General features: G+C 58.1%; 212 protein-coding genes, 4 tRNA genes, 1 pseudogene and 1 riboswitch (1 of these 218 cut by a window edge). Of the genes and pseudogenes, 102 read left to right on the forward strand and 115 right to left on the reverse strand.

The features are described from left to right. Positions 1-5 precede the first annotated feature (5 nt). From IB213_RS02845 to arsC, 13 genes are all read left to right on the forward strand, one after another. On the forward strand, positions 6-377 hold the full coding sequence (locus IB213_RS02845; RefSeq protein ID WP_192405330.1) for a PleD family two-component system response regulator: 372 nt from the start codon (positions 6-8) through the stop codon (positions 375-377). Positions 378-387: 10 nt separating this feature from the next. After that, positions 388-933 (forward strand): chemotaxis protein CheW, encoded by a 546-nt coding sequence (locus tag IB213_RS02850; protein WP_192405331.1) that lies wholly within the window; start codon positions 388-390, stop codon positions 931-933. Between the two features lie 24 nt (positions 934-957). Continuing rightward, complete coding sequence (locus IB213_RS02855; protein WP_192405332.1) at positions 958-3,192, forward strand: methyl-accepting chemotaxis protein; 2,235 nt, start codon at positions 958-960, stop codon at positions 3,190-3,192. 69 nt (positions 3,193-3,261) lie between these two features. Beyond that, positions 3,262-9,387, forward strand: coding sequence for an Hpt domain-containing protein (locus IB213_RS02860; protein ID WP_192405622.1), 6,126 nt, complete (start codon positions 3,262-3,264; stop codon positions 9,385-9,387). 195 nt (positions 9,388-9,582) lie between these two features. Continuing rightward, positions 9,583-10,182: a YqgE/AlgH family protein gene (locus tag IB213_RS02865; RefSeq protein ID WP_191723362.1), complete on the forward strand. Its 600-nt coding sequence runs from the start codon at positions 9,583-9,585 to the stop codon at positions 10,180-10,182. Between the two features lie 53 nt (positions 10,183-10,235). Then, entirely contained in the window at positions 10,236-10,643 is a 408-nt protein-coding gene (gene ruvX / locus IB213_RS02870) for a Holliday junction resolvase RuvX (protein ID WP_225560974.1), read from the forward strand. Further along, positions 10,640-11,149: a bifunctional pyr operon transcriptional regulator/uracil phosphoribosyltransferase PyrR gene (pyrR, locus tag IB213_RS02875; RefSeq protein ID WP_191723364.1), complete on the forward strand. Its 510-nt coding sequence runs from the start codon at positions 10,640-10,642 to the stop codon at positions 11,147-11,149. Before ruvX ends, pyrR begins: the two co-directional genes overlap by 4 nt. 2 nt (positions 11,150-11,151) lie before the next feature. Beyond that, positions 11,152-12,114 (forward strand): aspartate carbamoyltransferase catalytic subunit, encoded by a 963-nt coding sequence (locus IB213_RS02880; RefSeq protein WP_191723365.1) that lies wholly within the window; start codon positions 11,152-11,154, stop codon positions 12,112-12,114. Between the two features lie 168 nt (positions 12,115-12,282). After that, positions 12,283-13,578 carry a dihydroorotase gene (locus IB213_RS02885; protein WP_191723366.1) on the forward strand — a complete coding sequence of 432 codons (1,296 nt, stop codon included), beginning with the start codon at positions 12,283-12,285 and terminating at the stop codon, positions 13,576-13,578. 57 nt (positions 13,579-13,635) lie between these two features. Continuing rightward, entirely contained in the window at positions 13,636-14,415 is a 780-nt protein-coding gene (locus tag IB213_RS02890) for a 1-acyl-sn-glycerol-3-phosphate acyltransferase (protein WP_192405334.1), read from the forward strand. Between the two features lie 112 nt (positions 14,416-14,527). After that, complete coding sequence (locus IB213_RS02895; RefSeq protein WP_192405335.1) at positions 14,528-15,934, forward strand: dihydrolipoyl dehydrogenase; 1,407 nt, start codon at positions 14,528-14,530, stop codon at positions 15,932-15,934. A 67-nt stretch (positions 15,935-16,001) separates the two neighbouring features. Beyond that, positions 16,002-16,397 carry a DUF423 domain-containing protein gene (locus tag IB213_RS02900; RefSeq protein WP_191723369.1) on the forward strand — a complete coding sequence of 132 codons (396 nt, stop codon included), beginning with the start codon at positions 16,002-16,004 and terminating at the stop codon, positions 16,395-16,397. A 10-nt stretch (positions 16,398-16,407) separates the two neighbouring features. Then, positions 16,408-16,758 (forward strand): arsenate reductase (glutaredoxin), encoded by a 351-nt coding sequence (gene arsC, locus IB213_RS02905; protein WP_192405336.1) that lies wholly within the window; start codon positions 16,408-16,410, stop codon positions 16,756-16,758. Between the two features lie 45 nt (positions 16,759-16,803). On the opposite strand, the gene IB213_RS02910 is transcribed toward arsC, so the two are convergent. The 6 genes from IB213_RS02910 to ureE all read right to left on the reverse strand — a co-directional run bounded on the left by IB213_RS02910 (position 16,804) and on the right by ureE (position 21,117). Continuing rightward, on the reverse strand, positions 16,804-17,223 hold the full coding sequence (locus tag IB213_RS02910; RefSeq protein WP_192405337.1) for a hypothetical protein: 420 nt from the start codon (positions 17,221-17,223) through the stop codon (positions 16,804-16,806). A 167-nt stretch (positions 17,224-17,390) separates the two neighbouring features. Beyond that, the gene (locus tag IB213_RS02915; protein WP_192405338.1) at positions 17,391-18,464 is read right to left on the reverse strand and encodes a DUF697 domain-containing protein; all 1,074 of its coding nucleotides are present in this window, start codon (positions 18,462-18,464) and stop codon (positions 17,391-17,393) included. Between the two features lie 207 nt (positions 18,465-18,671). Further along, the gene (gene ureG / locus IB213_RS02920; RefSeq protein WP_192405339.1) at positions 18,672-19,334 is read right to left on the reverse strand and encodes an urease accessory protein UreG; all 663 of its coding nucleotides are present in this window, start codon (positions 19,332-19,334) and stop codon (positions 18,672-18,674) included. A gap of 103 nt (positions 19,335-19,437) precedes the next feature. Continuing rightward, the gene (locus IB213_RS02925) at positions 19,438-20,145 is read right to left on the reverse strand and encodes an urease accessory protein UreF (protein ID WP_192405340.1); all 708 of its coding nucleotides are present in this window, start codon (positions 20,143-20,145) and stop codon (positions 19,438-19,440) included. A 4-nt stretch (positions 20,146-20,149) separates the two neighbouring features. Next, positions 20,150-20,476 (reverse strand): multidrug efflux SMR transporter, encoded by a 327-nt coding sequence (locus IB213_RS02930; protein WP_192405341.1) that lies wholly within the window; start codon positions 20,474-20,476, stop codon positions 20,150-20,152. Beyond that, complete coding sequence (ureE, locus tag IB213_RS02935; RefSeq protein WP_192405342.1) at positions 20,473-21,117, reverse strand: urease accessory protein UreE; 645 nt, start codon at positions 21,115-21,117, stop codon at positions 20,473-20,475. Before ureE ends, IB213_RS02930 begins: the two co-directional genes overlap by 4 nt. An 87-nt stretch (positions 21,118-21,204) precedes the next feature. Here ureE and IB213_RS02940 point away from each other — a divergent pair, with 87 nt between their 5' ends. Then, positions 21,205-21,687, forward strand: a complete 483-nt coding sequence (locus tag IB213_RS02940; protein WP_192405343.1) for a gamma-glutamylcyclotransferase — start codon at positions 21,205-21,207, stop codon at positions 21,685-21,687. A 40-nt stretch (positions 21,688-21,727) separates the two neighbouring features. Here IB213_RS02940 and IB213_RS02945 read toward each other — a convergent pair whose 3' ends face one another. From IB213_RS02945 to IB213_RS02970, 6 genes are read right to left on the reverse strand one after another with little or no spacing between them, the layout of a single operon-like run. Continuing rightward, complete coding sequence (locus tag IB213_RS02945) at positions 21,728-22,192, reverse strand: GNAT family N-acetyltransferase (protein WP_192405344.1); 465 nt, start codon at positions 22,190-22,192, stop codon at positions 21,728-21,730. 8 nt (positions 22,193-22,200) lie between these two features. Next, positions 22,201-23,919, reverse strand: coding sequence for an urease subunit alpha (gene ureC, locus IB213_RS02950; protein ID WP_192405345.1), 1,719 nt, complete (start codon positions 23,917-23,919; stop codon positions 22,201-22,203). A 1-nt stretch (position 23,920) separates the two neighbouring features. Beyond that, a complete protein-coding gene (locus IB213_RS02955; RefSeq protein ID WP_192405346.1) occupies positions 23,921-24,226 on the reverse strand; it encodes an urease subunit beta in 306 nt (101 codons plus the stop codon). Positions 24,227-24,230: 4 nt separating this feature from the next. Beyond that, complete coding sequence (locus tag IB213_RS02960; protein WP_191723381.1) at positions 24,231-24,368, reverse strand: hypothetical protein; 138 nt, start codon at positions 24,366-24,368, stop codon at positions 24,231-24,233. Beyond that, positions 24,369-24,977: a HupE/UreJ family protein gene (locus IB213_RS02965; RefSeq protein WP_191723382.1), complete on the reverse strand. Its 609-nt coding sequence runs from the start codon at positions 24,975-24,977 to the stop codon at positions 24,369-24,371. A gap of 50 nt (positions 24,978-25,027) precedes the next feature. Then, positions 25,028-25,330 carry an urease subunit gamma gene (locus IB213_RS02970; RefSeq protein WP_191723383.1) on the reverse strand — a complete coding sequence of 101 codons (303 nt, stop codon included), beginning with the start codon at positions 25,328-25,330 and terminating at the stop codon, positions 25,028-25,030. Between the two features lie 327 nt (positions 25,331-25,657). Between IB213_RS02970 and urtA the strand changes: the two genes are divergently transcribed. The 5 genes from urtA to urtE all read left to right on the forward strand — a co-directional run bounded on the left by urtA (position 25,658) and on the right by urtE (position 31,689). Then, on the forward strand, positions 25,658-26,929 hold the full coding sequence (gene urtA / locus IB213_RS02975; RefSeq protein ID WP_191723384.1) for an urea ABC transporter substrate-binding protein: 1,272 nt from the start codon (positions 25,658-25,660) through the stop codon (positions 26,927-26,929). A gap of 138 nt (positions 26,930-27,067) precedes the next feature. Beyond that, positions 27,068-28,672 (forward strand): urea ABC transporter permease subunit UrtB, encoded by a 1,605-nt coding sequence (urtB, locus tag IB213_RS02980; protein WP_370551146.1) that lies wholly within the window; start codon positions 27,068-27,070, stop codon positions 28,670-28,672. Between the two features lie 131 nt (positions 28,673-28,803). After that, positions 28,804-29,955 (forward strand): urea ABC transporter permease subunit UrtC, encoded by a 1,152-nt coding sequence (gene urtC / locus IB213_RS02985; protein WP_192405347.1) that lies wholly within the window; start codon positions 28,804-28,806, stop codon positions 29,953-29,955. Beyond that, on the forward strand, positions 29,952-30,824 hold the full coding sequence (urtD, locus tag IB213_RS02990) for an urea ABC transporter ATP-binding protein UrtD (RefSeq protein ID WP_192405348.1): 873 nt from the start codon (positions 29,952-29,954) through the stop codon (positions 30,822-30,824). The genes urtC and urtD overlap by 4 nt, the downstream gene beginning before the upstream one ends. A gap of 172 nt (positions 30,825-30,996) precedes the next feature. After that, entirely contained in the window at positions 30,997-31,689 is a 693-nt protein-coding gene (gene urtE / locus IB213_RS02995) for an urea ABC transporter ATP-binding subunit UrtE (protein WP_191723387.1), read from the forward strand. Between the two features lie 76 nt (positions 31,690-31,765). On the opposite strand, the gene IB213_RS03000 is transcribed toward urtE, so the two are convergent. The 4 genes from IB213_RS03000 to IB213_RS03015 form a co-directional block, all read right to left on the reverse strand. Further along, positions 31,766-32,020: a DUF333 domain-containing protein gene (locus IB213_RS03000; RefSeq protein WP_191723388.1), complete on the reverse strand. Its 255-nt coding sequence runs from the start codon at positions 32,018-32,020 to the stop codon at positions 31,766-31,768. A 238-nt stretch (positions 32,021-32,258) separates the two neighbouring features. Further along, on the reverse strand, positions 32,259-33,119 hold the full coding sequence (locus IB213_RS03005) for a M48 family metallopeptidase (protein ID WP_225214133.1): 861 nt from the start codon (positions 33,117-33,119) through the stop codon (positions 32,259-32,261). A gap of 147 nt (positions 33,120-33,266) precedes the next feature. Next, complete coding sequence (locus tag IB213_RS03010) at positions 33,267-33,638, reverse strand: Hsp20/alpha crystallin family protein (RefSeq protein ID WP_191723389.1); 372 nt, start codon at positions 33,636-33,638, stop codon at positions 33,267-33,269. A gap of 237 nt (positions 33,639-33,875) precedes the next feature. Next, positions 33,876-34,763 (reverse strand): LysR family transcriptional regulator, encoded by an 888-nt coding sequence (locus tag IB213_RS03015; protein WP_192405349.1) that lies wholly within the window; start codon positions 34,761-34,763, stop codon positions 33,876-33,878. 103 nt (positions 34,764-34,866) lie between these two features. Here IB213_RS03015 and IB213_RS03020 point away from each other — a divergent pair, with 103 nt between their 5' ends. The 3 genes from IB213_RS03020 to IB213_RS03030 are packed head-to-tail and all read left to right on the forward strand — an operon-like array spanning position 34,867 to position 37,741. Then, positions 34,867-35,880 carry a tripartite tricarboxylate transporter substrate binding protein gene (locus IB213_RS03020; protein WP_225214134.1) on the forward strand — a complete coding sequence of 338 codons (1,014 nt, stop codon included), beginning with the start codon at positions 34,867-34,869 and terminating at the stop codon, positions 35,878-35,880. Positions 35,881-35,903: 23 nt separating this feature from the next. Beyond that, positions 35,904-37,298: a lyase family protein gene (locus IB213_RS03025; RefSeq protein ID WP_225560933.1), complete on the forward strand. Its 1,395-nt coding sequence runs from the start codon at positions 35,904-35,906 to the stop codon at positions 37,296-37,298. Next, entirely contained in the window at positions 37,295-37,741 is a 447-nt protein-coding gene (locus IB213_RS03030) for a carboxymuconolactone decarboxylase family protein (protein WP_191723391.1), read from the forward strand. The genes IB213_RS03025 and IB213_RS03030 overlap by 4 nt, the downstream gene beginning before the upstream one ends. 34 nt (positions 37,742-37,775) lie before the next feature. On the opposite strand, the gene IB213_RS03035 is transcribed toward IB213_RS03030, so the two are convergent. From IB213_RS03035 to IB213_RS03055, 5 genes are all read right to left on the reverse strand, one after another. Next, positions 37,776-38,606, reverse strand: coding sequence for an urease accessory protein UreD (locus IB213_RS03035; protein ID WP_192405350.1), 831 nt, complete (start codon positions 38,604-38,606; stop codon positions 37,776-37,778). Positions 38,607-38,720: 114 nt separating this feature from the next. Continuing rightward, on the reverse strand, positions 38,721-39,293 hold the full coding sequence (locus IB213_RS03040) for a nucleoside deaminase (protein WP_225560934.1): 573 nt from the start codon (positions 39,291-39,293) through the stop codon (positions 38,721-38,723). Between the two features lie 398 nt (positions 39,294-39,691). Next, positions 39,692-40,468 carry an ABC transporter permease gene (locus IB213_RS03045; RefSeq protein ID WP_192405351.1) on the reverse strand — a complete coding sequence of 259 codons (777 nt, stop codon included), beginning with the start codon at positions 40,466-40,468 and terminating at the stop codon, positions 39,692-39,694. A gap of 17 nt (positions 40,469-40,485) precedes the next feature. Further along, positions 40,486-41,313, reverse strand: a complete 828-nt coding sequence (locus IB213_RS03050; protein WP_191723394.1) for an ABC transporter ATP-binding protein — start codon at positions 41,311-41,313, stop codon at positions 40,486-40,488. A gap of 59 nt (positions 41,314-41,372) precedes the next feature. After that, positions 41,373-42,401, reverse strand: coding sequence for an ABC transporter substrate-binding protein (locus IB213_RS03055; protein ID WP_192405352.1), 1,029 nt, complete (start codon positions 42,399-42,401; stop codon positions 41,373-41,375). A 255-nt stretch (positions 42,402-42,656) separates the two neighbouring features. On the opposite strand from IB213_RS03055, the gene IB213_RS03060 reads away from it, so the two are divergent. The 3 genes from IB213_RS03060 to IB213_RS03070 all read left to right on the forward strand — a co-directional run bounded on the left by IB213_RS03060 (position 42,657) and on the right by IB213_RS03070 (position 45,308). Next, complete coding sequence (locus IB213_RS03060) at positions 42,657-43,106, forward strand: thioesterase family protein (RefSeq protein WP_191723396.1); 450 nt, start codon at positions 42,657-42,659, stop codon at positions 43,104-43,106. A 319-nt stretch (positions 43,107-43,425) separates the two neighbouring features. Beyond that, complete coding sequence (locus tag IB213_RS03065) at positions 43,426-43,923, forward strand: MarR family winged helix-turn-helix transcriptional regulator (protein ID WP_192405353.1); 498 nt, start codon at positions 43,426-43,428, stop codon at positions 43,921-43,923. Further along, a complete protein-coding gene (locus IB213_RS03070) occupies positions 43,920-45,308 on the forward strand; it encodes an MATE family efflux transporter (RefSeq protein ID WP_192405354.1) in 1,389 nt (462 codons plus the stop codon). Before IB213_RS03065 ends, IB213_RS03070 begins: the two co-directional genes overlap by 4 nt. A 126-nt stretch (positions 45,309-45,434) precedes the next feature. On the opposite strand, the gene IB213_RS03075 is transcribed toward IB213_RS03070, so the two are convergent. Further along, positions 45,435-46,475, reverse strand: a complete 1,041-nt coding sequence (locus IB213_RS03075; protein ID WP_192405355.1) for a patatin-like phospholipase family protein — start codon at positions 46,473-46,475, stop codon at positions 45,435-45,437. Between the two features lie 154 nt (positions 46,476-46,629). Continuing rightward, entirely contained in the window at positions 46,630-47,073 is a 444-nt protein-coding gene (locus IB213_RS03080; protein ID WP_192405356.1) for a CBS domain-containing protein, read from the reverse strand. Positions 47,074-47,437: 364 nt separating this feature from the next. Here IB213_RS03080 and IB213_RS03085 point away from each other — a divergent pair, with 364 nt between their 5' ends. Beyond that, positions 47,438-47,845: an SH3 domain-containing protein gene (locus IB213_RS03085; RefSeq protein ID WP_225214137.1), complete on the forward strand. Its 408-nt coding sequence runs from the start codon at positions 47,438-47,440 to the stop codon at positions 47,843-47,845. Between the two features lie 428 nt (positions 47,846-48,273). On the opposite strand, the gene IB213_RS03090 is transcribed toward IB213_RS03085, so the two are convergent. The 6 genes from IB213_RS03090 to IB213_RS03115 all read right to left on the reverse strand — a co-directional run bounded on the left by IB213_RS03090 (position 48,274) and on the right by IB213_RS03115 (position 51,182). Then, positions 48,274-48,912 carry a hypothetical protein gene (locus IB213_RS03090; RefSeq protein WP_192405357.1) on the reverse strand — a complete coding sequence of 213 codons (639 nt, stop codon included), beginning with the start codon at positions 48,910-48,912 and terminating at the stop codon, positions 48,274-48,276. A 308-nt stretch (positions 48,913-49,220) separates the two neighbouring features. Further along, positions 49,221-49,361 (reverse strand): hypothetical protein, encoded by a 141-nt coding sequence (locus IB213_RS03095; protein WP_192405358.1) that lies wholly within the window; start codon positions 49,359-49,361, stop codon positions 49,221-49,223. Positions 49,362-49,465: 104 nt separating this feature from the next. Continuing rightward, on the reverse strand, positions 49,466-49,966 hold the full coding sequence (locus tag IB213_RS03100) for an ogr/Delta-like zinc finger family protein (protein ID WP_192405359.1): 501 nt from the start codon (positions 49,964-49,966) through the stop codon (positions 49,466-49,468). A gap of 7 nt (positions 49,967-49,973) precedes the next feature. Then, complete coding sequence (locus tag IB213_RS03105; protein ID WP_370551147.1) at positions 49,974-50,279, reverse strand: DNA-binding protein; 306 nt, start codon at positions 50,277-50,279, stop codon at positions 49,974-49,976. Positions 50,280-50,399: 120 nt separating this feature from the next. Next, positions 50,400-50,606, reverse strand: coding sequence for a hypothetical protein (locus IB213_RS03110; RefSeq protein WP_192405360.1), 207 nt, complete (start codon positions 50,604-50,606; stop codon positions 50,400-50,402). 75 nt (positions 50,607-50,681) lie between these two features. Beyond that, positions 50,682-51,182 (reverse strand): hypothetical protein, encoded by a 501-nt coding sequence (locus IB213_RS03115; RefSeq protein ID WP_192405361.1) that lies wholly within the window; start codon positions 51,180-51,182, stop codon positions 50,682-50,684. A gap of 65 nt (positions 51,183-51,247) precedes the next feature. Between IB213_RS03115 and IB213_RS03120 the strand changes: the two genes are divergently transcribed. The 4 genes from IB213_RS03120 to IB213_RS03135 all read left to right on the forward strand — a co-directional run bounded on the left by IB213_RS03120 (position 51,248) and on the right by IB213_RS03135 (position 55,047). Next, positions 51,248-51,979 carry an XRE family transcriptional regulator gene (locus tag IB213_RS03120; RefSeq protein ID WP_192405362.1) on the forward strand — a complete coding sequence of 244 codons (732 nt, stop codon included), beginning with the start codon at positions 51,248-51,250 and terminating at the stop codon, positions 51,977-51,979. Positions 51,980-52,027: 48 nt separating this feature from the next. Beyond that, positions 52,028-52,660, forward strand: coding sequence for a BRCT domain-containing protein (locus IB213_RS03125; RefSeq protein WP_192405363.1), 633 nt, complete (start codon positions 52,028-52,030; stop codon positions 52,658-52,660). An 82-nt stretch (positions 52,661-52,742) separates the two neighbouring features. Continuing rightward, positions 52,743-54,200, forward strand: coding sequence for a hypothetical protein (locus IB213_RS03130; RefSeq protein ID WP_192405364.1), 1,458 nt, complete (start codon positions 52,743-52,745; stop codon positions 54,198-54,200). A 31-nt stretch (positions 54,201-54,231) separates the two neighbouring features. Beyond that, entirely contained in the window at positions 54,232-55,047 is an 816-nt protein-coding gene (locus IB213_RS03135; RefSeq protein WP_192405365.1) for a DUF6216 family protein, read from the forward strand. Positions 55,048-55,081: 34 nt separating this feature from the next. On the opposite strand, the gene IB213_RS03140 is transcribed toward IB213_RS03135, so the two are convergent. From IB213_RS03140 to IB213_RS03150, 3 genes are read right to left on the reverse strand one after another with little or no spacing between them, the layout of a single operon-like run. Further along, positions 55,082-56,230 (reverse strand): contractile injection system protein, VgrG/Pvc8 family, encoded by a 1,149-nt coding sequence (locus IB213_RS03140; protein WP_192405366.1) that lies wholly within the window; start codon positions 56,228-56,230, stop codon positions 55,082-55,084. Beyond that, on the reverse strand, positions 56,227-56,721 hold the full coding sequence (locus tag IB213_RS03145; protein WP_192405367.1) for a phage tail protein: 495 nt from the start codon (positions 56,719-56,721) through the stop codon (positions 56,227-56,229). Before IB213_RS03145 ends, IB213_RS03140 begins: the two co-directional genes overlap by 4 nt. 5 nt (positions 56,722-56,726) lie before the next feature. After that, the gene (locus IB213_RS03150) at positions 56,727-57,521 is read right to left on the reverse strand and encodes a hypothetical protein (protein WP_192405368.1); all 795 of its coding nucleotides are present in this window, start codon (positions 57,519-57,521) and stop codon (positions 56,727-56,729) included. 20 nt (positions 57,522-57,541) lie between these two features. Here IB213_RS03150 and IB213_RS03155 point away from each other — a divergent pair. The 3 genes and pseudogenes from IB213_RS03155 to IB213_RS03165 all read left to right on the forward strand — a co-directional run. Further along, positions 57,542-59,233 (forward strand): annotated as a pseudogene (locus IB213_RS03155) (terminase large subunit domain-containing protein); the annotation flags it as partial. After that, the gene (locus IB213_RS03160; protein WP_192405369.1) at positions 59,233-60,219 is read left to right on the forward strand and encodes a phage portal protein; all 987 of its coding nucleotides are present in this window, start codon (positions 59,233-59,235) and stop codon (positions 60,217-60,219) included. The pseudogene IB213_RS03155 and the gene IB213_RS03160, both read left to right, overlap by 1 nt. 121 nt (positions 60,220-60,340) lie before the next feature. Next, positions 60,341-60,622, forward strand: a complete 282-nt coding sequence (locus IB213_RS03165) for a hypothetical protein (RefSeq protein WP_192405370.1) — start codon at positions 60,341-60,343, stop codon at positions 60,620-60,622. 457 nt (positions 60,623-61,079) lie between these two features. Here IB213_RS03165 and IB213_RS03170 read toward each other — a convergent pair whose 3' ends face one another. From IB213_RS03170 to IB213_RS03205, 8 genes are all read right to left on the reverse strand, one after another. Further along, the gene (locus IB213_RS03170) at positions 61,080-61,766 is read right to left on the reverse strand and encodes a hypothetical protein (RefSeq protein WP_192405371.1); all 687 of its coding nucleotides are present in this window, start codon (positions 61,764-61,766) and stop codon (positions 61,080-61,082) included. 171 nt (positions 61,767-61,937) lie between these two features. Next, positions 61,938-62,012 (reverse strand) — tRNA-Arg (locus IB213_RS03175). A 69-nt stretch (positions 62,013-62,081) separates the two neighbouring features. Continuing rightward, on the reverse strand, positions 62,082-66,158 hold the full coding sequence (locus IB213_RS03180) for a translocation/assembly module TamB domain-containing protein (protein ID WP_225560936.1): 4,077 nt from the start codon (positions 66,156-66,158) through the stop codon (positions 62,082-62,084). Positions 66,159-66,162: 4 nt separating this feature from the next. Then, the gene (locus IB213_RS03185; protein WP_191723400.1) at positions 66,163-68,016 is read right to left on the reverse strand and encodes an autotransporter assembly complex family protein; all 1,854 of its coding nucleotides are present in this window, start codon (positions 68,014-68,016) and stop codon (positions 66,163-66,165) included. Between the two features lie 4 nt (positions 68,017-68,020). After that, positions 68,021-69,208, reverse strand: coding sequence for a VWA domain-containing protein (locus IB213_RS03190; RefSeq protein WP_192405372.1), 1,188 nt, complete (start codon positions 69,206-69,208; stop codon positions 68,021-68,023). A gap of 73 nt (positions 69,209-69,281) precedes the next feature. Continuing rightward, the gene (locus IB213_RS03195) at positions 69,282-69,908 is read right to left on the reverse strand and encodes a GNAT family N-acetyltransferase (RefSeq protein ID WP_192405373.1); all 627 of its coding nucleotides are present in this window, start codon (positions 69,906-69,908) and stop codon (positions 69,282-69,284) included. Between the two features lie 12 nt (positions 69,909-69,920). Continuing rightward, the gene (locus IB213_RS03200; RefSeq protein ID WP_191723403.1) at positions 69,921-70,169 is read right to left on the reverse strand and encodes a hypothetical protein; all 249 of its coding nucleotides are present in this window, start codon (positions 70,167-70,169) and stop codon (positions 69,921-69,923) included. A gap of 98 nt (positions 70,170-70,267) precedes the next feature. Then, on the reverse strand, positions 70,268-71,110 hold the full coding sequence (locus tag IB213_RS03205) for a MoxR family ATPase (RefSeq protein ID WP_191723404.1): 843 nt from the start codon (positions 71,108-71,110) through the stop codon (positions 70,268-70,270). A 108-nt stretch (positions 71,111-71,218) separates the two neighbouring features. Between IB213_RS03205 and IB213_RS03210 the strand changes: the two genes are divergently transcribed. Then, a complete protein-coding gene (locus tag IB213_RS03210; protein ID WP_192405374.1) occupies positions 71,219-71,875 on the forward strand; it encodes a c-type cytochrome in 657 nt (218 codons plus the stop codon). A gap of 57 nt (positions 71,876-71,932) precedes the next feature. Here IB213_RS03210 and IB213_RS03215 read toward each other — a convergent pair whose 3' ends face one another. Then, positions 71,933-72,370 carry a DUF1841 family protein gene (locus IB213_RS03215; RefSeq protein ID WP_191723406.1) on the reverse strand — a complete coding sequence of 146 codons (438 nt, stop codon included), beginning with the start codon at positions 72,368-72,370 and terminating at the stop codon, positions 71,933-71,935. Between the two features lie 113 nt (positions 72,371-72,483). Here IB213_RS03215 and IB213_RS03220 point away from each other — a divergent pair, with 113 nt between their 5' ends. Continuing rightward, positions 72,484-73,122, forward strand: a complete 639-nt coding sequence (locus IB213_RS03220; protein WP_191723407.1) for a LysE family translocator — start codon at positions 72,484-72,486, stop codon at positions 73,120-73,122. A 148-nt stretch (positions 73,123-73,270) separates the two neighbouring features. Continuing rightward, positions 73,271-73,753 carry a MaoC family dehydratase gene (locus IB213_RS03225; RefSeq protein WP_191723408.1) on the forward strand — a complete coding sequence of 161 codons (483 nt, stop codon included), beginning with the start codon at positions 73,271-73,273 and terminating at the stop codon, positions 73,751-73,753. On the opposite strand, the gene trmL is transcribed toward IB213_RS03225, so the two are convergent. After that, positions 73,750-74,235: a tRNA (uridine(34)/cytosine(34)/5-carboxymethylaminomethyluridine(34)-2'-O)-methyltransferase TrmL gene (gene trmL / locus IB213_RS03230; RefSeq protein ID WP_192405375.1), complete on the reverse strand. Its 486-nt coding sequence runs from the start codon at positions 74,233-74,235 to the stop codon at positions 73,750-73,752. The two genes, IB213_RS03225 and trmL, sit on opposite strands and share 4 nt — an antisense overlap. A 41-nt stretch (positions 74,236-74,276) precedes the next feature. Next, complete coding sequence (locus IB213_RS03235) at positions 74,277-74,753, reverse strand: ComF family protein (protein ID WP_192405376.1); 477 nt, start codon at positions 74,751-74,753, stop codon at positions 74,277-74,279. A 329-nt stretch (positions 74,754-75,082) separates the two neighbouring features. Between IB213_RS03235 and IB213_RS03240 the strand changes: the two genes are divergently transcribed. From IB213_RS03240 to IB213_RS03270, 7 genes are all read left to right on the forward strand, one after another. After that, the gene (locus IB213_RS03240) at positions 75,083-75,991 is read left to right on the forward strand and encodes a class I SAM-dependent methyltransferase (protein WP_191723411.1); all 909 of its coding nucleotides are present in this window, start codon (positions 75,083-75,085) and stop codon (positions 75,989-75,991) included. 478 nt (positions 75,992-76,469) lie between these two features. Then, the gene (coxB, locus tag IB213_RS03245; protein WP_191723412.1) at positions 76,470-78,047 is read left to right on the forward strand and encodes a cytochrome c oxidase subunit II; all 1,578 of its coding nucleotides are present in this window, start codon (positions 76,470-76,472) and stop codon (positions 78,045-78,047) included. A 34-nt stretch (positions 78,048-78,081) separates the two neighbouring features. Then, positions 78,082-79,719: a cytochrome c oxidase subunit I gene (gene ctaD / locus IB213_RS03250; protein ID WP_192405377.1), complete on the forward strand. Its 1,638-nt coding sequence runs from the start codon at positions 78,082-78,084 to the stop codon at positions 79,717-79,719. A gap of 3 nt (positions 79,720-79,722) precedes the next feature. Then, entirely contained in the window at positions 79,723-79,878 is a 156-nt protein-coding gene (locus IB213_RS03255; protein ID WP_191723694.1) for a cytochrome oxidase small assembly protein, read from the forward strand. A 13-nt stretch (positions 79,879-79,891) separates the two neighbouring features. Beyond that, complete coding sequence (locus tag IB213_RS03260; RefSeq protein ID WP_191723414.1) at positions 79,892-80,500, forward strand: cytochrome c oxidase assembly protein; 609 nt, start codon at positions 79,892-79,894, stop codon at positions 80,498-80,500. Next, positions 80,497-80,700, forward strand: coding sequence for a DUF2970 domain-containing protein (locus IB213_RS03265; protein WP_225214139.1), 204 nt, complete (start codon positions 80,497-80,499; stop codon positions 80,698-80,700). Before IB213_RS03260 ends, IB213_RS03265 begins: the two co-directional genes overlap by 4 nt. A gap of 55 nt (positions 80,701-80,755) precedes the next feature. Beyond that, on the forward strand, positions 80,756-81,637 hold the full coding sequence (locus IB213_RS03270) for a cytochrome c oxidase subunit 3 (RefSeq protein WP_191723415.1): 882 nt from the start codon (positions 80,756-80,758) through the stop codon (positions 81,635-81,637). A gap of 145 nt (positions 81,638-81,782) precedes the next feature. Here the strand turns inward: IB213_RS03270 and IB213_RS03275 are convergent, their stop codons facing one another. Continuing rightward, the gene (locus IB213_RS03275) at positions 81,783-82,010 is read right to left on the reverse strand and encodes a twin transmembrane helix small protein (RefSeq protein WP_370551148.1); all 228 of its coding nucleotides are present in this window, start codon (positions 82,008-82,010) and stop codon (positions 81,783-81,785) included. 24 nt (positions 82,011-82,034) lie between these two features. On the opposite strand from IB213_RS03275, the gene IB213_RS03280 reads away from it, so the two are divergent. The 3 genes from IB213_RS03280 (at position 82,035) to IB213_RS03290 (ending at position 84,172) form a co-directional block, all read left to right on the forward strand. Beyond that, positions 82,035-82,811 carry an SURF1 family protein gene (locus IB213_RS03280; protein WP_192405378.1) on the forward strand — a complete coding sequence of 259 codons (777 nt, stop codon included), beginning with the start codon at positions 82,035-82,037 and terminating at the stop codon, positions 82,809-82,811. After that, positions 82,792-83,484: a hypothetical protein gene (locus tag IB213_RS03285; protein ID WP_370551149.1), complete on the forward strand. Its 693-nt coding sequence runs from the start codon at positions 82,792-82,794 to the stop codon at positions 83,482-83,484. Before IB213_RS03280 ends, IB213_RS03285 begins: the two co-directional genes overlap by 20 nt. Positions 83,485-83,557: 73 nt before the next feature. Then, positions 83,558-84,172, forward strand: coding sequence for an SCO family protein (locus IB213_RS03290; protein ID WP_191723418.1), 615 nt, complete (start codon positions 83,558-83,560; stop codon positions 84,170-84,172). A 124-nt stretch (positions 84,173-84,296) separates the two neighbouring features. On the opposite strand, the gene IB213_RS03295 is transcribed toward IB213_RS03290, so the two are convergent. The 4 genes from IB213_RS03295 to IB213_RS03310 form a co-directional block, all read right to left on the reverse strand. Continuing rightward, a complete protein-coding gene (locus tag IB213_RS03295; protein WP_192405379.1) occupies positions 84,297-85,310 on the reverse strand; it encodes a tripartite tricarboxylate transporter substrate binding protein in 1,014 nt (337 codons plus the stop codon). A gap of 128 nt (positions 85,311-85,438) precedes the next feature. Continuing rightward, on the reverse strand, positions 85,439-86,383 hold the full coding sequence (gene rpoH, locus IB213_RS03300; RefSeq protein WP_191723420.1) for an RNA polymerase sigma factor RpoH: 945 nt from the start codon (positions 86,381-86,383) through the stop codon (positions 85,439-85,441). Between the two features lie 340 nt (positions 86,384-86,723). After that, on the reverse strand, positions 86,724-87,623 hold the full coding sequence (locus tag IB213_RS03305; RefSeq protein WP_192405630.1) for an MBL fold metallo-hydrolase: 900 nt from the start codon (positions 87,621-87,623) through the stop codon (positions 86,724-86,726). Positions 87,624-87,661: 38 nt separating this feature from the next. Continuing rightward, on the reverse strand, positions 87,662-88,300 hold the full coding sequence (locus IB213_RS03310) for a DsbA family protein (RefSeq protein ID WP_192405380.1): 639 nt from the start codon (positions 88,298-88,300) through the stop codon (positions 87,662-87,664). Positions 88,301-88,399: 99 nt separating this feature from the next. On the opposite strand from IB213_RS03310, the gene IB213_RS03315 reads away from it, so the two are divergent. The 6 genes from IB213_RS03315 (at position 88,400) to IB213_RS03340 (ending at position 96,917) form a co-directional block, all read left to right on the forward strand. Further along, entirely contained in the window at positions 88,400-89,311 is a 912-nt protein-coding gene (locus tag IB213_RS03315; protein WP_192405381.1) for a LysR family transcriptional regulator, read from the forward strand. Between the two features lie 276 nt (positions 89,312-89,587). After that, on the forward strand, positions 89,588-90,358 hold the full coding sequence (gene dsrO, locus IB213_RS03320) for a sulfate reduction electron transfer complex DsrMKJOP subunit DsrO (RefSeq protein WP_191723423.1): 771 nt from the start codon (positions 89,588-89,590) through the stop codon (positions 90,356-90,358). Between the two features lie 17 nt (positions 90,359-90,375). Beyond that, positions 90,376-91,413, forward strand: coding sequence for an NrfD/PsrC family molybdoenzyme membrane anchor subunit (gene nrfD / locus IB213_RS03325; protein WP_192405382.1), 1,038 nt, complete (start codon positions 90,376-90,378; stop codon positions 91,411-91,413). 102 nt (positions 91,414-91,515) lie between these two features. Next, on the forward strand, positions 91,516-94,701 hold the full coding sequence (locus IB213_RS03330) for a tetrathionate reductase subunit A (RefSeq protein WP_192405383.1): 3,186 nt from the start codon (positions 91,516-91,518) through the stop codon (positions 94,699-94,701). A gap of 90 nt (positions 94,702-94,791) precedes the next feature. Then, positions 94,792-95,469 carry a response regulator gene (locus IB213_RS03335; protein ID WP_192405384.1) on the forward strand — a complete coding sequence of 226 codons (678 nt, stop codon included), beginning with the start codon at positions 94,792-94,794 and terminating at the stop codon, positions 95,467-95,469. Next, positions 95,466-96,917: an ATP-binding protein gene (locus IB213_RS03340; protein ID WP_192405385.1), complete on the forward strand. Its 1,452-nt coding sequence runs from the start codon at positions 95,466-95,468 to the stop codon at positions 96,915-96,917. Before IB213_RS03335 ends, IB213_RS03340 begins: the two co-directional genes overlap by 4 nt. A gap of 200 nt (positions 96,918-97,117) precedes the next feature. Here IB213_RS03340 and dkgB read toward each other — a convergent pair whose 3' ends face one another. Both dkgB and IB213_RS03350 read right to left on the reverse strand, forming a co-directional pair. Beyond that, entirely contained in the window at positions 97,118-97,921 is an 804-nt protein-coding gene (gene dkgB, locus IB213_RS03345; RefSeq protein WP_192405386.1) for a 2,5-didehydrogluconate reductase DkgB, read from the reverse strand. A 223-nt stretch (positions 97,922-98,144) separates the two neighbouring features. Continuing rightward, positions 98,145-99,308 carry an MFS transporter gene (locus IB213_RS03350; protein ID WP_192405387.1) on the reverse strand — a complete coding sequence of 388 codons (1,164 nt, stop codon included), beginning with the start codon at positions 99,306-99,308 and terminating at the stop codon, positions 98,145-98,147. A gap of 75 nt (positions 99,309-99,383) precedes the next feature. Between IB213_RS03350 and IB213_RS03355 the strand changes: the two genes are divergently transcribed. The 3 genes from IB213_RS03355 (at position 99,384) to cutA (ending at position 101,723) form a co-directional block, all read left to right on the forward strand. Continuing rightward, positions 99,384-100,286 (forward strand): LysR family transcriptional regulator, encoded by a 903-nt coding sequence (locus IB213_RS03355; RefSeq protein WP_192405388.1) that lies wholly within the window; start codon positions 99,384-99,386, stop codon positions 100,284-100,286. 166 nt (positions 100,287-100,452) lie between these two features. Next, positions 100,453-101,382 carry a DMT family transporter gene (locus tag IB213_RS03360; RefSeq protein WP_192405389.1) on the forward strand — a complete coding sequence of 310 codons (930 nt, stop codon included), beginning with the start codon at positions 100,453-100,455 and terminating at the stop codon, positions 101,380-101,382. Continuing rightward, positions 101,379-101,723: a divalent-cation tolerance protein CutA gene (gene cutA / locus IB213_RS03365; protein WP_192405390.1), complete on the forward strand. Its 345-nt coding sequence runs from the start codon at positions 101,379-101,381 to the stop codon at positions 101,721-101,723. Before IB213_RS03360 ends, cutA begins: the two co-directional genes overlap by 4 nt. A 120-nt stretch (positions 101,724-101,843) precedes the next feature. Here cutA and ftsY read toward each other — a convergent pair whose 3' ends face one another. Continuing rightward, a complete protein-coding gene (gene ftsY / locus IB213_RS03370) occupies positions 101,844-103,004 on the reverse strand; it encodes a signal recognition particle-docking protein FtsY (RefSeq protein WP_191723433.1) in 1,161 nt (386 codons plus the stop codon). A 27-nt stretch (positions 103,005-103,031) separates the two neighbouring features. Between ftsY and IB213_RS03375 the strand changes: the two genes are divergently transcribed. From IB213_RS03375 to coaD, 4 genes are all read left to right on the forward strand, one after another. Continuing rightward, complete coding sequence (locus IB213_RS03375; RefSeq protein WP_192405391.1) at positions 103,032-104,492, forward strand: pitrilysin family protein; 1,461 nt, start codon at positions 103,032-103,034, stop codon at positions 104,490-104,492. Positions 104,493-104,503: 11 nt separating this feature from the next. Further along, on the forward strand, positions 104,504-105,853 hold the full coding sequence (locus tag IB213_RS03380; RefSeq protein WP_191723435.1) for a pitrilysin family protein: 1,350 nt from the start codon (positions 104,504-104,506) through the stop codon (positions 105,851-105,853). Continuing rightward, entirely contained in the window at positions 105,853-106,575 is a 723-nt protein-coding gene (gene rsmD, locus IB213_RS03385; protein WP_191723436.1) for a 16S rRNA (guanine(966)-N(2))-methyltransferase RsmD, read from the forward strand. Before IB213_RS03380 ends, rsmD begins: the two co-directional genes overlap by 1 nt. A gap of 121 nt (positions 106,576-106,696) precedes the next feature. Beyond that, positions 106,697-107,188: a pantetheine-phosphate adenylyltransferase gene (gene coaD, locus IB213_RS03390; RefSeq protein WP_191723437.1), complete on the forward strand. Its 492-nt coding sequence runs from the start codon at positions 106,697-106,699 to the stop codon at positions 107,186-107,188. On the opposite strand, the gene IB213_RS03395 is transcribed toward coaD, so the two are convergent. From IB213_RS03395 to IB213_RS03415, 5 genes are all read right to left on the reverse strand, one after another. Further along, positions 107,185-108,276, reverse strand: coding sequence for a putative zinc-binding metallopeptidase (locus IB213_RS03395; RefSeq protein WP_192405392.1), 1,092 nt, complete (start codon positions 108,274-108,276; stop codon positions 107,185-107,187). The genes coaD and IB213_RS03395 overlap by 4 nt on opposite strands. Before the next feature lie 106 nt (positions 108,277-108,382). Further along, positions 108,383-108,703: a BON domain-containing protein gene (locus tag IB213_RS03400; protein ID WP_191723439.1), complete on the reverse strand. Its 321-nt coding sequence runs from the start codon at positions 108,701-108,703 to the stop codon at positions 108,383-108,385. Between the two features lie 99 nt (positions 108,704-108,802). Then, positions 108,803-109,240, reverse strand: coding sequence for a hypothetical protein (locus IB213_RS03405; protein WP_191723440.1), 438 nt, complete (start codon positions 109,238-109,240; stop codon positions 108,803-108,805). Positions 109,241-109,302: 62 nt separating this feature from the next. Beyond that, positions 109,303-109,470 (reverse strand): DUF1328 domain-containing protein, encoded by a 168-nt coding sequence (locus IB213_RS03410; RefSeq protein WP_191723441.1) that lies wholly within the window; start codon positions 109,468-109,470, stop codon positions 109,303-109,305. Between the two features lie 336 nt (positions 109,471-109,806). Then, positions 109,807-111,174, reverse strand: coding sequence for a CHASE3 domain-containing protein (locus tag IB213_RS03415; protein WP_191723442.1), 1,368 nt, complete (start codon positions 111,172-111,174; stop codon positions 109,807-109,809). Positions 111,175-111,325: 151 nt separating this feature from the next. Between IB213_RS03415 and IB213_RS03420 the strand changes: the two genes are divergently transcribed. Further along, on the forward strand, positions 111,326-111,958 hold the full coding sequence (locus IB213_RS03420; RefSeq protein WP_191723443.1) for a response regulator transcription factor: 633 nt from the start codon (positions 111,326-111,328) through the stop codon (positions 111,956-111,958). A 71-nt stretch (positions 111,959-112,029) separates the two neighbouring features. On the opposite strand, the gene IB213_RS03425 is transcribed toward IB213_RS03420, so the two are convergent. From IB213_RS03425 to gpmA, 4 genes are all read right to left on the reverse strand, one after another. Beyond that, complete coding sequence (locus IB213_RS03425; protein WP_191723444.1) at positions 112,030-112,398, reverse strand: response regulator; 369 nt, start codon at positions 112,396-112,398, stop codon at positions 112,030-112,032. Positions 112,399-112,488: 90 nt separating this feature from the next. Continuing rightward, a complete protein-coding gene (locus tag IB213_RS03430) occupies positions 112,489-113,241 on the reverse strand; it encodes a molybdopterin-synthase adenylyltransferase MoeB (RefSeq protein WP_191723445.1) in 753 nt (250 codons plus the stop codon). 139 nt (positions 113,242-113,380) lie between these two features. Further along, positions 113,381-114,829, reverse strand: coding sequence for a S41 family peptidase (locus IB213_RS03435; protein WP_192405393.1), 1,449 nt, complete (start codon positions 114,827-114,829; stop codon positions 113,381-113,383). 95 nt (positions 114,830-114,924) lie between these two features. Continuing rightward, on the reverse strand, positions 114,925-115,668 hold the full coding sequence (gene gpmA / locus IB213_RS03440; protein ID WP_191723447.1) for a 2,3-diphosphoglycerate-dependent phosphoglycerate mutase: 744 nt from the start codon (positions 115,666-115,668) through the stop codon (positions 114,925-114,927). Positions 115,669-115,809: 141 nt separating this feature from the next. Between gpmA and IB213_RS03445 the strand changes: the two genes are divergently transcribed. The 4 genes from IB213_RS03445 to IB213_RS03460 all read left to right on the forward strand — a co-directional run bounded on the left by IB213_RS03445 (position 115,810) and on the right by IB213_RS03460 (position 118,265). Beyond that, positions 115,810-116,217, forward strand: coding sequence for a rhodanese-like domain-containing protein (locus tag IB213_RS03445; RefSeq protein WP_191723448.1), 408 nt, complete (start codon positions 115,810-115,812; stop codon positions 116,215-116,217). A gap of 92 nt (positions 116,218-116,309) precedes the next feature. After that, the gene (gene grxC / locus IB213_RS03450) at positions 116,310-116,567 is read left to right on the forward strand and encodes a glutaredoxin 3 (RefSeq protein WP_191723449.1); all 258 of its coding nucleotides are present in this window, start codon (positions 116,310-116,312) and stop codon (positions 116,565-116,567) included. Positions 116,568-116,681: 114 nt separating this feature from the next. Then, a complete protein-coding gene (gene secB / locus IB213_RS03455; RefSeq protein ID WP_192405394.1) occupies positions 116,682-117,137 on the forward strand; it encodes a protein-export chaperone SecB in 456 nt (151 codons plus the stop codon). Between the two features lie 111 nt (positions 117,138-117,248). Continuing rightward, positions 117,249-118,265, forward strand: coding sequence for an NAD(P)H-dependent glycerol-3-phosphate dehydrogenase (locus IB213_RS03460; protein ID WP_191723451.1), 1,017 nt, complete (start codon positions 117,249-117,251; stop codon positions 118,263-118,265). 139 nt (positions 118,266-118,404) lie between these two features. Here the strand turns inward: IB213_RS03460 and lysA are convergent, their stop codons facing one another. Next, on the reverse strand, positions 118,405-119,652 hold the full coding sequence (gene lysA / locus IB213_RS03465) for a diaminopimelate decarboxylase (RefSeq protein ID WP_192405395.1): 1,248 nt from the start codon (positions 119,650-119,652) through the stop codon (positions 118,405-118,407). A gap of 148 nt (positions 119,653-119,800) precedes the next feature. Here lysA and IB213_RS03470 point away from each other — a divergent pair, with 148 nt between their 5' ends. Further along, the gene (locus tag IB213_RS03470) at positions 119,801-120,736 is read left to right on the forward strand and encodes a LysR family transcriptional regulator (RefSeq protein ID WP_192405396.1); all 936 of its coding nucleotides are present in this window, start codon (positions 119,801-119,803) and stop codon (positions 120,734-120,736) included. Here the strand turns inward: IB213_RS03470 and IB213_RS03475 are convergent. The 7 genes from IB213_RS03475 to IB213_RS03500 form a co-directional block, all read right to left on the reverse strand. Next, positions 120,733-122,043 (reverse strand): MFS transporter, encoded by a 1,311-nt coding sequence (locus IB213_RS03475; protein ID WP_192405397.1) that lies wholly within the window; start codon positions 122,041-122,043, stop codon positions 120,733-120,735. The genes IB213_RS03470 and IB213_RS03475 overlap by 4 nt on opposite strands. Continuing rightward, complete coding sequence (locus IB213_RS03480) at positions 122,024-123,133, reverse strand: siderophore-interacting protein (RefSeq protein WP_192405398.1); 1,110 nt, start codon at positions 123,131-123,133, stop codon at positions 122,024-122,026. The genes IB213_RS03475 and IB213_RS03480 overlap by 20 nt, the downstream gene beginning before the upstream one ends. Continuing rightward, the gene (locus IB213_RS03485; RefSeq protein ID WP_192405399.1) at positions 123,130-123,966 is read right to left on the reverse strand and encodes an ABC transporter ATP-binding protein; all 837 of its coding nucleotides are present in this window, start codon (positions 123,964-123,966) and stop codon (positions 123,130-123,132) included. Before IB213_RS03485 ends, IB213_RS03480 begins: the two co-directional genes overlap by 4 nt. After that, positions 123,963-125,033 carry a FecCD family ABC transporter permease gene (locus tag IB213_RS03490; protein ID WP_370551152.1) on the reverse strand — a complete coding sequence of 357 codons (1,071 nt, stop codon included), beginning with the start codon at positions 125,031-125,033 and terminating at the stop codon, positions 123,963-123,965. Before IB213_RS03490 ends, IB213_RS03485 begins: the two co-directional genes overlap by 4 nt. Further along, on the reverse strand, positions 125,030-126,184 hold the full coding sequence (locus tag IB213_RS17990; protein WP_225560937.1) for an ABC transporter substrate-binding protein: 1,155 nt from the start codon (positions 126,182-126,184) through the stop codon (positions 125,030-125,032). Before IB213_RS17990 ends, IB213_RS03490 begins: the two co-directional genes overlap by 4 nt. After that, complete coding sequence (locus IB213_RS03495) at positions 126,171-128,243, reverse strand: TonB-dependent receptor domain-containing protein (RefSeq protein WP_192405401.1); 2,073 nt, start codon at positions 128,241-128,243, stop codon at positions 126,171-126,173. Before IB213_RS03495 ends, IB213_RS17990 begins: the two co-directional genes overlap by 14 nt. Positions 128,244-128,457: 214 nt before the next feature. Next, on the reverse strand, positions 128,458-129,471 hold the full coding sequence (locus tag IB213_RS03500) for a helix-turn-helix transcriptional regulator (RefSeq protein WP_192405402.1): 1,014 nt from the start codon (positions 129,469-129,471) through the stop codon (positions 128,458-128,460). 359 nt (positions 129,472-129,830) lie between these two features. Between IB213_RS03500 and IB213_RS03505 the strand changes: the two genes are divergently transcribed. Continuing rightward, a complete protein-coding gene (locus tag IB213_RS03505) occupies positions 129,831-130,208 on the forward strand; it encodes a hypothetical protein (protein ID WP_191723460.1) in 378 nt (125 codons plus the stop codon). A gap of 150 nt (positions 130,209-130,358) precedes the next feature. Here IB213_RS03505 and IB213_RS03510 read toward each other — a convergent pair whose 3' ends face one another. Together IB213_RS03510 and IB213_RS03515 are read right to left on the reverse strand one after the other, a co-directional pair. Continuing rightward, the gene (locus tag IB213_RS03510) at positions 130,359-131,099 is read right to left on the reverse strand and encodes a tRNA-uridine aminocarboxypropyltransferase (protein ID WP_192405631.1); all 741 of its coding nucleotides are present in this window, start codon (positions 131,097-131,099) and stop codon (positions 130,359-130,361) included. 106 nt (positions 131,100-131,205) lie between these two features. After that, the gene (locus IB213_RS03515) at positions 131,206-132,669 is read right to left on the reverse strand and encodes a GGDEF domain-containing protein (RefSeq protein WP_191723461.1); all 1,464 of its coding nucleotides are present in this window, start codon (positions 132,667-132,669) and stop codon (positions 131,206-131,208) included. A 222-nt stretch (positions 132,670-132,891) separates the two neighbouring features. Between IB213_RS03515 and IB213_RS03520 the strand changes: the two genes are divergently transcribed. After that, positions 132,892-134,703, forward strand: coding sequence for a chorismate-binding protein (locus IB213_RS03520; protein WP_225560939.1), 1,812 nt, complete (start codon positions 132,892-132,894; stop codon positions 134,701-134,703). 67 nt (positions 134,704-134,770) lie between these two features. On the opposite strand, the gene IB213_RS03525 is transcribed toward IB213_RS03520, so the two are convergent. The 3 genes from IB213_RS03525 to IB213_RS03535 all read right to left on the reverse strand — a co-directional run bounded on the left by IB213_RS03525 (position 134,771) and on the right by IB213_RS03535 (position 136,332). After that, entirely contained in the window at positions 134,771-135,130 is a 360-nt protein-coding gene (locus IB213_RS03525) for a 5-carboxymethyl-2-hydroxymuconate Delta-isomerase (RefSeq protein ID WP_191723463.1), read from the reverse strand. Positions 135,131-135,141: 11 nt separating this feature from the next. Then, positions 135,142-136,056 (reverse strand): ScpA family protein, encoded by a 915-nt coding sequence (locus IB213_RS03530; protein ID WP_192405403.1) that lies wholly within the window; start codon positions 136,054-136,056, stop codon positions 135,142-135,144. Between the two features lie 72 nt (positions 136,057-136,128). Beyond that, positions 136,129-136,332, reverse strand: a complete 204-nt coding sequence (locus tag IB213_RS03535) for a DUF3460 family protein (RefSeq protein ID WP_191723465.1) — start codon at positions 136,330-136,332, stop codon at positions 136,129-136,131. 46 nt (positions 136,333-136,378) lie between these two features. On the opposite strand from IB213_RS03535, the gene bamE reads away from it, so the two are divergent. Then, complete coding sequence (gene bamE / locus IB213_RS03540; RefSeq protein WP_192405404.1) at positions 136,379-136,882, forward strand: outer membrane protein assembly factor BamE; 504 nt, start codon at positions 136,379-136,381, stop codon at positions 136,880-136,882. 211 nt (positions 136,883-137,093) lie between these two features. Then, positions 137,094-137,744: a YitT family protein gene (locus IB213_RS03545; RefSeq protein WP_191723467.1), complete on the forward strand. Its 651-nt coding sequence runs from the start codon at positions 137,094-137,096 to the stop codon at positions 137,742-137,744. 113 nt (positions 137,745-137,857) lie between these two features. Here the strand turns inward: IB213_RS03545 and soxZ are convergent, their stop codons facing one another. The 9 genes from soxZ to IB213_RS03590 all read right to left on the reverse strand — a co-directional run bounded on the left by soxZ (position 137,858) and on the right by IB213_RS03590 (position 148,357). After that, positions 137,858-138,193 (reverse strand): thiosulfate oxidation carrier complex protein SoxZ, encoded by a 336-nt coding sequence (soxZ, locus tag IB213_RS03550; RefSeq protein WP_370551154.1) that lies wholly within the window; start codon positions 138,191-138,193, stop codon positions 137,858-137,860. Positions 138,194-138,204: 11 nt separating this feature from the next. Beyond that, entirely contained in the window at positions 138,205-138,705 is a 501-nt protein-coding gene (locus IB213_RS03555) for a thiosulfate oxidation carrier protein SoxY (RefSeq protein WP_191723468.1), read from the reverse strand. A 3-nt stretch (positions 138,706-138,708) separates the two neighbouring features. Then, positions 138,709-140,049, reverse strand: coding sequence for an FAD-dependent oxidoreductase (locus tag IB213_RS03560; protein ID WP_192405405.1), 1,341 nt, complete (start codon positions 140,047-140,049; stop codon positions 138,709-138,711). Between the two features lie 390 nt (positions 140,050-140,439). After that, positions 140,440-141,498, reverse strand: a complete 1,059-nt coding sequence (locus IB213_RS03565) for a YeeE/YedE family protein (protein WP_192405406.1) — start codon at positions 141,496-141,498, stop codon at positions 140,440-140,442. Positions 141,499-141,501: 3 nt separating this feature from the next. Continuing rightward, positions 141,502-142,779: an NAD(P)/FAD-dependent oxidoreductase gene (locus tag IB213_RS03570; protein ID WP_192405407.1), complete on the reverse strand. Its 1,278-nt coding sequence runs from the start codon at positions 142,777-142,779 to the stop codon at positions 141,502-141,504. Then, a complete protein-coding gene (locus IB213_RS03575) occupies positions 142,780-143,130 on the reverse strand; it encodes a c-type cytochrome (RefSeq protein WP_192405408.1) in 351 nt (116 codons plus the stop codon). 468 nt (positions 143,131-143,598) lie between these two features. Then, complete coding sequence (gene metG / locus IB213_RS03580) at positions 143,599-145,668, reverse strand: methionine--tRNA ligase (RefSeq protein WP_191723473.1); 2,070 nt, start codon at positions 145,666-145,668, stop codon at positions 143,599-143,601. 111 nt (positions 145,669-145,779) lie between these two features. Beyond that, positions 145,780-147,549 carry a diguanylate cyclase domain-containing protein gene (locus tag IB213_RS03585; protein ID WP_192405409.1) on the reverse strand — a complete coding sequence of 590 codons (1,770 nt, stop codon included), beginning with the start codon at positions 147,547-147,549 and terminating at the stop codon, positions 145,780-145,782. Between the two features lie 220 nt (positions 147,550-147,769). After that, positions 147,770-148,357 (reverse strand): restriction endonuclease, encoded by a 588-nt coding sequence (locus IB213_RS03590; RefSeq protein ID WP_192405410.1) that lies wholly within the window; start codon positions 148,355-148,357, stop codon positions 147,770-147,772. 140 nt (positions 148,358-148,497) lie between these two features. Between IB213_RS03590 and apbC the strand changes: the two genes are divergently transcribed. Together apbC and IB213_RS03600 are read left to right on the forward strand one after the other, a co-directional pair. Next, positions 148,498-149,592 (forward strand): iron-sulfur cluster carrier protein ApbC, encoded by a 1,095-nt coding sequence (apbC, locus tag IB213_RS03595; RefSeq protein WP_192405411.1) that lies wholly within the window; start codon positions 148,498-148,500, stop codon positions 149,590-149,592. A 245-nt stretch (positions 149,593-149,837) separates the two neighbouring features. Then, positions 149,838-152,273, forward strand: a complete 2,436-nt coding sequence (locus tag IB213_RS03600) for a penicillin-binding protein 1A (protein WP_192405633.1) — start codon at positions 149,838-149,840, stop codon at positions 152,271-152,273. Positions 152,274-152,619: 346 nt separating this feature from the next. Here IB213_RS03600 and IB213_RS03605 read toward each other — a convergent pair whose 3' ends face one another. After that, complete coding sequence (locus IB213_RS03605) at positions 152,620-154,278, reverse strand: L-lactate permease (protein ID WP_192405412.1); 1,659 nt, start codon at positions 154,276-154,278, stop codon at positions 152,620-152,622. A 201-nt stretch (positions 154,279-154,479) separates the two neighbouring features. Here IB213_RS03605 and IB213_RS03610 point away from each other — a divergent pair, with 201 nt between their 5' ends. Further along, complete coding sequence (locus IB213_RS03610; protein WP_192405413.1) at positions 154,480-157,002, forward strand: ABC transporter permease; 2,523 nt, start codon at positions 154,480-154,482, stop codon at positions 157,000-157,002. A gap of 124 nt (positions 157,003-157,126) precedes the next feature. Beyond that, the gene (locus IB213_RS03615) at positions 157,127-157,549 is read left to right on the forward strand and encodes a TraR/DksA family transcriptional regulator (protein WP_225560940.1); all 423 of its coding nucleotides are present in this window, start codon (positions 157,127-157,129) and stop codon (positions 157,547-157,549) included. Positions 157,550-157,750: 201 nt separating this feature from the next. On the opposite strand, the gene IB213_RS03620 is transcribed toward IB213_RS03615, so the two are convergent. After that, on the reverse strand, positions 157,751-158,572 hold the full coding sequence (locus tag IB213_RS03620) for an SDR family oxidoreductase (RefSeq protein WP_192405414.1): 822 nt from the start codon (positions 158,570-158,572) through the stop codon (positions 157,751-157,753). A 311-nt stretch (positions 158,573-158,883) separates the two neighbouring features. Here IB213_RS03620 and IB213_RS03625 point away from each other — a divergent pair, with 311 nt between their 5' ends. The 5 genes from IB213_RS03625 (at position 158,884) to IB213_RS03645 (ending at position 162,100) form a co-directional block, all read left to right on the forward strand. Continuing rightward, the gene (locus IB213_RS03625) at positions 158,884-159,288 is read left to right on the forward strand and encodes a group II truncated hemoglobin (RefSeq protein WP_192405415.1); all 405 of its coding nucleotides are present in this window, start codon (positions 158,884-158,886) and stop codon (positions 159,286-159,288) included. A gap of 48 nt (positions 159,289-159,336) precedes the next feature. Continuing rightward, on the forward strand, positions 159,337-159,930 hold the full coding sequence (locus IB213_RS03630; RefSeq protein WP_191723483.1) for a LemA family protein: 594 nt from the start codon (positions 159,337-159,339) through the stop codon (positions 159,928-159,930). Between the two features lie 15 nt (positions 159,931-159,945). Next, a complete protein-coding gene (locus tag IB213_RS03635; RefSeq protein WP_192405416.1) occupies positions 159,946-160,947 on the forward strand; it encodes a M48 family metalloprotease in 1,002 nt (333 codons plus the stop codon). Positions 160,948-160,951: 4 nt separating this feature from the next. Then, the gene (locus IB213_RS03640; RefSeq protein ID WP_192405417.1) at positions 160,952-161,656 is read left to right on the forward strand and encodes a Crp/Fnr family transcriptional regulator; all 705 of its coding nucleotides are present in this window, start codon (positions 160,952-160,954) and stop codon (positions 161,654-161,656) included. Positions 161,657-161,788: 132 nt separating this feature from the next. Beyond that, positions 161,789-162,100, forward strand: coding sequence for a DUF4148 domain-containing protein (locus IB213_RS03645; protein WP_191723486.1), 312 nt, complete (start codon positions 161,789-161,791; stop codon positions 162,098-162,100). 158 nt (positions 162,101-162,258) lie between these two features. Here IB213_RS03645 and IB213_RS03650 read toward each other — a convergent pair whose 3' ends face one another. The 3 genes from IB213_RS03650 to radC form a co-directional block, all read right to left on the reverse strand. After that, positions 162,259-163,254: a tripartite tricarboxylate transporter substrate binding protein gene (locus tag IB213_RS03650; RefSeq protein ID WP_192405418.1), complete on the reverse strand. Its 996-nt coding sequence runs from the start codon at positions 163,252-163,254 to the stop codon at positions 162,259-162,261. A gap of 238 nt (positions 163,255-163,492) precedes the next feature. Beyond that, complete coding sequence (locus tag IB213_RS03655; RefSeq protein ID WP_192405419.1) at positions 163,493-164,155, reverse strand: Smr/MutS family protein; 663 nt, start codon at positions 164,153-164,155, stop codon at positions 163,493-163,495. Next, on the reverse strand, positions 164,152-164,826 hold the full coding sequence (radC, locus tag IB213_RS03660) for a DNA repair protein RadC (RefSeq protein ID WP_192405420.1): 675 nt from the start codon (positions 164,824-164,826) through the stop codon (positions 164,152-164,154). Before radC ends, IB213_RS03655 begins: the two co-directional genes overlap by 4 nt. Before the next feature lie 90 nt (positions 164,827-164,916). Between radC and IB213_RS03665 the strand changes: the two genes are divergently transcribed. Together IB213_RS03665 and ispH are read left to right on the forward strand one after the other, a co-directional pair. Then, entirely contained in the window at positions 164,917-165,393 is a 477-nt protein-coding gene (locus IB213_RS03665) for a peptidylprolyl isomerase (RefSeq protein ID WP_191723490.1), read from the forward strand. Between the two features lie 4 nt (positions 165,394-165,397). After that, complete coding sequence (gene ispH, locus IB213_RS03670) at positions 165,398-166,387, forward strand: 4-hydroxy-3-methylbut-2-enyl diphosphate reductase (protein ID WP_225560941.1); 990 nt, start codon at positions 165,398-165,400, stop codon at positions 166,385-166,387. Between the two features lie 317 nt (positions 166,388-166,704). Here ispH and IB213_RS03675 read toward each other — a convergent pair whose 3' ends face one another. Then, a complete protein-coding gene (locus tag IB213_RS03675) occupies positions 166,705-167,373 on the reverse strand; it encodes an HPP family protein (RefSeq protein ID WP_192405422.1) in 669 nt (222 codons plus the stop codon). Between the two features lie 157 nt (positions 167,374-167,530). Here IB213_RS03675 and serS point away from each other — a divergent pair, with 157 nt between their 5' ends. From serS to greB, 5 genes are all read left to right on the forward strand, one after another. Further along, the gene (gene serS, locus IB213_RS03680; protein WP_192405423.1) at positions 167,531-168,847 is read left to right on the forward strand and encodes a serine--tRNA ligase; all 1,317 of its coding nucleotides are present in this window, start codon (positions 167,531-167,533) and stop codon (positions 168,845-168,847) included. Between the two features lie 61 nt (positions 168,848-168,908). Beyond that, a tRNA-Ser gene (locus tag IB213_RS03685) sits at positions 168,909-168,998 on the forward strand. A gap of 2 nt (positions 168,999-169,000) precedes the next feature. Continuing rightward, positions 169,001-169,077 (forward strand) — tRNA-Arg (locus IB213_RS03690). A gap of 151 nt (positions 169,078-169,228) precedes the next feature. Next, positions 169,229-169,305 (forward strand) — tRNA-Arg (locus tag IB213_RS03695). A gap of 91 nt (positions 169,306-169,396) precedes the next feature. After that, positions 169,397-169,966 carry a transcription elongation factor GreB gene (greB, locus tag IB213_RS03700; protein WP_192405424.1) on the forward strand — a complete coding sequence of 190 codons (570 nt, stop codon included), beginning with the start codon at positions 169,397-169,399 and terminating at the stop codon, positions 169,964-169,966. A 149-nt stretch (positions 169,967-170,115) separates the two neighbouring features. Here the strand turns inward: greB and IB213_RS03705 are convergent, their stop codons facing one another. The 4 genes from IB213_RS03705 to IB213_RS03720 all read right to left on the reverse strand — a co-directional run bounded on the left by IB213_RS03705 (position 170,116) and on the right by IB213_RS03720 (position 174,297). Next, entirely contained in the window at positions 170,116-172,380 is a 2,265-nt protein-coding gene (locus tag IB213_RS03705) for a bifunctional (p)ppGpp synthetase/guanosine-3',5'-bis(diphosphate) 3'-pyrophosphohydrolase (RefSeq protein ID WP_192405425.1), read from the reverse strand. 110 nt (positions 172,381-172,490) lie between these two features. Next, positions 172,491-172,694: a DNA-directed RNA polymerase subunit omega gene (gene rpoZ / locus IB213_RS03710; protein WP_191723496.1), complete on the reverse strand. Its 204-nt coding sequence runs from the start codon at positions 172,692-172,694 to the stop codon at positions 172,491-172,493. 18 nt (positions 172,695-172,712) lie between these two features. Next, positions 172,713-173,333, reverse strand: a complete 621-nt coding sequence (gmk, locus tag IB213_RS03715) for a guanylate kinase (protein ID WP_191723497.1) — start codon at positions 173,331-173,333, stop codon at positions 172,713-172,715. 70 nt (positions 173,334-173,403) lie between these two features. Further along, positions 173,404-174,297, reverse strand: a complete 894-nt coding sequence (locus tag IB213_RS03720; RefSeq protein WP_287919942.1) for a YicC/YloC family endoribonuclease — start codon at positions 174,295-174,297, stop codon at positions 173,404-173,406. A 90-nt stretch (positions 174,298-174,387) separates the two neighbouring features. Here IB213_RS03720 and IB213_RS03725 point away from each other — a divergent pair, with 90 nt between their 5' ends. The 4 genes from IB213_RS03725 to hemW all read left to right on the forward strand — a co-directional run bounded on the left by IB213_RS03725 (position 174,388) and on the right by hemW (position 178,438). After that, the gene (locus tag IB213_RS03725) at positions 174,388-175,401 is read left to right on the forward strand and encodes a serine/threonine-protein kinase (protein WP_192405426.1); all 1,014 of its coding nucleotides are present in this window, start codon (positions 174,388-174,390) and stop codon (positions 175,399-175,401) included. Continuing rightward, positions 175,398-176,318: a PP2C family serine/threonine-protein phosphatase gene (locus IB213_RS03730; RefSeq protein ID WP_192405427.1), complete on the forward strand. Its 921-nt coding sequence runs from the start codon at positions 175,398-175,400 to the stop codon at positions 176,316-176,318. The genes IB213_RS03725 and IB213_RS03730 overlap by 4 nt, the downstream gene beginning before the upstream one ends. A 153-nt stretch (positions 176,319-176,471) precedes the next feature. Beyond that, positions 176,472-177,080, forward strand: coding sequence for an RdgB/HAM1 family non-canonical purine NTP pyrophosphatase (gene rdgB / locus IB213_RS03735; RefSeq protein ID WP_191723501.1), 609 nt, complete (start codon positions 176,472-176,474; stop codon positions 177,078-177,080). Positions 177,081-177,187: 107 nt separating this feature from the next. Then, positions 177,188-178,438 (forward strand): radical SAM family heme chaperone HemW, encoded by a 1,251-nt coding sequence (gene hemW, locus IB213_RS03740; RefSeq protein ID WP_192405428.1) that lies wholly within the window; start codon positions 177,188-177,190, stop codon positions 178,436-178,438. Between the two features lie 116 nt (positions 178,439-178,554). On the opposite strand, the gene IB213_RS03745 is transcribed toward hemW, so the two are convergent. Together IB213_RS03745 and IB213_RS03750 are read right to left on the reverse strand one after the other, a co-directional pair. Next, positions 178,555-178,872, reverse strand: coding sequence for an I78 family peptidase inhibitor (locus tag IB213_RS03745; RefSeq protein WP_191723503.1), 318 nt, complete (start codon positions 178,870-178,872; stop codon positions 178,555-178,557). A gap of 106 nt (positions 178,873-178,978) precedes the next feature. Next, a complete protein-coding gene (locus IB213_RS03750) occupies positions 178,979-180,262 on the reverse strand; it encodes an SPOR domain-containing protein (RefSeq protein ID WP_192405429.1) in 1,284 nt (427 codons plus the stop codon). A 120-nt stretch (positions 180,263-180,382) separates the two neighbouring features. On the opposite strand from IB213_RS03750, the gene IB213_RS03755 reads away from it, so the two are divergent. Further along, positions 180,383-182,626, forward strand: a complete 2,244-nt coding sequence (locus IB213_RS03755) for a hypothetical protein (protein ID WP_192405430.1) — start codon at positions 180,383-180,385, stop codon at positions 182,624-182,626. Positions 182,627-183,017: 391 nt separating this feature from the next. On the opposite strand, the gene IB213_RS03760 is transcribed toward IB213_RS03755, so the two are convergent. Beyond that, entirely contained in the window at positions 183,018-183,944 is a 927-nt protein-coding gene (locus IB213_RS03760; RefSeq protein WP_191723506.1) for a LysR family transcriptional regulator, read from the reverse strand. 279 nt (positions 183,945-184,223) lie between these two features. Then, a complete protein-coding gene (locus IB213_RS03765; RefSeq protein ID WP_192405431.1) occupies positions 184,224-184,406 on the reverse strand; it encodes a hypothetical protein in 183 nt (60 codons plus the stop codon). A gap of 60 nt (positions 184,407-184,466) precedes the next feature. On the opposite strand from IB213_RS03765, the gene IB213_RS03770 reads away from it, so the two are divergent. Genes IB213_RS03770 through IB213_RS03780 form a run of 3 tightly spaced genes read left to right on the forward strand, consistent with a single transcriptional unit; the run spans position 184,467 to position 188,123 of the window. Further along, positions 184,467-185,009 (forward strand): sugar dehydrogenase complex small subunit, encoded by a 543-nt coding sequence (locus tag IB213_RS03770; RefSeq protein WP_192405432.1) that lies wholly within the window; start codon positions 184,467-184,469, stop codon positions 185,007-185,009. Between the two features lie 43 nt (positions 185,010-185,052). Then, positions 185,053-186,732: a GMC family oxidoreductase gene (locus IB213_RS03775; RefSeq protein ID WP_192405433.1), complete on the forward strand. Its 1,680-nt coding sequence runs from the start codon at positions 185,053-185,055 to the stop codon at positions 186,730-186,732. 17 nt (positions 186,733-186,749) lie between these two features. Next, on the forward strand, positions 186,750-188,123 hold the full coding sequence (locus IB213_RS03780; protein ID WP_192405434.1) for a cytochrome c: 1,374 nt from the start codon (positions 186,750-186,752) through the stop codon (positions 188,121-188,123). A 167-nt stretch (positions 188,124-188,290) separates the two neighbouring features. Here the strand turns inward: IB213_RS03780 and IB213_RS03785 are convergent, their stop codons facing one another. Beyond that, positions 188,291-188,908 (reverse strand): TetR/AcrR family transcriptional regulator, encoded by a 618-nt coding sequence (locus tag IB213_RS03785; protein WP_191723510.1) that lies wholly within the window; start codon positions 188,906-188,908, stop codon positions 188,291-188,293. Positions 188,909-189,013: 105 nt separating this feature from the next. Between IB213_RS03785 and IB213_RS03790 the strand changes: the two genes are divergently transcribed. From IB213_RS03790 to IB213_RS03800, 3 genes are all read left to right on the forward strand, one after another. After that, positions 189,014-190,510 carry an efflux transporter outer membrane subunit gene (locus IB213_RS03790; protein WP_192405435.1) on the forward strand — a complete coding sequence of 499 codons (1,497 nt, stop codon included), beginning with the start codon at positions 189,014-189,016 and terminating at the stop codon, positions 190,508-190,510. A gap of 68 nt (positions 190,511-190,578) precedes the next feature. Next, positions 190,579-191,724 carry an HlyD family secretion protein gene (locus IB213_RS03795; protein ID WP_191723512.1) on the forward strand — a complete coding sequence of 382 codons (1,146 nt, stop codon included), beginning with the start codon at positions 190,579-190,581 and terminating at the stop codon, positions 191,722-191,724. 8 nt (positions 191,725-191,732) lie between these two features. Continuing rightward, positions 191,733-193,286, forward strand: coding sequence for a DHA2 family efflux MFS transporter permease subunit (locus IB213_RS03800; protein ID WP_192405436.1), 1,554 nt, complete (start codon positions 191,733-191,735; stop codon positions 193,284-193,286). Between the two features lie 189 nt (positions 193,287-193,475). On the opposite strand, the gene IB213_RS03805 is transcribed toward IB213_RS03800, so the two are convergent. The 7 genes from IB213_RS03805 to IB213_RS03835 form a co-directional block, all read right to left on the reverse strand. Next, positions 193,476-195,401: a radical SAM protein gene (locus tag IB213_RS03805; RefSeq protein WP_192405437.1), complete on the reverse strand. Its 1,926-nt coding sequence runs from the start codon at positions 195,399-195,401 to the stop codon at positions 193,476-193,478. Between the two features lie 154 nt (positions 195,402-195,555). Beyond that, positions 195,556-196,143, reverse strand: coding sequence for a hypothetical protein (locus IB213_RS03810; protein ID WP_192405438.1), 588 nt, complete (start codon positions 196,141-196,143; stop codon positions 195,556-195,558). 106 nt (positions 196,144-196,249) lie between these two features. After that, the gene (locus IB213_RS03815; RefSeq protein ID WP_225214146.1) at positions 196,250-197,359 is read right to left on the reverse strand and encodes an acyltransferase; all 1,110 of its coding nucleotides are present in this window, start codon (positions 197,357-197,359) and stop codon (positions 196,250-196,252) included. Between the two features lie 341 nt (positions 197,360-197,700). Further along, on the reverse strand, positions 197,701-198,678 hold the full coding sequence (locus IB213_RS03820; RefSeq protein ID WP_192405439.1) for a tripartite tricarboxylate transporter substrate binding protein: 978 nt from the start codon (positions 198,676-198,678) through the stop codon (positions 197,701-197,703). Between the two features lie 78 nt (positions 198,679-198,756). Next, positions 198,757-199,968, reverse strand: coding sequence for a tricarballylate utilization 4Fe-4S protein TcuB (gene tcuB / locus IB213_RS03825; RefSeq protein ID WP_192405440.1), 1,212 nt, complete (start codon positions 199,966-199,968; stop codon positions 198,757-198,759). A gap of 3 nt (positions 199,969-199,971) precedes the next feature. Then, the gene (gene tcuA, locus IB213_RS03830; RefSeq protein ID WP_191723519.1) at positions 199,972-201,396 is read right to left on the reverse strand and encodes an FAD-dependent tricarballylate dehydrogenase TcuA; all 1,425 of its coding nucleotides are present in this window, start codon (positions 201,394-201,396) and stop codon (positions 199,972-199,974) included. A 90-nt stretch (positions 201,397-201,486) separates the two neighbouring features. Next, positions 201,487-202,425: a LysR family transcriptional regulator gene (locus IB213_RS03835; protein ID WP_191723520.1), complete on the reverse strand. Its 939-nt coding sequence runs from the start codon at positions 202,423-202,425 to the stop codon at positions 201,487-201,489. A gap of 292 nt (positions 202,426-202,717) precedes the next feature. Next, positions 202,718-202,839, forward strand: a riboswitch (TPP riboswitch). Positions 202,840-203,146: 307 nt separating this feature from the next. On the opposite strand from IB213_RS03835, the gene thiC reads away from it, so the two are divergent. Continuing rightward, the gene (gene thiC / locus IB213_RS03840) at positions 203,147-205,075 is read left to right on the forward strand and encodes a phosphomethylpyrimidine synthase ThiC (RefSeq protein WP_192405441.1); all 1,929 of its coding nucleotides are present in this window, start codon (positions 203,147-203,149) and stop codon (positions 205,073-205,075) included. Positions 205,076-205,232: 157 nt separating this feature from the next. On the opposite strand, the gene IB213_RS03845 is transcribed toward thiC, so the two are convergent. From IB213_RS03845 to IB213_RS03865, 5 genes are read right to left on the reverse strand one after another with little or no spacing between them, the layout of a single operon-like run. After that, complete coding sequence (locus IB213_RS03845) at positions 205,233-206,531, reverse strand: amidase (protein ID WP_192405442.1); 1,299 nt, start codon at positions 206,529-206,531, stop codon at positions 205,233-205,235. 14 nt (positions 206,532-206,545) lie between these two features. Beyond that, positions 206,546-207,223 carry a DUF2848 domain-containing protein gene (locus tag IB213_RS03850; RefSeq protein WP_191723523.1) on the reverse strand — a complete coding sequence of 226 codons (678 nt, stop codon included), beginning with the start codon at positions 207,221-207,223 and terminating at the stop codon, positions 206,546-206,548. Positions 207,224-207,250: 27 nt separating this feature from the next. Continuing rightward, complete coding sequence (locus IB213_RS03855; protein ID WP_192405443.1) at positions 207,251-208,534, reverse strand: TRAP transporter large permease; 1,284 nt, start codon at positions 208,532-208,534, stop codon at positions 207,251-207,253. Beyond that, positions 208,531-209,157: a TRAP transporter small permease subunit gene (locus IB213_RS03860; RefSeq protein WP_192405444.1), complete on the reverse strand. Its 627-nt coding sequence runs from the start codon at positions 209,155-209,157 to the stop codon at positions 208,531-208,533. Before IB213_RS03860 ends, IB213_RS03855 begins: the two co-directional genes overlap by 4 nt. Before the next feature lie 60 nt (positions 209,158-209,217). Continuing rightward, positions 209,218-210,261, reverse strand: coding sequence for a TRAP transporter substrate-binding protein (locus IB213_RS03865; RefSeq protein ID WP_192405445.1), 1,044 nt, complete (start codon positions 210,259-210,261; stop codon positions 209,218-209,220). Positions 210,262-210,511: 250 nt separating this feature from the next. On the opposite strand from IB213_RS03865, the gene IB213_RS03870 reads away from it, so the two are divergent. Further along, the gene (locus IB213_RS03870) at positions 210,512-211,177 is read left to right on the forward strand and encodes a GntR family transcriptional regulator (protein ID WP_318244916.1); all 666 of its coding nucleotides are present in this window, start codon (positions 210,512-210,514) and stop codon (positions 211,175-211,177) included. A gap of 378 nt (positions 211,178-211,555) precedes the next feature. On the opposite strand, the gene IB213_RS03875 is transcribed toward IB213_RS03870, so the two are convergent. Both IB213_RS03875 and IB213_RS03880 read right to left on the reverse strand, forming a co-directional pair. Continuing rightward, positions 211,556-212,500, reverse strand: a complete 945-nt coding sequence (locus tag IB213_RS03875; protein WP_191723527.1) for an L-lactate dehydrogenase — start codon at positions 212,498-212,500, stop codon at positions 211,556-211,558. Next, complete coding sequence (locus tag IB213_RS03880; RefSeq protein ID WP_192405446.1) at positions 212,501-214,009, reverse strand: DASS family sodium-coupled anion symporter; 1,509 nt, start codon at positions 214,007-214,009, stop codon at positions 212,501-212,503. It abuts the gene before it with no gap. Between the two features lie 786 nt (positions 214,010-214,795). Between IB213_RS03880 and IB213_RS03885 the strand changes: the two genes are divergently transcribed. Then, the gene (locus IB213_RS03885) at positions 214,796-214,969 is read left to right on the forward strand and encodes a hypothetical protein (RefSeq protein WP_192405447.1); all 174 of its coding nucleotides are present in this window, start codon (positions 214,796-214,798) and stop codon (positions 214,967-214,969) included. A gap of 920 nt (positions 214,970-215,889) precedes the next feature. Then, positions 215,890-217,110: an RES family NAD+ phosphorylase gene (locus IB213_RS03890; protein ID WP_192405448.1), complete on the forward strand. Its 1,221-nt coding sequence runs from the start codon at positions 215,890-215,892 to the stop codon at positions 217,108-217,110. Positions 217,111-217,667: 557 nt separating this feature from the next. Here IB213_RS03890 and IB213_RS03895 read toward each other — a convergent pair. The 4 genes from IB213_RS03895 to IB213_RS03910 all read right to left on the reverse strand — a co-directional run bounded on the left by IB213_RS03895 (position 217,668) and on the right by IB213_RS03910 (position 221,462). Next, positions 217,668-218,990 (reverse strand): AAA family ATPase, encoded by a 1,323-nt coding sequence (locus IB213_RS03895; RefSeq protein WP_192405449.1) that lies wholly within the window; start codon positions 218,988-218,990, stop codon positions 217,668-217,670. A gap of 2 nt (positions 218,991-218,992) precedes the next feature. Next, the gene (locus tag IB213_RS03900; protein WP_192405450.1) at positions 218,993-219,976 is read right to left on the reverse strand and encodes a reverse transcriptase domain-containing protein; all 984 of its coding nucleotides are present in this window, start codon (positions 219,974-219,976) and stop codon (positions 218,993-218,995) included. A 261-nt stretch (positions 219,977-220,237) separates the two neighbouring features. Continuing rightward, a complete protein-coding gene (locus IB213_RS03905; RefSeq protein ID WP_192405451.1) occupies positions 220,238-220,726 on the reverse strand; it encodes a site-specific integrase in 489 nt (162 codons plus the stop codon). Further along, a complete protein-coding gene (locus IB213_RS03910; protein WP_192405452.1) occupies positions 220,713-221,462 on the reverse strand; it encodes an integrase arm-type DNA-binding domain-containing protein in 750 nt (249 codons plus the stop codon). The genes IB213_RS03905 and IB213_RS03910 overlap by 14 nt, the downstream gene beginning before the upstream one ends. Positions 221,463-222,305: 843 nt before the next feature. Here IB213_RS03910 and IB213_RS03915 point away from each other — a divergent pair. Both IB213_RS03915 and IB213_RS03920 read left to right on the forward strand, forming a co-directional pair. Further along, entirely contained in the window at positions 222,306-223,487 is a 1,182-nt protein-coding gene (locus IB213_RS03915; protein WP_192405453.1) for a two-component system response regulator, read from the forward strand. Positions 223,488-223,542: 55 nt separating this feature from the next. Beyond that, positions 223,543-226,687 carry the 5' portion of a response regulator gene (locus IB213_RS03920; RefSeq protein WP_192405454.1) on the forward strand. The gene runs 926 nt beyond the window's last position, so only the first 3,145 of its 4,071 coding nucleotides appear in the window; its start codon is at positions 223,543-223,545; its stop codon lies beyond the right edge, outside the window.

A 226,687-nucleotide genomic window follows, 5' to 3' on the forward strand; every position in this document is an offset into this window, starting at 1 on the left:
GGGCCATGTCCATTCAAAAGGTATTGGTTGTGGATGACTCGAAAACCGAGTTGATGTATCTGACGGACTTGCTGCAAAAGCAGGGCTATCAAGTGCGCACTGCGGAGAATGCGCAAGAAGCCATTGCCCGCTTGAGTGAAGACAAGCCGGATCTCATCTTGATGGATGTGGTCATGCCGGGCCAAAACGGCTTTCAACTGACGCGCTCTATTGCGCGTGACACCAACTACGCTGACGTGCCCATCATCATGTGCACCAGCAAGAATCAAGAAACCGACCGGGTATGGGGCTTGCGGCAGGGTGCTCGTGACTACATCACCAAGCCTGTTGATCCCACTGAGCTGCAAGCCAAGATTGCCGCACTGAACAACGCGTAAGCGGATAGCCATGGCCAATCGACAAGCGCTGCGTGAATTGCAGACGCGCCTGGCAGACCGTCTGCAAGCAGCGCGTACCAACACTTCCCTTGGGGCAAGCTGGCTGGCTGTCCAGGTGGGCGGGCGTAACTATTTGCTGCCTCTCGAGCAGGCGGGCGAAATTTTTTCCTGGTCAGGCGTTTTGCGCGTGCCCTATACCAGTTCATGGTTCTGGGGAGTGGCCAACCTGCGTGGAAGTTTGGCTGGAGTCGTTGATCTGTGCGCATACCTTGGGCATCCCATCGAGCGCACAGAGCAATCTTTGCATGAGGTCAGCCTGTTGACGATCAACCCAGCCTTGCAAGTGAATGTGGCTTTGGTGGTCGATCGTCTGATGGGCTTGCGCAGTGCGGATGACTTTATCTTGACGGCTGTTGAGGCAGCGCAGGAGCCCGAACAGGCGCAGCCGGGTATGGTCGGTGCTAGCAGCTACACAGATAGCGCCGGCAGCGTTTGGCAGGTTTTGCAATTGCATCAGTTGGTGCAGTCCCCGGAATTCCTGAGCATTCGTCTCTGATCTTTTGATTCTTTGAGGTTGAGCATGTCTTTATTCCAACAGGTCAGCAGTATTTTTCGTCGTAAATCCAAGGGTGAAGAGGACAGGCTGGCAGCGGTAGGCGCGGATGACTCCACGCAGCACATGCTGAGTGCGGACACGCTGCAGAGCGTTCAGGACACGAATTTGATGGATGAAATGACTCTGGAGCAGAGTGATATTCATCTGCCTTTGCTCGGTCCCGCACCTGCCACCACCCACCAGCGACGTTTGCTGACCATGGTGGCGCTGGGTATTGTGCTTTTGGCGCTGGTTGCCGGCTGGGTGCTGCAGCAGGCCGATCGCTCTGCCAAGCAACTGGCTGCAACAGGCCAGTCATTGATGCAGTCACAGCGTCTGGCGAAATCGGTGACCCAGGCCTTGCTTGGCAAAGAGCAGGCGTTTGTGGAGCTCAAGGACAGCGCAGCTGTTTTGGGGCGCAATGTGCGGGCTCTGGCTCAGGGGGATGCTGAGCTCGGTGTTCAAAGCGTGGATTCGTCGTTTGAAGCGGATCTGGGTTCTGTCAGCACCTTGGCACAGCGGGCCGAAAACAATGCCAAAGCGGTGCTGGCTCAAAAGGACGTCCTGATACAGGCAGGCGATGCTTTGCGCTCTATCAATCGCCAGTCTTCCAGTTTGCTGGAGCTGGCAGAAGCGGTAGCCAACAGCAAATTACAGATGGGTGCATCTCCTGCAGAGATCGCGGCATCGAGCCAGTTGCTGATGCTGACACAGCGTATTGGCAAGTCTGCCAACGAGTTTCAAACCATTGATGGTATTAGCCCTGAAGCGGTGTTTTTGCTGGGCCGTGACCTCAATTCTTTCAAGGAATTGGCAGAGGGACTCTTCAAGGGAAGTGCAGAACTGCGTTTGCCAGCTGCACGGGACCCACAGGTGCGCGAGCAACTGGCCGCGATGCTGGAAGAATATGAACAAACACGCGTTCAATCTACGGCAATTTTGGGTAATTTGCAGGGGCTGGTAGCCGCTCGTGAAGCACAAAATGCCATCATTACAGACAGTGAGCCACTGCGCCTGCAACTGGAGAACTTGCAAACCAAGCTGTCAGGCCAGGCTGGTATTTCTGCAGGGCAGATGGCCTTGCTGGTGCTGCTGGGATTGTTTGTGCTGGCTTGCGGTGTAGGCATTTCTCGGGTGCAACTGCTGGACAGCCGCCAGCGTCAAGAGCTTGCAGAGCAGCAGCAGCGCGATGCACGCCACCAGGAGCAAGAAGCCAAGCGTGTCAATGACGCCAACCAGGCGGCTATCTTGCGGCTGATGAACGAGTTGCAAAACGTGGCCGAGGGTGACTTGACCCAGGAGGCAACGGTGACGGAAGACATTACCGGGGCGATTGCTGACTCTGTGAACTACACGGTCGAAGAACTGCGATTGCTGGTAGGTAGTGTGCAGAACACCGCGACACGGGTGGCTAAAACCACTGCACAGGTAGACAGCACATCGTCTGAGCTGCTGGCCACTTCTGCAGAGCAGTTGCGTGAAATTCGTGAAACAGGTCAATCGATTCTCGACATGGCCTCACGTATTAATACGGTGTCAGGTCAGGCGCAAGAATCAGCCACCGTGGCGCGCCAGTCCCTGCAGGCGGCTGAGCAGGGCCAGCAAGCGGTGCAAAACACGATTGGGGGTATGAATGCCATTCGTGACCAGATTCAAGAAACCTCCAAACGTATCAAACGCCTGGGCGAGTCGTCCCAGGAAATTGGCGAAATCACAGAGCTGATCTCTGACATTACCGAGCAAACCAACGTGCTGGCGCTGAATGCTGCTATTCAAGCAGCCTCTGCAGGCGAGGCAGGTCGAGGCTTCTCGGTCGTTGCGGAAGAAGTTCAGCGTCTGGCGGAGCGCTCTGCTGATGCGACACGCCAGATTTCTGCGCTGGTTAAAACCATTCAGACAGATACACAGGATGCAGTGGCCGCGATGGAGCGCTCAACCCAGGGTGTGGTGGAGGGGGCCAAACTCTCTGACTCAGCGGGTACGGCGCTCAGTGAAATTGATCGGGTCTCACGCCGCTTGGCTGAGCTGATTGAACAAATTTCGTACATCACGCAAAGTGAAGCTGCGCTGGCCAACGATGTGGCGGGCAATATCCAGCACATTTTCGCTGTGACAGAGCAAACTGGTGACAGTACACGCACCACCGCAGAGCAGGTGCGTGACCTGGCACACATGGCCGAAGAGCTGCGGCAATCGGTATCTCGATTCAAAATCGACTGAGTCTCCCGTATATGGCGGCAATGACATTTTTCGCACGCAATCACGGCAGAGATAAGCCAAGGATGGATGATGTTACCCACTGAAGTCACTGCACCAACGGGAGGCAATGCCTCTCAAGGGGATCAAGATTTAGGCCCATTGGCATGGGTGCTTGATGAGCTGCGCAAGTCGCTGGATGGTGCGGTCAAAGCCACTCGCCGTTTTGTCAGAGAAGCCGAGGAGGTGCGAGATTCAGACTTGGCTGCTTTGGACGGAAGCCCGCTGCGCATGGCCAAGCAGCAGTTGCACCAAGCCTGTGGTGCCCTGGAGATGGTCGGGATGCCGCAGGTCGCTTTGCTGTTGCGGGCCATGGAAACCGCCGTGCAGCATTACGTACAAAACCCCCGTGATTGCACCGAGGCTGTTGCACTGACCTTGGAAAAATCCAGTTTTGCAGTGCTGGAGTTTTTAGAAACAGTGCTGGCAGGCAAGCGCATTTCTGCGGTGTCCTTATTTCCTCAGTATCGAGATATACAGGCCTTGTACGGTAACGAAGGCAAGGTGCACCCTGCAGATTTGTGGCCGATCGAGCGCAGGTTGCGCGACCCCGATTTGCCTTGCGACGTTCCAGCGCTGGGCTATGTGCCAGAGCAACGCAAGATATTAGACACAGCGGTGCTGCAAATTGTGAAGGGTCAGGACATTGCAGCAGCCAGCTCACGCGTGCGCGACGTTTGTCTGGGTTTTGCGCAAGCGCAGTCCGAAATGTCCATGCGCATTTTCTGGAAGGTGGCGGCGGCCTATTTCGATGCCATGGCCCACGGGCTGCTCAACGAAGATATTTACGCCAAACGCATGGCTTCTCGGGTACTGATGGTGTGTGCTGCCTTGGCCAAGGGCGAACCCGTTGCGCCTGAACGGCTGTTGCAGGACATGCTGTTTTTTTGTGCCCAGGCCGGGACCGGCGCAGAAGCCGCAAAAAACGCCACGATCTGGCAGGCTGTCTACGCCAGTTTTGGCTTGCAGCGGCATGCAGTCGTAGATTATGAGCGGGCGCATTTTGGTCGATTTGATCCTGCTGTACTGACGCAAGCGCGCAAGCGGATTGCGACGGCCACAGAAATCTGGTCGAGCCTGGCGGGGGGAGATGTCAGCAAGATCAAGCCGGCGGTGGATCAATTCACGCTGGTGTGTGACTCATTGGCCAAATTGCACCCTGAGAGCCATGTTCTGGCTAAAGCCTTGATGCAGGTCGTGCACAGCGTGGCAGCCAAAGGGCAGCCGCCCTCTGCAGAAGTAGCGATGGAAGTTGCAACTTCGGTGCTCTATTTGCAGGCCGCGTTTGCTTCTTTGGATATTGCAGACTCAGCGATGGCACTGCATGGCGAAACGTTGGCCAATCGCCTGACCTCTGTATTGGCAGGCCACGCTTCGCAGCCACTGGCACCGTGGATGGAGCAGCTGTACCGGCAAGTGAGCGATCAGCAAACCATGGGCAGTGTGCTTGGAGAGCTGCGCGCAACTCTGGCAGAAGCCGAGAAGCTGCTGGATCAGTATTTCCGCAACCCGGCAGACACTGCCGTGCTGTCACCCGTGGCGTCACATTTGTCGCAAATGCGGGGTGTGCTGTCTGTCTTGGGGCTGGAGCCTGCGTCGCAGGCCATGGTGCGCATGCGCCAGAACGTGGAGCGTTTGCAGTCAGAGGATGTGCCCGAGGCAGAGCAGCAGGTACTGTTTGAAAAAATGGGCAATAGCCTGGGTGCTCTCGGGTTTTTGATCGACATGCTCAGCTACCAGCGCAACATGGCGCGCAAGCTGTATGAGTTCGATGAAAACGAGGGTGAACTCAAACTGTTGATGGGGCGTGTGCGCGTGCGCTCCAGTGATGAGGGGCAGAAATCCGTCTCGGAGGTGGTGCAGGCACGCGTGGAGCAAATTGTGCAGCCTGTGGTGCTGTCTCAGGGTGAACCTGCACAAGCGGAGAAAACCGCTGAAAACATCGCGCAGCCGACCATGCTCGCGCAGTCTAAGGCAGGAGAGTCTGAGGGGGCGGTACTGCCTGCTCAGGCTGACGCAGCGATAGAGGCTGCAGCCGCTTTGCAGGTGGCAGACGAAGATACTGACAGCGAATTGCTTGGCATTTTCCTGGAAGAAGCCCGCGAGGTGGTGGACAGTGGTCGAGCTGCTTTGCAGGGGCTGGCTCAAGAGCCTGCCAACTTGAGTGAGCAAACGGTTTTGCGCCGTGCCTTTCACACCTTGAAGGGCAGTTCACGCATGGTCGGGTTGGATGACTTTGGCCAGGCTGGCTGGGCCATGGAGCAAATGCTCAATGCATGGCTGGCTGAGCAAAAAGCCATGCCGCAGCCTATGCAGCAACTGGCGTTGCAGGCGTTGAATGGATTTGAAACCTGGGTCAATGCCATTGAGAAGGATGGAGCCACGCAGTGGCAGTCAGCACCCTTCAGGGCCAGTGCAGATGCCATGCGGCTGGAGTCCCGCTTCATCACGCTGGATATGGCTGCCGTGCAAGGCGAGGCTGCAAGCGGTGTCGCTGAGCCAGTCGGCACGATTCAATCACAACAGCACTGCGCAGCAGATGATCTGTCTTTGACAGAGACGCTGACGCAAAGTATTTCTGAGCCGGTGCTTTTGCAGGAGATTGCCACTGCTGCCATCGATGAAGAAATTCCTTCGGCGACAGCGCTGGAGACTGCAGAGTTTGCGTTGTCACTGGATCATTTCGATGATGTGGGGGCTGCAGCGCCTGTGGTCACCGAGGCGCAAGAAATTAGCTTTGATGAGTTCGATGCTTTGCTGCAGGCTGCAGGCGATGGTGTTTCAGCCCCCATCCTGTCTCCTGCCGAAGATGAGCCAGCTGCAGCATTGGCGCCGCAGGCAGATGGCGTAGAAAAAATAGAACTGGCTCAAGCAGAAGCTCAAGCAGAAGCAGAAGCAGAAGCAGAAGCAGAAGCAGAAGCAGAAGCAGAAGCAGAAGCAGAAGCAGAAGCAGAAGCAGAAGCAGAAGCAGAAGCAGAAGCAGAAGCAGAAGCAGAAGCAGAAGCTCAAGCCGTGGCAGCAGATGTGCTTGCAAATGTTGAGCAAGCCGAACCAGTGGTCAGTGCCCAAGCGGTGTTCGATCATATGTCGCTTGAGGCTGAATCGTCTCCTGAGACAGTGCCTGAGCCAGTCACAGCGACCAAGCAAATTGGTGATCTGTCGATTGCGCTGCCTTTGTTCAATGTTTATCTGGGTGAGGCCGAGACATGGTCTTTCCGTTTGCTGGATGCACTGACTGCCTGGCAAGAGAACTTGGACGAACCACAGCCGAACATGGTGATTGCGTGGGCGCACTCTCTGGCAGGAAGCTCTGCAACGGTTGGGTTTTCTGCATTGTCGGGTCTGGCCCGGCAGCTGGAGCATGCGCTGCAGCACGTTCAGCCGCAGACGCATGGCGTGGCTGCACAGGTGCAGTGCTTTGTGCAGGCGGCAGAAGAAGTTCGCGGGCTGCTGCACCAATTTGCGGCTGGCTTTTTGCGCAGCGCCTCACCCGAGGTGCTGGCGCAGTTGCAGCAAATCTTGCAAGCACAGGTGCAACTGACTCCGCTGGCGTTGCCCAGCGCTGTTGCACAGACCGTGCAGGCGCCTGTGCTGCATGAAGATGGCGCACAGGCTCTTGCGCCGCGTGCAGAAGTGCCGAGTGGCGGTGCTGCGCCAACTGTGGCCGTGGGTTTGACGGCATCGCAAGACGACGATATTGACGCCGTTGATGTGATTGATTCCGACCTCTTTCCTATTTTCGAAGAAGAGGCCGTTGAGTTGCTGCCGACAATGGGTGGTGCCATGCGCGACTGGGCCGCGCACCCCACCAGACTGGAGGCGCGCAGTTCATTGCTGCGTGCCTTGCATACGCTTAAAGGCAGTGCGCGCCTGGCAGGGGCGATGCGCATGGGCGAGATGGCGCATCGGCTTGAGTCGGCCCTGGAGGCACTGGATGTGGACGCGGCCACGACAGAGCAGATTGAGCCATTGTTTGCGAGCCTGGATGCCATTGATGCCAATTTCAATGTGCTGCGTGCAATGGATGCGCAGGCACAAGCAGCACCTTGGCAGGTGCAGCCTGAGGTGCAAGCGCTGGAGCAGGCACCTGCGGCAGCGGCTGATGCAGCACTGCCGCCGGTAGTGGCAGATCTAGCGCAACCGGTTGAGACAGCGCCAAGTCTGGCGCCCAGCCCATTGCCAGTGGCTGCAGCGTGGACCAAACCCGCATTGGTGGCCGCGCGCCAGGGTACACAGCCCACGGTGCGGGTGCGTTCCAATTTGCTGGATCGGCTGATCAATGAGGCCGGTGAAGTGCTGATAGCTCGCTCGCGTCTGGATGAGCGTGTGGGCAGTATCAAGGCATCTCTGGGTGACTTGACCCACAACCTGGATCGTCTGCGCCAGCAACTGCGTGATATTGAGGTGCAGGCCGAATCGCAGATGCAGTCGCGCATGCAGCTGTCCAAGGAAGCCGGCGCTGATTTTGATCCGCTGGAGTTCGACCGCTTTACGCGCGTGCAGGAGCTGACGCGGATGATGGCCGAATCTGTCAATGACGTGGCCACGGTGCAGCGCACTTTGCTGCGGGATGTGACGGGTGCTGAAGACGATCTGATTGCTCAGGGCCGCCAGGCCCGTGAACTGCAGCGTGACTTGCTGCGCACGCGCATGGTGGAATTTGACTCCATCTCCGAGCGTCTGTACGCCGTGGTGCGTCTGACGTCCAAGGAAACGGGCAAGCAGGTCAAGCTGGGGCTGTCTGGCGGAACGATTGAGATGGACCGCGGTGTGCTCGATCGCATGGTGCCGGCGTTTGAGCATTTGCTGCGCAACTGCGTGGACCACGGTATTGAAATGCCAGAGCAGCGCAAGGCAGCAGGCAAGAGCGTAACGGGCACGATCAATGTACAGGTGGAGCAGTCAGGCAATGACGTTGCTGTGACTTTTCAGGACGATGGTGCTGGCCTGAATGTGGCTCGTATTCGAGACAAGGCGCTGGGGCTGGGGCTGATTGCCGCAGATGAACCCATGGACGCAGCCCGCGCTGCGCAGCTGGTACTGATGCCGGGCTTTACCACGGCAGAACAACTGACAGGGGTGTCGGGGCGCGGCATCGGCATGGATGTGGTGCGCACAGAGGTGCAGGCGCTGGGTGGCCGGATTGAAACGCGCAGTGAGGAAGGTCAGGGCTCTTCATTTCGCTTGGTGCTGCCTTTGACGACTGCTGTGACGCAAGTGGTCATGCTGCGCGCAGGGGAGTTCTCGGTGGGCGTGCCGGCCAGCTTGGTTGAAATGGTGCGCCGTGTCAGCCTGGGTGATTTGGAGGCGGCCTATCGCAGTGGCGAGCTGCTCGATGGCGATGCACGCATTCCATTCTTCTGGGCAGGTGCGGTCTGGAGCCAGTCACCGCGCAGTCTGGACGTTGCGGCTGGCAAGACGCGGCCTGTGATCATTTTCCGCAGTGCAGCACAGCGTATTGCGCTGCACGTGGATGAAGTGCTGGGCAACCAGGAAGTGGTGGTGAAAAATTTGGGCCCGCAAATGTCGCGTCTGCCGGGGTTGACGGGCATGTCTGTGCTGGCATCGGGCGCGGTGGTGCTGATTTACAACCCGGTAGCGTTGACCGCGGTGTATGGCGAGCAGATTCACCAACTGGGTCAAGGTTTGCCAGCGCTGCTAGATGCACAGACCGCCAAGCAGCTGCAGGGTGAAGCTGTGCCGCCGGGCACGGTGGCGGGTCTGGCGTCTTCCAGCCAGGTGCCTTTGGTGATGGTGGTGGATGACTCCATCACCGTGCGCCGGGTCTCTCAGCGCTTGCTGCAGCGCGAGGGATACCGGGTGGTGACGGCCGCCGATGGTCTGCAGGCGCTGGAGAAGCTGCAAGACGAAGTGCCTTGTGTGGTGTTGTCAGACATTGAAATGCCGCGCATGGATGGCTTTGACTTGCTGCGCAATATCCGCGCACAAGAGCGGTTGCAGCAGCTGCCCATCATCATGATCACTTCACGCACTGCACAAAAGCACCGTGATCACGCCATGCAGCTGGGGGCCAACCACTATCTGGGCAAACCGTACTCCGACGAAGAGCTGATGGGTCTGGTGCACCATTACGCGGCGGGTCAAGGGTTGCCCGTGGCACATGCTGCGGCCACCATGGAGACCGCCAGTACCAGCTGACGACAGAGGTTGTATTGAAAAAGAGAGCTGTCAGCGCATGTGTTTATTGAGTTTGCAATGCAAAGTACATTGAAAACTAATGATTACAAGCGTTGATAGCTCTCTTTTTGTTGATTTGTGCCGTATGTGTGCAGGACCCAAGGGCTTAGCTCACAGCGTGATTGCTGGAGCGGTTCACCGTTAAAATGCACAGTTATGCCCGCTGATTCTGTGTCCATCAACCTGACGCACCATTTTCTGATCGCCATGCCCGGTCTGGAAGATGAGTCCTTTTCCCGCAGCGTGGTGTATTTGTGTGAGCACAACGAGCGCGGAGCGCTTGGTCTGATCATCAACAAGACCTCCACGCTGACTCTGCAAGCGCTGCTGCACAAAATCGATCTGCCTCTGGGTCGCCAGGATTTGCAAGATGATCTGGTCTTGCGCGGTGGCCCCGTACAAACCGACCGAGGCTTTGTGCTGCACGACCCCATCATCATTGAAGGCGCCAAGGACGACGAGTCGGCCTACGCCTCCACCATGACTATTCCTGGCGGGCTGGAAATGACCACATCCAAAGATGTGCTCGAGGCCATTGCCCATGGAGCTGGCCCACGCCGTGTGCTGGTGACGCTGGGCTATGCCTCGTGGGGCGAGGGGCAGCTGGAGTCAGAGCTGGGCGAAAACACCTGGCTGACGGTGGATGCAGATCCGCAAGTCATCTTTGAGACCCCGGTTGAAGAGCGTTACAACAAGGCCATGGGCCTGCTGGGGCTGCAGCCCTGGATGCTGTCTCCCGACGCAGGACGCGCATGAATACCAGTACCTCTGACACACGGCCCAGCAACGCTGCTGCACAGGCCGTGGACATGCCTGCGCAATGTCCTGCGCACATTCAGCAGTTTCTGGCTTTTGACTTTGGCACCAAGCGCACGGGCGCTGCCTCCGGCAACCGCGTGTTTGGCGCGGCCAGTCCGCTGCCCACCATCAAGGCCGAAGGCGCCGATGCACGCTTTGCCGCGATCGAAAAACTGATCAAGGAGTGGCAGCCACAAGCGCTGGTCATTGGCGTGCCGTACCACCCCGATGGCAATCCGCACGAAAACACGGTCAAGGCGCTGAAGTTTGGCCGTCAGCTGCGCGGTCGCTTCAACCTGCCTGTTTATGAAGTTGATGAACGCTACAGCACCACCGAAGCCTTGGCCGGCGGTGCCAAAGATGCCGATGCTGCATCGGCCTGCATCATCTTGGAGCAATTTTTGAGGAGCATTGCATGAGTCTTTCCGCTGGTTCTTTGGTGCTGGATGCCGAGGCCCTGTACCGTGAGTTGCTGCGCGGCGTGCGCAGCCTGATGGGCCCGAACACGCAACTGGTGGGCATTGCCTCCGGCGGGGCGTGGCTGGCGGAACGTTTGCACAAAGACTTGGGGCTGCAGGGCAGTGCTGGTGTGCTGTCGTCTGCGCTGCACCGCGATGATTTTGCGCAGCGAGGCATGTCGCAAAGCGTGCAAACTCAGATCGATTTTGATGTTAACGATGCCGACATTCTGGTGATGGACGATGTGCTCTACACCGGGCGCACCGTACGCGCCATCCTGAACGAGTTGTATGACTACGGCCGCCCTGCCTGTGTGCGGCTGGCCGTGCTGGTGGACCGTGGTGGCCGTGAGCTGCCTGTGGCCGCCGAATTTGCCGCCGCCCGTGTGGCGCTGCCTGCCAGCCAGTCGCTGGCGCTGGCACGCAGTGACGACGGCACCTTCCACTTCGAAGTCAAAGAGGTTTAAACGTGCTGTACAAGCGCAACCCCCAACTGAACAAGAACGGCGAGCTGATTCACCTGCTCTCCACTGAAGGTCTGACCAAAGACATTCTCACGCAGATTCTGGATACGGCCAGCAACTTCGTCAGCGTCAACGACCGCGAAGTCAAAAAAGTACCGCTGCTGCGTGGCAAGAGCGTGTTTAACCTGTTCTTTGAAAACAGCACGCGCACACGCACCACGTTTGAAATTGCGGCCAAGCGTCTGTCGGCCGATGTGTTCAATCTGGACATCGCGCGCAGCTCGGCCAGCAAGGGCGAGACGCTGCTGGACACCATTGACAATCTCTCGGCCATGGCTGCTGATGTGTTTGTGGTGCGCCACAGCGAATCGGGTGCGCCTTACCTGATTGCCCAGCATGTGGCCCCGCATGTGCACGTGGTCAACGCCGGTGATGGCCGTCATGCCCACCCGACGCAGGGCTTGCTGGACATGTACACCATCCGTCACTACAAGAAGGATTTCTCCAACTTGCGCGTGGCGATTGTGGGTGACGTGCTGCACTCGCGCGTGGCGCGCTCCGATATCCATGCGCTGACCACGCTGGGCGCTGCCGAAGTGCGCGTGGTAGGCCCACGTACGCTGGTGCCCGCCGACATGGCCAGCATGGGCGTGCGCGTCTTTCACAATCTGGAAGAAGGCATCAAGGACTGCGACGTCATCATCACGCTGCGCCTGCAAAACGAACGCATGAGCGGTGCGCTGCTGCCCTCCAGCCAAGAGTATTTCAAGAGCTTTGGCCTGACGGAAAAGCGCCTGGAGCTGGCCAAGCCTGACGCCATCGTCATGCACCCGGGCCCAATCAATCGTGGCGTGGAGATTGACTCCGCCGTGGTGGATGGACCGCAGGCCGTGATCCTCTCACAGGTGACGTTTGGTATTGCTGTGCGCATGGCTGTGATGTCGATCGTTGCAGGCAACGAAGCCTGACATGTCAAGCCATCCTCCTGAGGCGCTGCGCGCTCTCGAGCTGCTCTTGCTGCAGGCAGCGGCAAGGGCAGTGACACCATCGCGTCCAGGGGGTGTGAAAGTGAAAAATATGTTTATCGCTGTTAGCGCTTGGTACATAAGGGCTGGCAGCCAATTTGGTGTGAATCCATGAAAATCTTGATTCAAAACGGTCGCGTGATGGATCCCGCCCGCGGGTTGGACCAAATCTGTGATGTCGCCGTAGCGGCTGGCCGTGTGGTGTCGATTGGCCAGGCACCTGCTGGCTTTGAGGCGGACCGCGTGGTGGACGCTTCGGGCCTGTGGGTTCTGCCCGGTCTGGTGGATCTGGCTGTGCGCTTGCGCGAGCCTGGCCACGAGCATGAAGGCATGCTGCAGTCTGAAATGGCGGCCAGCGTGGCCGGCGGGGTGACCAGCCTGGTGTGTCTGCCGGATACCGAGCCTGTGCTCGATGAGCAGGGCCTGGTTGAAATGCTCAAGCTGCGCGCTGAGAATTTGCACCAGTCGCGCTTGTTCCCCATGGGTGCGCTGACCAAGGGCTTGCAAGGTGAAGTGCTCACCGAGATGGCCGAGTTGACGGAATCGGGTTGCGTGGCGTTTGGTCAGGCCGATGTGCCCTTGCCCAGCATCACTACGCTCAGCCGTGCCATGAGCTATGCCAACACCTTTGGGTATGCCGTATGGCTGCGCCCGCAGGACAAAGATCTGGGCAAGGGTGTTGCCGCCAGCGGCGCGCTGGCCACGCGCATGGGTTTGTCGGGCGTGCCAGTGGCTGCCGAGACCATTGCGCTGCACACGATTTTTGAACTGATCCGTGGCTCCCAAACCCGCGTACACCTGTGCCGCATCTCCAGCGCTGCTGGCGTGGAGCTGGTGCGCAAGGCCAAGGCCGAAGGTTTGAACATCACGGCGGATGTCTCCATCAATTCGCTGCATCTGACCGAAAACGATATTGGCTACTTTGACAGCAGCGCACGTTTGATACCGCCTTTGCGCCAGCAGCGTGACCGCGATGCATTGTCTGGCGCCTTGGCCGATGGCACCATCGATGCGCTGGTGTCTGACCATTGCCCGGTAGATGACGATGCCAAGGTGCTGCCTTTTGCCGAAGCAGAAGCGGGAGCTACCGGTGTCGAGCTGCTTTTGTCGCTGGCCGTGAAATGGTCGCAAGACGGCGCAATCCCTCTGGCGCGCGCTTTGGAGGTGGTCACCGCTGCCCCGGCACGCGTGCTGGGTGGTGCTCTGGGCACTTTGCAAGCCAGTTTGGGGCAACTGGTGGAAGGTGGTGTGGCTGACTTGTGCGTGGTCAACCCGAAAGCTGCGTGGACCGTGGCAGCGCCAGAACTGGTCAGTCAGGGCAAGTGCACACCGTTTAACGGTTACGAGATGCCCGCACGTGTGCAGCTGACGCTGGTGAACGGCCATGTGGCTTTTGAGCGCGGGTGATGTGCCAGAAGCTGGTGAAGACCGCGTCGATCAACAACCACTGAAGGAATAGGCTGGATGGCTGGAACTTGGCGTGCAACGCGGCGACTGGTGCGGATGCTGTGGCATATCGTGCAAGGCATACGCCTCGTGCGCAACGGTTTCAACCATCTGGATGCCCATGCGCAGCAGCGCCTGGTGGAGCACTGGGCCCAGGGGTTTCTTCGCAAAGCAGGCATTGCATTGCAGGTTGAAGGCCTGCCAATTGCGACCAGCCCTGTGCTCTGGGTGGCCAATCACCAGTCCTGGCTGGACATTCCTACGTTGCACGCTGCGCGTTACTGCCGTTTTGTCTCGAAGGCCGAGATTGCCCAGTGGCCTTTGGTGGGCCATTTGGCACGTGCGGTAGGAACCTTGTTTATCCAGCGTGGTTCACGCCGCGAGACCCAGCGCATTGTGCAAACCATGACAGAGGCCTTGCAGCAGGGCGACAGTCTGGCCGTTTTTCCAGAAGGCACCGTGGGCAATGGCCGTGACTTGCTGCCGTTTTACGGAAACACGCTGCAAGCGGCCATTGATGCCGATGTACCCATTCAACCTGTCGGCATGACGTTTGTGGATGCCCGCACGGGGCAAGCTTCTTACGCGCCTTGTGAGGCATGGCAGGATGAACCGATAGTGCGCAGCCTGTGGCGCACACTCAAGACAGACCATCTGGTGGCTGTGGTGCGCTATGGCACGCCAGAAAAAGCCAGTGGACGTGACCGCCGTGCATGGGCCGGTGATTTGCGTACATGTGTAGAGGCGCTGCGCCAGCCTGCCACTGAGTCTGTCGAGCCAGTGGCCAAGCTGCGCTGACCACAGCACGACAACCTTCGGTGGGCTGGGGTAAGGTGGCAGCATATTCACTACATTGCCTGCAGCAGCGACGGCGCTTGAGTGGCGGCAGGCAATCCAGAGAGGGCAAACCATGACTTCTGACACCATCCATGTGGATGTGGCCGTGATTGGCGCAGGCACAGCAGGAATGCATGCATTCAGCACGGCTCACCGCGCTGGGGCTGACACCGTACTGATTGACCAGGGGCCACTGGGTACGTCCTGTGCCCGTGTGGGGTGCATGCCCTCCAAGGCCGCGCTGTATGCGGGCAAGCGCTGGAGCACCTTGCAAAGTCTGCTGCCGCAAGGTGCATCAGCGCAACTGCCTGCAGGCCACACCACCCCCCAGCAGCTGTGGCAGCAAGCCTTGGCCGTGCGCGACGAACTGGTGGATGGCAATGTGCGCAATGTGCACCAGCTGGCCGGCGAGCGTTTGCTGCAGGCATCGGCCCGCTTTGTCGCACCTGACACGCTGGCATTGAGTGATGGGCGCAAGGTACAGGCACGGGCCTTTGTGGTGGCCACTGGCTCGCAAGCAGTCAGGCCCGCAGGTCTGCAGGCTGAGCTGGGCCAGGCTTTGATTACTACCGATGAGCTTTTTTATCTTCCGCAATTGCCACGCAGCGTTGCCGTAATGGGGCTGGGTGCGATTGGTTTAGAGATGGGGCTGGCCTTGTCACGCCTGGGCGTGCAGGTGGCAGCAGCGGGGCGCTCGCCCGTTCTGGCCAAAATTGCAGACCCCGAGGTGGCGCAGGCAGCCACCGACTATTTCTCGCAACAACTGCCTCTGGCATTGAGCGAGGCGCAGATTACGGTGCACCGCGACGGCGACGGCGTACTGATGCAGGCGGGGCCTTTGCGCCACCGCGCACAGTACCTGCTGGCGGCACTGGGCCGCAAGCCACGCTGGCAGGGGCTGGATATTGCCCAAGCAGGGGTGCAGCTGGATGACAAAGGTCGTCCGCACATGGAGGCCGACAGCTTGCGCTGTGCAGGTAGTCAGGTGTTTGTTGCGGGAGATGTTTCAGCGCACCGTGCCCTCATGCATGAGGCTGGGCATGAAGGCACGCTGGCAGCACAGCAAGCGCTGCGCGCCTTGGGTGATGGGGACTGGAAAAATCTACCTGAGCGTCATCGTACGGTGCCGATGTCGATTGTGTTCAGCGACCCCGACATTGCTGAAGTGGGCACGCGTTTTGATCAACTGCCAGAAGATGTGGTGATAGGTACGGTGCGTGGCCCGGGCAGTGGCCGCTCCAAACTCATGCAAGCGCCGCACCATATCTTGCGCTTGTATGCGCAGCGCAGCTCAGGGCGTTTGCTGGGTGCAAGCTTGATGTGCGCCGGCGGTGAGCACCTGGCCCACCAGCTGGCATGGGCGGTACAGCGCGAAGAAACGGTCAACACCATGCTGGAGCTGCCGTACTACCACCCGAGCATGGAAGAGATGATTGATACCGCCTTGCGCGAGATGCGCCGCAGCTTGCGCAAGGCGTGACTGCGCAGGCTGTTTTGACAGTCTTGCGGGCACATGATTTGTGGCTTTAAAAAACAGGATGCAGCGTATGCGCAAGTTTTGGATTCCTCTGGCGGCAGTGCTGGGTATGACCGGTGTTGGCATGGCCGCCTATGCCTCGCACGGGCTGGGCTTTATTGCCGACCCGGTGCTGCGCGAAGCTACGCGCAGCACGCTGCACATGGCGGTGCAGCAGCAGCTGTTTCATGCACTGGCGTTGCTGGGGGTGGGAGTTTTAAGCATCCAGGGTCTGGGCAATCGCTGGCTTTGCGCTGCAGGCGGTTTGTTTGCATTGGGTGTGTTGCTGTTCAGCGGCCTGATTTATCTGCGCACTTTCACCGGCATAGAAGCTTTTCGTCCCTTGGTGCCTTGGGGCGGAACCAGTCTGATGCTGGCCTGGCTGGCTTTGGGCGTGGGTGGCTTTAAAGCGGCGCGCAAGGCCTAAACTTGCGCCCATGAGCGATATCACCATTTTTCACAACAACCGCTGCAGCAATTCGCGCGGTGCCCTGGACATTCTGCGCGAGCGCGGGTTCGAACCCAATATCGTGGACTACATCGCCACGCCGCTGACGGCGGTAGAACTGGCGGAACTGGTCGCGCATGTCGGCGTGCCGGTGCGGCAGCTGCTGCGCACCAAAGAAGCGGCGTACAAGGAGCTGGGTCTGGACAATCCGGCGGTGAGCGACGCCCACATCATCATGGCGCTGGCGCAGCACCCCGCATTGCTCAACCGCCCGATTGTGGTCACCCCCAAAGGGGCTGCGCTGTGCCGCCCGCCCGAGAAAGTGCTGGAGCTGCTTTAAGGTTTTGCCGCGCCTGCGCCACAGGCAACAAGCCATGCACCAGCCTTAGCAGCCGGAGCGAAATTGCCAGTCGCGGGTGTTCTGGCGGTCTTCGCGCAGGCGCTCCATCAGTTTGACCGAGCCACCGCGGCGTGCCAGCTCATCAATCTTTTTGATGCGCTGCTTGGCCGCTTCACATTTGGCGGTATTGGGTCGCCCTTGGCGTTGCGGTGGCGGCGCTGCCTGTGCCTTGTCCAGCTCACGCTCTGCGCGCTGCCACTCCCGGGTTTCTTTGTCTTCCTGGCGATAGTTCTTCTGGTGTGAGCTTGCGGGCAGCATGCCGCTTGCGGCGTTGCCTGTGGTGCTGGGGTACATATTGACCGCAGGCTCGACTTCTACGGCCTGACCACCCGTACAGGGTGCACTGCTGTAGCTATTGCCACAGCGGTATGCCTGCGCCTGGCTGGCAAGTGGGTACAGGGACAAAGCAAGCCACCAAGCAAGCCACAAAACCGTGCTTTGCCAAGTCAGAGGTGTAGGGCGGGTGTGCATGGCTGCATGTTAAGCACGGTGCTCTTTGCATTCAAGCGCGCCCATCCAGAAGCAGGCATCCAGCAATCAACGCTAGAGGTCCTCCAAAAAATTCAAAAAAATCAGGGCTTGTCTTTGGGCTTGATAGATTGCTGCAAACGCTGGGTGACTGATGTGGTGGAGTCACGCACTTGCGCGGCAGCCTGACTCAGGCTCTGGGTCGTAGCGTGCACTGCCGACTGTGTGGCCGAACCGACAGAGCGGCCAGCCTGCATGACGCTGTCTGCAGCTGCCTGTGCGGTGTGCACCACGCTGGATTTGATACGCCCATAAACGGCCTGCGTGATTTGTGTGCCGCAGTCCTTGACGATGCTGCCCAGCATCTGTGCGGCGCGGCGGGTGGCTCCTTGTTTGACAGCCTGGCGCTCTGGCGCTTGCTGAGGGGCGCAGTAAGCATCGGCAATCAAGCCTACGCGCAATGTCAAAAACGCATTGGCAGCACCGCTGGCCAGACTGTTGGTGAGCAAGTTGCCCATGCCACCCAGCCCGGGAATGCTGCCCACGGCCGCAGGTGTAGCCGATTGCACGATGGGCGCGGTCAGCTCTGCAAAATCGACGTCGTCCAGACTGCTGGCAATCAGCACGCAAGCGCCGACGTTGCTGTACAGATAGCTCATTTGTTGAAGGGATGGGCGCAGACCGTAGATGCGAGCAATGCGCCATACCAGCTGAATCTGGCTGACCAGGACGACCAAGCCATCGAGCTTTCCGTTTTGCAGCAAAGCGGTGCTGGCCAGCACACTGGCTGCCGTGCGGCGGGTTTCGACTTCCGCCGCATCACGCAAGCGGGCAAGGGCGTGCATGACTTCTTCATCGCTGTTCAGCGGCTGGCCCGCCAGATGGCTGCTGCGTGCCAGATGTGCCCGCAGGCGCTGTTGGTACTCTGTGGTGGCCGCCTCATCACCTTCTGCGGGAAAGCGCAGAGCGGCGGGCAGACGCAGCAGCCACAGCGTAGGCACCAGCACGGTAGCGGTCAGCAGGCCGAGCAGACTCCAGAAGACGGGCTGACCCGCGCCGGCATGCAAGCGGTCTGCGGCATCGGCCAGCTGGCTGACCATGGCCACGGCAAACACAGCACTCCACGCCACAAAACCGGTAGCGCAGATCCAGAGCAGGCGTGAAGTGAAGCGTGTCATGGTGTCAGTTCTCTCAATCAAAACGGCATCCAGTGTGCCTGAGTGCCGTTGGCGCTGCTGACTCCGCCTTCGATACGTCGCTGTTTCATCGGGTCGTATCGCTGGTGCTATCTGGCGCTTCATTCACGCCTTATCTTCATTGAAAACCTGTATTGGGCTGGGTGCAGCTAGCGGCTCTTCGCGCGTGGTGCGGCCGGTGTGAAACATTCAGGCGCTGTGCAGCAAACCCTGCTTTTCGATGAAAGCAATCACCGTATCCAGCCCTTCCAGTGTTTTGAGGTTGGTCATCACAAACGGCTTCATGCCTTTGCGCGTATTGCGCATGCGCTCGGTATCGCTGCGCATGACGTCCAGATTGGCGCCCACATGTGGAGCCAGATCGGTTTTGTTGATGACAAACAGATCACTTTTAGTGATGCCGGGGCCGCCCTTGCGCGGAATTTTTTCACCCGCTGCCACGTCGATGACGTAAATCGTCAGGTCTGACAGTTCGGGGCTGAAGGTGGCTGCCAGGTTGTCGCCGCCAGATTCGATAAAGATGATGTCTGCATCCGGGAACTGGCCCAGCATGCGGTTGATCGCTTCGAGGTTGATAGAGGCGTCTTCACGAATGGCCGTGTGCGGGCAGCCTCCGGTTTCAACGCCCATGATGCGCTCGGCGGGCAGCGCGCCGCTGATGGTCAGCAGGCGCTGGTCTTCCTTGGTGTAGATGTCGTTGGTGATGGCGATCAGGTCCCACTTGTCGCGCATGGCCTTGCACAGCATTTCAAGAATGGTGGTTTTTCCGGAGCCAACGGGCCCACCAATACCGACGCGCAGAGGTGGCAGCTTCTTGGTACGCAGGGGAATGTGGTGCAGTGCAGAAGTCATGGCGGTTCAGGTCATCAGAAATGGGGGAAATAAAAAATCAGGCCGGGTGGTGGTCTGGGTGATGGGGGCGTGACAGCGTCTGGGCAGGCATGGCGTAGCTTTTTTAGCTGCGAAACAGCCGGGAGTACTGGTGCTCGTGCCGCGCAGAGAGGATGGCCAGCATGGGTGAGAAAGCCTGGCGCTGCCCATCAGGCAACGCCAAGGCGTGCTCGACAGCGGCAGGAATGTCTGCGGTCAGCCGCGCCAGAATGCGCTGGCCAGCGTTTTGCCCCAGGGGCACAGATTTGATGGCTGCCTGCACCATGTTCTCGGCCCAGCCAAAGGTGTAGGCCAGCAGTGCATTGCGTGCTGTTGCACCCGTCAGCGTGGCGGCCAGCGCAAATGCCATGGGGTAGCTGGCATCCTGGGCAGCCAGCCAGCTCGTTTGCTGCATGGCTGCAGCGTCATCGGCATAGCGGTTCTTGAGCCATTCGATCAGAGAGCGGCCCATTTGCTCTGTCTGCAATCGCAGCTCACTGCTTTCGCGTGTGGTCAGCACCCATGCATTGAGTGCTGCAAGGCGCGATGTGTCACGGCTGGCCCATGCGGGCATGGCTTGCGCAATGGCCGCCATATCTGCGCGCGACTGGCTCAGGTGCAATTGCGCAACCAGCCAGCTGCAAGCTTCTGATTCCGTGGCTACCAGTGCTGCATTGACTGCAGATTCAAGAGCTTCAGAGTAGGAAAAACCACCAATGGGCAGTGCTGGCGAGGCCAGCCACATCAACTGCAAAAAGCAATCCGGGGTGAGGGGCGGTGCAGGTGTGTTCATGCACTTATTCCCCGCGCAGCGTGAGGAGCTTCAAACCCACAATACCCATGAGGATCAAGCCAAAGCAGGCCATGCGTGCAACGCTGCGGTCTTCTCCCAGAGCCAGCATGCCGTAAACGGCCGTGCCAACGGCACCGATGCCTACCCATACGGCATAGGCCGTACCTACGGGAATGGTGCGCGTGGCCAGCGAGAGCAAATACATGCTGGACGCAATGAAGGCCCCGCAAAACAGGCTGGGCCACAGCCGGGTGAAACCTTCAGTGCGTGGCATGGCGGCTGCGTAAAAGATTTCGCACAGACCGGCTGCAATCAAAAAGACCCAGCTCATCCGCCACCGCCTTTGCTGTGTACATGCGTGCCATGGGCATGGCATGCCTGCTCGTGCGGGTGCTCACAGGTGCTGTGATCGTGGGAATGTGCATGCCCGTGATCGTGGTCGTGGTCGTGGTCGTGGTGATGATCTTGTGCGTGGCTGTGCCCATGTCCATGGTGGCTGTGGCCATCATGGGTCACATGGCCGCCGTAGGCACCGCCTTCAGGCTCAAAAGGCATATCAGCCTGTACCACGGTCATGTGCATGCTGCGCAGCATGTCGGCCAGCACATGGTCGGGCTCAATCTTCAGGTGATCGGGCTGCAGCTCAATCGGCACATGGCGGTTGCCCAAGTGGTAGGCGGCGCGCACCAGATCAAAAGGGCTGCCGTGCACAGCGCAGGCCGTGATGTGCAGCACTTTCTGCGGCGCTGCAATCACACGCACCATGGAGCCATCCTCGGCCACCAGCACATCACCACCACGCACGGCCTGGCCACGGGGCAGAAAAACAGCCAGCTCACGGCCCTGGCTGTCCGTGGCTGCAAAGCGTGATTTCTGGCGGACATCCCAGTCGAGTTCCACGGTGGCTGCACGTTTGAGTAGTACGCTGGCCAGGCCATGGCCCTGGGCAAGGAGTTTGTTTGCGGTCAACATTGGTTTCTGACTTTTCAAAGAAGTGCGACAAGCTGGCGTGCTTTATGCATTCGACAGCACTTTGTTTCAATCGATAGCATGACAAACATGTCAACCCCTACTGCGCTTTCTCTTCAGAAAAAATCCGACTGGCAGCCTTGTGGCGTGGACCATGTGGCCGTGTACGGCACGCTGCGCGCCGGTGGTGTCAATGAAATAGCACGCCTGCGCCCCGGCATCATCAGCACAGGCCGTACCACCTTGACGGGTACGCTGCATGATCTGGGCTGGTACCCGGGTCTGATTTTTCAAGGCACACAGCAGGTGCTGGCCGAGGTGTATCCGCTGGATCACGCGCTGGAGCAAGTGCTGGACGGGTACGAAGGCATCTGGCCGCAAAACACGGGCGAATACACCAAACGTATCGTCACGCTGCCCGTGGCCTTGACCAGTGGCAGCACGAAGATGATGGCGTTGCTGGTCTATGAAGCCTTGCCCGGCACGGTGCAGCAGGCACCGGTGATTGCAGCCAGCGACTGGCTGGCCTGGTACCAGAGCAAAGGTGTGCCACCGGGGTCTGCAGCAACCTGAAGACCGGCTGGGTGCGGCCCTGGCATGTGAGCGTGGAAGGTTAAATAACACGGCTCATAAAGCAGCTGTGGGGGTCTGGCTGGTAGCTGCCAAAAGGCGCGCAGGGCACAAAGCCATTGCGGGCATACAGGCGGCGTGCAGGCACAAAGAAGTCCTGGCTTCCCGTCTCCAGACTGATTCGCTGTGCGCCACTTAGCTGTGCCTGCGTCAGAACAAAATCCAGCAATTGCTGCGCGGCACCGGTGCCGCGGTGCTTGGCGTCGATACGCATGGTCTTGAGTTCAAGGTGTGCGCTGTCAATGGTCTTGAGTGCGCAGCTACCCACCAGCGCATCCTGCGCCCATGCCGTCCAAAAGCGTATGCCAGGCAGGCGCAATTGCGCTGTATCCAGCGCATGCACGCTTTCTGGGGGCGATACGCGGTGCATATCTTCCAGGTGTGCACGCAAAAAGGCCACGACGCGAGGGTCGCGCGCTGCATCCAGTTCAAATCGAAAAGCGGTCATGGCATGGCTCAAAACAAGAAGTAGCGCTGCGCCATGGGCAGGCTGGTGGCAGGCTCGCACGTCAGCAGCTGTCCGTCAGCGCGCACAGCGTAGGTTTGCGCATCCACCTCCATGCGGGGGGCCAGATCGTTGTGGATCATGTGCTGCTTTTGTACGCCGCGTATGCCTTTGACGGCAGACAGCGTCTTGAGCAGGCCAAACCGCTCTGCAATGCCTGCGGCCAGACCAGCTTGTGACACAAAGGTCAGCGAGGTTCTGGTCAACGCACCGCCAAAACTGCCGAACATGGGGCGGTAATGCACAGGCTGTGGCGTGGGGATGGAGGCATTGGGGTCGCCCATGGCGGCCATGGCAATGAAGCCGCCCTTCATGATGACGGCAGGCTTGACGCCAAAGAACGCGGGCTTCCAGATCACGATGTCGGCCCACTTGCCCACCTCAATGCTGCCCACCTCGTGGCTGATACCGTGGGCAATGGCCGGGTTGATGGTGTATTTGGCGATGTAGCGCTTGACGCGGAAGTTGTCATTGCGTGCGCCGTCACCGCTCAATGCACCGCGCTGCTGCTTCATTTTGTGCGCGGTCTGCCAGGTGCGCAAAATCACTTCACCCACGCGGCCCATGGCCTGACTGTCAGAGCTGAACATGCTGATGGCACCGATGTCGTGCAGGATGTCTTCGGCTGCAATGGTTTCCTTGCGGATACGGCTTTCGGCAAAGGCCAGATCTTCGGCAATGCCAGCGTCCAGATGGTGGCAGACCATGAGCATGTCCACATGCTCGTCCAGCGTGTTGATGGTGTAGGGCCGAGTGGGGTTGGTGGATGAGGGCAGTACGTTGGCCTCGCCCACCACTTTCAGAATGTCGGGCGCATGGCCGCCGCCCGCGCCTTCGGTGTGAAAGGTGTGAATGGTGCGGCCCTTGAAGGCGGCCACCGTGTCTTCCACAAAGCCGCTTTCATTGAGTGTGTCGGTGTGGATGGCCACCTGGGTGTCGGTCTCTTCGGCCACCGTCAGGCAGTTGTCGATGGCCGCTGGCGTGCTGCCCCAGTCTTCGTGCAGTTTCAGGCCTATGGCCCCCGCGCTGATTTGCTCGTGCAGGCCTTGCGGCAGGCTGGCATTGCCCTTGCCCAGAAAGCCCAGATTCATCGGGAAGGCATCGGCCGCCTGCAGCATGCGCTCCATGTTCCACGGACCGGGCGTGCAGGTGGTGGCAAAGGTGCCGGTGGCGGGGCCGGTGCCACCGCCAATCATGGTGGTCACGCCACTGGTCAGAGCCTCTTCAATCTGTTGCGGCGCAATGAAATGGATGTGGGTGTCAATACCGCCTGCGGTGACGATGCTGCCCTCGCAGGAGATGATTTCTGTGCCCGGGCCAATGATGATGTCCACCCCCGGCTGGGTGTCCGGATTGCCGGCCTTGCCGATGGCAGCAATGCGCCCGCCTTTCAATCCAATGTCGGCCTTGACGATGCCCCAGTGGTCGACGATGAGGGCATTGGTGAGCACGGTGTCCATGGCCCCTTGGGCGCGTGAAAACTGGCTTTGCGCCATGCCGTCACGGATGGTTTTGCCGCCACCAAATTTCACTTCCTCACCATAGCCGCCAGCGGCCAGTGTGAAGTCTTTTTCAACCTCAACGATCAGCTCGGTATCGGCCAGCCGCACACGGTCGCCCACGGTGGGGCCAAAGGTTTCGGCGTAGGCGCGCTTGTCCATCGTGGCCATATCAAAGTGCTCCTTGAATCAGGCCTCGAAAGCCGTAAATCTGGCGGTCACCGGCTACATCGACCAGCTCTACCGTGCGCTGCTGGCCTGGCTCAAAGCGCACAGCCATGCCACTGACAATGTTCAGACGTTTGCCGTGCGCAGCCTGCCGGTCAAACTCCAGCCCGGCATTGGTCTCTGCAAAGTGGTAGTGAGAGCCGACCTGAATGGGCCGGTCGCTGGCATTTTTGATCAGCAGCGTCGTAACCGGGCGGCCGGGGTTGAGGACATGTGCGCCTGCATCCACCAAAATTTCACCGGGAATCATGCTTTTATCCTTGGCGCAATGCCGCGCAGTGCATGGCACGGCTTATCAATAACTGGCGCTGCATCAGCGCGGAGATGGCCCACACCACCACCGTCGCCTGCCTTGCGGCAGCGCTGTACGGCGGGGCAGTGTGGCGTTTCATTTAAGCCAGGCGGGTCAGCATGAAGGCCCCCAGTGCTGCAGTCAGCCCGCCAGCCAGCTTGGCAATCACCTGGTGGCGCTGCATGACTGCGTGGCCCAGCACGATGCCCGAGAGGTGCAGCAAGGCAGAGCCAGCGGCCATGCCCGCAATGGCACCAAGTGCGGCCAGCGCACTGTCTTGGGCCAGCTCGTAGCCGTGGGCGGCACCGTGAAAGAAGGCAAATACACCGGCCAGTGCGGCCGCTGCGCCCCAGGCCATTTTCTTTTGCACCATCACCAGCAGGCCCAGCACCAGCACCGATGCGGCGATCATGGGTTCGACCGCCGGGATATGCAGCCCCGCAAAACCGGCCAGACAGCCAGCAATGAGCAGCGCAACAAAGGCCGCTGGCGCGCGCCATGCGCTGGCCATGGTCAATGCACTCCACGCGCCCACAGCGAGCATGGCCGCCAGGTGGTCTGCACCGCCAAAGGGGTGGGCAAAGGCATGGCTCAGGCTGTCCAGAAAGTTGTGGTGGCCACCGCCGTCGGTGCTGATGTGAGCCATCGCAGACAGGGGCAGGAAAGAGGCAGCCGTGATGGCGGTGGTGATCAGATATTTGGTGTTCATAGCTGTTAGCGCAGGTGAAGTAAGGGCCGGGTGCCTGAAAGGCTTGAAATTCAAATAATCGGCTCGTGCACGGTGACCAACTTGGTGCCATCGGGGAACGTAGCTTCCATCTGGATATCTGGAATCATCTCGGGCACGCCGTCCATCACGTCTTCGCGCGTCAGCACGGTGCGACCTTCGCTCATGAGCTGGGCCACGGTCTTGCCGTCGCGAGCGCCTTCCATCACAAAAGCACTGATCAAGGCGACGGCTTCGGGGTAGTTGAGCTTGAGACCACGGGCTTTGCGCCGCTCGGCCAGCAAGGCAGCGGTAAAGATGAGCAGCTTGTCTTTTTCGCGGGGTGTCAGTTCCATGGCGTGATCGGGTGCAGTGCAAATGGGCGACAGCGCCCTGCACAGTCTCTGCAAGAGCCGTGCCAGTGCCGGCCTGGGCGCTAGCTTGGTGCAGGGGTGCTGCCTTGATTTGGTGCCAGGGTGCTGACCGCAGCTGGCGGCCCCGTTTTTATTGGTGCGCAGTGCGGCCAAAGCAGTGCAGTCACACCGGCTATCGGTTTATGTTGCACCGCCATGGGGATTGCATGGTGCGTGGCCCAAAGTGGCACATGGCTTGCAAAGGGGGCATTGAGACCGCTGGTGTGTACCAGTGGAACCCATCAACCAGCCCTTTGAGGAGCACTTTCCATGAACCAGCGTCGTTTCACTTTGAAAACCCTGGCTGCCAGCGCAGCGGTTGCCGGATTTGGTTTTGCGGGTTTGTCCGCCCAGGCTGCGGACACCATCAAGGTGGGGGTGCTGCATGCGCTGTCGGGCACGATGGCGATTTCGGAGACCGCGCTCAAGGACATGGCGCTGATGACGATTGAAGACATCAACGCCAAGGGCGGTGTGCTGGGCAAGAAGCTGGAGCCCGTGGTGATTGATACGGCCTCCAACTGGCCGCTGGCGGCGGAGCAAGCCAAACAGTTGATCAGTCAGGACAAGGTGGCAGTCACCTTTGGTTGCTGGACTTCGGTGTGCCGCAAGTCGGTGCTGCCGGTGTATGAAGAAAGCAATGCGCTGCTGTTTTACCCAGTGCAGTACGAAGGCGAAGAGCTGAGCAAGAACGTGTTCTACACCGGCGCGGCACCCAACCAGCAGGCCATTCCTGCGGTGGAGTACCTGATGGGTGAAGACGGTGGTTCGGCCAAGCGCTGGGTGCTGCTGGGGACCGACTATGTGTATCCCCGCACGGCCAATAAAATTTTGCGCGCCTTCCTCAAATCCAAGGGTGTGGCAGACAAGGACATCATGGAAAGCTACACCCCGTTCGGGCATAGCGACTACCAGACCATCGTGGCAGACATCAAGAAGTTTGCAGCCGGTGGCAAGACTGCCGTGATCTCCACCATCAATGGCGACTCCAACGTGCCTTTCTACAAGGAACTGGGTAACGCAGGCATCAAGGCGACCGACGTGCCCGTGGTGGCTTTCTCTGTGGGTGAAGAAGAGCTGCGTGGCCTGGACCCCAAACCGCTGGTGGGCCATCTGGCTTCGTGGAATTACTTCATGAGCGTCAAGAACCCCACCAACGAAGCGTGGATCAAGCAGTGGAGTGCCTACGCCAAGGCCAAGAAGTTGCCCGGTCAATCCACCAAACCTTTGACCAACGACCCCATGGAAGCCACCTACGTAGGCATCCACATGTGGAAGCAGGCGGTTGAAAAAGCCAAGTCGCTGGAGGTGAACAAAGTCATTGCAGCCATGGCGGGCCAGACCTTCAAGGCACCGAGCGGCTTTACGCTGACCATGGATGCCAAGAACCACCACCTGCACAAACCTGTGCTGATTGGCGAAATCAAGGCCGATGGCCAGTTCAACGTGGTGTGGAAAACCAAGGCGCCCGTCAAAGCCCAGCCCTGGAGCCCCTTCATTGAAGGCAACGACAAGAAAAAGGACGAACCAGAAAAGAAGTGACGCAGCGCTGAAATGGCAGACGCGAGGTGTGCCTCCAGAGGCTGCCATTTCAGCGAGCAGGGATGCGCGTTGTGCAACCCGGTTTCTTTTCAGGGGCCCGCCCTTGCTGAGGCGGGCCGCTGGCCGATTGGATCGCTTATGTTTTTCCTCCTTTTGCACAGACTCAGGCCATGGCTGGGGGCCGTTGTGGCTGCCATGGCGCTGAGCCAGGCACCCGCCCATGCCCTGACGGCAGAGCAAGCCTTTGCCATGGCCGACGGCGACAACAACAGCCGCATTGCCGCCATGCAAGATGCCGTTGCAACGGGAGATGTCACCCGTGTGGCCGATTTTTTGAATGCCCTGCGCGATGGGCAAGTGCAATACGGTGCAGGCCATGCCTTCATTGTGCGCGGTGATCAAGCACTGGATCCGGTGACAGGCAAGGCCACAGAACTGCCCGAAGGTGTGGACGACGCCAGCACCAACAACCGCATGCGCCGTGAAATTGGCAACGCACAGGCAGCGCTGAATTTGTTTGTGGGCAATGACAGCGAACGCCTGAGTGCGGCCAGGGCCATGCTCCAGGGCGCAACGCCGCAGCGCCTGCCTATGCTGGACAGGGCGCTGGCCAAAGAAAGCAGCGAGGCCGTCAAGGCAGAGCTGGAAATGGCCCGCTCTGCGGCCTTGCTGGGCAGCAGCAACGCTGCTGAACGCACGGCTGCCGCCGCCTTGCTGGCCCAGCGGGCAACGCCTGCCACACGCCTGCTGCTCAGTGAACAGCTGACCCAGGAGCAAGACGAGAAAGTGCAGGTGGCACTCAAGCGCGCGCTGGCAGAAGTCAATGACAAGCTGGCCTGGGGCGAGCGTCTGGGCGTGGCCTTTACCGGCATCAGTCTGGGCTCCATCTTGCTGCTGGTGGCGCTGGGCCTGGCCATTACCTATGGGCTGATGGGCGTCATCAACATGGCCCATGGCGAGCTGATGATGATTGGTGCCTATGCCACTTATGTGGTGCAAGGCGTTTTTCGCACCTATGTGCCAGAGTTTTTTGACTGGTACTTGCTGGCTGCTGTGCCTGCATCGTTCATGGCGGCGGCTCTGGTCGGGGCCATCATGGAGCGTGGTGTGCTGCGGTTCTTGTATGGCCGCCCGCTGGAGACACTTCTGGCCACATGGGGTATATCGCTGGTGCTGATGCAGCTGGTGCGTACCTTTTTTGGTGCGCAAAACGTGGCCGTAGAAAACCCGGTGTGGATGAGTGGCGGCTGGCAGGTGCTGCCCAACCTCACGCTGCCGCTCAACCGCTTGATCCTGATTGTTTTTGCCTTCGCCGTGCTGGCTGGGGTGGCCTACATCATTGCCAGAACACGCCTGGGCCTGTTTGTGCGGGGTGTCACGCAAAACCGCCCGATTGCGTCGTGCATGGGGGTAAATACCGCGCGGGTAGACACCATGGCGTTTGCGCTGGGCAGTGGCATTGCCGGTCTGGCCGGCTGCGCCTTGAGCCAGGTGGGCAACGTTGGACCTGACCTGGGCCAGAGCTACATCGTGGATGCGTTCATGGTGGTGGTGCTGGGCGGGGTTGGCCAGCTGGCGGGCACGGTCTACGCCGCTCTGGGGCTGGGCATTCTCAACAAGTTCCTGGAAGGCTGGACCGGTGCGGTGCTGGCCAAGATTGCGGTGCTGGTGTTCATCATTGCTTTCATCCAAAAGCGCCCCCAAGGCATTTTTGCGATGAAGGGGCGCAGTGCAGAGGCCTAGATGAAACACCCCCTGAGCCGCTTACGCGCCTTCCCCCTCAAGGGGGGCGACAGCCTCGCTGCGGGGCGGCCCTGGCTCGCTGTCTCTGGCGAAAACGGGCGTTCTCCTAAGCCCTGCGAAGGATCACAGTTATGAATGCTTCAACAACGTTGAAATCGAATGTGTTTGTGCCAGTCTTGACATTGCCCGGCCGCAAACCCTTGCTCACCAAGGCCGGCTGGTCCGCCTTCATGGTGGCGCTGATCGTGGTGTGCGCGCTGGCACCGGTGCTCAATCTGTGGGTGGCCGAAGGCAGCGTGTTTCACCTTTCGGACTACGCGGTGCGCCTGCTGGGCAAGATCATGTGCTACGCCATCTGTGCGCTGGCCATGGACCTGATCTGGGGCTACACCGGCATCCTGAGTCTGGGGCACGGGCTGTTCTTTGCTTTAGGTGGCTACGTGATGGGCATGTACCTGAGCCGCCAGTCTGCCGGGGCTGATGAGCTGCCAGCCTTTATGGTGTTTCTGGCGTGGAAAGAGCTGCCCTGGTTCTGGGCCCTGTCAGACAGTTTTTTGGCCACCTTCATTCTGATCTTTGCGGTGCCGGGTGTGGTGGCCTTTGTGTTTGGCTGGTTTGCCTTTCGCTCTCGCATCAAGGGGGTGTACTTTTCGATCATCACGCAGGCCCTGACGTATGCGGCCATGCTGCTGTTCTTTCGCAATGAGACGGGCTTTGGCGGCAACAACGGCTTTACCGATTTCAAGCGCATTCTGGGCATGCCACTGGCTACGCAAGAAATGCGCATGGCGCTGTTTGTCATTACGGGCTGCACATTGCTGGGCTTTTTTCTGCTGGCGCGCTGGCTGGTGCGCAGCAAGTTTGGCCGGGTACTGCAGGCCGTGCGCGATGCGGAAACGCGTGTCATGTTCTCGGGCTACTCGCCGCTGCCCTACAAGCTGACCATCTGGGTGATCAGCGCCATGATGTGCGGCGTAGCGGGGGCGCTGTATGTGCCGCAGGTGGGCATCATCAACCCGGTGGAAATGTCGGCAGCCAGCTCGATCGAGATTGCAGTGTGGACGGCGGTGGGAGGGCGGGGCACATTGGTGGGGCCGATTGTGGGGGCCTTTGCCGTCAACGGCGCCAAGAGCTGGCTGACCGTGGCCGCGCCCGAGTTCTGGCTCTACTTTCTGGGTGGCCTGTTCATTGTGGTGACGCTGTTCATGCCCCACGGCATCGTGGGTGTGGTGCGCAAGCTGCGCAGCAAGCTGCAAAGCAACAAGAAGGCAGGTGTGGCATGACCCCGGATCTGCTGGAAGCGGGCGCAACCCGCATGCGCACCGCCGCTGTGAAGGCTGCGCAAAACACCGAATCCGGTGGGCGCAGCGCCAGCATGGCGCGCATTGCAACCCCGGGTGAAGTCGATGTCACCCACGGGCGCATCTTGTATCTGGAAGACGTGCATGTCAGCTTTGATGGTTTCAAGGCCATCAACGGTCTGAACCTGGACATTGCCCCGGGCGAGCTGCGTTGCATCATTGGCCCCAATGGTGCGGGCAAAACCACCATGATGGACATCATCACCGGCAAGACACGGCCCCAGAAGGGCACGGTGTTCTTTGGCTCCACCATCGATTTGCTGCGCCATAACGAGCCGCAAATTGCGCAGCTGGGCATTGGCCGCAAGTTCCAGAAACCCACGGTGTTTGAGCAGCTGACGGTGTTTGAAAACCTGGAGCTTGCCCTGAAAACGCACAAGGGCGTCAAACACTCGATGTTCTTCAAGCTCAGCAGCGAACAAGGCGACCGGCTGGCACAGGTGCTGCACACCATCCATCTGGCGGGCAGTGTGAACCGCATGGCGGGTGAGCTGTCGCACGGACAAAAGCAGTGGCTGGAGATTGGCATGCTGCTGATGCAAGACCCCAAATTGCTGCTGCTGGACGAGCCCGTGGCGGGCATGACCGATGACGAAACCGCGCGCACGGCGGAGCTGTTTCTGCGCCTCAAAGGCAAGCACTCGCTGATGGTGGTGGAGCACGACATGTCCTTCATCAACACCATCAGCGAAAAAGTAACCGTGCTGTGCGAGGGCAGCGTGCTGGCTGAAGGCACGCTGGCACAGGTGCAGGCGGACGAACGCGTGATTGAGGTGTATCTGGGCAGGTAGGCCAAAGGGCTTTTCCTGTAAATAAGGTAGCTGCTATCGCTTGTACGTAAACAGTTTCAGATATTTTTCATTCTGAAAACTAACGTGCATAAGCGATAGCAGCTATTAATATTGAAACAAGCGCAGCCATGGGGGCTGTTTGCGCAGGCTCTAGCTGCGCTGGAGACCAGAAATGCTCAAAGTCGACAACCTGCACCAGTACTACAGTGGCTCGCACATCTTGCGGGGAGTGAGTGTGACGGCGCAGCCGGGCAAAGTCACTGTCTTGCTGGGGCGCAACGGTGTGGGCAAGACCACGCTGCTCAAAAGCCTGATGGGGCTGGTGCCCATCAAGAGTGGCGCCATCGAATGGAAGGGGCAGCCCATCCACAAACTCACACCGTATGAGCGTGCGCGCCGAGGCATCGGCTTTGTGCCCCAGGGCCGGGAGATTTTTGGCCGCCTGACGGTGGAGGAAAACCTGCGCATGGGGCTGGCCTATCAAAGTGGCAGCACACCCATTCCACCAGATCTGTACGAGCTGTTTCCTGTATTGAAGCAAATGCTGCATCGCCGTGGTGGTGACCTCTCTGGTGGCCAGCAGCAGCAACTGGCCATTGCCCGTGCGCTGGCCCCCGCGCCGGGGCTGCTGATTCTGGATGAGCCCACCGAAGGCATTCAGCCCAGCATCATCAAAGACATTGGCCGTGTGGTCCGCATGCTGGCCAAAGAGCGTGGCATGGCCGTGCTGCTGTGCGAGCAGTACTACGACTTTGCCGAGGAGCTGGCTGACGCATATGTGGTGATGGAGCGCGGCGAAGTGATTGCCGCCGGGCCGGGCGCTGAGATGCAGGACAAGGGCATTCAGAAGCTGGTGGCAATTTAGCAGGCCTCATGCGGCCCTCACAGCCGTGGCGGCGTGCATCGGATTGCGCCATTCATTTTCGTTGTGCTGACCGTGCTTAGTTGGTGTGGTGCTGGCGGAAAAATGCCCACTCTTCGATCTCGCGGCCGTCTGGCAGCACGCACATTGCGTGTTCGCCCAAGGCGGTTTTCACCATGCGCAACTTGCCGCCCTGCTGTATGCAAAACACCGAAGCTGGGTTGGCCATGCCCACTTTGGGCGGCGCGCCAGCCGGGGCTGGTGAAGGGGCGGGTGGATGGCTGCAGGCGCTGACCAGCAAAGCGGTAGCAGCCAACGTTGTGCTTTTTTTCATGGGCGTATGGGCTGTGGGGTGTGCACAGCATAAAAGCAAGGCCGACACGAGCGCGTGTCAGAGGGCCTTGTCTGCCTGTCAGCATGAAGACCTTTTAACACCGCGCCCTTGATACGTCGTTGCTTGGCCTGTCGTAGCGCCTGTGCTGCTTGTACTGACTGTGCTGCCTGTACCGACTGTGGCTTCGTGCTGCGTTTCCAATGCAAATCAAGGATTTGCTGGGTGGCGTTAGCTGCGCTTAGCGCCGGGGCATGGAGGTTTTTCTTTGCGACAAAGCCTGCTGGTAAAGCGGCATGACCTTGGGGACATAAGCGTCCAGCGCTGCAATGCGGTCGGCACCGGCGGGGTGGGTGCTGAGAAAAGAGCTGCCCTGGCTGCCGCCGCTGATTTGCTGCATCTTCTTCCACACCGACGATGCGTTGCGTGGGTCATAACCTGCGCGCGCCATGAGCTCCAGTCCAATGATGTCGGACTCCAGCTCCATCGCGCGTGAGTTGGGCAGGTGCACCAGCATTTGCGAGCCGGCATCCATGATCTCGCCGGGCATGCCGGTGGCGGCAGCGACGGTGCTGGTAATCAGGCTGGAGAGCGTTTTTTGCGAAGCTTGTTCGCGCGAATGCTCGCGCAATGCGTGCGCAATCTCGTGGCCCATGATGGCGGCCAGCTCATCGTCGGTGAGCTTGAGCTTTTGCACGATGCCGGTATACACCCCGATCTTGCCGCCCGGAGCGCAGAAGGCGTTGATGGCATCGGACTCAAACACATTGATTTCCCAGGCCCAGTTTTTGGCGTCAGGGCGGAACACGCCGACATGGGCAATCAAGTCATTGCCAATCCTGCGCACGCGCTGCGTCATGGCCGCATCGGTGTTGAGTTTTTTCTTGGCCTGAGCGTCTGCGGTCAGCTGCTGAAAGCCCTTGGCCGCTTGCGCGTTGATGGTGTCACTGGAGACAAGCATCAGCTGGCTGCGTTGCAGCCCGATAGCCCCCGAATTGGTGGTGCTGGCACAGCCTTGCAAAACCGCTGCAGTCAGCAAAGCACTGCCAATGCGCAGCAGCCAGCGGGGAGCCATTTCAAAAGCCATGTTTAAGTTCTTCAAGATGCGTCCCTACCAGAAACAAAAAATCAAACGCAATTGAATCACAGGCGTGGTCTTGCCACAAATGTGCGGCCAGCCAGCGCCGGGACGTGAAAAAGCCGTATTGCACGGCATGCAATACGGCTTGAAGCGATGGATGAAAGAGGATTACTGGATATTCAGCGTCACTGTCTTATCGACAGGCTGAAGGCGCTGCAATGTCAGCGTCAGCACACCCAGCTCCAGTTTTGCGCTAGAGGCTGCAGCATCAATCTTGTGCGGCAACTCCCAGCTGCGGCGTACCTGGCGGGGCGCATCTTCTACGCTGCTCAAATGCACCATGTTTTCTTCAATACGCAATTGCAGTTGTTCGCGGCTCAAGCCTGGTACGTCCACCGACAGCACGGTCGCTTCGTCGCTGTGGCTGACCTGAAAGTCTGCATTGAGCTGCTTGGACGCGTGCGTGGCGGCTTTCAAAAAGCGTTGCAGCGCTTCATCGGGACGGGTGACGTTACGGATGATTGGTGTAGCGAGAAACATGCTCAAACTCCTTGTGTAAAGGGCGCTGTCTGCGCCTGGATGCTCCCTACATGTCATCGCCCAGCGATTTTTCAAGAGAATTTTTTCAAGAATAAATTTTGTCTAAAACACTTGAAAAACTGCCAACTGTCTTTATTGCGCACGCATTGGCGGTACATGGGCAGGGGCAGGTCATTGCGGTGAATGCTGCGATCGTGGCCTCAGGCAGGCTTTGGGCAAGCAGGGCAGGGTCCGCCATCAGGCTGGGTCGGGGGTGTCACTGGCGCACTGCAGAAATTGCTGAATCCAGCGGCTGTGGGCAGACGCTCGCATCCACAGCAGGCCCACTTCGCGGCCGCTGGCTTCGCGTGAGGCGGTGTGCGCAAGTGCCAGTGCCCGTATGGACTTGCCCCGGGTGAGCGCATGGCCAATGTCAGGCACCAGGCCAACCCCCAGCCCTTGCTCGACAAGCATGGCAATGGCCAGTACGGAGCTGATCTCAAACCGTTCCTGGGGAGTGATGCCTACCGCCTTCAGGTAATCATCGGCCAGTTTGCCGCCGCCCAGGCGCCGCTCATAGCGCACCAGCGGCTGCGTACGCAATAACTCCAGAGGGTCGCGGTGTGCCAGTGCTGCCGGTGCCAGCACCACCAAAGGTTCATGGCGCAGGCCGTGCCAGAGCACGGATTTGGGCAGATCAAATGCGGGTTTGAGGCACAAGGCGGCATCCAGCTCGGTTTGCAGCAGCGCGCTGTACAGCTCAGGCGTCAGTCCGGTGCGGATATGCACGCGTACGCGGGGGTGGGTGTGTGTAAAGCGGCGCAGCATGTCGGGCAAAAAACCGTGCAGTGCCGTATTGACACTGCCCAGACGCAGCACGCCGGTATCTTCTTCAGACACCACGTGATCGCGTAGCTCGTGCAGGTTCACCAGGAGGCGCTGCCCCTTTTCATACAAGCGCTGGCCGGCTCCATTGGGGCGTACATTGCGCCCCTGGCGCACCAGCAGGACGCAACCCATCTCTCCTTCCAGAACCCGCATTTGCTGTGCAATGGCTGCGGGGCTGAGGTGCAGTTGCCGGGCCGCTTCGGACATGGATCCGCAGTCCACTACTTTCAAAAAATTGTAGATGTATGAGGTTTCCATTCAACACATTTTCTTAAAAATGATGAAAGTGTAGGCCAGTTGGTTTCTCGGGTGGGAACATCGAAACTGCAGGCTAATGGATAGGCACAACAAGGAGACAAGCATGAACAAGCCTCAACCCCAGAGCCTGGGTGCAATGATGAAACGCCGCCAGTGGCTGCAGTCTGCTGCAGGTATGGCAGCGTGTGCGGTGCTGCCTGCATGGTCGCAGGGGCGCAGCAGTGCCAGCGGACGTCTGGTCGTACCTTTCGCGCCGGGTGGCGGCAATGACGTGTTTGCGCGCCAGCTTTCACATGGCCTGTCTGAGGCATTTGGCTACAACATGATTGTGGAAAACAAGCCCGGCGCTGGTGGCAATCTGGGCACTGAAATGGTGGTGCGCGCCAGCCCTCAAAGTGAGACCTATCTGCTCGGCCATACCGGCACGGTGTCGATCAACCCCGCCCTCTACAAGGGCCTGAAATTCAACCCCACCACCGATTTGCAGCCTGTGGCCATGTTCGCTTCGTCGGCCTTGCTGCTGGTGGTGCCCGCCAGCTCTCCCGTGCGCAACGTGGCCGAGCTGGTCAAGGCCTTGCGTGAAAAGGGCGAGGCGATGAACTATGCCTCCAGCGGTTCGGGCTCTGGCGGACATCTGGCAGGTGAAATGCTGGCATTTATGCTGGGTGTGAAGGCCACGCACGTGCCTTACAAGGGAACGGCCCCTTCTCTCAACGATGTGGCAGGCGGCCTGGTGGACTTCAGCTTCAGTGTGATTCCTGCGGCACAGGCGCTGGTCAAGTCTGGCAAGCTGCGCGCACTGGCAGTGACCAGTCTGCAGCGCCATGGACAACTGCCCGATGTACCCACCGTGGCTGAATCAGGTGTGGAGGCGCTGGCCAAGTTTGAGAGCACGCTCACCTATGGCGTGCTGGCACCCAAGGGCGCTGCTGCCAGTACGGTCAAAAAACTCAGCGATGAGATTTTGCAGGTGGCTGCGCAGTCTGCTTTCCAGTCCAAACTGGGGGTGGAGGGGGCCGTGCCTTTGCTGGGTGATTCCACGGCGTATGCCAAGAAAATTCAGGAAGAAACCCGTAAATGGGATGCCGTGATCAAAGCATCGGGTGCATCGGTATAAATTTCAGCATAACAAGCGCAGCCATGGTTTTTGCATCGTCTTCTTTAATGAGTGCCTATCTGAATCCGCTGCCGCAGGTGGAGCTGTTCAGTGACAGGCAGTGGATAGATGCCATGCTGCGTTTTGAAGCACAGCTTGCCATGGCACAGGCCGAATGTGGTCTGGTTCCGCAGGCGGCAGCACAGGCCATTGCTCAGGCCTGTGCATCAGTTGCGCTGCATCCAGAGTCGCTGGCTGCGCAGGCGCGCCAAACCGGGGCGCTGGGCATGGCGGTGGTTGCCCCTTTGCAGCAATGGCTGCAGCGCCATGCCCCCGAAGGGCTGCCCTGGCTGCATTGGGGCACCACCACCCAGGATGTGGTGGACACCGCCAATGCCATGCTGACGGTCCATGCCCTTGAGGCTTTGCAGCGGCAATTAAAGGGGTTGCAGCAGTCATTGCTGCACATGGCCCACGAGCATGCAGCCACGCCAGTGCTGGGACGCAGTTTGCTGCAGCCCGCGCAAATCACCAGTTTTGGCTTGAAGTGCGCACAAACCGCAGCGGCTTTGGGGCGCAGCAGCGCGCAGTTGCAGCGGCTGGCCGCACAGGCGCTGTGTGTGCAGCTGGGCGGGGCTGTGGGCAATAGCGCTGCGCTGGGTGGCGATGCCATGCGTGTGGAGCAGGCATTGGCACGCCGCCTGGGGCTGAAGGCCTGCGGCTACAGCTGGCATACCCAGCGCGATGACTGGATGCGTCTGGGCATGGAAGTGGCGGTGTGCGGTGGAAGCCTGGCCAAACTGGCCAAGGACTGGGCCTTGCATGCGCAGTATGAAGTCGGTGAGCTGTGTGAGGCTGCGCGTGGCATCACCTCCAGTGCCATGCCGCACAAGCGCAACCCCGTGCATTGCCTGCAGGCCCTGGCACAAACCAAGGCCGTGCCGCAACTGGCGGCTACCTTGCTGGCGTGCATGGACCAGGCGCACGAACGTGCACTGGGTGAGTGGCAGGCCGAAGTGGTGCACTGGGCACAGCTATGGACGCATGTGCATGCAGCTGCGGCTGCTTTGTGTGCGGCTGCGCAGGGCATGCAGGTGCATGCACCGCGCATGCAGGCGCATATCGACAGTTTGCAGGGAGTGGTGTTTTCCGAGCAGCTGGCGCAGGTGATCTTGCCCTTGCTGGGCAAAGCCGAGGCGCAGGCCGCTGTGGCACTGTGCGCGCAGCAGGCTTTGCAGCAAGGCCAGCCTTTGCCCGCATTGCTGGTGGCTTACCTCAAAGCGCAGGGACATGCTGTCAGCCAGGCACTGCATGCCCAGCTGCATGCAGCGGCAGATGTCCAGGCTGCGGCGCAGGCCTCTGCCTTGCGCTGCCATGAATTACTGACACAGATGAGCAGCGCAGGCCAGCCCGCGCCACTGAACGAAAGCATTGCATGACAACAGCACCATCGCTAGACAGTTTGCAGCAAGGGCTGCGCAATCGTCGCCAGGTTTTGGGCGATGCCTGGGTTGAGCAATCGGTCAGCAACGCCAACGCGCTCAATGTCGAGTTTCAGCGTCTGATTACGTCTTACGCCTGGGACAGCATCTGGAGCCGCCCCGGTCTGGATCGCAGAACACGCCGCATCATGGTGCTGGCCACAACGGCTGCCATGGGGCGCTGGGAAGAGTTTGAACTGCATATTCGCACCGGCTTGATGGCCAACCCCCAGCAGGCCGATGCAGCGCCGCTGGACCTTGAAACGATCAAGGAAGTGCTGCTGCAAACCGCCGTGTACGCCGGAGTGCCTGCAGGCAATACCGGCATGGCGATCACGCTGAAAGTGCTGCGCGAGCTGGGGCGCGAGCCCGAGAAAAGCAGTTTTTTCCCGGCACCCTGAGTGTTCGCCACAGGCCGTCTGCCTGTGCAGTCGCTTACATTGACCAGATGCGTGGCGCCGTCCCCGGCAGTTGCCAGTGCTCTTGGCGCCAGCACACGCGCACTTGTTGCCACAGTTGCATCAAGGGTTCCACCACTGGTGCCAGGCCACGCAGTACCAGCATGTGCGCGTTGGGTGCGGTAACGCCGCACCACTGGCCCTGGGGGTGTGCATCCAGTACGGCGCGTGTGGCGTCCAGCAAGTGCTCGCGCTGTGTGCGCGTCAAGGCAGTGCCGCAGGCCAGCAGCATGCTGCCCATGCAGCGCTGGCCAGCCAGCCCCAGGGGGCTGTCCATCAGGTAGGCATCATCGGCACGCACGGTGCCGTGCTCCAGCCAGTGGCCTGGCCACTGCATGTGCTGGGTAAAACGGCCTTGCACAAAGGGCTCGCTGGCGTGGGGCAGGCCAAAGGCGGTGATGTCCCAGGCCATCAGTTCAGCGCCTTCGGCCACATCCATGTGCAGCAGGTTGTGGGCATCGCAGGCGTTGTAGGCCAGTGCTTCCAGCGGCAGCCATTCCAGCCGCGCCCCGGCCTGCAGCCTGAGGTGGGTGCGCTGGGTAGCAGGTTCGCCACTGGATTTGTAAAAACGGGTGGCACCGGGCGTGGTGACCAGCGCATGGGCATGGCTGCCCACTTGCACCGTAATGTCCAGCGTGTCGCCGCTGACCAGACCGCCAGGCGGGTGCACCAGCACGTTGTGGCACACCGCGTCTCCCTCGGGGTAGAGGCTGCGCAGTACACGCAAGGGCCCATCGTGGCGGAAGTGCACGCGCGAGCGCCCTGCACTGAGGGAGTAGTTGAGATCAAGTTGAGCAAGCCAGGCCATGCGCTCAGACAAGCAAGAAATGCGCCCAATGCACCAAGCTGGGGCGTGATGCAGTAAAAAAGGCTGCAGTTTGCGGGGTGGTGCCAGCCGCTTTTCAAGGGGCAAGTGCTGCGCTTACAGATCCGTGTTGCTGGAGCTGGCGTTATCGGCAGCGGACAGCCAGCTGTCCTCATACACGGCCAGGGCTTCGTCCACCAGACAGGGGCCAGCGCATTCCACAGGCTCGGTGGCGCTGGCAAAAATATCGTGGCAACTGAGGTGAATGGGTCGCAGGTCTGGCCGGATGTGCTGCAAGCGCTGCCAGTCCAGCCCATACACCACACGGCGCACACCTGCTGAGCAAATGGCGCTGGCGCACATGGCGCAGGGCTCTGCGCTGGAGTACAGCGTGGCTGCGGCAATGACGTCGGCAGGCAGGCGTGCTGTGCCAATCTGGCGCACGGCATTCATTTCTGCGTGGCCTGTGCTGTCACCTGTTTCCTGAGTGTTGCTGAAGGCCTCGGCCAGGATGCGCCCGTCCGCCGTCACGATGATGGCGCCGAAGGGGCGATTGCCCCGTATGCGCGCTGCGTTGGCCCAGACAAAAGATTGCCGTAGCCAGTGCGCGTCGAAGTTGCTGAGCGGCTGCTCGTCTTCGGGGGGCATCTGGTTGGAATGGGTGTTGGACTGAAAGAAATGGGCTTGCATGGGCGGGCCTTTCCTGCATGCTGGGTGGGGCCACAACACGCTGACCGGGTGGTACAGCGTGCGTTCGTTGATGGCAAGCTTCAATGCACAGGCCGTGCCAAAGCGGGTGGGAATTTGTAGGTCAGAGGATGGGTGATTTGTAAGTTGATGTGAGCTGGCGCGTGGGGTGGAGAAAGAAGAGGCATTGATGGCCGGCGCTGCATTCAAAAACAGGGGCTGACAACGCCGCTTGATCCAGGACCCAGCGTTTGAATGCGATGGAGAAAACCCAGATGGAGATTGGACAGAGATGGTGCAGCGCTGTATGGGCAGGGCGCAGGGCATAAAAAAAGGCCTGCACAAGGCAGGCCCAAGTCGAGGATAGAGAAGATCAGCGTTGCTCCATCAGCAACGGGCGATCAGTGGTTGTGTGAGCTGCGGTGTGCCCATGCGGTGGTGCGTTTTTCTACCCAGCTGAACAGCTCGTACATGGCCATGGCCATGGCACCCACGACCAGCAAGCCGGCAAAGGCCAGACCCATTTGCATGGATGAGCCGGCCGAGATCAGCAGGTAGCCAATACCTTCGTTGGCGGCCGTCATCTCTGAGACGGTGGTGCCCACAAAAGCCAGCGTAATGGCCACCTTGAGCGAGCCGTAGAAGTAAGGCAGCGAGCGGGGCAGGCCCACTTTGATCAGCACATCCCAGCGCTTGGCACCGAGCACGCGCAGCACATCTTCCAGCTCAGGCTCCAGCGTGGCCAGGCCGGTGGCAATGTTGACGGTGATGGGGAAAAAACTGATGAGAAACGCTGTCAAGATGGCCGGGCCTACCCCAATGCCAAACCAGACCACCAAGATGGGGACGAAAGCGGCTTTGGGCAAGGCGTTGAAAGCGGTCATCAGCGGGTAAATGGCGGCATAGGCCAGGCGTGAGCTGCCAATCAGAAAGCCCAGCAGCACGCCCACCACAATCGCAATGCCAAAGCCTGCCATGGTCACCCAGAAGGTGCGCCAGGCGTGGCCAGCAATCACGCTGTGGTATTCCATGAAGTCCTTGAGGATGAGCGCAGGACTGGGAAAGATGAAAGGTGAGACCTGAAAGGCGGAGCACACCACCTGCCACAGCACGATCACGGCGAGCAGCAAAATCCAGGGCGACCAGCGCTGCAGCTGTTTGTTGTTGAGCTTGTACATGTTCAATGGCCTGCGGCTTATTGGTTGATGACGGCGCCGACTTTGCGCATGGCACCGATGTGGCCGCGCAACTCGTGCACGATGTCGGTGAATTCCTTGGTGTACGTCAGCTCCAGGTCACGCGGACGGGCAATGTCGATATCACGGCGCACCACGAAGCGGCCGGGGCTTTTGCTCATCACATACACGGTGTCTGCCAGAAAGACCGACTCGCGCAGGTCGTGGGTAACCAAGATGACGTTGAATTTCTGTTCCGCGTGCAGGTCACGCAAGATGCACCACAGCTCTTCGCGGGTGAAGGCATCCAGCGCACCAAAGGGCTCATCGAGCAGCAGCATCTTGGGCTCGTGAATCAGCGCCCGGCAAATGCTGGCGCGCTGCTGCATGCCGCCTGAAAGCTGCCAGGGGTACTTGTCTTCGTAGCCACCCAGTCCCACTTTTTGCAGCAGATGGCGTGCGCGCTCCACGTATTCTTTGCGGCGAGCCTTGAACTGGGAGCGGTGGGGCTCCACGATCTCCAGTGGCAGCAGCACGTTGTCCACCGTGGTGCGCCAGGGCAGCAGCGACGGCGACTGGAAGGCCATGCCGGAAATCTTCAGCGGGCCGGTGACCGGCTGGCCATCAATCAAAATTTTGCCCATCGAGGGCATGCGCAGGCCTGTGGCCAGCTTCATGAAAGTCGATTTGCCGCAGCCCGATGGGCCGACGATGGCGATGAACTCGCCTTGCTTGACCTTGAGGTCAATCGATTCGACGGCAAAGTGATTCTGGGCCAGCAACTCATCGTTGTAGGCCAGCCAGACATCACGGAAATCAACAAAATTGGGTTCGGCAGCGCTTTGCATGCGGCTCCATCAGTGGGGCAGCCAAGCGCAGGGCCTGGCTGCCGGGTTGCACAGAGGCTTTACTTCTTCGGGAAAACGTCCAGCTGCGCTGCACTGGGCAGGAAGCTGGCGTTCCACACAGCGGCGGGATCGATGCGGGTCTTGGTGCCAAATGCATCAGACACTTCAGACGCCATCAGCGACAGGCGGCCCGATTCCAGCTTGCCAAAGCCTTCCTTGCGGGCATCGGCACTGGCAACGACGGTGTCAATGGCCAGCTGCAGGCGGCGTGTTTCCAGCGCCGCATTGGCGATGCCGTCGCGTGCCTTCACGTATTCAATCGATGCACCGGGGTTGGCCATGACTTCCTTGGCACCCTTGGAGAAGGCGGCCAGAAACTGCTTGATGGCTTCGGGGTTTTCCTTGATCAGCTTGGGGCTGGCAATGATCACGTTGCCGTAGTGCTTGACGCCGTGGTCGGCGTACTGCAGCACCACCACGTCGCTGGCCTTGGCGCCACGGGCTTCCAGATTGAGCAGGCTGGTGAAGGTAAAGCCGGTGATGGCGTCAATGTCGCCGCGCACCAGCATGGTTTCACGCAGTGGGGGGTCCATCGATGTCCAGGTCACGTTTGCAATCTTGTTGGCCTTGGCAAATACGGGAAAAGCCTTGCGACCGGAGTCAAACACGGGGGCACCCAGCTTCTTGCCGCTCAGATCGGCGGCAGTCTTGATGCCACTCTTTTTGAGTGCCATCACAGCTGCGGGCGTGTTGTTGTAGACCACCATGACGCCCACGGGCTTGTTGGGTGCATCAGGGTTGTTGGCGTGAAACTCCATCAGCGAAGCCATGTCGGCAAAGCCCATGTCGTAGGCACCCGAGGCCACGCGCTGCACCGCGCCGCCAGAGCCATTGCCAGCGTCCACGCTCACATCCAGGCCCGCTTGCTTGAAGTAGCCCTTGGCCACAGGCTGCAGGAAGAAGGCTGAAGGGCCTTCAAAGCGCCAGTCCAGCTGGAACTTGATGGGCGTGTTTTGAGCGTGGGCAATGCCAAAGCTGCTGGCCAGAGCCAGTGCGGCGGTTGCTTGCAAGAAGCGGCGTTTTTGCATGGGGACTCCTGGTGACAAGGTGGTCAGAAATTTCCGCAACCTGCTGTGTGGTGCAAGGTTGGCGACTTTCGTAACGACAGTGAGCAAAAGTTGTGCCTGCTTTTTGTATGCAGTTTTTGTATGGTGTTTTTCGCCATCTGCGCAAGCTTGGTGCGCCCCTGTGCTGCTTTGCACCAAGGTGACTGCTGTCGGGGTGCAATACGGTGAAAATGCTGCATTGCAACAATGCACGTTGCGCCTTTTTGGACCTTGGCCATGGCCCGCATTCAGCTTTCAGACTTTGATGATTTTGTTTTTGCCACTGCGTTGCAGTGCCCTGAGGCGCTGCATCCTGGTGCACATACCGACAACGTGCAGTTGCTGCAACTGGCATCGGCAGCGCGGTTTCGGTTTTTTGAATGGCTGGGCTACCGCGAAAACAATGTCGAGGGCGTGCAGATTTTTGTGGGCGATCAGGCGGTGCAGTACAAGGCCGAAGCTTTTCCCCAGCAAATGGTGGAAGTGCACATGGCCGTGCGGGACATGGCAGCCAAGGGCTTTGATCTGGCGTACCGGCTGGTGGATGCCGAAAGTGGCGCGCTGATCACGCTGGGCAAGATTGGCGTGGTGTGCGTACACCGCGAAAGCAAGCGCCCGTGCGCCGTGCCCGAAGTGCTCAAGCAGCGCCTGGCCCAGCTGGAGCCACTGCTGGCATTGGCTGCATAAAAATAGTGGTGCCATAGCTTGCTGGGTGCGTCGTTGCTTTGCCGGCTGTTCGTCTGCACTGCCTGCACTGGCTGAGGCCTTGCGCCTGTCTTGAGCGTCAACCAGAGTTTTACCGGGCGAGCTTTGCGGCTCCTGGTGCACAAGCATTCATAGATACAAAGGTGTGAAAACCTTGGCGGATACGCACAGGGCGCTTCTTTTAGCTGCAAGGTGTGAGTGAGCGGCTGCAGGATGCGGCGCGTCCCAGACATGACACATGGCATGAATACGTGCATCTACACTTATTTTCGGCATCCCATTGGTTGGGGTGCAGGAGACCATGGTGACCCTCGCCCCCAAGCCCCCCACTGCGGCAGAGCCTGCCGCTGCGCCCCCTCAGGATGTGCGCTGCACCTGCTTTATGGTGCGCAGTCTTTCGCGCAAGATTTCTCAGCTGTATGACGACACGCTTGCGCCCAGCGGGCTCAAGGGCACGCAGTTCAGCCTGCTGTCGCAAGCGCGGACCAGACGCGGTCAGGCTCCCCTGACCGTGACCGCGCTGGCGGCGGTGCTCAACACCGACCGCACCACCATGACGCGCAATCTGCGCACGCTGGAGCAGGCTGGCCTGATTGCACTGCAAGCGGGATCAGATGCGCGCAGTCGCTGCGTGGTGGTCACCGTGCAGGGTGAGGCTGCTTTTCGCCAGGCCCTGGGGCTGTGGAAGCAGGCGCAAGTGCAGGTGCGGCAGATGTGCGGCACCGATCAGATTGCCACGCTGGAGCAACTGGTGCACCAGCTGCTGCCGCGCCTTGCAACCGTGCCGGAGGCCGCATGAGCACGGTTGCGCCTGTGGCTGCTTCTTCGGGTGCGGCGCTGCCCGCATCCAGCCACCCCTTGCTGCGCGGTGCCATCTTTCCGACCCTGCTGCGGCTGTCAGTGCCCAATATGGTGGCCATGGGCATGGCTGTACTGGTGGCCGTGGCAGAGACGTATTACGTGGGCCGTCTGGGCACCACAGCGCTGGCTGCCATGGCGCTGGTGTTTCCGCTGGCCATGCTCACGCAAATGATGAGCAATGGTGCCATGGGCAGTGGGGTGTCCTCTGCCATCAGCCGGGCTCTGGGTGGTGGAGACAAAAACAAAGCCTCTGCGCTGGCTGTGCATGCCATCGTGATCGGGGGCGTGGTGGGGGTGCTTTATTCGCTGCTGTTTGTGCTGTGCGGTGCGGTGTTTTACCGCTGGCTGGGCGGGCAGGGGCAGGTGCTGCAAGCGGCTACAGAGTTTGGCAGTGTGCTGTTCAGCGGTGCGGTGCTGGTGTGGCTGTGCAATACGCTGGCATCGGTAGTGCGGGGCACAGGCAATATGAAACTGCCATCGGCCATTTTGTTTGGGGTGTCGATGGTGCAAATCGCCATAGGCGGGGGGCTGGGCCTTGGGCTGGGGCCGTTTCCACGCTGGGGCATGCAGGGTGTGGCGCTGGGCAATATCGTGGCCATGGCGCTGGCGGTGCTGCTGCTGCTGTGGTATTTGCTGCGTGGGCAAGACAAGCTGCAGCTGCGTGGCCATGGTGCGGCGCTGTCGTGGCCCATGTTCAAAGATATCTTGCGCGTGGGTGCGTTCGCCTGCATCTCGCCTGTTCAAACCTCGCTGGCGGCATTGATCTTTACCGGCATGGTGGCACGGCTGGGGCCGCAAGCCCTGGCAGGCTATGGCATTGGCCAGCGGCTGGAGTTTTTGCTCATTCCGATTGCCTTTGGCGTGGGGGTGGCCGCCGTGCCCATGGTAGGAATGGCCATGGGCGCAGGGCAGGTGCAGCGTGCACGCAGCGTGGCGTGGATGGGGGGCTGGCTGGCCGCTGCCATTTTGGCGGTGCTGGGCTTGCTGGTGCTGATCTGGCCCAGCGCATGGTCAGGCATCTTTACGCAAGATGCCCAGGTGCTTGCCTATGCCAACCTGTATCTGCGCACCGTAGGCCCGGTGTTTGGGCTGTTTGGCATGGGGCTGGTGCTGTACTTTGCCTCGCTGGGCGCAGGCTATGTGCGTGGGCCCGTGCTGGCGGGGACCGTGCGCCTGGCGGTGGTCATGGCCGGTGGCGCCTGGTTGATGCTGGGTGGCGCAGCCAGTGTGCATGCGCTGTTCATCTTGGTGGCGGTTGCCATGGCGCTGTACGGAGTGTGCACAGCGTGGGTCGTGTGGCGCACACCTTGGCAGCGCAACTGAGTAATAAAAATAAGAGCTAAAAATAAGAGCTGCTAGCGCTTATGAGATGGTGTTTTCCAATATAAAACATATGGAAAACCTTGCTACTCAAGCGCTGGTAGCTCTTTTTTTTAGATAAATGCTTTTTCAGGGATTGGCGCAGGCATTTTTCAAACCGGCCATGCCCGCCATTTTTTCAAGGCTGCTGCGCTGCTTCAAACAGGTCTGCAAGCGATCTTGCGCCGTCTGCTGCTGGGCCAGTTGTGCTGCTTTCAAACGCTCTGCCTGAATGCGCGCCACTTTCTCGCGGATTTGCGGCATCACGGCCATGACGGCCTTTTCGCCTTCCACAATGGCTTGGGCGCGCTGCGTAAAGTCAGAAGGCCCGATGTCCAGCACCTGGGGGCGCACGGTCACGTCGGCACGGGCCAGTTCAGCCTGCCCCAGCCGCTGACCCATGATGGCAATCGACTGCCCCATGGTGCCCAGCAGATTGGCGGGCGTTTTATCGCGCGGCTTTTCAGAAATGTCGACGGCAATCACCAGATCAGCGCCCAGCTCGCGCACGGCATCTACGGGCACGGGGCTGGCAATGCCGCCATCCACATAGTGCTGTTTGCCAATGCGTACAGGCTCGAACACACCCGGAATACTGCTGGAAGCACGCACTGCCTGCCCCGTATTGCCGCGCGCAAACACGATGCGCTTGCCATCTTCCAGCCGCGTAGCAACCGCCACAAAGGGTTTGGGCAGTTTTTCCAGCGGCAGGTTCTGCACCTGCGTATTTACATAGTCTTGGAGTTTTTGCCCTTTGACCAGGCCACCTGCCGACCACTGCAGGTCGCGAATGCTGGCTTCATCCAGAGCCACGGCCTTTTGCTGCATGTCAAAGGCATCCATGCCGCTGGCATACAGGGCCCCCACCACGCTGCCTGCGCTGGTGCCCGCCACCATGTCAGGAGCCAGGCCGTTGGCTTCCAGCATCTTGATCACGCCAATGTGCGCAAAGCCCTTGGCGGCTCCGCCACCCAGTGCAATGCCGATGCGCACTGGGGCATCGGCAGTAGGTATAGATGTAGTGCTGGCGTTGGCCGCGCTGGTACTTGTGCGGGGCACCGTGCTGCCACAGGCGGCCAAACTGAGTAAACAAACGCATGCGACAGGGCGCAGCAAGGCTTTCAAACGCATGCCTTCAATCTCGGGAGCAACAGAACAATCCAGTATAGAGGTGCCCGAAAGCGCATGCACAGTGCGTGCATGTTGCATGCAGATGTAACGGGTGGCTTTCAGGCCGCCAATCTGTTGCCCAGGTGCACAGGGGGCAGGCACCTTGGGCACAGGCTCAGCGGTGAGCACCGGAGATGTAATGCTCCAGATGTGCAATGGTTACTTGCTGGTCTGCCATGGTGGTTTTGATCAAATCGCCAATCGAAATCAGGCCCAGAAGCTCATGGTCGGCCCCCACCACAGGCAGGTGGCGAATTTTTAACTGCGTCATCAGCGCCATACACTCGTCACTGGTGTTATCTGGCCCTACGCAATGCACATGGGCGGTCATGATTTCACGCACCGGGGTGTCCAGAGAGTTACGCCCCTTGAGCGCAATTTTTCGTGCGTAATCGCGCTCGGAAACAATGCCGGCAATCGTACGCTCCTGTATGACCAGCAACGCCCCAATCTCATGCTCGGCCATTTGCTGCAAAGCAGTCAGCATCGAGTCATCAGGCTTTACGGCGTGGACAGTGGCATTCCCCTTGGTGCGCAAAATATCAGCAACTTTCGTCATGAGCCTCTCCCAAGTGATTTGGAAAATTCAGTGTGGCGATGTCGAAAAACAAATGCAAGCTGGGTTTTACGGGTGCGTGTGTGAGGAAAGCGCTTGCAGCTAAGGGAGTGACTTTCAAATGCGTGGCGCTCAAACGCTGGGGCCGGCTGGATGTGCTGCCGTTTCTCCGTTCAAGAAAAGCTGGCACGGCATAAGGCAGTCTAAAAATGTAAGAAAAATGAACTAGCTGCCAAGTTTGAACACGAACAGACCTGTATCTCCCCATATCTTGCTGAATTTCAGGAGCAAGATGTTCTAAAAACCTATCAGGAGTTTGGTACCAGTGTTTGGTCGTCTGTTCTCAAAAATTGTTCTTTTCTCCACCTTGGCTTTGTCAGCGCAGTGGGTGCATGCCAGCGAATTTCGCAGTGTCAAAGGCAACTCTGCCAACATCCGTGTTGCACCCAACACCAAATCGGAAGTTGCCTGGGAGCTGACCCGGGGCTATCCGCTAGCGGTGGTGAAAAAGAAGGGCAACTGGCTGCAAGTCAAAGACATTGATGGTGTGCTGGGCTGGGTTTACAAGCCCATTACAGCCACAACCCCTCACTACCTTGTCAAAGTCAAAACTGCCAACCTGAGAGCGGGGGCAGGCACCCAGCACAAGATCGTGGCCAAGCTGGATAAATATGACGTGGTAAAGACCATCGACAAGAAAAACGGCTGGGCCAAGGTTCGCACCAGCGCAGGCACCCAGGGCTGGGTATCGCAAAAGCTAGTCTGGGGCTGGTAGCCCAGAGCAACACATCAAGGCGCTGAGGCACCTTTGTTTTTGTGTGGGCGCCAGCTGATGCTGTCGGCCCAGACCTCTTGAATTTGCGCTGAACCACCTGAGGGGACTAAGAAATGCTGGGGGCATTTTTAAATGCACCCCCAATTTTTAAAAATGTGCCCCCCAGATGCTCCCAGGTGCCCCCGGATTGCAGCCCACTTTGGCGGGCGATGACGCACTACAGACTGTGTTCTACAGAGGGGAAAAAGAAAAAGGCCGGAAGCTGGTGCAAGCTTACGACCTTTGATGTGGTCCTCGGCAGGAATCGAACCCGTTAATCTAGTAAATCAAAGAAATTTGGCCCAAAAATGCTATGGAAAACTACTTCTATCAGTGTCAATTTAAATGTTTTACAGCGTTCATGTCCCATTTCGTGTTCCGTCAGAACGTTAACCAACTTGAGGAGAGATGTACTTCTTTAACTCAGATCTAAGAGTGTCAGTAGCTTTGACTGACTCAACTACCGTCACTCTAAAGCCCTCCTTATTTTTTTTATCTAGTTCTGTATAGGGCATGTGCTGCACTTGCAAGTCTATGGCGGATGCCAAAGCAAAAACGGTCCCCATGCATTTTGCTAATTTTTCGGGATAGCTATCAGCCATATCCAAGCAGTTCTTAAGATTAGGACACTTAAGCGATGCAGAAACCTCCGCTTTTTCTTTGACATGACTTAGTTTTTTGTTGTCGAAATTTTCATCGGCGAGGACATTTCCTAGTGTTCTCAATACTGTCAACTCGGTCAGTAAAAGGCTTGCCGCGACAACTGCTCGCCTCCGTTCTTTTTCTTGTTGAAGCCTCCGGGGTTCCATTCCAACATGAAGCGCAACTCCTGCAGTAATCGCGGCAGTTACAGTTCCAACCCCAGCAAGAACTGCTCCGATAGCTGTCCAGTCGACACTCCAGCAACTCATCTCACCAAACATTTTTAGCCCTCCATCAGAAATATGCTGCGCAGCATACTTGGACGCTGTGCGATATGACTTTCTTTGGTGATGTTGCTCATCAGGGCTTAATTCATACAGAAACAAAAAAGCCCCTGGGAGGGGCTTTAAGGCTCGTTTGGTATTTGAAATTACTTCTTTCCGCCACCACTGGGTGGGTTGTTGCCTCGACCACCACCAGATGGATTGCCTGTTTTGCTGGGGCCGTTTGTGGGAGTGTTTCCGCTCATGAGAACTCCTTGCAAAAAAATAGGAGCCACAATACTCACTCTTGCCTAATTTTTAGGCAAGTTCTTTCCGATGGGCGGAATGGTGCTCAATCAGTAGCTCCTCTCAAAGCTTCATCGGAGATGAACGCGTGGAGCCTTTTTCGCTCTGCTCCATTGTCTGCTTCCTCAATCCACCGGCTGTACACGCGAAAGAACATTTCGATGGAATGCCCCAGCCTGCAGGGCTTGGCGGCAGTTGGCGGCCAGCACACGCAGGCGACGGCGCGTGCGATGTTCATCAATGTGGGTGATGCGGTAGCAGTTCAAGTTGCACCTCGGTTTGGGGGCGTAAGAAATCCCGCAGAGCCTGAAAACAGGCTCTGTCGATGGGCGTTAAAAAAGGTGGTGGTGCGCCGGTTTGGCGCTTGGGGTTAGCCGGGGCTATCGAACAGGCTGGCTGTCACTGGCTTTGCGCCTGGCAGTGGGGGGTGCTCCCCAACACGGGCGTGCTGCATTTGGTGGCTGATTAAGTTGCGCGCCGTGCGCTCAGACACGGGCAAATCAATTTTGGGGTTGGGGTTCGCGCCTGGGTTGATGCGCAGCACCAGCTCTTCCAAAGAGCGGAACGTGCTGCCGCACATCACATTGGGGCATTGACGGTGCCGCTCCCGAATCAACATCGTGAAGCTGCGACTGGTGCGAATGTCCATCGGTGTGCCGCAGTCCGGGCAAGGCATGCGGGCATACTCACGACGCATTTCGTCGCTCTCTGCCGTGCTGCACTCCCAGCGCTTGTACGTGGCTTGCTCAGGCTCGGGCCGTGGTGTTGTGGGGCTAGCCACCACTTTGCGGCCACTGTCTGCCAAGCGCTCATGCGCCTGCATTGCAGCGTCGGCTGCATCAGCGTTCACGGGAAATGGGTTATTCAGCATCTGGCCCTTACTCCCCGCAGCGCACCATGCCTGCACCGCATTCACCGCCACCTGTGCGTGCGCAGTGGCAATGCATGCCTACTTCGCCCAGCGTGCCAATTGCATCAAAGTAGCGGCGGCTAATCAGGACATAACCCGCAGCGCCCACCACCGCATCAATCTTTCCAATGGGCACGCCCTGCTGGCCAGCCAGAAAACGGCTGACGTTGGAGCTGTCCCAGCTTGCAGCCTCTTGCACCGCATTGCCTGGTTGGGACAAGTGCTGGCGCAGTACGCGCTCAATGGTTCCAGCGCCCTGATTTGTGCGTGTCATGTTCATATTGTTCTAGTAGGTGATGGGTAAAGAGCTACTGCGCAGACCGGCGCAACCGCGTGCAAAACAAATTGCGTGTGCTTGCGCGGGATGCTGTTCAAGATGCAGGGCATGAAGCAATCAGGAGGCTGCAGCAGGAGCCTTCTCGACTTGCTCGGCATACGCTTTAAGACCCAAGCCAATCAGCTTGCGCACAGTAGCTGTGTACTTACTTTCTTCGTCGGCGGCGATTTGACGTACCTGGCTTGCATCCTGTGGATCAATGCGGATGTACAGGATTTCGTCAAACGTGCGACGGCGTTTGGGGGCAGCTTCTGGCTTGGTCATAATGCGTTTGTTAAGAGTTGCGAATGGAGTAAAAAATGAGCGTCGATAAAGAGCTGTTTCAGGCAGCAGCCACCGTCATGGCTGGAATTTTTCAGACAGCGAAGACCCCGGCAGACTTGGCTGCGCTGACTGATGGCAGCAAGCTGCGCGAACACTTTGTGCGCACGTATCTGGAGCTGAATCAAGCGGCGCTTGAACTTCAAGACCTGGTTGCTCAGAAAAATGGGTACGAAACTCCGACACGGGATGTAGACCGGCCAGTGCGGGTGAACTGGGGCTGACTGCTTCAGCACGGGTATGGGCGGCTTTAGTACGACTGAACACTTCACACAGCACGTAGTGATTGGTCATGCGTTCGTGATGCAAACCAACCTCCACCCGCGCATCCGGCAAGTGCTGACGCACCACACCTACAACACCATTCGACAGCGCTGCCAATAGCGTTAACAACTCTTCCAAACCTTCCTCGCTGCGGAACTCGCCGCGGCAGATGGTGAAAGAAATGAGACCGTTTGTCCCATCCGTGGATGGCATCAATGTCACAGGGTTGGCGACAGTTTGCTTTGTTGTGTTCATTGCTCTCACTCGTTAAGAAGTGAGTGAATTCTGAGAACTTTGATTCTCTTTGTCAAGAGATTTGTATGAGCTTTAATTCTCTTTTTGGTGAGCGCTTGAAAGCTGAGCGGGCTAGAAACGGCCACACACAAGCCACGCTTGCAGAAAACGCCAACATCAGCAGAGAGATGCTAGGGAAGTACGAGCGTGGAATTGCTGAGCCAGGCGCTGGTGTTTTGATGAATCTTGCCAGCGCTGGTGTTGATGTGAACTTTGTTCTCACCGGTAAATATGAGAATAAAAGTTCTCATGCAGGTGAGTTGTTATCTCCACCTGCCAAAAAGCGTAGTCATCGTCTATCTGGCGCCGCGCCAGCACCTGCAGAAGATGAAGACACCATCCAGATCGCCGTGATGAGCGCCACGGGCAGCATGGGCCCAGGCAATGAGTTGCTGACCGAAGATGTGATCGTGGGTGAAGCTCCGTTTTCACGGCGTTGGCTATCGCTCAACATTCCCGGCGTGCAGCCTGATGCGCTGCGGCTCATCCACGCCTACGGCGACAGCATGCAGGGCACACTCAACAGTGGGGACTTTGCGGTGGTCGATACGTCTTGCCGCACGGTGGAGTTTCCCGGCGTGTACCTGCTGCACGTCAACCGCCTGCATTTCATCAAGCGTGTGTCTTTCCGCATGGATGGCCGCCTGGTGGTCAGTAGCGACAACGAAGCAGAGCGCACCGCCGAAGTGCTGGACGGCAGCCACCAACTCGACGTGCGCGGGCGAGTGGTGTATGGGTGGAATGGGCGTCGGTTTTGACTTGTCTGTTTTACCTTTAACAAAAATATCAAACGTGGGGGAGCCACCGTGAGCGAAGCAACTATTCAAGATAGTCGAGTTATCCGTGAGCGACGAACTGATCGGGCCTGCGCCCAGTTGCTAGGGCTTATCGCTGGCATCACGGCAGACGGACACCTGCACGATCTAGAAATACAGTTTCTGCGCACTTGGTTGTCTCAAAAACAAAGTGACGGAGAGCGGCATTGGCTGCAGGCCAAAGTTGCATCGCATATCGATCACATCTTGGCTGACGGTGTCATTACGGACGCAGAGCGTGCTGACTTGATGGCTGTACTACAAAGTGCAGGCGGCACTGACTTTGCTGAAACGGGCTGCGTAACTGCTGATCCGCTTGCTTTCCCGGCGGATGATTGCGAAGTGGTAATTGCAGGAAATACTTTTTGCTTAACTGGAAAGTTCCAATTTGGTTCGCGTGGTGATTGCGAGGCTGCCACTGCTGCAGCTGGTGGCGTTTGCGTAGGCAACGTTACTCGCACCACACGTTATCTGGTGATTGGCTCGGCTGGTGCTACCAAGTCTTGGAAGCACGAGGCATATGGCCGCAAGATTGATGCTGCTATGAAACTGAAAGAAAACGGTGCTGCTATTCAGATTTTGAGAGAAGAGGCTTGGGTTTCGGCATTGGATTTAAATAGTTAACTAAAAAAATCTGTAAATAGTTTTGCTTATTAAAATAAGTTGACTTGTAAATTGCTAATTATTTAATTAAAAAAAGAGAGTTATGAGTAATATTGAATTAATGTTTGCTATTAGAAGATTTTTATCTCAGTGGGGAATTTTTTTAAATTCTTCAAAAACTGAATTAAAAATTCCTGAAAAAGATAATTTAACTAAAAAATTTAATATTGAAATAAGAAATATTATATCATTCAATGATGATTTGATTAGTAGAAATAAAGAATATCTTCCAGATTTGCCGATTTCATTAATTCGTAAAAGCGAAAAATTGGTGGTTGAAAGCACTAAGAGAGTTGAAAATTATAAGGATTTTACGGATAACACGCTACTTCAGGAAATTGTTGATAGACAAATGGAATTATCCTTAATTTTAGTTCCTTTTTTATCGAAGGCACCGAGTTTTAAAGAAGGTGAAAATATAGCTAAAGATAGGGAAGAAGTAAAAATAGAAATTGATAAATTGAAGTTGGCAGCTAATGAATTTAAATTGCAACTCAATAAAGAAAATGATAAATTAAATAATAAATTAATTGACGCGGATGATAAAATAAATAAAATAAAATCTTTTAATGAATATTTATTTCCAAGCGAAGAGGATAAGCAAAGTATAGAATTTCGTATAAGAAGTACACTTGATAGAATAAATATTGAAGAGCAAGCTATATCTGATTTTTATAAAAGTTTGCTAGTTGGCCCTGATTCAAAAGCCCTAATTATTGGTCAATACGCTCGCGATTCTCAAAAAATTAACTCTGAGCTAAATGATTTGAGAGACCGTTACTTAGAACAAAGTAGAGAAATTGAAAATTATAGTCAACTTGTTTTGGGAACTGATGATGGTGGCGAGAAAAAAGATGGTTTAAAGCATTTAATTGAAAAAAGCATAATTGATTTGAATAATTATGAAAAAGACAGTAAAAGACGACGCGATACTATTGTTAATCAAATTGAATCTCTTTTACCAGGCGCTACTAGTGTTGGGCTGGCAATAGCATACAAAAAATTAAAAGATTCATTTGACTCAAAAATTCAAAATTACACAAAAGTTTTTTATTTGGCTTTAACTGTATTGTTTGTGTCCGCATTAATTATGGTTGTTGATTTTTCTTTCAAACCTTGGTCATTTAAAATAGATAAATCCAATAATTGGGATGAAATGCTACGAATGCTTTTAGTTCGAATTCCAATTTTAATCCCAATAATATGGATTGCAGTTTTTTCAGCAACTCGAAGAAGTCAATACGAAAGATTACAGCAAGAGTATGCTCATAAAGAGGCACTTGCTTCATCTTATGAAGGTTATAAAAAACAACTTCAAGACCTAAAAGTAGATTCGAATGATCTGCAGAAAGAACTGATTGCAAAGTCAATAGATGCTCTTTCTTATAATGCTTCAAAATCTTTAGATGGAAAGTATATAGAAAAAACACCATTTTCACATTTAATTGAAAATATTGATTTAAATAAATTTTTTGAATCTTTCGGTAAAATAAATAAATAACTTTTCTATTGTGATAATAATAAATCAAAACATGAATACTGATATAACGGATGAAATTAAAGGTGTTGTAAGTTCTCTTCCTACATGGGGATTGATTTCTGTTGCGTTATCTATACTCTTGATTTTAGGATACTGCATTTATAGAGCTAGATCATTCGATTTTCTGCTTGATAGAGCGTGGATATTTTTTGGAGGAAATAAAGAATTTAAAGATCCGATAATGAATCAGGAGTGGGATAGTGTTAAAGATGTAGAGCTTTATAGATATAGATATGGATTTTTAGCAGATTCCATTGAAGATGTTGATAATACAAGAGCGTGGATAAACAAAAATAATATAAATATAAATCAACTCCGCCGAATAAGTAATTTGTTTGATTTTAAGAAATTTGAAGTAAAAGGGGCACCATTTTTGTTGGAAAAAACATTATTATTGGTGGTTTTTTCTTTATTATTATCTTTTACATATCTTTCAATTGTTTCTGCATTCACTGCTGATCCCTATTTTGAAGTAGTAGACACAGATGCGAAATTTAAATTTGATGGTGATAAAATTGTTTTAAACAATAAAGTTTTAAAAAGACAAGATTGTGCAAAATTGAAAAATATTGCGTACCCAGATTCTGATTTGGAAAAAGATTTATTTAATAAATATATATCTTGTTCAATTTTTACCGAGGATGGTAAAAAATTATATAAAAATACTAGAAACGATCAAAAAATTATTGGTTTAATAGGTGCAGGTTTATTTCTAATTATTTTTCCAATAATAATTAGAAAATATATGAATTATGAATTGGCAATAAAAATTAAAATGACTTTAGAAAAAACTAAAGAAGTTAAGTAATTTTTTCATCAATCCTGTAGCGATAGTGAAAGAATTAATTAGCAAACGCCTCATCCCCACCATCCACCCCCTCCCTCTGGTGCGTCTCCAGCGTGAGTTGGCTGATGTAGCCGCCGCTGCCCAGGCTGTGGCGCACGCTGGTCAAAATCCACGGCGTTTCGTCGATCTGCTTTTTGTAGCCGCTGACCACAGCAGGGCGTTGGGGCATCAGGTCTGCACGGCCACGGGCCAAGGTGATGTCAAAACTGTAAATACCGCGCTGAATGCGCAGCCACTCCGCACGGGCAGCGGCCAGCGCATCGGCCTCGCTGGCAAAGGTTTGGCGCAAGGTCTTGGCCCTGCCGCTGATGCCCGCCATCACACTGCTGCGCGTGCCGCGCTTGATGTTGTTGTAGTACGCCTTTACCCCGCTGTATGAATCGCGGTCGGCCCTAGACCAGCGGTGCTGGTCGCCATCGCTGCGCACGATGCTGACAGTGGGCAGTGGTGTACCGCTGGGGGTCTTGGCCTTGCGTGCCTGGCTAAACAGCAGGGTGCCGTTTTTGATGTTGCACAGGCAATCCATCTGCCTGGCCAGGCGACGCAGGAACGATGCATCGGATTCGTGCGCCTGGTCGGCATGAGGCACCTTGCGGTTGGCAATTTCTTTATCGATGCTGGCCTTGATATTGTTGGTCACTGCAATGCTTTGCACGATGGCCCCCACGGTGGTTTTGTGCCAGCTCCGGTCTTTGATGGTGCGCAGCTCATCCAGCAGGTTGGCTGCACGGGCACGCAGGGTGATGGTGTCAGGTGCGCCGCTGTATTCCACGGCCTGGATGGTGTACGCGCCTTTGTCGATCAAGCCCAGCGGAAAGTCTTGCGGTTGCTGGTTGTGGCCTGCGCCGTTGTCCCACTGCCAGCCAATGGCCACGGTCAGGGTGTCGCCGGTGTCGGGCAGTTCCACCGCGCCATCGTGGTCGCTGATGACAATCTCCACCTCGTCTGCCTCGCCGCCCTGGTTGTCAGAAATATTCAGGCTGACCAGGCGCGGCGCAATGCGGGCGCTGATGTCTTGCCCCTTGACAGTGACGCGCCACACGGGCCGCAGGTTGGCGGCAGGGCGCGGGCTGGTGCCCGTGGTGCGCGCAACGGGTAGCCCCGCATGGATGGTGGCTGTAGTGCTTGGGGTGGCGGTGTTCATGGGGTACCCAGCAGGGCATCTAGGATGGGAGCTTCGTCGTCTTCCAGGTCACCCATGTCCTGGGCGCTTTGGTCGCCGCTTTCCTGCTGGTCTTCGTCGGCCTCTTCAGGGTCTTGGTCAACCCGGCGCAGCGACAAGCTAAATTCAATTTTGCGCGGTGTGCCATCTACAAAGAAAAGCGTTTTGGTTTCTTGCAGGTCGGTGATGACGTAGGCACCGTAAACAGTGCCACTGCCCTCCACCAGCGGCCAGGCTTGGCCGGTATTGGCCATGCGCCGCAGTTCGTCCAGGCTGGCAGGTTGCCCGGCAAACTCTGGCACCATGCTGCCGCTCAAAGAAATGATGTCCTCGCCAGCCCCAAGAAACTGCGAGGCATCACGCCCGCCGACGATGGATTGCGTAGGGTGCTTCCAGGCCGTGCGGCGTTGTAGTTCCTGGTAGGTCAGGGTATTGAGGCTGAACACAAACAGCCCCAGGCAAAGCATTTGCATAAGGTTTAACCGAAGTCGTTGAAAGCGTTTTGCAGGCGGGCGGCTTTGGCTTGTTCGTTGCGCCGTAGCTCTGCCTGGACCATCTGGGCGATAACCTGGGCATCCATACCGGGCGCGGCATGAATTTGGATGGTGATGGTGTCGCCCTGCAAGATGGGGGCAGGGCGGCGGTCAATGCGCGCAGGTTCTGCAAGCCCACTATCTGCCGCAAAAGCGGGCGCACCCACAGCAGCCGCGCCAGCCAGGGCCATTACGGCCGCATGCACACCGGCCTGGCCGTTTTGAATGCTCAGGGCCGCGCCTTGGCTGATGAAGCCGCCGTATTCCATGAACACCCGCGAAGGGGAACGGATCTTCATTTCACCGGTGAACAGGTCTTGCACCATGCCAGCCATTCCCAGCACGGTTTCTTTCAGCGCCGCTAACTTGCTGCCGATGCCGCCGATCAGGCCATCCACAATGAAACTGCCAAAGTTGCGGAATTTTTCAGGCACCTGAATGCCCAGTGCGTCTAGGGCAGTGGTGATGGCATTCCACAACAGGCCGAATGGCGAGAAGTTGGCCAGCGTTGCCGCCCAGGTATCAACCCCGCCACTGAGAAAGCCGCGCACCCCATCCACCAATGCAGTCATTGCACTGCTGGCAGTGCTGGCCACTGCGTTCCACATGGTTGACCAATTGTTGGCCAGCCGATCAGAGAAGCCACCCCACCAATTGCCCAGGTCTTGCCATAGCGCCTTGGTCTTGCTGCTGATGACACCCCAATTGCTGTAGATGGCCCAGCCCGCAGACGCAACCAAACCAATAGTACTGGACGGGCTGGCGCATCAAACTGATTGCGGAGCATTTGGGCCTGCCACCCAGCACGGTTTACGGCTGGTGCAAGACAGAGCAATGGGACGAAGCCAAGCCGCTCGATCGTGTCAACGGCACGCTGGAGCTGCGCCTGGTGCAACTCATCATGCGCGAGAGCAAGAGCGGGGGCGACTTCAAGGAGATTGACTTGCTGGGCCGCCAGTTAGAGCGCACGGCGCGCATTGAGCGCTACCAGGACACAGGCAAGGAGGGCGACTTAAACCAAAACATTACCCGGCGCAATGCGGCACCCAAGCGCAAGCCCAAGCGCAACGAGCTTTCACCGGAACAGGTGGAGCAACTGGTGGAGATTTTCCACGCGGGCAATTTCGTTTATCAAAACGAATGGTTTACCTCGCAGCAAGAACGTATCCGCATCTTGCTCAAGGCCCGCCAATTGGGGGCTACCTGGTACTTTGCCCGCGAAGCCTTGATTCGGGCGATCACGGAAGGGCGCAACCAGATTTTTCTGTCTGCATCCAAGGCCCAGGCGCACCAGTTCAAGAGCTACATGATTGCTTTCGCACGCGAGGTGGACGTTGATTTAAGCGGCGATCCCATCATGTTGTGGAACAACGCAGAGCTGCACTTTTTGGGCACCAACGCCGCCACAGCCCAAGGCCGCAGCGGTGACTTTTACTTTGACGAATTCTTTCGGGCACCGAATTTCAAGGAATTGAACAAGGTGGCCAGCGCGATGGCCACGCATAAGCACTGGCGGCGCACGTACTTTTCTACACCGTCAGCCAAGAGCCACCAGGCGTACCCATTTTGGATGGGCGAAGACCGCAACAAGAGCCGAAAGAAATCTGACCAGGTGCAAATGGACTTGAGCCACCGGGCGTTGGCGGTAGGCATGTGCTGTGCGGATGGGCGCTTTCGCCAGATTGTGACGATGGACGATGCGGTGCGCCAGGGCATGAATCTGGTGGACATTGCGGAGTTGCAGGACGAGTACCCAGCGGACGAATACGCCAATCTTTTTGACTGCGAATTCATTGATGACAGCAATTCGATTTTTACGCTGGCACAGATGCAGTCATGCACGGTGGATTCATGGGAACTGTGGGCGGACGACTTCAAACCCTTGGCCATGCGCCCATTTGCGCGCAAGCCGGTGTGGGTGGGCTATGACCCCTCATTTACCGGCGACACCGCCGCACTGGTGGTGATTGCGCCACCCAATAAACCGGGTGGCAAGTTTCGGATTCTGCACCGCCAGCAGTTCCGCGGTGCGGACTATGACGCCCAGGCGGAGTACATCCGCAGCATCACAGAGCAATACAACGTGGCATTCATGGGGATTGACACCACGGGCATGGGCCAGGTCGTTTACCAGCAGGTCATCAAGTTTTACCCACAAGCCAAGGCTTACCACTACGACTTGGCGCTCAAGTCGCGCCTGGTGCTCAAGGCCCAGCAAGTCATCAGCAAGGGACGGCTTGAGATGGACCACGAATGCACCGATGTTGCCGCCGCGTTCATGGCCATCAAAAAGGTGCTGACGCCCAGCCAGCGCCATGTGACCTACCAAAGCGGGCGATCTGAAAGCATTGGCCATGCTGACTTGGCCTGGGCCGTGATGCATGCGCTGGACAACGAAAACTTAGCCGGTGATGTGCTGGGTGGAAATTCTTCTGTAGAGGTATACGCGTGATGACAACGCGAAAAATGAATACAAGAGCCGCCACCCCCAACGACGGCGAAATGGAAATGTTTACCTTTGGCGAGCCAGAGCCGGTCAGCCGTTTGAGCTTGATGGACTATGCCGAAGCCATGTTCAATGGCCGTTGGTATGAGCCACCGTATCCGCTGGAGGGGCTGTCGAATGCGTTTCGCGCCTCGCCGCACCACAGCTCGGCCATCTTTCTGAAACGCAACTTGCTGACATCGCGTTTTGTGCCGCACCCCAGGCTGTCGCGTGAGACATTCAGTGCCTGGGTGCTGGATTTTCTGGTGTTTGGCAATGCATACCTGGAAAAGCGCCGTGCATTGTCTGGGCGCGTGATGCGCTATCAGCACGCATTGAGCCGGTACACACGGCGCGGTAAAGAGGATCGCTACTTCTACACACCCAACTTTGCAGAGGAACACGAATTCGCCGCCGACTCTGTGTTTCACCTGCGCGAATTCGACATCAACCAGGAGATGTACGGCCTGCCGGAATGCCTCAGCGCGTTGCAGGCGGCCATGCTCAATAACTCGGCCACGATGTTTCGCCGCCGCTACTACGACAACGGCAGCCATGCGGGCTTCATCATGTATTTGTCAGATGCGGCCATTGGCAATACCGATGTGGACAAGCTGCGCGAACAACTGCGCCGCTCCAAGGGGCCGGGCAATTTTCGCAACCTGTTTGTGCATGCCCCGAATGGCAAGCCGGACGGCCTAAAGCTGATCCCCATCAGCGAGGTGGCCGCCAAGGACGATTTCAGCGCTATCAAGAACGCCAGCAAAGAGGACGTGCTGGCCGCCCACCGCGTGCCGCCTGGGCTGCTGGGCATCATCCCCAACAACACCGGCGGGTTTGGCAATGCAGGCGAAGCCCGCAATGTGTTTGTTGAAAACGAAATTGATCCGTTGCAGACCAAACTTATGACGATCAACGAGTGGGCGGGGGAAGAGTTGGTGCGCTTCAATTAAGCGCCGCTTATGCCAGTCGCTGTTTTACTAAACTTTCATTGTGGGCAGGTGTTCAGATCTGAATCCACAAGCAAGTAAGGAATTGATAAAGTCGAGTCTCTATTCATTTCTGGAGTGAAATATGAGTGGTCATGAAGAGGGACTCATTAGTCAGTATGTGAGCAAAATTCAACACTTGGCTGTACGCGCTGAAGAGGGCAAGGATGTTACCTCAGAGGTTGAAAATACCGTAAAAGAGGCCGTTAACCATTTTCGAATCGTTCAAAGTAGCGACCCTTATGCAAACCTACTCGCGTTTAAGGGGCGGCTGTCAATTTTTGCCAGTGTTGTGCATCCTTCCCAACCGGCGTACAGACGTACGCTGGAACACGCAGCAAACGCTTGCCCTTCCGACATTAAATAATCACTGAGGTAGCTTCCTATGCAGTGAAGCCTTTCAAACTTTAAAGGTGCTCTAGGCACCTTTTTTTTTTGACCCATCCCCACCTCACCCCTCGCGTCCGCGCCTCACCAAGGGGTATTTCCGGGCCTTGCCGCCCCCTTTTAAGAGGCAGCACCCAACATCATCCCTCAACCCCTCGGCGCGCCACATCGTCCCCGCCACGCCTGCCCGCTTCGTGGGGCACAAATTACATCCAGGTCGGAAAGTCGAAAGCCAAGCCAGGCTTGACTGCACTGGCAAATATGCTGCCTTGTGGAATTGCGGGAAATTACGAGAGTTTTCCGCACCAATGCATTGGGAGGGATGCTTGCTTTATCGAAGCGGTCAAGGTCGAAAGCATTCGACCCAAAGCAGACGGCCGAGCTACTAACGACGAAGTTAAGCCGTTCCATGGATCGGCGTCGGCTTGAAGGAATTATTAGGCTCTATGAGGTGTGGCGGGAGTGTGAAGCACAGTTGCAGCTTGAGTGGTGGGGATGATGCGATCTGCAAGTTTTGTGGCTGCAGCGCCTAGCACCGCCCCGAGGATTGCTGAAACAACCGCGACAACGATGCTATCTGCATTGCGCTGGTAGAAGCTCCTACCATCCTTTGGTTCATGAGTAAGTAGTAATCCGTGCTTACGCAAATGAATAAAGTTGATCCATAGGTACCAAGCAATGGTCAACCCAAAGAGGCCGATGAAGCCCTGTTGCATGGACTTAAGCGCAGGAACTATAGATAGGACTTGCAAGCCAACCATGAGCAGGAAAACCCAAGAGTTTTTGTACAGCGCCCTTGGTGATCTTTCTGCGGCAGAAAGGACGGCTGCGATACGCGCGAACATGCCGGATGACACGAGATCATCACTGCCCGCGTAAAGGCGAGCCGAAAAGGGAGAAAGCTCGACAGTGAGATACGGACTAGATCCGGTTACCTTTAACTCCCGCGGACTCTTGCCGAACAAATGGCCAGCAAGCTCATCGACGCTTTCGTACTCCATGCCATCTGCGACAATTTTCACCCCTTCCGCGGGCGCAAGGACTGTGAGGATCTCTCGAAGCCCGTCGAGACGCAGCACCAGAGGTGAAAACTGACGAGATTGAGATGCTTCAAGTCGCTTCAATGTTGCCTCCTAGGGCATAACTAGATTTTGACGACACGTAAAAATGCTTGTCGTTCTTATACGCATGGGGCGAGTGGAACGCAGTTTTCAGCCTTTTTATGGGGAAAAATGCGCCATTTGTCCCAGCCATGTCCCGATTGATATTTTTATCTTTATTTAACAGCGGGTTAGTGGCCCCCTCGGCAGGAATCGAACCTGCATCTGACCCTTAGGAGGGGCCCGTTCTATCCATTGAACTACAAGGGGACGCGGGCGTTATTGTAAGTGGTGCAGCCCCAGGTTTTGCCAAACGAGTGGCGTGCGCTGGGGCTGGCATCAGTCCTTGCTTTTTGTGTAGATCAAGTCCACCGCGGTCTGCTCTCCGGTCTGACCGCGCAAGGTCAGGCGGCGTGACAGGTCATAGAAGATATAGAGCGTGCCCATGGCTCCGGCCAAACTTTGCTCATAGGCCACATACAGGTCTTTGGACAGGCGCTTGCCCACCGTGAGTGCAGCGCCTTGTTCGCCGTCTTCGCTGGGGCCCTTGAGGCCTACCTCATCAAACCCTAGCTGGCTGGCAAAGTTGCCGCCACCCCCACCACCACTGAGCAGGGCCAGTGCAGCTTGTTGCAGCAGGGCTGTTTCAGCGCCGCCTGCGGCTGCACTGCGGCCCATGACGACCCAGGAGAGTTTTTCCGCGTCCGACATCTCGGGCTCTGAAAACAGGGTGACACGTGGGTTGTTGGCGCTGCCTGTGACTTTGACCCCGGCCTTGACGTCGATATTGGGGCGGAAGGCCACGATATCGATGGCTGGGTTGGCATAAGGGCCGTTAAAGCGGACCGTGCCCGTTTCTACATCCAGTGACTGGCCCCAGGCACGGTAGCGACCATTGACGGTATGAATCTCGCCAGTGATGCGCGGCCCATTGGCAATCTGCAGCTGGCCTTCCAGGCGCGTGGTGATGCCATAGCCTTGCAGCGCAAAGTCATTGCCCAGGTCCAGCCGTACATCAATGATGGGTGGCTGCGCAGCTTTTACAGAGCCAGCGGCCTGGGCGCGGGCGGCTTCCTTGTCGGCCTTGTCTTGTGCAAGCTTGCGGCTGGCTGCAGAGGTGACGTGCACATCGGAATCCAGCGAAGGGGCAGACGCATCGGCCAGCATGATGGCGGCACGATCGACTTTGAGGTCGCCACGCAGCGTGACTTGGCCGCTGTTCATGCTTGCCTGAAGCTTGCCACTGACGCTGAGCTGCCGGTCGGCGCGCACCAGCACCTGCAGACGTTCTGCGAGCGCTTGAATGTCCATGCGTATACCAGAGCTGCCTGCCGGTGCGTTGGGGTCAAACTCGATAAAGCCATGACCAGTCAGCGTTCCGCCGTCTTTGGGGGCAGAGGTTAGGTTGCCGCTCTGGGTCAAGATGCGTGTGCTGCTGCCTTCGCCGCCTTTGAGGAACAGCTCGGTAATGTCCAGACGAGAGCCCTGCAGGCGTGCACGCAGACGGCCATCTTTCAGATCCACGCCATCCAGCAGTGACCGCACGCTGAGTTGATCGGCACTGAGCTGCCCGCTCCATTGCGGTGCGCTGCGGGTGCCGGAGATCACCATATCTGCATTCAAGGTGCCACCCACGCGCCATCCAGGAGGTGCAAACAAGGCCCAGATACCGATATTGGGCATGCTGGCTTTGATGGTTCCAGAAATCGGGGCATTCACCGGCCAGGTCAACCCGTTGGCGCCGGACTGTATCTGGCTGCGTAAATCGGCGTTGATCTGGCCCGCACGCTCAGAGTTCCAGGTCAGCTGTGTACGCAAGTCATTGCCCTGCGCATTCATTTGCAAACGCAACTCTTGCAGCCGGGTGCGCATACCGCGATTGCTGCTGACAGCGCGTGATTGCACTTGCTTGGTTTCTGCATTCACTTCGCTGGCACCCGTACTGCGTATGACGGTGATGGGGGCTGCGTCGCTGTCTTCTGCAGACAGGCGGATGTCGCCACTCGTGCGCTCCACGACAACGTCAGCGCGCAATTGACGGCCTGTGTTGTCAATGTCCCAGCGGCCTTGCACGACCAGATCTCCGCTGATGCCAGAGCCGGCCAGCAGAGGTTGCTTGGGGTCTGGGCTGAAAGCATCAACCCATGCGAGTGGTACACCTTGTAGCTGGCCCTTGCTTTGCAGCACCCAGCTGCCATTGCCAGCCTGGCGCAGCAGCACAGGCTCCCAGGCTACGCTGGCTGGCTGTGTGCCAGTGCCGGCTGGTGGTGTGATGAGCAGCCGGCCTTCACTGGCCTGAATGCGGGTGGTGCGCACAGGGTTGCCTGTGGTGTGGTGGCTGGCTGTTGCAGGGCTGGCCAGTTGCACCTGCCATGTGGTGTCAGCGCTGCCTTGCGGGCTCCAGCGCGCGTTGAGCTTGGCAATGCGTGCTTGCCAGTCGGTGGCAGCAGATCCCTTGCTGGTGAGCAAACCTGCTGTGACATCGGTTGTCAGTGACAAGGTCTGGCGGCCCATTTGTGCTTGACTGTCCAGCGTGACTTGCAGAGATTCGGGGCTGCCTGCCAGTGATAGCTTGAGCTGCTGCAGCTGCATTTTTGTGCCATCAGGCGGCAGATAGCTCAACTGTGGTGCAGTCACTTGGGCGTTAATTTGCAAACCACTGGCTTGCACCGCTGCTGCCGGGTTTTGCAGGCGTTGCTGCAACTTGGCCCAGCCACCACGCCATTGCAAGCTGACGGTGGTGCTGCCTTGCAGTTTGGCACCTGCCAGTGGGTCACTGCCGATGGGCAGCCGTGCCATCCATTGCCCCAGCTGCTCGGCAGAGTTGACGCGAAGGTTCAGTTTGCCCGTGCCTGCCTCAGGCCCGGCATCCATGTCCAGATCAGCCTGGACTCCGGGCAGCTGCGCATTGAGCTTGCTTTGAATGTGCTGTGTTTCGGTATTCAAGCGCAGCACATCGGTTTGCAGCTTGGTCTGCAGCGCATCCAGGTACAGGTTGCGTACCTCCAGCAGCGGCGCTTTCCATGTGCCTTCTGCCCGGGCAGCTTCAATGCGCAAAGTCTGCGCGCTGCGTGCACGGCTTGATTGCAGGTTCAGTTTGAACTGGACTTGCTGCTGTGCATTCGTTTGAGCCTGTAGCGAGCCAGACAGTGGCGCAGCATCCAGCGTGCTGTACAGATCGGCGGGGTTGACATTGATGAGCTCGGCTTGGCCTTCAAGCGCCTGAGTCTGGGTGTCAAAACGCCCCTGAGCTTGCAGATAGGCGTCGTCTGATTTGCCAAAGTCGATGCGTGCGTTTTGCAGCAGCCATGTCTGCAGGCCATCAAAGCTGGCATCTGCTGTGACGGTGCGAATGGGCAAGGCCTGTTTGTCCCATGGGGCGGGCATGCTGTTGGTTAGCGCTGCATGCACCTTCCAGCCTTGGCCGTCAGGGCCGGCCTGCAGCGTACCGTTGAGATCGGTACGTGGGCCACCGGCCATGAACAGCGATGCATCCACATGGCGCAACTGAGCGTGCGCCTGCTCCAGTGGCTGTGCCAGCCATGGCCGTACAACGGCGCTGATATCGGCAGACAAGGTGCTGCTGGCATCTTGCCCTTGAGCCTCAGTGGTGCGCGCTTGCGCGGAAATGTTCAGGCTGGCAGCTTCCGTGGCCAGGGTACCTTTGACCGAAGCACTGGCCTGAATATTAAGCAGCTTGTCGGGCTGGCTGGGCAGGGGGGCTTCGATAGCACCTTTGAGTGTGGCCTGCAGTTGCATCGGAGCCGCGGCTTGCAGCTGCGTTTCAGCCTCGTACAAGCCTCCGGCGTAGCGCAGGCTGCTGACCTTGACGTCGTGGTGGCTGCCGGTATAGCGGTAGTGGCCATACAGTTCGGTAATGACGGTTTCGGGTGGGCCTTCCCACACCAGGCGTTCAATGCGCAGTGGCACATCAATGCGCACAGGCAGCACCAGCGATTGCAGTGGCTGGGTAGGGGTATCGTCTTTGGGCTCAGGGGTGCTGCGAATGCGCAGCTCGTCCATGTTCACACGGCCAAAATGCAACTCTCTGGAGAGCAGCGGCTGCAGGCGCCATTCAATGTCTGCGCCTTTGATCTCGACCTGCATGGCTGGACTGCTCCAGCGCAGCCAGCCAATGCGGCCACCGTTGCGCAGGCTGCCCTGCACGCCGTCGGCCTCGAGCTTTTGATCAGCAGGCATCCAGCTTGCCACCTGGGCCAGCGTGCGGCTGAGCGAGTCGGCCTGACCAGACCACCACCACGCCACTCCCACCAGAGAGCACAGCGCAATCAGGCACAAGGCGATGGCCATCATGAGCCAGCGCAGCCAGCGGCGACGGCGGCGCAACTGGGCTTTGGCTGCAGGGGCAGGAGAGACCGCAGAGGTCTCCATTTGCGGTTCTTGGCGTTCTTGCATGAAATTAGAAATTGAATCCCAGGCGCAGGTGCAGGCGCACCTCCTTGGTCTCTAGGCCGTAGGCCAAATCGGCTTGCAGTGGCCCGACTGGGCTGCGCCATCGAATACCAGTGCCGATACCGACAAATACGGTGTAGATATCCAGCGAGTCAGTCACCGTGCCGGCATCCACAAAGGTGGCGTGCTCCCAGTCAGTGCGATTGCCCGCAATGGTGATTGGGCGCTGCCATTCAATGCTGCCCGATGCCATGTAGCGGCCACCAATCAGCTTGCCATTGTCACTGCGTGCACCAATGCTCTGATAGCTGTAGCCGCGCACTGTGGTGTCGCCACCAGACAGGAACAATTGCGTGATAGGTACCACGGCATCGTCGCGTGCAATCACTGCGCCACCATTGGCTCTGAAGGCCAGGCGACTGCGGCGGTTGGTGGCCTCATCGGTTTTGCTCAGCGGCATGAAGTACAGCCAGCGTGCAGACAGCCGGCTAAAGGGTTCACGGGCAGGGGTGAGCGTGGTGCCGGCACCAACGTCCCAGCCCAGCCCGTAGCCACGTGTGGGATTGGTGGCATTGTTGAAATAACGCCCTGTCCAGCCATAGTTGATGGTGATGGCCGAGCTGGAGGGTGGCGCGCCTGCGCCCTGCGCCTTGGCCATGTCGTACTGCAGATAGTAGGTACGATCAATCTTGTCTTCGCTCTTGCTGCGGCCAGCCGCCAGCGTCACGCTGTTGGCGGTGTAATCGGCCAGCTCTTCGCGAGCGGCTTTGCCACCAAAGAAGTAATTCCAGCCGCTGTAATCAGGCAATGACGCGACGCGGGTAGAAAGCAGCGGGTTCTTCTTGTCCAGCTGCAGCTTGCTTTGCGCGCGCCAGTCCAGATAAGGCACGCGGTTGTGGGTGTGATCGATGGAGAAACGAAAACCTGTGTCGGTGCTCAAGCCCACGCCGTAAATCCATTTTTGCAACTTGGCCTCGCGCACCTGGGCAATGACGGGGGCGTGCACTTCGGTGTCGCCGGGCTGGGCCGCATCCGTTGCCAGCGTCAGAAAGACCGAGTCGTAATAGCCGCTGTTGGCCAAGCGTTGCTGGGCATCGAGCAGTGTGGTCTGGCGATATTCATCACCCACCGGCAACCGCGCCAGACGAATCAAGCCCGAAGGGTTGTAGCGTTCAGCGCCTTCAATGACCAGGGGGCCAAAGTAGTAAGCAGGGCCGGGTTCATACGCCACTTTGAGCTGCGCCTCTTGGGTGTCGGCATCGATGTCTGCACGGCTTTCAGTCAGGCTGGCGGTGGGGTAGCGACGGTTTTGCAGACGGCGGACGCCATCGTTTTTGGCGCTGCTCCATGCGGACTGGCTAAAACGTTCACCGACTGGCAAAGACCAATTGCGGCGAATGCTCTCACGCATGTTCCTGCCTTTGGGATCATCGGCATTGGTGCCGGTAAAGGCGACTTCGGTTTGGGTGACCTTGGTGGGCTCTCCTGGTTCCACTTGCACCACCACCTTGCGTGGCGTGTCGGCATCCTCTGGCGTTTCAATCAACTGCAGCTCAATGGTGGGTGAGAAATAGCCCATGGTGCCCAGAAGGCTGCGGATATTGCCATCAGCTGCGCCAAGCAGGCGGCTGAGTTCATTGCGGCGCAAGTCGCTCAAGCTGCGATAGCGCTGCAACTCCATGTGCTGCAGCAATAACTCGCGCACGTCTTTGGGGGCATCCACTTCCAGCGCAAAGCTGGCGGGAGCGTCATCACCGATTTTGTCTTTGGACAGCAGACTGCAGCCGGACAGCAGCAGTGCGCTGGTTAACAAACATGCCGATTTCCAGAAGGGCTTGTTTGTAGATAAGTGCTTGGGCATGGATTTATTTTGACAGCAGCCTCATGGTTTCTTCCAGACCTTTCAAAGTCAGGGGGTACATGCGACCGCCCATCAACTGGCGAATGACGTCAATACTTTGGCGATATTCCCACACACCCTGGGGTTCTGGATTGATCCATGCATGGTGAGGGAATGCGTTAGTCAGTCTTTGCAGCCACTCAGCGCCCGGCTCATCGTTGTTGTATTCAACGCTGCCGCCTGGTTGCAAGATTTCGTAAGGGCTCATGGTGGCATCACCAACAAATATCAATTTGTAATCTTTGTTGTATTTGCGAATGATGTCCCAGGTGTCGAACTTTTCAGCAAAACGGCGGCGGTTGTTCTTCCACATGAAGTCATACACACAGTTGTGAAAGTAATAGAACTCCAGATGCTTGAACTCGCTTTTGACGGCTGAAAACAGCTCTTCCACGCGCTGAATGTGATCGTCCATGGTGCCGCCCACATCCATGAGCAGCAGCACTTTCACATTGTTGTGGCGCTCGGGCACCATCTTGATGTCCAGCCAGCCAGCGTTGGCCGCTGTGCTGCGGATGGTGTCGGGCAAATCCAGCTCCAGGTTGCTGCCCTGGCGTGCAAATTTGCGCAGGCGGCGCAGGGCCACCTTGATGTTGCGGGTGCCCAGCTCTTGCGTGTCGTCGTAATCGCGGTAGGCGCGCTGCTCCCACACCTTGACGGCGCTGCGGTTTTTACCGGGTCCGCCAATGCGCACGCCTTGCGGGTTGTAGCCGCCGTGCCCAAAGGGGCTGGTGCCACCGGTGCCAATCCATTTGTTACCGCCTTCGTGGCGGCCTTTTTGCTCTTCCAGACGCTTTTTGAGTGTCTCCATGAGCTCATCCCAGCCCATCTTCTCGATAGCTGCCCTTTGCTCAGGTGTCAGCTCTTTGTCCAGCAGCTTGCGCAGCCACTCCTCGGGCAGCTCTTTCTTGAAGTCGGCCACCATTTCCACGCCCTTGAAGTAGGCGGCAAAGGCGCGGTCAAACTTGTCGTAATGCTTTTCGTCCTTGACCAGTGTGGTGCGGGCCAGAAAGTAAAAATCGTCCAGGCTCCAGCCGTCGTCACTGAGCGGGCCGACCACGCCGGCCTGCAGCGCTTCGAGCAGCATCAGGTATTCCTTGACGGAAACGGGCAGCTTTGCAGCGCGCAAGGTGTAGAAAAAATCGATCAGCATGGCAGTGAGAGTTTAAAAACAGAAGCTACAAGCGCTTGAAATTACTTGTTTACAAAGTGATTTGATGCGCAAATTAATTGCTGGTAAGCGCCATATGCTTCAATTTTTCAAGTAAACGATGTTCTGCGGCTGGCCACTCGGCGGCCAGCATGCTGTACATCACAGTGTCGCGCACGCTGCCATCCCAGCGCAGTGCGTGGTGGCGCAATACCCCGTCTTTATGTGCACCCAGGCGCTCAATGGCTTGCTGGCTGCGGGTGTTCAGAATGTCGGTACGCCAGCCCACCACGGCGCAGGACAGCGTTTCAAATGCATGCTGCATCAGCAGCAGCTTGGCGGCAGTGTTGACATGGCTGCGCTGTGCGCTGGCGGCGTACCAGGTGTAGCCAATCTCCAGGCGCTTTACCGCAGGCACGATGTCGTGGTAGCTGCTGGTGCCCAGCAACTTGCCGCTGGCCGCATCCAGTACGGCAAACGGGCAGCGCGTACCCTGGGCTTGCATGTCCAGGGCCTTTTGGATGTAGGCCGTCGCTTCTTCTTGCCTGGGCACCCAGGTGATGCGCAGATTCCACAGTTGGCCATCAGCGGCAGCTTCTTGCAGGCCTGCGGTGTGCAGCAGGCTCAATGGTTCAAGGCAAACACCCCATCCTTGCAATCTGACGGGGGGCGCAAAGGGCGTGCTCGGTTGTGGATCATGCATAGGGGGTAGAGGTCAATCGACCTCGGCTTCTTCGAGTTTGTTTTTGGCTTGCTGGTGGCTGCGCCAGATGCGTGCAATGTGCAAGCCTGCGCCGCCACCCAGGCCGATCATCAAAATGCCGATCATGCCGGAGCCGCTGTAGCCGTCTTCAAAGATGTCGATACCCACCATCTTGCCCAGACCATAGCCAGCCAGTGCGCCGAGCATGAAGCACACCGCGTCGGAAACTCCCTCGAGCAGCATTTTTTGTGCAGAAGCCATGTTTTTTCCCTTAAGCAAAGTCATCAAAACACCGAAGCTACGACAGACGGCATCTTTGCGCATTGGGGCAAGCCTGCAACGCGGCTGTCAGCGCCGTGTCAGCGGTTGCGCTGATTCATGAACACCAGCTTTTCAAACAGGCTCATGTCCTGTTCGTTTTTCAGCAAGGCACCAACCAGTGGCGGCACGGAGACCTTCTGGTCTGGAGACTGCAAGGCCTCCAGCGGAATGTCTTCGGCTACCAGCAGCTTGAGCCAGTCGATCAGCTCGCTGGTCGAAGGTTTTTTCTTCAGGCCCGGCAGGTTGCGCACGTCGTAGAACGTTTTGAGCGCTGCGCTGAGCAAGTCGCCCTTGAGCGTGGGAAAGTGCACCGCCACAATCTGGCGCATGGTGTCTGCTTCAGGAAACTTGATGTAGTGGAAAAAGCAGCGGCGCAGGAAGGCATCGGGCAGCTCTTTTTCGTTGTTGGAGGTAATGAACACCAGCGGGCGGTGCTTGGCGCGGATCATCTCGCGGGTTTCGTAGCAGTAAAACTCCATGCGGTCGATTTCGCGCAGCAAGTCGTTGGGGAACTCGATATCTGCCTTGTCAATCTCGTCGATCAGCAGGGCCACGGGCTCGTCCGCAGTAAACGCCTGCCACAGCACGCCTTTGACGATGTAGTTGCGAATGTCCTGCGTGCGGGCGTCGCCCAGCTGGCTGTCTCGCAGACGTGAGACCGCGTCATATTCGTACAAGCCCTGCTGCGCTTTGGTGGTGGACTTGATGTGCCACTGCAGCAAGGGCATGTCCAAGGCGGCTGCCACCTCTTCGGCAAGCATGGTTTTGCCTGTGCCGGGCTCGCCTTTTACCAGCAGCGGGCGCTGCAGTTTGATGGCGGCATTCACCGCCAGCATCAGATCTTGGGTGGCAACGTAATTGTCAGAACCTTGGAATTTCATGGGCGTGATATCAGCGTAAACATTGATGTGGGTGCTTGACAACTGCTCTGATAATGAATTTTCACGACCAGATCCCAGCTGAACTTTGCAAAGGATTTTGTGCACAAAATGATCAAAACATGGACCACGGTGTTTGCATTGTTTGTCGCTTGTGCGACGTCAACTGCCTCGGCACAGGTTGTGCAGGGAGATATCAAGGCAGGTGAAGGGAAAATTTCCATGTGCATTGGCTGCCATGGTATCGCTGGTTACCAGGCCAGCTTTCCTGAGGTTTACAAGGTGCCGATGATATCGGGGCAGTCTGCAGCATATATTGCTGCGGCGCTGGATGCCTACCGCAAGGGTGATCGCCATCACCCCACCATGCGTGGCGTTGCCGAGTCACTCAGCGATCAGGACATTGCGGATGTGTCTGCCTACTACGAGGCCCACAACCCCGTACGCAAAGATGCCGCACAACCGCATGATCCACCGACGCAGGTGGCCGCCTTGATTGAAAAAGGCGCCTGCTTTACCTGCCATGGTCAAAATTTCTCCAAGCCGATTGACGCAAGCTACCCGAAAGTAGCAGGCCAGCACTCGGACTATCTGCTGGCGGCGCTCAAGTCATACAAAACAGTCAACAACCCCCGGGTTGGTCGCAGCAACGGCATCATGGCGCCAATTGCCCAGCAGTTCAGCAATCAGGAGCTCAAGCTGCTGGCCCACTACATCAGCAAGCTCGATGGGGATTTGAAAACGATTCCTCCAGCGCACTTTCGCTGAGCGCTGCCAATAACAAAAAGGCCCGCTGCAAGCGGGCCTTGTTGTTGTTCGGGGCGTTTAGTCGCGCGTGGCGCGGCGCTGTACGGCAGCTACGTACTGGTCACCATCGGGCGGATGGCCATTGCGCTGGCTGTCGGCCAGCATCTGGCCCAGGCATTCCATGGTTTCGTGGTGTGCGTCGTGCAGTGAGTTGCGCCGTTTGGTCAGCAGCTCCACCGCCTGACGAATGCCGCGGGGCTGGTCTACGCTGCATTGCTCACTGATGGACAGGTGCATGGACAGGTGCAAAAACGGATTGGTGCGATCGGGCTCCAGGTCGTAATTGCGCTTGATGGCCGCCTCTACGTCGTCCAGCTCGGCAAAGTATTCCGGGTGTTCGTCAATCCACAGGCTGGCCAGTGTCTCGATGGCCTCCATCGGCGCGTTATGTAGCATTTTGCTGCGTACGCTACAGAAAAAGCGTCGCACGTCAGCTTGGGTGGGGTTGAAAAGCATGATGGGCGGCAGCGTAGCATGTGCGGCGCAATCCAGTCGCCAAGGTGGCAATAGGGCGCCGGGGTCGGCGTAAGATCGCGCGCTTCAGGTTGGCAGCTCTCGGACATTGGCACATGGATTTTCATACTTGGTTGGCATTTTTCTCGGCGTGCGTTTTCATCGCCATCTCTCCGGGCTCTGGGGCAGTGCTCTCCATGAGCCATGGTCTGGCCTACGGCGTGCGCCAGACTTCGGCCACGATTGGTGGCCTGCAGTTGGGGTTGCTGCTGATTTTGCTGATAGCAGGTGGTGGCGTTGGGGCTGTGCTGATTGCCTCTGACGTTGCCTTTACCGTGGTCAAGGTGCTGGGCGCGGGCTACCTGATTTATCTGGGCTGGAGCCAGTGGCGCAGTGTTGGCAACGGAGTGGATGTGGGGTACTTGCAGGCTGCACCTATGCCCTGGAGGCAGCGTACCCTGGCCGGATTTTTGACCAACGCCACCAACCCCAAGGGCATTATTTTCATGGTGGCTGTATTGCCGCAGTTCTTGAGCCCGGAGCGCGCATTGTGGGTGCAGCTGCTAGTGATGTCTGCGACCTGTCTGGCCGTAGATACCGTGGTGATGCACGGCTACGCCGCCAGCGCCAGTGCGCTGCGCCGCTGGATGCGCAGCAGCGAGGCCATGCGCTGGCAAAACCGCATCTTTGGTGGCTTGCTCATGCTGGTGGGTTTCGGACTGTTCTTTGTGCAGCGTTCGACAAACCAAGGGTAATTCTCGGGATGCCCGGCTTGGGCTAAATCGATAGCTGTCAGCACTTTGTGCATCAGCGCTCATGCCTGATCGGGCTGTCAGTCACCTAGGGTCAACCCCTGTCACAGGACCGACTGACTGCAGCCACAGAGGTTCTTAAATTGAAGGCATGAAAACCTTCAACTCTTATGCCCAGCTGCGCGCCTGTGCAGGCCAGGAAATTGCGGTGACCGACTGGATCACCATTACCCAAGAGCAAGTGAACCTGTTCGCTGACGCAACGGGTGATCACCAGTGGATCCACATCGATCCGGTCAAAGCTGCTCAAGGCCCGTTTGGTGGGCCGATTGCACATGGCTTTCTGTCACTGTCACTGCTGCCTTTGTTTTTTAGCCAGGCAGTGCACATCGAAGGTGCCACGATGGGGGTGAACTATGGCTTGAACAAGGTACGTTTTCCGGCCCCTGTGCCTGTGGGCAGCCGCGTGCGAGCCCGGGTTGGGGTGCAGGCGGTGGAGCCCGTGGGCCCAGACAGCGTGCAAATTACATGGCTGGTGACTGTCGAGCGAGAAGGTGGCGACAAGCCGGTGTGTGTGGCGGAATCACTGTCACGCAGTTACGGCGCCCCGATGGGGGCGTCGATGCTGACTTAACGTGCAGGGTGTCCGTCAGGCGTTAAAAAACCATTTTGGCGCCAGGCTTCAAACACGGTGACAGCCACGGCGTTAGACAGGTTCAGGCTGCGCTGGCCTTCCAGCATGGGCAGGCGTAGGCGCTGTGCCGTGGGGAAAAACTCACGCACTTCGGGTGCAAGGCCGCGTGTTTCACAACCGAACACAAACCAGTCGCCCGGTTGGAACTGCAGCGAATGGGCAGGCTGGCTGCCATGCGTGGTCATGGCAAACATGCGTTCTTGCGCAGGTTGCATGGTTTGCAGAAAATTTTGCCAGCTGGCATGGCGACGCACGCTGGTGTACTCGTGGTAGTCCAGCCCAGCGCGGCGCATGTGGCGGTCTTCCATGGAAAAGCCCAGGGGCTCAATCAGGTGCAACTGGCAGCCGGTGTTGGCTGCCAGGCGAATGATGTTGCCTGTATTCGGTGGAATCTCAGGCTCTACAAGAACGATATGGAACATGGCGGCGTATTGTCCGCTTTTGGGCTTGTCCCTGGCGGTGTTTATGGTGTCCGGGCCATGCACAGTACTTGAATCTGACGGGCGCCAGCTTGCAGCAAACAGTGGCTGGCTGCGGTGAGTGTGGCGCCAGTGGTCATTACGTCATCAATCAACAGAACTTTTTTACCCTGAATGTGGTGGCGCTGCGCAGTGTCAATGGTGAAGGCGTTGCGCAAATTACGCAGACGCTGTGCGCGGGTTGAGCCACTTTGGGCCATTGCGTGGTGCGTGCGTGCCAGGCAATGGAGCTGGTGCTTGTGACTTTTGAAAGCCTGGGCCAGCAGCGCCGCCTGGTTGTAGCCGCGTTCACGCATGCGTTCTTTGGATAAGGGGATGGGGACCAGTACATCAGCGGCATTGATAGCGGCCTGAATGCGTGCGTCCTGCAGCATCCAGTGTGCTGCGTAGCGGGCCAGAGCGGGCTGCTGTCCAAATTTCCAGCGTGAAATCAAGTTGTTCCATGGATAGTGGTAGTCCATCCATGCGTGTGCTTCATGCCATGCAGGAGGGTGCCGCAGGCATGCGCCGCAGCGCGGCCGCTCGGGGCCAACGCCTGGCAGAGCCAATGCACAGCCTGTACAGCGAAATGGTGCATGGGTGGCAAAACGCTGCCAGCAGTCGGGACACAGCACATCCTGGCTTGGCCATGCGTGGCATGCCAGACACTGACTGGGTAAGGCACGGAGCCATTTCACAGGATGGGATAGCCATGTTGGCCAACGCAGAGGCATGAAATCAATATACTGCCGCGGCACCTGCCGTTGCCATGCCGTGTGGCGGCGGGGTTGCTAGTTGAGTTTGCACTTCCATGTCTGAGCACTTGCCCCCCACCATTGATCCCATCGCTGCTGCACGCTGGCAACAGGCTGCACCGGCCCAGTCGCCGTGGCTGCATGAAGAGGTGGGCCGCCGGATGGAGGCGCGTTTGCAGTGGATTTGCCGCACCCCCGGTACATGGTGCGACTGGCAGCCCGTGCGCGGTGGCATGCAGGTGCATGCAGCTTTGGCACAACGCTATCCGCAGGCGCAATGCTATGTGGTCGAGCCCGTGCCGCGCATGCAGACTGTTGCCCAGGAGCAGTGGGCCAAGCCATGGTGGAGCCCCTCACGCTGGGGTGGTGCCAAGACTTTGATGGAGATGCCGGCCGCCGGTAGCGTGGATATGTTGTGGGCCAACATGCTGCTGCACAACCAGGCACAGCCTGTGCAAATGCTCAAGCAGTGGCATGAAGCTTTGGCTGTAGATGGCTTTGTGATGTTTTCGTGTCTGGGGCCAGATACCGCCAAAGAAATGCGTGCCCTGTATGAGCGCATGGGCTGGCCAGCAGCCGGGCATAGCTTTACCGATATGCACGACTGGGGAGACATGCTGGTGCAGGCAGGCTTTGCAGAGCCTGTGATGGATATGGAAACCATTACGCTGACTTTTGCCAGCCCCGAGCGCTTGCTGCAAGAGCTGCGTGAGCTGGGCTGCAACTTGCATCCCCAGCGTTTTTCGGGCTTGCGTGGCCGCGCATGGTTGGCACAGTTGCACGCTGCCATGGGCGAGCATTTGCGTGTCGATCACAGCGAGGGGCAACTGGCCTTGTCCTTTGAGCTGGTTTATGGCCATGCGTTTAAACCTGTTCCACGTGTGGCAGTGGACAGTGAAAGTTCGGTCTCTTTAGACCAGATGCGCAGCATGCTCAAGCAGGGCAGGGAGCAGGGTTTGCGATAGGCGAAAAGCCTTTTTTGCTGCATTGATTTAACGCAAAGCGCACTACAATTTTTTCAAACTACTGATAGCAAGCACGGCCCTGGAGCGCGGATTTGGGCAGTGCAAAGCCAACGGCCCAGCGGTCGTCAGGGGAGAAAAAATTGGTGTGTCGCTATGCCTTGCAGACAGGCTGGACCGCAAAGCCTGGGTCAGTCTCTCGTGTTTTTTTGTTGTTGCATCTCGCGTACCAGCGTGCATGCAGTTGGCGATTTCATTCATCGTTTTTTGCGCGGCATCCTACAGGGCACCGTTGCAGCGATGTCTTCTCCTGCTTGAAACCCCTGTATGCGCTGGCGCTGCATCCCTGCAAACTGCATGCAGGGCAGTTGGGTGCAGTGTGCCAGGCACCTTGATTTTTGCTTTCTTCGCAAGACTTCGCACGGCACTGTAATGGCAGGCGGGCAACGGAATCCCGGAGGCTCAGACGCAAGTGAGAAATATGAAAAGCAGTATCTTTCAACTGGTTTCTCTGTGTACGGCTGCAACAGCATGGCTGGCCAGTACCGCGCATGCAGTGCAAGACTTGCCCGGTGGCCCAGCCGTCAAACAGCTGAACTTGCACCCGCCGGTCACGCGCATTGCCCAGGAGCAGCACTTTCTGCACTGGATGATGCTGGCCATCTGCGTAGTGATCTTTGTGGCTGTATTTGCGGTGATGTTCTATTCCATCTGGAAGCATCGCAAATCCCAGGGTGCCAAGGCTGCCAACTTCCACGAATCAGCGACGGTAGAGGTCATCTGGACGGTGATTCCCTTCATCATCGTGATCTTGATGGCGCTGCCCGCTACCAAGGTGCTGGTGGCGCAAAAAGATACCACCAACGCCGAGCTGACCATCAAGGTCACGGGCTATCAGTGGAAGTGGGGGTACGACTACCTCAAAGGCCCGGGCGAGGGGCTGAGCTTCCTGTCCACCATCGACAGCAGCCACCGTGCAATGTCCAGCAGCGGTGATGTGAGCAATGCACCCAATGATTATTTGCTGCGGGTAGACAACCCGCTGGTAGTGCCAGTGGGCAAGAAGGTGCGCATCATCACCACGGCCAATGATGTGATCCATAGTTTCATGGTGCCGGCTTTCGGTATCAAGCAAGACGCGATTCCTGGCTTTGTACGTGATACATGGTTCAAGGCAGACAAACCGGGTGATTACTACGGACAGTGCGCAGAGCTGTGCGGAAAAGAGCACGCCTACATGCCGATTCATGTGAAGGTGCTGGACAGCGGCCCTTATGCAGCATGGGTGGATGAACAGCTCAAGCTGGCAGCGGCCAAAAAAGATGACCCAACCAAAGAATGGAAGCTCGATGAACTGGTTGCGCGTGGCGCAAAGGTTTACGCAGCCAACTGTGCGGCGTGTCATCAGGCCAGTGGCAAGGGCGCAGGGGCTATCAAGGCGCTGGATGGCAGCGCGCTGGTACGTGGCTCTCTGGCTGAACCCATGCATGTGGTGCTGGAAGGGCGTGCGAATGGGGCCATGCCATCCTGGAAGCAACTGAGCGATGTAGAGCTGGCCGCCGTGCTGACCTATGTGAAAAACAATTGGAGCAACCAGACGGGGCAATTGATTCAGCCTGCGCAGTTCACCCAGGCGCGCAAGGGCAGCTTTCCTGAAGGTGGTGCACCTGCTGCGGCCACTGAGCCAGCGCCAGCTTCTGCAGCGCCTGCGCCAGACACTGCTTTACCCGTCAGTGCGGGTGGCATGCCTTACCAGGTTTTCTTTGCCACCGGCCAAAGTGCGCTGGATGACAAATCAAAGGCGACCGTGCAGCAAGCCGTGCAGTGGCTGCAAAGCAATGACAGCGTCAAGATTGCGCTGTCAGGTTATGTCGATGCCACCGGCAGCGCTGATGTGAATGCGGAACTTGCCAAGCAGCGTGCCCAGGCAGTGGCCAAGGCGCTGACAGATGCGGGCGTGGCCGCTGAACGTATTGAGCTGCGCAAGCCGCAAACCATTACCGACAGCGCTGGTGCCAACGAGCAGGCACGCCGTGTAGATATCGTGGCTGCGCAGTGAGCGCAATGCAAAACAGAGATAGGGAGCCCCGCACATGAGCGCCATTTACCCACCTTCTCACGACCAGACCACACATGGTGATCACCACCATGATCATCACCACGCCACGCCCACGGGCTGGCGCCGCTGGCTGTACGCCACCAACCACAAAGACATTGGCACGCTGTACCTGCTGTTCAGCTTCACCATGCTGATGATTGGTGGAGTGCTGGCGCTGTTGATTCGTGCAGAGCTGTTTCAGCCCGGCTTGCAGTTGGTCAACCCAGAGCTGTTCAATCAATTGACCACCATGCACGGTCTGATCATGGTGTTTGGCGCCATCATGCCGGCCTTTGTGGGCTTCGCCAACTGGATGCTGCCTCTGCAAATCGGCGCATCAGACATGGCTTTTGCCCGTATGAATAATTTCAGTTTCTGGCTGATGGTGCCTGCGGGCCTGATGCTGGTGGGCTCGTTCTTCATGCCCGGTGGTGCACCGGCTGCGGGCTGGACGCTGTATGCCCCCCTGACGCTGCAGATGGGGCCATCCATGGACACCAGCATCTTTGCGATGCACATCATGGGTGCCAGCTCCATCATGGGGTCGATCAACATCATCGTCACCATCTTGAACATGCGCGCGCCCGGCATGACGCTGATGAAGATGCCCATGTTCGCCTGGACATGGCTGATCACGGCCTACCTGTTGATTGCCGTCATGCCCGTGCTGGCAGGCGCTATCACCATGACGCTGACAGATCGCCACTTTGGCACCAGCTTCTTCAACCCTGCAGGGGGTGGTGACCCGGTGATGTACCAGCACATCTTCTGGTTCTTTGGCCATCCAGAGGTCTACATCATGATCTTGCCGGCCTTCGGCATCGTCAGCCAGATCGTGCCGGCATTCAGCCGTAAAAAACTGTTCGGCTATGCCTCCATGGTGTATGCCACCAGCTCGATTGCCATTTTGAGCTTCATCGTGTGGGCGCATCACATGTTCACCACGGGCATGCCGGTGACTGGCCAGCTGTTTTTCATGTATTCCACCATGTTGATCTCGGTGCCCACGGCCGTGAAGATTTTCAACTGGGTAGCCACCATGTGGCGCGGCTCCATGACGTTTGAGACGCCCATGCTGTTCTCGGTGGGCTTTATCTTTGTGTTCACCATGGGTGGCTTTACCGGGCTGATCTTGTCCATGGCCCCCATTGATATTCAGTTGCAGGACACCTACTACGTCGTCGCGCACTTTCACTATGTGCTGGTGGCTGGTTCGCTGTTTTCCATGTTTGCGGCGTATTACTACTGGTCGCCGAAATGGACGGGCGTGATGTATTCCGAGCGACGTGGGCAGATCCACTTCTGGGGTTCGCTGATCTTCTTCAACATCACTTTCTTTCCCATGCACTTCCTGGGTCTGGCCGGTATGCCACGCCGCTATGCCGACTATCCCATGCAGTTCGCCGACTTCAACGCGGTAGCCTCTATAGGCGCATTTGGATTTGGCTTGATGCAGGTGTATTTCTTCCTGGCCGTTGTAGTGCCCGCAATGCGTGGCAAAGGGGAAAAAGCACCGCAAAAACCATGGGAAGCGGCAGAAGGTCTGGAGTGGGAAGTGCCTTCGCCTGCCCCATTTCATACCTTTGAAACACCTCCTAAATTGGATAGCACCGCAACCCGCGTGATTGGATAAACCATGATTCACCCTAAACACAGCAACTCCATGCCTGGCCGTACAGAAGCCTGGCAACTGCAGCGCCAGCGCAATACGCGCATGGCCCTGGTGCTGGCGTCTATCGCCGTCGTGTTCTTTGTGGGATTTGTGGCCAAGATGGCATTGTTGGGCGGCTAAGGCACGCACAGCCATGAATCCACGCAAGCGCAGCGCCAACTTTCAAATGGTCACCAAACTGCTGGTGATCACTGTGGGAATGTTTGCCTTTGGCTATGCGTTGATTCCCATCTACAAGCATGTGTGTGAGGCGCTGGGCATCAACATTCTCACCATCTCCGAGCGGCAGGTGCCGGGCAACGGAGCGGTGGGAAAGCTGCCCACTAATACGCAGGTAGACACCACCCGCACGATCACGGTGGAGTTTGATGCCAATGCGCGAGGCCCATGGGATTTCAAACCCGAGATACGCTCTTTGCAGGTCCACCCCGGTGAGCTGGCGACGGTGATGTATGAGTTTCAAAACATCCAAAACCGTGCCATGGCAGCGCAGGCCATCCCAAGCTATGCGCCTCGCCAGGCTGCACCGCATTTTGTGAAGATGGAGTGTTTTTGCTTTAACCAGTACGAGCTGCAGCCCGGCGAGAAAAAGGAGTGGCCTGTAGCGTTTGTGATCGATCCTCGGCTGCCTAAGGACGTGACCACCATCACGCTGAGCTACACCTTCTTTGAAGTGGGTGGCAAGGTGCCTGCGGCACCGACAGCAGCGCTGCAGCAGCCAGCACAAGGAGGTGCGTCTTGAGTGAACAGCAATCCTCTCGTAAACCGTCGCTGTTGCGCACCATCAAGGCGATGGCCTGGGCCTTTCTGGGTGTGCGCAAAGGCAGCGAGTGGCGCAGTGATTCGGCGCAGATGACCCCGCTGCTGGTCGTCAGTGTGGGGCTGGTGGCAATTTTTGTATTTGTGTTGTTGTTGATCGGTATTGTCAATTGGGTGGTCTAGCGCGCAGCGCTGGATCGAAACGCTATGTTTGAGACGAGTGATGACAGGAGCTGACATGGGTACACCGCACACTGCAAGCACCCCGTACTATTTTGTACCTGCTGAATCAGGTCACCCCATCTGGGCCGCTGCCGGACTGTTTTTTGTCATTCTGGGCGCGGGCATGTGGGTCAATGGCCACCAGTGGGGCATGTGGAGTTTCTTCTTTGGCCTGACATGGTGGCTGGTGGTGCTGTTTCGCTGGTTCCGTGAAGCAGCGCAGGAGAGCGAGCGTGGCTTGTTCGGTCGCAAGATTGACCTGTCTTACCGCTGGAGCATGAGCTGGTTCATCTTCTCGGAAGTCATGTTCTTTGGCGCATTCTTTACTGCCCTGTGGTGGGGCCGTGCGCACTCTGTGCCAGCCTTGGGCAGTCTGGAAAACTCATTGCTGTGGCCCGGTTTTAGTGCCGTGTGGCCCAGCGTCATGCCGGGTGCCACGGCTGCACCTGGTGGCATGGTTGAGGCGTTTCAAACCGTAGGGCCGTTCTGGCTGCCCACCATCAACACTGCATTGCTGCTGACTTCGGGCGTTACGCTCACCATTGCCCACCATGCACTGCGGCTGGGTCAGCGGGCTAAAACGATTGGTTTCATGTGGGTGACGGTGCTGCTGGGTATCACGTTCTTGTGCGTGCAAGGCTACGAGTACTACCACCTGTATACGGATTTGAACCTCAAGCTCAACTCCGGCATCTTTGGCTCCACCTTCTACTTGCTCACAGGCTTTCACGGTTTCCACGTGTTTGTGGGCATGCTGATGCTGCTCTTTATTACCTTGCGCTTGCAAAAAGGCCACTTCACGGCAGAGCACCATTTCGGCTTTGAAGGGGCCGCCTGGTACTGGCACTTTGTAGACGTGGTGTGGCTGGGCCTGTACATACTGGTGTACTGGATGTGAATGCGGTCAGGGCCTGCGCCCTGATGGCTGGCAAGGAACATGGTTTGAATAAAAGAGAGCTGTTAGCGCTTATCAGTACTTATTTTCAATATGAAATCATTTTGAAAACAAGTGTGTGTAAGCGTTGCGAGCTCTCTTTTTTATTTCACTTGCCAACCGGCAAGCCTGTGGGCTGGATGTACCCCAGCTTCCACGCCAGCAGCAGGCACAGAAACAAAACCACCGACAGCACAATCCGCCAAGTGAGCGCACGTGCCATGTTCTTGCTGCGTGCCGCATCGTGTTCGGCATCACTTTTGCGCAGCATAAAAAATCCTGCCGCAGCAAGGCTGACAAGAATGGCCAAAAAGAAAAGGGCGATGGCGTATGTCATGCCGTCCATTATGGAGAGCTGCGTATGACACGCAAGCGGGGCAACCTGCGGTGGTGGCTGGCGACGGTGGCTGGCGTTATCGCCGTGTGTGTAGGGCTGGCTTTGGGGTTTTGGCAGCTGGAGCGCGCAGCGCAGAAAACCCGGCTGCACGATGCCATGCAAGCGCAATCGAGCACAGTCACCTTGGACGCCCGTGCCGTGCACGACCAGCTTGCGCTGGGAGATGCAACGCTGACCCACTGGCTGTATCGCCCGATTGCATTGCACGGCCAGTGGATGCCTGCACACACGGTGTATCTGGACAACCGGCAAATGCAGGGGCGGCCAGGCTTTTTTGTTTTTACGCCACTGCAACTGGCCAGCGGTGAGGTGGTACTGGTGCAGCGCGGCTGGATTGCGCGCAACTTTCAGGACCGGCAATTGCTGCAAGCCATTGAAACCCCCGCGGGTACCGTAACGGTTGAAGGCCAACTGGCTGGTGCGCCCGGGCGTCTGTATGCCCTGGGTGAAGGTGATGCACCCGATGCACACAACCCTCACATTCGCCAGAACCTCAACCTGACGGCTTATGCACAAACCACAGGTTTGCCACTGTGGCCTGTCACGGTGGTACAAACCGGCGCAGCCAGCGAAGGGCTGTTGCGTGCGTGGCCACAGCCCAGCAGTGGTATTGCCACGCACCAAGGTTATGCTTTCCAATGGTTTGCCATTGCAGCCGTACTGGCTGCCATGGTGCTGTGGTTTCAATTTTTGCGGCCTGCCCGCACTGCCCGACAACGCCATGCCGCACCAAAAAGTTGATTTGCTCCCCTTGAACTTGACCGTGCACAGCACGCCCAGCATGCAAAGCTTGTCGCAAGGCGTGCAGGCCGTTGAGACCCAGCGCAAAGGGCGCTGGAAAATGTTTGCAGTGCTGCTGGTGTGTGCAGCACCGGTGATCGCTTCTTACTTCACGTATTACGTCATCCGGCCCGAAGGTCGGCGCAATTTTGGCGAGCTGATTGAGCCGCAAAAAGACATGCCTGCGTTGATGGCCAAAACGCTGGAAGGGCAAGAAGTTCCTCTGTCGCAGCTCAAAGGACAGTGGCTGCTGGTCAGCACCTCGGGTGCTGCCTGTGCAGCGCAGTGCGAAACCCATCTGTATTTGCAGCGGCAACTGCGTGAAGGATTGGGCCGTGAGAAAGAGCGGCTGGACTGGGTGTGGCTGGTGGCAGATGGGCAGCAGCCCGCTGCGGAGCTGAAAAAGGCTTTGCAGCCAGCCCAGGTTCTGCAAATCGATGCCACTGCGCTGCAAACATGGCTGCAACCTGCTGCAGGGCAGCAGCTTTCAGATCACTTGTACGTGATCGATCCGCTCGGGCACTGGATGCTGCGCTTTCCTGCGAATCTGGACAAAACCAGCGCACCGAAAGCCAAGCGCGACCTGGAGCGTTTGCTGCGCGCATCTTCATCCTGGGATCAGCCCGGACGTTGAGCATGCACAAGCTTGCGTGAATGAGGCATTTGCGTTTGCGGTTATGGTTATGGATTGATTGACTGAGATTGCCATGCAAAGAAGACATGCACTACAGACCTTGATGGTGGGAGCCTCTGCCATCGGTGCTGCCACCGTTTTGATGGGTTGCAAGCCCAAACCGATCAGCTTTGAAGGCGTAGACATCACTGGCGCCGAATACGGGCAAGACTTCCCGCTGCCGGATGCCTATGGCAAGCCCCGTTCAGTCAGTGAGTTCGCGGGCAAGGTGGTGGTGGTCTTTTTTGGCTATACCCAGTGTCCGGACGTCTGCCCCACTACCTTGCAAGAGCTGGTAGAGGCCAAGGCCATCCTGGGTGAGCAGGGCGATCGTTTGCAGGGCATTTTTGTTTCGCTTGATCCAGACCGCGATACGCCAGAAGTGCTGCGTGCCTACGCTGAAGCCTTTGATCCGCAAATGGTGGCGCTGACAGGCTCGCATGAGCAAATCACTGCGGTAGCCAAAAACTTCAAAGTGTTCTACAAGAAAGTAGAAGGCAAGCAGCCCGGCAGCTACACCTTGGACCACTCCGCAGGCCTGTATGTCTATGACCCACAAGGCAAACTGCGTGTGTATCAGCGTTACGGTCAGGGCGCGCAGATTTTGGCCAAAGATGCCAAGGCGCTGCTGGACGAAGCCAAGGCTTAAGCTGACGCCGAAAGGCCATCAATCGGGCTACGTAGTTTGTCGCCATGCGTCAGCGCTGCCTGCATGCAGTGCGGGAACATAAAAAAAGCCACCGAAAGGTGGCTTTTTGCTGAGGCGAAGCTGGTTACTGGTTGCTGATCTTTTGTTCTTTGATCAGTTTGCTCAATTCTTCGGTATCTTTTTTGATGCGGTTGGCCAGGCCTTCGGGTGAGGTTCCCACCGTTTGCCAGCCCTGCTGAAACAACTTTTGGCGCACCTGCGGCGTGCGCGCAATCTCTACCAGAATGCCCGCCAGTTTGGTGCGAATGGCTTCAGGCATGGCATAGGGCGCAGCAAAGGCATTCCAGATCTGTAAATCGAAATTGCTGACCCCCGCTTCTGCCAGGCTGGGTACGCCGGGTGCCAGTGCACTGCGCCCGCTGGATGTGACGCCAATCAAACGCAGCTTGCCAGCTTGTGCCTGAGCCATAGCCAGCGCGGGAGGCAGCAGCGCCATTTGCAGCTGGCCGCCCATCATGGCCGTGGCCACTTGCGGGTAGCCGCTGTAAGGCACGTGAACGGGTGCAATACCGCTGCGTGTTTTGAGCAGCTCAGTGCCCAAATGGCCGATGGTGCCCACACCAGGGGTGCCGTAGCTCCACTTATCTCCCGCCTGCTTGGCGGCAGCGAAGAAGGCTTTGGCGTCGGCGTCTTTGGCAACGCCGGGTTGTTCCAGCGGAGCGGTCAGCACCAGCGGAGAGATGCCGATGAGCGTCAAAGGTGCCAAGTCCTTGAGCGGGTCGTAAGTGGTAGCCGGGTTGAGGATTTTGGCAATCGTCATGTTGCCATTGATCATCAGGCCAATGGTGTGGTTGTCGCTAGCCCGTGCAACTTCTGTGGCACCAATGTTGCCGCCCGCACCGACCTTGTTTTCCACAATCACAGGTTGTCCAAGTATTTTGGACAAGGGCTCAGAGAACGTCCGGGCTGTGAGATCGGGCGAAGACCCTCCAGGAAAACCCACCACAATACGCACCGGTCTGGTGGGCCAGGTGTCCGCCGAAGGGCTTGCAAACACAGAAGTGGTGGCAGCGGCAGCAACCAGGGCTGAGCTTGCAGTCAAAACCGTACGGCGGGCAATCTGGTAGAGAGAAGTCATATCGCGTGGTGCAGAAAATAGTGAGGAGTGAAGACGCCACTTCCCAAGAAAAAAGAAAGCCCGGAAATTATCCGGGCTAGTCTGAGCAGCAATCTGGTCTTTTTCAGGCAGACAGCGCAGGAAGATGATTAAGCAAACTCCACCAGCGCTTTTTTCATCTTTTTCATAGCTGCCACTTCAATCTGGCGAATGCGTTCGGCACTGACGCCATATTCAGCAGCCAGTTCGTGCAGTGTCATGCCGCCAGAACCATCGTCGTTCACCTTGAGCCAGCGCTCTTCAACGATGCGGCGGCTGCGGTCATCCAGCATTTCCAGCGCTTGGCTGATACCGTCGGTTGCCAACATATCGCGCTGGCGTGTCTCGATCATGCTGGTAGGTTCATGCGAGGCATCTGACAAGTAGGCAATCGGGCCGAATGCATGCTCGCCATCATCGTTGGGGCTGGGGTCCAGCAAGACATCACCACCAGACAGACGTGTTTCCATCTCCATGACTTCTTCACGCTTGACGTTCAGCTTGGCGGCCATGGCGTCGATCTGCTGAGCTGTCAGCGTTTCACGCTGGATCAGTTCATCGTCCATGGCAGCATCGGCCTGCATACCCTGCTTGAGTGAGCGCAGGTTGAAGAACAGCTTGCGCTGGGCCTTGGTGGTGGCCACCTTGACCATGCGCCAGTTCTTCAGAATGTACTCATGAATTTCAGCCTTGATCCAGTGCATGGCGTAGCTGACCAAGCGCACATTCTGCTCGGGGTCAAAACGCTTGACGGCCTTCATCAGGCCAACGTTGCCTTCTTGAATCAGGTCGCCATGTGGCAAGCCATAGCCCAGGTACTGGCGCGAAATGGAGACCACCAAGCGCAAGTGCGACATGATCAGGCGCCCGGCAGCATCCAGATCGTTGTGTTCTTTGAGTTTGTGGGCGTACTCTTGCTCTTCCTCTGCGGTGAGCAGAGGCAAGCGGTTCACCGCAGTGATATAGGCATCCAGATTGCCTAGCGGCGGAACCAGCGCCCAAGGATTCGCAGGAGCCAAAGCAGAAGCAGCAAGTGTGCTAGTTTGGGTTGTCATTGCATTCCATCCTTTCATCCATCGCTTCATATTAGCACTCTCTGTGATTGAGTGCTAAATCAAAAGTTCCCCTAGATAATGGCGGTCTTCGAGAGCGCATGGGCTACCGATTGGCAGCAAATGTATAGCTGTGTGTTGCTGAGTTTTTCACGATAACAACGCTTTTATTTTGCAAGTTGTTGAATTTTTTCGGTGAATAGGGTTTTTGTCGCGTGGTTCTGGCTGTCTTGTGTCTGGGCGCCAGCAGGCCCTTGCTGCTTGTCACAAGCACGGGTCTTCAAAAAACAAAGTGATGTTCTTTGCTGTCTGAAGACCCGCTGCTATGGCGTTCAGCGAAGGATCAACCCCATTTCATTTCGCCTTTGGCGACCTTTGCGCCTATTTGCAGGGCTGGAGCCAGGCCTGCGGCGGGGTAGCGTTTGCTCATGGCTGCGATCAGCGCATCGCTATGCGGCGCTTTGGCAAGCTCTTGCTCAAACGCTAGCAGGTACTCCCGGGTGTAGTTCACGGCAGAGATATCCAGCGCGCTGTTGTTGGCCATGTGGCCGGGCACCACTGCGGTGGGCTTGCGCGCAGCAATGGCATCCAGGTTCTGGATCCAGGCAGCACGTGACGCGGGTGTCGGGGTATCTGCGGTCCAGACGTGCAGGCCCGAGAAAATCAGTACACCACCGAATACGGCATTCAAAGAGGGCACCCACAGGTAGCGGCGGTTGCTCATGCCCTGGGCCTTCACAATTTCGATGGTCTGACCTTCGAGTTTCAGCGCAGGGCCATCAAAGGCTTCAGGAAAGATGATGTCGGTCAGTTTTTGCGGGCCATTTTCTTTGAGCTGGGGCGCCCATGTATCAATTTTCTTTTGTGCATTGGAGCGGATTGCGGCAATGGTTTCGGTAGCGGCAATGACTTTGGCGTTTGGAAATGCTTGCTTGATAGGCCCAAGGCTGAAGTAGTAGTCGGGGTCACTCTGGCTGATGTAGATCGTGGTCAGTGTCTTGCCCGAGGCTTGGATGGCCTCTGCCACAGCACGGCCATCAGGCAGTGAGAAGCCTGCGTCGATCAGGATGGCCTCCCGGGCACCGGACAGCAGCACGGGAGCCCGGAAGAAACCTTTTTCGCCCGCAGGCAAGTGTTTCCATTGCAGTGGGGTGCTTGTGCTCGATAGGGCTGTGCAGCCTGCCATGGCGATGGTGGCACCGGCGGCTGCGGCGGTTTGAACAAAATTTCGGCGGTTCATCAGGGTGCTCCTTTGGTCGATGTGGATAAAGAGAGAAGGCCTCAGGCTGCAGCCAGCTGGTCTACGAAGGTCTGCGGGTTGGAGAGTGCTGCGTTTGAAGACATCAACTGGCGATGTCCATTCATCTCCACAATGAAGGCAGGCACACCACGTGCCCCAAATTGCGCAAGCAGTGTTTGCGCTTGTGCAATGCGGGCGCTGTTGGCTGCGATCAGGCTTGCATCTGGCTGGGCCAGCAGTTTTGCGGCGTCTTCAAGGCCAAGCGCATGGAGTAAAGATGCCAAGGTGCCAGGCTGCGTGATGTCGAGCCCGTCCACGTAACGTGCCTGCTGGATGGCTTTGAGTGCATGCCCCTCACGGCAGGGCGCTGTCAGGGCCACGGCCGTCAAAGCCAGCGTGGCAGGCGCGCTGTCAAACATCTGCTGGTTGTCGGTCAGCACTTCATGGCGGTAGCGTTCGGTGAACCGCTGGCCTGTCAGCTGCTCAATGCGCTGGTCGTTGCTCCATGCGTAGGCCGCGAAATCCTCGCTCATCGGCCGTGCGCCTTCGCCAGAGAACAGTCCGCTGGGCAGCATTTGCAGCGCTATGTCTGTGCTGTCTGCCAGAGCTTGCACTGCGCCACCAGCGCCGTAGCACCACCCACACAGCGGGTCGTAGATGTAGTACAGGGTTTTGCGCATAAAAAGGCTCCGTTTCATTCAATGCCGTGATGGTAGAAGTCCTGCATTGATGAATAAAGGGTGGTGAAATAGATGGACCGTATGTAAAAAGCAAACAATATGGAAGCAACCGATCTGAGTAACTTTGCCAATCTCAAGCGACTGGCCTATTTCGCTGCTGTGGCGGAGACCGGCAGTTTCACGGCCGCAGCAGACCGTCTTGGCATTACCAAAGCCGTGGTGAGCCAGCAGGTGACGCGGCTGGAGAGAGAGTTCCGGACGACCTTGCTGACACGAACGACACGCAAGGTGGCACTGACAGCGGCTGGCAAAGGTTTTTATCAAAGGTGTGCGCTGATCCTCAAAGAAGCGAGCGATGCCTTTGAAGAGCTGGCCGAGGTAGCGGTAGAGCCTGCTGGGACACTGCGTTTGACCGCACCGCTGGACTACGGCATCACCACGATCGTGCCGGCCATTGCTGAATTCACACGGCGCTTTCCGCAATGCAAGGTCGAGGCAGCGCTCAGCGACCAGTCCCTCGACCTCATGTCTGGGCAGGTGGAGCTGGCAATTCGCGTGGGCTGGCTGACAGACCTGCATTTGCAAGCACGGCAAATCGGGACATTTCGGCAGCTGCTGGTGGCTGCCCCTGGCTGGCTGTCGCAAGTGGCACGGGTGACTGCGCCGAAAGACATTGAGGCACTGCCATTTGTGGCCAATACGGCATTGCGTGACCCCACACGCTGGAGTTTTTCGCACCCTGCGCTAGAGCCTCAGAGCGTTGTTGTTCACCCGTGCATTTATCTGGATGCAACGCTGGCCGTGCGCGAGGCCGTGCGTCAGGGGGCGGGGCTGTCTATCTTGCCGGACTACATGGTGGCGCAAGATTTGGCTGACGCAAGCTTGACCCACGTCTTGCCTCAATGGGCGCTGCCCTCAGGGGGCATTCATGCCGTATTTCCGGCATCACGGTTTCGTCCAGCAAAGGTTCGGGCTTTTGTGGATCTTTTGCAGGAAAAGTTTTGTCTTTAGCCGTGCCAGACCCGCCCGTTTCAGCCCTCTTGATGATGCCAAGCCTTGTTCAGCAATGAATAAAATAATTTGTTGAAAGGTGGTGAATCTCTATTTAATCAACGATTTGTGTATTTTAATTATTTGTTAATACTTCCTTAATTATTATTATTTAATATCGCTGGTTTTGTTGAAAAATACAATAAAAACAATAACTTATATGATTGATGTGTGTCAATTTGAATAGGGTGCGAAGCATTTGAAAATCAGGGTATTCCTTCATAAAAGGATTTTCAAATGCATGAAAACCATATTAGTCCCACACCTTCGAATACAAAGCGGAGTTTCTTGCAAGAGTTGGTCGCTTTGGCCACCGGCTTTGGCCTGGCTGGTAGCGCTAACGCTGCGCAGCCGGAACCGGACTTCCAGCCACAGCGCCGCCCCGGCATGCAGGGCAAGCGTTTTGGCATGCTGGTTGACATGCGTAAATGCATTGGCTGCCAGGCATGCACCGTCAGCTGCTCTGTAGAAAACTTGCCCCCTATTGGCCAGTTCAGAACGACAGTGTTGCAGTACGAGATCAGCCAGCCAGGGGCCAGCGCTCCTGCCATGGTGAGCTTGCCGCGCCTGTGCAACCACTGTGACAACCCTCCCTGCGTTCCTGTTTGCCCGGTGCAAGCAACCTTCCAGCGCACGGACGGCATCGTCCTGGTGGACAACGAGCGCTGCGTGGGCTGCGGGTACTGCGTGCAAGCCTGTCCTTACGACGCGCGCTTTATCAACCATGAAACGCAGACTGCCGACAAGTGCACTTTCTGTGAGCACCGGCTGGAAGCTGGGCTCTTGCCTGCATGCGTAGAGAGCTGCGTGGGCGGGGCCCGCGTGATTGGTGACCTGAACGATCAGGGCAGTGAAATCAACCAGCGCATGGCTGCACACAAGCAGGACATCAAGGTGCTCAAGCCAGACATGAAGACAGAACCACGTGTTTTCTACATTGGTTTGCCCAACGAGTTTGTCAACGGTGTTGACGGCCAAGCCAGCGTGCGCCTTCTCTCCGATCACTGAAGCCTTGGGAGTGTCTTATGCAAATCACTGAACTCTTGACCCCGCATTACGAAGTGGCCTGGCTGCCCTGGGCTGTCCAGTATTTCTTCTTGGTGGGCGTGGCCACAGGTGCCGCACTGCTGGTTTCGGTATGTGCTTTTGGTCAACGCGGTAGTGCCATGCAGCGTCTGCTGCCCGTGGCTGTGTTGACGCTGGCTGTAAGCACCTTGGCTGCACCTGTTTCGTTGCTGGCGGATTTGCACCAGCCCGCACGCTTCTGGCATTTTTATGCCCACTTCACGCCTTGGTCGTGGATGTCGCGTGGTGCGGTGCTGTTGCCACTTTTTGTGGGAATAGCGCTGGCCTTTTGTGCCGCATGGTGGCTAGGTAAAACCCGCTGGATGCGTGGACTGGTGCCATTGCTGCTGCTGTCTGCGCTGTCGATCACTGTTTATTCCGGCGCGGAGCTGATGGTCATTCGTGCACGTCCCTTGTGGAACACCCTGTGGGTGCCGGTGAACCTGGCCTTGACAGGATGGCTGGCCGCAGTGGGCGTGATGCTGGTGGTCGAGCGCTTTTTGCCCGCCAAGCTGCGCCCCGATGCAAGTGCCCTGCAAGTGCTGCGCAGCATTGGATTAGGGGTTGCTGGCTTGCTGTTGCTGGTGGTGCTTGCGTGGGCCTTGTCTGGTGTTGTGGGCTGGAGCCCATCCTTTAACGAAGCTTTGCGACTGTTCAGTGAATTTCCTGTGTGGCGCATGACCATGCTGGGGTCGGCGGTGTTTGGCGCTGTGGTGGTGGGGGCGTTGCTTCGTGGCAGGCAGCGTTTGAACGCCAGTGGTTACACGCTGGTGCTGGGCCTGGGCCTGGCAGCTGCAGCCTGGGCATTTCGCTGGGCTTTGTTCATGGGCATTCAAGGCGTGCCTAAGTTTGGAGCAGGTCTGTACCTGTACCACATGCCTTTGGGGGGCGATGGCCTGCTGGGCATGCTGGGTGTCGCTGGCCTGTGTGTGGCTTTGGTGGCGATGGCAACTTGGGCACTGGAAGTCTTTCCTGAGCGCCACCCCCAGACCGCTTGAGCAAGCTTCATAGGTTTGAAGCCAATTCAGCCTTTAACGCAATATTGACGGGCACTTGCAGTTATTGAACTTTTGCAGGTGCCTGCCCTGAAAGGGCAGACCATGACTGATAAAAAACATTCTTCCGAACAATTCAACGAACCCGATGTAGCGCGCCGGCGCATGCTGCTACGCGGCGGTGCCGTGGCAGGCGGTCTGGCTGCTTTTGCGGCAGGCTACGGTGAAACGGTGGTTAAAACCGCCAAAGGCTTGGTGGCTGGCACCTCGGGTGTGCCCACAGCCAGTGCTACACGTGGCAACTCGCTTACCCCAGAGTTTCGTATCGATCCTTTGACTGGCCAGCTCACCACCCAGCCGGGGCAGGTGGTCAGCCCATCGTCATGTCTGGGGTGCTGGACGCAGTGCGGCGTTCGAGTGCGTATCGACACCGAAAACAACCAGATCCTTCGAATTGCTGGCAACCCTTACCACCCGCTTGCAACCACCAATCCCGCTCCCATGGAAACACCGGTGCGCGAGGTGTACGCCATGCTGGGGGGCGACCATGGTCTGGAAGGGCGCGCCACCAGCTGCGCGCGTGGCTCTGCCATGCTGGCCCACCAAACTGCTGCACATCGCGTGCTCACGCCGCTCAAACGCGTAGGGCCACGCGGCTCTGGCCAGTGGAAAAGCATTTCGCTTGAGCAGTTGGTGCAGGAAATCAGCGATGGGGGCAACCTGTTTGGCGAAGGCCATGTCGAAGGTCTGCGTGCCATTCGTGATCTGGAAACACTGATCGATCCGAACAACCCGGAGTACGGCACCAAGGCCAATCAGTTGCTGGTAACAGATGCGTCGAATGAAGGTCGCACACCGCTGATCAACCGTTTTGCGCGCCAGTCATTTGGTACGGTCAATGTTTCCAATCATGGCGCTTACTGTGGTCAAAGCTACCGCGTAGGCACGGCAGCAGCCTTGGGCAATATTGCTGGCATGCCCCACGGCAAGCCCGACTGGCGCAATTCGCGGTTTGGCCTTTTCATTGGCACCGCACCGGCGCAGGCAGGCAACCCTTTCCAGCGGCAGGGGCGTGAGCTTGCAGATGCGCGCTCGCGCCAAGAGCAAACCTATACCTATGTGGTGGTCTCCCCCGTGTTGCCAACCTCATCGAGCTACGCCTCGGGTGATAACAACCGCTGGCTTCCCATCAAGCCTGCCACCGATCTGGCGCTGGTCATGGCCATGATTCGCTGGATCATAGAAAACGAGCGCTATGACGCCGATTTTCTGAGCCAGCCCGGCCCTGTGGCCATGGCTGCTGCGGGCGAAGCCTCATGGAGCAATGCCACGCACTTGCTGATCAATGATCGCAAGCACCCTCGCTATGGTCAGTTTCTGCGTGGGGCGGATATGGGCTGGCCCATGCCTGAGGCCGTTGACGAGAAGACGCCTGCTGAAGATGTGTACGTGGTTGAATTGCTGGATGGTCAACTTGCGCCACACACCAGTGCGCAGCCTGCACAGCTGTGGGTGCCTGAGCGCATGGTCAGCATTGCGCCAGCGCCAGACGCAGCACAGGGCGCAGCCGCAGCGGTGGCCGTATGCACCGCCATGGTCAAGCTGCGCGAGGAGTCGCAGCAAATGACACTGCAAGAGTATGCCGATCAGTGCGGCGTGCCTGTTGCAGACATCGAAGCGCTGGCGCAAGAGTTCACCAGCCATGGCAAGCAGGCGGTGGCCAACTCTCACGGCGGCACCATGAGTGGCGCAGGTTTCTACACAGCCTATGCCATTGCCATGCTCAACAACCTGATTGGCAACTTGAATGTCAAAGGTGGCTGGGTGCTGGATGCAGGGCCCTTTGGTCCGTTTGGCCCAGGTCCGCGTTATAACTTTGCGCAATTTCCAGGAGCGGTCAAAGCCGGCGGGGTCTCTCTGTCACGCACGCGTTTCCCGTATGAAAAGACCAGTGAGTTCAAGCGCAAAAAAGAAGCGGGTGAGAACCCCTATCCCGCCAAAGCACCTTGGTACCCAGCGCCAGGAGGGATGAGCAGTGAAATGCTGGCAGCGGGCCTGCTGGGCTACCCCTACCCCGTGAAGGCGTGGCTCAATCACATGAGCAACCCTGTTTATGCCATCTGTGGTTTTGAAAACACCCTGGTAGATGCGATCAAGGACCCGAAAAAACTGCCATTGTTCATTTCGGTTGATCCCTTCATCAATGAAACCTCGGCACTGGCGGACTACATCGTGCCTGATACGGTCACCTATGAAAGCTGGGGCATTGGCGCTCCGTGGGCCGACGTGGTGGCCAAGAGCAGTACGGTGCGCTGGCCTACTGTAGAAGCAGCAACGGCCAAGACGGTCGATGGCAAGCCCGTCAGTTTTGAGAGCTTCGTGTTTGCGCTGGCCAAGCAGCTGGCACTGCCCGGTTTTGGCAAAAATGCGATGTCTACCAAAGACGGCGAACCGCTGGATCTGGAGAGTGCTGAAGACTTCTACCTGCGTGGCATGTGCAATATTGCCTACCAGGCGGGCAAGCCTGTGGCGGAAGCCAGCGATGACGACATCGCACTGACCGGGCTAGATAAATGGATGCCTGCACTGCAGCAGCGCCTCAAACCCGAGGAAGTGCGCCGCGTTGCCATGGTCATGACCCGGGGAGGGCGCTTTGACAAGGTGGAAGATGCCTGGAAGGCTGACCACATCAAGGCGGTGCACAAGTTTCCAGTACAGATCTGGCATGAAGGCCTTGCCAAGATGCGCCATTCCATGACGGGTGAAAAATACACGGGCTGCCCGACCTGGTACCCCACACGCTTTGCAGATGGAAGCAGCATGCGTGAGCATTTCTCCGAAAAGGAATGGCCGCTTTCGATGAGCAGCTATAAATCCAATCTGATGAGCTCGATGTCGATTGCCGCTGCACGCTTGCGCCAGGTGCACCCACACAATCCGATCAGCATGAACACGGAAGATGCAGCGCGCTTTGGGATCGCCAATGGCGACCGTATTGAAGTGCGCACGCCTGGTGCCAAGCTGGAGGGGATGGCGCTGGTGCGCAGTGGTATTGCCAAAGGTGCGATTGCCATTGAGTACGGCTACGGGCATACGCAACTGGGGGCTGTTGCCCATGTTGTGGATGGCAAGCCCACACACACCAATCCACAGCACGGCAACGGAGTGAATCTCAACAGGCTGGGCTTTACCGACCCCACGCGGCCAGCCAAAGACAATGTCTGGATTGACTGGGTTTCTGGCGCTGTGGTGCGACAAGGCTTGCCAGTGAAGATCCGCCGTATCAGCTAAGCGCTGTTGGCGTACACCGCCGTTGAAAGGGCAGGCCAGTGAAGCCCAAGGGTTGCACTGGCCTGCTGTGCTTTGGATACAGTCCTTGCCATGCACGTATTAATTGTCGAAGACAACACGCTGGTTGCCCGTGGAATCAAAGCAGGCCTGGAGCTGCACGGGATGACCTGCGATATCGCCATGCACATTGCCCAGGCGCAATTGCTGATGGCTGCCTGCCAGTTTGATGTGTGTGTGCTTGATCTGGGTCTGCCTGATGGCGATGGACTGCAGCTGTTGCAGCAGTGGCGTTCCCGCACCCTGGATGTGCCTGTGCTCATCTTGACGGCGCGCGGCACTGTCGAAGACAAGGTGCTTGGCTTTCAGACGGGGGGCGATGACTATCTGGCCAAACCTTTTGATTTGCCAGAACTGGTGGTGCGGCTGCAAGCTTTGCACCGCCGTGCGGCAGGCCGCGCCAGTGATTGGCAGCAGTGGCCCGCCCTGCGCTTGAACCTTGCCACGCATGAGGCTTTTGTGCACGAGCAACCGGTAGAGCTTTCACGCCGTGAATGGGCCTTGCTGGGGGCGCTGCTGCAAGCCAATGGGCGTGTGCTCACCCCTGTGCAGTTGCACGACAGGCTGTACGGCTTTGAGCAGGATGTGGGCAGCAACACCGTGAATGTGCATGTCCATAACCTGCGCAAGAAGCTAGGGGCCGAGCTCATTGATACCGTACGTGGACTTGGCTTTCGTCTGGGGGCAAGCTACTGCAAGGACATGGCATGAAAAGTTTGCGCTGGAGGCTGCTTGCCACGCTGGGCATTGCCATCTTTGTGCTGTGGAGCAGCATGGCCGCCTGGATGTTCACCAGCATCCGGCGTGAATTGATCAGTGTTCTGGATGACCGGCTGATCGCTTCGACACGCATGGTGGCCGGGATTGTTCAGCAGTTTTCACACGAACAAATACAGTCAGCGAGCGTGCCAGGCAAACATGTGGATCTGACCTCGGTGATTGCCCGAGATGGTGTGGCATGTGAGGTCAGTCTGGTGCGCGCAGAGGTGGAATTGCTGCCGCTTGCGCGCACAGAAAACAGCCCTGGTTTTGATAGCCTGCAGGGCACAGGTTTTGGGCGCATCGACAAGGGTGGAAAGCTTTGGCGCACTTACGTTCTGGAAGAAAACGGTATCCGTATTGCAACGGCAGATCGTATTGATGTGCGAGAGGGGCTGGTTCAGTCGTTTGCCTACGCCATGGTGCTGCCGTTTGCCATGGCATTGCTGGGGCTGCTGGCCATCACGTGGTGGGCATGCACGAAGGGGCTGGAGCCGTTGAGGCGTCTGCAGCACACCCTGGCCAAACGACCTCCGCAAGATGGCACGCCGATTGAAGACGGCAGAGACATTGAAGAGCTGGCGCCCATGGTCAACAGCTTGAATGCGTTACTGCTGCGCATGAACGCAGCCATTGAGCATGAAAGGCGCTGGACTGCCGATGCCGCCCATGAGCTGCGCACCCCCCTGACCGCCATCAAGACGCATGTGCAAGTCACGCAATTGCTGGTGCAGCGTGAATTGAAACTCATGCCAGGACAAAGCTGTCTGGCAGCCGAGCAGATACAGCAGTCGCTGGAATACACCATGTCAGGCATCACACACATGCATGACACCCTGGAGCAACTGCTGATGCTGGCGCGGGTGGAAAGTGGCAGCGCCCTGGATACGCGCAAGCTCAGTGGCATCGCCATTGTTGGTGCTTTTGAGCGCGCTTGTGAGCAATCCCAGCAGCACGCGGCAGAACAAGGCCATACCGCCCAGCTTCAGGCGCACGTGTCTCCTGGCGCGCAACAGGACTGGCAGTCATGGCAGGTGGCATTGCCCGCGCCATTGCTGGTGTGTGCGGTCAGCAATCTTGTCGATAACGCATTGCGCCACCACCAGGGCCAAGAGCCCGTGACAGCGCATCTGGAGCTGCAGGAGCAGGCTGGCCAGGTTTGCATCAGCATTCGTGACCATGGGCCGGGCATGTCGCAAGCCGAGTGTGAACAGGCGTTGCGGCGTTTTTGGCGGAAAAACCCGTCCAGTCAGGGCAGTGGTCTGGGCCTGACGATTGTTCAGCGTATCGTGGACAGTGTGCAGGGGCACCTGACTGTGCAGCCAGCGCCGGGCGGTGGTTTGATGGTGCACTTGCACCTGCCCGTGGTGCTTTGCCAATCCGCAGAGTGCGCAGCCTAGAGCGCCACAGAAAATGAATGTGCACAAAATAAATGCGCACAAAAGCTATCCCCGCAAAAGCAATTCCTGCAAAAGCAATTCCCTCAAGGGGCCGGCCTGCACACAGCTGCTCAGCTGGCAGTGACGGAATGGCTGCTACAGGCCAGAGTCGGGAGCAGCCCCCCCTCCGTCTGGCCTGAGGCAGCAAGGCAAAGCGGTCATCAATCCCAGTCGGGTGCCAGACCTTCTGGCTTGACCTCGCGGCCATTGCGATCGAGCGTGGCAATCAGCGCCATGTCCTGTGCATCGAGCTTGAGGTCACGGGCCAGCAGGTTGCTGCTCAGATTTTCACGCTTGGTCGACGATGGAATCACCGCATAGCCCAGTTGCAGTGCCCATGCCAGCGCCACCTGTGCCACGGTAGCGTGGTGTTTTTCGGCAATCGTTGTCAGCACCGGGTCTTTGAGCACCTTGCCATACGCCAGGGTCATGTACGACGTCACAGCAATGCCTTGCTCTTTGAGATAAGCCGTCAGCTTGTGGCTCTGCAGGTAGGGGCTCAGCTCTATTTGATTGGTGGCAATTTCGTCTTTGCCCACCACGGCGATGGCCTGCTGCGTCAGCGCAATATTGAAGTTGGAAATACCGATCTGGCGTGTCAGACCCAGCGCCTTGGCTTCGGCCAGTGCTTCCATGTATTGGGGCAGTGGCACGCCATTGCCGGGTGCGGGCCAGTGAATCAGCGTCAGATCGACAGAGTCAGTACGCAGTTTCTCCAGGCTTTCACGCAGGCTGGATACCAGCATGGTTTTGGCGTAGTTGGCTGTCCAGATTTTGGTGGTGATGAACAGTTCGCTACGGGGAACGCCGCTTTCGGCAATGGCTTGCCCAACTTCGGCTTCGTTGCCATAGATTTGTGCGGTGTCGACCGCGCGGTAGCCTACGTCCAGTGCATTGCGCACCGAGTCAATTGCGCTCTGGCCGGTCAGGCGGAAAGTACCAACACCAAAGGAAGGGATGCCCATGGAAAACTCCTAAATGAGAAAAGTCAGTTGAGTGAAGAAAAAATGGCTTGAAACCAGACGCAGTGCGGCTGCGATCAATCCCGTGTTTCGCTATGAATGCCGGTGCGCCGGCTCCATAGTTGTTGATGAAGTCTGGGACTTCCTCCATATTTTTGAAACTGCAGCCAATGCCTGCGAAGGTGTGGCACCTGCAAAAAAAGTTGTTGCGGGCATGTCCATCGGCTTATGCGCATTGCTTTGCTTCGCGGCGGTGCATGCTGCCCAGCCATACCAGTGCCAGTCCGCCTGCGGCAAGTGCGGCCCCTACCCAAGGCACGGCCGCATAACCCAGGCCCTGACCAATCACCATGCCACCCAGTGCCGCACCGACTGCATTGCCCAGATTGAATGCACCGACGTTGACTGAAGAGGCCAGGCCAGGTGCCTGAGATGCTGCTTGCATCACCCGCATCTGCACAGGCGGTACGATGCCAAAAGCGGCGGCCCCCCAGAAGACCAGTCCGATAGCGGCCCCGGTATGGGTGGTCAGCAGCATGGGCAGCAAGAGCATGGTCAGTGCAAGGGTGGCAAGAATCAGCTTGGTGGCACCATCGAGTGACCAGTCAGCCAGACGGCCACCCAGGCTGTTGCCCAGCGTGAATCCAACGCCAATCAGCACCAGAGCGAAAGCCACAAAATCCGGGCTGGCCTGGGTCAGCTCAGTGAGCATGGGGGCAATGTAGGTGTAAAGCGTAAACATGGCGGCAGAACCCAGCACGGTGGTGCCCATGGCCAGCAGCACTTCTGGGCGTACCAGTACTTTGAGTTCGCGGCGCACATCGGGGCGTGTACCGGGCATGCCCTTGGGCAGGGCTGCCCACAGCGCTGCCATGGTGATCAGGCCCAATATGGCCGTGCCACCAAAAGCCACCCGCCAGCCCACTTGCTGGCCGATCCAGGTTGCAGCAGGCACGCCGCCAATATTGGCAACCGTCAGGCCCATGAACATGGCGGCAATCGCTCTGGCCTGCTTGTCTTTGGGCACCACGCTGGCCGCTACCACGGCACCGATACCAAAGAAGGCACCGTGGTTCAGGCTGGTAAACAGGCGTGACAACAGCAAGGTGGTATAGCTGGGGGCAAAGGCAGACAGCAAGTTGCCAATGGTGAAGATGAGCATCAGCGATATCAGCGCGGTGCGTTTTCCGAAGCGGCTGAACAGCAGCGTCATGACTGGCGCACCCACCATGACACCGATGGCGTAGGCAGACACCAGCATGCCAGCCGTGGGAATACTGACTTGCACACCATCGGCAATGACGGGCAGCAAGCCCATGGGTGTGAATTCGGTGGTGCCAATGGCAAATGCGCCAATGGCCAGAGCGAAAAGAGCAACTGAAGATTTCATGGGGCTCAGTGTGCCCGGTTAATATTTGTAGATTAAGCCTTGTATTCAATAAATTATTTTGAATTAAATTCAACAATGAAAACTACCCTGGATGAACTGCAAGCCTTTGCTGCCGTGGTCGATACGGGTTCGATCACTGCCGCCTCAGAGTTGCTGGGGCTGACCATCTCGGCCACCAGCCGCACGCTGGGCAGGCTGGAAAAAAAGCTGCAAACCACCCTGCTGCGGCGCACGACACGGCGGCTGGAGCTGACGGAGGAGGGGGCTTTGTTTTTGCAGCGTGCGCGGGACATCATTGCAGCGGTGGATGATGCCGAAGAGCAAATGGCCGCCAGACGCATCCGTCCTGCAGGGCGGCTGCGCGTGGATGCCGCCACGCCTTTCATGCTGCATGTGCTTGTGCCGCTGCTTGAGAGTTTTCGTGACAGGTACCCCGAGGTAGAGCTGGAACTGACATCCAACGAAGGTTTTGTGGACTTGCTGGAAAAGCGCACAGATGTGGCGTTTCGCATCGGCGCACTCAAAGATTCCACGCTGCATGCACGCCCTGTCGGCATGAGCCGTTTGCGCGTGCTGGCCAGCCCCGGCTATCTACAGCGGCACGGCACGCCCACTGCACTCGATCACCTGGGGCAACATACCCTGCTGGGGTTTTCTCAGCCTGAGACCTTGAACGATTGGCCTTTGCGTGATGCCGATGGCAACGTGCTGCACATTCAGCCCAGCGTTGCCTCCTCCAGTGGCGAAATACTGCGCCACATGGCACTGGCTGGGCTGGGCATTGTGTGCCTGTCAGATTTCATGACGCACCAAGATCGCAGCGCTGGCACGCTGGTGCCCCTTCTGGCACAACAGACGCTGGACGTGTGCCAGCCGATCAATGCGGTGTACTACCGCAATACGGCGCTGGCAGCGCGCATTACCTGCTTTGTAAATCACGTGGTGGAGTCACTGGGCGAGCGCCCCTTCTGTGAATGAAGGGCTCTTTTTGCCCGTGCGTCATCTGTGTGGCCGCATCGGTGGCATGCCCTGTTTCGCTCTACACGCGGCTGGAAGGCTCTCTGGCGTGCTGTACTGATTTTGTACTGATCTAGAGGGGGCCACGCGCCATCTATGATGGCGTAGCTTTTTTTCGAGTTTGCCTGTGAATTCTCCCTCTCGGCCTGTGGCCTACCTTTGTCTGGCGCTGAGCATGGCGCTGGTTGGCAGCTATGTGGCGCTGTCCAAGCCGCTGGCGGCATTGTTTCCGGTGCTGCTGCTGGCCTGGCTGCGTTTTGGTATCGGGGTTGTTGCGATGGCACGCTGGCTGCGCAAGCAACCTGATGAAGCGCCACTGAACGGCCGCACCAAGCGGTTGCTGTTTCTGGAATCTTTCTTTGGCAACTTCTTATTCACGGTGTGCATGGTCACGGGCGTGAGCTTGACCAGTGCTGTTACTGCAGGCGTCACCATGGCGTCCATTCCCGTGGCGGTGGCAGTGCTGAGCTGGCTGATTTTGCGTGAGCAGATTGCCCGGCGCACCTGGGCTGCTGTGGCGCTGGCCGTGGCGGGCATTGCCTTGTATGCCGTGGCCAAGCCACAAGATGCCGCAGCAGACCAGCCTTATGCATGGCTGGGACAACTGTTATTGCTGGCCGCCGTGCTGTGTGAGGCCATGTACGCCGTGATCGGCAAGCAGCTGACCGCCACGCTGTCCCCCAAGCGCATCAGCGCCATCATCAATCTGTGGGGTTTTTTACTGTCAACCCCGTTCGGGCTGTATCTGGCGTGGCAATTTGATTTTGGTGGTGTCAGCCTGTCCATGTGGACGCTGCTGCTGTTTTACGCCTTGGCAGCCTGTGTGTGGACGGTCTGGCTGTGGATGACCGGGTTGCGTGTCGTACCGGCTGCACAGGCCGGTATTTTTACGGTCATGCTGCCCATCAGCACTGCCCTGGTCGGCATGCTGGTGCTGGGTGAACACATCAGCCAGCTGCAATTGCTGGCGCTGGGCGTTGCGCTGCTGGGCGTACTGGTGGCGACATGGTCGGTCAAGCCCCGCAAACAGCCGGTCAACCACATCTTTAAGCCATGACATTGCCCCTCTTACTCGCACCGGTTGCCATCGTGACCACCACTGTGGGCACGCAGGCCCAGGCCCAGCAACTGGCGCAAGACGCCATCCACAGCAACCTGGCCGCCTGCGCGCAACTGGAGGCAATCACTTCGCACTATCTGTGGCAGGGCCAGCTGGAGCACAGTGCCGAATGGCGCGTGGTTTTCAAAACCGTGCCCGATGCGGTGCAGGCACTGTGGCAGTGGCTGCAGGCTGCCCACCCTTATGAGGTGCCGCAACTGTTGCTGCGTACCGAGCAAGCCGATGCCGCTTATGCCGCGTGGGTGAATGCCAATGTTGTAATAAATAAGAGCTACTAACGCTTATACAACAACGATTTCAGTATTAAAACTATCTGAAAACGTTTGTGGCTGTGCGTTGGTAGCTCCTAAAAACAAGAGCCCCGCAATGCGGGGCTTTTGTTTGGACGGGCATCAGCCTTAAGCCAGCAGGGCCTGGGCAAACTCTTTGGCGCTGAAGGTTTCCAGGTCTTGCACTTTCTCGCCCACTCCGATGAAGTACACGGGAATGGGGCGCTCTTGTGCAATCGCAGCCAGCACGCCGCCCTTGGCGGTGCCGTCCAGCTTGGTCACGATCAGGCCGGTCAGGCCCAGCGCCTCGTCAAACGCCTTGACCTGGTTGAGTGCGTTCTGCCCCGTGTTGCCGTCAATCACCAGCAGCACCTCATGCGGCGCAGAGCTATCGGCCTTGCTGATCACGCGCTTGATTTTTCTCAGCTCTTCCATCAGGTGCAGCTGCGTGGGCAGGCGGCCTGCGGTATCTACCAGCACCACATCTTTCTTGCGGGCCTTGCCAGCGCTGACTGCGTCAAAGCTGACTGCAGCGGGGTCGCCACCGGCCTGGCTGATGATCTCCACGGTGTTGCGCGTGGCCCAGACACCCAGCTGCTCGCGCGCAGCTGCGCGGAACGTGTCGGCAGCAGCCAGCAGTACGGACTGATCGTTGTCGGCCAGATGTTTGGTGAGCTTGCCAATGGATGTTGTCTTACCTGCACCGTTGACGCCGGCCACCATGATCACGGTGGGCGTGTGCTTGCCGATGGTCAGAGGCCTTTCCAGGGGTTGCAGCAGATCGGCCAAGGCATCGGCGAGCAGCGCTTTCACGGCGGCAGGATCGGAGGCTTTGCTGTCTTTGACGCGATGTTTGAGGTCATCGAGCAGATGCATGGTGGCTTTCACACCGGTATCTGCCATCAAAAGGGCGTCTTCCAGCTCCTCATATAAGGCATCATCAATCTTGGTCCCGGTAAACACGGTGGTGATACTGGAGCCCGTTTTGCGCAGGCCTGCTTTGAGCCGGTCCATCCAGCCTTTGCGCTCGCCAGCCGCTTCGGGCTTGGCTTGCGGTTCAGGGGCTTGCTCAAAGACTTCGGACTCTGGTGCGACACTGGCAGGAACTTCTTCCTTGTCACCCATTCCGAAGGTATTGCGCAGCCAGCCACCGACAGCGTCGGTTTTGGCAGCGGGTGCAGATATCTCCTCGTGCGCGGGGACAGAGGTGGTAGGTGCGACGGTCTCAGACTGCGCAAGCGCAGGAGCCACGTCGGCTTGTGGGACTTTTTTCTTGAAAAAACTGAACATTGGCGGGTTCTTAGAATCCTGCATTCTATGAAACGAACTTTATCCCTCCTAGTGCTGGTGGCCAGCCTGAGTGCCGCGGCCGAGAATTCGGTGCCTGCTGGCACGTTGTCGTCATCTCTGGCCGAGTGGGCCAGCACCTCTGCGGCCAGCCCGGCCACGGCGGTGCAGCAGTTCACGCTGGGCAATGGCATGCAGCTCATCGTGCAGCCTGACCGCCGTGCGCCCACAGCCGTGCACATGCTGTGGCTGCGCGTAGGGTCCATGGATGAAGTCGATGGCACCACGGGTGTGGCGCATGTGCTGGAGCACATGATGTTCAAGGGCTCTGAAAAACTGGCTCCGGGTGAGTTTTCTCGCCGTGTGGCTGCTTTGGGCGGGCTGGAAAATGCCTTTACCAACCGGGATTACACGGGCTATTACCAGCAAATTCCCTCCAACCGTCTGCGCGACGTGATGGAGCTGGAGTCCGACCGCTTTGCGCACAACCAGTGGCCCGACGAAGAGTTCGCCAAGGAAATCGAGGTGGTCAAGGAAGAGCGGCGCATGCGCACCGAAGACAACCCGCGCTCCATGCTGTTTGAGCAGTTGTCGGCCACGGTCTTTCAATCCAACCCTTACCGTCGCCCCGTGGTGGGCTGGATGAGTGACCTCAACTCCATGACGGCAGACGATGTGCGCAACTTCTACCGCCAGTGGTATGTGCCCGCCAAGGCGGCCATCGTGATTGCCGGGGATGTGGATGTGGAGCAGGTCAAAGCCTGGGCAGAAGCGACCTATGGGCAAATTCCTGCGCGAGCTGCCGTACAGAGCAAACCACAGCAAGAGGCGCAGCAACTGGGGATTCGCCGCATTGAAGTCAAGCAACCTGCTGAGCAGGCTTTTGTGGCCATGGCCTTTCGCGCGCCGTCCATTCGCAACGTAGAAAATCTGGATGCCCAGGACAAAGATGCACTGGCCTTGCTGGTGCTGTCTGCGGTGCTGGACGGCTATGACGGCGCCCGCCTGGAGCGTGCTCTGGTGCAGGGTCAAGAGCGTGTGGCAGACAGCGCCAGCAGCTCGGCCAGCATCATGGGCCGGGGCCCCTCGGTGTTTGTGCTCTCGGGGGTACCCGCCAAGGGCAAGACTGCGGCGCAGCTGGAGCAGGCCCTGCGTGCCCAGGTGCAGCGCGTGGCCAAGGATGGCGTGCAAGCGACGGAGCTGGAACGTGTCAAGACGCAGTGGATGGCTTCGCAAGTCTACGAGCGCGATTCGGTGATGGGTCAGGCGCAAGGTCTGGGCAACTACTGGGTCATGGGCATGCCCACCAATGCCGATGAATTGCTGGTCAAGGAATTGATGAAGATCACCGCAGCCGATGTGCAGCGTGTGGCCCAGCGGTACTTTGGCGATGACCAGATGACCGTGGCTACCCTGGTGCCCCAGCCGCGCGCAGCCGGCCAGGCCCCCCGTCCCGCCCAGGGCGCAGCCAGCGATACGCTTGAGCATTGAAAGTGATGACAATGAAAACAAAAACCATAGCTGCCAGCGCCTGGCTGGCTTTTACTGTTTCCGGCTTTGGCATGGGCTCTGCATGGGCCATATTGCCTATCCAGCACTGGCAGCAGCCTTCGGGTGCCAAGGTATGGCTGGTAGACAGCCCCAGCATCCCCATGGTGGACATTCAGGTGTCCTTTGACGCCGGTGCACGCCGTGACCCGCAAAGCAAGTCAGGTCTGGCTACGTCGGTCAGCCTGATGACTTCCAAAGGCATCAAGGCCGATGGCAAACAGCCTGCGCTGGATGAAAACGGCTTAGGTGAGGCCTGGGCAGATCTGGGCGCCGGCTTTGGCGCCAGCGCCGGGCAGGACAGCTTCAGCTACACGCTGCGCAGCCTGATGGTGCCCGATCTGCTCAACCGTGCAGTGGATTTGGCTTCGCGCCAGATGGCCCAGCCCAGCTGGCCTGCACAGGTATGGCTGCGCGAGCGCGCACGCTGGAGTGCGGCAATTGCCGAGTCCAATACGCGCCCCGGTACGGTTGCCCGCCGTGCCTATGTCGAAGCGGTGTATGGCGGCCACCCTTATGGCATGCAAACCACGGCTGCAACGCTCAACCATATCCAGATCAAGGATATGCAGGCTTTTCATGCCAGCGGCATTCAGGCGTGCCGCGCCAAGGTCAGTGTGGTGGGCGCTGTGGACAAGGCGCAGGCCGATGCACTGGTGACGCAATTGCTTTCGCGTTTGCCCAAGGACGATGGCAAGGGCTGCCAGCCCCTGGCGCCGGTGCCAGAAGTACCGCCACTGAAAGAGGCCAAGCTCATCCGCATTCCTTTTCAGTCTGCCCAGGCCCAGGTTCTGATCGGCCAGCCAGGTATCAAGCGCAATGATCCTGACTTCATGGCGCTATTGGTGGGTGACCACATTCTGGGCGGTGGTGGTCTGGTCTCGCGCCTGATGGAAGAGGTGCGTGAAAAGCGTGGCCTGACCTATGGTGTCTCCAGCGGCTTTTCTCCGGGGATGCATGCCGGTGCGTTCACCATCAGCTTGCAAACGCGCCCTGATCAGGCCGAGCAGGCACGCCAAGTGACACAAGAGACTTTGGCCCAGTTTGTGGCTGATGGCCCTACGGAGAAAGAACTGCGTGATGCCAAGGACAATCTGATCGGTAGCTTTGCGCTGCGCATCGACAGCAACCGCAAGCTGCTGGGCAATGTGGCCAATATCGCGTGGAATGATTTGCCACTGGACTATCTGGATCACTGGACCGCGAAGGTCGAAGCCTTGACCGTTGCCGATGTGCGCAGCGCCATCCAGCGTGTGCTCCATCCGGATCGCATGGTGACCGTGGTGTTAGGGGAAAAGAAATAATGGGTCGCAATAGTTATCGCAATATTGAACAGGCTTTGGCGGTGCAAGCCCGTCTGAAAAAACGCGAGGCGTTCAAACAGGCAGAGGCCGAAGTGCTGGCCGTGGCTGCGGGTAAAAAACCGGGCAGCAAATCCACCAAACCAGCCAAGCCGGGCAGTGGTGGTTCAGGAGAGATTCGCATTATTGGTGGCCAATGGCGCCGCACGCGTCTGGCTGTGGCTCAGCGCCCGGGTTTGCGCCCGACGCCTGATCGGGTGCGCGAGACCCTGTTCAACTGGCTGGGCCAGGACATGGCGGGCTGGCGCTGCATCGATGCGTTTGCAGGCACGGGTGCCTTGGGTTTTGAAGCTGCCTCGCGCGGGGCAGCCCAGGTGCGCATGGTGGAGCAAGATGCCGGCCTGTCACAGCAGCTGGAGCGTCTGAGCCAGCAGCTCAAGGCAGAAGGTGTGCATGTACAGCGCGGCGACGGTATCGGAGCACTGGGCCAGAGCACGCCCGGGCATTGGCACCTGGTGTTCATTGACCCCCCGTTTTCGGCAGAAGCCTTGTTTGCGCCGGCAGTGAAAGCGGCCGCGCTTGCCATCGCCGATGACGGCTTTATCTACCTGGAAGCGCCCAAGGCGTGGACAGATGAAGAACTGGCAGAGTTTGGTCTGCAGCAATACCGCTATCTCAAAGCGGGTGCCGTGCATGCCCATTTGCTTAAGAAGTTGCCAATTTAAACGTTGATTGGCTAAATAAATAGCTTCTAACGCTTGGTACACAAGCGCTAGAAGCTATTTTTATGGCCAAAATCCGCGCAGGCATAATGCAGCGCAATCGTTGAAGAACATGGAGATCGCTATGGCTGAGCACGTGGTTGCTGTCTACCCCGGTACGTTTGACCCGATTACTTTGGGGCACGAAGACATGATTGGCCGCGCCAGCCAGATGTTTGGCCAGGTGATTGTGGGGGTGGCTACGGCACACCATAAAAAGACCATGTTCACGCTGGACGAGCGCCTGGCGATGGTGCGCGAGGTCTTTAGCGATGTGCCCAATGTCAGCGTGGCCAGCTTTGAGGGGCTGGTGCGTGACTTTGTGGCGCAGCAGGGTGCCAAGGTGATGGTGCGCGGCTTGCGATCAGGCACTGACTTTGACTACGAGTTTCAGCTGGCAGGCATGAACAAGCACTTGATGCCTGAAGCAGAAACGGTGTTTCTGACGCCCAGTGCAGAAACGATGTTTATCAGCAGCACCCTGGTGCGTGAAATTGCCACGCTGGGGGGAGACGAGGTGCGCAAATTTGTCTCGCCCACAGTGCTGCAGCAGTTGCTGGGCAAGTTGAAACGCTAGGTTTGCCGTAGCTTGCGCATGCGGTGGTCAGTGACCACCTCGTGAATGAACTGCAGCTTGGCAACTGCGCCGCTGGAAAGCGCGAATGGGTAGGCATCGCTTTGCCCCAGGCTGCGCGTCAGGCTGTTGAGCATGAGGGTAAGCGGCACGCACTGCTGCAGGATGTGCTCAAACGGGATGTGAATGTTGGCAAATGGATCATCTACCGGTGCGCAGCTGCTCTGGTGGCCAGGCAGGCGCAGCTGCACGTGGTAGCTCGCTGCGGTTTCCATCAAGTCCATCACATGCAGGTAATGCGCCCATGTTTCGGCCCAGTCTTCCCACGGGTGTGCGGCTGCGTATGCGCTGACATAGTGTGCTTGCCAGCCCGCAAGCCCCATCGGTCCGCGTGCGTAGTGGTTGTGCAGTGCAAGGGCGTAGTCGATGCGTTCATCGCCGAACAATTGCCTGAATGGAGTCAGCCATTGGGTGTCGCGCACCAAGGTGTCCCAGAAGAAATGCCCGGATTCGTGTCGCAAGTGGCCCAGTAAAGTGCGGTAGGGTTCTAACATGGCCAAGCGTCGGCGGGCGCGCTCGTCATCATCAGCCTCGGCCACGTTCAGGGTAATGACGCCTGCGGTGTGTCCGGTCATGATCTGAGGTTGCCCCGGCAAGTCTTCCAAGAAGTCAAAAGTTGGGGCAGCAAATCCTTGAAGTGGGGTCAGCTGCAGGCAAGACAGGGTGTAGAACAGGTGTCGCTTGGCGTTTTCCACTTTGCTGGCGCGCAGCACATTCAGCGGATTGATGAAGTTGGGTAACCAGCGTGTCTGCCTGCAGGAGACGCAATACGGCTGAGACCCATCGGCATCGGTTGTGAAGTTGCATGCCGCCCCTTCGTTGCTGCGATTGCGGCACATGCGCAAGTGCTCGAACCTTTTGTCGAAGTGGCTGGATACAGGCTCCCAGATGCCTGGCTGAGTTTGCGAGGGTGCCAGCGCGGCCATGTGCATGCGCTCTGGCACAAAAGCCAGCGTAGAGCCGCAATGCACACAGGTTGTGCTTTCAAAAAACACCAGGTGCCCGCAGTGGTCGCAAGTAAAAGTACGCATGGCACCAGCTTAGCGAGGATTGCGCATAAATAGAAATGCCGGCCCATATGGGCCGGCATTGCTTGAGGCAGTGGTCAAAAGCAGCAGACAGCTGCCTGCTGCGTGATCAAGGGCGAACCACGATGCTGTTGCGAACAGCGGTTACACCTTTGACATTGCGGGCAATGGCTTCGGCGCGGTCTTTTTCAGCCTGGCTCTTTGCAAAACCGGACAGCTGTACCGTGCCTTTGAGTGTCTCCACGCTGATAGATGTGGCCGCTACGGATTTGTCTTCCGCAAATTTGGCTTTCACCGCAGTGGTGATGCCCGCGTCATCAACATACGAGCCTACGGTCTGCTGGTTGCGGGCTACGGAGCAACCTGTGGCTCCAATGATGGTGACGCCAACCAAAGTAGCAAAAGCGAGAGCACGTGTGGTTTTATTCATAGCAAGCCTTTAAGTCTTAGTTTTAGATCGGTGCGCAAAATTTAACTCCCCCTGGCATGCGCACCCTCTGCGCCATGGGTTGGTTCAATCCCGAGATATTTAGCGGCGGCGGCCCATCAAGAAGGCAGCAGCAACGGCTGCGCCAGCGGCGGCGGCCATCAAGATGGATTTACCGGGCTGCTCTACGACGTAGCGCGTCGTGCTTTGAGCAGCTTGTTGAAACTGCTTGCGGGCGCGCTCAGAGCTTTCGGCACAAAAATCAATGCTTCGATTGCAAAACTCCTGAGCGCGTAAAGACAGGTCATCAATGGCTGGGCTGAGTTCTTTTTCTACCGCTCGCATGCCATCTTGTGCTTTTTCAAACGCATTGCTCGCTGCTTCTCGAGTGGTCTTGACAGCCTCTTTGGCCGATTCGCTGGTTTGTTGAGCGAAGTCCTGTGCGCTTTTTCTGGCTGTTTGTGCAGCGTCTTTGACGGCTTCTGCGGTGGTATCTGCTGCTTCGGTCAGCTTTTTCTTGGCGTCTTCAGTTTGGCTCATATCAAGTTGTCCTTCTGTGTTGAAAAGTGCAAATCAGTGATTTGCAGCTGACGTTCTCAGGCTTAGCCTTTCTTTTTGAGCAGGCTCATCACAAAAGTGATGACGGCCATAACGACAAAGACAAAGAACAAAATCTTGGCAATACCGACTGCGCCTGAAGCGATGCCGCCAAAACCAAAGATGGCAGCAATCAAGGCAATGATGAGAAATACGACGGCGTAATGCAGCATAGTGAACCTCCTCTAGGTGCTGGTCATTGCGTGCTTTGAATAGAGCTCGCTAACCAATGCTTTGACTGTAGAGAAGCTGGTGCAAGCTGTGTGACAGTACCGGGGGCGGTTTTTTGTAAGCATGCAGACTGACATGCATGTGCGCGCAGGCCTACAGATGGCTGGCGCTGTGTTTCTGTCAGGTGAGCAATGCCATGGGCAGCGAAGCACAGGAAAAGCGAGCAATGAAAGTGCTCGCGTCCTCAAAAACACCAAGGGGGCGCAGATTGCGCCCCCTTGGTCAGGCCACAAGCGGCGCATGTCTGGCAATGCGCTGTGGCCCAGGACAAGCCTAGATTAAGCCGGTGTGAGCGTTTCTACTGCGGTGGTGCCAACCGGAATCACCGCAGAGACGGTGGTGCCTTCTCCAATTGCTGAGTTGATGGTCAGCCGGCCTCCGACTGCTTCTACACGGTGGCGCATACCTGCCAAACCGTGCGAGTTGGGCCGGATGGATGCCAGATCAAAACCCTCGCCATTGTCCTGAATCTGTACAGCGACATAGGTGGGGTATTTGTGCACGGTGACCTGAATTGCGGTGGCCTTTGCGTATTTGCCGATGTTGGTGAGCGATTCTTGCACCAAGCGGTAAATGGTCAGCTCGGTGGCGTCCGGCAGTTCTACCGCCTCGAAGTTGGCTTCCATGGCAATGCCACTGCGCTGTGCAAATTCAGAAGTCAGGATTTCAAGCGAAGTGGGCAGCCCCAGGTTGGCCAAGGAGGAGGGGCGCAAATCTTCCACAATGCGGCGCTTGAGCGCAATGCCGCTGTTGAGCGTTTCTGTGAGGTGCTTGATGCGGTCAGTCACTTCCGGATTGAGCATGTCGATTTTTGATTTCAGCCGCGCAACATCCAGCTTGGCTGCTGTGAGTAATGCACCCAGCTCGTCGTGCAGCTCGCGTGCCAGGTGACCTCGCTCGTCTTCACGCACTTGCTGCAAATGGTTGGCCAGTTCTGTCAAGGTGGCAGTACGCTCGCGCACCAGTTGCTCCAGGCGGCTGCGTTCTTCCAGCTGCAAGGCTTGCTCGCGTTTGTGCAAACGCTCGACCATGTTGTGTTGACGCAGGTACAGATAAAACGCCAAGAGACCGATGAGGGTGACTGTGGTGACGCCCACGCGAGCCAGGAAAACCGAAGATTTCACGTTCTGGTGATAGGCGTTGGCCTCTTGCGTTTCCAGCGCAACCAGCTGGTGCGAAAGCTCCCGGATATTGCCCATGTCCTTGTTGCCCATGTCCGTGAACATCACAAACTTCAGGGCATCTGCGTTGCCTTCACGAAAAAGGCGCAAGCTCAAATCCATTTCTGCAGTTTTGCGGCTGATGCTGCGTGACAGAGGCACGAACAATTTCATGCTCTCAGGTGAGCGCTGCAGCAGCGTGCGGATGCGATCCTGAGACTGGTTGATGCTTTTGATGGCATCGTTGTATGGTTGCAGGTAGTTCTCGTCTCCCGTCAAAAGGAAGCCACGTAAACCAGTTTCTGCATCCAGCATTTCTTTCATGAGTGAGCTAACGGCATTGCGCGTGTCGTATGCATGCGTCAAGTTGGTGAGCGATTGATTCGTCTGCTTGTAGCCATACTCATTGATACTGATCATGAGACAAGCTGCCAAGATGGCCAGTGGCAAGCTGATTGCCATACGGCGCAATTTCGTCCAGTTCACATTGATTCCTCCAGCAAGTTCCCAGTTTGGTACAGATATTCTGCATAATCAAGTTTGCTTTGAGACAGGGTTACCGCTGTGTGCCGCAAACATATGTCTTGCGAAACTAGAAAATCTAGGGATTCGTCCCATAACACGAAGAGAGGCTTCGATGATCAAAGTAGGTATCGTGGATGACCACGCCATCGTGCGCTCAGGTTTGCGCCAGTATTTGTCTGAACACGTAGATCTGCGTGTCGCAGGAGAGGCCAGCAATGGCCGTGAAGCCATTGATCTGGTACGTCAACAAGACATTGATGTTTTGGTGATGGACTTGTCCATGCCAGGTCAAAGTGGCCTGGATGCGCTGGCCATGCTGCGTGCCAAGGCGCCAGACATGGGCATCCTGATTTTGAGTGGCTATCCCGAAGAGCACTATGCAATCAATTTGATTCGCCAGGGTGCAAGCGGCTACTTGAACAAAGAGTGCGAGCCCAAGGAGATTGCCGAGGCTATTCGCACCATTTCTCTGGGGCGGCGTTACCTGACGCCCACGGTGGCTGATCTGCTGGCGCAGCAGCTCAATCGTAAAGATGATGCGCCCCCCCATGAGCAGCTGTCCGAGCGCGAGTTTCAGGTGTTCTTGAAACTGGCTAAGGGTGAAACAGCAGGTGATATTGCCAAGTCGCTGTCACTGAGCGTCAAAACAGTCAGCACGTACCGCACGCGTTTGATGGAGAAGATGGCGCTGTCTTCCAACAGCGATCTGACTTACTACGCATTGAAAAACAAATTGATCGATTGATCTTTTTACATTTTCAAGCATAAAAAAAGCTGACGGAAGTCAGCTTTTTTTATGCTTGAAAGAAAACCCGGTCACGTCATTTCCATGCAGAAATCCAGTAAAGCATCAATTTCATTGGATTTATCGAAAATAGCATCCACCCCCAGCTCTTTGCAGCGCTGGCGTACATCCAGCGTGGCGTAATTGCTCAGCACAATCACGCGCTGACCAGGTTTGCGGTTCTGGCAGGCAGCCACGACGCCCAAGCCACTGCCCTGGCGCAAAAACAGATCGACGATGGCCAGGTCCCAGTGGTTGTGCGGGTCTGTCAGCCAGGCAATGCCTTCTGCTTCCGTTTCTGCATAGCCGATAGCGTTGACATCCGAGAGTTCAAGCAAAGTCTCGATCAAGTTTTCGCGAATGGTGGCGTTGTCTTCCACGAAGAAAGTTTGGAGAGTCACAGTGGGAATAAATCAATGAAGTGCAATGGCATCGGGGAGACAGTGCTTAAATTTTGCATGTCCCTGTGACTGGTGTTTGTAGTCAATAGCCTACTTCTGGTTACAACAAACGATGCATTCGGGATTGCGGCTGGTACGCATGCGCGACCACTCCATGTTCTTTCCGTCCAACATCAACAACTTACCTGCCAAAGACTCACCAACCTGTGCAATCAGCTTCAAAGCCTCGGCCGCTTGCATGCACCCAATAATGCCGACCAAAGGTGCAAAGACACCCATGGTGGAGCACTGTACTTCTTCAAAAGTTTCTTCGGGTGAGAACAGGCATGCGTAGCAGGGTGATGTTTCCTTGCGTGGATCAAACACCGTAATCTGGCCATCGAAACGAATGATCGCTCCAGCAACCAGAGGGGTTTTGTGTTTGACGCACGCGGCATTCACAGTTTGCCGCGTTTGGTAGTTATCACAGCAGTCCAAAACGACCGTAGCCTGTGAGACAAGTTCATCGAGCAACGCGGCATCTGCATGCTGCTCGATGCAGCGCACGGTCACTTCGGGATTGATGTCGTGCAGCGCTTGCGCTGCAGAGTGCACCTTGGGCTGGCCCACACGAGCGGTGGTGTGGGCAATCTGGCGCTGCAAATTGGTCAGATCGACGCTGTCATGATCGACCAGGGTGATGTGGCCCACGCCTGATGCAGCAAGGTACAGTGCAGCCGGAGAGCCTAAACCACCTGCACCAATGATGAGTGCGTGCGCATCCAGCATGGCTTGCTGGCCTTCGATGCCAACTTCGTCCAGCAGGATGTGTCGTGAGTAGCGCAGCAGTTGTTCGTCGTTCATGGTGGTTCCATGAAAAAAGCCGGGCACAAGGCACCCGGCTGTTAAAGAAAAAGAGAGTGGCTGGCGCTTGTCCTACTTAGGTTTCAATATGAATTGACTTTTAAAACTAAGCTGGTTGTGCGATAGCTGCTATCTCTATTTATTCGTCTTTGTCTTTTTGCTCTGGAGGGCGTTCAGTCAAAGTCTTGCTGACTTTGACTGGCAGACCTTTGAGCTGGTTCAAAGCTTGTTGCAATTGAAAGTCTTTGGCAGAGCCAAACTCAGGCAGGCGACGTTCAGCGATGGGCTTTTTAGCATCTTCTTCCAGGCGCTTTCGGGCTTCTTCGCGCAGTTTTTCGCGGGCTGCAGCAGCTTCGCTTTCGGCGGTGGCATCACCGTTGCCCAAGTGCTTTTCCAGATCGGCTTCACGCATGCGAAGGGCTGCGTAGACATCGCCTTCTGCTGTTTCGTCCACCATGATGTTGGGCACAATGCCCTTGGCCTGAATGGATTTTCCGCTCGGCGTGTAGTACAGCGCTGTGGTGAGCTTCAGGCCCGTATCTGGGCCTAAAGGGCGCACGGTTTGTACCGAGCCCTTGCCAAACGACTGGCTGCCCATGATGGTGGCGCGCTTGTGGTCTTGCAAAGCACCTGCCACGATTTCGCTGGCAGAGGCCGAGCCTTCATTGACCAGCACCACCAATGGCACTTTTTTCAGTGCAGCAGGCAAGCGCTTGAGCGGATCACCATTGCCACGGCGTGCATAGAACTCTGGCGCAGCTTTGAAGACGGCTTTGCTTTCTTCCAGCTGGCCGTCCGTGCTGACCACGGTCACGCCTTCCGGCAGGAATGCGGCAGAGATGGCGACAGCGGCATCCAGCAAGCCACCCGGATCATTGCGCAGGTCCAGCACCACGCCCTTGATGTTGGGGTCTTCCTTGTACAGCTCTTCAACCTTGCGCACAAAGTCATCCACGGTGCGCTCTTGGAACTGGCTCAGGCGTACCCAGGCGTAGCCGGGCTCGATCAGCTTGCCCTTGACCGACTGGGTCTTGATTTCTTCGCGCGTGATGGTCACGGGGAAGGTGCGACTTTCGTCCTTGCGGAAGATGGTCAGCTCGACCTTGGTCTTGGGCTCACCGCGCATGCGCTTGACGGACTCATTGAGTGTCAGTCCCTTGACAGCGGTGGAGTCGATCTTGGTGATCAAGTCACCGCTTTTCAGACCGGCGCGGTCAGCGGGAGAGCCTTCGATGGGAGAGACAACTTTGATCAAGCCGTCTTCCTGTGTGATCTCAATGCCCACGCCCACGAAGCGACCCGAAGTGCCTTCTCGGAATTCCTTGAAAGACTTCTTGTCGAAATACTGGGAGTGGGGGTCGAGGCTGGAGACCATGCCAGAGATGGCGTCGGTGATCAGCTTTTTGTCGTCCACAGACTCGACGTAATCGGTCTTGATGATGCCGAACACAGCCGACAGCTGCTGGATTTCTTCCAGAGGAAGGGGCGAGATGCCGCCGCGCGCAACGGTTTGCAGTGACACCGTGGTCAGTGCCCCCGCTAAAACGCCCAACGAGACCCATCCAGCAATTTTGAGTTTTTGGCTCATAGAGACTTTAGTTTTTACCTGCGTCGACAAATATACACGGCGCTGCCTTGCAGGTGGTGCGTTAAAGACGCAACCACCCGTAGACAGGAAGGGTGTTACACCTTGCCTTGGGCTGCAACGGCGGCGGCAGCCTTGGCTGCAGCTTGTGCATCACCCAAATAGTAGCTGCGGATGGGCTTCAGGTTCTCATCGAGCTCATACACCAGTGGAATACCGTTGGGAATGTTGACACCAACGATAGCGTCATCGGCGATATTGTCCAGGTACTTCACCAGTGCGCGGATCGAATTGCCGTGGGCGGCCAGCACGACACGCTTGCCTGCCTTGATCTGGGGCGCCAGTGTTTCGCTCCAGAACGGCACCACGCGGGCCACGGTGTCCTTGAGGCATTCAGTCAAAGGGATTTGTTCGGGCTGCAGGTGAGCGTAGCGGCGGTCGCCACGCTCGCTGCGTGGGTCGTTGGCCTCCAGCGCTGGTGGCGGCACATCGTAGCTGCGACGCCAGACCAGTACTTGCTCTTCACCGTATTGCTTGGCCATGTCGGCCTTGTTCAGGCCCTGCAGGCCGCCGTAGTGGCGCTCATTGAGGCGCCAGTCTTTGTTGACGGGCAGCCAGGTGCAGTTCATCTCGTCCAGTGCGTACCAGAGGGTGTGAATAGCGCGCTGCAGCACGGAGGTGTAGGCCACATCGAATTCATAGCCGTCAGCTTTAAGCAATTGACCGGCCTTTTTGGCCTGGGCGATGCCCGTGGGCGTCAGGTCAACATCGGTCCAGCCGGTGAAACGGTTTTCAAGGTTCCAGGTGGACTCACCGTGGCGGATCAGCACGAGCTTGTACATGGCTTCTTTCTGCACAACAACACAAAGGGGAAAGGGTGTAGCCTGCTATTTTAGGCTGTGCGCCGGCTCTGTATAGCTTGCTTTGTCAGGGGCGTTGGCAGTGCCCCTAAAATTGCACGCTTTGCCAACCCAAGGACTGACGTGACTTTCATTGTTGAAAACTGGTATTTGATTTTGCTGGCGGTGGTCACAGGTGGCCTGTTGCTGGTGCCTTCGCTCAAGGGTATGGGCAATGGTTCGCTGCAGCCCAATGAGGCTGTGGCCAAGATCAACCGCGAAAAAGCGGTGATCGTGGATGTGCGCGAACCCGAGGAATATGTGAAGGGCCATATTGCCAATGCCAAGAACATTCCTCTGGCACAGCTGGACGAGCGCCTGCCCCAGATGGCCAAGAACAAGGCCCTGCCTGTGGTGCTGGTTTGCGAGAAGGGTGCCCGTGCGGTGCGCGCTGAAGCCCAGGCCAAGAAGCTGGGCTATGAGCATGCGCAGGCACTGGCCGGTGGCATGAAGGCCTGGCGCGATGCGGGCCTGCCTGTCACTAAAGCTTAAGCAGGTCAGTTTTTTTCAACTGTCCTACCATTAAGGGGTTGCAAGACCCCTTTTTTTGCAGCCTTCATTTTTGACTCACAAGGATTCCTGTCATGCAAGCCGTGAAGATGTACACCACCGCCGTCTGCCCTTACTGCGTGCGCGCCAAGCAAGTGCTCAAGTCCAAGGGCGTGGAGCAGATTGAAGAAATCCGCATCGACGTGGACCCTGCTGCCCGTGCTCAGATGATGGAAATTACAGGCCGCCGCTCGGTGCCGCAGATTTTTGTGGGCGACACCCACGTGGGCGGCTGCGATGACCTGATGGCACTGGATGCCAAAGGCGAGCTGCTGCCTTTGCTCAACGCCTGATTTTTCTGTGCAGGCTGCATGCCTGCATAATGATCGGCTTAAGTGCCCGCTGCCGCAGCCACTGCCAGCGGGCCTTTTTATGATCGCCTGCTTTGCGTAAGAAAGACTGACACCATGTCCGAACAAGCTACTCCCGTCTTCCAGATTCAACGTGTCTATCTGAAGGACCTGTCGCTGGAGCAACCCAATTCGCCCGCTATCTTGCTGCAGCAAGAACAACCCAATGTCGACATCCAACTGGGCGTGGAAGCCACTCCAGTGGCTGAAGGCGTGTTTGAAGTGGCTGTGACGGCCACCGTGCAAACCAAGATCGAAGACAAAACCTTGTTCCTGGTGGAAGCCAAGCAAGCCGGCATTTTCGAAATCCGCAACATCCCAGAAGAGCAGATGGGTGGCGTGATTGGCGTGGCTTGCCCTCAAATCGTGTACCCATACCTGCGTGCCAGCGTAGCCGACATCGTGACCCGCGCTGGTTTCCCGCCTGTGCATTTGGCTGAAATCAACTTTCAAGCCATGTACGAGCAGCAAAATGCCGCCGCCGCCGGGCAAGTTGAAGGCACCGTGCAGTAAGCCACTGTCACACAGCCAGCCTGTGGGCATGCTACAAAAGAGGTTCCGCTTGCGGAGCCTTTTTTTATGCATTTTTAGCCTCTGAGGCTTGATGAATCAGCGTTAAAAGCTATGAATTTAATTGTGATTGGTGCTGGTGCCTGGGGCACAGCACTGGCGATTGCAGCGGCGCGCCACAGTGCGGGCCACCACGTCACGCTGTGGGCGCGCGATAGCCAGCAGGTGCAGGAGATGCAGGCGGCAGGCAGCAATGCCCGCTATTTGCCGGGCATGGCATTTCCTGCGGCGCTGCAAGTCAGCGCGGCGCCATTGGCGCAAGCCGTGCAGGGTATGGAGCTGGTCATTGTGGCTACGCCCATGTCTGCACTGCGCAGCACATTGCAGGCCCTGGCTGATGCACATGTCACGGTGCCCGTGGCATGGCTGTGCAAAGGCTTTGAAGCTGTGCCTGCCGGACACAGCGGCGTGGGTCTGATGCCGCATGAAGTGTGTGCACAGGTGGCGCCGCAGCTAGCCAGCGGTGCCTTGAGTGGCCCCAGCTTCGCGCAGGAAGTGGCCAATGGCCAGCCGACGCTGCTGGTAGCGGCCAGCCGGCATCTGCTGGTGCGCCAGGCCTTGTTGCAGGCATTTCACACGGGCCCGCTGCGCTTGTATGCCAACGAAGACATCGTGGGCGTGGAAGTGGGCGGTGCTGTCAAAAACGTGATGGCGATTGCTGCAGGCCTGTGCGATGGCATGCATCTGGGTCTGAACGCACGGGCGGCCTTGCTGACGCGCGGACTGGCAGAGATGACGCGTCTGGGTGTGGCGCTGGGTGCCAAGGCCGACACCTTCATGGGCCTGAGTGGCCTGGGGGATTTGATGCTGACGGCCACGGGCGACCTCTCGCGCAACCGCAAAGTGGGGCTGCTGCTGGCTCAGGGCATGACGCTGGCGCAGGCCGTAGATTCGCTGGGGCACGTGGCCGAAGGGGTGTACAGCGCACGCACCGTGGTGCAGCGTGCACAGGCCGCTGGCGTAGAGATGCCGATTGCCGCCACCGTGGTGCAGTTGCTGGATGGCCGCATCAGCCCGCAAGACGCGGTGCAGCGCCTGATGGCGCGAGATCCGAAAAGTGAAGGTATATAAAAAATGAGCTACTTTCGCAGGTGTACAAAGGTTTTCAGATACTTTTGTATTTGAAAACCTTGCTGGATAAGCGCTGGTAGCTATAAAGATAAAAAAGGAGCCCTGAAGGCTCCTTTTTTAATGGGGTACACGGGGCGCGTTAAAGGTCCAGCTCCAGCGCCAGCAGCTCTTCCACGGTCTGGCGGCGGCGAATCAGTTGTACCTTGCTGCCATCGACCAGTACTTCTGCAGCCAGCGGGCGGGTGTTGTAGTTGCTGGACATGGACGCGCCATAGGCACCCGTGTCGTGAATGACCAGCAGGTCGCCCACCTGCGCATCACCCAGCGTGCGGGGCAGTACCACGCCGCCGTCGCCCTGGGTGAATACGTCGCCAGACTCGCACAGCGGGCCTGCTACCACGCTGTCACGCACGGGCGGCAGTACGCCCGCGCCACGGCGCTGGATGTGCATGCCGTGGTAGCTGCCGTACATGCTGGGGCGCATCAGCTCGTTAAAGCCGGTGTCCACCAGGGTGAAGTGGTTGTTGCCTGCGTTCTTGGTGGCGCGCACGGTACCCAGCAGCACGCCTGACTCGGCCACCAGAAAGCGGCCGGGCTCCAGCTCCAGAGCCAGCTTGTGGCCGATGATGACTTCTGCCTGCTTGCGCGCGGTGTCCCACAGACCAAAGTAGTGGTCGGTGTCGATGGTGGCATCGCCTTCACGGTAGGGGATGGACAGGCCGCCGCCCGCCGAGATGGCTTGCAGGTCATGGCCATGCTCTTTGGCACGCTTGACCAGCGCCACCATGGCACCGCAGACCTCTTGCAGGTGCGAGTAATCCACCCCTGATCCAATGTGCATGTGCAGGCCAGCCAGATGCAGGCCGTGCTGGGCAATGGCATCCAGCGCTGCCGTCAGATCGGTGTGCCAGATACCGTGCTTGCTGTGCTCGCCGCCCGTGTTGGTCTTGTTGCTGTGGCCATGGCCAAAGCCGGGGTTGATGCGCAGCCACACACTGTGGCCGGGCGATGCCTGGCCCAGCTGGTGCAGCATGTCAATGGAGCCCGCGTTGACCGGCACTTTGTAGTCGACCACGGTCGCCAGCGTGGCGGCGTCCATCACATCGGCGGTAAAGACGATGTCTGAGGGCTCGCCCCCGGCCACGTAGCCAGCGGCCAGTGCGCGCAGCACTTCGCCGCGCGAGACTGCATCTACCTTGACGCCCTGCTCGCGCATCAGTTTCAAGATGTGGATGTTGGAGCACGCCTTCTGGGCAAAGCGGACGGTGTCAAACGCCTTGAGCTGGGCAATGCGCTCGCGAATCACCTGGGCGTCGTACACCCACAGCGGGGTGCCAAATTCATCAGCAAGGTTCCACAGTTGTTCTGGCGAGAAAGGGCAAGACATGGCTTTAAGTGTTGGATGGCTGCATGCACTGGTTTGACCAGCACTGACAGCCCATAAGGTTGGTAACGGTTGCCATCTTCGTAGGTTTTATGCATTCAGACCAATGCTTATGTTTATTTTGTCTATTCATTTTCGATATGCTTGTGCCATGAATGCGCAACCCACGCCCGCCAATCCAGACCGCATTGCACACCGCCATATCGAGGTGTTTCGCGCCCTCATGCTCACTGGCAGCGCCACGGCGGCAGCGCAGATGCTGTTTACCTCACAGCCTACGGTCAGCCGTGAACTGGCGCGGCTGGAGCAGCTTTTGGGCTACGCGCTGTTTGAGCGCGCACAAAGCCGCTTGCGGCCCAATGCCCGTGCGCTGCGCCTGTGGGAGGAAGTGCAGCGCAGCTGGGAGGGGCTGGATCGCGTGGTGGAGCATGCGCTGGCACTGGGGCAGCCACACCAGGGGCGCATCAGCGTACTGAGCCTGCCAGCGCTCAGCCATGCCTTGCTGCCGGGGGCGCTGGAGCGCTTGCAGCGCAGCCACGGCGCCGTGGCGGTGAGTGTGGCCACGCAAGAAGGGCCGTTGCTGCAGGAGTGGATGGCTGCGCAGCGGTTTGATCTGGGGCTGACCGAGTTGGGCGACGCCCCACCGGGCACCCGCGTGATCGCCTTGCCTGCCATGGATGAGGTGGCGGTGCTGCCCGCAGCCCATCCGCTGGCAGCCCAGCCTGTGCTGCAGGCACAAGACTTTGATGGGCAGGCATTTATCAGCCTGGCGCGTGATGACCCTTACCGTGTGCAGATCGATGCAGTGCTGGCCAGAGCAGGCGTGCAGCGCCGCATGCTGGTGGAAACGCACAGTGCCGTGGCCGTGTGTGCCATGGTGCAGCACGGGCTGGGCGTGGCGATTGTGAATCCGCTGACTGCCCGTGCCTGCGCAGGCGCTGACCTGGTGGTCAGGCCCTTGCAGTTTTCCATACCGTTTCAGGTGCACATGCTGCTGCCCTTGCACCGGCCTGCCGTCCCCGAAGTTGATTGGCTGGTCCAGGCGCTGCAAGCCGAAGCTGCAGCGGCTGGCGGCACCCCGAGCTAGTTTGAAGGGGCCGTGCTGGGCGGTGTCTGCTCGCACCGCCATGGGCTGTGGCGCAGGGTGCGGTTGAAGCCACCCGCCAGCATTGATGTACATGCGCAAACCAGCCCTCCCGCCAGCAAGGCAGCGCTGGCAGACCAGCGCTGCGCTGCGCCACCTAGAGCCACACCGCCGGCGGCCGGGGCCAGATGCATTTGCATGAGCCACAGCGCGGACACCCGGCCCCGCAGTGCATCGGGGGTATGCAGCTGCAAGAGCGCGCCGCGCACGATGTCTGCCACGGTGTCCGCCGCGCCTGCCAGCACCAGCAGTGCCAGCACCCAGACAGCCTGTGTGCTGGCGCCGGCGCTTGCCAATGCCAGCCCCCAGACCACGGCTGCGACGATCAGCAACGCTCCGGGCCGCTGCAAGCGCCGCGTCCAGCCAGAGGTGGCTGCCGCCACCATCGCGCCAGCGGCAGGGGCAGCATGCAGCCAGCCCACCAGCTGGGCATCACCGCCGAGCGACTCCACCCCCAGTTGCGGCAGCAACACCCAGGGCGTGGCGGCAAGGGCCATGACCACATCCAGCAGCAGCAGCCCGCCAACGACAGGGCTGTGCCAGGCAAACAGCAAGCCTTCACGCCACGCTCGCCATGCCGGGGGCGGGCGCAGTGCTGCGGTGTGGGTGGGTGGCGGCATGGAGGGCAGACGCAATAACAGCAGTGGTGTGGCAAGGGCGCCCGCCAGTGCCAGCGTGTAGCAAGCGCTGCTGCCGCCGAAGCTGATCAGTGCAGCTGCCAGCAGAGGGCCGATCAGGCGCCCCAGCTGCTCAGCCAGTGCGCCCAAGGCCCCGGCAGCGGCCAGCTGCTGGGGCGGCAGCAGCGCAGGCACGGATGCCATCAGGGCAGGGGCGCTGATGCCGCCGGTCAAGCCGCTGAGCACGGTGGCCAGATAAATCCACTCCACCTGAGGCGATGTCTGCAGGCTGTTGATCAGCAGCAGCACGACGACGGGTATATAGGCGGCTCTGCCCGCCACCATGGTGGTGCGGCGGTTGACGCGGTCGGCCAAGAACCCGCCCACCATCAGGCCCAGCATGGTGCCAAGGGCCAGACCTACGCCGACACCCGCAACCTTCAGGGAAGATTGCGTGAGGCTCCACACTTGCCATGCCACGGTAATACCGAGAACGCCATACACCACGACGGCAATCACTCGCACCGTATAGAGCCAGCTAAAGCTGGTGTTGCGCAGTGGTGCCAGATCCAGTGCATGCCGCAGCACCTGGGAGTGCCAGGCAGCTGCAGGCTTACTTGCTGGAGGGCTCACTTTTTGCCTTGGACTTGAATTGCGACTCGCTCATGCCATGGCGCCAATAGGCAACGATCAGTTGTTCGTGTTTTTCTAGGCCCTTTTCTTCCTTGGCCCATTGTCGGATGGCCTGTGCGGTTTGAAATTCGGCACCGACCCAGAGGAATTTGCTTGCTGACGGCTCTGGCCAAGTGACCGATCGCAGCGCTGCCTGCAGCAAGCTGCTGCGACCAGCTTCGGTGTCAGCGCGGTGCAACCAGTGCCACTGCAGCCCTGGCGGCGTCTGCACGGCTTGTTCATCTTCTGGGCCCTGAACTTCAGCAAACACATGGCCGCGTGTGTGCTGGGGCAGGCTTGCGGCAATGCGCAGCATGGCGGGAAGGGCGGTGTCGTCGCCAGCCAGCAGCATCCAGTCTGCGGGTGTGGCTGTGCGGCCACCCGGGCCACTCATGCCAATGGTCTGGCCGGCAGTTGCCTGGCTGGCCCAGGCTGAACCGGGGCCAGCATCGGCATGCACTACAAAATCGACATCCATCCAGCCTGCTTTTTCGTCGATCGCCTGAATGGTGTAGGTGCGGACATCCAAGCGTTGATCACCTTCGGGAAATCGCGGCATGCCGCTGCTGGTCAGCGTTGGCCATTGCGGCTCGCTGATGCCGGGCTGGGGAAAGATGAGCTTGCAGTGGATGTTGTCAGGCTGGTCGTAGCGTGCCAGATCATGGCAAGCAAAGCGCACGCGGCGCATATGGGGTGTCAGGTCGCGGATGGAAAGCACACGCAACAGGCGAAAGGCGGGCGGGCGCTGCAAGGCGTTGCCGTCTCCTTGCCACGACAGGGCGTCATCGTCACTGCCCGTAACGTCAAGCACCACGTGCGCCATGATGAGTTTCAGGTCGTGCAGGGCATCCAGTGTGGGGGCAGTAATGTCCAGGTGTATATGCCCTGCCTCTTGCCACAGGCTGCCCAGACCGCCGGCGTAAGAAAGTACCCAGCGTTCTCCTTGCTGGTGTGGTTCCAGTTCGTGTTCTTGCATGTGCTCCACGATGGTGTGAACCAGAACGTGGGCTTGGTCGGAGCGCACGCAACTGTGCGCTTGCAGCGATGTCATCGCAACTCCTGTTGTGCCAATGGCGTAGGGGAAAGGGAAGAAGGGAGCGTAGCCAGACCATCCACCATCACATACATACGGCCTTGCTCGCAGTGGCGGACTCGGCTGTGCACGCCATAAGCAGTTCGCAGCAGCTCAGGGGTGATGGCCAGCTGCGGTGGGCCGAAGGCAAGCAATTGGCCGCCTTGCAGCAGTGCAATGTCGTCGGCCCACTGCGCTGCCAAAGTTAAGTCATGCAAAACCATGCAGACAATGCGCCCTGCACGGGCGAGGGATTGCACGCTGTGCAAGACCTGCCACTGGTGGGCCAGATCCAGCGCACTGACAGGTTCATCGAGCAGCAATACCGGGCAATTGCGAACCACTGCCTGGGCCAGTGCTGCCATTTGGCGCTGTCCACCAGAAAGGCTGCTGAGTGCCTGCATCGCCAGATGGGCAATGCCCAGTTGCTGCAGCACCTGCAGCGACTGCTCCAGTGGCTGGTGCATGTGCAGCCCATGCGTGGCGACCAGTGTGGCTTCCAGCACGGTCATGGTGGTGCCTGGTGGAACGTGCTGCGGCATGAAACTGACCATTTCCGCCCGTGTAGATGGCAAAAGTGTGAGCAGCTCATGCTTGCCGAGCGCTGCGAGACCAGTGGCGGGTATCAATCCCGCCAGCGCACGCAATAAGGTCGATTTGCCTGCCCCATTCGGTCCGACCAAGGCCAGCACGCGACTCGGCTGCAGTGCTGGCAGGGTCAGTCCATGCAGTACAGCGCGCTGGCGGTAGCGAACCGTCAGGTCACGTATTTCCAGGGCTGCGCAAGCGTGTGAAGATGTTGCTTGGCTCATGGCGCATTCCGGGTGCGGTTGAGCACCAGCATCATGAAAACCGGCAATCCCACCAAGGCAGTGATGATGCCAACCGGCAGCAAAACACCGGGTACCGCTGATTTACTGATGACAGACGCCAGGGCCATCAACAAGGCCCCTACCAAGGCACTGGCTGGCAGCAGATGGCGGTGTCCGTCACCGACGAGCATGCGGGCCACATGCGGGCCCACCAAGCCTACAAAACCAATGGTGCCTGCCATGGCCACTGCCACGGCAGCCAGCAAACTGATGCGCAGCAGCGCCCAGCGGCGCAGCTTGGCCACATCGATGCCAAAACTCTGGGCACGTTCTTCGCCCAAGCTCAGGGCCGTCATAGCGCTGGCGGCACGCCAGGTAAAAGGTGTGACGGCTGCAACAACGCATGCCAGCATGGTGACGCTGGGCCAGTCAGCACGGGCAAGGCTGCCCATGCTCCAAAAAATGAGTTGCTGCAGAGCATCTTCACTGGCAACGAATTGCACCAGCGACAGCAGTGCTGCTGCCGCAAAGCCAATCGCAATACCAAAGAGCACCAGAATCTGGGTATTGGTGCCGGGTCGGTTGGCCATCATCTGCAGCAGCGCCAGTGCAATCAACGCAAAGACAAAGGCGTTGCCAGAAACGACCCAGGCCGCAGGCAAGCCCGGGATGCCCCAGTCAAGCACGATGGCCAGTGAAGCGCCCAGTGCAGCTGCTGAAGACACACCCAGCGTAAAGGGTTCAGCCAGTGGATTGCTCAGTATGGTTTGCATCTCTGCACCAGACAGCGAGAGGGCCATGCCGACAAGAACGGCCAGCACCACGACCGGCAAGCGCACTTCCCAAAGAACCACCTGCAGGCTGCGAGGCAGCGTTTCGGGTTGCCACAGGCCATGCACGGCTTGCATAAAACCCAGCGATGAAGGCCCTGTGGTGATATCCAGCAGGATGGCCAGCAGGGTCAAGAGGGCCAGCACAGCGATCAGGCTTCGGCGCCTCCATTGGCTGGCGCGGTAAGCGTGCAGGGCGTGGCTGTTGGAATGGGGGGCGCAGTTCGAGGTGTTCACGGTCGCGGGGCTGCGGTTGCTTGCAGGCTGGTCCAGAAAGTTCCTTGCCAGGGAAACGCCAGAAAGCGCTGATTTAAAGCATCCAATGTCGCTTGGGGGCGGACGTCGGCAAATTCTTCGGGATGGAGCCAGCTGGCAATACATTCCAAATTGACAATCCCCAGACCTCCGTGCCAGATGCCGTGCACGCGGCGATTGCGAATGGCGCGTGTGTGCGAGAGTCCTGTGCGTTGAATGACATGCTGCAGGCTGGAGTGAGCCTGTGACGTGCTCACACCAGGCCCGAGCAGCAGGCCATTGCGTGCCTTTAAATGACCGCCCCCTGTGCCAATATAAATTTCGGGGTCCTGGTCGATGACGTATTCGGTGCTCAGTGTGCCGGCCATGCCTGCAATCAGCTCGCCGCCCATCAGACGGCCTCCCGCCATGCGAACCATATCGCCCAGATTTTTGCCATTTCCCATGGACAGACAGCAAGGTGCCGAGCCTGCATGGGGCTCCATCAGCACCAAGGGCTCAGGTGCTCCGCGGGATTTCAGGCGTTGCACGCCTTCGCGAATACGGTGGACACGTTGCTCTATAAAACTGGCAACTTCTCTGGCGCGTGCCTCATGGCCCGTCAAGATGCCAAACTGAATCAAGCCCTGTGTGGGTTGGGGCTGGCGCAGATCGGGGTTGATTTCAAGCACAGCCACAGGAATGCCTGCTTTTTCCAGGCGTGCCACAGTTTGGGTCGCTTTGGCATAGAAGGCATCCAGCACAATCAGATCAGGCTCCAGGGCGATCAATGACTCGGCATGCAGGCTCTGCGGCCCGTCAATCGCAAGCTGTGCCATATGGTCAAACGCCTTGGTATCAGGCCCGCGTAGCATCTGCAGGCTTTGCGCATCAAGCCGCCATTTGTTCCAGGCAACGACATTGCGCGCAGGCTGCTTGTCCAGCATGGACAGCAAAACAAAGTCATCGGTAGCGCCCAGCACCATGCGTTGAGCCGGTTTGGGCAGTCGTACCGTGCGGCCACGTAGATCGGTAATCTGCAGAGGCTGGCTGCTGGCAGGCGCAACCCCGCTCAGCAGCAGCCCTGCCAGGGCTGCTGTGCTTTGCAGCCACTGGCGCCGCGTGCTGCCGTAGCTGGTGTTAGAACTCGGCATTGACACCCAGCCACAGGCGACGGCCTTCATCTGCCATCCAGTTGCCGTCCAAACCTGTCGTGCGTGTACGAACGTCGACTGGCACTTTGCGGTCAGTGACGTTCAACACGGAAAAGCGTAATGTGGTCGTCTTGTTCAGGCTGTAGTTGCCGCCCAGGTCCAAGGTTGCCGAGCCTTCGCGCTCACGCGTGACACTGGCACCATTGCGAAAGCCCGCATACATGGCTTTGCCGGAATAGTTCAAGCGTGCAAATGTATTGAGTGTGCTGCTGGTTTGCCAATCAAGCTGCGCGTGCAGCATGTGCTTGGGCGTCTTCTCCAGCGGCAATCCATCCAAAGAGGTGCCGTCAAATGCGGTCTCGGTTCCGCCTTGGCGGCGCGACTGGGTGTAGGTATAGCTGGCGTCCAGACGCAGATTGCGTGCCAGCGGCATCTTCACCCCCATTTCCAGCCCTCGAATCTTGACTTCATCGACGTTGTCGTAGACGAACAGATGGTTGGCCAGCGGTGGGACAGGCGATGGCAGACCGGAGTCGAAGCTGACCACCTTGTTCTTGAACTTGGTGTTGAACACGGTTGCCGTCAAAGTGCTGGCCGGTGCCCACTCATAACTAAGGCCAAATTCTTGGGTCAGGCTGGTTTCAGGCTTGAGGTCAGGGTTGCCGCACAACGGGCCACGTATGCCAGAGTTGCCGCCTGTACTCATGCAGTAACCTGCAGTGCTTTGGCGAATGGTGGGCGCTTTAAAGCCTGATGTGATGCCGCCGCGAAAAGTGAGCGCATCGGAGGAGTGGTACACCCCGTACAGACGCGGAGACCAGTGGGTGCCGTGGCGCTCATCATGGTCCATGCGCACGCCGCCGGTTAGCGTGAACTGTTCGGTAATCAGCCAGTCATCTTCTGCAAACAGCGCGTAGTTGGTCAGCGAAACCTTGTCAGTGTTCGTGGGAAACCCTGCTACCGAGGCCTCATTGCTGATGCCTTTGAGGGAGGTGCGCAAAACCTGCCCCCCCACACGCAGTACGTGCTTTTCAAACGGCAGACTCACATTGCCATCCAGCGTAGTGTTGTTTACTTTGCGGTTGCTGTAGAGCGCAGCTTTGGGCCAGTCTTCCAGTTCGCCCTCTTCGGTGTACAGGGCCAATTTGCTTTGACCAAAATCCCATCGTCCGGTGTGGCTGATGCCGTAGTGGTTGCGCGTGTGGCGAACCTTTTTCCAAGCGATCGTGGGGAGTGTGGAGCGTCCAGGTGTTGTTTCTGTCGTAGTGCGCTCAGTGCCCATGTCCAGCACGATTTCTTGGCGGCTGTCGGGGCGTGCAGTCAGCTTGACGCCCAAGTTCTGGTTTTTGCGTCCATAGGCCGTGTCCGCAGACGGATAGAAGTTGCCCGCTTCGCTGCGGTTTTCGCTCTTGCCCCAGATCTGCAGGCCCAGCACATCACTCTGGATAGGGCCTCCCAGCCAGAACTCGCCGTTGCGGGAATTGCCATAGTCATCGTCGCTTTGCAGTGTCATGGCGCCAGCCACGCTGCCACCCCAGCGGCTGGGCACTTTCTTGGTAATGATGTTGATGACACCACCCATGGCTTCAGAGCCATACAGCGAAGACATGGGGCCGCGAATGACCTCAATGCGCTCAATGGCAGACAACGGAGGGAGCAGATTGGATTGAATACCGCTGGTGCCGCGGTTCATGGTCTCGCGGGTGTTTTGGCGCTGACCATCAATCAAGATCAGGGTGTACTCTCCCGGCAGACCGCGGATCACGATGTCCGAAGTGTTGGGGTTGTCGCCCACCAAAGAAACCCCTTGTACGGAGCGCACGGCATCGGCAACTGATTCGTAGTTGCCTTTCTTGATGTCTTCCTGTGTCAGCACGCTGATGGACGCCGGCGCGTCCTTGATGTGCTGCTGCACACCACTGGCGGTGACAACAATCGTGTCCATTTGCGTGGTTTGTTCCTGCTGTGACCATGCAGATGTGGCGCAGGCGACGAGAAGAGCCGTCGTGGCCCAGCGAAAAGGAGCAGCAGAAACTGCATGCTGAAAATTAGTTGTCATGACCATTTGAACCTTGTTACGCGGACGCAAGGGAGGTTTTTCTGGCTGACGCACGCGCGGCGAACCGGGTTTTGCACCTCCGATGTAGCAAGGCGTCATTGCAGCACTGGCCGTGCATCAGGTGTTTTGCGCAAGCGGTGCAAATGTTTGCAATTCAATCGAAATAATTCTTATTTATAAACTTTTGCCTGGCCCTGGCTGCCTGGCATGCGAGTTAGACCTTGCCGCGCACCAGCTTGGGCGACATGCCAAACCGCCGCTTGAATGCTGTTGAGAAATTGGCTGCGCTGGTGTAGCCCGCCGTATGCGCCACCTCAAGAACGCTGCAGCCTGTCTGCTCCAGCATGTGCCTGGCATGGTCTAGGCGCTGTGCTCGGCGATAGTCATCAATGCTGGAGCCATAAATCTGCCTGAACTGGCGTTGCAGGGCGCTGGTACTCAGGCCGACTTCCTGCGCCAGCTCGCCCAGTGAGCGCCAAGCATCATCGCCGCTGTCCAGCAGTTGCTTGAGTCGTGCCAAGCGCTGATGCTCTCGCACACCCAATGCGTGGGAGGAGGGGCGCGCAATCGAAGCAAGCGATTGCAGCGCCTCATGCGTCAATTCCAGCGTACGACTGAGCAGCAACAGTGGCGAAGTACCGTCACGTGCCAGCTGAATGATTTGCTCCGCTACAGCAATCGCCCGGGGAGATGGCTGCCATTGCTGAATCGCCAGCTGCTGGCTGGCGATCCATGTGCGCAGCAACTGCGGCGCTGCCTTGTCTGTTTGGCATAAATCGGCCAGCCACTCGGGCTCCAGACTCAAACTGATTTTGCGCTCGAACTTGCCTTGCTTCCAGCGGCGTCGGAACAGATCGCCAGGGCGTGTATGGATGATGGCCCCACATGCCTGCACTGGCCGGGAGCCGGTGGTGGCCACCTCCATCTTCAAGGCTTGTTCACCGAAAGAGACATCTACGCTGCCCTCTAAAACCACCACAATGTGCAGCCCCGGCTCTGCTGGGGAGCATGTGTTGAGCGTGCGCAGGTCGCGGGCTTCTACGCCATGCAGCAAGATGCCCGGGTGGACTTGCAGTGATTGCAGGTGTCCGGCCAGTAAAGCGTCTTGCGCGGCGGGGCGGATATCCAGAAATTGATAATCGGGACCATTGAAGTCACATGCCCTGAGCGTACCTAGCCGCATCCATCGAGGTTGACTGCGTGCAGAGAGCGGGAGATGTGCGGTCATGGTCAGGCAAAAGTGTCAAAGGCGGCTGGGCCTGCGGGTTATGAATTGAGAATGATTATCAACACTCAATTGTATGCAATGCCTCGATCGAGTACAGAGGTGCGTTTTATTACCAATGCAGCTAAGGCATTTTGTTTTTTGGATTCGCCATGACTTGCCGCTCTTGCCCGCATATTTCAGACCCAGACTTCAACGGATGGGGGGATGCGGTGCCCTGAGCGGGCATGCGCTCTGACATGCGGGTCAGCAGTTTGGACTTTGCACTGGGCTGCGCATCTGCCTATGCTGCAGCCATCGCCCCAGCATGCAGTGATGGCGTGGTTGTGGCTGGCCTTGCACATCTGAACAGGAGACGCAGCATGATTTTCGAGTTCACCGACTCTGAGGTGGCCCAATGCACGTGGGAAGACGGCCGCCTGCAACTGCGTTTTTCTGCTGCCCGTCTGCTCGATGCCAGCGACCTGCGTGCCGATGCAGTCTGGGCACCCGTGCTGCTCACGGCAGAACACGCGGAGCCTTGGGAGACCCTGGAGCCTGCGGCCTGTATGGGGCGTATCCGTCAAGGCTTTGTTCTGCATGCCAGCCAGCGCATTCAAAAACTGCCCATGCCGTGCGAGCTGCAAGGCGTGGTGACCATGGAGCTGGAATTTGAGCAAGGCGGTGTCGTGCATGTGCGCTGCAAGGGCTTGTCCTTGCACCCCTTGCAAGGGGGAGTCGCTGGGGCTTACCAGTGTTAATAGCCTTCAACGCCAGCTAAAACCAGCTAAAAATCAATAACAACCACCCTTGGTAGATCGTTGCTTGGCCTTGTCGTACGTTTGTACTGCCTGTGGCTTCGCGCCTGGTTCCAGCGTAAATCAAGGATTTACTTGGGGGCGCTTCCGACCCTAAGGGTTCAACAGCACCTCTGCGCCCTGGCGTTTGTGAGAAGCGCTGTGACTGGCTGCTTGAAGCTGCTGGTGCTGGGTGATGGCGGCATCAAAGCTTTGCATGAGCTGCTGCCTGCCGACGTGCTCATCGCCCCAGGATTGCAATTGCGCCAAAGCCTGGACCGCAGCTTCAAAACTTGAAAGTTGATCTGGCGCGTGGGCCTTGCGAATCGTATAGCGCCCTTGCAGAGCGCCGTGCAGCTGCAGACGTGGCAGTTGCTGCAAAGCGGGGTTCAGATACAGCATCTTGCGACTTTTTCGCCAGGTGCCATCCAGCACCACCAGGCGCAGTGATGCAGGCTGCCCCAGCCAGTCGCCGGGCAGTGCAGGCGGTGCAGTTACGGGCAACTGCGGATCGGGGGGCGTGGGAGGGTAAAGCAGCACGGGGCGCACGACTGCATCGGTGCTCTGGTCCAGCCAGGGTGCATGCAGCCACGCGTTGAGTTGCTCCCCATCAAAAACTTCACCTGCGTGCAGGCGGCTGCCATGTACGCACAGGTGCAGCAGGCGTGCCGTGTTTTTGGCATGTCCCACTTCCATGGGGTGTTGCAGGATCAAGAGCTGAACCTGGCTGTGCACCGTTTGCACCAAAGGGCATAAACAAGCGCTGTGAGGGCGCAGGCATGCGCTGCAAAGTGGGCGGCGAGAGATGTCCAATTGGGTGGCTGTTTGCGATGGCTGTACGGCGTTGTAGGCCATATCGAATGGCAATTGCTGCCAGCGGGGTATCTGTGCCCGGGTTGGCCGTCCCATTGCGCAGCGGCACAGAACTGCTGCTGCTGGCATGCAGAGCAGTGCGTGCTGCTTACTGCAATCGCCGATTAAGCGTGCTGGTCTGATAGAAACGGGTTTTTTCAACATACATGCTCTGATCGGCACGGTGCACCACCGCTTCCATTGATGCTCCCTGCTGGCCACAGGCTACGCCCATGGCAATGTGGATGGTTTGCCCCGGATAGAACTGGTTGTTCAATTCAAGCAGGGACAGAATCCGCTCTTGCATGGCTTGAGCACCTCGCTCGTCGGTAGCAGGCAGCAGTACCATGAATTCGTCACCGCCGATACGGGCGGCGCAGGCCGGTGCATCCACGGCCTTGGCCAGCACCTCGCCCACCCGTCGCAGCATGGCGTCGCCAGCCGCGTGACCGTGCTCATCATTGACGGCTTTGAGGCCATTCATGTCAATGGCAATCACAGACAGAGGCCATGGCCCTTTGCGCGAGAGCCGGTTGAGCTCTTCCATATAGAAAGCACGGTTGCGCAACTGGGTCAGGACGTCGTGCTTGCCCAGGTACTCCAGATAGGCCTCGGCTTTTTTGCGTGCAGTGATATCAACCAAGGACAGGAGCACCAGGTCCCAGTTTTCCACATGGCTGGACATGACGGCGAACTCCAAGTGGATGTGCAGCGTGTCACCGGTGAGGGAATAGTTCACCACTTCGCGCTGCTGTACCAGCTTGCCGTTCCACAGATCTTGCAACTGCTCGGCAAAGGATTCGTACATCTCGCCCCGAAAAACCTGAGACAGGTTTTGCACCAGCTCGATTTTGCTGCTTGCGTCAAACATCTCCAGTGTTTGCTGGTTAACGTCGATCACATGGATCTCCTGCATGCAGCGCGTGACAAAGTCTGGATGCACTTTCAGGAACGTTCGGAAATCGCTGATGCCTTGGTTGCGAACTTCATCGATCAGCCGCTTGACGGCACTGAAGTCTTCTACCCACAGAGAAACCGGAGAGTGCTCAAAAAGGTCTCGGGCATATTGTTCGCTGCGCTGCAATTGCTGCATGCTGCGCACTTCAGCGGTCACATCCTTGAGTGACACCAGAACGCGGCTCCAGCTGTCTTCATAGCCGGGCAGAACCCGGGCACTGATCTCGACGTTGAGTCTGCGTCCCTGCAGGTCATAGTTCACACTGCGGTTTTCGAAGTGCAGCTGGCCATTCCATAGCGCGAGCAGCTCCGGAACGATGTTGTCTAGCATGTCCCCCCGAAAGACCTCGTGCAGCTTGCTTTTGAGGGTCTCCTGATCGGCTGCCTTGAACAGATCCAGCGTGTATTGGTTGACGCGCAGCACCTGGTAGGACTGGCTGCAGCGCTGCAGGTGCGCCGGGTCTTCTTTTAAAAAAGCGAGAAGGTCTGTGACACCGTCGGCACGCCACTGGTCAAACAATTGTTTGAGACTGCTGTAATCCTCCATCCACAGCGAGACAGGCGCAAGGTCGAACATGTCTTCAAAGTCCAACCCACTGGCAAGAGAAACGGTCATCTTTAACACCTCCGGCGGAAATTATTGCCGACTTCGTGTGGCGTCCATTACAGGGATGCGAGCGGCTGACTGTGGAATTTTCACAGGTTCTCCAGTGGGTGTTGTGCCTGTGTGCAATGATCCCGCACGCTTTCTGTGAACACACACCATTTATCTGCCTATTGCGGAGATGCCGTGCGCAGGCGCTCCCATCTGCTGTCGCCCGCTATGCTTACGGACTGTATGACAGTCGTTTCCCCTCATTTTGTGCAGTTAGATATGGGCCAGCCCTTGGAGGCTGACACTGCCCGCTTGCAACATCATTTTTCCCAGCCTGTGCAGGTACTGCAGGCCGTCGATGCCCCATCACTGAAAACTGTTTTGCAGCAAGTGGAGCAGGCCGCGCAGCGTGGCTACTGGTGTGTCGGTGGTTTGCGTTACGAGGCGGCCAGTGCGTTGCATCCGCAATTGCAGACACAGCCAGCTCAAGGTGCGCTGGCGTGGTTTGCTCTCTTTGAGGCTCCTTCACCAGTCACAACGGATGCACCGCCGCAGCGGACAGCACATTTGCCGCCGCTGCACTGGCAGGCCTCCTGCAGCCGTGAAGACTTCAATGCAGGCATGGACGCCATCCATACAGGCATTGCACAAGGGCGTTACTACCAGATCAATTTCACCAATCAATTGCATGGCAAGGCACAGACCATCGTCGATGGCGCTGCCTTGTTTGCCGCGCTGCAGCGTGCACAGCCAGGTGGGTATGCAATGTCGCTGGATATGGGCCAGGAGCAGGTGGCCTCTGTGTCCCCTGAACTGTTTTTTGACTGGCACCAGCCAGCGCAAGGCCAGGGCCGCATACTGACCCGGCCCATGAAAGGCACGGCGGCGCGGGGGGCTACGGAGCAGGCCGATGCCGCACAGGCGCGGCACTTGCAAACCTCAGTCAAAGAGCGTGCAGAAAACGTGATGATTGTGGATTTGCTGCGCAACGATGTAGGCAAGATTGCAGTGACAGGCACAGTTCAAGTGCCCAAGCTGTTTGCTGTGCAGGCGTTGCCAACGGTGTGGCAAATGACATCGGACGTCACAGCGCAACTGCCTGAGGGTACCCAATTGCTGCAAGTCTTTGAGGCATTGTTCCCCTGCGGCTCTGTGACCGGGGCCCCCAAGCGTTCGGCCATGGAGGCGATTGCAGCACTTGAAACACAGCCGCGCGGTTGGTACTGCGGTGCTCTGGGGGTAGTGCGCCCTGATGGCGCAGGGGGAATTCGCGCTACGTTCAACGTGCCAATTCGCACTGTAGTGGTGCAAGGGCAGGAGCTGCGCTGTGGCATTGGCAGTGGTATTACGGCAGATGCCACGGCCCAGGGTGAGTGGCAGGAATGGCGCACCAAGCGCGCTTTTGTAGAAAGGGTGAGCATGGGCTTTGAAATTATTGAAACCCTGGCGCTGCAAGATGGGTGCTTTCGCCATCTGGCGCAGCATCTGCAGCGCATGCAAGGGGCCGCAGCCCACTTTGCATATCCGTGGAGTGACGAAGCTGTGCAGCTGACGCTGCAGCATGTGGCCGATACCCACCCGTGTGGCTTATGGCGCGTACGGGTGGAGCTCAATGCAGAGGGGCAGTTTTGCAGCAAGGTGCAAGTGTGCAAAGCCCCGCCTCCTGTGGCTTACCTGCAGTGGGCGACAGAGCCATTGGTTGAAGCGCACGGCGAGTTTGTGCGCTTCAAAACGTCACGCCGCATGCACTATGAGCGTTTGGCACCGACTGAGTCTCATGTGTGGGACACGCTGCTTTGGAACGAGGCAGGTGAAATCACGGAGGGCACGCGTGGCAATGTGGCCGCGTTGATCGATGGGCAGTGGGTCACGCCTGCACTGACTTGCGGGCTGCTGGCCGGCGTAGGACGGCAAGAGGCATTGGCGCAGGGGCGAATGGTAGAAGGTGTGATTCGGTTGTCAGATGTTCCACGCGTGCAGCAATGGGCGTTTATCAACAGCCTGCGTGGCTGGATTCCAGCACAGCTGCTGGGCGAGGCACCGCAGCCACTTTGAATGGGTGGATGACCACAAAAAACAAAAGGCCGCATATGCGGCCTTTTTGCTGGGCGATCTTTGCTAATTAAAGCTTGCCCTTGAAGTAGCTGGGCTTGTCCATGTCCACAATGTCCACGCTCAACTGCACTTGCAGCCCTTCTTGCGCAGGAATGACGCGCTTGAGCACGGCAGCAATGCGCTCTGACAGTTCTTTCTTCACTTCTGCGGTGCGGCCAGCCATCAGGCGCAGCTCTACGTGGGCAAAGGCCCGGCCCGCATTGTTCAGGCCAATGCGGTAGTTGCTCAGGCAGGCAATGCGGGTTTTGACATCTGCCTCATCCGTGACGGTGGGGTGTTCGCACACGGCAGCGTTCAATTGCTCCATCAGTGCCGCTTCGTTCAGGCCCTGCAGGTTGTTGGTGTATTCCACGGTCATGTGTGGCATGTTTGTCTCCGTTACTCGTCTTGGTCTTCAAAAATAGGCTCCAGCACCGTTGCGTCAACGGGCTTATAGGCCAAACGCACATAAATGGGCGCATAGGCCTCGGCCTGGGTGATCTCAATGAGGGTTTCTTTGCCCAGCTCCAGCAAGGCAATGAAGGTGACGACCAGCACCGTGCTGCCCTTGCTGGGGTCAAAAATATTTTCAAACTCCACAAAGCGCTTGCCTTGAAGACGCTTGAGGATTTGGCTCATGTACTCACGAACGCTGAGCTCTTCGCGTGTGATGCGGTGGTGCTGCACCAGTTTGGCGCGTTTCAAGATGTCGCGCCACGCGGCTTGCAGCTCGCTGATTTGCACATCGGGAAAGCGCGGCTGCAAGCTTTGCTCAATGTGCACCTGGGCTTTCAGGAAATCACGTCCGTACTGCGGCACCTGGTTGATTTGCTGGGCCGCCAGCTTCATCTTTTCGTATTCCAGCAGGCGGCGTACCAGCTCGGCACGCGGGTCTTCTGCTTCTTCCTCGCCCTCTTTCTTCTTGGGCGGCAGCAGCATGCGCGACTTGATCTCGATCAGCATGGCCGCCATGAGCAGGTACTCGGCCGCCAGCTCCAGGTTGCGGCTGCGGATTTCATCCACATAGCGCAGGTACTGCTGTGTGACCCCCAGCATCGGAATGTCGAGGATGTTGAAGTTTTGCTTGCGGATCAGGTAGAGCAGCAAGTCCAGCGGGCCTTCAAACGCTTCCAGAAAGACTTCCAGCGCATCCGGCGGGATGTAGAGGTCATTGGGCAGTTTGAACAGCGGCTCTCCGTACAGGCGCGCCAAAGCCACCTGATCGACCACATGGGGCATCAGGGCGTCGCTGCTGTCTGCACTGGCAGATTCAGGCAGCGTGGCTTCGGTGGTCTCGGAAGAACTTTCGCTCATTCAATCATTTAAATAAGAGCGCCCAGCGCTTGACTGGCAAGGGCTGGGCAGTGAAAACGTTGAAAAATGTTTTCAGCCGTTGTTCTGGTAAACGTAGGGTTTTTGGGCCACGCTGGCTTGGGCGGCATCTTCCTGGACTTCGTAGTTAACGTTCTTGTCCCACAGCAGGGCACGACCAGCCAGTTGCTGCGCTTCCAGCTGGGGGTTGTCCTTTTTCATCTGTTCGATGAATTGGGTGACTTCGGATGTGTAATGGGGACGGGCAAAGATAGACATGGACTGGTAACCTCTCTAGATCGTCGATTCTACCGGGACACTGTCCATGAACCTACTTCAGCGTGCCACCGCCATCGTGGCTGCGATGGCCACCAGCTTTTTGACTTTGGTGGGCTGCGATCAGCAAAAGATCAATGAGCTGGAGGAAGGCCTTTCCACCGAAGTTGAGGTGCGCAAAGCATTTGGAGAGCCAGAAACCATCTGGCCTGAGGCCGATGGCTCACGCACATTTGAGTACCCACGCCAGCCCATGGGCCACCGCAATTACATGATCACCATCGATTCAGCGGGCGTCATGACAGCGCTGCGCCAGGTGGTGGCGCCCCATGTGTTTGAGCAAATTCAGCCTGGAATGACGCAGGAACAGGTGCGCCGCATGCTGGGCAAGCCTGCCAAGCGCATGACTTACGCGCTCAAGCAAGAAACCGACTGGGACTGGAACTGGATAGATCCACCCAACCGTGAGATGGAATTTACGGTGACCTTTGGCGAGCACGGCACGGTCAAGCGCACAGCCAGCCGCGAGAAAATGCCCCAAGGCGATCGTTGATGTCGCGGTGCGCAGACAGTCTGAAAGACCGGATAGTGCTTTAATTGCTGCGCTGCAGCAATTTTGTGTCAGCGCCCTATCTGGGTGCTGCGTTGTGTGAAGTGCGCAATGAGACTCACCGTCTGATGGCGCATTTCTTGCTTTGAGCATTGCAGCATTAATGTTCGCGTTGCCGGCCACAAGCCAGCCTTGCAAAAAACCGGTATCCGCCATGAGCACCACCACTGAGCCCGAGCTAAGCCCCCCCCTTTCTGTTGTCACCCCCCAGGTGGTCAGACACGGCACCTATGAAGATGCGCAGGCCCTGTTTTCGGGTTCGCTCTTTGTCGGCATCACCATGATGATGTATGCCCAGGCCGGGCTGCTGACCGGCAGCACCGCCGGGCTGGCTTTCGTGCTGCACTACGCCACAGGGCTGTCATTTGGCGGCATCTACTTTCTGATCAATATCCCGTTTTACTGGTTTGCGTGGAAGTATGTGGGCAAGGAGTTCACGGCCAAAACGTTTCTCTCGGTGGCGCTGCTGTCGCTGATCACGGAGCTGGGCCCACGGCTGATCCACATTGACTATCTGCACCCCGCTTTTGCTGCCATTGCCGGGGGCCTGCTGATGGGGACTGGGGTATTGTTTCTGGCGCGCCACAAATCAAGTCTGGGCGGGGCCACCATTGTCTCGCTGTATGCGCAGGACCGATGGGGCATTCCTGCGGGCAAGGTGCAGATGGCCATCGATTGCGTCGTGGTGGCGCTGGCGTTGTGGGTGGTGCCGTTTGAGCGGGTAGCGTGGTCAGTGCTGGCAGCTGTTGTGATGGGCATTTTCCTGTCGGTAAGCCACCGCCCCGGGCGCTACCAAGGCAAGTAGTCTGGACAGCTTTTGGTGCTTTGTGCATCCGTCTTCAAAACCAGTGGGGCGCATCTTCGTAAAAAAGCCCCGCAGGCATGGCCAGCGGGGCTTTTTGCTGCACGCGTGAGTCGTCAGCCTACTGCAATGGTTTTCTTGGCGGTCAGCGTCTGGCCCGCGTCGTCTTTCCACAGGAACGTCAGATCGCCACTTTGCTGGGCTTTGAACGTGAACTCGATGTACGGGTTCTGGGAGATGGAGATACCCGGATCCCAGGTGAAAATCAATTTACCAGCCATCTTGGCTTCAAAGTGGCTCATCAGGTTGCGGGGGCGCACCTGGCCGGTGGCCGGGTCGGTACGCAAGCCGCTTTCCATAACGTGTTCCATCTGCGCGCGTACACGCAAGATGTCACCCTTGGCGGGTTTTTCATTGCTCACCCAGATGCGGGGAGGTTTGTTCATGCTCATGGAATACCTCCTTACATGCCGCAGCCGCTGGCGGCCACGGTCACCGCTTGCTTGGCCACCAGTACTTTGCCGCTTTTCATGCGGGCCAGCGCGTGGATGGTCTGCGACTGCGTCAAGCGCACGCGCACCGCAGCTTCTGCCGCACCGGTATCCACCGTCAGCAGCACCCGGCATGCCAGTGGCGAGGGGTTGAGGTCGGCCAGCACAATGATTTCTTCGCACCACTCTTGTTCAGTGATGGGCAAGGTGACCTTGACTTTGACAGGCACTGCGCTGGGGTTATCAGCCAGTACAGGCAAATCCAGGTGCAGGCCTTCGGTCAGCGGTGTAGCGCTGCCGATGAACCGTTCCATGGTTTTCTTGAACTCCGCAGGGTTGGGTGCCAAAGGGCCCACGATGGGCGTCTTGGCCTGGGCCATTGCGCTGCTGGGCAGTGCCAAAACCGCTCCGGCGGCGGCCGCGCCTGCCACCATGTGGCGGCGCGTCAGGGTCGGGGTATATGCAGGTGTCATGTCTTAGATACCGAGGAAATCGCTGAATTTTCCATTGATCCAGGCAAAGTCTTCCTTGACCAGGTCAGGGGTGCGTACATCCATGTCGATCTGGGTCTGGTTGACTTGGCCATTGGCATCGACCTCGTACTCGAACTTCACAGAGATTTCTTCCTGTGGGTCGCCATTGACCATCATGTAGCACAGGTTGTCTGGCAGCAAAGGCGTCACTTCCTGGCCCGCAACGCGTTGCGAGATGTTCTTGGCGACGATCTTGCCAATGAAGTTGGCCACGTGGGCGCTCTTGGGGTAGTGACCAAACTGGGGCGAAATGGCACCCATCAAGTCACCCACAAAGTACACGCTGTTGTCGGTTTTGGCCGTGAAGTAGCGCACATCCATGTCGGCCCAGCCAGTGGGCTTGCCATCAGGTGTTTTGCCGATCAAGTCAGCTGCCCAGACCATGTCTGCGGCCTGGTGCGGAGGCATCAGGATGGCATCGTCAAATTTGAACTCGCCCGCAGCAGTTTTGATGCGCTTGTTGAAAGGGTCGACCTCTTGCACACGGGCATTGGGCACGTGCGTGATGATGTCCGGGTACAGCTCGTCAAACGCCTGCTTGTAGCCTACGCCGATGGGGGCAATCTTGGGCTTGGGGTCCAGAATCAAGATCTTTCCGGGGATTTTGTTTTTCTTGATGTGCCAGGCAATCAAGCATGCACGCTCGTAAGGCGAGGGCGGGCAGCGATGCGGTGGTGGTGGCAGGGTCATGACCAGCGTGCCGCCCTTGAAGTTCTTGACTTTGCTCTTGAGCGCCAGCATCTCCTGGTTGGGGATGTAGGCGTTGGGGAAGTGCTGGCGGGTGTATTCAATGGCGCGCTGGTCGTTGCCAAACCAGGCTTCATAGTCGTTGCGGATACCTCCGGACAAGATCAGGTAGTCATACTCGATCAGGCCATGGGCGGTGCGCACCAGCTTCTTGTCGCGTTCAAAGCCTGTGACTTCGGTCTGCACCAGTTTGTAGCCGTATTTGATGGCCGGGTGCAGCATGTCGCGGTTGATGAAATCGGTGTTCACGATATCGATCAGCCACTTGTTGCTCATGGGGCCTGACCAGAATGTGGGGTTGCGCTCCAGCAAGATGACATCCGAGTTGGGGATCAGCTCGCGCAGATACCGTGCCGCAGTCATGCCGCCCCAGCCACCACCGCAAATCACAATGCGTGGGCCTTTGCCTTCACGCGGCAGGATGCGTGACTGCGGGGTCATGATCATGGGGGCTGCAAGCGCAGACGTGGATACGGCGGTAGCCGCTGCACCCAAAGCCATGGCGGGCGGGGTCATCAAAAAGTGGCGACGTTGCATGGTCAAAGTTCCTTCTTGTGGTTGGACATCGGGCAATCAAATGGACAAGCGTATGCGTGCAAGTGCTGCCGCAGGTCTTGCGGTAGCCAAGAATGCAAAGGGAACAGAAGTGACCATGCCAGCTACTGGTGAACGCATGCCTTGGCCAAGGTCGGCACAAAGCGGTGCAAGCAGCAAGAAAGTTGGCATTCAGGGCTCCTGATGTGGCAGGAGCCGCATCCATTGCATCAACGAAACTCAATAGTGCAGGCTTGAGCGTTGATCGTGTGGGCTGGCGTTGGGCCAAGCACAAACGGGCAATGGATGAGGGAATCCCTCTTAGCCGTCACGCGGCACAAGCAGAGCTGTCTGGCGGCGATTCTAGACCACCGTGTTGCTTCTAGAAACAGTCTAAGCAGCGGCTTGGCTGGAAGATGGAAAGAACTTGACCGCTATCAAGGTGCCGCCAACGATGCCTGCCACCGCGGGCAAGGAGGCAATGGCCAGTGTGCTCAGGCCTGTCAGTCCTTGGCCAATCGAGCAACCGACGGCCAGCACACCACCAAACCCCATGAGAGCGCCACCCACAGCTGTTTTGGCCAGATGCGCCGGGCTGTGAAAGCCTTCCCATTGGGCGGTGCGGGTGAGCAAGGCCATGACCAAGCCTCCGGCCAGTACGCCCAGCACCATGGCAGGGCCCAGGCTGAAAGCGCGGCCCACTGCAACTTGCAGGTAAAGCAGGTTTTCGGCAATGGGGGCGATAAAGCTCAGTGATGTGAGTTTCTCGGGGTCAAAAGGGTCCACATCGACTGTGGCAGTCAGCCACCAGCCGAAGGCAACCAGGGCTCCGATAGCGATAGCACTGATCCACTGTGCTGGGCTGCGGCGCAGGGCTGGTTGCCACAGCGCATAGGCGGTCAATAACAGCGCGGGCAAGAGAGCCAGCAGTGCAAAGCTTGCAAGAGGCGTCCATTGCGCCGCCTGCACAACTTGGGGCAAGGTTGCGTTTTCAACGGTTGTGGGAGCCAGTGCCTGAAACCATTGGCGCACGGGCACCAGTACACCAGTCAGGCTGGCCTGTGCGCCCAGGCCAAGAAATACCACCGTGACCAGTGCGCGCAGGTTGCCGCCTGCCAGTAAAACCAGAGCGCGTGCACCACAACTATTGGCCAGTACCATGCCAATGCCAAACAGCGCACCACCAATCAGTACGCCGGGAATGGAGAAACTGGTGCGTACGATCTGTGCATTGCCCAGATCGACCAGCCCAGCCCAGTGCAAGCCTTGTGAAGCCAGTACTGCAACGGCCAGTGCCAAGGCAAAGGCCTGCAGTGCAGGAGCGCTGCCGCGAGGTGCTGAACTGTCTTGGCCCAGCGACTGGCGCAAACCGCGCAGCAGGCAAAACCGACCCAGCCGCGCTGCAGCACCGAACGCGCAGCCCCAAAAAAAACCGGCCCACAAAAGCGTCATGGCTTAACGATCCCAGATATCCGTACTGATGGATTTGTACCATGCAGCACCGTACTCAGCCTCTGCCTTGCGAAAGCCTGCATCGGCATCTGCTGGGCTGACGCCGCCAGAGCCAGCCACTTCGATCAGCTTGCCCGCGTCGGTGCGGTAAACGCCAGCCACAGAGATGCCGTAGTTCGTGCCGATCAGGCTGTAGCAGGTGTTGGCGAAGGCGGCTGCAGGAGCAGCTTGGCCAGTCAGTTGCGCAGCAATGACAGCTGCAGCCACCTTGCCCTGGGTGTTGGCCGAGAAGCCAGATTTGGGCATGGGGGCCGCCTGCGTGGCATCGCCCAGTACATAGACATTGCTGACCAGGGTCGACTCGAAACTGTCGGGCTTGACAGGCACCCAGCCGCTGGCATCGGTGACCCCTGCACGGTCCGCGATAAAGCCAGCCTTCTGGGGAGGAATCACGTTCAACACATCGGCCTGGTGCTTGGTGCCAAACGAGGTTTCCACCTCCAGACGCTTGGCATCCACACGCGCCACTTGGCCATCATCCGATTGCTTGACCCATTCGATCATGTCGCCATACAGCGCCTTAAAGCCCTGCAAGAACAGGCCTTGCTTGGAGAAAGCGTCCTTGTTGTCCAGCAGCAGGATTTTGGATTTGGGTTTGTGCTGCTTGAAGTAGTGGGCCACCATGGCCGCGCGTTCGTAGGGGCCAGGTGGGCAGCGAAAGGGGTTGGCAGGAATCACCATCACAAACTTGCCACCGTCAGGCATGGCGTCGATTTGCTTTTTCAGCAGCAGGGTTTGCGGGCCAGCCTTCCAGGCGTGCGGCGCCAGCTGTGAGGCGGCTTCGTCATAACCTTCCAGCGCGCCCCAGCGCATATCAATACCGGGGGAGAGCACCAGTTTGTCGTAGCTCAGCGCCTGGCCGCTGGAGAGCAAAACGCGACGGGCGCTGGTGTCTACGTTGTCGGCCCGGGCGTGTATGACTTCAATGCCTGCCTTGCGCAAGCCATCGTAGCTGTGACCAATGCTCTCAAACGAGCGCAAGCCTGCCAGCACCAGATTGGAAAACGGGCAGGTGTAAAAACGCTGTGCCGGCTCGATCAGTGTCACACGCACCTGGGGCGCGCGGGCCTTCAGGTAGCGGGCTGCGGTAGCACCACCGAAGCCACCACCCACGACGACCACATGGGCAGCACCGCCCTGAGCGCGCACGATTGCGGGCATGGCCAAGGAGGCAGCACCTGCAACGGCACTGCCTAAAACTGTACGGCGATTGAATGTCATTTACTTGGCCTCCTTGCTGAACCACTGGGCGAGAGCTTGGATCTGGGCATCGTCATAGCCCTTCATCAGACGGGTCATCACCGTGGCATCGCTGGCGGTGCCCGTTTTGAACGCTTGCATGCGTTGCAGCAGGTGGCGCTCACCCACACCGCGCAGTGAAGGGATACCTCCCGTGGATTGGCCATTCGGTCCGTGGCAGTTGGCGCAGGTGCCAGCCAGCACAGAAATGTCCTGCACGCTGAGGCCAGCGGTAGCCGGTGCGGACGCGGTTTGCGCCATGGCCGCAGGGGCCAGCAAAGCTGCTGTCAGCCACAGGGCTGAACGCAGTGAGGAAGCGGGGGACACAGGCATGCAGTCTCCTATCGCGTGCCGGAATGCAGGGGTGCATCCGTGGGTGTTTATCGTGGATAAGTGCAAGGCCCATGACCGTGCACCCTTTGGAGCGTCGCATTCTAGGTAGCACATTGAAACAACTGGTTAGAAGTTTCTGCACCCTGCATATAAGGACCGCTGGTCGGATCTCTTGCGTGGATGCGCTTTCGGATGCGGCAGGCCCAGATGATGCATGGCTACGTAAATATAGGAGCATACAGCGCTTGTTACAAAAGCGTTTCAGTGTGAAATTGCTTGAATTTCATGGAGCCCAACTTCTTTGCAAGTGCATCTTGAGTACAGATGCTTGGCATCTTTTATGAAGATGCTTTATGGATGAGTGGTGCTGCCAAAGTGCTGCGCAGGTCTTGGCGATGGAAGCGGCAAGCCATAAAAAAAGCCCCTGCAGAGATAAACCGCAGAGGCTTGGCTGGAAGTGTCAGGGCATCAACCGATGCGCATGCCGGGCTGGGCGCCGGGGAAGGGCTCCAGCACATAGATGCCGGGCACCGCCTTTTCATCCGCGTGGCTGGCTGCCAGCACCATGCCTTCAGAGATGCCAAATTTCATCTTGCGCGGGGCCAGGTTGGCCACCAGCACGGTCAGCTTGCCTTGCAGCTGCTCGGGCTTGTACATGCTGGCAATACCGCTGAACACGTTGCGCGTCTTGCCTTCGCCTGCATCCAGCGTCAGTTGCAGCAGCTTGGTAGAGCCTTCAACCGCCTTGCACTCCACGATCTTGGCAATGCGCAGATCAATCTTGGCAAAGTCGTCGATCGTGATGGTGGGTGCGATTTCTTCGCCACCGGGTTTCACGGCTTCAACCACAGGGGCAGCCGGTGGTTCAAACAACGCATCCAGCTGTTCCACCACCACGCGCTGCATCAGGTGCTCGTACTTGCCAATGGTGTGGCCTGCGCCCAGCAGACTGTCTGCATCGGCAAACTGCAGCGGCGAGACATTCAGGAATGCTTGAACCTGCGTGGCCACTGCCGGAAGGATGGGCTTGAGGTAAATCGTCAGCAGACGGAAGGCTTCAATACAGGTGGTGCACACGTCTTGCAGGCGGGCATCCATGCCTTCTTGCTTGGCCAGCTCCCAGGGCTTGTTGGCGTCCACATAGCTGTTGACGCGGTCGCACAGCGTCATGATGTCGCGGGCGGCGCGGGCAGAGTCGCGGTTTTCGTACGCAGTGACGATGCCGGCCTTGGCTTCACGCAGCTGTGTCAGCAAGGCTTGGCCGTCTTGCGAGACGGCACCCAGCTTGCCCTCAAAGCGCTTGGCGATAAAGCCCGCAGCGCGCGAGGCAATGTTCACGTACTTGCCGATCAGGTCGGAGTTGACGCGCAGCATGAAGTCTTCGGCGGTGAAGTCAATGTCTTCGTTCTTGCCGTTGAGCTTGGCACCCAGGTAGTAGCGCAGCCACTCGGGATTCATGTTCAGGGCCAGATACTTCATCGGGTCCAGGCCCGTGCCGCGGCTTTTGGACATCTTCTCGCCGTTGTTCACGGTCAAAAAGCCGTGCACGCAAATCTTGGTGGGCGTCTTGCGGCCGCTGAACTTGAGCATGGCGGGCCAAAACAGCGTGTGGAAAGTGATGATGTCTTTGCCGATGAAGTGGTACTGCTCCAGATCAGGGTCAGCCATGTAGGCGTCGTAATCCTCGCCGCGCTTGTTGAGCAGCTCTTTGAGCGATGCCAGGTAGCCCACGGGCGCGTCCAGCCACACATAAAAGTACTTGCCCGGTGCGTCGGGAATTTCGATACCGAAATAAGGCGCATCGCGCGAGATGTCCCAGTCGTCCAGACCTTCGCTGGTGGAGCCATCGGGGTTGGTGCGCACGCCAAACCATTCCTTGATCTTGGCAGCCACTTCGGGCTGCACATGCTTGCCGTCCTGGGTCCACTCGTTGAGGAACTCCACAGCGCGTGGGTCGGAGAGCTTGAAGAAGAAGTGCTCGGACGTCTTCATCACTGGCGTAGCACCGGACAGGGCCGAGAACGGGTTGATCAGGTCGGTGGGCGCATAGACCGAGCTGCAGACTTCGCAGTTGTCACCGTACTGGTCTTTGGCGTGGCAACGTGGGCATTCGCCCTTGATGAAGCGGTCGGGCAGGAACATGTTCTTTTCGGGGTCGAAGAACTGTTCAATGGTGCGCGTTTCGATAAAGCCCGCGGCCTTGAGGTCGCGGTAGATCTGCTTGGACAGCTCGTGGTTCTCCGGGCTGTCGGTGTTGCTCCAGTTGTCGAAAGCAATATGGAAACCATCCAGGTATTGCTTGCGGCCTGCGGCAATGTCGGCCACAAACTGCTGGGGTGTCTTGCCGGCCTTTTCCGCCGCAATCATGATGGGCGCGCCGTGGGCATCGTCTGCGCCCACAAAGTTCACCTGATTGCCCTGCATTCGCTGTGCACGCACCCAAGTGTCGGCCTGGATGTATTCCATGATGTGGCCGATGTGGAAATTGCCGTTGGCGTACGGCAGGGCGGTGGTAGCGAAAATCTTGCGTTGGGACATAAAGAGGTCTTCTCGTAGGCGATGAAAAGCAACCTTCGATTCTAGAAGCCCTAGGCCCGGCTTGCAGCCAATGCGGGCAAGCTGTCCAAATTGCTATGTCTTTACGAGCTTCTAGCGCTGATGGGCAGAGGGGCGCAACGCTTTTTTTGCATACATCTGCTGATCGGCACGTTTGAGCAGGCTTTGCGCATCCTTGGCATCGTGGGGGTACAGCGCAATACCAATGCTGGCACCCAGGTGCACCACCACACCATCGGGAATGCCTTGCAGTGTGGTCAGTGGGGCACTGATCAGGTCGACGAGCTTGGCGCTGGTCGTCTCGGCCACTTCCATGTTGTCGACACCTCGCAGAACCACAACAAACTCATCGCCTCCAAGGCGTGCAACGTGGTCATCCGTGCGCACATGGTGGCGCAGGCGCTGGGCCACTTCGGCCAGCGCCCGGTCGCCGTTGTCGTGGCCCCATTGGTCGTTCAGTGCCTTGAACAGGTTCAGGTCCAGAAACAGCAGTGCAAATGGTGTAACCGTGGCACTCGGGCTGGGCGGTGTGATCAAGCTGTTGAGCACATGCTGCAGCGCGCTGCGATTGGAGACGCCGGTCACGCGGTCAGTGAACAGCTCCTGGCGCATGTGGCTGAAGTTGCGTGCCAGCTCACCCACTTCATCACTGCGGTTGGTTTCAAACGAGGAGGCGATATCGCCTTGGCCCACGCGTTTGACGGCATTGGACAGGCTGCGTACGTCGTCTGCAATGCGGCCAAACAGGCGCATGCCAATGACCAGGGCGATGAGCAGGCACAGTACGCCCACCACCACCACCAGCTCCACCAGACGCGATACATCGGCCAAGATGGTGGCGCGGGGCACGGCTACGGCGGCCATCCAGTCCAGCCCGGCGTGGTCCGTGACGCGCACAAACGCGACGTGCACCGGTTCATCGTTCTGGTTTTTTAGCTGCAGACTGCGCACATTGAAGAGATAGTCAGTGTTGCCAGTCTGAGGCACAGGTTCGTTGAAATAGCTCTGAATTTGCTGGTAAATGCTGTTGGCCAGTGCATTGCCACCGGTTTGGGTGGTCAGGCGCTCGATACGCCCGGCATCGGTGAAGCGCACGTTTTTCATGCCGGAGATGGCCACCAGCTCTCCGCTGGATTCGACAACGAATGCCAGGCCTTTGACACTGCGGGCGAGCTCGTCAACCACATCATTCAAGGCGCTGAGCGATACGTCGGTGGCTACCACGCCTTCGAAATCACCGTGGGTATTGAGCACACGGCGCGCGCGCGTGAGCACCAGGTCTTTGATGCCAAAGTCGATGTAGACAGAGGTCCATGTGTGGTGATCGACCTGCGAGGCCAGTTGAAACCACGGCCGGTTGCGCGGGTCAAACATGGCGCGTTCGGTGCGTAGGTAGTGCTGGGTGCTGTCGATGCTTGACAGGCTGTAATAACGGCGGTGCTGGTCGCCCTGCGCGCGAATGCGCAGCTCGGCAGTGCCATCCGGCTGGCGCTTGAGGCCGACACCCTGGCCCGCGATATTTCCGTAATACACATAGCTGTTGGTGCGCGGGTGCAGCGTAGTGGCTGCCCACAGCCGGTTGCGCAGGGCCAGCCAGTCGGTGCGCATGTCTTGCGGTGCCGCCATGCCGCTGGGGAAAGCAGCCTCCAGCACGGCGGCCGAGCCGCTGACGTGGTGCTGAATGTTTTGCCGCATTCGCGCTGCCATCTCTTTGAGCATGTTGTCCGAGAGATTGGTTACCGTGCGTGCGCCCGCCAAGTAGGTCAGCCCACCGATCACGCCAGTCAGCACCACGATCAGTGCGGCATATGGCAGGAGGAGGCGCAGCTTGAGAGAGCGCAATTGCAGGGAAACAGCGGGCATTGGCAATAAAGAGGTGTTGGGGGGCAGTTGCAGGCGAGCGTCTTGGAGCGCTGTCTGTTTCGATGTATAGCACGCCCTGTAACAAAGTGATGCGCAGAAAAAAGAGCGACAGGCGCAGTCAAGTACTGGGGTTCAGACTGAATTTAATCTGAATCCAAATAAATACATGCACCAACCGCTCTCAATTTGGATGGATCGCCATCGTGGCGATGGACTGCTCTTACTCTGGCTGCTTCATCAAAGGCTTTTGCAGCAGGGTAGCCAGCGTCAAGCCTTGCAAGATGGCCACGTGCTGTTCATCGGCAAAACGCTGTGCAGTGTCCTGCAGCGGGGCAATGCAGGCGTAGGCGCACTCATCGGCTTTTTGTACCTGCATGGCCTGGTGCAAGGCGCGCAAAGGCTCGACGCCGTGGGTGGCAGCCTTCCAGCGTTTGGCCTGCACCAGGGTGGTCTTGCCGTTGCGGGTCAGTACAAAATCTGCGGCAGCGGCCGGGCTGCGGGCAACCTCGTAGCCTTCGATTTTCCAGGCGCGCTCCAGGTGGCTGGCAAAATCGTTCCAGTTATCTTGGGCGGCCATGTCCAGCAAGGCTTGCTGCTGTGCAGGGGTGGGTTGGTCGTACTGGCGCACAAAGGCCACAAAGCCCAGCGCCCAAAAAGGCAGTGATCCCAAAATCGCAATGATTTTGTAGGGCTGCGGCACCAGCGCTGCTGCCAGCAGGGCCCAGCCAGCGCCCACGGCAAAACTGATCCACCAGCGCGATCGCAGCAAAATAGCGAACAGGGAGTTTTCGGCCATCTTAAATTTCATGGCGGGTATATCTTTCAGAGGAAGGCTAAGGTGCGGGAGCACCAGATGGACAAGAACCCGTTCCCGGCATGGGTTGAAGGGCTTCGATAGACTAGATGACTCATTTTCTCAGACCCCACCCACTACAAGTACAAATCGACATGTCCCTCACCGAACAAGGCGTGCTGGCCGCGCTGGCCAGCGTTATCGATCCCCACACTGGCAATGATTATGTGAGCACTCGCGCAGTGCGCAATATGCAGATCAGCGGCGGTGACGTGGCATTTGATGTGGAATTGGGCTACCCCGCAAAAAGCTTGATCCCTGAGTTGCGCAAGGCCTTGATTGCCGCAGCAAAGACCCTTCCCGGCGTGGAGAACGTATCGGCCAACATCAGCATCAAGGTGCAGTCGCATGCGGTGCAGCGTGGCGTGCAGTTGCTGCCCGGCGTGAAAAACATCATTGCCGTGGCATCGGGCAAAGGTGGTGTGGGCAAATCCACCACCGCAGCCAACCTGGCGCTGGCGCTGGCTGCTGAAGGTGCCCGTGTTGGCGTGCTGGATGCCGACATCTATGGCCCCAGCGTGCCCATGATGTTCGGTGTGCAAGGCAAGCCAGAGAGCAGCGATGGCAAGACCATGGAGCCGCTGGAGAACTACGGCGTGCAACTGATGTCCATTGGTCTGCTGCTCAACAACCCCAATGAAGCCATGATCTGGCGCGGCCCTATGGCCACGCAGGCGCTGGAGCAAATGCTGCGCTCGACCAACTGGAAAGATCTGGATTACCTGGTGATCGATTTGCCACCAGGCACGGGCGACATTCAGCTGACGCTGAGCCAGAAGGTGCCCATGACCGGGTCGGTCATTGTCACTACGCCGCAAGACATTGCTTTGCTGGATGCGCGCAAGGGCATCAAGATGTTTGAAAAAGTGGGCGTGCCCATCTTGGGCCTGGTCGAGAACATGGCCATGCATGTCTGCAGCAACTGCGGCCATGTGGAGCACATTTTTGGCCAAGATGGCGGCAAGAAGCTGGCCGAAGAGTGGAACATGGACTTCTTGGGCTCTTTGCCCCTGTCCATGCAGATTCGCGAGCAAGCCGACAGCGGCAAGCCCACCGTGGTGGCTGCTCCAGACAGCGAAGCCGCGCTCATCTACAAAAAGCTGGCCCGTGACGTGGCTGTGAAGATTGCGCAAAAAGCCAAAGACTTTTCGGCCAAGTTTCCCACCATCACCATCAGCAAGAACACTTGATGCTGGCTGTGCCCTGATTGGGCCTGCTGAAAACTTAGGCAAAGCGCCCCGGTCAAGCCGGGGCGCTTTTTTTACGGCATGCTGTGCGGCTTCTCCGTTGTGCGGTGCCCCGGGTGCTGCCTTTGATCGTGCAAGAACAAGAGCCTGAAAACCCCACTGGTGCCAAGCACCACCTCTCTCTGTGCGCTTTGCGTCAGCTGCGCAAGCGCTGTACGCAGCAGGCTGCGGCGTTGTACCAGCGGGTGATGTGCGTGGTGCAGCAATCGCCGCGCAGCCAAGCACTGTGGGCGCGTATACAGCCACTGTGGCAGCGCTTGCGCACGTGGCGCTGGCAATGGCTGGTGGCGCTGCCAGCGCTGGGGCTTTTGTATGTGCTGGTGCTGATACCGCTGACGCCCAGCATCAGCGACATCCGCAAAGCCAAGCTGGAGCAGCCTGCGCAAGTGCTGACGGCTGACGGCAAGGAGCTGGCCATTTTCAAGCGCAGCAACCGTCAATGGGTCACGCTGGGGCAGGTTGCGCCTGCCGTGATTGATGCCTTGATTGCCACCGAAGACCACCGCTTCTATGACCACTTTGGCATGGACCTGCGGCGCACCGCATCTTCGATTTTTTATTCTCTGCAGGGTGACCTGCAAGGTGGCTCCACACTCACGCAGCAACTGGCGCGCAACCTGTACCCCGAAGAAATTGGCCGCTCGGCCAGCTTGAACCGCAAGCTCAAGGAAGCCGTTACGGCGTTCAAGATTGAAGCGCTGTACAGCAAAGATGAGATCTTGGAAACCTATCTCAACACGGTTCCCTTTCTCTACAACGCCTGGGGTATTGAAATGGCGGCCCGCACTTACTTTGACAAGTCGGCAGCCAAACTTTCGGTGATTGAGGCGGCCACGCTGGTGGGCATGCTCAAGGGCACCAGCTATTACAACCCCGTGCGCAATCCCGAACGTGCGGTAGAGCGGCGCAACACCGTGCTGTCACAGATGGCCAAGCGCGAGGTGCTGTCGCAGGCCGATTTCTTGCGTCTTAAAAAGCAGCCGCTGCGGCTGAATTTTGAGCGCCAGGAGGCCCCTTCGGGCATGGCGCCGCACTTTGCACAGCAGGTGCGCAAGTGGCTGATCGACTGGGCCGACAGCGAGGGGTACAACATCTACGCAGACGGTCTGGTGGTGCACACCACGCTGGATGCACGCATGCAGTCCATGGCGACGCAGGCGGTGCGCAACCACACCAAGGCTTTGCAATCGATTGCCAACACCAACTGGAGCAAAAGCGATGGCTGGCGCAATGACAACCCGCTGGTGCAGAGCATGGTGCGGGAGTCGAGCACCTTTGCGGCATTGCGCGAGAAAGGGCAAAGCGCCCCTGACGCCTTGCAGGCGCTGCTCAAAGACAAAGCTTTCATGCAGCAACTGCGCCAGGACAAGACGCGGATTGAGGCCGGCTTTGTGGCCATGGACCCCGACACCGCCAGTATTCGTGCCTGGGTGGGTAGCCGGGACTTTGCAGTCGATGCGTATGACCATGTGCAGCAGGCACGCAGACAGCCGGGTTCTACCTTCAAACCCTTTGTATATGGCGCTGCCCTGCAGGATGGACTGTCGCCCGATGACGAACGCGTAGATACAGCGGTTGAAATCAAACTGGCCGGCGGTGAAGTGTGGCGGCCCAGCGATGCGGGGCCGCCTTCGGGCAAGCGCATGACGTTGCGTGATGCGCTGGCGTATTCCAAGAACACCATCACAGCGCAGCTGGTGCAGGAGGTAGGGCCAGCCGCCGTGGCCAAGCTGGCACGCAACCTCGGGGTGCGCAGCAGCCACCTGGATGCTGTACCCGCGCTGGCCTTGGGGGCCAGCCCTGTGACTTTGCTGGACATGACCAATGCCTACGGCAGTCTGGTACGTGGCGGGCAATACCGCTCTCCGCTGATCGTCACGCGCATCGAAGACCGCAATGGCAAGCTGCTGGCGCAGTTTGCACCGCATGCCGCGCAAAAGGCGATGGATCTGCAAGACAGCTACGCCTTGATCGACATGCTGCGCGGCGTGGTGGACAAAGGCACGGCTCGAGATATCCGCCGGCGCTGGGGCATCAAAGACGATGTGGCGGGCAAGACGGGCACCACGCAAAACAACGCCGATGGCTGGTTCATCTTGATGCACCCGCAACTGGTGGCAGGCGCATGGGCCGGGTTTAACGACGCGCGCATTACCCTGCGCAGCGATTACTGGGGCCAGGGTGCGCGCAGTGCCTTGCCCATGGTGGGGGACTTCACATCGCGGGCGCTGCGCAGCAAAGACATTGACCGTCACGCACGGTTTACCGAGCCAGAGTCTTCGCAGTGGTGGGCCAATCTGAAAGAAGGCGTGCACCACCAGCTCAATGCATGGTGGGGGGATGACAGCCCGCCCGCAGCAAGCCAGCCTGCTCGCAAAGCTGTGCCTGCTGCGCTGCCCCAGCCTGAGCCTTCGCCTGCGCACCCTGCAGAGCCCGCTCAAGAGGTGATTGAAGAGTCCACACCTGCATTGCCAGCACCCAGTGCGCCAGCGCCTGTGTCACCAGCCGATGAGCTGGATGTGTGGATGAATCAATGGTCAGGGCCTGCCGCAGAGCCAGGCTCCAGCACAGACTACGAAGCAACGCCGCCCGCGGTTCTGGGCAGACCTTTGAACGAGCAGTAAGCATGGCCTACAGCACTGGCTGTGCTCAGGATGCCGCGGTGCTGCGCGGGGCCGCTGCTGGGTAAGGGCGGCTTGCGCGACCTGCGATAGGTTGTTGTTTTGTTTTGACTTGTCGCAGCCAGCGTATGGGCTGCAGGTTCACGCCCCGTATCGAGGGGGGGCTGCCTTGGCGTTCTACCCTTGTCGCTCCCGCTGTCTGTCTGTCTGTCTGTCTGTCTGTCTGTCTGTGGCCTGCTCGCAGTGCCGCGCACGCTGAGCACAAAAAAGCCGGGCATAAAAAAACCGCCAGCCCTTGCAGGACTGGCGGTTTTTGCTCTTAAAAGTACAGTGCTTGTACCTGTGGCGCTTAGTTCACCATCAGGTGGAAAGGCCAGACATAGGCTTGCAGCGTGACGTACAGACCCATCAGGGTTGCCAGTGCAATCGAGTGGAAGAACACGTAGCGCAGGATGTCGCCTTCATGGTTGAACCAGCGGGTTGCGGTCGAGGCCACCACGATCGATTGCGCATCAATCATCTTGCCCATCACACCGCCAGAGCTGTTGGCCGCGCCCATCAGGTTGGGCGACAGACCCAGTTGCTCAGCCGCCACCTTTTGCATGCCACCGAACAGCACGTTGGATGCCGTGTCAGAGCCTGTCAGAGCCACACCCAGCCAGCCCATCAAAGTGCCAAAGAAGGGGTAGAACATGCCGGTGTTGGCAAAGGCCAGACCCAGTGTGGTGTCGGTGCCGGAGTAGCGGCACAGCGTGCCCAGTGCCAGCATCAGCACAATGGTCAGCAGCGAGTAACGCACCAGCCACAGCGTCTTGAAGAAAGTACGCACGATGGCTACGGGGCTGTACTTCATTACCAGCGCGCTGATGATGGCCGACAGCAAGATGCCGGTGCCCGTGGCAGACAGCAGGTTCAGCGTGTAGATAGCGCCTTCCTTGGTGGGGTTGGCCACCACAGGAGGCATCTTTTCAATCATCAGGTGCAGACCTTCCATCGGGAAGGCGGGCGCGAAGATGCTGTTGAGCCATGTCTTGACCGAAGGCATGCCCCAGATAAAGACGAAGACCGACAGGATGACCCAGGGTGTCCACGCTGCAATCAGGGCAGAGCGGCTGTGCTGGACCACAGGCTGTGGGGGCTTCACTTCAGAAGCGCTCACGTCCTTGCCGCGCAGCGAGGCTGATGTCCAGATCTTCTTGGGCTGCCAAAAGCGCAGGAAAACCACCAGGCAGGTCATCGACACGATGGCCGCGATGATGTCCACCAGCTCTGGGCCAATGAAGTTAGACACCAGGTACTGCGGAATGGCAAACGACAGGCCAGTCACCAAGATGGCAGGCCAGATTTCCATCATGCCCTTGCGACCAGCGAAAGCCCAGATCAGCCAGAACGGCACCAGCACCGAGAAGAAGGGCAACTGGCGGCCAATCATGGCCGTGACTTCCATCAGGTCGTAGCCGTGCACCTTGGCCAGCGTGATCACTGGTGTGCCCAGCGCGCCAAAGGCCACGGGGGCGGTGTTGGCGATCAGTGACAGGCCCGATGCAGCCAGTGGCGAGAAGCCCAGGCCAATCAAGATGGCAGCAGTCACGGCAACCGGTGTACCAAAGCCCGCAGCACCTTCAAAGAACGCGCCAAAGGAGAAGGCAATCAGCAGCAGCTGAATGCGTCGGTCTTCGGTGATACCTGACAGCGAGTCCTGCAGCACCTTGAAGCTGCCGTTTTGCTCGGTCAGCTGGTGCAGGAAGATGATGTTCAGCACGATCCAGCCAATGGGCAGCAGACCGGTGAAACCACCCATCAGGGCTGCCTTGCCGGCCATTTCTGCGGGCATGTTGTAGACAAAGACCGCAATGATCAGTGCCGCAACCAAGCCCGCACCAGCCGCCAAGTGGGCCTTCATGTGCAAAAAGCCCAACCCCACCAGCATGACCACGACCGGAATGGCTGCCAGCAAGGTGGATACCCACATGCTGTTCATTGGGTCGTAGATTTGTTGCCAAACCATAGTAACTCTCCCTGTTTGCTGTTTAGATAGATTTTCCAAAGCCGCAATAGTCGTGAAGGAGGCAGCTTGCGCGTTAGGGGTTTAACCCGAGTTCAAGGGGGTAAACAAAAAATTTCATACCGCATGAAATTGATTTCACCAAAACGCAGGCAAAGACGCGTGCCCAAGGTGGGCAGACCGCCTTGCGGTAAGGTGCGTGTTATGACAATGAGCTTTTTGCAACTGGGATGGCGCACGCTGTGGCGCGATGCGCGTGCAGGCGAGCTGCGCTTGCTGTGGGTGGCCGTGACCCTGGCGGTGGCAGCGCTGACGTCCGTAGCGTTTTTTGCCAACCGCCTTGAGGCAGGTCTGGAGCGGGACGCACGCCAGTTGCTCGGGGGTGATGTGGTCATTGCCAGCCAGGACGGACAGTTGCAAAGCTTTGTGCAGCGGGCGCAGCAGGAGGGCTTGCGCCACGTGACCACCTTGGTTTTCCCTTCGATGGGACGTGCCACCGATGAGCGTGGCGGCAATGCCCGCTTGATTGCGCTCAAGGCGGTGGAAGACGGCTACCCGCTGCGCGGCAGTCTGCGTGTGGCGGGCGGGCAGAGTCAGCCCGATGCCGCCACCAACACCATTCCCGCCGCTGGACAGGCGTGGGTAGACGCCACTTTGCTGGCGGCTCTGGAGCTGCAGGTGGGGGATGACCTGCTGCTGGGCGATGCCCGCTTGCGCATCAGCCAGCTGCTGACAGCCGAGCCTGACCGAGGCGCGGGCTTCATGAGCTTTGCACCGCGCGTGATGATCAATGCGCAAGACCTGGAGGCCACGGGGCTGGTGCAGCCAGCCAGTCGCATTACCTGGCGCCTGGCCGTGGCTGGCGAGAATGCGCCCGCTGTGGCGCGTTATGAAGCATGGGCCAAAGAGCAGGTGGGCGAGCACGGCCGGGGCGGGCGGCGTGTCGAGTCGCTGGAAAGCGGCAGCCCCGAGATGCGCCGCACGCTGGAGCGCGGAGAGAAATTCTTGAGTCTGGTGGCGCTGCTGGCTGCGCTGCTGTCTGCCGTGGCCGTGGCTTTGGCCGCCCGTGCGTTTGCCCAGCGCCATCTGGATACCGCGGCCATGCTGCGCGTGCTGGGACAGCCCCAGCGCAGCATTGCACTGGCCTATGTATTTGAGTTTGCGGTGGTGGGCCTGCTGTCCAGCCTGCTGGGCGTGGCGCTGGGCTGGGGGGTGCACCACGGCTTTGTGTGGTTGCTGTCCGGTTTGGTGGCTGAAGGGCTGCCAGCGGCCAACTGGTGGCCAGTGGGCTTTGGCGTGGGCATGGGCTTGACGTTGCTGTTTGCCTTTGGCCTGCCGCCTGTGCTGCAACTGGCACAGGTGCCGCCACTGCGCGTGCTGCGCCGTGATGTGGGAGCGCTCAAGCCCATGTCGGCTGGTGTGCTGGTGATTGGCGTGCTGGGTTTTGCCGCCTTGCTGATGGCGGTAAGCCGCGATGCCACTTTGGGGGGGATTGCCGTGGGCGGCTTTACTGTGGCCACGCTGCTGTTTGCAGGCCTGGCATGGCTGGCGGTGCAACTGCTGCGCAGGCTGGTCAAAGAAAACACGGCCCCGCGCTGGCTGATTCTGGCTACCCGCCAGCTGGCGGCACGCCCGGGTTATGCGGTGATCCAGGTCAGCAGTCTGGCGGTAGGCCTGCTGGCTCTGGTGCTGCTGGTACTGCTGCGCACCGATTTGGTCAGCAGCTGGCGCCAGGCCACGCCGCCTGATGCAGCCAACCGCTTTGTCATCAACATCATGCCCGACCAGTCCGAGGCGTTTCAGTCCAACTTGCGGGCGGCTGGCGTGAGCCAGTACGACTGGTATCCCATGATTCGGGGGCGTCTGATTGAGGTGAACGGGCAGACCGTCAGCCCTGACAGCTATGCAGATGACCGCGCCCAGCGCATGGTAGAGCGCGAGTTCAACCTGTCGCACGCCGAGCAAATGCCAGAAAAAAATACCATCGTTGCCGGCCAATGGCTGCCGGGCGAGGCCGATGGTGCCAGCGTGGAAGAGGGCATTGCCAAAACCCTGAACCTCAAGCTGGGTGACACGCTGGTGTTTGATATTGGCGGCGCGCGCCACAGCGCGCGGCTGACCAGTTTGCGCAAGGTTGACTGGGGCAGCATGCGGGCCAATTTCTTCATCATCTTTCCCGTGGCGAATCTGCCTGACGTGCCGTCTACCTATATGGCTGCATACCGTGCGCCCCGGCAGGCCGGGTTTGACAATGCGTTGCTGCGCCAGTTTCCGAATGTGACCAATGTGGACATGGACAGCACCATCGCCCAGGTGCAGCGTGTGCTCAATCAGGTCATCCGCGCTGTGGAGTTTTTGTTTGCCTTCACACTGGCCGCCGGGCTGGTGGTGCTGTTTGCTGCTGTGACGGCTACGCGCGAAGAGCGCGCCCGTGAGTACGCCCTGATGCGCGCCATGGGGGCGCAAAGCCGCTTGCTGCGCCAGGTGCAGCGCGCTGAGCTGGCGGGTGTGGGGTTGCTGGCGGGCTTTCTGGCCAGCGTGGTGGCCATGCTGGTGGGCTGGGCGCTGGCGCGCTGGGTATTTGAATTTACCTGGACTGCCGCCTGGTGGGTGCCGGCGGCCGGTGCGCTGGCCGGGGCACTGCTGGCGCTGATGGCCGGCTGGTGGGGCTTGCGCGAAGTCTTGCAGCGCCCCGTGATGCACAGCTTGCGCGCAGCGGCAGAATAAAAGAGAGCTGCCAAGGCTTATGTGTGCTGGTTTTCAGATAGTTTTATATCTGAAAACGTTGCAGATAAAGCGCTGGTAGCTCTTGTTTTTTAAATTCGCCCATCCTGCACTGGATGACGGGGTTATGCGCACAGTTCCCATTGCCATGGTGCTGCGGCAAGCGCATGCTGGGCCCATGAGCACACAGAAAAACACCCCCATCCAGGCCTTGCGCGAGAGCCTGCAAGCGCGTGAACAGCAATTGCGCCGCGAGCTGGAGGCTGCCCAGATCGAGCAAGAGCAGCAGGCGCAAGATGCCGAGGACCTGCCGCGCGAGCCCGATGCCAACCAGACCCACGAGGTCTCTGACCGCGAGGTGCGCCATGCAGAGCTGCTGCGCGATCAGCAAGAGCTGCAGGCGGTGCGCGCAGCGCTGCAGCGCATTGCAGATGGCAGCTACGGTGAGTGTGTGAACTGCGGCAAAGCCATTGCGGTGGAGCGCCTGAAAGCCAACCCTGCCGCCATGCGCTGTATTGCGTGCCAGACGCTGGCCGAAGCCAAGGCCTAGGCCTGCAACACTGCCCTTGATACACGCCGCTGCTGGCCTTGTCGCAGGCCGGTACAGCCTTGCACTGCACTGCACTGCACTGCGCTGGATGGCGTGCGGCTTTGCGCCACGTCTTCAAGGCACACCAAAGATGGGCGCGGTGGCGCTGGCTGTGTTTGATCGATGGCTGCCATGGGGGCCAGCCTTCTGCGCGAACTGGGCTTAGCTGCCACTGTCATCCACAACGGCAGGTGTGGCAGCGGAGCCCGCCAGCAAGCCACCGTCAATATTGAACTCGCTGCCGGTGATGTAAGTGGCATCGCTGGACGCCAGCAGCAACGCCACGCAGGCCACCTCTTGAGGCATCCCGAACCGGCGAAGCGGAGTGTCTTGCACCAGCGCAGCCATTCGATCTTGCCGGTGCTCATCGTTGCCCAGCATGGGCTCCCAGATGGGCGTAAGAATGGCCGCAGGATGAATGGAATTGCACCGAATTTTGAGACCCTGCTCGGCGCAGTAAAGCGCCACTGTCTTGGTGTGGTTGCGCACCGCAGCTTTGGATGAGGCGTATGCCGCCGCACCAGGAATGCCTACCAGCCCCGAGCGGGAAGAGATATTGATGATGGAGCCTGTTTTCTGAGGCCGCATGGCGCGTATCGCGTACTTGCAGCCAAGAAACACCCCGTCCAGGTTGGTGCGGTGCACGGCATGCCAGTCCTGCAAGCTTGCATGTTCGGGGTCGTGCGGCACGGCACCTTCTTCAAACCCGGTAATGCCCGCGTTATTGACGACCACGTCAAGCCTGCCGCGCTCCTGGAGTACTTGGGTTGTGACGCGCAGCCAATCGTCTTCCTGGCGCACATCCAGTGGCGCATAACACGCCTGGCTTCCTATTGAGTGTGCAACGGCGCTGCCCAGTTCATGCTGGATGTCTGTCACGTAAACGAAGCATCCGTTGTCCGCCAGCATGCGTGCAATGGCCTCCCCGATGCCTTGTGCCGCGCCGGTGACGATCGCCACTTGAGACGTTAGTTTTTTGTGCATGTCTGAAGCTGCGCCGTACATTCTTTGGCCTTGCGGGGAGTGAAAAAAACAGTCTACCTGAGCCATTCATCAGCCACAGTGAAGGGCCTGCCCATAGCAGCTTAGAGATCAGGCAGGGGCGGGCATGCGCGCGCAGGTGCTGAAGTGCGCTCACTGACTCGCTCTTGCTGCCCGCAGATGCATCAGTTTTCACCCGTGTGGCATTGCTGCGCTTAACCCCATCGCGGCGGCTGCCTTGCCGCTGCTGGCACACTTGCCCCATTGCAGCCTGCCAAGCTCGGCGGGCTGACTGCTTTCAGAGTTCATGTGCCATGCAGATTGAAGAAAAAGCCCCCCACGACACGCCGTTTGAATGGATCGGTGGGGAAGAACCCGTGCGCCGTCTGGTTGACCGTTTTTATGACCTGATGGATCTGGAGCCCGGCTACGCCGAGCTGCGCGCCTCGCATGGCAGTACGCTGGACGATGCCCGTCAGAAACTGTTCTGGTTTCTGTGCGGCTGGCTTGGCGGCCCAGACCATTACGTCGAGCGCTTTGGCCACCCGCGCCTGCGCATGCGCCACATGCCGTTTTCGATTGGTATCTTGGAGCGCGATCAGTGGGTGGCATGCATGGATCAGGCCATGGCTGAAACCGATGTACCAGAGGCGCTGCGCACGCGCCTGAAAGGCAGTTTCATGCAGACTGCAGACTGGATGCGCAATAAAGGTGTGTGACAGTAACCGCTAATATCTGTCTCCATACATCCATAAGAGGGCAGACAGATGGGCACTGCAGCATTCATTATTCTGGCGTTATTCATAGTCATTGCCCTGTGGGCCGTGGCTGTCTATAACCGCTTGCGCCTGCTGGGCAACCGAGTGGAAAACGCGTGGTCGCAAATCGACGTTCAGCTCAAGCGCCGCTATGAGCTGATTCCCAATCTTGTGGAAGTTGCTCGTGGCTACATGCAGCATGAAGCTGCCACGCTGGAGGCAGTGACCCGTGCCCGCAGCCGTGCGGTGTCCGCCGCCGATACCTTGCGCGGGCATGCGGGCAGCGGCAATGCCCTGAGTGATCTGGCCGTGGCTGAGCAGGCGCTGGGCAGCAGTCTGGGGCGGCTGATGGTGGTGACCGAGGCCTACCCTGAACTCAAGGCCGATGCCCAGATGCAAAGCCTGAGTGAAGAAATTGCCAGTACAGAAAACCGGATTGGCTTTGCCCGCCAGGCTTATAACGACGAGGTCATGGAGTTCAACAACAAAGCCAGCCAGTTTCCTGACCTGATCTGGGCGCGCCTGCTGGGCTTCAAGCATCTGTCCATGCTGCAGGCCACCACCAGCGAGCAAGAGCGCACAGTACCGCAGGTGCGCTTTTAAGCCGGTAACACTGTCATGCGGTTTTGGGATTGGCAGGCCGATGCGCGGCGCACCACACGCTGGCTGCTGCTGCTGTTTGGGCTGTGCGTTCTGGCTTCACTGACGGCGGTGCACGGTGGCCTGACGCTGGCGTGGCTGCTGCTGTTTGCGCACATTGATTACCCCAAGGGTTTTGTGGCCGTCAACGTGGGCGTGACGCTGCTGCTGATTGCGGGCGGCTGGTGGCTTACCCATGAGGAGCTGAGCCAGGGTGGGCAAAAACTGGCGCAGCGCATTGGTGCGCGTGATGCGCGGCCCGATAGCTGCATGGCGGAGCAGCAGCTGTGCAACATCGTGCAGGAGATGTGTATCGCCGCGCAGATGCGGCCACCACAGGTGGTGGTGCTGGCCCGCGCAGATGCCATCAATGCATTTGCAGCAGGCTGGACGCAAGACGATGCCGTCATTGCCGTGACACAAGGTGCTCTGGATTACCTGTCGCGCCATGAAATGCAGGGGCTGGTGGCGCATGAGCTGTCGCACTTGAAAGAAGGTGACACGCGCTTGAACATGCAGCTGGCTGGCATGGTCAGCGGGCTGGAGCTGGTCTACAACTTTGGCGGCTCCGTACGTGAGCGTGGAGTTCTGGGCTGGTGGTTTGGCTCTGCCATCATGCTGGCGGGCCTGGTGGGCTGGCTCAGTGGGCGCTTGCTCAAGGCCTGCGTGTCACGCCAGCGTGAATATCTGGCAGACGCCCGTGCTGTGCAATGGACCCGCAGCCGTGATGCACTGGGCGGTGTGCTGCGCAAAGTACTTACGCAGCGCAAAGAAGCGGAGGCCTTTCGCGGTGGCTGGCGCGCAGACCACCGCAGCCATACGGGGCTGAACCACCCCTTGGTACAGCACATGCTGCTGGCAGAGACGCCAGACAGCAGCAAGCTGGAGCACTGGCTCGATGCCCACCCACCGCTGCAAGCGCGTGTGGCCCGTATTTATGGCAGGCCGATGCAAGGCCTGCCATTGACTGAAAATCCTTAACCATATGTCTGCCAACAGCTCTGAGCCAGTGCCACGCGCCTGGCAAGCCTTTCGAACCATTCCGGATCTGGCAGGCGTCGATAGGCAGCACCTGATATGGCTGGCCGAGCACGTCAGGTGGCAGGTCTTGACTGCTGGGGATGTGCTGGAGCAGCCTTTCAAGGGCGGGCGTATCAACTTTCTGGTGACCGGTGCAATAGAAGTGCGCTGCACCAACCCGCAAGGCAAAGAGCTACTGCTGGGCGATTTGCCGCAGGGGCAGCTGTTTGGTAATGCCATCTACAGCCATGTGCCACCGCTGGCGTTTTCTGCACATGTCACCCAGTCAGGCTTGATGGCCGTGCTCGATGGACAAGATACACAAGACTGGCTTGCGCTGGACAGAAGCATTGTGCTGGCCATCTTGCAGACGGTGAGTAATCTGCTTTGGCGGCTGATGGGGCGGGTGGTGGAGATTGGCATGCTCAATGTGCGCAATCGCCTGCACATGCGCTTGCTTTCGCTGGCACAGCGCCAGGGTGTAGAGCACAACCAGGTGTTGCTGTCTCCCAGCCCTACGCAGGCCAGCCTGGCTGCCTATCTGGGGGCAAGTCGCGAAGAAGTGGCGCGCGAGATGTCTCGCCTGGTGCGGCTGGGCCTGCTGCTGCGTCAGGGGCGCAGCCTCAGGTTGTGCAACGTAGATGGCTTGATGGCGCTGGTGGAGCTGTAGCGGCTTGACTGCCTGACAGTGTTACAAAATCAGCGTGAGAAAACGCACAGACGCAGCACAGGACTTTCGCAACACTACAGACCTGCAGAGTCGCCACGAGGGCGACATCTACTGGAAAGTCAAGGAGTTGTTATGCGTTACCGTCTTTTTTCATTGGCAGCACTGGCGCTTGGTATGGCCAGCGTGGTTCATGCAGAAAGCCCTGTGTCTCCAGACCGTGCCTCGCAAGGTTTGACCCGCGAGCAGGTGCTCGCTGATCTCCAGCAATGGCATGCAGCGGGCATGAGTTTTGTGGCCCATCCTTCCGGCTACAGCGAAAGTGCGCAAAGCCCGGAGTACCAGCGTTACCTGCAAATGCACCAGCAACAGTCAGGTGATACCGCAGTGGCACAAGATCACACGGCTACCCAGCCGATGGAGCAGTCCATCGTCAAGACAAACTGATCTATAACACTTAAAAGCACAGCCTTGCAGGGCGTCATGTGCTGCTCTTCTTGGATTCAGGATGCACAGCCTTTCGGCTGCTGAGGACGATAAAAGCTGCATGTATAGGGAGTAAGCACTTCACAGTGCTTGCTCCTTTTTTTATGTCCGTGTGCTTTTTACAGGCTCAGATTGGCGCGTCGAATGACATCGCCAAAACGCTTGCTTTCCTGCGCGATGAATTGCCGGAACTCAGCCTCTCCGGGAAAGTAGCTTTCATAACCAAAAGTCTGGTACTTGGGCTGAATGTCTGGCTCATGCAGGGCTTGGGTAACGTCGCTGCGAATTTTGGCCACCACGTCGGCTGGCGTTTGAGGGGATACGGCCAGCGCATTCCAGCCCGTAGCGATGGCCTCGGCGGGGCCACCAGATTCAGCAATGGTTGGCACGCTTTCATAGCCTTTGAGGCGGTGGGGTGCCATCACAGCCAGAAAACGCAGTTTGCCTGCACGCGCCATTGGGCCAGCCGTGCCTGAAGAGCCCAGCGCAAAGGCCAGATCGCCATTGGCAACGCTGGCGTACAGCTGGCTGGTCTCCTTGAAAATAATGTGCTCCATCCGGGTGCCTGTCAGCGACTCCAGCAACGCAGAACCCAGATGCACAGCATTGCCCACAGACCAGGAGCCGTAGTTCAACTGGCCGGGGCGGGCTTTGGCGTCAGCAATCAGGTCGGAGACCGTCTGGTAGGGGCTGTCATTGGCCACGCACACAAAGAAAAAAGTCCGAAACAGGGGCAAGACGATGTGAAAGTCCTGGGCCACGCTGTAAGGCAATTTTTTGAACAGGGCAGGGTAGGCCGCGATGTGTACGTTGTCTAGCTGGATCAGGTCGGTGCCGTCAGTCGCACCGCGTTTGAATGCGTCGATGGCGATGAAGCCGTTGCCTCCGGGGCGGTTTTCAACCACCACGGGCTGGCTCCAGATTCTGGCCAGCTTCTCGGCCAGGATGCGGGATGTGCCATCGGGGCCGCCCCCGACGGGGAAAGGGTTGATGATGCGCACAGCCCTGGCAGGCCAGTGTGGCTGTGCACGCACGCTGTGCATGGCACCCAGGGCCAGTGCACCGATTGCCATACCGGCCCTGCGGCGTGTCATCTCGAATGGTTGTGCGGTCATTTTTCCTGGTTCACAAGTACGTGGGCTACTTTGAAATGATTGCGGCAGCCAAACAAAGGCCATGCTCTGGTCAATTATTTTGCGGCAATGTGGCTGAGTTTCATGCCAAGTTTGGAAGGCAAATACTAGCGGTTACTTAGGCGGGCGTGGGCGTGGAGCGCCAACAAATACCTCTGAGCGTGGGCTGGCCATGTCAAGGGGGCTTTTCGCTCAAAGTGAGCTAGTCGGTCTAGTCGATCTAGTAGAGCTTGCGCTTGCCAGGCTGCAGCAGCACAACCAGAGCGCCCGCGCCGCCCTCTGCCGGGCGGGCCTGAACAAAAGCCAGCACTTCTTTTTTTTGTACCAGCCAGCGCTGTACTTTGGCCTTCAGTACCGGTGTCTTGCCGGGAGAGCCCAGCCCCTTGCCATGTACCACGCGCACGCAGCGCAGGCCCGTGCGGTGCGCCAGACGGATGAACTGCCCCAGCGCCTCGCGTGCCTCGTCAGAGCGCAGGCCGTGCAAGTCCAGCTGGCGCTGAATGCTCCACTGCCCGCTGCGCAGTTTGCGCGTGACATCCAGCCCAATGCCGGAGCGGCGAAAACTCAGCTGATCGTCCACATCCAGCAAAGTGCTGACGTCGAACTCATCGCTCATGGCCTCATGCAGTACGCGTTGCTCATCCAGCTCGTGCTGCAAGGGCCGTGGGGTGGGGGGCTGCTGCTGAAATTCAAACCGGTCGGCATGCGGCAGTGGCGTGACTGTGCCGACAAAGTGGGTGAACAGGTTGCGCTCGCGCTCGGCCTTGGCGGCCGTTTCTTGGCGAATTTTCTCCTGGGCCTCTTGACGTTCGCGCTGCTGCTTGAGCTCTTTGGAAATGCTGCCCAGCGTGTGCAGGCCATGGTGGCGAAAGGCCTGGTTCATGCCCATCCTTCTTCGGCCATGGAATAGCTGGCCCCCTGGGCGACGATGATGTGATCGATCACCCGCACATCCAGCAGGCCCAGCGCACTTTTCAGGCTGGCAGTCAGAGCCTTGTCGGCGGCGCTGGGCAGCACACTGCCGCTGGGGTGGTTGTGCGTGAGGATGACGCTGGCCGCATGGTGGTGCAGCGCGCGCAGCGCAACTTCTCTGGGGTAGACCGAGGTTTGGCTCAGCGTGCCCCTAAACATTTCTTCCATGGCAATCAAACGGTTCTGGCTGTCGAGAAACAGCACAGCAAAAATTTCATGTGGGCGGTGCCCCAGCTGCAACTGCAGGTAGTGTTTCACAGTCTCAGGGCTGCCCAGCACTTCACGCTCACGCAATTGCTGCGCCGTGGCACGTTTGGCCAATTCCATCACTGCCAGTATTTCCGCACGCTTGGCAGGGCCGAGCCCCTTGATGCGGGCCAGATCCGGGCCGCTGGCGTTCAGCAGGCCTGCAAGGCCATCAAAGCGTTCCAGCGTGGCTTGTGCCATCTGCAAGACGCTGCAGCCAGCCAGACCTGTGCGCAGCAAAATAGCCAGCAACTCGGCATCAGACAGTGCGCCAGCACCGCGTGCCTGCAGCTTTTCACGAGGGCGGGTATCGGCTGGCAGATCTTTCAAAGACATGCTCCTCATGCTGATAGTGGGATAAACAGACGCCAAGGGCGCGGGGGCATACCCAGTTTTCTACAATAGGGTCAGTTTATCGGGACTTCCATGACCAATTGCGCGCCTTCGACCACGACTTCTGTGCCCACCGTACAAGCGGGCTCTTTCCTGACGCTGCATTACCGCCTGGCGGGACCTGCAGGTGATGTGATCAACACTTTCAATGAAAAGCCCGGCACTTTGTCGCTTGGCACGGGTGAGTTGTCGCCCGCCATTGAAGAGCTGCTGATCGGCTTGCCAGAAGGCACGCGCACCACCCTGGAGCTGCCCGCAGGCGCCGCCTTCGGTGACCGCAACCCCGAAATGCAGCAATGGGTGGCCCGCAAGCTGATGAATGAGCTGGGCGACCCGCATGAGCAGTACCAGGCGGGCGATGTGGTGCAGTTCCCCACCCCGGACGGGCTGGGCAGCTACGCAGGCTCGGTGGTGCAGGTGCGCGAAGACGGCGCAGTGCTGTTTGACTTCAGCCACCCGCTGGCAGGCCAGCCGGTGACGTTCGAAGTGCAAATCATCGGAGTACTTTGAGGTGATGGACGCCAAAGAAGTCTTGCTGGCCGAGCCCCGTGGCTTTTGCGCGGGCGTCGACCGCGCCATCGAGATTGTGGAGCGTGCCCTGCAAAAGTTTGGCCGCCCCATCTATGTGCGCCATGAAATCGTGCACAACACCTTTGTGGTCAACGACCTCAAGGAAAAGGGTGCCATCTTTATTGAAGAACTCGATGATGTGCCCGCAGGTGCCACCTTGGTGTTCAGCGCCCACGGCGTTAGCAAGGCAGTGCAGGACGAGGCCAAGGCCCGTGGCTTTACCATTTTTGACGCCACCTGCCCGCTGGTGACCAAGGTGCACGTGGAAGTGGCCAAGCTGGCCAAAGAGGGCTATGAGTTCCTCATGATCGGTCACAAGGGCCACCCAGAGGTGGAAGGCACGATGGGCCAGCTGTCCGAAGGCATCCACCTGGTGGAAGACGAGGGCGACGTGGCCAAGGTGGCCCCCAGGCAAACCGAGTTGCTGGCCGTGGTCACGCAGACCACGCTCAGCGTGGACGATGCCGCAGGCATCAAGGCGGCCATCAAGGCGCGCTTTCCGCTGGTGCGCGAGCCCAAGCAGCAAGACATTTGCTACGCCACGCAAAACCGGCAGGACGCGGTCAAAATTTTGGCCCCGCAGGTCGATGTGGTGATTGTGGTGGGCAGCCCCACCAGCTCCAACAGCAACCGCCTGCGTGAGCTGGCAGACCGTCTGGGCACACCCGCTTACATGGTGGACAACGCCGATGAACTGCAGCCACAGTGGTTTGATACCGCAGGCCGCGTGGGCTTGACGGCCGGTGCTTCGGCCCCTGAAGTGCTGGTCAACGGCGTGATTGCCCGCATCAAAGAACTGGGCGCTGTCTCAGTGCGCAAGATGGACGGCGTGGAAGAAACCATGAAGTTTCCCCTGCCCAAGGGGCTGAAGATGATCGATCCGGTCACAGGGCTGGAGATTGAGGTGCGCAAAGCACCTGAAACTGGCACTTAAAGCCTTGGCGTGAACCCAAGCTGGCACCTTGCCGAGCATTGCGAACGGTGAGAACGGTGAGAGCGGCACTGGAAGAGCGGATCAGTCTTTATAAATAAAAGAGCACTTATCGCTTGGTAATCAAGCACTTCAGTATGTTTTGTATCTGAAGTGCTTGAAATACCTGCGCTAGGTGCTATTTTTTTGTTTTCAGCTTGGATTGCGAGCGATTGCAAACCGTTCAGACAAGCTCGCACAGCGTGGATGGGCGTTGGAGACCAAGCAAGGCCGCATCAGAGTCTGATACAGAGGCAGCGGGCCTGAACGCATCGCCCCATTTAGCCCCACAGGTCCAGCGGTGGATCGCTGGCAACGGCGCGCAGAATGTCGGTGCGGCTGATAAAGCCACTCAGGTGGCCCAGGTCGTCGGTCACCGGCAAGCCGGGCAGGCCGGTATCCAGCAGCACATGGGCCACGCGGCGCAGATCGGTGGTTTCGGCCACAGCGGGCACGGGGGTGATCATCACCTCGGACACGGGCCGCTTGGCCATGGCGATGGCCTCGCGCACGGCACCCGGCTCGGGCAGCAAAGCCAGCGGTGCCATGTCGGCGCGCAGCAGCAAACCAATCACGCGGCCCTGCGTATCCAGCACCGGGGCTTGCGCAATCTTTTTGACGGCCAGCACCTGCCATGCCTGCTCTACCAAGATGCCCGGTGTCACGGTGACGGCACCGCGCGTCATCACATCGCGCACCACATACAGCTGACGGCGCTCTTCCTTGGGGCCTTGCTCAGTGCCCAGATAGGCCGATACCGCACCTTGGGCGCGGGCAGAAAGTGAAAGCTTGGGCTCAGCGTTGCGCACCTGTGCTTCTTGCGACTCCACCCCCGAAGCGCTGGCACGCAAGCCACTGGGGCGCTGCACGCCGCGTACGGCGGTGATGTGGCTCAGGCGATCAGGCCCGCCTTGGTACATGGGGCCGTTGATGCCAAAGACATAGAACATGCGCAAATCTCCTCGGGTTGTGCGCTGGGTGCGCATTGACAGGGTCTGTCTTATCTATCGGCAGCAAAGCCTGCAACTGAACATCAACTGCCGCACAATGGTGGATTGATTGCGGTGCCTGCCCCTGAGATGGGCCCGCCCCATTAAAATTGCCACCATGCTAGACATTCTTCTTCTCCGTAAAGACCTCTCCTTGGCCATTGCGCGCCTGGAAACCCGTAAAAAGCCTCAGGCGTTCCTGAATGTGGAGGCCTTTCAGTCGCTGGAATCTGAGCGCAAGACGCTGCAGACCCGCACGGAGGAGCTGCAAGCCCAGCGCAACCAGCTGTCCAAGCAAATTGGCATGCTGATGGGCAAGGGCGACAAAGAAGGCGCAGAAGCGGCCAAGGCCCAGGTTGCCGCCTCCAAGACCGAGCTGGAAGCCTCGGACGCGCGTCTGGAGCAAATCAAGTCCGAACTGGAAGCCATGCTCCAGGCCGTACCCAACCTGCCACACGACAGCGTGCCAGTAGGCGCCGGTGAAGACGACAACGTGGTGGTGCGCAGCTGGGGCACACCCAAGCAGTACGACTTTGAAGTCAAAGACCACGTCGATGTGGGCACCCCGCTGGGGCTGGACTTCGACATGGGCGTCAAGCTCTCGGGCTCGCGCTTTACCGTCATGAAGGGCGGTATTGCCCGCATGCACCGAGCCCTTGCGCAGTTCATGCTGGACGTGCAAACCGGTGAGCACGGTTACACCGAGTGCTATGTGCCTTATGCGGTGAATGCCGATTCGCTGCGCGGCACCGGCCAGCTGCCCAAGTTTGAAGGCGATCTGTTTGCTGCCAAAAAGGGCGGCCAAGACAGCGAACCCGTGCCAGACAACCAGGCGCTGTACCTGATTCCGACCTCCGAAGTGCCACTGACCAACTTCATGCGTGATGTGGTTGTGCCAGAGGCAGAGCTGCCCATCAAACTGACTGCACACACCCCTTGCTTCCGTTCAGAAGCCGGCAGCTATGGCCGCGACACGCGCGGCATGATCCGCCAGCACCAGTTCGACAAGGTGGAGATGGTGCAAATCGTGCACCCTGAAAAGAGCTATGAAGTGCTGGAGGAAATGACCGGCCACGCTGAAGCCATTTTGCAAAAGCTGGGCCTGCCTTACCGCGTCATGAGTCTGTGCACGGGGGACATGGGCTTTGGTGCAACCAAGACCTATGACCTGGAAGTGTGGCTGCCCGGTCAAGGCAAGTACCGCGAAATCAGCTCCATCTCCAACTGCGAAGCCTTCCAGGCACGCCGCATGCAAGCGCGCTTCAAGAATGCCAAGGGCAAGAACGAGTTTGTGCACACCTTGAACGGCTCTGGTCTGGCTGTGGGCCGTTGTCTGGTGGCCGTGCTGGAAAATTACCAGCAAGCCGATGGCTCGGTGATCGTGCCTGAGGCACTGCGCCCCTACATGGGCGGCATCGAGCGCCTGCAAGCTTAAAAAGCTGAGGGTTTGCATTGAGGGTGTGAAAACACTGCTACAATTGCAGCTTCGACACTGCGGAGAGGTGGCAGAGTGGTCGAATGTACCTGACTCGAAATCAGGCGTAGTAGCAATACTACCGTGGGTTCGAATCCCACCCTCTCCGCCATAGCGGCTGTAGCTCAGTTGGATAGAGTACTTGGCTACGAACCAAGGGGTCGTGGGTTCAATTCCTGCCAGCCGCACCAGATTCAAACCCCAGAAATGAAAGTTTCTGGGGTTTTTGTCTATTTATGAAAGCTTTGTTTTTTCAGCGTCATGAAACAACAAACTTTTAGCTAAAGAAATTTAGCAAACTTCGATCCTAGGGTAATTACTTATCTTATAATCGAATGCTTAGCGGCTGTAGCTCAGTTGGATAGAGTACTTGGCTACGAACCAAGGGGTCGTGGGTTCAATTCCTGCCAGCCGCACCAATTTGAAGTCCTGATACCGAAAGGTGTCAGGACTTTTTGGTTTCTGCATTGCAAATTTTTGCAGCGCTGCTTTTGTGTGAAGATTCAGTCTATGAACAAGGCTTTCACCAAGGAAACCGATGGGCAGGACGATGATGACGAGCTGCCCAGCTTGCCCGCCCTTCCCAAGGGCAGCAAAAACTATATGACGCCGCACGGCTACCAGACGCTCAAAGCAGAGCTGCTGGAGCTGATTGATAACGAGCGGCCCAAGATTGTCGAGATCGTGCACTGGGCGGCCAGCAACGGCGATCGCTCGGAAAACGGAGATTACCTGTACGGCAAGAAACGGCTGCGCGAAATTGATCGCCGCATCCGGTTTTTGACCAAGCGTCTGGAGATTGCCGAGGTGGTCAACCCTTCGGTGCATTACGGCAGTGAGCAGGTGTTTTTTGGTGCCACCGTCACCTACGCAGACGATGAAGGCGTAGAGCGCACCATCACCATCAAGGGGATTGATGAGGCAGACAGCAGCAAAGCCGAGGTCAGCTGGATTGCTCCGGTAGCGCGTGTGCTGCTGAAGTCAAAAATTGGCGATGAGGTGCCACTGCCAACCCCTGCTGGCGTGCGCACGCTGGAAGTGCTGGATGTGAGTTACCCAGCGCCTCATGCAGAGAGTTAATAAAAAATGAGCTGCTAGCGCTTGCTCAGTAATGGTTTCAAATATAAAACGCATTGAAACTGTTGATTGATAAGCGAAAACAGCTCACTTTTAAAACTATACAAACAAAAAATGCGGCTGACAGGCCGCATTTTTTGTGAGAAACGCTCTTATTCCTGCGGCAGTATGCGCGCAGCACGCACCACGGTGGGCACGCGGCGCAAGCTGCGCAAGGCGGCGTCCAGCTGCTGCTGGTCATGCACAGACACTACAAAGCGCAGCTCGGTGGTCTGCATGGCCGCTTCGTCGTCCATCTCCAGACGGCGGATGTCCACATTGGCCTCTGCCAGCTCGCTGGCCACGCGTGCCAGCACGCCTTTTTGGTTATGGATGGTGACGCTGATGCCGCTGTCGTACAGCTTCTGGTTGCTGTCTTCCGCCCATTCGACGGGCACGATGCGTTCGCTGTCGGTGGCCTGCAGACGCCTGGCGTTGACGCACTGGGCGCGATGCACATGCAAGCCATCGCCACGGCCAAGGTAGGCCACCACAGCGTCACCAGGCACGGGGCGGCAGCATGGGGCGTAACGCACGGATGCGTTGCTGCTGCCATCCAGCGCCACGGTGCTTTGCGTCAGCTTGTTCTTGCTGGCAAAGCGCTCCTGGGTGAGCAGCAAAGCGTCAGGGCGCTGGCCTTGACTGGACAGCAGTGTCATGAAATGGCGTGCAACCCAGCTTGCGGCTTGGCGGCCCATGCCGATGTCGGTGAGCAAATCTTCGCGACTGGGGCTGCTGGTTTTGCGCAGTACTTCATCCCAGAGGGCTTGGTTGGCTTCGTCGTTCTCGGGAATGGAGGCAATACCTTCTTCGCGCAGCGCTTGCGTGAGCAGGGTCGCGCCCAGTTCTGTGGACTCGCTGTGCGCTGCAGTTTTGAGGTAATTGCGGATTTTGGAGCGAGCCCGCCCGGTTTTGACAAAGCTCAGCCACACAGGGTTGGGGTTGGCGTTGTCGTCCGTGATGATCTGCACCACATCGCCGCTCTTGAGCTCAGTGCGCAGCGAGGCAGCTTCACCGTTGATCAAGGCAGAGACGGTGTGGTGGCCAACATTGCTGTGGATGGCATAAGCGAAGTCCACCACGGTGGCTCCACGTGGCATGGCCATGATCTTGCTCTTGGGTGTGAACACGTAGATGGAGTCTGGGAACAGATCCACCTTGACGTTGTCCCAGAACTCGGTGGCGTCGTTGGTTTCGGTTTGAATGTCCAGCAACGACTGCAGCCACTTGGTGTTGAGTGCGTCTTGCTTGCCCTGTGATTTGTACAGCCAGTGGGCGGCAATGCCTGCCTCGGCCACGATGTGCATGGGCTCGGTGCGAATCTGAAACTCGATGTTCACGCCCGAGGGGCCCACCAGCATGGTGTGCAGCGACTGGTAGCCATTGCTCTTGGCAATTGCGATGTGGTCCTTGAACTTACCCGGTACTGGCTTGTACATCTGGTGCAGGATGCCCAGAGCGGTATAGCAGTCTGTGACGGTGGGAACAATGATGCGAAAGCCGTAGATGTCAGTGACCTGCGCAAATGTCAGGTGGTGGCGAATCATCTTCTGGTAGAGCGAGTACAGCGTGCTTTCGCGCCCTGCCAGGCGGGCGGTCATGCTGACGCGGTCAAACTCTGCGGCAATTTCGTTTTGCACGCGCTGCACCAGATCGTGGCGGCGAGCGCGCGATTTGGTGATGGCCTTTTCCAGCGTGCTGTAGCGCCAGGGGTTCTGGTAGCGAAAGGACAGATCCTGCAGCTCGCGGTAGGTCTGGTTCAAACCCAGGCGGTGTGCAATCGGTGCAAAGATCTCCTGAGTTTCCGAAGCAATGCGCCCCCACTTGCTGCGCGGCATATCGCCCATGGTGCGCATATTGTGGGTGCGGTCTGCCAGCTTGATCAGGATGACGCGTACATCCTTGGCCATGGCCAGCAGCATTTTTCGGAAAGACTCGGCCTGATTTTCTTCGCGGGTGTTGAAGTGCAGCTTGTCCAGTTTGGTCAGTCCATCGACCAAATCTGCCACGACGGGGCTGAACCGCTCGGCCAGATCCTGTTTGGTGATGCCACAGTCTTCCATGGCATCGTGCAGCAAAGCCGCCATCAGTGCCGGGGCATCCAGCTTCCAGTGCGCGCAGATGGTGGTGACGGCAATCGGGTGGGTGATGTAGGGGTCACCGCTGCTGCGCCACTGGTTGGTGTGCGCCTTGTCAGCGTATTGCCAAGCTTGTCTTACCTGCTCAATGTCTGCAGCTGGCAAGTAAGAGAGATAGTCCAGCATGCGCTCAAAGTGCGCAGCAGAGATGCGAGCAGCAGCTTCCAGACGCGCATCTAGCGAGGCGTCTGGCGAAATTCGGGGGGTGTCGTCTGTTTTGGAAGTGAAAGCCGCGTTCATACCCTAAATGTATCGCGGGAAAGCGGGGATGGACATAGTAAAAAAAAAGCACCGCGATACGGTGCTTCTATTGTCTGTCCAGTGAGACAGATTTTGAAATAAGCCAGAACTTAACCTGGAACTTTTTTCAGCATTTCCAGGCCCACTTTGCCTTCTGCGATTTCACGCAGTGCAGTCACGGCGGGCTTGTTGTTGCATTCCACCTTGGGGGTGTGGCCCTGGCTCAGCATGCGTGCGCGGTAAGTTGCCGCCAGCACAAGCTGGAAGCGGTTAGGGATTTGCTCCAGGCAATCTTCAACAGTGATGCGTGCCATTAGGTACTCCGGGGGAATTCAGGAAAGGTTGAGCGATTCGAACACGTCGGCGCGCAAGCGGCGCTGTGATACGTACTTCAGACGCTGGGCGTGAATGATCGCCTTCAGGTCAAACAGTGCGCTCTCAAATAACTCGTTGATTATAACGAAGTCGAATTTACCTACTTGCGCCATCTCTACTTCGGCATTTTTCATCCGCAGCGCAATCACATCAGGCGCATCTTCGCCGCGATTTTCCAGGCGAGCACGCAACTCATCCCAGCTTGGGGGTAAGACGAAAATCAGTACCGCCTGAGGAAATGACTCGCGCACTTGCAGTGCGCCTTGGTAGTCAATCTCCAGCAGCACGTCTTCACCAGTGCTCAGGCGGTCTTGAATGCCTTTTTTGGAGGTGCCGTAGCGCTTGCCGTGGACATTGGCCCATTCGATAAAGGCGCTGTTGGCCACCATGGCGTCAAATTCTTGCTCGGAGGCGAAGAAATACTCCCGACCATGCTTTTCTTGACCACGGGGCGCGCGGGTAGTGTGAGAGACAGACGGATAGACACGCGCATCAAATGAGCGCAGGGCCTTGACCAGGCTGGATTTACCGGCTCCGCTGGGAGCTGCGACGACAAAGAGGTTTCCAGGATGTTGCATAAGAAAAACTCGGGTGCTTGTGGCGACCTTGCAAAAAGGGCGCTTGCGCGCCCTGTGGTTTTAACGGTGGTTATTCGATATTTTGAACTTGCTCGCGCATTTGCTCGATCAGTACCTTCATGTCCACGCTGATGCGTGTCAGGTCCAGGGCGGCAGATTTCGAGCCCAGGGTATTGGCTTCGCGGTGCATTTCCTGGATCAGGAAATCCAGTCGCTTGCCGATTTCGCCGCCTTTTTTGAGCAGGCGTTCCACCTCGTCAAGGTGGGAGTCAAGGCGTGTGACTTCTTCGGCAACGTCGATGCGAATGGCAAATGCAGTGGCCTCTGACAGTGCTCGGTCACGGGCTGCCTCCGGGGCAACCTGGCCTTCGGTTAGGCCCATGGCTTCTTGCCAGCGCTCCAGAAAACGCTGGCGCTGCTGCTCAACCAGCTGGGGCACCAGAGGCGTTGCTTGCGCAGCCAGTTCACGCAGCTGATGCAAACGGTCTTTGAGCATGTCTGCCAGCCGCTTGCCTTCACGGGCACGCGCATCCATCAACTCAGTGACGGCGGCATCGGCCAGATTGGGGACTACTTCGTGCCAGTCGACCTGGACGGCGTTGCCGCTGCCTGCCAGACGCAGCGCGTCAGAGACTGACAAGCCTTTGGCATCGGGCAGCCATGCCTGCACCATGTCTTGTACGGACTGCATGCGCTGCAGCAATGCCGGTGTGGGCTGGGGCAAGGAGGCTGACGCATCCACATCAATGGCGGCGCGCACTTCGACTTTGCCTCGCTTGAGGCGGTTGCTCAGCAAGGCGCGCAGGGCGGGCTCTTGGCTGCGCAGTTCATCAGGCAGGCGAAAGGTGAGGTCCAAAAAACGGCTGTTAACTGCGCGGATTTCAAGCCCTAAACGCACGTTTTGTGCAGAGGCGTTGTCCTCAGCAGATGCCGGTGCGTGCTGCACACTGGCGTATCCGGTCATGCTGTAAACTGGCATTGGACTTATCTTTGGTTACTTGCAATTTGGTGATTATCCAGTTTCCGCTTCGACCTTGAGGTTTACCTGAACAAAATGTCTCCCAGGATCAAGCCAGCCCCCCTGCCTCCCGATACGCTCATTGGCGATTACCGTGTGGTGCGCAAGCTCGCATCCGGAGGTTTCGGGGTGGTTTATCTGGCCAACGATGCACAGGGGCAAGAGGTTGCCATCAAGGAATACCTGCCAGCGGCGCTGGTCACTCGCGCTGCCGGTGAGCTGATTCCCAAAGTCTCGCAAGAAAAACTGTCGCTCTATCGGCTGGGACTGAAAAGTTTTTTTGAAGAAGGGCGAGCCCTGACGCAGATCTCCCACGCATCTGTGGTGAGTGTGCTCAATTTCTTTCGCGAAAACGAAACGGTTTACATGGTCATGAATTTCCTGCGCGGTGCTTCGCTGCAGGAGTACGTAGTGATTGCACGTGGTCAGCGCCATGCCAAAGTGCTGCGCGAATCTTCGATTCGTTCGCTGTTTGATGAAGTGCTGCGTGGGCTGCGCATCGTGCATCAGCACAAGATGCTGCATCTGGATATAAAGCCCGCCAATATTTTCATCACCGATGAAGACCGTGCCGTCATGATCGATTTTGGTGCTGCCCGCGAAGTGCTCAACAAAGAGGGCAACTTCATTCGCCCGATGTATACCCCGGGTTTTGCAGCACCTGAGATGTACAAGCGCAATGGCAGCATGGGCCCCTGGACCGATATTTACGCAGTCGGTGCCTGCATGTTTGCCTGCATGACAGGCCAGCCCCCTGCGGACGTACCCAGCCGCCGTGACAAAGATCGTCTGGCCGTGGCGCTGGCGCGTTTGCGCGGTGTGTACTCCGATAACTTGCTGGAGCTGGTGCAATGGGCCATGGAGCTCGATCCCATGGCGCGTCCGCAGTCGGTGTTTGCTTTTCACAAAGCCTTGAGTCACGAACCTGAACGCCGCTACACGCCGCTCAGCGTGTCTGAAAGGGTGCGCTTGCAGCTGGATGCATTGATTGGCGAAGGCCGCAAAACCCAGTCTGCAGCGGAAACCTCCGTCCGTGTGAAGGCTCCATGAAGTTTTCTGTTTTCCAGCTCAGCCGCAGGGGCGCGCGTGCCGTCAATGAAGACCGCATGGGCTACTGCTACACCCGAGAAGCGGCTTTGTTCCTGCTGGCTGATGGCATGGGTGGCCATGCCGAAGGTGAAGTGGCCGCGCAACTGGCGCTGCAAAGCATTGCGGCGCAATTTCAACGCGAGGCAACCCCTGCGTTGGCGGATCCTTCAGATTTTCTCAGCCGTGCTGTGCTGACGGCACACCAGCAGATTCAGCGCTACGCCAAGCTCAAGCGCATGCCTGACGCCCCCCGAACGACGGTGGTGGCTTGTGTCGTGCAAAACGGTGCTGCCACGTGGCTGCATTGCGGCGACTCCCGTTTGTACTGGGTGCGCCAGGGGCAACTGCTGGCGCGCACGCGCGATCATTCCTATATGGAGATGGAGCGCAATACAGCCATGCCGGTGCGGCTGGCGCAGAAACTGCTCAATCGCAACGTGCTGTTTACATGTCTGGGGGCGAGTGGCAAGCCCATTTTTGATGTGAGTGGCCCCCACATTCTGCGCAGTGGTGACCGGTTGCTGCTGTGCTCGGATGGCTTGTGGGGTGCGCTGAAAGAGCCTGCACTGCTGCACGGGCTTGCCTCGTTGCCTGTAGCGCAGGCGATTCCTGCCTTGGTGGAGTCGGCTTTGCAAATTACCGGCGACAAGAGCGACAACGTCACCGCTTTGGCGCTGGAGTGGGAGATGCCCGATGACGTGCAAAGTGCCGGTGACGTGCGTACCGATACGGCATCGATCAGTGAGCTGTTTGCGTCAACCATTCAGTCTTCGCATGAGCTGGATGCCCTGGATGACCCGCTGGACGAAGACGAGATCGAGCGCAATATTGCCGAAATCAACGCCGCCATCCGCCGCTCTGCTGCCAGCAAAGCCTGAGTCGCTTGCACTGCAGCAGCCTATGTGGACTTGCGCTTTGGCGCACACTTGGCCCCTGTTTTGCGCCACCCAAGACGGTTTGGTCTTTGCGCAATCATCTAAATAAATAGCTATTAACGTTTGATGCGTCAGCGTTATTGCCAGATTTCACCCATGAAAATTGTTCTTGCTTCTAACAACCGCGGCAAGCTGGCCGAATTGCAATCCATGTTCGCTCCTCTGGGCGTGCAGCTGGTCTGCCAAGCAGACTTGTTTGACGGCGAAGCGCCTGAGCCGTATGGCACTTTTGTAGAAAACGCACTGAGCAAGGCGCGGTTTGCGGCTGAGAAAACTGGTCTGCCAGCGATTGCCGACGATGCCGGTCTGTGCGTGGATGCCTTTGGTGGGCTGCCGGGTGTGGATACCGCTTACTACTGCACGCACTACGGCTACGAAAAAAGCGATGACAACAACGTCACCTGCCTGCTGGAGAATCTGGCCCCCCATGCCAATCGCAAAGCGGCAATGGTGAGCACCCTGGTGGGTGTGCGCTCACCCAAGGACCCCGAACCCTTGATTGCCGTGGGCCGCGTGAGCGTAGAAATTGCCACACAGCGCCGTGGCAGCAATGGCTTTGGCTTTGACCCCGTGCTGATCATTCCTGAACTGGGTAAAACCTTTGCAGAAATGGCGCCCGAGTTCAAAAACGACCACAGCCACCGTGGCCGCAGCACGCGCGCCATGATGGAGCTGCTGCGCACCACCTGGTTGAGTGCCTCCTGAGGCGCTGTGCGCCTTTTTGCTCTGGCTGATCCGGGTGAGGCGGCCCTTGCTCGGCATCCGCTGGTTGTCACAGGTGAGGCCGGAGCAAGCTTCGATTTTTGAATGCCATGACTATTCCTATTGTTTCTGCCGGTGCTGAGCCGCAACTGGGCCAAGCCCCCAAAGACGTGCAGCACTACATGCGTGCGGGCACGCTGGGGCTGCCTGCGTTGCCGCCGCTGTCGCTGTATGTGCACCTGCCCTGGTGCTTGAAAAAGTGCCCGTACTGCGACTTCAACTCGCACGAGCAGCGCGCGGGCAGCGAAGGTGGCGTGCCCGAGCAGCGCTACATTGACGCGCTGATGGCGGATCTGGAAGCCAGTCTGCCCCTGATCTGGGGGCGCACTGTGCACAGTGTGTTCATTGGTGGTGGCACGCCCAGTTTGTTCAGCCCTGAGAGCATTGATCGCCTGATCAGCGGCCTGCGCGCGCGCCTGCGCATGGAGCCTGACTGCGAAATCACCATGGAGGCCAACCCGGGCACGTTTGAGAAAGACCGTTTCAAGGCCTTTCGCCATGCGGGGGTCACACGTCTGTCAATTGGCGTGCAAAGCTTTGATGACCGTTTTCTGTCCGCTCTGGGGCGTGTGCACAACGGTGAGCAGGCGCGGGCTGCCGTGCAAGAGGCCGCCGCATCGTTTGAGACCTTCAACCTCGACATCATGTATGCCCTGCCGGGGCAAACGCAGGCGGATCTGGTCAAGGATCTGGAGACGGCGCTGAGCTTCAAGCCTCCGCACATCTCGATCTACCACCTGACGATTGAGCCCAATACCTACTTTGCCAAGTTTCCGCCAGTCATCCCGGAAGACGACGCGGCCTACGACATGCTGGACTGCATCACCGCCATGACGGGTGCACATGGCATGCAGCGCTATGAAATCTCGGCCTATGCGCGCGATGGCCACCAGTGCTTTCACAACACCAACTACTGGCAGTTTGGTGACTATCTGGGCATTGGCGCAGGTGCGCATGGCAAGCTGAGTTTTGCGCACCGCGTGGTGCGGCAGGTGAAGCTGCGTGATCCGCAGCGCTACATGGACGCGGCCTTGGCTGGTCATGTACTGGCCAGCGATGAAGATGTGCGCCGCAAGGACTTGCCGTTTGAATACATGCTCAACGCGCTGCGTCTGCGCGGTGGCTTTGCCATTCAAGACTACCTGGATCGCACGGGGCTGCCGATCAGCTCCATCCGTGCAGCGCTCGATACAGCCGAGAAAAAGGGGCTCATTACTCGCAGCGCGTCGCACGTCACTCCTACGGAGCGGGGCTTTGATTTTCTGAACGATTTGCAGGAGCTGTTTCTCGGCGAGGCGTAATTCCTTTACGCTGCTGCAAAAAAGAAAGCACCCTGCGCGGGTGCTTTCTGGTTTTTAGCTATGTTTGATAGCCAAGTGCCTGTTAACCAAGCGCAGACAGCTATCAAAAGAATGGCTTAGCCGCAGCGTGCGGCAATGATGCGGCCTGTGGCATCGATTTCAAGGTTCAGGCGCTCTGCATTGAACTCACGTGTGGTCACCTGGCCGGGGCGCAGCACGCGGGCCATATAGGCACCTGCACGCTTGCGTGCTTCATTGACGTTGTGCTCTGTGTTTGTCTTGCCAACGGCCCATTGCGCGGCGGCTTGGTCGCAGCGCTGTACGGGGCGCGGTGCAGGGGTGGTGCCAGAGTCAGTGCCAGACGGTGTGGTGGTGCAGCCTGCTGCCAGTGCAGCGACGGCAGCCAGGGTCAAGGTTGGCAGTGAAAAACGCATGGTTGAACTCCTGATTTTCAGATGTGTAACTGCCAGCCACCTTAACAGCAGCGATTGTGATTAATGCGACAGAGATGTGACGTTTTGTTTCTCTGTCTTGTGGGGTTTATTTCTTGGGTTGCTGAAAAACACTGCTATCAATGCGCAGACGTTTGGCCTTGATGGCCGCTTGTTCGGCCTGCTGGCGCGTATCAAAAGGCCCAATGCGCAGGCGAGTGAGCTCGCCTTTATTGCTGCTCACGGTCTGGCGCACCGCATTGAGCTTGGCCGCTTGCAGGCTTTTGACGGCTTTGTCGACATTCGCCGTTTGCGCATAAACCCCGGCATTCAGGTAGTACTTGCCTGCAATCAACTGGCCAGAGGCGACAGGTGGGGGGGCAGGTTTGGGCGTGGGCTTTGCAGCGGGTTTGGGCAGTGGTTTGGCCGCAGGGGGGGGCGCTGCGAGCTTTTTGGCTGGTGAAGGCGCGGCGGGTTCGGGTGCTGCGGCAACCGGAGCGGGCGTGATAGCCGCAGCAGCAGGAGCTGGCGGGGCGGCAGCGGTGCTGGGCTGTGCAGTGACCGGCACGGATGGTGCCAGGGCCAGCGCTGCTGGCGCATTGTCTTGTGCGGGTGCGGCTTCTATAGCCGAAGCAGCGGCCTGCTGCAAGGCTGGCTGCGGCAAGGGCTGCTCTGGCGTGAACGCTACGGGCTCCAGCGGGGGCAGCGGGCTGGCTGAGGGGATGACAAGGTCTGGTGGCCCAGAGTGTGTCGCGCCTGCAGGGCGCTGGGCTGCTGCATCCAAGGTGAAATAGAGCACAGCGGCCACTGCCAGCATGGCCAGCGACTGAATGGCTACGGCAAGCTGAAAGCGTTCTTTGGTGATGGCTTGCTGGACCAGCTGTGCACGGGCTTGGCCAATCGAGCTGGCGCGTGTCAGCGTCTTCAAGGTCTGGTTACGCACATGCTGGTAGTACAGACCATTGCCCATAAAGCCTGGGACTGCGCACAGCAGCAGTACGGCCAGCAAGCACACCGTGACTTCCAGCTGCAAAGGCACGCGGCCATGTAAACCCAGCCACCACAGCAGTAACAGCGCACCGAGCAGGCCTGCGTAAATGCCCGCTGGCCGCCATAGCTTGCGCATCAGCAGCCACGTCAGCGTGAAGAAAGCCGCGCCGTGGTTCCAGGTGGGAATGACCTTGCCCAGAGCCTCAAACCGGTTGAACTGCTGCTGATAGTAGTCAGCGTTAACGGGACCCACACTCAAGCGATACAGGTCCGGCATGATGCCGGTTTGCCCGGAGCTGGGTGGGGGGGTGAAGGCGTTAGAGCGTGAAGGCATCGCAGGCATGCGGGGCATTGTGGCATGGGCGTGGGTGGCCAGACCGTCGATGTAACGTCTTGTGCACACTCAAGGCGGCCAAGGTGGGCAGTGAAGGCTTGTTGCGCTCATACACTCTAGGGTTTACATGGGCGGTGCCTGTTGATCGGGCGGCGGCTCACGCGTTTACACATACCTAGTCAGTGCGGCATGCAACAACAACACGAGTGGCAGTTTTACCAAGCAGGGGGAGTGGATCAGGTTTCGATTCGCACCGGCGCAGATATCGCCAACATTGGCCAGTTGGACCAAAAGCTGTGGGTGGCACTGGCCTGTCCCACACGCGGCATTGAATTTGACAGCGCAACGCTGGATTTGATCGACCAGGACTCTGACGGCCGCATTCGCGCACCGGAGCTGGTGCAGGCCTGCGAATGGGCTGCCTCCATGGTCAAGGACCCAGAGGTTCTGGCCCAAGGCTCTGACGTGCTGGCGCTGGACAGCATCCGCCCGGATGCCGAGGCCGGGCAGGCGCTGATCGACGAGGCACGGCGCATTCTGAAGCTGTCTGGCAAAGAGGGCGCAGACAGCGTCACGCTGGCGGATGTGCAAGAGCGTCTGGCATCGCTGAACGCCATGCCTTTCAACGGCGACGGCATCTTGAACCCCGCCACCATGACCGAGTACCCGCAGCAGGCTGCACTGGTCTCGCGCATCATGGACGCTTATGGCGCTGCCAACGGCTGTGATGGGCAGCCGGGTCTGGGCCGCGCACAGCTGGACAACTTCTTTGCGGATGTGCAGTCGATCGCTGACTGGCACGCCCGTGCGCAAACCAATACCTGTGCCTTGCCCACGCAGGAGCAGGCCATGGCTGCGGCCAAGGCGCTCAATGCGGTGCAGGCCAAGGTGGAAGATTTTTTTGCCCGCACCCGGCTGGTCGCGTTTGATGCCAATGCCCTGGAGCCACTGAGCCCGTCCAAGGAAGGCTACGCCGCGCTGAGCCAGCAGGTGCTGAGCCAGCAGGACGCAGCAATTGCTGCGCTGCCAATTGCCACGGTGGTGGCGAACGGTGATTTGCCCCTGCTGCATGGCATCAACCCCGCGTGGGCAGATGCCATCAGCAATTTGCGCACCACCGCGGTGTTGCCATTGCTGGGAGAGCACAGCAGCCTGAGCGCAGCGCAGTGGGTGCAGCTTAAAGAGCAACTGGCCGTTTGCCAGACCTGGCTGGCCGCTCACCCCAGTACGCCCCTGGGCGACATGGGGCAGCAAGAAGCGCAGGCCTTGCTGGCCGGCGGCATGCAGGCGTATTTGCAAGCCTTGATTGAGCATGACGCGGATGAAAAGCAGCACAGCGCCCATGTGCTCACGCTGGAAAAGCTCATCCGCTTTCAGCGTGATTTGCTGGCACTGCTCAATAACTTTGTCTCGTTCTCGCAGTTTTACAGCCGCCAGGGCGCAGCTTTTCAGGCAGGCACCTTGTACCTTGATGGCCGCAGCTGTGATCTGACGGTGGATGTGGCCGATGCGGCCTCACACGCTACCCTGGCTGGCATGGCCAAAGTGTTTTTGGCGTATTGCGAATGCCGGCGCAACGGCGTCAAGCGCCATATCGTGGCGGCTTTTACGGCAGGCGATGTGGACTTTCTGTTCGTGGGCCGCAATGGCATTTTCTATGACCGCGAGGGCAAGGACTGGGATGCCACGATCACCAAATTGATTGAGAACCCCACCAGCATTGGTCAGGCCTTCTTTTCGCCGTACAAGAAGTTTGTGCGCATGATTGAAGAGCAGGTGGCCAAGCGCGCAGCAGCCAAAGATGCCACCGTGACGGCCAATCTGGATGCGCAAGCGGCCAAGCTGGCCGACATCGCCAAACCTGCGGCACCTGCGCCTGCTGCCGCTGGCAAAAAGACCGATGTAGGCACCGTGGCTGCGATTGGTGTGGCCTTGGGCTCCATCAGTGCGGTGCTGGTAGGTATCTTTGGCAAGTTCATTGAACTGGGCCCCTGGATTCCTGTGGCCTTGCTGGGCATCATCCTGGCCATCTCTGGCCCCAGCATGCTGATTGCCTGGCTCAAGTTGCGTGAACGCAGTCTGGGCCCCATTTTGGATGCCAGTGGCTGGGCCATCAATGGCCGCATGAAGATCAACCTGCAACTGGGTAACTCGCTGTCACAGGCCGCCAAAGTGCCGTTGAGCGCCAAGCGCATTACCCGTGACCCGTTTGCCGACAAGCACACAGCCCGCTGGGTGTGGGCGGCAGTGGCGCTGCTGGTGCTGGCTGCTGTGGCCTGGCGCTATGGCTGGTTGAACAGTGTGCTGCCTCAGTCTTGGCAGTACGGCGCTGCTGAAACGGCGGTTGCGCAGCCTGCTGCTGCGCTGCCAGTACCAACGCCTGCACCCGCACCTGCACCCGCACCTGCACCCGCACCTGCACCCGCACCTTAAGCACACCAAGCCCGGCAGCTCGGGCTGGTTCTTCAGGCATTCCAGATGCTTGGGCGTGAGTGGTGACTTGTCTCAGATATCGCTGGGACTCGGTAGCCACAGGCCGGCAGTTCGCCCCGGCAGCCGAGTTACTTTCTGTGTGCACCCTGCAAAGTAACCAAAGATGCGCTTGGGGATACCTGCCGTGGAACCGGGCTGTGCGCTGTACCAGCGCGTGGCTCGAACAACCACGGCCAGTCAGATGAACCAAGCCGCCCTGTCCGGCAGCCTTGCTGCGGCAGGTCTGCGGGGCACCAGTGCTGTGCCTTGCTCTGATGCATGTACACCCCATCAGGACTTTGGGCATTGAGATGCCCTGGCTGCTGCGCAGCTGGCTGTTATTGCTGATTTTTTAACAGCGATCTATCAGCCCGGCCTTGTGTGCATCAAACACAAAATCCAGAAAAGCCTTGGCGCGTATGGGCAGGTGCTTGCGGCTGGGCATGGCTGCCAGCACGCTGTAGCGGCCTGTGATCCAGCCGGGCAGCACGTGCTGCAAAACGCCTTGCTCCAGAAAGGGGCGGGCCGAGTCCATGGTGAAGGTGGCAATGCCCGCACCATCTAGCACCATCTGCAGGATGCTGGCAGTTTGATTGATGGTGACGGCGGCCTGCACCTCGATGGTGTGCTCCGGCGGCTCTGTCATGCGCTGGCCGCTGTGCCACAGCTTAAAGCTGTCGTGGTGCTGCCCGGCAGGGCGGCGCAGCACGCACATGTGCTGCGCCAGCTCCTGCACGGTCTGGGGCGCACCATGGCGGGCGATGTAGGCGGGGGCGGCACACAAGATGGACTCGGAGGTAGACAGCGTGCGCGCCACGATGTCGGCATCAAAGCCTTCGGGCACCTGCAGCAAACCCAGGTCGTAGCGGGTCAGCTCGGGCACTGGTTGCGGGTCGACATAGACATCCAGCGAAATGCCCGGGTACTGCGCTCTAAAGGCTGCGGCCAGTGGAGAGATCAGGGCATCGGTCAGGGCAGGGGCCGCCACAATGCGCAGCACACCCTTCAGAGCACTGGTGTTGCTCTGCGCCTCCATGAATGCGCTTTCGACGGCTTGCAAAATATCGCGCACGTTTTCTGCATAGCGCTCGCCTGCAGCAGTCAGGCTGGTGCGACGTGTGGTGCGCTGCAGCAAGCGGGTGCCTAACTGTGCTTCCAGCGCCGCAATGTGGCGTGTCACGTGGGGCACGGTCATGCCAAGGTGGCGTGCAGCCGCTGTAAAGCTGCCGTCATCGGCAACGGCCAGAAACACCTTCATGGTCTGCAAACGATCCAGCACAAACACCTCTTTGTATGCCCGCGCAGCGGGGCTTATAGCGTTGGATTATTACGGGAGCGGTAAAAGTCCATTACTTGCAGCGTCATTTTTACTGCTCTGACAAGGCATACAGTGTGAGCAAGTACCAACACTGGCTGGTTGGCATGCATAGTTTCTGTCTTTCTTAGCGAGTGGGGGCGGAGAGCGCGACCTTTGATGCGTTGTCGCTTTGCGCCCCGTCGCCACCCCCATCGTTGACCGGGCTGGGTGGCATTCGCCGCTCTTGACACCTCAGGCACCTCAGGCTCCTTCTGCCTTGATGGTGCTTGCTGCGCTGGTTTTGCGGCTTTGCGCTGCGCCGGCATGCTCAAAGCGTGCGCAAGACAGAAGTACACCCACGAACGCCATGGCGCGCACTGCACAGACAGGGGCCCAGAGGTTCAAGCTGTTCAGTGCGACCGCGGCAACGGTGGCACAGGGCATGGGGCAACGCTTGCTGGCAGCTTGGTTGGTGCTGATTCACATCAAGCGAAACGTCCCACCATGACTCCTTATCCTCAATCCCCATTTTTTGGCTTGCAGCGCCGCCACTTGCTGGGTGGCGCTTTGGCTGCCAGCGTGGTGCAGCTTGCGCCATTGAGCTGGGCGGCCCAGCCAGCCAGTCCCGCAGCAACCGCTGCGTTCATGGCCTTGTCCCAGTACCTGACTGAGCGCAGCAACCTGAGCCCCAAGCTGGCGGGGCGCATGCAGGCCGCTTTGCAAAGTCTGGACAGCCGCTTCACCGCACACGCCGATGCACTGTGGCAATGGGTGCAGGCCCAGCAGGTAACGCTGGCGCAATTGAACGAGCGCCTGAAGGCGCAAAAGCCTGAGCTGCTGCCCATCCCCGGTCAGATCATGCAGGCCTGGTATCTGGGCATTGTGGGTGCAGGCACCCAGGCCAAAGTGGTGACTTATGAGTTCGCACTGAACGCACAGACCGTGGCAGACAAGCTGCGTCCCCCCAGTTACTCGTATGGCGTGTATGGCAGCTGGACCAGCAATCCCACCACGTTCAACTTGCAGCGCATTGCACGTCCAGCCTGAGGCTGCATGCGCCTTGCTCTAACGTCAAAAAAGAATATTTCCCATGGCTAAAACCACTCCCAACTCAGCCGATTACGTGATCATCGGCTCCGGCATCATCGGTGCCATGCTGGCTGCCAAGCTGGCGAAAACCGGCGCATCGGTGCTGATGCTTGAAGCCGGCCCCAACATTGCACGCGGCGAAATCGTCGGGCGCTTTCGCAACTCCACCCGCCGCAGCGACTGGATGTCGCCTTACCCGTCGGTAGACAGTGCCCCGCACCCCATCTACCGCCCACAAGACAACCACCACTTGGTGCAGGCCGGCCCTTACCCCTACAAGGCCGAATACATGCGCATGGTTGGCGGCACCAGCTGGCACTGGGCCGCGCATGCCTGGCGCAATGTGCCCGGTGACTTCAAGATCAAGTCGCTGTATGGCGTAGGCGTGGACTGGCCGTTTGACTATGACGATCTGGAGCCCTACTACCAGGAGGCGGAAGCCATCATGGGTGTGGGTGGCTCTACGGCCACGGGGTCACCGCGCAGTCAGCCTTTTCCCATGGGTGAAGTCGCCATTCCCTATGCCATGCAGCGTGTGCGAGACCGTCTGGCGGGCACCTTTGACGTGGTCAACAACACGGTGGCGCGCAACAGCCGCACCTTTGATGGCCGCCCCCCTTGCTGTGGCAACAACAGCTGCCAGCCTATTTGCCCCATTGATGCGCAATACCACGGCGGCATTGCGGTGCAGCAGGCTCTGGCAGTGGGCGTGAAGATGACGTACCTGGCCAACGTGTTCCAGCTGGAGCACGACGCGCAGGGCCGCATCGTGGCCGCCAACTACTACGACCCCGACAAGAACGTGCACCGCGTAACGGGAAAAACTTTCATTGTGGCTGCCAACGGCATTGAGTCGCCGCGCCTGCTGCTGCTGTCCAAGAGCGAGAAGTTCAAGCAGGGCATTGCCAACGACAACGACATGGTGGGCCGCCATCTGATGGACCACCCCAGCACCTCGCTGACCTTTGACGCCGACGAAGACGTGTGGCTGGGCCGTGGCCCGCAAAGCCCGGTGTCCATTAACGCCATGCGCGATGGGGATTTCCGCGGTGAATACTCTCCGTACCGCCTGGACTTCACCAACATCTCACGTGTTGACGGAGCCACCAACTCGCTGCTCAAGGCCGGTATTTATGGCAAGGAGTTTGCCGAGAAGCTGCGCCATGCATCGGCCCGTGAGATGAACGTGAAAAGCGTGCTGGAAGTGCTGCCCGATCCTGAGCGCCGCATTGATCTGGCCGATGAAAAAGACGCCATGGGCCTGCAAAAGCCCCGCGCCCACTACAGCATTGACGACTACACCTTCAAGGGCCACAAGCGCGCGCAAAAGGACTTCGCCAAGATTGCGCAGCTTATGGGTGGCACCAACCTGCGCTACACCAAGGACGACGACTTTGCCAACAACCAGCACATCTGCGGCACGCTGAGCATGGGCACGGACAGTGCGGTGTCGGTGTGCGATGAATTTGGCCGTGCCTGGAACCATGCCAACCTGTACTTTGCTTCGACAGGCGTGCTGCCCACCTCGTCGACCTGCAACTCCACACTCAACGGTATCGCCGTGGCTTTGCGCACGGGTGCCCACCTGATCGCCGAAAACGGCGGCGCTGCCATGCTGCCGCGCAGCAACACGCTGGCCACCTGGAAGCGACTGAACCCCCTCTGGAAGCCTGCGGCTTAAGGCTGGAGGAAGCAAGCATGAACAAGACAATGATGAAATCTTCCTGGCTGGCGGCTGTGCTGCTGGCCGCTGCTCCGGCGTTTGCTGCAGACAGCAACGAAATTGAGCGTGGCCGTTACCTGGCCACGGCGGGTGACTGTATCGCTTGCCACACGGCAGCCGGCGGCAAGGAAATGGCTGGTGGACTGGCACTGGCCAGCCCTCTGGGGCCGATTGTTTCGACCAACATCACACCCTCCAAAACCCACGGCATTGGCAACTATTCGCTGGAGCAATTCAGTGATGCGCTGCGCCATGGCAAGCGTGCAGATGGCGCCAACCTCTACCCAGCCATGCCGTACACCGCGTACGCCAAGACGACGGACGAGGACATTGCCGCCATGTATGCCTACTTCATGCAGGGTGTGCCTGCGGTCGATGCGGCCCCTGCCCAGCAGACGGACCTGCCATTTCCCTTCAGCATCCGCGCTTCGCTGAGTGTCTGGAATGCGCTGTTCCACGATGCCACGCCTTACCAGCCGGTTGCCTCGCAGACGCCAGAGTGGAACCGCGGCGCTTACCTGTCGCAGGGGCTGGCGCACTGCACCACGTGCCACACCCCGCGCACCACGCTGATGGCAGAAGACAATCTGCGCGCATTGAGCGGTGCAGAGGTGGGCGGCTGGTACGCGCCCAACATCACCTCTGATGCGGTCAGCGGCATTGGTGGATGGAGCGTGCAAGAGCTGGTCACGTACATGCAAGGCCAGCCTGTACCCGGCAAAGGCCCGGCTGCTGGCCCCATGGCCGAGGCCATTGACCACAGCTTGAAGCACCTGACGGCGCAGGACCTGCAGGCCATTGCGGTCTACATCAAGTCGGTGCCTGCTGTAACCGATGCCAAGCTCAAGCAGTCTGCAGACAGCTTTGGCCAGCAGACCGATGCGCTGGAGACCGTGCGCGGCACGGCATGGCCCAAGGAGCATGACGCCCTGACAGGTGCGCAAATCTATGACGGCTATTGCGCCAGCTGCCACCAGGTGCAAGGGCAGGGCACGGAAGGTGATGGCCTGCCTGCGCTGTTCAAGAACACCTCGCTGGGTCACAGCAACACCAACAATCTGGTGCAAGTGGTGCTGCACGGTATTCACCGCGTGGGAGTGGATTCGGTCATGCCCGCGTTCGCTCACGAGCTGAGCGACAAGCAAGTCACCAGCTTGAGCAACTACATGCTGGCCAGCTATGGCAACCCTGAAGCCAAAGTGACCGAAGCACAGGTGGCCAAGCTGCGCGATCCTGCCACCAGCTCGGACTCTGGTCTGGTGACGCTGGTGCGCGTTGGCATGGTGCTGGGTGCGCTGGTGGTGCTGTCACTCATCGGCTGGCTGCTGGTGCGCCGCCGTAAAGGCTAAATATCTGGCCGTTGCCCGCTGGTAAATGCAGGGCACATAAAAACCAAGCCCTGTGATGTGTTGCATCGCAGGGCTTTTTTTGTGAGCTTTCAGCGCTTATGGGTAGGCGTTTTCAGATACTTTTATATCTGAAAGTACCGTAAATAAAGCGCTGATAGCTATGAAAACTAAGCTTTTGCAGCGCTGGGTGCGTACAGCTGCATGAAGGCGGCAATCGCCCGCTGTGTGCAGTCTGCAATTTCTTGCGGGGTTGGCAGGGGCAGGTGCTGGAACACAAAGCGGTCCAGCAGCTCGGCCTCCAGCAGCGCCTGCAGCTGCCGCGCTGCCAGAGCCGTGGGTGCAGTGCGCAGCAGGCCGCGCTGCATGGCACTGTCCAGGAACGCACTGACCGCCATGCTGCCGCGCCCCGGCCCCATGGCGTGGCAGCGCTGGCCCAGGCCTGAACGCCCGCCTTCGGCCACCACCAGACGGCGCACCGAAGCCACATTGGGCGAATACAGCAGCCCCAGAAAGCGTTCCCCAAAGTGGCGCAAGGTGGTGGCAATGTCTGGGCCATCCAGATTCAAGGCTTCCATGGTGCGGCGAAAGTCCGCTTCAGAAGCTTGAAACATCACTTCCAGGAACAGGGCTTCTTTGGAGGGAAAGTAGTTGTAGAGCGTTGCTTTTGAGCCACCCAGGCGCATGCAGATTTCGGACATGGAGCTGCGCTCAAATCCCAGTTCTCCGAATGTGGCTGCGGCCACATTCAGGATGGCTTGCCGCTTTTCTTCCGTTTTAGTTCGCATGGGGGGCTTGTCGTGTGAAGGAGTTGGAGACTTTTTGAGTGTAGCGGTGCTGTGCGCAGTATTAGAATTTAAACCGTACCGTACAGTTCATTAATAAAGTATTCCATGAAAACTTGTCACGAAACTGCGCCAGCGCAAAGGCCGTCTGTGCGCGCTGTCTGGCTGGCGCTGGGGGCGCCGCTGCTGCTGGCCGCGTGTGCCCAATTGCCCGACTGGCAGGGCAAAGCATCTTTGGCGGACCACGTGCCCGCCGCTTTGGGCGACACCGCCTCTGCCGCTGTCATGGACTGGCCCCAGGACCATTGGTGGCAGCGCTACGGCGATGCACAGCTCAATGCACTGATTGACGAAGCCTTGCAGGGCGCGCCTGACATGGCCGCTGCCGCTGCCCGGGTGCGCCAGGCGCAGGCCATGCTGGGTGTGAGTGAGTCGGCCACTGCGCCGCAGCTGTCAGCCCATGCCAGTGCCACGTCCGACAAGCTCAGCTACAACCACCTGACGCCCGCAGAAATCACACCGCGCGGCATGAACGGCTATGGCCGCGCAACGCTGGATTTGAGCTGGTCGCTGGACCTGTGGGGCAAACACCGGGCCGCCATTGCCGCCGCCAACGGCGAGCTGCAAGCGCGCCAGGCCGATGCAGCCCAATCGCGCCTGCTGCTGGCCAGCAGCGTGGCCACGGCTTATGCTGATCTGCTGCGTCTGGGGGCCACAGAGCGCACCTTGGCGCAGTCTGTACAGGTGCGCAGCACCACCGCCCAGCTGTTTGCCCAGCGGTTTGAGCATGGGCTGGAGAACAAGGGCAGCGTGCACAGCGCCAGCGCCCGTCTGGCCGCTGCACGGGCCGAGTGGCTGCAGGCACAGGAGCAGGTGGCTTTGCAACGCCACCGCATTGCCGCCCTGATGGGCGCTGCACCTGAGCGGGGCAACCAGATAGCCCTGCCCGAATCGGCGCTGCAGCAACCCTGGCAGCAGCAGTGGGCCGTGCCCGCCAATTTGCCCGCCAGCTTGCTGGGACGCCGCCCCGACGTGGTGGCCGCGCGTTTGCAGGCGCAGTCGCTGGAGTCGCGCGTGGCCGCCAAGCAGGCCGAGTTTTACCCGGACGTGAATCTGAGCGCCATGGTGGGTGCGCAGTCGCTGGGGCTGGACATGCTGACCAGGGGCGGCTCGGGCATTGCCAGCGTGGGCCCGGCCATCAGCCTGCCTATTTTTAACGGGGCGCGCCTGCGCTCGGAGCTGGGAGCGGCCCGCGCCCGCTATGACGAGGCGGTGGCGCTGTACCGCAACACCCTCAACCGAGCGCTGCAAGAGGTGGCTGACAACGCAGTGAGCCAGCGCGCATTGCAGCAGCAACTGCAGGCCATGCAGCAGGCGGTAGATGCTGCCACCGAGGCGCACCGCGTGGCCCGCAACCGCTACGAAGGCGGGCTGGCCAACCATCTGGAGGTGCTGTCTGCCGAAGACCAGTTGCTGGCCAGCGTGCGGCAACTGGTGGATGTGCAGTCAAGGGCGCTGGCGCTGGACATTGGCTTGCACCGCGCACTGGGCGGTGGCTGGCAAGCCCCGCAGGCGTTGCCCGCACCACAGGCTGCGCAGGCCTGAGCGCCTGAACACCCAGACAAGAACATCTCCCCCCCCCTTATTTCTGATCCGATTTGTGCAAGGTTTTTATGACTGAAAACGCTTCTTCCGTGAGCGCCAATCCCGTGGCGCGCCAACAGCGCCGCAACAAAATGCTGCTGGGCCTGGCCGGTGTGACCGTGGTGGCTGCTGCCATTGCCGGCGGCTACTGGTGGCTGCATGCCTCCAACTTTGTCTCTACCGACAACGCCTACGCGGCGGTGGAGGTGGCACAGGTCACCCCCTCGGTGGGGGGCACGGTGCTGCAGGTGCTGGTGAAAGACACGCAAGCCGTACGGCAAGGCGATGTGCTGGTGCGTATTGATCCGACCGACGCCAAGCTCAGCCTGGCGCAGGCAGAGGCCGAGCTGGCCCGCGCAGTGCGCCGCGTGAAAGGCTATGTGGCCAATGACGGTGGCCTGAAAGCGCAGATTGCCGCCCGTGCGGCCGACCAAAAAAGCGCTGCCGCCAAGCTGACTGCAGCGCAGGCTGACATGGCGCGCGCCACAGTCGATTTGCAGCGCCGTCAGGCGTTGGCGCAAAGCGGCTCGGTCTCGGGAGATGAGCTGACGCACGCACAAAACGCGTTCGCAGCGGCCCAGTCGCAACTGGCGGCTGCGCTGGCTGCACAGGCGCAGGCACTGGCCAACCACGAAGCCGCCATTGGAGCCAAGCAAGTGAACGCCACGCTGATTGAAGGCAGCACCGCCGAAGACAACCCTGAGGTATTGCTGGCGCTGGCCCGTCGTGACCAGGCCCAGGTTGATCTGGACCGCACCACTGTGCGCGCCCCGGTGGACGGTGTGGTTGCCAAGCGCAGCGTGCAGATTGGCCAGCGCGTGCAGGCCGGTACACCGCTGATGTCGGTGGTGCCGCTGCAGGACATGTACGTCGATGCCAACTTCAAGGAAGTGCAGCTGCCCAAGGTGCGCACCGGCCAGAGCGTGCAGCTGCATGCAGACCTGTACGGCAAAGATGTGACCTACACCGGAACGGTGGTGGGCTTTAGCGGTGGCTCGGGTGCCGCGTTTGCCGCCATTCCTGCGCAAAACGCAACCGGCAACTGGATCAAGGTGGTGCAGCGCCTGCCCGTGCGCATTCAGCTCAATGCGCAAGAGCTGGCAGAGCACCCTTTGCGGGTGGGGCTGTCGATGACGGCCACGGTTGACACCCGCAGCGGTCCCGCCGTGCAGTGAGCACCGCCATGAGTGACCGTAATAACGACGGGGCGATCACCATTGGTGGTCAGCCACTGACGGGCGGCATGCTGTGGCTGGCGGCCATTGTGCTGGCGGCGGCCAATTTTGTGGCCGTGCTGGACATGACGATTGCCAACGTCTCTGTGCCCAGCATTGCTGGCAACCTGGGCGCAACCACCAGCCAGGGCACCTGGGTGATTACCAGCTATGCCGTGGCCGAGGCCGTAACCGTGCCGCTGACCGGCTGGCTGGCCGCCCGCTTTGGTGCCGTGCGGGTGTTTGCCACGGCCATGGGCTTGTTTGGCGTGGCCTCGCTGCTGTGCGGGCTGGCCAACTCTCTGGGCTTTCTGGTGTTTGCGCGCATCTTGCAAGGTTTTGCAGGCGGGCCATTGATGCCTTTGTCGCAAACGCTGCTGCTGCGCATTTTTCCGCCACGCATGGCACCAGCCGCCGTGGGGCTGTGGGCCATGACCACGCTGATAGCTCCTGTGCTGGGCCCCATTGTGGGGGGCTGGATCTGCGACCAGTACAGCTGGCACTGGATCTTTCTGATCAACATCCCCGTGGCCATTGGCTGTGCGTTTGCGGCATGGAACCTGCTCAAGCGCTATGAGCTGCCCAAGCTCAAAAACCCCATCGACACGGTGGGGCTGGTGCTGCTGTTTACCTGGGTGGGCGCGCTGCAGCTGATGCTGGACGAGGGCAAAAATCTGGACTGGTTTGCCTCCGGTACCATCGTGACGCTGGCGATTGTGGCCGTGGTGGGCTTTGTGGCCTTCCTGATCTGGGAGCTGCATGAAGAGCACCCGGTGGTGGATTTGCGCGTGTTCCGGCACCGGGGCTTCAGCATGAGTGTGCTCACCATCAGTCTGGCGTTTGCTGCATTTTTTGCCGCCAACGTGCTCACGCCGCTGTGGCTGCAAAGCTTCATGGGTTACACGGCCACGCAGTCGGGCAAGGTCACTGCGTGGACCGGCCTGTTCGCGCTGATGGTGGCCCCCATGGCGGCAGGGCTGTCTGCCAAGGTCGACCCGCGCAAGCTGATCTTTGGCGGGGTGTTCTGGCTGGGTGTCATCACGATGTGGCGCACGGTGGCCACCACCGAGATGAGCTACTGGGACATCGCTATGCCGCTGATGCTGATGGGCTGGGGCTTGCCGTTCTTCTTTATCCCCACCACCGGCTTGGCTCTGGCCAGCGTGGAGCCGCACGAGATGGACAACGCTGCAGGCTTGATGAACTTCCTGCGCACGCTCTCGGGCGCAGCGGCGGTATCCATGGTCAATACCGAGTGGGAGAACGAAACCACGCGCCAGCACGCCGAACTGGTCGGGCTGACCGATCGCTCCGGCGAGGTGCTGCAAGGCTTGCAGCAATCTGGCCTGACGCCGCAGGCGGCCTTGCAGACGCTGGACCACCTGGTCACCAACCAGAGCGTGATGCTGGCCACCAACAACATCATGACGGTGATTGCCATCTGCTTTGTACTGGCGGCCAGCGTGATCTGGCTGGCCCCCAAGCCGCAGCGCGTGGTGGCACCGGGCGCGGGCGGGCATTGAGGCGCTGCAGCGCCGCCCTGACAACAAAGCCCGCAATTGCGGGCTTTGTTGTGTGTGGCTGCATGCAGCAGTAATGTGGCTTTTTAATTTGGTAGCTGTTAACGCTTGCTGCATAAGGTTTTCAGATAGTTTTATATCTGAAAAGTCCATTGGGTAAGCGATTGCAGCTATGTTTTTGTTATCGAGTGTTTATTGTTTGGCTGCCAGTGCCTTGGCAATCTTGTTGCGTGGCACGGTGGGCTTGGGCACCTTGAAGTCAAACCAGTTGCGCACGTCCTCTTCCACACCAATGCCGTGCATGTAGTTATAGATGGCCTTTTTGAGCACAACGCCCAGCTTGTCGTGGTCTACGCCGGTGGCGTCAATGAACGGAATGTCATTGCGCGCAAATGTGGCCTTGGGCTGGGGGGGCAGGGTGACGCCGTAGTCCTGCGGGTTCTGGCCCACGGGCGAGTGCACGGTGCAGGCAAAACGGTGAAAAAAGCCGCTTTGAATGCAGCCGTTTTCAAACAGCTGGCGCACGTATTCCAGCGCGTCCACCGTGTCTTGCACGGTTTGCGTGGGAAAGCCATACATCAGATAGGCGTGCACCAGAATGCCGGCATCGGTCAGCGCCTTGGTCACACGCGCTACCTGCTCTACGCTCACGCCTTTTTTCATCAGCTCCAGCAAGCGGTCGGAGGCCACTTCCAGCCCGCCCGAGACGGCAATGCAGCCGCTGTCGGCCATCAGCTCGGCCAGCTCTGGCGTAAAGGTTTTTTCAAAACGGATATTGCCCCACCAGCTGATCTCGGTGCCCCGCTCGATCAGCTCTTTGGACAGCGCCTTCAGGGCCTTGGGCGGCGCAGCTTCATCCACAAAGTGAAAACCGGTCTGGCCGGTTTCGGCCACGATGGCGTCAATGCGGTTGGCCAGCTCGGCAGCGCTGGCACCTTCGTAGCGGCTGATGTAGTCCAGACTGACGTCGCAGAAACTGCACTTTTTCCAGTAACAGCCATGGGCAATGGTCAGCTTGTTCCAGCGGCCATCGCTCCACATGCGGTGCATGGGGTTGAGCATGTCCAGCAGCGACAGGTAGTCGTGCAGCGGCAGGCCGTCCCAAGTGGGCGTGCCCACTTCGGCAAAGGCAATGTCGGCTTCCATCATGTTGATGTATTTGACGCTGCCCGTCTCTGCATCGCGCACAAAGGTGCGCACCAGACGCGACTGGCCCCGCTCGCCTTGCAGGTGCTCCAGCAGCGCCAGCAGAGGGCGCTCGCCCGCATCCAGCGTGACAAAGTCAAAGTAGTCAAACACGCGTGGCTCGTTGAGCTCACGCAGTTCGGTGTTGACAAAGCCGCCACCCAAGATGAGCTTGATGTGCGGAAACTCGGCCTTGATGGTTTGCGCAATGCGAAACGCCGCGTAGACCGAACCGGGAAAGGGCGTGGACAGCAATACCACCGTAGGGCGGTGGCGCCAGATGGCCTTGCGCGTGAGGTCAATCAAGGCCTCGTCCACCAGCGTGGGTGCGGCGGCCAGTGCGCTGGCCAGTGGGTCAAAAGTGGGCTGGTTGCCCGACAGCGACTCGGCGTAGCGCACAAATTCAAAGCGCGGGTCGGCCGCATCACGGATCACGTCGGCCAGATCGTTCAGATACAGCGTGGCGTAGTGCTTGGCGCGGTCTTGCTGGCCCAAGGCACCAAAGGCCCAGCCAATGGGGTCGCCCGAGCCATCGTCCATGTAATGCTCCAGCGCATCAAAGCGCGGGCCTTCAGGCAGCCAGCTGCGGCTGACGATGCGGTGGCTCACCGTGCTGTCTTTGCCCTGCAAAAACGCAATCACCCGGTTGATGGTGGCGGTGTAGCGGTCGCGCTGGCCCATGAAGCTTTGCACGGCGGGGCTGAACATGCGCTCGGGGTTCTCGTCGAACTGGGCTTGCACCAGATCGATGATGCGCTCCAGCCCCTCTTTGGACAGCAGCCTGAGCACCAGCGCCAGCGCCAGGTCCTCCTGCACCGCATTCACCTCGCGCGAGCGCAAAAAACCTGTGATGTAGGCGGTGGATGGGTAAGGCGTGTTGAGCTGCGTCATCGGCGGGATGAACGAGAGCACGCGAGGGGCAGTAGCAGTCATGAACAGTCAAGCAGGCCAGAAGCGCGGCAGTGCCGCAAAACCAAAACAAAAGCCCGGCTGGTCAGCAGGGCAAGGTGCTATTGTCGCTGGCTTGGCATAAAGCTGCCGGGGCGAGGTTTTGCGTGCTTTTGCAAAGCGTTGGTGGGCGGTGTCCTCAAGGTGCAGCGCTTTGGGCCGCAGCGTTCAGCCGCAGCGCATGGATGTGATCGCCAAAGAAGCTGCGGCGGATGGATAGCTCTGCAGGCACAGGGCCCTTGGGGAGCGTGTCAAAGTTATCTGCATTCACACAGAATTCAAAGAAAAGATAACGCATGTCGGGAATCTCGATCTGGTGCTTGCAAGAGCGCCCTGAGCCACGCTTTTTCTCCACGGTGGCCGAGCGTGTGACTTTGGCATGCACCAAGCTGGTATAGCCCAGTGGCAACGTGACGGCTACATTCAGCCACACCACGACCACAAAAAAAGCCATGCACAGCGGCGCCATGAGCAAGCGTTTGAAAGGTCCGTAAGTCAGCCAAGGGCCAGAAGGACGCCAGAGGTTCTTGCGGTACAAGGCCCTGAGCCAGATTGCGCTGACAGCGGTCAGCAGCAAAGAGATGCCCCACGCCATCTTTTGCCACTGCTGCGTAGGGACAAAACTGCGAAAAAAGATGGGCACCAAAGCGCCCAGCATCCATAGCATGAAGGTGCCGATGTGTATCTTCTGTGCGCCAGGGATGTCTTTTTTCCACAGCAAATTCATGGCGTTGGCTCTTTGTTAGCACGGGATTTAGGGGCAGATTCTAAGTTGAACGCACAAAAAAAGGGATGCCGTGGCATCCCCCTTTGCAAACAGCTCGCCCGTACGCTCAGGACGAGTGGTGCGAGGCTTCGTGCATGCGTGGATCTCGGCGCTCACGCTGTGGGCGTGGAGCGTTGGCCACGGGTTTGCGACCATCGCGGTAACGCATGGCCCAGCGCTCAATCGTATAGAAAGACAGGGCAGACAGCGCTGCAGAGATCACCAGTGCGCCGATGACGGTCACTGGCCAAGAATAGTCCGCGCGCAGAAAGCGCACCACAGGGTAGTGCCACAGATAAACACCGTAAGACAGTTTGCCCAGTTGCAGCAGCGTGGGGGCGGTGAGCATTTCATACACCAAGCCCTCGGGCTTTTGTACTGCCAGCAGCAATACGATGGCTGCGCACTCGACCACAGTGATGCCCCACAGCATGGCGTGTTGGTCGTCCCATTTCAGCTCCATGATCAGTGGCACAGCCAGTACCAGCCACATGGTATAGCCACGCAAGGACTGCAGGTACGCGATCCACTTGGGCTTTTCCACCATCAGCGCAGCCAGCAGTGCCCCGGCAATCAGGCCCGAGACGCGTGTGTCAAAGCGGAAGAAAATTTCATAGAACGCCTGCTCTTGGAACACCCAGAACACGCGCCACAGCGTGCTCAGCACCCACAGCCCCAGCAGCGGTGCCCATACGCGACCCGGTGAAGTCTTGCGCAGCAGCCATACCAGCAGTGGTGGCCAGATCAGGTAGAAATGCTCCTCGACCGAGAGCGACCACATGTGCAGCAATGTATCGGGGCTGTCAAAGAAGGCAATCCCGTAATCGGCCAGATAGAGCAGGGACACCAGCGCATCGGAGTAGATGTCATTGAGCTCAGGCCACAGGAATGGTGCAACGACACAATATGTGGCCAAAAACAATGCCAGTGCGGGCATCAGCCTAAAGAAGCGGCGGCGGTAAAAGCGCCAGTAATCCAGTCGCTCATTGGTGTGAAACTCTTGCAGCAAGAGCGAGGTAATCAAAAAGCCGCTGAGCACAAAAAACAGATCGACCCCAAAAAAAGCGCCGTCAAACAGGGGCGCGTGCGCATGCGACAAGACCACCAAAATGATGGCTACGCCGCGCAATCCATCCAGCGCAGGGTTGTAGCGCAGTTTGAATACTGACTCTGTCAAAACTAAACACCTTTCATTTGGCCCGGCCAGAGGAGACATGGCCGCGCTCGTTTTTGTTATTTCTTGCAATCAGGGAAAACCTTGCTGCGAAAGTATGAAGAAAACGCGGCAAGTGCTCCGTAACAAGGCTATTTTTTCTGTAATCAGGCGTTGAGCGGTGCGGCTCCCATTGCGAAAAACTGCGTGCGCAACCGGCGCATGGTTTGTTGCGTTGCTAGCCAATGAGATGATTTGTTTGAGAGGTTTGTTTTGAAAGCGCATGCTTACTTTAGGTAAGACTGCCGGCATAAAAAAAGCCACCCTGAGGTGGCTGTCAAAGAAGGAAAACTTCGGGGGTGTTTTTAGTTGTCAGCCAGCTTGCGCTCTTTGACGACACGGCCCCACTGGTCATATTCTTTCTTGATGAAGGCTGCCAGCTCCTTGCGTGTAGTGGGCTGGGGTGTCAGGCCATGGTCGTTGAGGGCTTTTTTCACGCCTTCGTCGTTCAGGGCTTTGACGATTTCCACATTCCAGCGCTCCAAAATGGGCTCAGGGGTCTTGCTGGGCGCAACAAAGGCGTACCAGTTCAGGGCTTCAAAACCGGGGTAGCCCGCTTCAGCAACGGTCGGAATGTCGGGCATGTAGGCCGGGCGTGTCAGGCCTGTGGTGGCCAGCGGAATCAGCTTGCCGGTCTGCACGTGGGGCAGGGCGGTGGGGGGCGCTGCAAAGTAGCTGGTGACGCGCTCGCCCAGCAGGTCTTGCAAAGCTGGCGCGCCGCCCTTGTAGGGAACGTGCACCATTTCAACGCCAGCGCGCTGGTTGAACAGCTCACCTGCCAGGTGCGAGGCCGAGCCAGCACCGGTGGATGCGTAATCCACCTTGCCGGGAGATTTTTTGGCCAGCGCGACGAACTCCTGCAGATTCTTCACGCCTGCGCCTTTGTGTGCCACCAGTACGTTAGGGAAGTTCACGCCCCCGGACAGCGGGGCCAGATCCTTGAAAGGGTCGTAGTTCAGCTTCATCAGGTGCGGGGCAATCGCCAGCGGGCCGACGGAGCCAAACAAAATCACCGAGCCATCGGCCACCGCGTTGGCCACCTGCCCATGGGCAATGTTGCCGCCCGCACCGCCCTTGTTTTCCACCACCACCGACTGGCCAATGTTTTCTCCCAGCTTCTTGGCAATCAAGCGGGCTGCGGCGTCGGCGGCACCGCCTGGTGCAAAGCCGACCACCATGGTGACGGGTTTTTTGGGCGGAAAGTCCTGGGCCAGAACATGGCCTGTGAATGCCAGTGATGTCGCAGCCAGTGCGGCTGCCTGGATCAATGTGCGCTTTTTCATGGTGGGTCTCCTTGTGTTGTCTTATGAATATGAAAGTGGCAGAGGAAAGCAGGGGGAAAGCAAAGGGAAAACGGATGGCTAATCGGCCCCCAGTCCGATGGGGTTGGGCTGGCGCTTTTCGGTGGTGTGGCGCAGCAAGGCAGCGGTGCGAAATACCCCGTGAGCAAACTTGCCGTAGGGCAGCGTGACAAACAGGGCCATGACGGCACCCAGATGCAGGCACAGCAGCAGCGCCAGTGCCGGGGTTGCACGGCCCCACCACAGAGCAAGGCCGCTGGTGGCAACGAGGAACAGCAGGGCAATGAATCCCAGGTCCATGGGCTTTTGCTTTGCATCGCCGTGCATGGGGTGGCGGCTGCGGTTGAGCATCCACAAGCCCGCAGTGCCCAGCGTCAGCATCACACCTCCCACGCCACCCAAGAGCTTGGGCAGGCTGGGCAGGTCATAAGGGGCGGCCCAGCCGAACACGTAGTGGTAGAGCGTGGCCACCGAGGTGGCTGCAAAGCACAGCATGAAGCCGTAGAACGTCAGGTGGTGGCAGCGGCGGCGGCGCAGCGTGTAGGCATCGTCTTCGTTGTGGCAGCCTTCACCGTGCCCGCCATCGAGGTACTTCAGGCGCAGCACATCGCTGGTGGCTTCAGTGGCTGCCGCGCCACTGACATCGGCCCCGCTGGTGGCCGGCTTGATGTCTTTCCAGAAGCGGCGCACCCCCATGGACAGGGCAAACACAACAAACACAAAGACAGGTGCAAACATGCCCACCAGCAGGTTGTGCGGGAACAGGTTGTAGAAGTTGGCGCCCAGATCAGCCCCCCACAGTGCGCTCAGGCCACCGCCTTGCAGTACTGCACCCAGCACCAGAAACAGTGTCAGGGCGGCGACCAGTGCCAGCGACAGCGTCAAGCCATTGCGCTTGTACAGCTGGCCCAGCGCGGGTGGCCAGGCGTAGTCGATATAGGTTTGCCCTCGCACTTGGGCCATGGCCTTGGGGATGTTGATGGCAAATTCATGCGGTGGTGCGTACTGGCAGGCATGCAAGCAGGCACCGCAGTTGTGGCACAGGTTGGCCAGGTAATTGACATCGGCCTTGAGAAACTCCAGGCGGCGCGTCATGGCCGGAAACACAGCGCAAAAACCTTCGCAATAACGGCAGGCGTTGCAAATCTGCATGGAGCGCGCCACTTCATCTTCGGCGGCGGACATGGGCAGAATGGGGATGACTTTGCCGCCAGAGCCTGCGGCCAAGGATTGCGCCTCTTGGCCCAGTGCTTGCAGGGATTCGATGCTCATGGCTTAAACCTCGTCTTTCACAGCGCCGTGTACGGCGTCTTTTCCAGCAGCAGCCAGCGCTGCATTGCGCCCGGCAATGCGGCCAAAGGCGGTGCCAATCGACATGCCAACACCGGCGGTGTAGCCCTTGCCCAGCACGTTGCCAGCCATCATCTCGCCCGCTACAAACAGGTTGGGGCTGGGCTGGTTGCTCCAGCGCACTGCGGCGGTGTCGTCCACCTTCAGGCCCAGATACGTAAACGTCACGCCGGGGCGCAGCGCGTAGCCGTAAAACGGCCCGGTATCAATCGGGCGTGCCCAGTGGGTTTTGGCCGGTGTCAGGGCCTGGGTGTGGCAATCGTCCAGTGCGGTGTGGTCAAACTTGCCGACTTTGCAGGCACTGTTGTAGGTATTGAGGGTGTGCATGAAGGTATCGACATGCAGCCCCAGTTTGTGGGCCAGCTCGGGCAGGCTGTCTGCCTTCACACCGGGAAACACGGGCGGCATGAAGCGGCCAATGGCTTTGCTGTCGATGATGGAATACGCAATCTGCCCCGGCTGCTGTGCCACCAGGCGCCCCCAGATGGCATAGCGCTTGGGCCAGAAATCTTCTCCCTCGTCGTAAAAACGCTGTGCATCCCGGTTGACCACCACGCCCAGCGAGACACAGTCAATGCGGGTGCAGATACCGCCGTCATACAGCGGGGCGCGGGCATCAATGGCCACCATGTGTGCCTGTGTAGGGTCGCCAATGCCATCGACCTGGTGATCATCGAGCAGGTGTTTAAGCAGTACGCCCTTGTTGAACGCAGTGCCGCGGATGATGAAGTTGTCTGCCGACCATTCGCCGCGCTCGTTCTGGCCCCAGGCCTCGCGCAGCCACTCCCGGTTGGATTCAAACCCGCCGGCAGCCAGCACACAGCTTTTTGCGGTGATGCGCTGGCCGTTGACCCATGCGGCTTGAAAGACACCGTCTTCAATATCGAGGCGATCCACGGGCGATTCGTAGCGAATTTCAACGCCCAGTTTTTCAGCGCTGCGGTAGTAGGCATTGACCAGCGCCTTGCCACCGCCCATGAAGAACGCGTTGGTGCGTGCCACGTGCAAAGCACCAGACAGTGGTGGCTGAAAGTGCACGCCGTGCTTGCGCATCCAGCTGCGGCAGGTGGAGGAGGCGCGGATCACCATGCGGGCCAGATGTTCGCTGGTGATACCGCCTGTGACCTTGAGCAAGTCTTGCCAGTACTCTTCTTCGGGGTAGGCCTCTACCAGCACGTCCTGCGGTGCATCGTGCATGCAGCGCAGGTTGCGGGTGTGGGCGGAGTTGCCGCCGCGCCATTCGCGCGGTGCGGACTCCAGCAGCAGCACGCGCGCACCTGCTTCGCGCGCCATCAGCGCGGCACACAGGGCGGCATTGCCACCACCGATGACCAGAACATCGGTGTCCATGAATCTCTCTCCTTGCAGTCTCACTCGTGGGGAATGTGAACTCTAGGCAGAACGTTCAGGGTGAGGCAGGTGGCAAATGGAATGGGGGTATCAGTTTTCGTGATGACTCAGCGTCGCGCCTGCCCATGCGCCACTGCTGACCAGTTGCCTGGTGCAGTCCAGCAGCACCACCCGGGCAGCCAGCGCGGCGGGTGAGAGCTCGTCCTCAGACAGACCGCACAGCATGGCGGGGCGGCGCACCTGTCCGTCAATGATTTCGGACCACTGAAACATTTCTTCAGCGGCGTGGTGCAGCTTGACGGCAGACCACGGCTGTACGGTGGCCCCCATGCCCGCCATGACGGCTTCCATCAGCAGGGGCAAACCATCAATTTCCAGTGCCATGTTCAAGGGAATGCCTGCGTGCGCAAACGCAGTAACGATGGAGTAGCGCAGCCCATGCGTGCCCGATGGCAGGATCAGCGGCACGCCCCGCAGCTGCGCCATGCTGGTGGTGGCTGTGTGCGGGCACACAGGGTGCTGCCTGGACTGAATGAGGTAGAGCTTTTCTTCCAGCAGCGGCAGCACGCTCCAGCGTCTTGCATTCTTGTCATCAAACAAGATGGCCAGATCCAGCTGGCGGGCATTGAGCAGGCTGGTCAGGTGCCCGGAGAGGGCAGACACCATGTGCAGGCGCACCTCGGGATAGCGCTCACGCATGGCTTTCATCAGTGGCAGACCCAGCACCGATGCAATGGTGGGAGACAGGCCAATGCTCACCGCGCCGGACAGCCGTGCTTGCTGTGCAGCCCGAATGGCCTGCTCGGCATGGCGCAGTGTGAGCTGTGCTTCGTGAAAGAAGGCAATGCCCGCTTCGGTCGGAACCGTGCCTTTGCTGGTGCGTTGCAGCAAGCGGGTGCTCAGCTCACCTTCCAGGCGGCTGATTTGCTGACTGAGTGCGGATTGCACCAGGTTCAGATCCAGTGCTGCACGGCTCATGGAACCGAGTTCTACAACGCGTACAAAGTAGCGCAACTGACGCAGTTCCATAGTCTGTCTGGGGTTTGAGTGGGGAATGTGGCACCGCTGTGCAAAGCTTGGATTACACAGCGGTGAACATAGTCTGTTCTTGCAGTGCTGTGCATGTGAGTAACGCGTATGACTTGGCGAATTTTCCACATCGCAAGGTTTTTGATGGCTGCAATGCTTCCATCTCAAAGGGCTAGGCAGGATACCTGCCGCTGCACGTGCACCAGCTGGTGCAATGGCCGAGGGTGAAAAAGTTTTACCCCTAGGGGGCCGCATGCAGCATGCGCTGTTGCTGCCAAAGGTCGGTATACTTTGAGCAGCTCCGGGGTGTGCGAAAGCGCTGAGATGTAAAAAGAGATTGAAAAATCTCTGATTTGCGAACCCGACGAACTTGATCCGGTTCATACCGGCGTAAGAAGAGCGGGACCCTGACGCAGGGCCAGTGAATGACAGCTTGATGGCATCTCCATGTCCTTGGCCGTGATTCATGCGGCACAGCACACCCCAGGCGCCTCGCGCACTGGGGTTTTGTCTTTTATGGACTGACCTCATGGCGCGTCAGCCATGGCCGGAATCAGCAGATTCTGGTTGGTAAAGACGATACCGAACCCTTGGTATCTCTTGCTTCACCAAGGTGCACCGTGGTCTGTGATGGACGCAGTCCATCGCAAGCTACGGCCAGATCAGAGCCACGCATTCCTCGGAGCGCTTTATCCCCGCTTTGGCCTTTGAGGAGACCGCGATGAACGCACCCGATTCCATCTTTACCCCCGCTGCTGGCAATGCACCAGATGCCACTCGTTTTGCGCAGCTGCTGGCCCAGTCGCGGCAGCCTTTTCCTGCATCCACCAAAAGCTATCTCAGCGGCGCATTGCACCCTGAGCTGCGCGTGCCGGTGCGTGATATTGCACTGACTAACGGCGAGCAGGTCAGTGTCTATGACACATCCGGCCCTTACACCGATCCTCAGGCGCAGATCGACGTGCGCCAAGGGCTGGCCAGCGTGCGCGGTGCATGGATTGAGGCGCGGGGCGACAGCGAGTTCTACGTGGGGCGCCCGCGCATGGCGCTCGATGATGGTGGCAAGCGCGGGGAAGAAGACAACCGCGTCGCGCAACTGCGCGCAGAAGCCGCCGCACTGCAGCGCCAGCCGCGCCGCGCTAAATCTGGCCAGAACGTGACCCAGATGCACTACGCCAAGCGCGGCATCATCACGCCGGAGATGGAATATGTGGCGCTGCGTGAAAACGGTCGCCGCGAGTGGATGCAGCAATACCAGCAAGACACCGCACGTGAAGCGCGTCTGGCCGGTAACAGTCTGGGCGCCTCCATTCCAAAAATCATCACCCCTGAGTTTGTGCGTGACGAAGTGGCCCGTGGCCGCGCCATCATTCCGGCAAACATCAACCACCCCGAAATTGAACCCATGGCGATTGGCCGCAATTTCAAGGTCAAGATCAACGCCAACATCGGCAACTCTGCCGTGACGTCCAGCATCGAAGAAGAAGTGGAAAAGCTGGTCTGGGCCATTCGCTGGGGTGCGGACAACGTGATGGATCTGTCCACCGGCAAGAACATTCACACCACGCGTGACTGGATCGTGCGCAACTCGCCTGTGCCAATTGGCACGGTGCCGATTTACCAGGCACTGGAAAAGGTGGGCGGCATTGCCGAAGACCTGACCTGGCCTATCTTTCGCGACACACTGATTGAGCAGGCCGAGCAGGGGGTGGACTATTTCACCATCCACGCGGGTGTGCGTCTGGCCTATATCCACCTCACGGCGCAGCGCCGTACGGGCATTGTCTCGCGTGGCGGCTCCATCATGGCCAAGTGGTGCATGGCACACCACCGCGAGAGCTTCCTGTACGAGCACTTTGAAGACATCTGCGACATCATGAAGCAGTACGACGTGAGCTTCTCGCTGGGCGATGGTCTGCGTCCCGGCTGCGCATCTGATGCCAACGATGAAGCACAGTTTGCTGAACTGGCTACGCTGGGCGAGCTGACGCAAGTGGCCTGGAAGCACGATGTGCAAACCATGATCGAAGGCCCCGGGCATGTGCCTTTGCACATGATTCAGGCCAACATGACCGAGCAGCTCAAAACTTGCCACGAAGCGCCGTTTTACACACTGGGCCCGCTGACCATCGACATTGCTCCCGGTTACGACCACATTGCATCGGCCATTGGCGCGGCCATGATTGGCTGGATGGGAACGGCCATGCTGTGCTACGTAACGCCCAAGGAACATCTGGGCTTGCCCGATCGTGATGACGTCAAGCAAGGCATCATTGCGTACAAGATTGCGGCGCACGCCGCTGATGTGGCCAAGGGCCATCCGGGTGCACGTTCACGCGATGATGCACTGAGCCAGGCGCGCTTTGACTTCCGCTGGGAAGATCAATTCAACCTGGGCCTGGACCCTGACACGGCCCGCGCCTTTCACGACGAAACCCTGCCCAAGGACAGCGCCAAAGTGGCTCACTTTTGTTCTATGTGCGGCCCCAAATTCTGCTCCATGAAAATCACGCAGGAAGTGCGTGAATTCGCAGCCGCCAAGGGGCTGGCTGAGGGACAGGGCATTGCAGCTGGCATGCAGGCCAAAGCAGAGGAATTTAACCGCACGGGTGGGCAGCTCTACATTCCATTGACCAAAGTGCAGGCATAAGCCGCATGTAGCGGATGACTGACCCAGGTGGCTGGGCGTCCGCTTTGAAAGCACTGAGACATCCACGAAGCGCGACTGAAATGGCTGCTGCCATCAGCAGTGCGCGCTTCGTGGCTCTCGGTGCTTTTGCAGTTTGGAGAGGGCGTTTCTTTAGGGCTTAGAGGCTGGCGCTGATGGCTTGGGCGAGCGCCAGCAAGTCGCGGTCAGCACCTCGCTTGCCAACGACCATCAGGCCCACTGGCAACTCGCCTTGAGAGCGGGGCAATGGGATAGAAGCTGCAGGCAGGTCGTAGAAGTTGAAGACGGACGGGTTGCGCAGAACCAGCATGTTGGTGCGATTGAACTCTGCCGCGTCGTCCAGGCTTTGAATCGTCGGAGCAACGACTGGAACTGTTGGCAGCAGCAGTACATCGAAGTCTGCGATGGCCGCATCGAGCTGCGGCTGCAACTTGGCACGCGCTTGCTGCACGGAAACGTAGTGTGAAGCTGCAACCGTTTGCCCACGGGTAATACGTGCTTTGACCAGCTCGTCCAGCTGATCGTCTGTGCCATTGGCAAACAGCTCCTGGTGGATCTGAGCCGCCTCACAGGCAATCAAGGTGCCGTTCTCCTGGAGCTTGAATGGCGCGCCAAGCAGGTGGTCCAGATCCGCGTCCACGGCTTTGATGCCGCTGGCTGTCAACTGCCCCAACGCTGATTCAAACGCTTTAAGCACTTGCTCATCCGCATGCGTAAAGAGCAGGCCACGAGGGATGCCTACACGCAGGCCATCAACGCTTCGCACAATCAATGGCTCCCATTTCTGGCCAGCCAGTACGGCATCGGTCTTGGCGCAGTCAAGCACATCATTGGCCAATGGGCCAACGGTGTCCAGCGAGTACGACAGGGGCAATGCCCCTTCGCGTGTCACCCGCGCCTGCGTGGGCTTGAAGCCGGTGACGCCGTTCAGCGCTGAGGGAATGCGGATGGAGCCTCCGGTGTCGGAGCCAATGGCAATCTCGCACATGCCGCGTGCCACAGCAACACCCGCACCAGAAGACGAGCCTCCGGGGATGCGGCTTGCATCCTTGGCATTGCCAGGCGTGCCGTAGTGCGGATTGATGCCGATGCCCGAGAAGGCGAACTCGGTCATGTTGGTTTTGCCAATGATCACAGCGCCTGCACAGCGCAGGCGCTGCACGATGACCGCGTCTTGCTGGGCCGGTGGTGCTGTGCGCAGCACCTTGGAGCCAGCGGTAGTGGGCTCGCCAGCCACATCAAACAGGTCTTTGATCGACACGATACGGCCATCGATAGGGCTCAAAGAGATGCCAGCTGCGGCACGGGCGTCGGCTGCTGCAGCCTCTGCCCTTGCGGATGCGGTGTAAACCTTGACGAAGATGCGAGCACCTTCATCACCAGCAGCGGCAATGGCTTGCAGCGCTGCTTCGGTTCGTTGAACACAATGTTTGGACATGGCTGCAATCTTTATCAGGCAACTTCGGGAAGGATTTCAATTTCGTAGCGGTGGTGCAGCGAACGGTTTAACACCGGATCGTGCAGCTCCATCTCGAACACTGTCGATGGGCGAATGCCACCGATAGCGCCAACGGTGCCACAGGTCATCACAGTGCCTTGCGCAAATGTACCGTCGTAGCCGCTGATCAGATCGCGCGGTGTGCGCAGGGTAGACATGGGGCCATCCTGGTACTGCTTGCGCTCACCATTTTCAGTGATCCAGGAGCGCAGGATCAAGGAGTCGATGTGCTCTTCCACATCAGCGTACAGCCAAGCGTCTTTGGCCGCTGGCTTGGCGCACACCTGTTTGGACAAGGCCACGCTGTAAGCCTCCAGCTTGCGGTCTGTATGGTCAGAGGCAATGCTCAGGCACAGCTGACCTTCGGCTTCAAACACCAGTGCTTCGATTTCACCGGATGAGTGCGGGCCCACGACCTGCACCACAGGCTCTTGCGTGAACTGGTTTGCACCAATGCGGTAGTACAGGGGAACGCTGGTTGGGCGCGGCACGCCAATGGCGGCCAGCTCTTCGATGTGGTGCTCAATGGCGGCAATGTCACGGCCAGCCCAGCCCGCAACGATCAGGTGGTTCAGTTCAACTTCCACGGCACGGGTCTGCCCTTTGGATTCGATGTTGAAGGTAGCTTGCATTTGTATTTCCAATGATTTCAAAAACAGTTAGCCGAAGGTGGTGGGCATCCACATGGCAATGGCCGGGAAGAGGGCCAGCAGCAGCAGCATCACGAACATGGCTGCGACAAAGGGCAGTGAACCCACGATCACATCGTTCATGGAGCCAGACTTGCGCAAGCTCTGCACGACGAAGAGGTTCATGCCCACAGGTGGGGTGATCAAGGCGGCTTCAACCAAAATGATGATCATGATTCCAAGCCATACGGGGTCGTAGCCCAGACCGATCATCACGGGGGCCACGATGGGGATCGTGGTGATCATCATGGACAGCGTTTCCATGAAGCAGCCCAGCACCAGATAGAAGATCACCAGGACCAGCAACATCCAGCCTGCAGACAGACCCAGGCCACCGATGAAGTCAGTAATCGCATTGGTCAAACCCGTTGCCGACATCACGAAGTTCAAGAAGGCCGCGGCGATCACGATCAGCATGATCATTGCGGTGGACTTCATGGTGCCTTCGACAGCTTCGCGCAGCATGTTCAAAGACAGGCGGCGGTAGAACGCCGCCAGCACCAGCGCACCGAACACGCCCAGCGCAGCAGCCTCTGTAGGGGTTGCCAGACCTGCGTAGATCGATCCCACCACCAAAAAGAAGATGCCCAGCGGAGGCAGCAGGTTCACCAGGCTGCGAAAACGCTCACCCCAGCTGGCGTGGATCTTCTTGCCACCCCATTGAGGCTTGAGAACGCAGGCGATGATGATCGTCAGGATGAACAGCCCCGCCAGCATGAAGCCGGGGATGATGCCGGCCAGATACAGCTTGGGCACGGAAGAGTTCGTGAGAACGCCGTACAGCACCAGATTGATCGACGGCGGAATCAAGATGCCCAAGGTGCCACCAGCAGCCAGGCTGCCCAGAAACAGGGATTCCTTGTAGCCGTGCTTCTTGATCTGTGGAATAGCCACAGTGCCTACGGTGGCAGAAGTGGCCACGCTGGAGCCGGAAGTGGCCGAGAACAGCGTGGACGCACCAATGTTGGCGTGCATCAAGCCTCCGGGCAGCCACGACAGCCACAGGCTCATGGACTGGTACATCTTCTCTGCCAGGCCGGCGCGCAGCAGCACCTCGCCCAGCAAGATGAACAAAGGAATGGCGACCAGCAGGAACTCGTTGTTGGAGTTCCATGAAATTTCGCCAAGTGCTCGCGTCAGCGGAAGCTCAGAAAACATGGGGTCCAGGGTCAGGCCCAGAACGCCAAGGGCGGCGCCAACCGGGATACTCAACCCGATAAGCACCAGCAAAATGGTCATTGCGGTTGCAATCATGCTTTCACCTGCTCTCTCTCGGACTGGATCAAACGCTCGCCGTTGGCGGCCTCTTCTTGCGCTTCTTCTTGTGCGGAGCGAACACCGCACAACAGCTGCAATGCACCGATGTCACCAGTCACCAGCAGGTAAGACGATCGGGCAAGCATCAAGGTCATCACGATGCACATCCAGGCCAGACCGATGAACCACATGCCCTGTGGAATCCAAAGCGGCGTTGCCATGGTGGAGTTGGCCGTGGAGCTTTGTATCCATGAAGCGGCCAGCACGTCCCAGGCGTAGTAGGTCAGAAAGACCATGAAAACGCCCAGAGCCACGACAGAAAGCCAGTCCAGAAACGCAGCCAGCTTGAGGGGCAGTTTCTGGTAGAGCACGTCCACACGCACATTGGCGCGCTGGAGGGTGGCAAAGGCCAGTGCCCAGCTGGTGCTGATGGCAAAAGCAAAGCTTGAAAGTTCATCGGCACCACCGGTGGTGAAGTTCCAGAACTTGCGGGCGACAACGTCAAAGCAGATAAGCAAGACGCTGGCAATGAGAAGAGATCCTGCTGCCCAGACCGCGTACTGTGAGAGTACGTTGGCCAAGCGAAGCGGAGCCCACTGTTTTTGTGCAGCTAAGTTCATGACTCGTCCCTTTAAAGCTTGGCGGACGAATCCGCCAATTTCATGCTGTTTAAAGAAGAATTACTTCTTTGCTGTCAGGCCCACGACCTTGCCGATCGTTGCGTTGAAATCACCCACGCATTGCGCGTTGCAGCGAGCAGCCCACTTGGTCAGAACCTTCTCTTCAAAGATCTGCTTCAGCGCGGCCTTGTCAGCTTCGGTCGGCTGGACCAGAACCATCTTGCCCTTCACGGCTTCCTTGCAAGCAGCTGCGCCTGTGTTGCAGTCGTAGCCTTCCTGGGTCTGTTTTGCCGCGCCAGCCCAGATGTCATTGACCAGGGTCTTGTACTTGTCCGCGATCAGCGCCTGAACACCGGGGTTGAGCTTGTCCCAGGATTTCTTGTTCACTGCGTGAATCTGCTGGTTCCAGTTGATGGGCAGTGCGTACAGGTGGGTAGAGACCTCGTACCACTTGGCGGAGTAGCCAGACAGCGAGCCAGTGATCGCGCAGTCCACCACCTTGTTTTGCAGCGCAGGCACTACCTCGCCGAAAGCCATGGTCACGCTGTGACCGCCCAGAGCCTCCACAAACTCAGCCTGAGTGCGGCTGGAAGTGCGCACCTTCTTGCCCTTCAGGGAAGACAGATCTTTGATATCGGCGTTACAGAACAGCACCTGTGCGGGGTAGGTGGACATGCCCAGCACCTTGATGCCCTGGTTGCCATAGAACTTTTCGTAGGCAGGCTGGAATGCATCTGTCACTGCGCGCGCGGTCTTTACATCGGTGGCCAGACCTGCGAGGTCGATGGCCTCATTGATGGGGTTGTCGGCTGCGAAGTAGGCCAGCGTTGAAGTGCCAAACTCGATCACGCCGGAGCTCATCAAGCGAATGACTTCAGGCCCCTTCAGGCCCATGTCATTGAAACCCTTGATGTCGGCAGTTACCTTGCCGCCCGAGGCTTCGGGGATGGTCTTGGTCCAGAAAGGCTTCTCAAAATCGTTGTACAGAGTCAGATTGCTCAGAGCCCCAACGACTTTCACCTTGGTTGCAGGCAGATCAGCTGACTGTGCTGCAGGAGTGAAAGATGCAATGGCAAGCGCAAAAACAGAGAGAGCACGTTTCATGATGATGTCCTTTCAGAAAGCCTGAGGCCAGGATGAGCACAAATGGTGCGGTGATGCACCAATCTGCAATTACTGTGAAATTTCACTGCAACTTTAGAAGAAGAACTCTTTCAGTTGTAAGAGGGTTTTCCCTTCTTTCTGAAATTGTTGTGAAATTTCACAATAGCGACAATGCTGCTAAAGCGAGAAACATGCCAGTCAGAAATTTTTATAAGATTGCTGCAAGCTGAATGGAACAACGGAGATACGTGTGATACCCCGACAAGTCAATAAAAGAGGTTCAGCTGTTTCGCAAAATGAGCAGGCCTATGAGCTTTTGCATGGGCGTTTAACTACCCTTGTGTACAAACCGGGTGAGTACCTGAATACTGCCGTTTTGATGAGCGATCTGGACATGGGCAGAACACCCATCAACCATGCGCTGCATCGACTTGGCAACGAAGGGCTGATACAGATCATTCCCCGCAAGGGCGTGATGGTCTCGCCTCTGTCGATTGATGACGCGCTGCACATGATTGATGTGCGTCTTGTCAATGAAAAACTGTGCCTGAAACTGGCGGCAAAGAACATCACCAAGGCAGAGATTGAGCAGCTGCGTTCCATCAATTTGGCGTACAACAAGGCCGTGGCCAATCGCGCTGTGGCTGAGGTGATGAGCCTGGATGGCATGTTCCATGAAGTGCTGGCCACTGCATCTCGCAATCCTGTGCTTATCGATGTCTTGCGTGTGCTGCATGCCCGTTCACAGCGTTTCTGGGCAATTTCTCTTTCCAGCAGCGGGCATATGAATGAAGTTCAAGATGAGCATGAGCTGGTTGTGGATGCGCTGGAGCAAGGGGATGCCGAGTCTGCGCAGCAAGCAATTTCTGACCATGTGCTGTCGTTCAGGAATGCGCTGATCAATGCCCGGTCCTGATGGGGTGTGTGCGTTGTTGTGGCATCAATCAGTCCAAGCCACAGTGCCGGCTTGTGTGAAGCGGTTAATGCAACAGCGCCCGGTGGTGATGGATGTGAAACTGACATGGAGACAACGGATCACTCCATGCGATTCCTGACTGCTTCCGGCTCTTTTTTATTTCGATGGTGATTGCATGCGTGCTGTCTCCATGCATTGCAGTGTGGATAAAGCAGTGTGCTCAACAGGCCATCCTGCTGTCCTGCAAGGCAGCTTATGACCGCATAAAACCGCAGTACCTTCTGTCACTGAGAAGTTGTTCAAGCAGCAAGGCAATGCTCTGATGAGATAAAAAAAGCCAGCTCACTAGGAGCTGGCTTTTTGTTGATTGCTATGGTTTTACAACAATTGCAGGCCATCGGCGATGGTGGTGGACAGCAAGGCAGCGCTGCTGCGCAGTGCCTCGGTTTCGGCGGCATCCAGGGTTGGCATGAACGGGGCAGAGGCTCCGCGTGCGCCGATCAGGTGGGGCAGGGAGACACAGGTGTCGCGCACGCCCAGTAGCTCAGGCATGCAGGTGGACACCGCAAACACCGATTGCTCATCGGCCACGATGGCTTTGACCAGGCGTGCAATACAGCCGCCAATACCGAAGTTGGAGACACCCTTGCCCGCCTTTATGCGGTAGGCCGAGGTGCGTACATCTTCGGCAATTTGCAGTTGCATGGCCGCATCAATCGGGCGGCCCACTTGTGCCGCAAAAGCCGTAACGGGCATGCCAGCGACTTGGGCGCTGCTCCAGTTGGGTACAGACGAGTCGCCATGCTCACCCAGCACATAGGCGTGGATAGAGGGTGGTGCCACGCCCAGGTAATCGGCCAGCCGGTCGCGAAAACGGATCGAGTCCAGCGAGCAGCCGGTGCCAATTGCACGGCCCGGTGGCAGCCCATAGCGGTGCACGGCGATGGCGGGCATTACGTCCACCGGGTTGGTGGCGAACAGCAGCACGGCATCGGGGGCCACTTTCAGAATCTGGCCGATGATGGTGTCCGTCATCTTCAGGTTCTGCTGCAGCAACTCCAGGCGCGTCTGGCCGGGCTTCAGGCTGGCACCCGCAGTAATGACCACCACCGAGGCTCCGGCCAGATCGGCATAGTCGCCTTCGCTGACGCGGGCAGCCGTACCAAAGGCAGCGGCGTGGCCAATGTCAGCCGCCTCGCCGGCAGCGCGGGCAACGTTCTGGTCAACCAAAATGACCTGGCTGATGCCGGGCGTGGCCGACAGCAAATAACCTGCTGCCGCACCCACCTGGCCAGCGCCAATAATGCCAATACGTGCACCCATTTACAGCACTCCCATAGCAGGCCACAGCGTGGCGGACAGCAGCAAAATCAACCCCAGGCCAGCCAGCGTGACCACAATCCCCACCTTGGCGAACTGCGCCGTGTTGAAGGCATTGGTGCCGTAGCACAGCATGTTTTGCGGCGCATTCGTGGGCAGGATGAAGCCGAAGGAAACCACAAAGCTTTGAATCATTACGATGCCGAAAGCTGTTTCAGGGCTGACGGGCAGGGTCTGCGTGAAAGCGATCATGATGGGGATCAAGGTGCTGGCCAGACCGGTTGCCGAAGCAAAGCCCAAGTGCAGCACGATGCTGAACACCGACAGCGCCGCAATCACCGCCACGACAGGCAGCGCAGACAGGCCCATCTGGCCCAGCGTTTGCTGTGCCAGCCATCCAGCCGCACCGGTCTTGGACAGCAAATTGCCCAGCGAGATAGACGCTGCAAACAGCACGATCGTGCCCCAAGGCACCAGCTTTTCAGCCTGCGACCAGTGCATCACGCCAATTTTTGGCATCAGCAACAGAGCGATGCCGATCTGGGTGGTGGTGGTGGTGTCAAAAGGGTGCAGCATGCCTTCGGTGGACCACATCACCAGCAGCAATGCAGCCACGGCGATCAGGCGTTTTTCCACGGCGGTGACCGGGCCCAGCTCGGCCAGTTGCTGGCGCAGCTTGCCAGCCATGTCTTCACCTGCAGGCACCTGGGGGCGCAAAATCCACAGTGCCGCAAAGAACAGCACCACGCACATGCCGATGGTGAAGGGCAGCGCCGTCACAAACCATTGGCCCCATGTGATAGTTCGGCCAAAAGCCTGCTGCATGAAGTCCAGACTGATGATGTTCTGTGCAGCGCCGGTTTTGATGGCCATGTTGAAGATGGAGCAAGCGCTGGCGGTGACGATCATCAGCGTGGCGCCCAGCGAGCTGTTCACAGCCAGCCCCAGAGCGGCAGTAATGCCAATCATGATGGGAATCACTGCACCCACGCGGGCGGTGGCAGATGGGATGAACAAGGCCAGCACAAAGCCAACAATCATGGCCCCCAGTATCAGACGGGCTGGCGATACGCCGATCTTGCTCATCACGATCAGTGCGATGCGTTTGTCCAGCCCAGTGTGCTTGAGCGCTACAGCCAAGAACAGCGCGGCAGCCACGAGCAGTACAGCGGTGGACGAAAAGCCGGTGAGCATGGTGCTCAGCGCAGCCGATGAATTCATCACCTTGCCGCCTTCGGTAAGTGATGTCCCCATCAGCCCCAGCACGGCGGCACCGGTCAATACCACGGCACTGTTGGCGGGTGATACGCATTCGCTGATCCACAGCACCACCACCAGTACCAGCAGGCCCAGAGCCACCTGGCCCGAGTCCGTCAGTCCGGCTGGCTGGGGCAGGGCCAGAACGATGCCGTACAGCACCAGGCCCAGCAGCAGATAGGCTAGCTTTCTATTTGAATCAGGTTCCGGTTTCGATGTGATCGGGCCGGTTTCGGGTGCAGGCATAGATGCCATATGAGTTCCTCGCAAGAGTAAAAACCATCAGATTGGTTGGAACTATGCTAGTTCTTGTGCACAGCCCCATGCTTCAGATAAGAGGTGTTTTTCTATGCAATCTTGATGTGTGTCAAGGGAGTGGGTGGCTTCGCCTGCGCTGCAGCCTTGTGTGCCAGTGCTGGCTGTGCATTGACCCCTGCGACAGCGAGAAATGGCAAGCCAGTTGTGCCTGCAAATCGAAGCCCGCCTGATGAGCAGTCAGGCATGAAGCACCGAAGACCTTGTCACCTGCAAAGCCGTGCACCACATTGTGATTTTTGCGGGGGGGAGGACTTTATCAGCAGTTCCTATTGAGGCCGAGATGCAAAAAAGCCTGAGCGATGAAGCTCAGGCTTTGCATGACTGGTGGCAGGCCCGGTAGATGGGGCAAGCTAGTGGTATGAGATTGAAAAAAGAAATTGAGATACAGCAAGCAGGCATCCCAACAGACAGCTGGCAGGGATCGGTCCAGTGTGGGGCAATCTCAAATATTTGATAGTAGACAGAGCGATAGAGGAAAAAGAAAAAGTGCCTGAAAGGCGCGGCTGTGGCACACGAATTAAGTCTTGAAATCCGCATGGATGCTTGGATCTGTCGTTTGGTAAGTTGAACATACCAACAAAAGTACCAACAAATTTTTTGTTGACCCCTCTCACGTCCAAATCTGGATGGCATTGCTGTGGGTAGTGCGTCCTTGGGCGAACGCGCCAAGCTGCCGGTCAAGCAGTGAGCATGCACAAGAAGCGCGGCAACTGATAGGGCAGCTTGCACCGCCAGCAAGTGCCGCCGCTGGCCGAGCTCAAGAAGGTGCTGCGTACCAGCAAAGCGCGCCGCTTTGTGGACTCCAGCCGCGTCATCAACAGCGCGATCAAGACCCGAAATGCAGGCGATGACCAGGGCAAGGCGGTGCGCTGCTGGGTGTTTGAGTTGGGCGGTTAGACCGCTCTTTTCTGAGCCGACTCCGATCTCATGGCCAGCCCCGGAAACGGGGCTTTTTCATGCCCGCCAACATTGATGAATAAATAAGCATTTAAGCAGAAAACAAGGGTTTACCCTTGAGGAAATACAGTTCCGCCAAAATTCCGGGGAGGGGTCGGGAAAAGTGTAATCTGCGTAATCAGAGCAATCGCTAACCTGGAGATCCTTTTCTATCAATGCTTTCGGAGAAGTGCTTGTTGTAATTTTTCCGTAACCTGAGCGTAATCAGATTACAGAATTCAAAGTAATCTCTCGCAAACAGAAAAATCAATAAAAACAATGAGTTGCGAAGCCGCTGTAATCTGGATTACGCTGAATTACAGAAAGCTGTAACCTACGAAACCCAGCATTCATGCGGGTTTGCAGGCGATTTGATGGGCTAATTACGGAGGTTACGCTTTTCCCGAACCCATCCCGGGAATGGCTGGAAAAGCATGAATCCGCCGTGCTGCCGGATGCTGGCCCGTGCGCAGGCTGGCGACACCTTTGCGCCGGTAATATCAGGCTCATGGTCACCACCAGCATTGCCATCGCGCTCGCCTTGGCGCTTGGCATGGCAGGCCTAACTTACTCGTTGGTGGGGGCGCTATTCAGCGTGCGTCTTCAAGTAAGCATCATGCGATGCTGATGTGGCCAAGCGTCACGTGAACAGTCGAATGCGGTCAGAAGCAGGCGTTGATCTCTACGACACAAGGTGGTCACCAATTGAAGTTGGTAGATCAGAGAAATCGTCTTTAGCGACTTTGCTTATCTCAGATTAAGTTGCCTGAGATCGAGTGTCGGCCGAGTATATGGCTTTGACGCTCTTCCTTGTTCATGAGTTGCATGGAGTCGCTGTGCTGCAGAGGTCTTCGCCTAGTTCAGCTCGGTAACATAGCCTCATGCTGAATGAACCATTTCTGTGCGAGTACTGCGTTGCTGATAACGAGCTGCGCTTGGAGCTTCAAGAGCGCGGTAACGTTATTGATGTGTGCCCGATCTGCCATCACAAGGGCGGTAGAGCGCTGCCTGCGTCGGACACTCGAATTAAGCGAACGTTTCGTGCCTTAATTCGGCTGAACTTCTCTGAGTGGGACTACAACCACCACATCGGCGGCGATATATCGCTCGAGATGCTTATTTTTAAGAGCAATGCCATTTTCAACCTTGACGAAAGCGCATCGCTCAGTGAGTTTGAGGAAACTTTCCTAACGATGGAAGAGACTGGCTGGTACCCAGAATCAGAAGATGACATCTCGCTAGGCGGTGGGTACTGGGATGGGGGTATCCTGGAAGGCTTGCGGGACAGTCGAGACGCAACTGTCGAAAACGTAGTCTCGGATGCCCTCAAGCGGAACTGGTTCGAGATGGAGCCCAGTGCCAAGGCCCTCATTCAGTCGCTGCGAGATGACCTTTCGTACGTCATTCCAGCGGGTACGGAGTATTTCCGTGCCCGAGTCGGCGTACAGTCTCGTCTAAAGCGCAAGCGCATTTACCTGCAAGATGGTCAAGACTTTCGGTACCTCCCGTACACGGGCAAAAACATTGATAAACCCCCTGTCTCGGTAGCTACCGAGGGGCGCTTCAACCGTGCTCGTGTCTCCATTCTCTACCTAGCGTCTGACACGCAGACCGCAGTAGCGGAGCTCCGGCCTCATCCGGGCCATCTGATTTCGACGGCGAAGTTTCGGCTGAAACGTGACTTGCGAGTGGCGAACTTCGCCAAGCACGACATCCGAAATTTCTTGAGCGACAGGAGACTGGAAGACCTCCGTAAAATTCTGTCGATTGCGGATGTGCTCAATGTACCCGTGCAGCCTGAGCACCGCGCCCTTTATGCAATCACGCAACTCTTCTCCGATGCGATACGGGTGGATGGTTTCGAAGGACTGACGTTCAAAAGCAGCGTCGGTGCAGGAACTAACCTTAGCTGTTTCGCCAGCGATGCATTCGAGATGGTCGCGGGTGGTGAGGGGGTTCAGGAAGTGGTTTCCCTGGAATACAGACTAGCTGAGATGCCAGTCCTTCCGCAGGACTATGTTGAAGATGCGTTCATCAGAGATGAGGATAGCCCATTGACAACACTGCTACACGGAATGGCACGCCGAGGCTTGGAGAAATAGCTTGCTTTCGTCGGCTTCAGAAATGACCGCAAGCATAAGAGCTGACAGCCGGCTTTGGGCCTAGAAGCCGATCACATCGAATCACGAAGGCCTGTTGTGGGCTCTTTAGCAACTTCTGTGCTGGCTGCAGAGCATGCTTTACCCACTAAATCGTCCAATGCGTCGTGGGTACATATTTGAGAAATTCCCGTAATTTCTCGTAATTTTTAGCCCTCAGCTTTTTTGCAGCAAAGCCAGTCCTGATGGGGCTTCGAACCTTGCGACCTGCTCGTAATTTGCGGTCCACGAAGCGGGCGAGCGCGGCGGGGGCGTCATGGCGCGCCGAGGGTGTTTGGTACGGACGCTCCTCAACTCTTGCTGATGAAGGGTGGGTAGGCCTCGAAATGGCATTGGAAGCAATTGTTCGGGCTCAAACGCATGAATGTGAGGTGCCCGTGCCGAGTGCTGTTGACCGGGATTAGGCTGTAACCGGCTAAGTTCTGCTCATCGGCAATTGCGCCTTTTGGTCGACGTGGCAAAGACCTGCAGCAAAGATCTCTGAGATTGGGTCGCCAAGCTCACGGGCGGCATAAAAAACCGCTCAAATGTTCTGAGAAGGATTTCATCTCAGGGTCATGCAGGTCACAGAGTAGTTCATTAATCTGCTCTGAGGTGAGAAGCTGACGGCGCTGAATTTGCTCGTAGAGCTTTTTCGCCGCAAGCTGCTCACCACCTTGGAATGCGTGTTGGAAGTCTTGTCGACGGTAGGCATCCCATAGTGCTTGCTCAACGTTGTGCAATGGGATGCAAATCGTACCTCTTGGAAGATCACGATAGCTTTGATCTCCGTCCAGGACCGATATGACGTGCGGCTCTGGCCCGAAGAACTGGGCGCTTCGGTTCCGTCGCATCAGGTCCGTAACCTGTCCAGCACCTCCTATATAGATGATCTGGAACGAGAAGAATGTTGGTGGGCAGTAACGCCTAATCACGTACTCAAGGAACTGCTTCAGAACGTCGTCTTCTGTCAGTATGTAACGGTCAGACCCGCGGAACCCAAAGAGAATGCTCTTTACAGAATTGAACGACATGGGCGTCATCGTGACGCCTTCAGCTGAGCGCTCTAAGTATGCAAGCTCGGTCACATCTAACGTCTGCATCAGCGCTAGGGAATGTGTCGTGAACACTACCTTGGCCTTGTAGTGAAGAGCCAATAGACGAAGTTGAGCTGTCAACCGTGCTTGAGCTTTTGCGTCGAGCGACGTGTCGATCTCATCAATAAACACCAAGGGGCGGCCCGCAGTGACTAGTCGGAAAAGATGGATTAAAAAATACTCACCTGAGCTGAAATAGTCCTCTCGCAAGTAACGGTCACCGCCAAGCATGAAGCAGCAGCAAGAACCACGACGGAGGCGAATTTCGATCAGATCGTTGAATCTGCCATCTCCATAGACCTCGTTGAGGAAGCCAATCATTTCTGCTGGTTTTGTGTACTGGCCTAGTACGATAGCCCGCCGGATTTCTAAGTCAGAGCCCACAAGCGTTCCAAAGAACGTAAACCTTTTTCCGTACGGCGCAGGTAGCTCTATCGATAGCAGGTTTTTTACGTCATCTGGTATCGGGCTACGTGTGCTAAGTGAGCGTGTTTTAGCGTCGTATCCGAAGATGAACTCGCTATCCCCAACACGATAGGTAATCCGGCTGCTAGGTGTGATTGAGCCCGCTGACGAGGTTCGAATGAATGTGTCGGCGAGCGCTAGGTTCAATAGTGACTTGGCCAGGGTTGTCTTGCCGGTTCCATTTCCGCCAACGATGCCAAGCACTCCAGGAGCATCAAGGTCTACCGTGAAGGCATACCGTCCAACTGGTGGGATATTCTCAATTTCGACTTGAAGCTGCATGGCTACGAAAAAGATCGGTGCAAGAAGTAATCAACTGTGGCTACCCCGAACTTGCGGCGCAACTTATCGAGATATGCTTTGTCGATAGTGTTCACGTAGTTGATTAGCCCCGAGAGCCTACGTTCCCCTTTTGTAAGGCTATGGCCGACATACTCAACGAATCTGGATCGATTCGTTGCGTGAAAATGGAGCAAGACCTCGATTTCGTCCTTGATAGAGGCGTCCACTGACACGCTTCCATCTGGGAGAAGCACCATTCCCAGAAGCTTGACTTTTGTTCCTCGATGCAGGTGCTTCGATTTGGACTGATTCAGCGTGAAATCATTGGAGAAGGTTTCCTGCAACGTACCTTCGATCAGTTTTTCAATTTCGTGTAGGGGCTCTTTAGTCTTGGCAGACACGATGATGTCATCGGAATAGCGAGTAATGCGCAAACTGCGGTCATCGCAATTTCGCTTCATTGCATCGTCAAAGGGCTTTAGTGCTGAGTTACTGATACCAGGAGAGGTTGAGAACCCGACCGGCAAGCCTGTCTCAGGACAAACCAAGTGAACGAAACGGTCTAGCCAGAGGTCGAAGTCTGAAATCGGAGTGCGATCCTTAGCCTGCGCAAGCGTCAGTCCAACACGCTCCCATGTAATGCTTGGGAAAAAATGGGAAATGTCGCAGACAAAGAAATACTTGCTGTCCTTGTGGCAGACAACTGCATCAAGAGCGCTCATTCCTTTTCGGTAGGAGTAGACGACATCTTCATTGATTGGCAGGAAGTCGACGACAAAAAGCCGAGTGAAATCTAGACACGCAGCCAGAATTTCATTGGGAGCAAGGATTGCGCGAGTGTGACCAGCCTTGGTGTATTGCTCTCTCTTGCAGTTGAGCAATACATCTAATTGGGCTAGATCTTGGAATCTGTATTTGTCGTGATAGACGGCATTGAACAGATCTTCTAGTGGGCGTTTTGCAACCGTTTTAAGCGGGGTGGACATTCTAGAAAAGTACCTTAAAATTGACCCCATGTCAGCTGACTAGGAGCATCTCCAGTCATATAGGCTGACCTCTAGGCCGTCTGATCTACTTGTGTGGTGAGCTTACGCCAAGCTCGCCACACAAGGCGTAGAAGATCAACGTCTCAGATCCGAGTTCTTCTTTGATCGTAGACCACCTTTGCTCGGCCTATGCCATTTCTGGCAATTTGGCTCTGACTTACTTCCTGGGACCCGTCCCACTTTGTCTCGTCTTGTCGGGTACTAAGCCTGCTTGAACTCCAGCACTTCGGCCCCTTGGCGCAGCTTGTCCAGGTAGTCGGCCCATTGCTGCATAACCGTGGTGCGCTCATCGACGAAAGTGGCTCGGTCATAGGCCCCGTTATGGGTCTTGCCACCCACGTGGGCTAGTTGGTCCTCGATCACGTCAATGTCGATCTTAAAGACCTCGCGCAACAGGGTGCGGCCAGTCGCACGGTAGCCGTGCCAAGTGTGAACGTCCTTGTAGCCCATTGCGTGCAAGGCCGCATTGACGGCAGCTTCGCTCATGGGTTTGGCATGGTCGCGGAGGCCGGGAAATACATACTCGCGGCCAGCTGTTACGGGGTACAGCTTGCGTATGGCCACAACGGTTTGGCGGGGCAATGGAACCTTGTGCGGCGCGCCGTTCTTCTTCCCCTCGACATTGCGTTTGAGGTCAGCGCTTGGGATAGTCCAGAGCCCTGCATCAAGGTCGAGATCAGCCCAGCGCATGGTCCGTAGGTTGCCGGGGCGTTGGAACAGTATGGGGGCAATGTAGAGCGCTGTCCGCACTACGGGGCCGCCGCCATAGCCGTCGCTGGCGCGCAGCAGTGCCTGGATCGGTGATGGCCGGGAAATGGCCCTTCTGGCGCGGTTTGAGGGCTTTCTTGATGTCCTGGGCAATGTCCCGCGTGGCGCAGCCTCTGGCGATTGCGTATTGCCAGACTCCTGATGCCGTGGTGAGCAGCCGGTGTGCGCTTTCCACTGCGTCGCGGTCTTGTACGCGCTCACATGCTTTCAGCAATTCAGGCGGCTCGACTTCTCCGATCACACGCTGGCCAAGAAAGGGGTACAGGTCTTTCTCCAGGCTTCGGGCTTCGCGGTCGTAGTGTGTCGTTGACCAGCCCGGCCGTTTGTTCGCCAGATAAGCGCGGGACATGGCTTCCACGGTGTTGAGTGCTGCCACCGCCTTGTCTTCTTTGAGGCGCTGCTTGTTCTGGCTGGGGTCTACGCCTTGCGCCAGCAGGGCGCGGGCATCGTCACGGCCACGGCGGGCTTGGGCGAGGGTGATAGCGGGATACACGCCGAGCGCCAGTGTCTTTTGTTTGACCTCGAAGCGATAGGCCAACCGCCAATACTTGCCCGCCGCTTTGACGTGCAGGTACAGCCCACCACCATCGCTGTGCTTGTCGCCAGCTGCTTTGCCGCTGTGCTTGGTGTTTTTGATGAACGTATCGGTCAGTGCCATGTGGCCCCGTTGGTTCTAGTTGTTGGTATCTGATTTTGGCTCTGATTGAGCTACCAACGAAAGTACCAACAAAAGCTGGGTTGTCTTGAGGCGTGGTGCGATTACTTGCGACAAAGAAAAACCCGCTTCCCTATGAGAGAAGCGGGTTTTGAAGCGATTTGACGTTGTGTGCGTCGATGTCCTGGCGGAGGCTGTGAGATTCGGCGTCAGGTGATGAAAGTTATTAAAAATCAATGGCTTATGATTTTCGAAAAACTGCGTGTGTACCACTCAAATGGACCGGCTAGTGTACCAGTACGAAGCTCCTTAAAGTAGCGGTGTCGTAGACCTCAGTTGACTTAAATGTCAGTTAGCCTTGACCAAGCTGGTGGTCATCAGCAACAGTAACTGACCTCTTGGCTGTGGAGGCCGCAGTTCATATCGTCAGCCCGAACTGCCGATTTCAGCTAGGTAGCAGTCATCCTGACTACCATGCGACTAGGCATCTGTCTATGACAGCTTTTTTTGTCAACAGTAATTGTGATTTATGAGCTGAGTGGCAGCCACTAGCCTGAAGTAACCTCTCGGGAAATGATGCTGGCCGACTACTTCTGGCCGTCTGCGACCGTCGCAAACGACCCAAAGTGGACCTCCACGATTAATCTATCAACGTCAGCTTTCCTATTGGGAATGGGGGGGCAAAGACCTAGCAAGGAATTCTGATGTCACGTTTTTTTGTTACTGCCCATTGCTCTCGTTGAGTCGAAACCTGTCTCAGTGTTGTCTAGAAAATATTGTCAAACGGGGATTATTCAGAGATAGTCATCTGCCGATGAAATATTCACTACTTGCCTTGGAGCGACGATGCTGGAAACAAAAGAGGGACTGTTTCGACCGCTTATCTTGGCTGTAGATGATTCACCAGACAATCTTTGGCTACTGTCAGGTTTGCTAAAGGATAAGTATCGCCTCAAGCTTGCAAATTCAGGCGAAAAAGCGATGGAGATCGTTCGGCAAGATCAGCTTCCCGACTTGGTGCTGCTGGACGTAATGATGCCAGGTATGTCTGGGCATGAGGTGTGCCGCCTGCTTAAAGAATCTCCAAAGACTAGGCACATTCCTATCATCTTCCTAACTGCGATGACAAGCACGGACGATGAGACTGCGGGGCTAGAGATTGGCGCTGCTGATTTCATTACGAAGCCGATCAACCCGCCAATACTTTTAGCGCGTGTCACTTCGCAGCTACAAGCCAAAGCTGGTGCTGATGCGCTAAGAGACCGCAATTCTTTCTTGGATAACGAGGTTCAGCGGCGCACCCGTGAAGTAGCTGCGATTCAAGATGTCACCATCCTAGCAATGGCTTCTTTAGCTGAGACGCGTGATAACGAAACGGGCAACCATATACGGCGGACCCAACACTACGTAAGAACGTTAGCGAAGGCTCTACAAGATCATCCCCGTTTTCGCGCTTATCTTGACGATCATGTGATCGATATGCTGTTCAAGTCCGCACCACTGCACGACATTGGAAAGATTGGCATTCCTGATCGTATTTTGCTAAAACCCGGTCGTTTCGAGCCTCACGAATTTGAGATTATGAAGACGCATGCGATGCTGGGTCGGGATGCGATTGAGCACGCAGAAGATCAGTTGGGGATGCCTGTCGACTTTCTGAAGTACGCCAAGGAAATTGCATTTGGCCATCATGAGAAATGGGATGGTAGTGGCTATCCGCAGGGACTAAAGGGTGACGCAATTCCGATTTCGGCGCGCATTATGGCAGTCGCGGATGTCTACGATGCCTTAATCAGTCGCCGCGTCTACAAAGAAGGTATGCCGCATGAAAAAGCCGTGAACATCATGCGAGAAGGCCGTGGGACACATTTCGATCCCGATGTTCTTGATGCATTTCTTGATGTGCTGAATGAATTTCAGGACATTGCTAAAGCTTTTGCAGACAAAGATTCAGATTTAGCACAAAAGAAACGTGAGCTTGAAATCTCCCAAGGTGGCACGGTTTCTCCAGACCAAGACGAAGCTTGAAGTCGCTGTGTCCCGCTAATGATTGCGCACTCCTATTACCGATGAGAACTCGCCCATGAATGGATTGATTCAGCAATACCATCGGTCTTCATTGACTGCCAAGTTAGCTTCTGCATTTGCTGTAGTTCTTTTGATGGCAGTGCTAATTAGCGTACTTGGGTTGTATGCAATAGGAAGAGTTAGCAATCAGATCAAGGACATGTACGAGAACGAGCTTCAAGGCATCTCTGATGCACGAGCCGTACAGTTTTACTATGCCGACATGGGGCGCTACTTACGAGATGCCCTATTGACTAACGACGAGTCTGACCGCGCGAGCGCGCTGCAACTACTGGATAAGACTCACAGAGATCTTAGTCGTGAAGTAGCAGAGCTGCGTAAACGTATTTTTCGGGAAGATAACCGGCGTAGATTAATTACATTTGATGAGAGCTATGCGGCATATCGCCTAAGTACGGAGCAGGTCATTGAACTGGCTCGACGCGGTAATTTAAATGAGGCTCGCCAACGCATTTCAAGCAGAGAGTTCAAGCTGAAGGGTGATGCTGTAGCGCAAGCGATGGAAGCCGTTGCCTCTACCAAAGAGCAGGCTGCTCGCACCACATTAAAAGCAGTCCAAGATCTCGCTCAAGAGACGCGATTTCGCGGAACAGTTTTACTGATATTGGGAGGGCTCCTCAGCGTACTTTTTGCTTGGCTGATTGTCCGTTCAATTCGCATATCAGCAGTAGAACTTCGCACCGCGGTAGAGCGTATTGCCGGAGGCGATTTGCAGCAAGAGGTGCCGCATACCACCTATCAGAACGATGTTGGTGCACTAGCACGTGCCGTAGCTGTGCTGCAAGAGGTTGCCCGCGAGCTGGAGGTACAACGATGGGTAAAAACTCACACCGCCACGATTTCTGCTGAACTCCAAGCCAGTCATTCTTTTGTCGAGCTAGCGCAGCGCTTTTTTGCTCTGACAGCCCCATTGCTGGAGATTGGTCATGGAGTGCTGTACATCTATGAAAAAAAACATCGACGCCTGCGCTTACTGACAGGTTTCGCTTATCGCGAGCGTAAATCTCTGGAGCAGTATTTTCAGCTTGGTCAAGGCCTAGTAGGTCAGTGTGCGCTTGAGCGTAGTCCCATCGTATTAACAGATCCTCCAGAGGACTATGTACGAATTGGTTCTGCATTAGGGGATGCAGTACCTCGCTCCATCAGCGTATTACCAATAGTTCGTGGCGAAGAGTTGCTGGGCGTACTAGAGATCGCTAGCTTGGAGCTTGGAACACCTGCACGGCAAGCTCTTTTAGATGCATTGATGCCTTCGCTTGCGGCGAATTTGGAAATTTTGGAACGTAATCTAGCCACGCAACGTTTGCTTGAAGAAACGCAAGGACAAGCGCAAACGCTGGAGAAGCAAGCCTTCGAGTTGGCGCAGCAAAAAGATGCCATTAAGGCTACGGAAGCTTGGTATCACAGCATCATCGAATCTTCACCTGACGGAATGCTTGTAGTTGATTCAGGTGGGCACATAACATTGGCTAATCCATTGGTAGAAGCGATGTTTGGTTACGCGCCCAATGAATTAATTGGATTGCCAGTTGAGACGCTGGTTCCCCTGTACGCCCGAGATGGACATCCCGCACGGCGAAACAGTTTCGCCCATGAGGGTGGAGCTCGTCTAATGGGGGCAAGCGGCAGTCGTCTATTTGGACTGCGCAAAGACGGGGTGCAGATTCCTATCGAGGTTGGCCTGGCGCGCTTACCTGATATAGGCGGGCGTGGTGAATGCGTCTGTGCGTCGGTACGCGATGTGACTGAACGCCGCCGCGCTGAAGACGAAGTGCGTCGTGCGCGAGAACTGGCTGAAGAGGCTACGAAAGCCAAGAGCGAGTTTTTGGCGAATATGAGTCATGAGATTCGAACGCCCATGAATGCGATTATTGGTATGTCGCACCTGGCTTTGCAAACGGACCTCAATACCAAACAGCGCAACTACATTGAGAAGGTGAACCTCTCTGCTGAGAATCTGTTGGGCATCATCAACGACATTCTCGACTTCTCAAAAATCGAGGCTGGAAAATTAACCATGGAGTCCGTTGATTTCCGCTTGGAGGATGTGCTTGACCGCGTGGCTGATCTTACGGGTATGAAGGCAGAAGACAAAGGTCTGGAGCTACTGTTCAACACATCTGTGGATGTTCCAACAGCCTTAGTGGGAGATCCATTGCGGCTTGGACAGGTGCTGGTTAATTTGTGCAGTAACGCGGTTAAGTTTGCTGAACAGGGTGAAGTTGTTCTTGGCGTGGAACTCGTTGCCCAGCAGTCCGAAGAAGTAGAGCTGCACTTCTGGGTTAAGGATTCGGGAATAGGCATGACGCCCGAACAGTGTGGACGGATTTTTCAGTCTTTCAGCCAAGCTGACAGCTCAACAACACGTCGTTATGGCGGTACAGGTCTTGGCTTGGCCATTTCACATAACCTGGTTGAGCTTATGCATGGTCACATCCGGGTCGAAAGTGAGCTGGGACGAGGTTCGACCTTCCACTTTAATGCACGCTTCGGTTTGCAGGCCTACCCTATGCCGCTGCGTATGTTTAATGCAGAGGAGCTTCTGGGCCAGCGAATCTTGGTTGTTGACGACAGCGCGGCTGCACGAGAAATACTCTCAACGATGGCACAGCGTTTCGGCCTGGAAGTCGACGCTGCACAGAACGGGCATGATTGCCTGCGCATGGTTCAACAAGCGAATGAGCGCAACCTCCCCTATGACCTTGTACTAATGGACTGGCGCATGCCTAGCATGGACGGGGCAGAGACTGTATGGCGCTTGCAGTCGGAGCAAAGTAAAAGTGCACCTGCGGTCATCATGGTCACAGCATTTGGACGGGATGATGCCTTGTCTGCCTTGCATAGCAAAGGAGCTCACGTTAATGCTGTGCTCACCAAGCCAGTGACTCCTTCGACGCTATTAGAAGCGGTGGGTGAGGCATTAGGTAAAGGCCAACTTGTGGTTTCTCGTGCTGCATCAAAGGCTCAAGGAGAGCAGCAGCATTTGCAAAAGCTCAATGGAGCACGTGTACTTCTTGTGGAAGATAACGAGCTTAATCAGGAGCTGGCGCAGGAGTTGCTACATGATGCGGGATTGACGGTAGTGGTGGCGAGGAACGGCCAGGAGGCTCTTGACTGTTTAGCAGAGGATGCAAAGTTCG

This window comes from Comamonas sp. CMM02 (assembly GCF_014851485.1).
Classification (GTDB): domain Bacteria; phylum Pseudomonadota; class Gammaproteobacteria; order Burkholderiales; family Burkholderiaceae_C; genus Comamonas; species Comamonas avium.

Excerpts from the sequence above, each read along its gene's own strand:
- IB213_RS03565 (WP_192405406.1), bottom strand. The coding sequence starts at position 141,498 with ATGACGCTTTTGTGGGCCGGTTTTTTTTGGGGCTGCGCGTTCGGTGCT.
- IB213_RS03315 (WP_192405381.1), top strand. The coding sequence starts at position 88,400 with ATGGAAGCAACCGATCTGAGTAACTTTGCCAATCTCAAGCGACTGGCC.
- ftsY (WP_191723433.1), bottom strand. The coding sequence starts at position 103,004 with ATGTTCAGTTTTTTCAAGAAAAAAGTCCCACAAGCCGACGTGGCTCCT.
- tcuA (WP_191723519.1), bottom strand. The coding sequence starts at position 201,396 with ATGGACACCGATGTTCTGGTCATCGGTGGTGGCAATGCCGCCCTGTGT.
- IB213_RS03255 (WP_191723694.1), top strand. The coding sequence starts at position 79,723 with ATGATTCACCCTAAACACAGCAACTCCATGCCTGGCCGTACAGAAGCC.
- rsmD (WP_191723436.1), top strand. The coding sequence starts at position 105,853 with ATGGGTCGCAATAGTTATCGCAATATTGAACAGGCTTTGGCGGTGCAA.
- IB213_RS03755 (WP_192405430.1), top strand. The coding sequence starts at position 180,383 with ATGCAACAACAACACGAGTGGCAGTTTTACCAAGCAGGGGGAGTGGAT.
- IB213_RS03195 (WP_192405373.1), bottom strand. The coding sequence starts at position 69,908 with ATGCATGATCCACAACCGAGCACGCCCTTTGCGCCCCCCGTCAGATTG.
- secB (WP_192405394.1), top strand. The coding sequence starts at position 116,682 with ATGTCCGAACAAGCTACTCCCGTCTTCCAGATTCAACGTGTCTATCTG.
- IB213_RS03000 (WP_191723388.1), bottom strand. The coding sequence starts at position 32,020 with ATGAAAAAAAGCACAACGTTGGCTGCTACCGCTTTGCTGGTCAGCGCC.
- IB213_RS03795 (WP_191723512.1), top strand. The coding sequence starts at position 190,579 with ATGACTGAAAACGCTTCTTCCGTGAGCGCCAATCCCGTGGCGCGCCAA.
- IB213_RS03380 (WP_191723435.1), top strand. The coding sequence starts at position 104,504 with ATGAAAACAAAAACCATAGCTGCCAGCGCCTGGCTGGCTTTTACTGTT.
- IB213_RS03270 (WP_191723415.1), top strand. The coding sequence starts at position 80,756 with ATGGGTACACCGCACACTGCAAGCACCCCGTACTATTTTGTACCTGCT.
- pyrR (WP_191723364.1), top strand. The coding sequence starts at position 10,640 with ATGAGTCTTTCCGCTGGTTCTTTGGTGCTGGATGCCGAGGCCCTGTAC.
- IB213_RS03160 (WP_192405369.1), top strand. The coding sequence starts at position 59,233 with ATGACAACGCGAAAAATGAATACAAGAGCCGCCACCCCCAACGACGGC.
- urtB (WP_370551146.1), top strand. The coding sequence starts at position 27,068 with ATGTTTTTCCTCCTTTTGCACAGACTCAGGCCATGGCTGGGGGCCGTT.
- IB213_RS03515 (WP_191723461.1), bottom strand. The coding sequence starts at position 132,669 with ATGACCGTTTCTCTTGCCAGTGGGTTGGACTTTGAAGACATGTTCGAC.
- IB213_RS02955 (WP_192405346.1), bottom strand. The coding sequence starts at position 24,226 with ATGATTCCCGGTGAAATTTTGGTGGATGCAGGCGCACATGTCCTCAAC.
- IB213_RS02945 (WP_192405344.1), bottom strand. The coding sequence starts at position 22,192 with ATGACCGCTTTTCGATTTGAACTGGATGCAGCGCGCGACCCTCGCGTC.
- IB213_RS02960 (WP_191723381.1), bottom strand. The coding sequence starts at position 24,368 with ATGAAACGCCACACTGCCCCGCCGTACAGCGCTGCCGCAAGGCAGGCG.
- IB213_RS03860 (WP_192405444.1), bottom strand. The coding sequence starts at position 209,157 with ATGAACTTAGCTGCACAAAAACAGTGGGCTCCGCTTCGCTTGGCCAAC.
- coxB (WP_191723412.1), top strand. The coding sequence starts at position 76,470 with ATGAAAAGCAGTATCTTTCAACTGGTTTCTCTGTGTACGGCTGCAACA.
- ureG (WP_192405339.1), bottom strand. The coding sequence starts at position 19,334 with ATGACTTCTGCACTGCACCACATTCCCCTGCGTACCAAGAAGCTGCCA.
- IB213_RS03625 (WP_192405415.1), top strand. The coding sequence starts at position 158,884 with ATGCAGATTGAAGAAAAAGCCCCCCACGACACGCCGTTTGAATGGATC.
- IB213_RS03555 (WP_191723468.1), bottom strand. The coding sequence starts at position 138,705 with ATGACACCTGCATATACCCCGACCCTGACGCGCCGCCACATGGTGGCA.
- IB213_RS03180 (WP_225560936.1), bottom strand. The coding sequence starts at position 66,158 with ATGCAAGAACGCCAAGAACCGCAAATGGAGACCTCTGCGGTCTCTCCT.
- IB213_RS03640 (WP_192405417.1), top strand. The coding sequence starts at position 160,952 with ATGTCTGCCAACAGCTCTGAGCCAGTGCCACGCGCCTGGCAAGCCTTT.
- IB213_RS03075 (WP_192405355.1), bottom strand. The coding sequence starts at position 46,475 with ATGCGTTTGAAAGCCTTGCTGCGCCCTGTCGCATGCGTTTGTTTACTC.
- IB213_RS03215 (WP_191723406.1), bottom strand. The coding sequence starts at position 72,370 with ATGCTTTTCAACCCCACCCAAGCTGACGTGCGACGCTTTTTCTGTAGC.
- IB213_RS02850 (WP_192405331.1), top strand. The coding sequence starts at position 388 with ATGGCCAATCGACAAGCGCTGCGTGAATTGCAGACGCGCCTGGCAGAC.
- gmk (WP_191723497.1), bottom strand. The coding sequence starts at position 173,333 with ATGCAACATCCTGGAAACCTCTTTGTCGTCGCAGCTCCCAGCGGAGCC.
- tcuB (WP_192405440.1), bottom strand. The coding sequence starts at position 199,968 with ATGAGCATCGAATCCCTGCAAGCACTGGGCCAAGAGGCGCAATCCTTG.
- IB213_RS03030 (WP_191723391.1), top strand. The coding sequence starts at position 37,295 with ATGACAACAGCACCATCGCTAGACAGTTTGCAGCAAGGGCTGCGCAAT.
- IB213_RS03845 (WP_192405442.1), bottom strand. The coding sequence starts at position 206,531 with ATGTCCAAACATTGTGTTCAACGAACCGAAGCAGCGCTGCAAGCCATT.
- nrfD (WP_192405382.1), top strand. The coding sequence starts at position 90,376 with ATGCAAATCACTGAACTCTTGACCCCGCATTACGAAGTGGCCTGGCTG.
- IB213_RS03010 (WP_191723389.1), bottom strand. The coding sequence starts at position 33,638 with ATGTTTCTCGCTACACCAATCATCCGTAACGTCACCCGTCCCGATGAA.
- arsC (WP_192405336.1), top strand. The coding sequence starts at position 16,408 with ATGAGCGATATCACCATTTTTCACAACAACCGCTGCAGCAATTCGCGC.
- IB213_RS03875 (WP_191723527.1), bottom strand. The coding sequence starts at position 212,500 with ATGGGTGCACGTATTGGCATTATTGGCGCTGGCCAGGTGGGTGCGGCA.
- IB213_RS03900 (WP_192405450.1), bottom strand. The coding sequence starts at position 219,976 with ATGTCCACCCCGCTTAAAACGGTTGCAAAACGCCCACTAGAAGATCTG.
- IB213_RS03020 (WP_225214134.1), top strand. The coding sequence starts at position 34,867 with ATGAACAAGCCTCAACCCCAGAGCCTGGGTGCAATGATGAAACGCCGC.
- urtA (WP_191723384.1), top strand. The coding sequence starts at position 25,658 with ATGAACCAGCGTCGTTTCACTTTGAAAACCCTGGCTGCCAGCGCAGCG.
- IB213_RS03015 (WP_192405349.1), bottom strand. The coding sequence starts at position 34,763 with ATGGAAACCTCATACATCTACAATTTTTTGAAAGTAGTGGACTGCGGA.
- IB213_RS03480 (WP_192405398.1), bottom strand. The coding sequence starts at position 123,133 with ATGACATCGCTGCAAGCGCACAGTTGCGTGCGCTCCGACCAAGCCCAC.
- IB213_RS03060 (WP_191723396.1), top strand. The coding sequence starts at position 42,657 with ATGGCCCGCATTCAGCTTTCAGACTTTGATGATTTTGTTTTTGCCACT.
- IB213_RS03535 (WP_191723465.1), bottom strand. The coding sequence starts at position 136,332 with ATGTCTATCTTTGCCCGTCCCCATTACACATCCGAAGTCACCCAATTC.
- IB213_RS03600 (WP_192405633.1), top strand. The coding sequence starts at position 149,838 with ATGTGCGTGGTGCAGCAATCGCCGCGCAGCCAAGCACTGTGGGCGCGT.
- IB213_RS02865 (WP_191723362.1), top strand. The coding sequence starts at position 9,583 with ATGCCCGCTGATTCTGTGTCCATCAACCTGACGCACCATTTTCTGATC.
- IB213_RS03500 (WP_192405402.1), bottom strand. The coding sequence starts at position 129,471 with ATGACCGCACATCTCCCGCTCTCTGCACGCAGTCAACCTCGATGGATG.
- IB213_RS03620 (WP_192405414.1), bottom strand. The coding sequence starts at position 158,572 with ATGCACAAAAAACTAACGTCTCAAGTGGCGATCGTCACCGGCGCGGCA.
- IB213_RS03330 (WP_192405383.1), top strand. The coding sequence starts at position 91,516 with ATGACTGATAAAAAACATTCTTCCGAACAATTCAACGAACCCGATGTA.
- IB213_RS03310 (WP_192405380.1), bottom strand. The coding sequence starts at position 88,300 with ATGCGCAAAACCCTGTACTACATCTACGACCCGCTGTGTGGGTGGTGC.
- gpmA (WP_191723447.1), bottom strand. The coding sequence starts at position 115,668 with ATGTACAAGCTCGTGCTGATCCGCCACGGTGAGTCCACCTGGAACCTT.
- IB213_RS03235 (WP_192405376.1), bottom strand. The coding sequence starts at position 74,753 with ATGGACTACCACTATCCATGGAACAACTTGATTTCACGCTGGAAATTT.
- hemW (WP_192405428.1), top strand. The coding sequence starts at position 177,188 with ATGACTATTCCTATTGTTTCTGCCGGTGCTGAGCCGCAACTGGGCCAA.
- IB213_RS03135 (WP_192405365.1), top strand. The coding sequence starts at position 54,232 with ATGAATACTGATATAACGGATGAAATTAAAGGTGTTGTAAGTTCTCTT.
- IB213_RS03460 (WP_191723451.1), top strand. The coding sequence starts at position 117,249 with ATGAATTTAATTGTGATTGGTGCTGGTGCCTGGGGCACAGCACTGGCG.
- IB213_RS03725 (WP_192405426.1), top strand. The coding sequence starts at position 174,388 with ATGTCTCCCAGGATCAAGCCAGCCCCCCTGCCTCCCGATACGCTCATT.
- IB213_RS02925 (WP_192405340.1), bottom strand. The coding sequence starts at position 20,145 with ATGAACACACCTGCACCGCCCCTCACCCCGGATTGCTTTTTGCAGTTG.
- IB213_RS03200 (WP_191723403.1), bottom strand. The coding sequence starts at position 70,169 with ATGGCTTCTGCACAAAAAATGCTGCTCGAGGGAGTTTCCGACGCGGTG.
- IB213_RS03915 (WP_192405453.1), top strand. The coding sequence starts at position 222,306 with ATGCTGGAAACAAAAGAGGGACTGTTTCGACCGCTTATCTTGGCTGTA.
- IB213_RS03100 (WP_192405359.1), bottom strand. The coding sequence starts at position 49,966 with ATGCTGAATAACCCATTTCCCGTGAACGCTGATGCAGCCGACGCTGCA.
- IB213_RS02915 (WP_192405338.1), bottom strand. The coding sequence starts at position 18,464 with ATGACACGCTTCACTTCACGCCTGCTCTGGATCTGCGCTACCGGTTTT.
- IB213_RS03110 (WP_192405360.1), bottom strand. The coding sequence starts at position 50,606 with ATGACCAAGCCAGAAGCTGCCCCCAAACGCCGTCGCACGTTTGACGAA.
- IB213_RS03560 (WP_192405405.1), bottom strand. The coding sequence starts at position 140,049 with ATGCAACGTCGCCACTTTTTGATGACCCCGCCCGCCATGGCTTTGGGT.
- IB213_RS03505 (WP_191723460.1), top strand. The coding sequence starts at position 129,831 with ATGATTTTCGAGTTCACCGACTCTGAGGTGGCCCAATGCACGTGGGAA.
- IB213_RS03130 (WP_192405364.1), top strand. The coding sequence starts at position 52,743 with ATGAGTAATATTGAATTAATGTTTGCTATTAGAAGATTTTTATCTCAG.
- IB213_RS03865 (WP_192405445.1), bottom strand. The coding sequence starts at position 210,261 with ATGAAACGTGCTCTCTCTGTTTTTGCGCTTGCCATTGCATCTTTCACT.
- IB213_RS03775 (WP_192405433.1), top strand. The coding sequence starts at position 185,053 with ATGGCTAAAACCACTCCCAACTCAGCCGATTACGTGATCATCGGCTCC.
- IB213_RS03340 (WP_192405385.1), top strand. The coding sequence starts at position 95,466 with ATGAAAAGTTTGCGCTGGAGGCTGCTTGCCACGCTGGGCATTGCCATC.
- IB213_RS03275 (WP_370551148.1), bottom strand. The coding sequence starts at position 82,010 with ATGACATACGCCATCGCCCTTTTCTTTTTGGCCATTCTTGTCAGCCTT.
- urtC (WP_192405347.1), top strand. The coding sequence starts at position 28,804 with ATGAATGCTTCAACAACGTTGAAATCGAATGTGTTTGTGCCAGTCTTG.
- serS (WP_192405423.1), top strand. The coding sequence starts at position 167,531 with ATGCTAGACATTCTTCTTCTCCGTAAAGACCTCTCCTTGGCCATTGCG.
- IB213_RS03650 (WP_192405418.1), bottom strand. The coding sequence starts at position 163,254 with ATGACCGCACAACCATTCGAGATGACACGCCGCAGGGCCGGTATGGCA.
- IB213_RS03790 (WP_192405435.1), top strand. The coding sequence starts at position 189,014 with ATGAAAACTTGTCACGAAACTGCGCCAGCGCAAAGGCCGTCTGTGCGC.
- IB213_RS03630 (WP_191723483.1), top strand. The coding sequence starts at position 159,337 with ATGGGCACTGCAGCATTCATTATTCTGGCGTTATTCATAGTCATTGCC.
- IB213_RS03720 (WP_287919942.1), bottom strand. The coding sequence starts at position 174,297 with ATGACCGGATACGCCAGTGTGCAGCACGCACCGGCATCTGCTGAGGAC.
- dsrO (WP_191723423.1), top strand. The coding sequence starts at position 89,588 with ATGCATGAAAACCATATTAGTCCCACACCTTCGAATACAAAGCGGAGT.
- IB213_RS03615 (WP_225560940.1), top strand. The coding sequence starts at position 157,127 with ATGCGCACAGTTCCCATTGCCATGGTGCTGCGGCAAGCGCATGCTGGG.
- IB213_RS03280 (WP_192405378.1), top strand. The coding sequence starts at position 82,035 with ATGACACGCAAGCGGGGCAACCTGCGGTGGTGGCTGGCGACGGTGGCT.
- IB213_RS03070 (WP_192405354.1), top strand. The coding sequence starts at position 43,920 with ATGAGCACGGTTGCGCCTGTGGCTGCTTCTTCGGGTGCGGCGCTGCCC.
- IB213_RS03645 (WP_191723486.1), top strand. The coding sequence starts at position 161,789 with ATGCGTTACCGTCTTTTTTCATTGGCAGCACTGGCGCTTGGTATGGCC.
- IB213_RS03665 (WP_191723490.1), top strand. The coding sequence starts at position 164,917 with ATGACCAATTGCGCGCCTTCGACCACGACTTCTGTGCCCACCGTACAA.
- IB213_RS03635 (WP_192405416.1), top strand. The coding sequence starts at position 159,946 with ATGCGGTTTTGGGATTGGCAGGCCGATGCGCGGCGCACCACACGCTGG.
- IB213_RS03890 (WP_192405448.1), top strand. The coding sequence starts at position 215,890 with ATGCTGAATGAACCATTTCTGTGCGAGTACTGCGTTGCTGATAACGAG.
- IB213_RS02860 (WP_192405622.1), top strand. The coding sequence starts at position 3,262 with ATGTTACCCACTGAAGTCACTGCACCAACGGGAGGCAATGCCTCTCAA.
- IB213_RS03485 (WP_192405399.1), bottom strand. The coding sequence starts at position 123,966 with ATGAGCCAAGCAACATCTTCACACGCTTGCGCAGCCCTGGAAATACGT.
- metG (WP_191723473.1), bottom strand. The coding sequence starts at position 145,668 with ATGTCCCAACGCAAGATTTTCGCTACCACCGCCCTGCCGTACGCCAAC.
- IB213_RS03575 (WP_192405408.1), bottom strand. The coding sequence starts at position 143,130 with ATGCCTGTGTCCCCCGCTTCCTCACTGCGTTCAGCCCTGTGGCTGACA.
- IB213_RS03800 (WP_192405436.1), top strand. The coding sequence starts at position 191,733 with ATGAGTGACCGTAATAACGACGGGGCGATCACCATTGGTGGTCAGCCA.
- IB213_RS03850 (WP_191723523.1), bottom strand. The coding sequence starts at position 207,223 with ATGCAAGCTACCTTCAACATCGAATCCAAAGGGCAGACCCGTGCCGTG.
- IB213_RS03590 (WP_192405410.1), bottom strand. The coding sequence starts at position 148,357 with ATGAAATTTAAGATGGCCGAAAACTCCCTGTTCGCTATTTTGCTGCGA.
- IB213_RS03905 (WP_192405451.1), bottom strand. The coding sequence starts at position 220,726 with ATGCGCTGGGCTGATCTCGACCTTGATGCAGGGCTCTGGACTATCCCA.
- IB213_RS03730 (WP_192405427.1), top strand. The coding sequence starts at position 175,398 with ATGAAGTTTTCTGTTTTCCAGCTCAGCCGCAGGGGCGCGCGTGCCGTC.
- IB213_RS02885 (WP_191723366.1), top strand. The coding sequence starts at position 12,283 with ATGAAAATCTTGATTCAAAACGGTCGCGTGATGGATCCCGCCCGCGGG.
- IB213_RS03355 (WP_192405388.1), top strand. The coding sequence starts at position 99,384 with ATGAAAACTACCCTGGATGAACTGCAAGCCTTTGCTGCCGTGGTCGAT.
- IB213_RS02940 (WP_192405343.1), top strand. The coding sequence starts at position 21,205 with ATGTCAACCCCTACTGCGCTTTCTCTTCAGAAAAAATCCGACTGGCAG.
- IB213_RS03530 (WP_192405403.1), bottom strand. The coding sequence starts at position 136,056 with ATGAGCGAAAGTTCTTCCGAGACCACCGAAGCCACGCTGCCTGAATCT.
- apbC (WP_192405411.1), top strand. The coding sequence starts at position 148,498 with ATGTCCCTCACCGAACAAGGCGTGCTGGCCGCGCTGGCCAGCGTTATC.
- IB213_RS03655 (WP_192405419.1), bottom strand. The coding sequence starts at position 164,155 with ATGAACCAGGCCTTTCGCCACCATGGCCTGCACACGCTGGGCAGCATT.
- IB213_RS03810 (WP_192405438.1), bottom strand. The coding sequence starts at position 196,143 with ATGAATTTGCTGTGGAAAAAAGACATCCCTGGCGCACAGAAGATACAC.
- cutA (WP_192405390.1), top strand. The coding sequence starts at position 101,379 with ATGACATTGCCCCTCTTACTCGCACCGGTTGCCATCGTGACCACCACT.
- IB213_RS03410 (WP_191723441.1), bottom strand. The coding sequence starts at position 109,470 with ATGCTGCATTACGCCGTCGTATTTCTCATCATTGCCTTGATTGCTGCC.
- IB213_RS03190 (WP_192405372.1), bottom strand. The coding sequence starts at position 69,208 with ATGCTGATCGATTTTTTCTACACCTTGCGCGCTGCAAAGCTGCCCGTT.
- IB213_RS03780 (WP_192405434.1), top strand. The coding sequence starts at position 186,750 with ATGAACAAGACAATGATGAAATCTTCCTGGCTGGCGGCTGTGCTGCTG.
- IB213_RS03705 (WP_192405425.1), bottom strand. The coding sequence starts at position 172,380 with ATGAACGCGGCTTTCACTTCCAAAACAGACGACACCCCCCGAATTTCG.
- ctaD (WP_192405377.1), top strand. The coding sequence starts at position 78,082 with ATGAGCGCCATTTACCCACCTTCTCACGACCAGACCACACATGGTGAT.
- IB213_RS03835 (WP_191723520.1), bottom strand. The coding sequence starts at position 202,425 with ATGGAACTGCGTCAGTTGCGCTACTTTGTACGCGTTGTAGAACTCGGT.
- IB213_RS03525 (WP_191723463.1), bottom strand. The coding sequence starts at position 135,130 with ATGCCACACATGACCGTGGAATACACCAACAACCTGCAGGGCCTGAAC.
- IB213_RS03335 (WP_192405384.1), top strand. The coding sequence starts at position 94,792 with ATGCACGTATTAATTGTCGAAGACAACACGCTGGTTGCCCGTGGAATC.
- soxZ (WP_370551154.1), bottom strand. The coding sequence starts at position 138,193 with ATGAGCATGAACAAACCTCCCCGCATCTGGGTGAGCAATGAAAAACCC.
- IB213_RS03045 (WP_192405351.1), bottom strand. The coding sequence starts at position 40,468 with ATGTACAAGCTCAACAACAAACAGCTGCAGCGCTGGTCGCCCTGGATT.
- ruvX (WP_225560974.1), top strand. The coding sequence starts at position 10,236 with ATGCCTGCGCAATGTCCTGCGCACATTCAGCAGTTTCTGGCTTTTGAC.
- IB213_RS03055 (WP_192405352.1), bottom strand. The coding sequence starts at position 42,401 with ATGCAAAAACGCCGCTTCTTGCAAGCAACCGCCGCACTGGCTCTGGCC.
- IB213_RS03400 (WP_191723439.1), bottom strand. The coding sequence starts at position 108,703 with ATGAATAAAACCACACGTGCTCTCGCTTTTGCTACTTTGGTTGGCGTC.
- IB213_RS02930 (WP_192405341.1), bottom strand. The coding sequence starts at position 20,476 with ATGAGCTGGGTCTTTTTGATTGCAGCCGGTCTGTGCGAAATCTTTTAC.
- IB213_RS03375 (WP_192405391.1), top strand. The coding sequence starts at position 103,032 with ATGAAACGAACTTTATCCCTCCTAGTGCTGGTGGCCAGCCTGAGTGCC.
- IB213_RS03510 (WP_192405631.1), bottom strand. The coding sequence starts at position 131,099 with ATGGCCTACAACGCCGTACAGCCATCGCAAACAGCCACCCAATTGGAC.
- IB213_RS03225 (WP_191723408.1), top strand. The coding sequence starts at position 73,271 with ATGAAAACCTTCAACTCTTATGCCCAGCTGCGCGCCTGTGCAGGCCAG.
- trmL (WP_192405375.1), bottom strand. The coding sequence starts at position 74,235 with ATGTTCCATATCGTTCTTGTAGAGCCTGAGATTCCACCGAATACAGGC.
- dkgB (WP_192405386.1), bottom strand. The coding sequence starts at position 97,921 with ATGGGCATCCCTTCCTTTGGTGTTGGTACTTTCCGCCTGACCGGCCAG.
- coaD (WP_191723437.1), top strand. The coding sequence starts at position 106,697 with ATGGCTGAGCACGTGGTTGCTGTCTACCCCGGTACGTTTGACCCGATT.
- IB213_RS02965 (WP_191723382.1), bottom strand. The coding sequence starts at position 24,977 with ATGAACACCAAATATCTGATCACCACCGCCATCACGGCTGCCTCTTTC.
- urtE (WP_191723387.1), top strand. The coding sequence starts at position 30,997 with ATGCTCAAAGTCGACAACCTGCACCAGTACTACAGTGGCTCGCACATC.
- IB213_RS03220 (WP_191723407.1), top strand. The coding sequence starts at position 72,484 with ATGGATTTTCATACTTGGTTGGCATTTTTCTCGGCGTGCGTTTTCATC.
- IB213_RS17990 (WP_225560937.1), bottom strand. The coding sequence starts at position 126,184 with ATGCCGAGTTCTAACACCAGCTACGGCAGCACGCGGCGCCAGTGGCTG.
- IB213_RS03520 (WP_225560939.1), top strand. The coding sequence starts at position 132,892 with ATGACAGTCGTTTCCCCTCATTTTGTGCAGTTAGATATGGGCCAGCCC.
- IB213_RS03785 (WP_191723510.1), bottom strand. The coding sequence starts at position 188,908 with ATGCGAACTAAAACGGAAGAAAAGCGGCAAGCCATCCTGAATGTGGCC.
- grxC (WP_191723449.1), top strand. The coding sequence starts at position 116,310 with ATGCAAGCCGTGAAGATGTACACCACCGCCGTCTGCCCTTACTGCGTG.
- IB213_RS03165 (WP_192405370.1), top strand. The coding sequence starts at position 60,341 with ATGAGTGGTCATGAAGAGGGACTCATTAGTCAGTATGTGAGCAAAATT.
- IB213_RS03260 (WP_191723414.1), top strand. The coding sequence starts at position 79,892 with ATGAATCCACGCAAGCGCAGCGCCAACTTTCAAATGGTCACCAAACTG.
- IB213_RS03040 (WP_225560934.1), bottom strand. The coding sequence starts at position 39,293 with ATGCAAGCCCATTTCTTTCAGTCCAACACCCATTCCAACCAGATGCCC.
- IB213_RS03820 (WP_192405439.1), bottom strand. The coding sequence starts at position 198,678 with ATGAAAAAGCGCACATTGATCCAGGCAGCCGCACTGGCTGCGACATCA.
- IB213_RS03120 (WP_192405362.1), top strand. The coding sequence starts at position 51,248 with ATGAGCTTTAATTCTCTTTTTGGTGAGCGCTTGAAAGCTGAGCGGGCT.
- IB213_RS03880 (WP_192405446.1), bottom strand. The coding sequence starts at position 214,009 with ATGGCATCTATGCCTGCACCCGAAACCGGCCCGATCACATCGAAACCG.
- IB213_RS03035 (WP_192405350.1), bottom strand. The coding sequence starts at position 38,606 with ATGGCCTGGCTTGCTCAACTTGATCTCAACTACTCCCTCAGTGCAGGG.
- IB213_RS03285 (WP_370551149.1), top strand. The coding sequence starts at position 82,792 with ATGCCGCACCAAAAAGTTGATTTGCTCCCCTTGAACTTGACCGTGCAC.
- IB213_RS03745 (WP_191723503.1), bottom strand. The coding sequence starts at position 178,872 with ATGCGTTTTTCACTGCCAACCTTGACCCTGGCTGCCGTCGCTGCACTG.
- IB213_RS03770 (WP_192405432.1), top strand. The coding sequence starts at position 184,467 with ATGACTCCTTATCCTCAATCCCCATTTTTTGGCTTGCAGCGCCGCCAC.
- IB213_RS03295 (WP_192405379.1), bottom strand. The coding sequence starts at position 85,310 with ATGACTTCTCTCTACCAGATTGCCCGCCGTACGGTTTTGACTGCAAGC.
- IB213_RS03240 (WP_191723411.1), top strand. The coding sequence starts at position 75,083 with ATGTCTGAGCACTTGCCCCCCACCATTGATCCCATCGCTGCTGCACGC.
- thiC (WP_192405441.1), top strand. The coding sequence starts at position 203,147 with ATGAACGCACCCGATTCCATCTTTACCCCCGCTGCTGGCAATGCACCA.
- IB213_RS03050 (WP_191723394.1), bottom strand. The coding sequence starts at position 41,313 with ATGCAAAGCGCTGCCGAACCCAATTTTGTTGATTTCCGTGATGTCTGG.
- IB213_RS02855 (WP_192405332.1), top strand. The coding sequence starts at position 958 with ATGTCTTTATTCCAACAGGTCAGCAGTATTTTTCGTCGTAAATCCAAG.
- IB213_RS03395 (WP_192405392.1), bottom strand. The coding sequence starts at position 108,276 with ATGCGTACTTTTACTTGCGACCACTGCGGGCACCTGGTGTTTTTTGAA.
- IB213_RS03430 (WP_191723445.1), bottom strand. The coding sequence starts at position 113,241 with ATGAACGACGAACAACTGCTGCGCTACTCACGACACATCCTGCTGGAC.
- IB213_RS03470 (WP_192405396.1), top strand. The coding sequence starts at position 119,801 with ATGAATGCGCAACCCACGCCCGCCAATCCAGACCGCATTGCACACCGC.
- IB213_RS02845 (WP_192405330.1), top strand. The coding sequence starts at position 6 with ATGTCCATTCAAAAGGTATTGGTTGTGGATGACTCGAAAACCGAGTTG.
- IB213_RS03105 (WP_370551147.1), bottom strand. The coding sequence starts at position 50,279 with ATGACACGCACAAATCAGGGCGCTGGAACCATTGAGCGCGTACTGCGC.
- IB213_RS02900 (WP_191723369.1), top strand. The coding sequence starts at position 16,002 with ATGCGCAAGTTTTGGATTCCTCTGGCGGCAGTGCTGGGTATGACCGGT.
- rdgB (WP_191723501.1), top strand. The coding sequence starts at position 176,472 with ATGAAAATTGTTCTTGCTTCTAACAACCGCGGCAAGCTGGCCGAATTG.
- urtD (WP_192405348.1), top strand. The coding sequence starts at position 29,952 with ATGACCCCGGATCTGCTGGAAGCGGGCGCAACCCGCATGCGCACCGCC.
- IB213_RS03610 (WP_192405413.1), top strand. The coding sequence starts at position 154,480 with ATGACAATGAGCTTTTTGCAACTGGGATGGCGCACGCTGTGGCGCGAT.
- IB213_RS03080 (WP_192405356.1), bottom strand. The coding sequence starts at position 47,073 with ATGACGAAAGTTGCTGATATTTTGCGCACCAAGGGGAATGCCACTGTC.
- IB213_RS03115 (WP_192405361.1), bottom strand. The coding sequence starts at position 51,182 with ATGAACACAACAAAGCAAACTGTCGCCAACCCTGTGACATTGATGCCA.
- IB213_RS03855 (WP_192405443.1), bottom strand. The coding sequence starts at position 208,534 with ATGATTGCAACCGCAATGACCATTTTGCTGGTGCTTATCGGGTTGAGT.
- IB213_RS03585 (WP_192405409.1), bottom strand. The coding sequence starts at position 147,549 with ATGCCCGCTGTTTCCCTGCAATTGCGCTCTCTCAAGCTGCGCCTCCTC.
- IB213_RS03675 (WP_192405422.1), bottom strand. The coding sequence starts at position 167,373 with ATGTTCTATGTCTTTGGCATCAACGGCCCCATGTACCAAGGCGGGCCT.
- lysA (WP_192405395.1), bottom strand. The coding sequence starts at position 119,652 with ATGTCTTGCCCTTTCTCGCCAGAACAACTGTGGAACCTTGCTGATGAA.
- rpoH (WP_191723420.1), bottom strand. The coding sequence starts at position 86,383 with ATGACAACCCAAACTAGCACACTTGCTGCTTCTGCTTTGGCTCCTGCG.
- ureE (WP_192405342.1), bottom strand. The coding sequence starts at position 21,117 with ATGTTGACCGCAAACAAACTCCTTGCCCAGGGCCATGGCCTGGCCAGC.
- IB213_RS02970 (WP_191723383.1), bottom strand. The coding sequence starts at position 25,330 with ATGGAACTGACACCCCGCGAAAAAGACAAGCTGCTCATCTTTACCGCT.
- IB213_RS03545 (WP_191723467.1), top strand. The coding sequence starts at position 137,094 with ATGAGCACCACCACTGAGCCCGAGCTAAGCCCCCCCCTTTCTGTTGTC.
- rpoZ (WP_191723496.1), bottom strand. The coding sequence starts at position 172,694 with ATGGCACGCATCACTGTTGAAGATTGCCTGGAGCAAATCCCTAACCGC.
- IB213_RS03210 (WP_192405374.1), top strand. The coding sequence starts at position 71,219 with ATGATCAAAACATGGACCACGGTGTTTGCATTGTTTGTCGCTTGTGCG.
- IB213_RS03605 (WP_192405412.1), bottom strand. The coding sequence starts at position 154,278 with ATGGTTTGGCAACAAATCTACGACCCAATGAACAGCATGTGGGTATCC.
- IB213_RS03350 (WP_192405387.1), bottom strand. The coding sequence starts at position 99,308 with ATGAAATCTTCAGTTGCTCTTTTCGCTCTGGCCATTGGCGCATTTGCC.
- IB213_RS03895 (WP_192405449.1), bottom strand. The coding sequence starts at position 218,990 with ATGCAGCTTCAAGTCGAAATTGAGAATATCCCACCAGTTGGACGGTAT.
- IB213_RS02895 (WP_192405335.1), top strand. The coding sequence starts at position 14,528 with ATGACTTCTGACACCATCCATGTGGATGTGGCCGTGATTGGCGCAGGC.
- IB213_RS03405 (WP_191723440.1), bottom strand. The coding sequence starts at position 109,240 with ATGAGCCAAACTGAAGACGCCAAGAAAAAGCTGACCGAAGCAGCAGAT.
- IB213_RS03145 (WP_192405367.1), bottom strand. The coding sequence starts at position 56,721 with ATGCAAATGCTTTGCCTGGGGCTGTTTGTGTTCAGCCTCAATACCCTG.
- IB213_RS03205 (WP_191723404.1), bottom strand. The coding sequence starts at position 71,110 with ATGAAATTCCAAGGTTCTGACAATTACGTTGCCACCCAAGATCTGATG.
- IB213_RS03765 (WP_192405431.1), bottom strand. The coding sequence starts at position 184,406 with ATGCCCTGTGCCACCGTTGCCGCGGTCGCACTGAACAGCTTGAACCTC.
- IB213_RS03805 (WP_192405437.1), bottom strand. The coding sequence starts at position 195,401 with ATGACTGCTACTGCCCCTCGCGTGCTCTCGTTCATCCCGCCGATGACG.
- IB213_RS03420 (WP_191723443.1), top strand. The coding sequence starts at position 111,326 with ATGATCAAAGTAGGTATCGTGGATGACCACGCCATCGTGCGCTCAGGT.
- IB213_RS02890 (WP_192405334.1), top strand. The coding sequence starts at position 13,636 with ATGGCTGGAACTTGGCGTGCAACGCGGCGACTGGTGCGGATGCTGTGG.
- IB213_RS03185 (WP_191723400.1), bottom strand. The coding sequence starts at position 68,016 with ATGCCCAAGCACTTATCTACAAACAAGCCCTTCTGGAAATCGGCATGT.
- IB213_RS03570 (WP_192405407.1), bottom strand. The coding sequence starts at position 142,779 with ATGACATTCAATCGCCGTACAGTTTTAGGCAGTGCCGTTGCAGGTGCT.
- IB213_RS03435 (WP_192405393.1), bottom strand. The coding sequence starts at position 114,829 with ATGAGCCAAAAACTCAAAATTGCTGGATGGGTCTCGTTGGGCGTTTTA.
- IB213_RS03065 (WP_192405353.1), top strand. The coding sequence starts at position 43,426 with ATGGTGACCCTCGCCCCCAAGCCCCCCACTGCGGCAGAGCCTGCCGCT.
- greB (WP_192405424.1), top strand. The coding sequence starts at position 169,397 with ATGAACAAGGCTTTCACCAAGGAAACCGATGGGCAGGACGATGATGAC.
- IB213_RS03910 (WP_192405452.1), bottom strand. The coding sequence starts at position 221,462 with ATGGCACTGACCGATACGTTCATCAAAAACACCAAGCACAGCGGCAAA.
- radC (WP_192405420.1), bottom strand. The coding sequence starts at position 164,826 with ATGTCTTTGAAAGATCTGCCAGCCGATACCCGCCCTCGTGAAAAGCTG.
- IB213_RS03290 (WP_191723418.1), top strand. The coding sequence starts at position 83,558 with ATGCAAAGAAGACATGCACTACAGACCTTGATGGTGGGAGCCTCTGCC.
- ispH (WP_225560941.1), top strand. The coding sequence starts at position 165,398 with ATGGACGCCAAAGAAGTCTTGCTGGCCGAGCCCCGTGGCTTTTGCGCG.
- bamE (WP_192405404.1), top strand. The coding sequence starts at position 136,379 with ATGAACCTACTTCAGCGTGCCACCGCCATCGTGGCTGCGATGGCCACC.
- IB213_RS03025 (WP_225560933.1), top strand. The coding sequence starts at position 35,904 with ATGGTTTTTGCATCGTCTTCTTTAATGAGTGCCTATCTGAATCCGCTG.
- IB213_RS03495 (WP_192405401.1), bottom strand. The coding sequence starts at position 128,243 with ATGACAACTAATTTTCAGCATGCAGTTTCTGCTGCTCCTTTTCGCTGG.
- IB213_RS03140 (WP_192405366.1), bottom strand. The coding sequence starts at position 56,230 with ATGAACACCGCCACCCCAAGCACTACAGCCACCATCCATGCGGGGCTA.
- ureC (WP_192405345.1), bottom strand. The coding sequence starts at position 23,919 with ATGGCCACGATGGACAAGCGCGCCTACGCCGAAACCTTTGGCCCCACC.